Origin of the sequence: Psychrobacillus mangrovi, from assembly GCF_037104765.1 — a bacterium.
GTDB lineage: Bacteria > Bacillota > Bacilli > Bacillales_A > Planococcaceae > Psychrobacillus > Psychrobacillus mangrovi.
This window is the reverse complement of sequence record NZ_JBAWSY010000001.1, coordinates 115,343-346,028: the sequence shown is the minus strand read 5'-3', so window position 1 is coordinate 346,028 and position 230,686 is coordinate 115,343. Positions and strand designations below refer to the sequence as shown.

215 protein-coding genes, 1 other RNA gene, 6 pseudogenes, 2 riboswitches and 2 other annotated features (2 of these 226 cut by a window edge) are annotated in these 230,686 nt (G+C 34.4%); of the genes and pseudogenes, 160 read left to right on the top strand and 62 right to left on the bottom strand.

Annotation, left to right across the window (positions count from 1 at the left end; genetic code table 11):
• The 11 genes from WAX74_RS01715 to WAX74_RS01665 form a co-directional block, all read left to right on the top strand.
• Nucleotides 1–408, top strand: partial view of a biotin--[acetyl-CoA-carboxylase] ligase gene (locus WAX74_RS01715; RefSeq protein ID WP_336495934.1) — the final stretch only. 573 nt of this gene lie to the left of the window's left edge; the window shows 408 of its 981 coding nt (coding positions 574–981); its start codon lies off the left edge, out of view; it ends in the stop codon at nucleotides 406–408.
• A 224-nt stretch (nucleotides 409–632) separates the two neighbouring features.
• Nucleotides 633–1,490, top strand: a complete 858-nt coding sequence (panB, locus tag WAX74_RS01710; RefSeq protein WP_336495933.1) for a 3-methyl-2-oxobutanoate hydroxymethyltransferase — start codon at nucleotides 633–635, stop codon at nucleotides 1,488–1,490.
• Complete coding sequence (panC, locus tag WAX74_RS01705; RefSeq protein WP_336495932.1) at nucleotides 1,465–2,310, top strand: pantoate--beta-alanine ligase; 846 nt, start codon at nucleotides 1,465–1,467, stop codon at nucleotides 2,308–2,310. The genes panB and panC overlap by 26 nt, the downstream gene beginning before the upstream one ends.
• A gap of 4 nt (nucleotides 2,311–2,314) precedes the next feature.
• Complete coding sequence (gene panD / locus WAX74_RS01700) at nucleotides 2,315–2,698, top strand: aspartate 1-decarboxylase (RefSeq protein WP_336495931.1); 384 nt, start codon at nucleotides 2,315–2,317, stop codon at nucleotides 2,696–2,698.
• Nucleotides 2,699–4,019: 1,321 nt separating this feature from the next.
• Complete coding sequence (gene dinG, locus WAX74_RS01695) at nucleotides 4,020–6,779, top strand: ATP-dependent DNA helicase DinG (RefSeq protein WP_336495930.1); 2,760 nt, start codon at nucleotides 4,020–4,022, stop codon at nucleotides 6,777–6,779.
• A gap of 22 nt (nucleotides 6,780–6,801) precedes the next feature.
• The gene (locus WAX74_RS01690; protein WP_336495929.1) at nucleotides 6,802–6,972 is read left to right on the top strand and encodes a YpmA family protein; all 171 of its coding nucleotides are present in this window, start codon (nucleotides 6,802–6,804) and stop codon (nucleotides 6,970–6,972) included.
• 3 nt (nucleotides 6,973–6,975) lie between these two features.
• On the top strand, nucleotides 6,976–7,464 hold the full coding sequence (locus tag WAX74_RS01685) for a cell wall elongation regulator TseB-like domain-containing protein (RefSeq protein WP_336495928.1): 489 nt from the start codon (nucleotides 6,976–6,978) through the stop codon (nucleotides 7,462–7,464).
• A gap of 28 nt (nucleotides 7,465–7,492) precedes the next feature.
• Entirely contained in the window at nucleotides 7,493–8,788 is a 1,296-nt protein-coding gene (asnS, locus tag WAX74_RS01680; RefSeq protein WP_336495927.1) for an asparagine--tRNA ligase, read from the top strand.
• Between the two features lie 90 nt (nucleotides 8,789–8,878).
• Complete coding sequence (locus WAX74_RS01675) at nucleotides 8,879–9,589, top strand: DnaD domain-containing protein (protein ID WP_336495926.1); 711 nt, start codon at nucleotides 8,879–8,881, stop codon at nucleotides 9,587–9,589.
• Nucleotides 9,590–9,600: 11 nt separating this feature from the next.
• Nucleotides 9,601–10,251, top strand: coding sequence for an endonuclease III (nth, locus tag WAX74_RS01670; protein ID WP_336495925.1), 651 nt, complete (start codon nucleotides 9,601–9,603; stop codon nucleotides 10,249–10,251).
• Nucleotides 10,244–10,546, top strand: coding sequence for a YpoC family protein (locus WAX74_RS01665; protein ID WP_336495924.1), 303 nt, complete (start codon nucleotides 10,244–10,246; stop codon nucleotides 10,544–10,546). Before nth ends, WAX74_RS01665 begins: the two co-directional genes overlap by 8 nt.
• A gap of 515 nt (nucleotides 10,547–11,061) precedes the next feature.
• Here WAX74_RS01665 and WAX74_RS01660 read toward each other — a convergent pair.
• The gene (locus tag WAX74_RS01660) at nucleotides 11,062–13,722 is read right to left on the bottom strand and encodes a PBP1A family penicillin-binding protein (RefSeq protein ID WP_336495923.1); all 2,661 of its coding nucleotides are present in this window, start codon (nucleotides 13,720–13,722) and stop codon (nucleotides 11,062–11,064) included.
• A gap of 21 nt (nucleotides 13,723–13,743) precedes the next feature.
• On the bottom strand, nucleotides 13,744–14,343 hold the full coding sequence (gene recU, locus WAX74_RS01655; protein WP_336495922.1) for a Holliday junction resolvase RecU: 600 nt from the start codon (nucleotides 14,341–14,343) through the stop codon (nucleotides 13,744–13,746).
• 195 nt (nucleotides 14,344–14,538) lie between these two features.
• Here recU and WAX74_RS01650 point away from each other — a divergent pair, with 195 nt between their 5' ends.
• From WAX74_RS01650 to WAX74_RS01605, 10 genes are all read left to right on the top strand, one after another.
• Nucleotides 14,539–14,694 (top strand): hypothetical protein, encoded by a 156-nt coding sequence (locus tag WAX74_RS01650; protein ID WP_336495921.1) that lies wholly within the window; start codon nucleotides 14,539–14,541, stop codon nucleotides 14,692–14,694.
• Nucleotides 14,695–14,769: 75 nt separating this feature from the next.
• Complete coding sequence (locus tag WAX74_RS01645) at nucleotides 14,770–15,138, top strand: YppE family protein (protein WP_336495920.1); 369 nt, start codon at nucleotides 14,770–14,772, stop codon at nucleotides 15,136–15,138.
• Nucleotides 15,131–17,410 carry a DEAD/DEAH box helicase gene (locus WAX74_RS01640; RefSeq protein WP_336495919.1) on the top strand — a complete coding sequence of 760 codons (2,280 nt, stop codon included), beginning with the start codon at nucleotides 15,131–15,133 and terminating at the stop codon, nucleotides 17,408–17,410. The genes WAX74_RS01645 and WAX74_RS01640 overlap by 8 nt, the downstream gene beginning before the upstream one ends.
• Nucleotides 17,400–18,695 carry a ribonuclease H-like domain-containing protein gene (locus tag WAX74_RS01635; RefSeq protein WP_336495918.1) on the top strand — a complete coding sequence of 432 codons (1,296 nt, stop codon included), beginning with the start codon at nucleotides 17,400–17,402 and terminating at the stop codon, nucleotides 18,693–18,695. Before WAX74_RS01640 ends, WAX74_RS01635 begins: the two co-directional genes overlap by 11 nt.
• 70 nt (nucleotides 18,696–18,765) lie before the next feature.
• Nucleotides 18,766–19,065 (top strand): cell division regulator GpsB, encoded by a 300-nt coding sequence (gene gpsB / locus WAX74_RS01630; protein ID WP_053589759.1) that lies wholly within the window; start codon nucleotides 18,766–18,768, stop codon nucleotides 19,063–19,065.
• Between the two features lie 63 nt (nucleotides 19,066–19,128).
• Nucleotides 19,129–19,515: RNase P RNA component class B (gene rnpB, locus WAX74_RS01625), an RNA gene on the top strand.
• Nucleotides 19,516–19,627: 112 nt separating this feature from the next.
• Complete coding sequence (locus tag WAX74_RS01620; protein WP_413788897.1) at nucleotides 19,628–21,364, top strand: putative bifunctional diguanylate cyclase/phosphodiesterase; 1,737 nt, start codon at nucleotides 19,628–19,630, stop codon at nucleotides 21,362–21,364.
• Complete coding sequence (locus WAX74_RS01615) at nucleotides 21,361–22,488, top strand: THUMP domain-containing class I SAM-dependent RNA methyltransferase (protein WP_336495916.1); 1,128 nt, start codon at nucleotides 21,361–21,363, stop codon at nucleotides 22,486–22,488. Before WAX74_RS01620 ends, WAX74_RS01615 begins: the two co-directional genes overlap by 4 nt.
• An 89-nt stretch (nucleotides 22,489–22,577) precedes the next feature.
• Nucleotides 22,578–24,479, top strand: coding sequence for an ATP-dependent DNA helicase (locus WAX74_RS01610; protein ID WP_336495915.1), 1,902 nt, complete (start codon nucleotides 22,578–22,580; stop codon nucleotides 24,477–24,479).
• A 49-nt stretch (nucleotides 24,480–24,528) separates the two neighbouring features.
• Entirely contained in the window at nucleotides 24,529–26,028 is a 1,500-nt protein-coding gene (locus tag WAX74_RS01605; RefSeq protein WP_336495914.1) for a carboxypeptidase M32, read from the top strand.
• A gap of 346 nt (nucleotides 26,029–26,374) precedes the next feature.
• On the opposite strand, the gene WAX74_RS01600 is transcribed toward WAX74_RS01605, so the two are convergent.
• The 4 genes from WAX74_RS01600 to WAX74_RS01585 form a co-directional block, all read right to left on the bottom strand.
• Nucleotides 26,375–28,042: a b(o/a)3-type cytochrome-c oxidase subunit 1 gene (locus WAX74_RS01600; RefSeq protein ID WP_336495913.1), complete on the bottom strand. Its 1,668-nt coding sequence runs from the start codon at nucleotides 28,040–28,042 to the stop codon at nucleotides 26,375–26,377.
• 1 nt (nucleotide 28,043) lies between these two features.
• Nucleotides 28,044–28,520, bottom strand: a complete 477-nt coding sequence (locus WAX74_RS01595) for a cytochrome c oxidase subunit II (protein ID WP_336495912.1) — start codon at nucleotides 28,518–28,520, stop codon at nucleotides 28,044–28,046.
• 20 nt (nucleotides 28,521–28,540) lie between these two features.
• Nucleotides 28,541–28,663 (bottom strand): cytochrome c oxidase subunit 2A, encoded by a 123-nt coding sequence (locus WAX74_RS01590; protein WP_336495911.1) that lies wholly within the window; start codon nucleotides 28,661–28,663, stop codon nucleotides 28,541–28,543.
• Between the two features lie 183 nt (nucleotides 28,664–28,846).
• Nucleotides 28,847–29,299, bottom strand: coding sequence for a chemotaxis protein CheX (locus WAX74_RS01585; protein WP_336495910.1), 453 nt, complete (start codon nucleotides 29,297–29,299; stop codon nucleotides 28,847–28,849).
• A 467-nt stretch (nucleotides 29,300–29,766) separates the two neighbouring features.
• On the opposite strand from WAX74_RS01585, the gene WAX74_RS01580 reads away from it, so the two are divergent.
• The 3 genes from WAX74_RS01580 (at nucleotide 29,767) to rlmN (ending at nucleotide 35,483) form a co-directional block, all read left to right on the top strand.
• A complete protein-coding gene (locus tag WAX74_RS01580) occupies nucleotides 29,767–33,372 on the top strand; it encodes a dynamin family protein (RefSeq protein WP_336495909.1) in 3,606 nt (1,201 codons plus the stop codon).
• 1 nt (nucleotide 33,373) lies between these two features.
• Complete coding sequence (locus tag WAX74_RS01575) at nucleotides 33,374–34,189, top strand: sulfurtransferase (protein ID WP_336495908.1); 816 nt, start codon at nucleotides 33,374–33,376, stop codon at nucleotides 34,187–34,189.
• Nucleotides 34,190–34,415: 226 nt separating this feature from the next.
• Nucleotides 34,416–35,483 (top strand): dual-specificity RNA methyltransferase RlmN, encoded by a 1,068-nt coding sequence (rlmN, locus tag WAX74_RS01570; RefSeq protein ID WP_336495907.1) that lies wholly within the window; start codon nucleotides 34,416–34,418, stop codon nucleotides 35,481–35,483.
• Nucleotides 35,484–35,499: 16 nt separating this feature from the next.
• Here rlmN and ytzI read toward each other — a convergent pair whose 3' ends face one another.
• Both ytzI and WAX74_RS01560 read right to left on the bottom strand, forming a co-directional pair.
• Nucleotides 35,500–35,643, bottom strand: coding sequence for a YtzI protein (ytzI, locus tag WAX74_RS01565; protein WP_336495906.1), 144 nt, complete (start codon nucleotides 35,641–35,643; stop codon nucleotides 35,500–35,502).
• Nucleotides 35,644–35,712: 69 nt separating this feature from the next.
• Nucleotides 35,713–37,461, bottom strand: coding sequence for a GGDEF domain-containing protein (locus WAX74_RS01560; protein ID WP_336495905.1), 1,749 nt, complete (start codon nucleotides 37,459–37,461; stop codon nucleotides 35,713–35,715).
• Nucleotides 37,462–37,704: 243 nt separating this feature from the next.
• On the opposite strand from WAX74_RS01560, the gene WAX74_RS01555 reads away from it, so the two are divergent.
• From WAX74_RS01555 to WAX74_RS01545, 3 genes are read left to right on the top strand one after another with little or no spacing between them, the layout of a single operon-like run.
• Nucleotides 37,705–38,715 carry an ABC transporter substrate-binding protein gene (locus tag WAX74_RS01555; RefSeq protein WP_336495904.1) on the top strand — a complete coding sequence of 337 codons (1,011 nt, stop codon included), beginning with the start codon at nucleotides 37,705–37,707 and terminating at the stop codon, nucleotides 38,713–38,715.
• 18 nt (nucleotides 38,716–38,733) lie between these two features.
• Entirely contained in the window at nucleotides 38,734–39,768 is a 1,035-nt protein-coding gene (locus WAX74_RS01550) for an ABC transporter permease (protein ID WP_336495903.1), read from the top strand.
• Nucleotides 39,761–40,558, top strand: coding sequence for an ABC transporter ATP-binding protein (locus WAX74_RS01545; protein WP_336495902.1), 798 nt, complete (start codon nucleotides 39,761–39,763; stop codon nucleotides 40,556–40,558). Before WAX74_RS01550 ends, WAX74_RS01545 begins: the two co-directional genes overlap by 8 nt.
• Before the next feature lie 97 nt (nucleotides 40,559–40,655).
• On the opposite strand, the gene WAX74_RS01540 is transcribed toward WAX74_RS01545, so the two are convergent.
• Both WAX74_RS01540 and ilvA read right to left on the bottom strand, forming a co-directional pair.
• On the bottom strand, nucleotides 40,656–42,134 hold the full coding sequence (locus WAX74_RS01540; RefSeq protein ID WP_336495901.1) for a catalase: 1,479 nt from the start codon (nucleotides 42,132–42,134) through the stop codon (nucleotides 40,656–40,658).
• Nucleotides 42,135–42,306: 172 nt separating this feature from the next.
• Nucleotides 42,307–43,561 (bottom strand): annotated as a pseudogene (gene ilvA, locus WAX74_RS01535) (threonine ammonia-lyase IlvA).
• A gap of 305 nt (nucleotides 43,562–43,866) precedes the next feature.
• On the opposite strand from ilvA, the gene WAX74_RS01530 reads away from it, so the two are divergent.
• From WAX74_RS01530 to WAX74_RS01520, 3 genes are all read left to right on the top strand, one after another.
• Nucleotides 43,867–44,421, top strand: coding sequence for an NADPH-dependent FMN reductase (locus tag WAX74_RS01530; RefSeq protein ID WP_336495900.1), 555 nt, complete (start codon nucleotides 43,867–43,869; stop codon nucleotides 44,419–44,421).
• 171 nt (nucleotides 44,422–44,592) lie between these two features.
• Entirely contained in the window at nucleotides 44,593–45,489 is an 897-nt protein-coding gene (locus tag WAX74_RS01525; protein ID WP_336495898.1) for a DMT family transporter, read from the top strand.
• A gap of 24 nt (nucleotides 45,490–45,513) precedes the next feature.
• Nucleotides 45,514–46,260 (top strand): IclR family transcriptional regulator, encoded by a 747-nt coding sequence (locus WAX74_RS01520; protein WP_336495897.1) that lies wholly within the window; start codon nucleotides 45,514–45,516, stop codon nucleotides 46,258–46,260.
• Between the two features lie 37 nt (nucleotides 46,261–46,297).
• Here WAX74_RS01520 and WAX74_RS01515 read toward each other — a convergent pair whose 3' ends face one another.
• Both WAX74_RS01515 and pxpB read right to left on the bottom strand, forming a co-directional pair.
• Nucleotides 46,298–47,287: a 5-oxoprolinase subunit C family protein gene (locus WAX74_RS01515; protein WP_336495896.1), complete on the bottom strand. Its 990-nt coding sequence runs from the start codon at nucleotides 47,285–47,287 to the stop codon at nucleotides 46,298–46,300.
• Nucleotides 47,284–48,012 (bottom strand): 5-oxoprolinase subunit PxpB, encoded by a 729-nt coding sequence (pxpB, locus tag WAX74_RS01510; protein WP_336495895.1) that lies wholly within the window; start codon nucleotides 48,010–48,012, stop codon nucleotides 47,284–47,286. Before pxpB ends, WAX74_RS01515 begins: the two co-directional genes overlap by 4 nt.
• 250 nt (nucleotides 48,013–48,262) lie before the next feature.
• Between pxpB and WAX74_RS01505 the strand changes: the two genes are divergently transcribed.
• The 3 genes from WAX74_RS01505 to WAX74_RS01495 are packed head-to-tail and all read left to right on the top strand — an operon-like array spanning nucleotide 48,263 to nucleotide 51,065.
• Nucleotides 48,263–49,024, top strand: a complete 762-nt coding sequence (locus WAX74_RS01505) for a LamB/YcsF family protein (protein ID WP_336495894.1) — start codon at nucleotides 48,263–48,265, stop codon at nucleotides 49,022–49,024.
• Nucleotides 49,025–49,035: 11 nt separating this feature from the next.
• Entirely contained in the window at nucleotides 49,036–50,256 is a 1,221-nt protein-coding gene (locus WAX74_RS01500; RefSeq protein WP_336495893.1) for an NRAMP family divalent metal transporter, read from the top strand.
• Nucleotides 50,257–50,291: 35 nt separating this feature from the next.
• Nucleotides 50,292–51,065 (top strand): putative hydro-lyase, encoded by a 774-nt coding sequence (locus WAX74_RS01495; protein WP_413788911.1) that lies wholly within the window; start codon nucleotides 50,292–50,294, stop codon nucleotides 51,063–51,065.
• A gap of 127 nt (nucleotides 51,066–51,192) precedes the next feature.
• On the opposite strand, the gene WAX74_RS01490 is transcribed toward WAX74_RS01495, so the two are convergent.
• Nucleotides 51,193–52,095 carry a LysR family transcriptional regulator gene (locus WAX74_RS01490; protein ID WP_336495891.1) on the bottom strand — a complete coding sequence of 301 codons (903 nt, stop codon included), beginning with the start codon at nucleotides 52,093–52,095 and terminating at the stop codon, nucleotides 51,193–51,195.
• Nucleotides 52,096–52,219: 124 nt separating this feature from the next.
• Here WAX74_RS01490 and gltB point away from each other — a divergent pair, with 124 nt between their 5' ends.
• The 4 genes from gltB to hisF all read left to right on the top strand — a co-directional run bounded on the left by gltB (nucleotide 52,220) and on the right by hisF (nucleotide 59,735).
• Nucleotides 52,220–56,752, top strand: a complete 4,533-nt coding sequence (gene gltB / locus WAX74_RS01485; RefSeq protein ID WP_336495890.1) for a glutamate synthase large subunit — start codon at nucleotides 52,220–52,222, stop codon at nucleotides 56,750–56,752.
• Nucleotides 56,753–56,770: 18 nt separating this feature from the next.
• Nucleotides 56,771–58,252, top strand: coding sequence for a glutamate synthase small subunit (gene gltD, locus WAX74_RS01480; RefSeq protein ID WP_336495888.1), 1,482 nt, complete (start codon nucleotides 56,771–56,773; stop codon nucleotides 58,250–58,252).
• Between the two features lie 96 nt (nucleotides 58,253–58,348).
• Nucleotides 58,349–58,948, top strand: a complete 600-nt coding sequence (gene hisH / locus WAX74_RS01475; RefSeq protein WP_336495886.1) for an imidazole glycerol phosphate synthase subunit HisH — start codon at nucleotides 58,349–58,351, stop codon at nucleotides 58,946–58,948.
• A 13-nt stretch (nucleotides 58,949–58,961) separates the two neighbouring features.
• Nucleotides 58,962–59,735 carry an imidazole glycerol phosphate synthase subunit HisF gene (gene hisF / locus WAX74_RS01470; RefSeq protein ID WP_336495885.1) on the top strand — a complete coding sequence of 258 codons (774 nt, stop codon included), beginning with the start codon at nucleotides 58,962–58,964 and terminating at the stop codon, nucleotides 59,733–59,735.
• Nucleotides 59,736–59,789: 54 nt separating this feature from the next.
• Here hisF and cdaS read toward each other — a convergent pair whose 3' ends face one another.
• Nucleotides 59,790–60,419, bottom strand: a complete 630-nt coding sequence (cdaS, locus tag WAX74_RS01465) for a sporulation-specific diadenylate cyclase CdaS (RefSeq protein WP_336495884.1) — start codon at nucleotides 60,417–60,419, stop codon at nucleotides 59,790–59,792.
• A gap of 274 nt (nucleotides 60,420–60,693) precedes the next feature.
• On the opposite strand from cdaS, the gene WAX74_RS01460 reads away from it, so the two are divergent.
• The gene (locus WAX74_RS01460) at nucleotides 60,694–61,509 is read left to right on the top strand and encodes a hypothetical protein (protein ID WP_336495883.1); all 816 of its coding nucleotides are present in this window, start codon (nucleotides 60,694–60,696) and stop codon (nucleotides 61,507–61,509) included.
• A 186-nt stretch (nucleotides 61,510–61,695) separates the two neighbouring features.
• On the opposite strand, the gene WAX74_RS01455 is transcribed toward WAX74_RS01460, so the two are convergent.
• The 4 genes from WAX74_RS01455 to WAX74_RS01440 form a co-directional block, all read right to left on the bottom strand.
• A complete protein-coding gene (locus WAX74_RS01455) occupies nucleotides 61,696–62,355 on the bottom strand; it encodes an HAD family hydrolase (protein ID WP_336495882.1) in 660 nt (219 codons plus the stop codon).
• Nucleotides 62,356–62,468: 113 nt separating this feature from the next.
• The gene (locus WAX74_RS01450; protein WP_336495881.1) at nucleotides 62,469–63,113 is read right to left on the bottom strand and encodes a spore coat protein; all 645 of its coding nucleotides are present in this window, start codon (nucleotides 63,111–63,113) and stop codon (nucleotides 62,469–62,471) included.
• A 279-nt stretch (nucleotides 63,114–63,392) separates the two neighbouring features.
• Complete coding sequence (locus tag WAX74_RS01445; protein WP_336495880.1) at nucleotides 63,393–63,983, bottom strand: branched-chain amino acid aminotransferase; 591 nt, start codon at nucleotides 63,981–63,983, stop codon at nucleotides 63,393–63,395.
• Complete coding sequence (locus tag WAX74_RS01440) at nucleotides 63,980–64,546, bottom strand: SLOG family protein (protein ID WP_336495879.1); 567 nt, start codon at nucleotides 64,544–64,546, stop codon at nucleotides 63,980–63,982. Before WAX74_RS01440 ends, WAX74_RS01445 begins: the two co-directional genes overlap by 4 nt.
• Nucleotides 64,547–64,805: 259 nt before the next feature.
• Between WAX74_RS01440 and WAX74_RS01435 the strand changes: the two genes are divergently transcribed.
• The gene (locus WAX74_RS01435; RefSeq protein ID WP_336495878.1) at nucleotides 64,806–65,039 is read left to right on the top strand and encodes a hypothetical protein; all 234 of its coding nucleotides are present in this window, start codon (nucleotides 64,806–64,808) and stop codon (nucleotides 65,037–65,039) included.
• A 42-nt stretch (nucleotides 65,040–65,081) separates the two neighbouring features.
• Here WAX74_RS01435 and WAX74_RS01430 read toward each other — a convergent pair whose 3' ends face one another.
• Genes WAX74_RS01430 through WAX74_RS01405 form a run of 6 tightly spaced genes read right to left on the bottom strand, consistent with a single transcriptional unit; the run spans nucleotide 65,082 to nucleotide 70,825 of the window.
• Nucleotides 65,082–66,275: a CaiB/BaiF CoA transferase family protein gene (locus tag WAX74_RS01430; protein WP_336495877.1), complete on the bottom strand. Its 1,194-nt coding sequence runs from the start codon at nucleotides 66,273–66,275 to the stop codon at nucleotides 65,082–65,084.
• A 29-nt stretch (nucleotides 66,276–66,304) separates the two neighbouring features.
• Entirely contained in the window at nucleotides 66,305–67,447 is a 1,143-nt protein-coding gene (locus WAX74_RS01425) for an alpha-hydroxy-acid oxidizing protein (protein WP_336495876.1), read from the bottom strand.
• A gap of 12 nt (nucleotides 67,448–67,459) precedes the next feature.
• A complete protein-coding gene (locus WAX74_RS01420) occupies nucleotides 67,460–68,236 on the bottom strand; it encodes an enoyl-CoA hydratase/isomerase family protein (protein WP_336495875.1) in 777 nt (258 codons plus the stop codon).
• Between the two features lie 14 nt (nucleotides 68,237–68,250).
• Complete coding sequence (locus WAX74_RS01415; protein WP_336495874.1) at nucleotides 68,251–68,922, bottom strand: methionine ABC transporter permease; 672 nt, start codon at nucleotides 68,920–68,922, stop codon at nucleotides 68,251–68,253.
• Nucleotides 68,919–69,938, bottom strand: coding sequence for a methionine ABC transporter ATP-binding protein (locus WAX74_RS01410; RefSeq protein WP_336495873.1), 1,020 nt, complete (start codon nucleotides 69,936–69,938; stop codon nucleotides 68,919–68,921). The genes WAX74_RS01415 and WAX74_RS01410 overlap by 4 nt, the downstream gene beginning before the upstream one ends.
• Before the next feature lie 59 nt (nucleotides 69,939–69,997).
• Nucleotides 69,998–70,825, bottom strand: coding sequence for a MetQ/NlpA family ABC transporter substrate-binding protein (locus WAX74_RS01405; protein WP_336495872.1), 828 nt, complete (start codon nucleotides 70,823–70,825; stop codon nucleotides 69,998–70,000).
• Nucleotides 70,826–70,919: 94 nt separating this feature from the next.
• Nucleotides 70,920–71,031: riboswitch (SAM riboswitch) on the bottom strand.
• A gap of 150 nt (nucleotides 71,032–71,181) precedes the next feature.
• Here WAX74_RS01405 and WAX74_RS01400 point away from each other — a divergent pair.
• Nucleotides 71,182–71,682 (top strand): PPC domain-containing DNA-binding protein, encoded by a 501-nt coding sequence (locus WAX74_RS01400; RefSeq protein ID WP_336495871.1) that lies wholly within the window; start codon nucleotides 71,182–71,184, stop codon nucleotides 71,680–71,682.
• 40 nt (nucleotides 71,683–71,722) lie between these two features.
• Here WAX74_RS01400 and WAX74_RS01395 read toward each other — a convergent pair whose 3' ends face one another.
• Complete coding sequence (locus tag WAX74_RS01395; protein WP_336495870.1) at nucleotides 71,723–72,886, bottom strand: pyridoxal phosphate-dependent aminotransferase; 1,164 nt, start codon at nucleotides 72,884–72,886, stop codon at nucleotides 71,723–71,725.
• Between the two features lie 85 nt (nucleotides 72,887–72,971).
• On the opposite strand from WAX74_RS01395, the gene WAX74_RS01390 reads away from it, so the two are divergent.
• From WAX74_RS01390 to WAX74_RS01380, 3 genes are all read left to right on the top strand, one after another.
• Nucleotides 72,972–73,751: a carbon-nitrogen family hydrolase gene (locus WAX74_RS01390; RefSeq protein WP_336495868.1), complete on the top strand. Its 780-nt coding sequence runs from the start codon at nucleotides 72,972–72,974 to the stop codon at nucleotides 73,749–73,751.
• Between the two features lie 28 nt (nucleotides 73,752–73,779).
• Nucleotides 73,780–74,262, top strand: coding sequence for a PaaI family thioesterase (locus WAX74_RS01385; RefSeq protein WP_336495867.1), 483 nt, complete (start codon nucleotides 73,780–73,782; stop codon nucleotides 74,260–74,262).
• A 100-nt stretch (nucleotides 74,263–74,362) separates the two neighbouring features.
• Entirely contained in the window at nucleotides 74,363–74,938 is a 576-nt protein-coding gene (locus WAX74_RS01380) for a YitT family protein (RefSeq protein ID WP_336495866.1), read from the top strand.
• A 462-nt stretch (nucleotides 74,939–75,400) separates the two neighbouring features.
• Here the strand turns inward: WAX74_RS01380 and WAX74_RS01375 are convergent, their stop codons facing one another.
• A complete protein-coding gene (locus WAX74_RS01375; RefSeq protein WP_336495865.1) occupies nucleotides 75,401–76,678 on the bottom strand; it encodes an MFS transporter in 1,278 nt (425 codons plus the stop codon).
• Nucleotides 76,679–76,890: 212 nt separating this feature from the next.
• Here WAX74_RS01375 and WAX74_RS01370 point away from each other — a divergent pair, with 212 nt between their 5' ends.
• Nucleotides 76,891–78,441, top strand: coding sequence for a Ppx/GppA family phosphatase (locus WAX74_RS01370; RefSeq protein WP_336495864.1), 1,551 nt, complete (start codon nucleotides 76,891–76,893; stop codon nucleotides 78,439–78,441).
• Entirely contained in the window at nucleotides 78,438–80,546 is a 2,109-nt protein-coding gene (locus WAX74_RS01365; RefSeq protein ID WP_336495863.1) for an RNA degradosome polyphosphate kinase, read from the top strand. The genes WAX74_RS01370 and WAX74_RS01365 overlap by 4 nt, the downstream gene beginning before the upstream one ends.
• Nucleotides 80,547–80,560: 14 nt before the next feature.
• On the opposite strand, the gene WAX74_RS01360 is transcribed toward WAX74_RS01365, so the two are convergent.
• Together WAX74_RS01360 and WAX74_RS01355 are read right to left on the bottom strand one after the other, a co-directional pair.
• Nucleotides 80,561–80,836, bottom strand: coding sequence for a hypothetical protein (locus WAX74_RS01360; RefSeq protein ID WP_336495862.1), 276 nt, complete (start codon nucleotides 80,834–80,836; stop codon nucleotides 80,561–80,563).
• Complete coding sequence (locus WAX74_RS01355; protein WP_336495861.1) at nucleotides 80,833–81,717, bottom strand: TetR/AcrR family transcriptional regulator; 885 nt, start codon at nucleotides 81,715–81,717, stop codon at nucleotides 80,833–80,835. The genes WAX74_RS01360 and WAX74_RS01355 overlap by 4 nt, the downstream gene beginning before the upstream one ends.
• Nucleotides 81,718–81,889: 172 nt before the next feature.
• Between WAX74_RS01355 and WAX74_RS01350 the strand changes: the two genes are divergently transcribed.
• Nucleotides 81,890–83,365, top strand: coding sequence for a DHA2 family efflux MFS transporter permease subunit (locus WAX74_RS01350; protein WP_336495860.1), 1,476 nt, complete (start codon nucleotides 81,890–81,892; stop codon nucleotides 83,363–83,365).
• A gap of 357 nt (nucleotides 83,366–83,722) precedes the next feature.
• Here WAX74_RS01350 and WAX74_RS01345 read toward each other — a convergent pair whose 3' ends face one another.
• Nucleotides 83,723–84,955: an MFS transporter gene (locus WAX74_RS01345; protein WP_336495858.1), complete on the bottom strand. Its 1,233-nt coding sequence runs from the start codon at nucleotides 84,953–84,955 to the stop codon at nucleotides 83,723–83,725.
• A gap of 516 nt (nucleotides 84,956–85,471) precedes the next feature.
• Here WAX74_RS01345 and WAX74_RS01340 point away from each other — a divergent pair.
• Nucleotides 85,472–86,380, top strand: a complete 909-nt coding sequence (locus WAX74_RS01340) for a LysR family transcriptional regulator (protein ID WP_336495857.1) — start codon at nucleotides 85,472–85,474, stop codon at nucleotides 86,378–86,380.
• A gap of 113 nt (nucleotides 86,381–86,493) precedes the next feature.
• On the opposite strand, the pseudogene pepF reads toward WAX74_RS01340, so the two are convergent.
• Nucleotides 86,494–88,300 (bottom strand): annotated as a pseudogene (gene pepF, locus WAX74_RS01335) (oligoendopeptidase F).
• 428 nt (nucleotides 88,301–88,728) lie between these two features.
• Here pepF and WAX74_RS01330 point away from each other — a divergent pair.
• The 7 genes from WAX74_RS01330 (at nucleotide 88,729) to WAX74_RS01300 (ending at nucleotide 94,959) form a co-directional block, all read left to right on the top strand.
• The gene (locus WAX74_RS01330; protein ID WP_336495856.1) at nucleotides 88,729–89,907 is read left to right on the top strand and encodes an ABC transporter substrate-binding protein; all 1,179 of its coding nucleotides are present in this window, start codon (nucleotides 88,729–88,731) and stop codon (nucleotides 89,905–89,907) included.
• 81 nt (nucleotides 89,908–89,988) lie between these two features.
• The gene (locus tag WAX74_RS01325; protein ID WP_336495855.1) at nucleotides 89,989–90,864 is read left to right on the top strand and encodes a branched-chain amino acid ABC transporter permease; all 876 of its coding nucleotides are present in this window, start codon (nucleotides 89,989–89,991) and stop codon (nucleotides 90,862–90,864) included.
• A 10-nt stretch (nucleotides 90,865–90,874) separates the two neighbouring features.
• Entirely contained in the window at nucleotides 90,875–91,828 is a 954-nt protein-coding gene (locus WAX74_RS01320; protein ID WP_336495854.1) for a branched-chain amino acid ABC transporter permease, read from the top strand.
• The gene (locus tag WAX74_RS01315) at nucleotides 91,818–92,606 is read left to right on the top strand and encodes an ABC transporter ATP-binding protein (protein ID WP_336495853.1); all 789 of its coding nucleotides are present in this window, start codon (nucleotides 91,818–91,820) and stop codon (nucleotides 92,604–92,606) included. Before WAX74_RS01320 ends, WAX74_RS01315 begins: the two co-directional genes overlap by 11 nt.
• The gene (locus WAX74_RS01310; RefSeq protein WP_336496197.1) at nucleotides 92,599–93,306 is read left to right on the top strand and encodes an ABC transporter ATP-binding protein; all 708 of its coding nucleotides are present in this window, start codon (nucleotides 92,599–92,601) and stop codon (nucleotides 93,304–93,306) included. Before WAX74_RS01315 ends, WAX74_RS01310 begins: the two co-directional genes overlap by 8 nt.
• Nucleotides 93,307–93,392: 86 nt before the next feature.
• Nucleotides 93,393–94,412 (top strand): cache domain-containing protein, encoded by a 1,020-nt coding sequence (locus WAX74_RS01305; RefSeq protein WP_336495852.1) that lies wholly within the window; start codon nucleotides 93,393–93,395, stop codon nucleotides 94,410–94,412.
• A gap of 40 nt (nucleotides 94,413–94,452) precedes the next feature.
• A complete protein-coding gene (locus WAX74_RS01300) occupies nucleotides 94,453–94,959 on the top strand; it encodes a GGDEF domain-containing protein (protein ID WP_336495851.1) in 507 nt (168 codons plus the stop codon).
• A gap of 42 nt (nucleotides 94,960–95,001) precedes the next feature.
• Here the strand turns inward: WAX74_RS01300 and WAX74_RS01295 are convergent, their stop codons facing one another.
• Nucleotides 95,002–95,370 carry a hypothetical protein gene (locus WAX74_RS01295; RefSeq protein ID WP_336495850.1) on the bottom strand — a complete coding sequence of 123 codons (369 nt, stop codon included), beginning with the start codon at nucleotides 95,368–95,370 and terminating at the stop codon, nucleotides 95,002–95,004.
• Nucleotides 95,371–95,454: 84 nt separating this feature from the next.
• Here WAX74_RS01295 and WAX74_RS01290 point away from each other — a divergent pair, with 84 nt between their 5' ends.
• Nucleotides 95,455–95,895: an OsmC family protein gene (locus WAX74_RS01290; protein WP_336495849.1), complete on the top strand. Its 441-nt coding sequence runs from the start codon at nucleotides 95,455–95,457 to the stop codon at nucleotides 95,893–95,895.
• Between the two features lie 65 nt (nucleotides 95,896–95,960).
• Nucleotides 95,961–96,191 carry a hypothetical protein gene (locus WAX74_RS01285; RefSeq protein WP_336495848.1) on the top strand — a complete coding sequence of 77 codons (231 nt, stop codon included), beginning with the start codon at nucleotides 95,961–95,963 and terminating at the stop codon, nucleotides 96,189–96,191.
• 34 nt (nucleotides 96,192–96,225) lie between these two features.
• On the opposite strand, the gene trhA is transcribed toward WAX74_RS01285, so the two are convergent.
• Nucleotides 96,226–96,873, bottom strand: coding sequence for a PAQR family membrane homeostasis protein TrhA (trhA, locus tag WAX74_RS01280; protein ID WP_336495847.1), 648 nt, complete (start codon nucleotides 96,871–96,873; stop codon nucleotides 96,226–96,228).
• Between the two features lie 135 nt (nucleotides 96,874–97,008).
• Between trhA and WAX74_RS01275 the strand changes: the two genes are divergently transcribed.
• From WAX74_RS01275 to WAX74_RS01250, 6 genes are all read left to right on the top strand, one after another.
• Complete coding sequence (locus tag WAX74_RS01275; protein WP_336495846.1) at nucleotides 97,009–97,581, top strand: DUF1836 domain-containing protein; 573 nt, start codon at nucleotides 97,009–97,011, stop codon at nucleotides 97,579–97,581.
• Entirely contained in the window at nucleotides 97,581–99,110 is a 1,530-nt protein-coding gene (locus WAX74_RS01270) for an amidohydrolase (protein WP_336495845.1), read from the top strand. The genes WAX74_RS01275 and WAX74_RS01270 overlap by 1 nt, the downstream gene beginning before the upstream one ends.
• A gap of 60 nt (nucleotides 99,111–99,170) precedes the next feature.
• Nucleotides 99,171–99,479, top strand: coding sequence for a DUF4870 domain-containing protein (locus WAX74_RS01265; RefSeq protein ID WP_336495843.1), 309 nt, complete (start codon nucleotides 99,171–99,173; stop codon nucleotides 99,477–99,479).
• Nucleotides 99,480–99,494: 15 nt separating this feature from the next.
• Nucleotides 99,495–100,316, top strand: a complete 822-nt coding sequence (coaW, locus tag WAX74_RS01260) for a type II pantothenate kinase (RefSeq protein WP_336495842.1) — start codon at nucleotides 99,495–99,497, stop codon at nucleotides 100,314–100,316.
• 163 nt (nucleotides 100,317–100,479) lie between these two features.
• Nucleotides 100,480–100,680 (top strand): cold-shock protein, encoded by a 201-nt coding sequence (locus WAX74_RS01255; protein WP_053589685.1) that lies wholly within the window; start codon nucleotides 100,480–100,482, stop codon nucleotides 100,678–100,680.
• Nucleotides 100,681–100,792: 112 nt separating this feature from the next.
• On the top strand, nucleotides 100,793–101,257 hold the full coding sequence (locus WAX74_RS01250; protein WP_336495841.1) for a hypothetical protein: 465 nt from the start codon (nucleotides 100,793–100,795) through the stop codon (nucleotides 101,255–101,257).
• A 216-nt stretch (nucleotides 101,258–101,473) separates the two neighbouring features.
• Here the strand turns inward: WAX74_RS01250 and WAX74_RS01245 are convergent, their stop codons facing one another.
• Entirely contained in the window at nucleotides 101,474–101,866 is a 393-nt protein-coding gene (locus WAX74_RS01245) for a reverse transcriptase-like protein (protein ID WP_336496196.1), read from the bottom strand.
• 120 nt (nucleotides 101,867–101,986) lie between these two features.
• On the opposite strand from WAX74_RS01245, the gene WAX74_RS01240 reads away from it, so the two are divergent.
• On the top strand, nucleotides 101,987–102,169 hold the full coding sequence (locus tag WAX74_RS01240; protein ID WP_336495839.1) for a zinc-finger domain-containing protein: 183 nt from the start codon (nucleotides 101,987–101,989) through the stop codon (nucleotides 102,167–102,169).
• 37 nt (nucleotides 102,170–102,206) lie between these two features.
• Here the strand turns inward: WAX74_RS01240 and WAX74_RS01235 are convergent, their stop codons facing one another.
• On the bottom strand, nucleotides 102,207–102,410 hold the full coding sequence (locus WAX74_RS01235; RefSeq protein ID WP_336495838.1) for a cold-shock protein: 204 nt from the start codon (nucleotides 102,408–102,410) through the stop codon (nucleotides 102,207–102,209).
• 150 nt (nucleotides 102,411–102,560) lie between these two features.
• On the opposite strand from WAX74_RS01235, the pseudogene WAX74_RS01230 reads away from it, so the two are divergent.
• Together WAX74_RS01230 and WAX74_RS01225 are read left to right on the top strand one after the other, a co-directional pair.
• Nucleotides 102,561–104,238 (top strand): annotated as a pseudogene (locus WAX74_RS01230) (formate--tetrahydrofolate ligase).
• Between the two features lie 245 nt (nucleotides 104,239–104,483).
• On the top strand, nucleotides 104,484–104,603 hold the full coding sequence (locus WAX74_RS01225) for a YjcZ family sporulation protein (RefSeq protein ID WP_336495837.1): 120 nt from the start codon (nucleotides 104,484–104,486) through the stop codon (nucleotides 104,601–104,603).
• A gap of 474 nt (nucleotides 104,604–105,077) precedes the next feature.
• On the opposite strand, the gene WAX74_RS01220 is transcribed toward WAX74_RS01225, so the two are convergent.
• Nucleotides 105,078–105,944, bottom strand: coding sequence for an alpha/beta hydrolase (locus WAX74_RS01220; protein ID WP_336495836.1), 867 nt, complete (start codon nucleotides 105,942–105,944; stop codon nucleotides 105,078–105,080).
• 482 nt (nucleotides 105,945–106,426) lie between these two features.
• On the opposite strand from WAX74_RS01220, the gene WAX74_RS01215 reads away from it, so the two are divergent.
• From WAX74_RS01215 to WAX74_RS01185, 7 genes are all read left to right on the top strand, one after another.
• Complete coding sequence (locus WAX74_RS01215; RefSeq protein WP_336495835.1) at nucleotides 106,427–107,392, top strand: 2-hydroxyacid dehydrogenase family protein; 966 nt, start codon at nucleotides 106,427–106,429, stop codon at nucleotides 107,390–107,392.
• Nucleotides 107,393–108,178: 786 nt separating this feature from the next.
• On the top strand, nucleotides 108,179–109,624 hold the full coding sequence (gene allW / locus WAX74_RS01210; RefSeq protein ID WP_413788910.1) for an allantoin permease: 1,446 nt from the start codon (nucleotides 108,179–108,181) through the stop codon (nucleotides 109,622–109,624).
• 26 nt (nucleotides 109,625–109,650) lie between these two features.
• Entirely contained in the window at nucleotides 109,651–111,009 is a 1,359-nt protein-coding gene (allB, locus tag WAX74_RS01205; RefSeq protein ID WP_336495833.1) for an allantoinase AllB, read from the top strand.
• Nucleotides 111,010–111,047: 38 nt separating this feature from the next.
• A complete protein-coding gene (locus WAX74_RS01200; protein ID WP_336495832.1) occupies nucleotides 111,048–112,379 on the top strand; it encodes an allantoinase in 1,332 nt (443 codons plus the stop codon).
• Nucleotides 112,380–112,473: 94 nt separating this feature from the next.
• Nucleotides 112,474–114,138, top strand: coding sequence for a PucR family transcriptional regulator (locus WAX74_RS01195; protein ID WP_336495831.1), 1,665 nt, complete (start codon nucleotides 112,474–112,476; stop codon nucleotides 114,136–114,138).
• Nucleotides 114,139–114,468: 330 nt separating this feature from the next.
• Nucleotides 114,469–114,852 (top strand): RidA family protein, encoded by a 384-nt coding sequence (locus WAX74_RS01190; protein ID WP_336495830.1) that lies wholly within the window; start codon nucleotides 114,469–114,471, stop codon nucleotides 114,850–114,852.
• Between the two features lie 860 nt (nucleotides 114,853–115,712).
• Nucleotides 115,713–117,110, top strand: coding sequence for an NCS1 family transporter (locus WAX74_RS01185; protein WP_336495829.1), 1,398 nt, complete (start codon nucleotides 115,713–115,715; stop codon nucleotides 117,108–117,110).
• A 264-nt stretch (nucleotides 117,111–117,374) separates the two neighbouring features.
• Here WAX74_RS01185 and WAX74_RS01180 read toward each other — a convergent pair whose 3' ends face one another.
• Nucleotides 117,375–119,033, bottom strand: a complete 1,659-nt coding sequence (locus WAX74_RS01180) for a PucR family transcriptional regulator (protein WP_336495827.1) — start codon at nucleotides 119,031–119,033, stop codon at nucleotides 117,375–117,377.
• Between the two features lie 404 nt (nucleotides 119,034–119,437).
• On the opposite strand from WAX74_RS01180, the gene WAX74_RS01175 reads away from it, so the two are divergent.
• From WAX74_RS01175 to arcC, 9 genes are all read left to right on the top strand, one after another.
• Nucleotides 119,438–120,814, top strand: coding sequence for a uracil/xanthine transporter (locus WAX74_RS01175; protein WP_336495826.1), 1,377 nt, complete (start codon nucleotides 119,438–119,440; stop codon nucleotides 120,812–120,814).
• 396 nt (nucleotides 120,815–121,210) lie between these two features.
• The gene (gene allC / locus WAX74_RS01170) at nucleotides 121,211–122,461 is read left to right on the top strand and encodes an allantoate deiminase (protein WP_336496195.1); all 1,251 of its coding nucleotides are present in this window, start codon (nucleotides 121,211–121,213) and stop codon (nucleotides 122,459–122,461) included.
• Nucleotides 122,462–122,516: 55 nt separating this feature from the next.
• A complete protein-coding gene (gene allE / locus WAX74_RS01165) occupies nucleotides 122,517–123,281 on the top strand; it encodes a (S)-ureidoglycine aminohydrolase (protein WP_336495825.1) in 765 nt (254 codons plus the stop codon).
• Between the two features lie 23 nt (nucleotides 123,282–123,304).
• Complete coding sequence (gene allD, locus WAX74_RS01160) at nucleotides 123,305–124,357, top strand: ureidoglycolate dehydrogenase (protein WP_336495823.1); 1,053 nt, start codon at nucleotides 123,305–123,307, stop codon at nucleotides 124,355–124,357.
• Between the two features lie 48 nt (nucleotides 124,358–124,405).
• Complete coding sequence (gene allD, locus WAX74_RS01155) at nucleotides 124,406–125,455, top strand: ureidoglycolate dehydrogenase (protein ID WP_336495822.1); 1,050 nt, start codon at nucleotides 124,406–124,408, stop codon at nucleotides 125,453–125,455.
• A gap of 192 nt (nucleotides 125,456–125,647) precedes the next feature.
• Nucleotides 125,648–127,393, top strand: coding sequence for an acyl-CoA synthetase FdrA (gene fdrA / locus WAX74_RS01150; RefSeq protein ID WP_336495820.1), 1,746 nt, complete (start codon nucleotides 125,648–125,650; stop codon nucleotides 127,391–127,393).
• Nucleotides 127,394–127,461: 68 nt separating this feature from the next.
• On the top strand, nucleotides 127,462–128,736 hold the full coding sequence (locus WAX74_RS01145; protein WP_336495819.1) for a YlbE family protein: 1,275 nt from the start codon (nucleotides 127,462–127,464) through the stop codon (nucleotides 128,734–128,736).
• On the top strand, nucleotides 128,737–129,648 hold the full coding sequence (locus WAX74_RS01140) for an oxamate carbamoyltransferase subunit AllH family protein (RefSeq protein WP_336495818.1): 912 nt from the start codon (nucleotides 128,737–128,739) through the stop codon (nucleotides 129,646–129,648).
• Between the two features lie 19 nt (nucleotides 129,649–129,667).
• Nucleotides 129,668–130,603, top strand: coding sequence for a carbamate kinase (gene arcC, locus WAX74_RS01135; RefSeq protein ID WP_336495817.1), 936 nt, complete (start codon nucleotides 129,668–129,670; stop codon nucleotides 130,601–130,603).
• 507 nt (nucleotides 130,604–131,110) lie between these two features.
• Here arcC and WAX74_RS01130 read toward each other — a convergent pair.
• Complete coding sequence (locus WAX74_RS01130; protein ID WP_336495816.1) at nucleotides 131,111–131,482, bottom strand: VOC family protein; 372 nt, start codon at nucleotides 131,480–131,482, stop codon at nucleotides 131,111–131,113.
• A gap of 123 nt (nucleotides 131,483–131,605) precedes the next feature.
• A pseudogene (locus WAX74_RS01125) lies at nucleotides 131,606–131,842 on the bottom strand (IS1595 family transposase); the annotation flags it as partial.
• A 40-nt stretch (nucleotides 131,843–131,882) separates the two neighbouring features.
• On the opposite strand from WAX74_RS01125, the gene WAX74_RS01120 reads away from it, so the two are divergent.
• The 4 genes from WAX74_RS01120 (at nucleotide 131,883) to WAX74_RS01105 (ending at nucleotide 136,025) form a co-directional block, all read left to right on the top strand.
• On the top strand, nucleotides 131,883–132,038 hold the full coding sequence (locus WAX74_RS01120) for a hypothetical protein (protein ID WP_336495815.1): 156 nt from the start codon (nucleotides 131,883–131,885) through the stop codon (nucleotides 132,036–132,038).
• Nucleotides 132,039–132,377: 339 nt separating this feature from the next.
• Nucleotides 132,378–133,013 (top strand): HD domain-containing protein, encoded by a 636-nt coding sequence (locus WAX74_RS01115; protein ID WP_336495814.1) that lies wholly within the window; start codon nucleotides 132,378–132,380, stop codon nucleotides 133,011–133,013.
• Complete coding sequence (locus WAX74_RS01110) at nucleotides 133,010–134,890, top strand: ABC-F family ATP-binding cassette domain-containing protein (RefSeq protein ID WP_336495813.1); 1,881 nt, start codon at nucleotides 133,010–133,012, stop codon at nucleotides 134,888–134,890. Before WAX74_RS01115 ends, WAX74_RS01110 begins: the two co-directional genes overlap by 4 nt.
• Before the next feature lie 22 nt (nucleotides 134,891–134,912).
• On the top strand, nucleotides 134,913–136,025 hold the full coding sequence (locus tag WAX74_RS01105; protein ID WP_336495812.1) for a conserved virulence factor C family protein: 1,113 nt from the start codon (nucleotides 134,913–134,915) through the stop codon (nucleotides 136,023–136,025).
• A 59-nt stretch (nucleotides 136,026–136,084) separates the two neighbouring features.
• Here the strand turns inward: WAX74_RS01105 and WAX74_RS01100 are convergent, their stop codons facing one another.
• Nucleotides 136,085–136,966: a LysR family transcriptional regulator gene (locus WAX74_RS01100; protein WP_336495811.1), complete on the bottom strand. Its 882-nt coding sequence runs from the start codon at nucleotides 136,964–136,966 to the stop codon at nucleotides 136,085–136,087.
• 135 nt (nucleotides 136,967–137,101) lie between these two features.
• Between WAX74_RS01100 and WAX74_RS01095 the strand changes: the two genes are divergently transcribed.
• The 4 genes from WAX74_RS01095 (at nucleotide 137,102) to WAX74_RS01080 (ending at nucleotide 139,920) form a co-directional block, all read left to right on the top strand.
• Entirely contained in the window at nucleotides 137,102–137,869 is a 768-nt protein-coding gene (locus WAX74_RS01095) for an alpha/beta hydrolase (RefSeq protein WP_336495810.1), read from the top strand.
• Between the two features lie 592 nt (nucleotides 137,870–138,461).
• The gene (locus WAX74_RS01090) at nucleotides 138,462–138,713 is read left to right on the top strand and encodes a hypothetical protein (protein WP_336495809.1); all 252 of its coding nucleotides are present in this window, start codon (nucleotides 138,462–138,464) and stop codon (nucleotides 138,711–138,713) included.
• 35 nt (nucleotides 138,714–138,748) lie between these two features.
• Nucleotides 138,749–139,450: a DUF421 domain-containing protein gene (locus WAX74_RS01085; protein ID WP_336495808.1), complete on the top strand. Its 702-nt coding sequence runs from the start codon at nucleotides 138,749–138,751 to the stop codon at nucleotides 139,448–139,450.
• 41 nt (nucleotides 139,451–139,491) lie between these two features.
• Nucleotides 139,492–139,920 (top strand): hypothetical protein, encoded by a 429-nt coding sequence (locus WAX74_RS01080; RefSeq protein ID WP_336495806.1) that lies wholly within the window; start codon nucleotides 139,492–139,494, stop codon nucleotides 139,918–139,920.
• Nucleotides 139,921–139,994: 74 nt separating this feature from the next.
• Here the strand turns inward: WAX74_RS01080 and WAX74_RS01075 are convergent, their stop codons facing one another.
• Both WAX74_RS01075 and WAX74_RS01070 read right to left on the bottom strand, forming a co-directional pair.
• Entirely contained in the window at nucleotides 139,995–140,120 is a 126-nt protein-coding gene (locus tag WAX74_RS01075; protein ID WP_413788896.1) for a hypothetical protein, read from the bottom strand.
• Between the two features lie 99 nt (nucleotides 140,121–140,219).
• Complete coding sequence (locus WAX74_RS01070) at nucleotides 140,220–140,579, bottom strand: hypothetical protein (RefSeq protein WP_336495805.1); 360 nt, start codon at nucleotides 140,577–140,579, stop codon at nucleotides 140,220–140,222.
• 467 nt (nucleotides 140,580–141,046) lie between these two features.
• Between WAX74_RS01070 and WAX74_RS01065 the strand changes: the two genes are divergently transcribed.
• The 10 genes from WAX74_RS01065 to msrB all read left to right on the top strand — a co-directional run bounded on the left by WAX74_RS01065 (nucleotide 141,047) and on the right by msrB (nucleotide 148,432).
• Complete coding sequence (locus WAX74_RS01065) at nucleotides 141,047–141,484, top strand: BrxA/BrxB family bacilliredoxin (RefSeq protein WP_336495804.1); 438 nt, start codon at nucleotides 141,047–141,049, stop codon at nucleotides 141,482–141,484.
• A complete protein-coding gene (locus tag WAX74_RS01060; protein WP_336495803.1) occupies nucleotides 141,481–142,260 on the top strand; it encodes a class I SAM-dependent methyltransferase in 780 nt (259 codons plus the stop codon). The genes WAX74_RS01065 and WAX74_RS01060 overlap by 4 nt, the downstream gene beginning before the upstream one ends.
• A gap of 352 nt (nucleotides 142,261–142,612) precedes the next feature.
• Nucleotides 142,613–143,188: a YpjP family protein gene (locus tag WAX74_RS01055; RefSeq protein ID WP_336495802.1), complete on the top strand. Its 576-nt coding sequence runs from the start codon at nucleotides 142,613–142,615 to the stop codon at nucleotides 143,186–143,188.
• Between the two features lie 65 nt (nucleotides 143,189–143,253).
• Nucleotides 143,254–144,198, top strand: coding sequence for a thymidylate synthase (locus WAX74_RS01050; protein WP_336495801.1), 945 nt, complete (start codon nucleotides 143,254–143,256; stop codon nucleotides 144,196–144,198).
• Nucleotides 144,199–144,218: 20 nt separating this feature from the next.
• Entirely contained in the window at nucleotides 144,219–144,710 is a 492-nt protein-coding gene (locus tag WAX74_RS01045) for a dihydrofolate reductase (RefSeq protein ID WP_336495800.1), read from the top strand.
• A gap of 476 nt (nucleotides 144,711–145,186) precedes the next feature.
• Nucleotides 145,187–146,026, top strand: a complete 840-nt coding sequence (locus WAX74_RS01040; protein ID WP_336495799.1) for a DegV family protein — start codon at nucleotides 145,187–145,189, stop codon at nucleotides 146,024–146,026.
• Nucleotides 146,027–146,095: 69 nt separating this feature from the next.
• Nucleotides 146,096–146,902 carry a GDSL-type esterase/lipase family protein gene (locus WAX74_RS01035; protein WP_336495798.1) on the top strand — a complete coding sequence of 269 codons (807 nt, stop codon included), beginning with the start codon at nucleotides 146,096–146,098 and terminating at the stop codon, nucleotides 146,900–146,902.
• 12 nt (nucleotides 146,903–146,914) lie between these two features.
• Complete coding sequence (locus WAX74_RS01030; protein WP_336495797.1) at nucleotides 146,915–147,487, top strand: YpmS family protein; 573 nt, start codon at nucleotides 146,915–146,917, stop codon at nucleotides 147,485–147,487.
• 13 nt (nucleotides 147,488–147,500) lie between these two features.
• Nucleotides 147,501–148,025: a peptide-methionine (S)-S-oxide reductase MsrA gene (msrA, locus tag WAX74_RS01025; RefSeq protein ID WP_336495796.1), complete on the top strand. Its 525-nt coding sequence runs from the start codon at nucleotides 147,501–147,503 to the stop codon at nucleotides 148,023–148,025.
• On the top strand, nucleotides 148,022–148,432 hold the full coding sequence (gene msrB / locus WAX74_RS01020; RefSeq protein ID WP_336495795.1) for a peptide-methionine (R)-S-oxide reductase MsrB: 411 nt from the start codon (nucleotides 148,022–148,024) through the stop codon (nucleotides 148,430–148,432). Before msrA (WAX74_RS01025) ends, msrB begins: the two co-directional genes overlap by 4 nt.
• 67 nt (nucleotides 148,433–148,499) lie before the next feature.
• Here msrB and WAX74_RS01015 read toward each other — a convergent pair whose 3' ends face one another.
• The gene (locus WAX74_RS01015; protein ID WP_336495794.1) at nucleotides 148,500–148,943 is read right to left on the bottom strand and encodes a hypothetical protein; all 444 of its coding nucleotides are present in this window, start codon (nucleotides 148,941–148,943) and stop codon (nucleotides 148,500–148,502) included.
• A gap of 1,088 nt (nucleotides 148,944–150,031) precedes the next feature.
• The gene (locus tag WAX74_RS01005; protein WP_336495793.1) at nucleotides 150,032–151,858 is read right to left on the bottom strand and encodes a methyl-accepting chemotaxis protein; all 1,827 of its coding nucleotides are present in this window, start codon (nucleotides 151,856–151,858) and stop codon (nucleotides 150,032–150,034) included.
• 156 nt (nucleotides 151,859–152,014) lie between these two features.
• Between WAX74_RS01005 and WAX74_RS01000 the strand changes: the two genes are divergently transcribed.
• From WAX74_RS01000 to WAX74_RS00970, 7 genes are all read left to right on the top strand, one after another.
• Nucleotides 152,015–152,236 carry a YozE family protein gene (locus WAX74_RS01000; RefSeq protein ID WP_336495792.1) on the top strand — a complete coding sequence of 74 codons (222 nt, stop codon included), beginning with the start codon at nucleotides 152,015–152,017 and terminating at the stop codon, nucleotides 152,234–152,236.
• Between the two features lie 70 nt (nucleotides 152,237–152,306).
• The gene (gene deoD / locus WAX74_RS00995; RefSeq protein ID WP_336495791.1) at nucleotides 152,307–153,011 is read left to right on the top strand and encodes a purine-nucleoside phosphorylase; all 705 of its coding nucleotides are present in this window, start codon (nucleotides 152,307–152,309) and stop codon (nucleotides 153,009–153,011) included.
• A 112-nt stretch (nucleotides 153,012–153,123) separates the two neighbouring features.
• On the top strand, nucleotides 153,124–154,608 hold the full coding sequence (locus WAX74_RS00990; protein ID WP_336495790.1) for a lmo1851 family serine protease: 1,485 nt from the start codon (nucleotides 153,124–153,126) through the stop codon (nucleotides 154,606–154,608).
• A gap of 54 nt (nucleotides 154,609–154,662) precedes the next feature.
• Nucleotides 154,663–155,562, top strand: a complete 900-nt coding sequence (locus tag WAX74_RS00985; RefSeq protein ID WP_336495789.1) for a CobW family GTP-binding protein — start codon at nucleotides 154,663–154,665, stop codon at nucleotides 155,560–155,562.
• Nucleotides 155,562–155,822, top strand: coding sequence for a hypothetical protein (locus WAX74_RS00980; protein ID WP_336495788.1), 261 nt, complete (start codon nucleotides 155,562–155,564; stop codon nucleotides 155,820–155,822). Before WAX74_RS00985 ends, WAX74_RS00980 begins: the two co-directional genes overlap by 1 nt.
• Nucleotides 155,823–155,980: 158 nt before the next feature.
• Nucleotides 155,981–156,877 (top strand): CAP domain-containing protein, encoded by an 897-nt coding sequence (locus tag WAX74_RS00975; protein WP_336495787.1) that lies wholly within the window; start codon nucleotides 155,981–155,983, stop codon nucleotides 156,875–156,877.
• Between the two features lie 717 nt (nucleotides 156,878–157,594).
• Nucleotides 157,595–158,242, top strand: a complete 648-nt coding sequence (locus WAX74_RS00970; RefSeq protein ID WP_336495786.1) for a CAP domain-containing protein — start codon at nucleotides 157,595–157,597, stop codon at nucleotides 158,240–158,242.
• Nucleotides 158,243–158,463: 221 nt separating this feature from the next.
• Here WAX74_RS00970 and WAX74_RS00965 read toward each other — a convergent pair.
• Nucleotides 158,464–158,832 (bottom strand): annotated as a pseudogene (locus WAX74_RS00965) (zinc-binding dehydrogenase); the annotation flags it as partial.
• Between the two features lie 596 nt (nucleotides 158,833–159,428).
• Complete coding sequence (locus WAX74_RS00955) at nucleotides 159,429–160,784, bottom strand: MATE family efflux transporter (protein WP_336495785.1); 1,356 nt, start codon at nucleotides 160,782–160,784, stop codon at nucleotides 159,429–159,431.
• Nucleotides 160,785–160,829: 45 nt separating this feature from the next.
• Here WAX74_RS00955 and WAX74_RS00950 point away from each other — a divergent pair, with 45 nt between their 5' ends.
• Nucleotides 160,830–161,906, top strand: a complete 1,077-nt coding sequence (locus WAX74_RS00950) for an undecaprenyldiphospho-muramoylpentapeptide beta-N-acetylglucosaminyltransferase (RefSeq protein ID WP_336495784.1) — start codon at nucleotides 160,830–160,832, stop codon at nucleotides 161,904–161,906.
• Between the two features lie 182 nt (nucleotides 161,907–162,088).
• Here WAX74_RS00950 and WAX74_RS00945 read toward each other — a convergent pair whose 3' ends face one another.
• Nucleotides 162,089–162,634: a GNAT family N-acetyltransferase gene (locus WAX74_RS00945; protein WP_336495783.1), complete on the bottom strand. Its 546-nt coding sequence runs from the start codon at nucleotides 162,632–162,634 to the stop codon at nucleotides 162,089–162,091.
• Nucleotides 162,635–162,990: 356 nt separating this feature from the next.
• Here WAX74_RS00945 and WAX74_RS00940 point away from each other — a divergent pair, with 356 nt between their 5' ends.
• The 8 genes from WAX74_RS00940 to WAX74_RS00905 all read left to right on the top strand — a co-directional run bounded on the left by WAX74_RS00940 (nucleotide 162,991) and on the right by WAX74_RS00905 (nucleotide 175,294).
• Nucleotides 162,991–164,640: a diguanylate cyclase domain-containing protein gene (locus WAX74_RS00940; protein ID WP_336495782.1), complete on the top strand. Its 1,650-nt coding sequence runs from the start codon at nucleotides 162,991–162,993 to the stop codon at nucleotides 164,638–164,640.
• 32 nt (nucleotides 164,641–164,672) lie between these two features.
• Entirely contained in the window at nucleotides 164,673–165,344 is a 672-nt protein-coding gene (locus WAX74_RS00935; RefSeq protein ID WP_336495781.1) for a response regulator transcription factor, read from the top strand.
• Entirely contained in the window at nucleotides 165,341–166,711 is a 1,371-nt protein-coding gene (locus tag WAX74_RS00930; RefSeq protein ID WP_336495780.1) for a sensor histidine kinase, read from the top strand. Before WAX74_RS00935 ends, WAX74_RS00930 begins: the two co-directional genes overlap by 4 nt.
• 272 nt (nucleotides 166,712–166,983) lie before the next feature.
• A complete protein-coding gene (locus WAX74_RS00925) occupies nucleotides 166,984–169,788 on the top strand; it encodes a 2-oxoglutarate dehydrogenase E1 component (protein ID WP_336495779.1) in 2,805 nt (934 codons plus the stop codon).
• A 29-nt stretch (nucleotides 169,789–169,817) separates the two neighbouring features.
• On the top strand, nucleotides 169,818–171,071 hold the full coding sequence (odhB, locus tag WAX74_RS00920) for a 2-oxoglutarate dehydrogenase complex dihydrolipoyllysine-residue succinyltransferase (RefSeq protein ID WP_336495778.1): 1,254 nt from the start codon (nucleotides 169,818–169,820) through the stop codon (nucleotides 171,069–171,071).
• Nucleotides 171,072–172,245: 1,174 nt separating this feature from the next.
• Complete coding sequence (locus WAX74_RS00915) at nucleotides 172,246–172,443, top strand: DUF6501 family protein (protein ID WP_336495777.1); 198 nt, start codon at nucleotides 172,246–172,248, stop codon at nucleotides 172,441–172,443.
• Nucleotides 172,444–172,537: 94 nt separating this feature from the next.
• Complete coding sequence (locus WAX74_RS00910; RefSeq protein WP_336495776.1) at nucleotides 172,538–173,401, top strand: MoxR family ATPase; 864 nt, start codon at nucleotides 172,538–172,540, stop codon at nucleotides 173,399–173,401.
• Between the two features lie 9 nt (nucleotides 173,402–173,410).
• Nucleotides 173,411–175,294 (top strand): vWA domain-containing protein, encoded by a 1,884-nt coding sequence (locus WAX74_RS00905; RefSeq protein ID WP_336495775.1) that lies wholly within the window; start codon nucleotides 173,411–173,413, stop codon nucleotides 175,292–175,294.
• 305 nt (nucleotides 175,295–175,599) lie between these two features.
• Here the strand turns inward: WAX74_RS00905 and WAX74_RS00900 are convergent, their stop codons facing one another.
• The 3 genes from WAX74_RS00900 to WAX74_RS00890 all read right to left on the bottom strand — a co-directional run bounded on the left by WAX74_RS00900 (nucleotide 175,600) and on the right by WAX74_RS00890 (nucleotide 177,794).
• The gene (locus WAX74_RS00900; RefSeq protein ID WP_336495774.1) at nucleotides 175,600–176,784 is read right to left on the bottom strand and encodes a toxic anion resistance protein; all 1,185 of its coding nucleotides are present in this window, start codon (nucleotides 176,782–176,784) and stop codon (nucleotides 175,600–175,602) included.
• Nucleotides 176,756–177,433 carry a 5-bromo-4-chloroindolyl phosphate hydrolysis family protein gene (locus WAX74_RS00895; protein ID WP_336495773.1) on the bottom strand — a complete coding sequence of 226 codons (678 nt, stop codon included), beginning with the start codon at nucleotides 177,431–177,433 and terminating at the stop codon, nucleotides 176,756–176,758. Before WAX74_RS00895 ends, WAX74_RS00900 begins: the two co-directional genes overlap by 29 nt.
• 79 nt (nucleotides 177,434–177,512) lie before the next feature.
• Entirely contained in the window at nucleotides 177,513–177,794 is a 282-nt protein-coding gene (locus WAX74_RS00890) for an acylphosphatase (RefSeq protein ID WP_336495772.1), read from the bottom strand.
• Between the two features lie 161 nt (nucleotides 177,795–177,955).
• Here WAX74_RS00890 and WAX74_RS00885 point away from each other — a divergent pair, with 161 nt between their 5' ends.
• The 3 genes from WAX74_RS00885 (at nucleotide 177,956) to WAX74_RS00875 (ending at nucleotide 179,576) form a co-directional block, all read left to right on the top strand.
• The gene (locus WAX74_RS00885; RefSeq protein WP_336495771.1) at nucleotides 177,956–178,234 is read left to right on the top strand and encodes a DUF1033 family protein; all 279 of its coding nucleotides are present in this window, start codon (nucleotides 177,956–177,958) and stop codon (nucleotides 178,232–178,234) included.
• A 190-nt stretch (nucleotides 178,235–178,424) separates the two neighbouring features.
• Nucleotides 178,425–178,625: a cold-shock protein gene (locus tag WAX74_RS00880; RefSeq protein ID WP_053589611.1), complete on the top strand. Its 201-nt coding sequence runs from the start codon at nucleotides 178,425–178,427 to the stop codon at nucleotides 178,623–178,625.
• A 135-nt stretch (nucleotides 178,626–178,760) separates the two neighbouring features.
• A complete protein-coding gene (locus WAX74_RS00875) occupies nucleotides 178,761–179,576 on the top strand; it encodes an STAS domain-containing protein (RefSeq protein WP_413788909.1) in 816 nt (271 codons plus the stop codon).
• A gap of 52 nt (nucleotides 179,577–179,628) precedes the next feature.
• Here WAX74_RS00875 and WAX74_RS00870 read toward each other — a convergent pair whose 3' ends face one another.
• A complete protein-coding gene (locus tag WAX74_RS00870; protein ID WP_336495767.1) occupies nucleotides 179,629–180,267 on the bottom strand; it encodes a hypothetical protein in 639 nt (212 codons plus the stop codon).
• Between the two features lie 99 nt (nucleotides 180,268–180,366).
• Between WAX74_RS00870 and WAX74_RS00865 the strand changes: the two genes are divergently transcribed.
• Nucleotides 180,367–180,852: a YkvA family protein gene (locus tag WAX74_RS00865; RefSeq protein ID WP_336495766.1), complete on the top strand. Its 486-nt coding sequence runs from the start codon at nucleotides 180,367–180,369 to the stop codon at nucleotides 180,850–180,852.
• A 127-nt stretch (nucleotides 180,853–180,979) separates the two neighbouring features.
• Nucleotides 180,980–182,251: an S-adenosylmethionine decarboxylase related protein gene (locus tag WAX74_RS00860; protein WP_336495764.1), complete on the top strand. Its 1,272-nt coding sequence runs from the start codon at nucleotides 180,980–180,982 to the stop codon at nucleotides 182,249–182,251.
• Nucleotides 182,252–182,309: 58 nt separating this feature from the next.
• On the opposite strand, the gene WAX74_RS00855 is transcribed toward WAX74_RS00860, so the two are convergent.
• On the bottom strand, nucleotides 182,310–183,905 hold the full coding sequence (locus WAX74_RS00855; RefSeq protein ID WP_336495763.1) for an ABC-F family ATP-binding cassette domain-containing protein: 1,596 nt from the start codon (nucleotides 183,903–183,905) through the stop codon (nucleotides 182,310–182,312).
• A 204-nt stretch (nucleotides 183,906–184,109) separates the two neighbouring features.
• The gene (locus WAX74_RS00850) at nucleotides 184,110–185,537 is read right to left on the bottom strand and encodes a SulP family inorganic anion transporter (RefSeq protein ID WP_336495762.1); all 1,428 of its coding nucleotides are present in this window, start codon (nucleotides 185,535–185,537) and stop codon (nucleotides 184,110–184,112) included.
• Between the two features lie 92 nt (nucleotides 185,538–185,629).
• Here WAX74_RS00850 and WAX74_RS00845 point away from each other — a divergent pair, with 92 nt between their 5' ends.
• The gene (locus WAX74_RS00845) at nucleotides 185,630–186,181 is read left to right on the top strand and encodes a recombinase family protein (protein ID WP_336495761.1); all 552 of its coding nucleotides are present in this window, start codon (nucleotides 185,630–185,632) and stop codon (nucleotides 186,179–186,181) included.
• A 24-nt stretch (nucleotides 186,182–186,205) separates the two neighbouring features.
• On the opposite strand, the gene msrA (WAX74_RS00840) is transcribed toward WAX74_RS00845, so the two are convergent.
• On the bottom strand, nucleotides 186,206–186,721 hold the full coding sequence (gene msrA, locus WAX74_RS00840) for a peptide-methionine (S)-S-oxide reductase MsrA (protein WP_336496194.1): 516 nt from the start codon (nucleotides 186,719–186,721) through the stop codon (nucleotides 186,206–186,208).
• Nucleotides 186,722–186,842: 121 nt separating this feature from the next.
• Between msrA (WAX74_RS00840) and WAX74_RS00835 the strand changes: the two genes are divergently transcribed.
• The 7 genes from WAX74_RS00835 to metA all read left to right on the top strand — a co-directional run bounded on the left by WAX74_RS00835 (nucleotide 186,843) and on the right by metA (nucleotide 193,188).
• A complete protein-coding gene (locus WAX74_RS00835; protein WP_336495760.1) occupies nucleotides 186,843–187,784 on the top strand; it encodes an LCP family protein in 942 nt (313 codons plus the stop codon).
• Nucleotides 187,785–187,854: 70 nt separating this feature from the next.
• Nucleotides 187,855–189,048: an AI-2E family transporter gene (locus tag WAX74_RS00830; RefSeq protein ID WP_336495758.1), complete on the top strand. Its 1,194-nt coding sequence runs from the start codon at nucleotides 187,855–187,857 to the stop codon at nucleotides 189,046–189,048.
• Between the two features lie 5 nt (nucleotides 189,049–189,053).
• Nucleotides 189,054–189,449, top strand: a complete 396-nt coding sequence (locus WAX74_RS00825) for a sporulation protein (protein WP_336495757.1) — start codon at nucleotides 189,054–189,056, stop codon at nucleotides 189,447–189,449.
• 99 nt (nucleotides 189,450–189,548) lie between these two features.
• Complete coding sequence (locus WAX74_RS00820; protein ID WP_336495755.1) at nucleotides 189,549–189,764, top strand: hypothetical protein; 216 nt, start codon at nucleotides 189,549–189,551, stop codon at nucleotides 189,762–189,764.
• Between the two features lie 65 nt (nucleotides 189,765–189,829).
• Nucleotides 189,830–189,961, top strand: a complete 132-nt coding sequence (locus WAX74_RS20950; RefSeq protein WP_413788893.1) for an RAxF-45 family protein — start codon at nucleotides 189,830–189,832, stop codon at nucleotides 189,959–189,961.
• A 114-nt stretch (nucleotides 189,962–190,075) separates the two neighbouring features.
• On the top strand, nucleotides 190,076–191,950 hold the full coding sequence (gene abc-f / locus WAX74_RS00815; protein ID WP_336495754.1) for a ribosomal protection-like ABC-F family protein: 1,875 nt from the start codon (nucleotides 190,076–190,078) through the stop codon (nucleotides 191,948–191,950).
• Between the two features lie 141 nt (nucleotides 191,951–192,091).
• Nucleotides 192,092–192,201, top strand: a riboswitch (SAM riboswitch).
• 78 nt (nucleotides 192,202–192,279) lie between these two features.
• Complete coding sequence (metA, locus tag WAX74_RS00810; protein ID WP_336495753.1) at nucleotides 192,280–193,188, top strand: homoserine O-acetyltransferase MetA; 909 nt, start codon at nucleotides 192,280–192,282, stop codon at nucleotides 193,186–193,188.
• 55 nt (nucleotides 193,189–193,243) lie between these two features.
• Here metA and WAX74_RS00805 read toward each other — a convergent pair whose 3' ends face one another.
• Nucleotides 193,244–194,176 (bottom strand): aldo/keto reductase, encoded by a 933-nt coding sequence (locus tag WAX74_RS00805; protein ID WP_336495752.1) that lies wholly within the window; start codon nucleotides 194,174–194,176, stop codon nucleotides 193,244–193,246.
• Nucleotides 194,177–194,315: 139 nt separating this feature from the next.
• Between WAX74_RS00805 and WAX74_RS00800 the strand changes: the two genes are divergently transcribed.
• The 7 genes from WAX74_RS00800 to WAX74_RS00770 all read left to right on the top strand — a co-directional run bounded on the left by WAX74_RS00800 (nucleotide 194,316) and on the right by WAX74_RS00770 (nucleotide 198,470).
• Nucleotides 194,316–194,831 carry a DUF1572 family protein gene (locus tag WAX74_RS00800; RefSeq protein ID WP_413788892.1) on the top strand — a complete coding sequence of 172 codons (516 nt, stop codon included), beginning with the start codon at nucleotides 194,316–194,318 and terminating at the stop codon, nucleotides 194,829–194,831.
• 2 nt (nucleotides 194,832–194,833) lie between these two features.
• Nucleotides 194,834–195,475: an alpha/beta hydrolase gene (locus WAX74_RS00795; RefSeq protein ID WP_336495751.1), complete on the top strand. Its 642-nt coding sequence runs from the start codon at nucleotides 194,834–194,836 to the stop codon at nucleotides 195,473–195,475.
• Between the two features lie 71 nt (nucleotides 195,476–195,546).
• Nucleotides 195,547–196,083, top strand: coding sequence for a GrpB family protein (locus tag WAX74_RS00790; RefSeq protein WP_336495750.1), 537 nt, complete (start codon nucleotides 195,547–195,549; stop codon nucleotides 196,081–196,083).
• Between the two features lie 5 nt (nucleotides 196,084–196,088).
• A complete protein-coding gene (locus tag WAX74_RS00785) occupies nucleotides 196,089–196,715 on the top strand; it encodes a histidine phosphatase family protein (protein WP_336495749.1) in 627 nt (208 codons plus the stop codon).
• Nucleotides 196,712–197,134, top strand: coding sequence for a FosM family fosfomycin resistance protein (gene fosM, locus WAX74_RS00780; protein ID WP_336495748.1), 423 nt, complete (start codon nucleotides 196,712–196,714; stop codon nucleotides 197,132–197,134). The genes WAX74_RS00785 and fosM overlap by 4 nt, the downstream gene beginning before the upstream one ends.
• 29 nt (nucleotides 197,135–197,163) lie before the next feature.
• On the top strand, nucleotides 197,164–197,811 hold the full coding sequence (locus tag WAX74_RS00775; protein ID WP_336495747.1) for an HAD family hydrolase: 648 nt from the start codon (nucleotides 197,164–197,166) through the stop codon (nucleotides 197,809–197,811).
• Nucleotides 197,808–198,470, top strand: a complete 663-nt coding sequence (locus tag WAX74_RS00770; RefSeq protein WP_336495746.1) for a hypothetical protein — start codon at nucleotides 197,808–197,810, stop codon at nucleotides 198,468–198,470. The genes WAX74_RS00775 and WAX74_RS00770 overlap by 4 nt, the downstream gene beginning before the upstream one ends.
• 42 nt (nucleotides 198,471–198,512) lie before the next feature.
• Here the strand turns inward: WAX74_RS00770 and arsC are convergent, their stop codons facing one another.
• The 6 genes from arsC to WAX74_RS00740 form a co-directional block, all read right to left on the bottom strand.
• On the bottom strand, nucleotides 198,513–198,926 hold the full coding sequence (gene arsC / locus WAX74_RS00765) for an arsenate reductase (thioredoxin) (RefSeq protein WP_336495745.1): 414 nt from the start codon (nucleotides 198,924–198,926) through the stop codon (nucleotides 198,513–198,515).
• 100 nt (nucleotides 198,927–199,026) lie between these two features.
• Nucleotides 199,027–200,322: an arsenic transporter gene (locus WAX74_RS00760; RefSeq protein WP_336495744.1), complete on the bottom strand. Its 1,296-nt coding sequence runs from the start codon at nucleotides 200,320–200,322 to the stop codon at nucleotides 199,027–199,029.
• A 22-nt stretch (nucleotides 200,323–200,344) separates the two neighbouring features.
• Complete coding sequence (locus WAX74_RS00755; protein WP_336495743.1) at nucleotides 200,345–200,551, bottom strand: hypothetical protein; 207 nt, start codon at nucleotides 200,549–200,551, stop codon at nucleotides 200,345–200,347.
• A gap of 14 nt (nucleotides 200,552–200,565) precedes the next feature.
• Nucleotides 200,566–200,718 carry a hypothetical protein gene (locus WAX74_RS00750; protein WP_336495742.1) on the bottom strand — a complete coding sequence of 51 codons (153 nt, stop codon included), beginning with the start codon at nucleotides 200,716–200,718 and terminating at the stop codon, nucleotides 200,566–200,568.
• A 72-nt stretch (nucleotides 200,719–200,790) separates the two neighbouring features.
• The gene (locus WAX74_RS00745; RefSeq protein ID WP_336495741.1) at nucleotides 200,791–201,237 is read right to left on the bottom strand and encodes a MarR family winged helix-turn-helix transcriptional regulator; all 447 of its coding nucleotides are present in this window, start codon (nucleotides 201,235–201,237) and stop codon (nucleotides 200,791–200,793) included.
• Nucleotides 201,238–201,659: 422 nt separating this feature from the next.
• Nucleotides 201,660–201,824, bottom strand: coding sequence for a YvrJ family protein (locus WAX74_RS00740; protein WP_082355195.1), 165 nt, complete (start codon nucleotides 201,822–201,824; stop codon nucleotides 201,660–201,662).
• A gap of 445 nt (nucleotides 201,825–202,269) precedes the next feature.
• Between WAX74_RS00740 and WAX74_RS00735 the strand changes: the two genes are divergently transcribed.
• From WAX74_RS00735 to WAX74_RS00690, 10 genes are all read left to right on the top strand, one after another.
• Nucleotides 202,270–203,574 (top strand): helix-turn-helix transcriptional regulator, encoded by a 1,305-nt coding sequence (locus WAX74_RS00735; protein WP_336495740.1) that lies wholly within the window; start codon nucleotides 202,270–202,272, stop codon nucleotides 203,572–203,574.
• Between the two features lies 1 nt (nucleotide 203,575).
• Nucleotides 203,576–203,707, top strand: coding sequence for a hypothetical protein (locus tag WAX74_RS00730; protein ID WP_336495739.1), 132 nt, complete (start codon nucleotides 203,576–203,578; stop codon nucleotides 203,705–203,707).
• Nucleotides 203,708–203,901: 194 nt separating this feature from the next.
• Nucleotides 203,902–204,144 (top strand) — a binding site (T-box leader).
• A 53-nt stretch (nucleotides 204,145–204,197) separates the two neighbouring features.
• Nucleotides 204,198–207,287 (top strand): isoleucine--tRNA ligase, encoded by a 3,090-nt coding sequence (ileS, locus tag WAX74_RS00725; protein ID WP_336495738.1) that lies wholly within the window; start codon nucleotides 204,198–204,200, stop codon nucleotides 207,285–207,287.
• Between the two features lie 309 nt (nucleotides 207,288–207,596).
• Nucleotides 207,597–207,905 (top strand): hypothetical protein, encoded by a 309-nt coding sequence (locus WAX74_RS00720; protein ID WP_336495737.1) that lies wholly within the window; start codon nucleotides 207,597–207,599, stop codon nucleotides 207,903–207,905.
• Nucleotides 207,906–208,592: 687 nt separating this feature from the next.
• Nucleotides 208,593–208,810: a binding site (T-box leader), on the top strand.
• A 147-nt stretch (nucleotides 208,811–208,957) separates the two neighbouring features.
• The gene (gene trpD, locus WAX74_RS00715) at nucleotides 208,958–209,989 is read left to right on the top strand and encodes an anthranilate phosphoribosyltransferase (protein ID WP_336495736.1); all 1,032 of its coding nucleotides are present in this window, start codon (nucleotides 208,958–208,960) and stop codon (nucleotides 209,987–209,989) included.
• Nucleotides 209,986–210,777 carry an indole-3-glycerol phosphate synthase TrpC gene (gene trpC / locus WAX74_RS00710; RefSeq protein ID WP_336495735.1) on the top strand — a complete coding sequence of 264 codons (792 nt, stop codon included), beginning with the start codon at nucleotides 209,986–209,988 and terminating at the stop codon, nucleotides 210,775–210,777. The genes trpD and trpC overlap by 4 nt, the downstream gene beginning before the upstream one ends.
• Entirely contained in the window at nucleotides 210,774–211,373 is a 600-nt protein-coding gene (locus WAX74_RS00705) for a phosphoribosylanthranilate isomerase (RefSeq protein ID WP_336495733.1), read from the top strand. Before trpC ends, WAX74_RS00705 begins: the two co-directional genes overlap by 4 nt.
• Nucleotides 211,374–211,380: 7 nt before the next feature.
• Entirely contained in the window at nucleotides 211,381–212,586 is a 1,206-nt protein-coding gene (gene trpB / locus WAX74_RS00700; RefSeq protein WP_336495732.1) for a tryptophan synthase subunit beta, read from the top strand.
• Nucleotides 212,579–213,370, top strand: coding sequence for a tryptophan synthase subunit alpha (trpA, locus tag WAX74_RS00695; protein ID WP_336495731.1), 792 nt, complete (start codon nucleotides 212,579–212,581; stop codon nucleotides 213,368–213,370). Before trpB ends, trpA begins: the two co-directional genes overlap by 8 nt.
• 114 nt (nucleotides 213,371–213,484) lie before the next feature.
• The gene (locus tag WAX74_RS00690; RefSeq protein ID WP_413788908.1) at nucleotides 213,485–213,754 is read left to right on the top strand and encodes a YqhV family protein; all 270 of its coding nucleotides are present in this window, start codon (nucleotides 213,485–213,487) and stop codon (nucleotides 213,752–213,754) included.
• A gap of 45 nt (nucleotides 213,755–213,799) precedes the next feature.
• Here WAX74_RS00690 and WAX74_RS00685 read toward each other — a convergent pair whose 3' ends face one another.
• The gene (locus tag WAX74_RS00685; protein WP_336495730.1) at nucleotides 213,800–215,044 is read right to left on the bottom strand and encodes an MFS transporter; all 1,245 of its coding nucleotides are present in this window, start codon (nucleotides 215,042–215,044) and stop codon (nucleotides 213,800–213,802) included.
• 97 nt (nucleotides 215,045–215,141) lie between these two features.
• Complete coding sequence (locus WAX74_RS00680) at nucleotides 215,142–215,780, bottom strand: LysE family transporter (RefSeq protein WP_336495729.1); 639 nt, start codon at nucleotides 215,778–215,780, stop codon at nucleotides 215,142–215,144.
• A gap of 167 nt (nucleotides 215,781–215,947) precedes the next feature.
• Here WAX74_RS00680 and WAX74_RS00675 point away from each other — a divergent pair, with 167 nt between their 5' ends.
• The 15 genes and pseudogenes from WAX74_RS00675 to WAX74_RS00605 all read left to right on the top strand — a co-directional run.
• The gene (locus tag WAX74_RS00675; RefSeq protein ID WP_336495728.1) at nucleotides 215,948–216,865 is read left to right on the top strand and encodes a GNAT family N-acetyltransferase; all 918 of its coding nucleotides are present in this window, start codon (nucleotides 215,948–215,950) and stop codon (nucleotides 216,863–216,865) included.
• Nucleotides 216,858–217,343, top strand: a complete 486-nt coding sequence (locus tag WAX74_RS00670) for a tetratricopeptide repeat protein (RefSeq protein WP_336495727.1) — start codon at nucleotides 216,858–216,860, stop codon at nucleotides 217,341–217,343. Before WAX74_RS00675 ends, WAX74_RS00670 begins: the two co-directional genes overlap by 8 nt.
• 102 nt (nucleotides 217,344–217,445) lie before the next feature.
• Nucleotides 217,446–217,817 carry a cytochrome-c oxidase gene (locus WAX74_RS00665; RefSeq protein WP_336495726.1) on the top strand — a complete coding sequence of 124 codons (372 nt, stop codon included), beginning with the start codon at nucleotides 217,446–217,448 and terminating at the stop codon, nucleotides 217,815–217,817.
• A gap of 145 nt (nucleotides 217,818–217,962) precedes the next feature.
• On the top strand, nucleotides 217,963–218,865 hold the full coding sequence (locus WAX74_RS00660; protein WP_336495725.1) for an aminoglycoside phosphotransferase family protein: 903 nt from the start codon (nucleotides 217,963–217,965) through the stop codon (nucleotides 218,863–218,865).
• Nucleotides 218,866–218,937: 72 nt separating this feature from the next.
• Nucleotides 218,938–219,513 (top strand): lysophospholipid acyltransferase family protein, encoded by a 576-nt coding sequence (locus WAX74_RS00655; RefSeq protein WP_336495724.1) that lies wholly within the window; start codon nucleotides 218,938–218,940, stop codon nucleotides 219,511–219,513.
• A gap of 148 nt (nucleotides 219,514–219,661) precedes the next feature.
• Nucleotides 219,662–220,465, top strand: coding sequence for a DUF4097 family beta strand repeat-containing protein (locus WAX74_RS00650; RefSeq protein WP_336495723.1), 804 nt, complete (start codon nucleotides 219,662–219,664; stop codon nucleotides 220,463–220,465).
• 596 nt (nucleotides 220,466–221,061) lie between these two features.
• The gene (locus WAX74_RS00645; RefSeq protein ID WP_336495722.1) at nucleotides 221,062–221,868 is read left to right on the top strand and encodes a YitT family protein; all 807 of its coding nucleotides are present in this window, start codon (nucleotides 221,062–221,064) and stop codon (nucleotides 221,866–221,868) included.
• A 118-nt stretch (nucleotides 221,869–221,986) separates the two neighbouring features.
• Nucleotides 221,987–222,889: an aminoglycoside phosphotransferase family protein gene (locus WAX74_RS00640; protein ID WP_336495721.1), complete on the top strand. Its 903-nt coding sequence runs from the start codon at nucleotides 221,987–221,989 to the stop codon at nucleotides 222,887–222,889.
• A gap of 70 nt (nucleotides 222,890–222,959) precedes the next feature.
• A pseudogene (locus tag WAX74_RS00635) lies at nucleotides 222,960–223,337 on the top strand (amidohydrolase family protein); the annotation flags it as partial.
• Between the two features lie 162 nt (nucleotides 223,338–223,499).
• A complete protein-coding gene (locus tag WAX74_RS00630) occupies nucleotides 223,500–225,083 on the top strand; it encodes a spore germination protein (protein WP_336495720.1) in 1,584 nt (527 codons plus the stop codon).
• Nucleotides 225,084–226,274, top strand: a complete 1,191-nt coding sequence (locus WAX74_RS00625) for a Ger(x)C family spore germination protein (RefSeq protein WP_336495719.1) — start codon at nucleotides 225,084–225,086, stop codon at nucleotides 226,272–226,274.
• A gap of 5 nt (nucleotides 226,275–226,279) precedes the next feature.
• Nucleotides 226,280–226,507: a hypothetical protein gene (locus tag WAX74_RS00620; protein ID WP_336495718.1), complete on the top strand. Its 228-nt coding sequence runs from the start codon at nucleotides 226,280–226,282 to the stop codon at nucleotides 226,505–226,507.
• Between the two features lie 16 nt (nucleotides 226,508–226,523).
• The gene (locus tag WAX74_RS00615) at nucleotides 226,524–227,636 is read left to right on the top strand and encodes a GerAB/ArcD/ProY family transporter (RefSeq protein WP_336495717.1); all 1,113 of its coding nucleotides are present in this window, start codon (nucleotides 226,524–226,526) and stop codon (nucleotides 227,634–227,636) included.
• Between the two features lie 101 nt (nucleotides 227,637–227,737).
• On the top strand, nucleotides 227,738–228,694 hold the full coding sequence (locus WAX74_RS00610; RefSeq protein ID WP_336496191.1) for a tyrosine recombinase XerC: 957 nt from the start codon (nucleotides 227,738–227,740) through the stop codon (nucleotides 228,692–228,694).
• A 296-nt stretch (nucleotides 228,695–228,990) separates the two neighbouring features.
• A protein-coding gene (locus tag WAX74_RS00605; RefSeq protein WP_336495716.1) for a M3 family metallopeptidase crosses the window boundary here: on the top strand, nucleotides 228,991–230,686 show its 5' portion. The gene runs 53 nt beyond the window's last position; only the first 1,696 of its 1,749 coding nucleotides appear in the window; it begins with the start codon at nucleotides 228,991–228,993; its stop codon lies beyond the right edge, outside the window.

The window sequence follows — 230,686 nt, the reverse complement described above, 5'->3', positions numbered from 1 at the left end:
TTGACTGAGCTTCAAGCAGATATGGATCGTGTTCAGTCCATTATTATTGGAATTGGTGTAAACGTAAACCAAGATTCGAATTCTTTTAATGAATCAATTCAATCAATTGCTACTTCTTTAAAAATGGAAACAGGGATAGAGATAGACAGAGCTGCTTTGGTTGCTAAAATCTTATTCTATTTAGAAAAATATTCTAGAATGTATGTGGAAAACGGATTTGAACCTATAAAACTTCTATGGGAGAGTTATAGCTGTACTATTGGAAAAAGAATTAGAGCTAGCCTTTTAAGAGAAACACTAGAAGGGGTTGCGATTGGAATAACAGCTGATGGTGTATTAGAGCTTCGATTAGATACTGGTGAAATTAGAGGTATCTATTCAGCAGATATTAACTTGATTGACAAATAATAATTTGGACTAATTAGTAGTATTCTGTTATTCTGTATGCGAAGGGTAGTATCTTAATCGAACTGCACCTGCAATATCATTTATTTTAATTTAATAGTCTGCCTTGATCATGTAACGACAGGGACGGAGAAAACCTACATTTAACTTTTCTGCCCTTCTGCCCATTTCTGGGATTGAAGGGCTTTTTATCGGTTTTCTTCTCAATAAAAGAGGAGTGATACGCTTTGAAAACAACAAGTAGTTTTGTAGAAATGAAAAAAAACAACGAAAAAATTGCCATGATTACTGCATATGATTATCCCACCGCTAAATTTGCGGAAAATGCAGGAGTAGACATGATTCTAGTTGGAGACTCCTTAGGTATGGTTGTGCTCGGTTATGATTCAACTGTTCTTGTAACACTAGATGACATGATACATCATAGTAAAGCAGCTAGAAGAGGTGCTCCTAACACATTTTTAGTAGTTGATATGCCTTTTGCTACTTATCACGGTTCACTAGACCAAACACTGTCAAATGCGGTAAAAATTATGCAGCAAACCAGCGCACAAGCTTTAAAAGTAGAAGGTGCAGATGAAGTAATTCCTGTCATTCAAAGATTAACATCTGCTGGTATACCAGTAGTTGCCCATCTAGGTTTACTTCCACAATCTGCAGGAGTTCTTGGTGGCTATAAAGTTCAAGGTAAAACTGCAGCAGCTGCAGAAAAATTGATAGAAGATGCAAAAAAATGCGAGCAAGCTGGTGCTTGTGCAGTAGTATTGGAATGTATTCCTCATCAATTAACTGAAAAGATATCTGCTGCCTTAACTATTCCTACAATAGGTATAGGAGCTGGTGTTACTGCTGATGGTCAAGTGTTAGTTTTCCATGATATGGTCAAATATGGAACTCATCATATACCGAAATTTGTAAAGGAATTTGCAAATATTGGTGGTCCTATTGCAGATGGTATTACTCAATATGTGCAAGAGGTAAAACATGAATCGTTCCCGGCAGAGCAACACCAATTTACAATGAAAGAAGATCAACTTCAACAATTGTATGGAGGCAGTCATGAAAACAGTACAAACAATCAATGAGTTACAAGACTTTTTATATAGTAATAAAGGAAAAACAATTGGATTAGTTCCTACAATGGGATACTTACATGAAGGGCATCTCGCTTTATTAAATAAAGCGAGAGTGGAAAATGATATTGTCGTATCAAGTATTTTTGTCAATCCCGCTCAGTTTGGTCCCAACGAAGATTTAGATCGATACCCAAGAGATATCGAACATGATACCGAACTTGCAACAAAAGCAGGGGTAGATGTTCTTTTTGTACCATCAGTTTCAGAAATGTACCCATTTGAAAGCGGCATTTCTATTCACGCGGGGGAGCTTTCCACTAAACTTTGCGGAGAGAGCAGACCAGGACATTTTGACGGTGTATTAAAAGTGATAACTAAGTTATTTCATTTAGTGCAACCGACAAAAGCGTATTTTGGTCAAAAAGACGCACAACAACTTGCAATTATAGAGACATTCGTTCAGGGATATAATTTTCCTGTGCAAATTGTACGCGTGCCAACTGTTCGGGAAGCAGATGGACTTGCAAAAAGTTCACGTAATGTCTTTTTAAGCGAAAAAGAAAGAGTAGAAGCCATCCATTTATATAAAGCATTAACTATTGCAACCGAAACATGGATAGAAACAAAAAATATTCAAGATGCGCTAGCAAAAGGTAAGGCTCATATTGAACAAAATACCTCTGGTAGAATAGACTATATGCAAGCATTGTCCTATCCGAACTTACAAACAGACCTGAATAACGTGGAGCAAGTATTGTTTGCATCAGCAGTTTTTTTTGAAAATGCCCGATTGATAGATAATATAATAGTAGAAGTAAAGGATGTGTAACAGAATGTTACGTATGATGTTAAATAGTAAAATACACCGCGCAGTTGTGACTCAAGCAGATTTAAATTATGTAGGAAGTATTACAATCGATCAAGATCTATTGGATGCAGTAGGAATGCTACCTAACGAAAAAGTTCACATTGTAAATAATAACAATGGAGCACGTTTTGAAACCTATATTATCGCTGGAGAAAGAGGAAGCGGGGTTATTTGCGTAAATGGAGCAGCAGCTCGCCTTGTTCAACGAGGCGATATCGTAATAATTCTTTCTTATGCTTATGTGATGAATGATGAAGCAAAAACACATCAGCCAACAGTTGCTATTATGAATGAAAATAATACGATTAGAGAAATAATACATTATGAACCTGAAGCAACAGTGATGTAATCTAATAATGTTAATTTGATAAGTCCAATAGAGCTATTGGAAAAATATAAAAATTGTACATCTATATTATAAGTTAATCATTTTGGATTGATATGCAAGCAAACTTTACAAGATGCGAGGAGTGTGACATAGTCACGTCCCACGCATCTTTTTAATTATGTGGTAACCAATGTAACCAAAGCCTGTCCTTAGCACAACAAGCGCACATCCGTTTTTCTGAGATCAAAGAATAATTAATAATAAGCATAGATTTGAATAGATAGATCACCAATTATAGGCATTCGCGCTGGCCGCACGTCCGCATGAGCCGCTATATGCGCAAGCGCATTTCGCTGTCTCATACGGCACGTCATGCGGCTCGCAAGGTGCGAATGCCAGTACATCTTTTTGTAGAAATAATGTAGATTCTATTAATGTATTGTTAAATCAATAATCCCTATAACAGGGGGTAGGATTGCTTCTTTCGATAATTATTTCAGATTTATTGGGATGTTTACAGGATATGCGGCAAGCGTACATCCATTTTTACGATTTCTAAGTACCAATAATATATACAGAATTGAAAAGAGACATCACCGACTATAGGCATTCGCGCTGGCCGCACGTCCGTATGAGCCGCTGTATGCGCAAGCGCATTTCGCTGTCTCATACGGCACGTCATGCGGTTCGCAAGGCGCGAATGCCAGTGAATTCTCTTGATTATGATTAATGTAGACTCTATTAAATGTTGAACAATAAATAAATTCTGCTTTCACTCTTTTAATTAAAAGTTACTGTATCATTGGCTATTTTCAGGATGTGCGCCTTACACGCCGCAGGAGCGCGAAGAATGAGACCCCGTAAAGGATGTGGGAGCGACAAAGGAGCGACTCATCCTGCGGAGGCTCATGCGTAGCGTGCGGCAAGCGCACATCCGTGTTTTGCTTTATAAGTTGTTGTAGCAAATAATATATAAAAATGTTGTTGAGAACATACTCATATATAGGCATACGTTACCCCTTAGACTAAGATGACACTTTATGAAGTTGTGTCTTCAGGATGTGCGCCTTACACGCCACAGGAGCGCGAAGAATGAGACCCCATAAAGGATGTGGGAGTGACGAAGGAGCGACTCATCCTGCGGAGGCTCATGCGTAGCGTGCGGTAAGCGAACATCCGAGTTTAAAGTTTTATGTATTAAAAATGCAAGCATGTTTTAACCAGCATTTATTTTAAATGATTACATCAAATTTTTCGTTTCTTATTGGTGAATGTGTTACAATTTTTTAAGAGAGAGTCTTTGGTTCTTTTACTTTTAAAAATAAGAATTGTGAGTTGAGGAATGGTGGAAAATCATAAATATGCAGTTGTTGATATTGAAACAACAGGCCATTCATCTTCTAATGGTGACCGCATAATTCAGATAGCAATTGTGTTTATAAATGACTATAAAATCGCAAATACGTATACGTCTTTTATTAATCCGGAAAAGTCAATTCCTTTCTTTATTCAAGATTTAACAAAAATTAAAGATGAAGATGTAGTGGATGCTCCTCTTTTTGAAGAAGTTGGTTCTCACATTTTAGACATGCTTCAAGATCATATTTTTGTTGCGCATAATGTACATTTTGATCTTCCTTTTTTACAAAATGAACTTAAAAGAGTTGGACTTCCAAAATTAATTTGCAAGAAGATGGATACAGTTGAGTTTACAAAACTAATGTTCCCAAATCTGTATAGTTATAAGCTTCAAGATATTTCATCGGAGTTACATATTGAGTTGCAATCTGCGCATCGTGCAGACGACGACGCACTAGCTACTGCACATTTACTTTTAAAATGCATAGAGCAGCTTTCCCATTTACCACTAAGAACAATCGAATTACTACATAAAAGATCATTTCATTTAAAATCTAACTTATCTTTACTTTTCTTTGAGGTATTGTCTAATAAAAGAAAAGTGTACGAAACAAAGAATTATCCAACTTATCATTCCATTCCTTTAAAATATGTGCAGGAGGAGATTTATTCTCAACCAATCCAGTTAAGTTATCCCAAGAAGAAAACCTCTAAATTGAGCTTGTTCAATAAAAGTATGCCACGATTTGAAGAGCGTCTAGGACAATTTGAATTAATGGATACGATACACGATGCAATGATAGAAAAAAAGGAGATTGTTTGTGAGGCGGAAACTGGCATTGGCAAAACTTTAGGTTATTTACTACCTGCTACGATTTATGCTATGAAGCAACAGAAACCAGTCATTGTTAGTACGTATACAACCCATTTAATTGATCAACTAATCTTAGAAGAAATTCCTAAATTAAATAAACTGTTAGGCGTGCAAATCCGAGTTGGAAAATTGAAAGGGATGCATCATTATATAGATTTGTATCGATTTTGGCAGCACCTTCAATTAGATGACGAATCATATGATGAGACATTTACAATTATGCAAATATTAGTTTGGTTAACTCTAACAGAAGAAGGGGACTTGACCGAGTTAAATGTTTCAGGCGGTGGTCAACTTTTTATAGATAAAATTAGAAGAACTGATCGATTTAATATGGAAGAACTAGAAGTTGAAGACTTTTATCATAGAGCAATTCGTAAAAGTGAAAAATGCGATATTTTAGTTACCAATCATGCCATGATATTAGCTGATCAAGAAAGAGAAAATAGGTTATTGGCAAATGGATGCGCAACTATAATCGATGAGGCCCATCAATTTATTCATGCGAGTATGTCTAGAAAAGAACGTGTCTTTTCTTATACAAATTGGAAATATGTACTAGGACAATTTGGGACATTAGATACGGAACATTTACTTTATAAATTGTCAGTTTTGCATATCCCATTAGCTTTGCGATTACGCTTGGAAACGCAGTTTGTTGAAGTGGTAAATATTTTTGATGATACTATTTCCGTTATTATTCACTCTGCGAAGCAAACAAAAACGCGATATAAGAATACAAAAAAGTCCATTCTTCTAGGAGAATTAGATTTAGATGATTCCATTTTGCGAAGAGTCGCAAACACCATTCAAACTTTTATTTTATCTGCAAAATCCATTATTCATTCTTATTCGAATCATTTTAATGAGATTCATTCATCGATAATTTTGAACGAATGGGAATATTGGATTCAAGAGCTAGAAATAAAAGCTAGCGAATGGGATGAAATCTTTTTACAAGAAGAAACACTTGAAGCAAAGTGGTTGGAAATAGATACAAGAAGTATACCGGGAAGCTTAACTATTATTAAAAGACCTTTGAACTATCAACAAGATATTAAAAATGCCCTCAATCCCTTAAGAGAAGAAGGGGCGGTTATATGGACTTCGGGAACACTTTCTGTGCCAACAAATCGTCATTTCATCACATCTCAGTTAGGATTGGATAATAATGTAAGTATTAATACATTTAAAGCTTCTGCTGATTATTATAAAGGAGCAGAATTATTAATTGTTGACGATATGCCAGATATACAGAATGTATCTCAAAGTGACTATATTGAATCCATCGCAGAAGCAATTGTTCAAACAGTCCTTGTTACTGAAGGAAGATGTTTTGTTTTATTCACCTCACAAGATATGCTGCGAAAAACAGTAGACTTGATACAGGAAACTGAACTGTTAGATGATTATATGTTATTTGCACAGGGTATGTCATCAGGAAGTAGAATGCGCTTATTAAAATCATTTCAGCGTTTTTCTAAATCTGTATTATTTGGTACAAACAGCTTTTGGGAAGGAGTGGACGTCCCGGGAGATGCATTATCCGTTATTATTATGGTGAGACTTCCTTTTTCCTCACCTGAAGATCCTTTATTTAAAAAGAGAGCTGAATTATTAACGATTAATGGTCAAAACCCTTTTACTGCATATTCTTTACCAGAGGCTGTTCTACGCTTTAGACAAGGTTTTGGTCGCTTGATCCGATCCTCTTCAGATAAGGGAGTCTTTATCGTGCTGGATAGAAGAATTGAAACAAAGTCCTATGGAAATGATTTTATACAGGCAATTCCTAATATTCCAGTTAAGAAAGTCTCTCTAGAAAATATGGTCTTAGAGCTTGAAAATTGGTATACTAAGGGAGTATGAGTTTTAGAAAGCGGGTAGAAATATGGAAAACAAAATTGAAGTGCTATCAACCGTTACGATAAATTATCAAAGTGACTTATATAAAGTGGTTGATGCTTTAAATCGTACATTAAAAGAACAGGATTTAATGTTTGGATTGGCGCTTGATAAGCAAGATCAAGAAAAAGCAGTATTTACCATATATAGGACTTAAATAATGGCAGTAAAAAAATGGATCCTGTTTATTGTTATTTTTTTAATTAGTCTAACGGTTGTTCTTAGCTCACTTATTTACTTTCAAGCAAAAGCTCCTTTCAATGCTGCTAGCGAAGATGCTGAATCATATGTAATACAAAATGATTTGCTATCCGATATTAACGATTCTTATGTTTATAATAGTTCAGAGACATTCCATACAGTTATAGGTACAACTGATAAAGGAGAAGAAAAAGCATTCTTCATTCCAGAAAAAAAGACAGATGAAGCTATAATGGAAGTTAATTTAAAGGATGGAATAACAAAAGAACAAGCGATTGAACTAGCAATGAAAGAGGAAAAAAACAGCAAACTATTACATGCTAAACTTGGAGTAGAAGAAGTAGGCCCAGTTTGGGAAATCACGTTTGTTAACAAAGACAATAACCTTGGTTATGTGTATTTGTTATTTAATAACGGAGATTGGTGGAAGCGTATTTCAAACTTATAATTTAACTTTTGAATTTTTGGAGGGTAACATGAAAAAAATTATGATTAAAGATATGGGGAACCATGTCGGAGAAACAATTAAACTTGGTGCATGGCTAGCAAATAAACGTTCAAGTGGTAAAATTGCATTTTTACAACTACGTGACGGTTCTGGATTTGTACAAGGAGTTGTTGTAAAAGAGGAAGTTGGAGAAGAAATTTTTCAAGTTGCAAAGGGATTAACACAAGAAACTTCTATGTATGTAATAGGAGAAGTTATGAAAGACGATCGTTCTTCCTTTGGTTATGAGTTACAGGTAAAACAAATTGAAGTAATTCATGCTGCAGTAGACTTCCCAATCACACCTAAAGAACATGGTACGGAGTTTTTAATGGACAACCGTCATTTATGGTTACGTTCAAGAAAACAACATGCTATTATGAAAATTCGTAATGAGATTATTCGCGCTACATATGAGTTTTTTAATAATAATGGATTTGTAAAAATGGACCCACCTATCCTAACTGGATCGTCTCCAGAAGGTACTTCCGAATTGTTCCATACAAAATATTTTGATGAGGATGCTTATTTATCGCAATCAGGACAATTATACTTAGAAGCTTCTGCAATGGCCCTTGGTAAAGTATTTTCTTTTGGACCTACATTCCGTGCAGAAAAATCCAAAACTCGTCGTCATTTAATTGAATTTTGGATGATCGAGCCAGAAATGGCATTTGTAGAATTCGACGAAAACTTAGAAGTACAAGAGCAATATGTTGAATATATAGCACAAGCAGTTGTTAAAAATTGTACATTGGAATTAGAGCGTCTAGGCCGTGATATATCTAAACTAGAAAATATTAAAGCACCATTCCCACGTATCTCCTATGATGATGCTATTAAATTTTTACATGAAAAAGGATTTGATGATATTCAATGGGGTGATGATTTTGGTTCTCCTCACGAAACAGCCATTGCAGAAAGCTATGACAAACCTGTTTTCATTACGCATTATCCAGTAGGTATCAAACCTTTCTATATGCAACCTCATCCAGATAGAGATGACGTTGTATTATGTGCAGACTTAATTGCTCCAGAAGGTTATGGAGAAATTATTGGTGGATCCGAGCGTATTCACGACTATGATCTTTTAAAACAACGCATAGAAGAGCATGGTTTAGATGAAGCAGCATATGCATGGTATTTAGAGCTTCGTAAACAAGGTTCCGTGCCACATTCAGGTTTTGGACTTGGATTAGAAAGAACAGTTGCATGGTTAAGTGGTGCAGAACATGTACGTGAGTCTATTCCATTCCCACGTTTATTAAACAGATTATATCCATAAGGAATTGCTATCGTCTTGCCTCATTATGTTATTTTTCTTACATAAAGGGACAAGGCGTTATGGCTGGATTAAAAAGAGAGGGAGACGAGTATGCAAAAGCGAGATCGACTCCGTATTTGGACAGAGCAGGGAAATGTGACCATTTCCCAGCTTTTTTTTAACTACTATAAAATGATTGATGTTAAAGATGAGGAAGCCATAATACTTCTTCATCTGATTGCTTTTGGTGAGGCTGGAATTCACTTTCCAACTCCACAAAATCTAGTGGACAAGACGTATTTTGATGAAAATAAAGTAGTAGGTATTTTACAACGACTTTTACAAAAAGGTTTTATTCAAATTGAACAGCAAATTGATGAGCAAGGTGTTCGTTATGAATATTATGATTTTCAGAGTCTCTGGAACTTACTGTTGAATTACGCAGAGCTTGAAGAAAACAAAGAAGAAGATCAGCAGATGAAAGTAGAAGAAGGTAGTATATATAAGTTGTTTGAGCAAGAGTTTGGAAGACTGTTATCTCCGATGGAATACGAAACGATAGGAATGTGGTTTGACCAAGACCAGCATTCTCCTTCACTAATTCGGTTAGCGCTTAAAGAGGCGGTACTAGCCCAAAAGCTTAGTTTACGGTATATAGACCGAATTTTATTTGAATGGAAGAAGAAAAATATTAAAACTGTAGAAGCTGCTGAAAAAGAGTCTTCTAATTTCAGACAACAGATTCCTGTTCCCAAAAAAGTAGAACAAGTTTCCAGTTCTACAAAAGTGTCTTTTTATAATTGGTTAGAAGAGAGAGAGTAGGAGGGGGAAAATTGCTTACGAAAGCACAATGGCATTATTGCCTAGACGAAATGGAACGAATGTTCCCTGATGCTCATTGTGAGCTCGTTCATGAAAATCCATTTGAACTCCTTGTTGCGACACTATTATCTGCACAATGTACAGATGTATTAGTAAATAAAGTAACAAAAACTTTATTTCAAAAATATAAAAAACCTGAAGATTATTTAGCAGTTTCTATTGAGGAGTTGCAAACAGATATTCGATCAATTGGTCTATATCGTAATAAAGCAAAAAACATTCAAGCATTGAGTAAACAATTGATAGAATTATACGATGGAGAAGTACCAGCTAATAGGGACCTATTGACTACTTTTCCAGGGGTTGGCCGCAAAACCGCAAATGTTGTTGTGTCTGTCGCCTTTGACATCCCAGCGATTGCAGTGGATACACATGTTGAACGAGTAACAAAACGCTTAGGTTTGTGTAGATGGAAAGATTCTGTCTTGCAAGTAGAAGAGACATTGATGAAGAAAACTCCAATAGAATTGTGGTCAAAAGCACATCATCAACTAATTTTCTTTGGACGTTATCATTGTAAGGCTCAAAATCCAAATTGCCCAGAATGCCCATTATTGGCTGTTTGTCGTGAAGGGAAAAAAAGGATGAGTAAAATTGTCTAAACGGTATTGTTTCGATTATGGGAGGAAATTCGAAGAGTGGGAGCAGTTACAAGAAAAATTGGTCCAGCTTTTTAAAGAAAAAGATGATTCAAGAATAATCTTCATGGAACAAGGAATACAGATTCTGACAGAAATAATAAATGTTACAGAGGGAGTTCATTTAATTAATTTTTCCGAACGCTTTGAATTTATCCAAAAGAATAAATTAAATTATACTGCATTTCGTCAACTTGCTGAGCTGTTTAAAGAAGTGAAAAAGAAAATTGCTGCGAAAAGAATTATGGGAAATAAATAGTTAAAAGAATAAACAAGGCACTTTCTGTTGAAAATTGAACAGAAAGTGCCTTGCTTCTTTATCTATATCTAAATCGCCATGTATGACTTAAATTGAGGGTTCTTGAAAACCAACTGAATGAAAAAGAACGCTTAAATTGGCGAAAAACTTATTTAGTATAGTTATTTTACATTAAGTGGTATAAAGAGACGAATGTTGATGTAACCGAGACCAAATTACAATAGTTGATTGTAATGAAAGGCGGCGACTCCAGCCGGAAAGCGTCCGCCTGGAACGTAAATCAACGGCGCCAAGACAAAAAGCGAGTATGTGAACCAAATATCGTTTACATACTCGCTAAAAAATAATATGAAGAGTATTTTCAGTGCCCCTTAGGATATATAGCTAAGGAGCGGCTCGGCGCTCGCCAGCGTAAATCTTTGGAAGAACTAAGCTATTCTATACTAAAAATAAGTTTCGAGTTTGTCTACAGTCTAAAACGAGTTATCCATTTAGGATAACTCGTTTTTTGGTTATTATGGAGTTGTACTGGAATCTTCTCCAGAATCTGTAGTGCCGTCAGGGTTTGTTCCCTGCTGACCATCACCAGGTGTTGTTTCAGTTTGGTCCTCCTCGGAATTAGTTCCATCTTCCGAACCATCCGAGGTGCCATTACCGTTCCCTTTATTATCTTTGCCCTTATCTTTACCCTTATCTTTACCCTTATCTTTCTCGTTATTTTTGCCATTCTCGTTGCCGTTTCCATTCCAGTTACCGTTACCTTCATTCTCATCTATATTGTCTGAAGGATTTTCTTCTGGATTTTCTTCCTCCACAGCATCGAGTGTTAGTGAGATTGAAGCTGGTTCACTTCTAACATCTTCTGAAACTGCAGTAACAGAAAATACATACGTACTACCAGGTATCAAACTTTGAACGATTAATCCCTGTTGCTTGGTTGTTTGTAAAACTTCACTTGGTCCATTATCAATCGCAACTGAAACTTCAAATTGTACATCTGTTTCCATTTCTTCTGGTTTTTCAAAATCCCATGCTAATGTTGCAGTTGAAGTTATTTCATCATAATCTACGGATAAATTAGACGGAGCATTTAACTCAAGTTGCTTGTATTCTTCCGATACAGAAGTTGGTTCTGTACCTTTTACGAATAGTTCAGTTGATTTTAAATTGTCTGGTGTATAATCACTTGCTAATTGGAGAGGATCAGATCCAACTTCAATTGTTGCTTCTACTACAGAACTTGGTTTTTGAAAGCGTTCTGTATTTGTTCCGTTAGAGATATTAGCCATTACTTCTTTAAAAATATTTTGAGGTAAATAACGCTCCTCATTTGTAGTCATTGGCGTTTTTAAATCAGGATATCCAGACCAAACAGCTATCGAATAGTTTGTAGTATAACCAGCAAACCAAACGTCTGGGAATGCGCTATTCGGTAAATCCCATTCCTTCATTTGATTAGCGTCGTAGTTAGATGTTCCCGATTTTCCGGCGATATCTAATCCACTCACAGCTGCCCGTTTTCCAGTACCTTTCGTTAATACATCCCTAAGGACATCTGTCACAATAAAGGCAGTAGAATCTTTCATAACAGGTTTTGAATCAGGACGATAATTTTTTTCTGTTTTACCATCACGATAAACGATTTTATTAATTGCGTACGGTTTCGTATGCATTCCGTTATTACCAAATGCTGCATAAGCTCCAGCCATTTGAATAGGTGTCATTGCCTTAGATGTACCACCAAGCGCACTACTTTCCGTTACATCGCCGATATCGATTCCAAAACGATTAATAAATTCTTTGGCATTTTTTGTACCAACTTCTTTTAATGTTTTAACTGCAGGTACATTTCGAGAATTATAAAGCGCTTCGCGCATTGTCATATTGCCTTTATATTTCCCATCAAAGTTTCGAACTACTTGGTCAGTACCAGTGTATTTGATTTGTTCATCAATTATTGTCTGACCAGTGGACCAATTTAAAAACTCTACAGCAGCACCATACTCGAGCAATGGTTTGATTGTAGAACCAGGAGAGCGAACATTCATATCTTGCGCAAAGTTAAATCCACGTTCAGCACCATAGTTTCTACCACCACCAACTGCAGCAATGGCACCAGTCTTTGTATCAATGACTGCAACGGCAGACTGAATTTTTTCTGTAGGGAACCTATCAGAGTTAAGTGTTGCTTCTACTGTCTGCTGTGCTTCTGGTTGTAAAGTTGTATGAATCGTAATACCTTCAGAGATTGCATCTCCGTCACCATTCTTTTCTAACTCATCTAAAACAATATCAATAAAAGCATCATATTTAGAATCTTGATTTGCCACACGTTGGTCTTCAGGTAGTAAGCCTTCCTCAACTGGAGCTGCTTGTGCTGCTTTCATTTCTTCTTCTGTAATTTTGCCATGTAAATTCATTAAATGAAGTACAATGTTACGTCTTTTTTCAGCAAGTTCAGGATTTTTGAAAGGATTATAATTATTAGGACTCTGTGGCATTCCCGCAAGTACTGCGTATTGATCTAATGTTAAATCCTTTAATTCCTTACCATAGAAATACTGGGATGCTGTTCCGAAACCATATATTCTTCCAGACATTAATATTTTATTAAAGTACATTTCGAATATTTCTTCTTTTTCATACTTACGTTCTAATTGAATAGCAAGATATGCCTCTTGTGCCTTACGTTTTAATGTTTTTTCATTTGTTAAAAATGAGTTTTTAATAACTTGTTGTGTTAATGTACTTGCACCTTGAGAACCAAACCCGCTTGTGACGTTTGCTAATACTGCTTTTCCTAAACGTAAGAAATCGACTCCCATATGATCATAAAAGCGAACATCTTCTGTTGCTAAAATAGCGTCTTCCATCTGTTGCGGTATTTCATCATAGGGAACATATTCTCTACTTTCAGCACCTACCGTAGCAAATACTTCTCCATTCGCATCTAAAAGTTTAGGGCTAATAGGATCTTTCAAAGATGTTTCGTCTAATTCAGGAGCAGAACTTGCATAATAAGCGAAGAGGGATCCTCCCGCTAATAGTCCTACTATTCCTATAGCTAGTACCGCTATAAAAATACGTTTTATCCATAATTTTATAGGTTTCTTCGGTTGTTTTTTTTGTTGTAATTCTTTTCTTCGTTGTTCACGAGTTCTTTTTTGCTCACTCATAAACGTCTCCTCACTTTCAATTTATACGTTCAAGTTATCAACTATTTTTAAATAATCAATTCTTGGTGCATATTTTGGAGTAATCTCTATTGCATGCTCTTCAAATTCACTTAAAGCAATAGATTTTCTTCCACCTGTTAGCATTCTATCCCAAAAAAGTTCTAATTGTTCAAAAGGTAAATAAAAATAACGATCAAATGCCGAGAAACGAACGAGTAAAAAACAAACGCCATTTTGTTTAGTTACACTTCTCATATGTTTGACTTGATGTTCATGTACATTTTTTAAGGGAAACGCTGTTTTATTTTCCGTTTCTTTTGCTTCAAAGTCAATATATTTACCTTGATACACACCATTAAAATCTGTTGTAGAAGGAGTTCTATAATACGCTTCCTTAATCATAGCACTACTTCTACTGGGATATTCTACTCTAACGACTTGTATAGGGATTGGTTTTTTGTATATGACAGCTAAATCATTTAGAAGGTAGTATTCATTCGCATCATTTAACTCATCCTCTAACGTCTTACCCCTATTACTAAAAGAATAATCCTTTTTCTTAATTTTTAATGGTTCTTTTTTGGGAGTGTATACTTTACCGTTTGGATAATGAATAGCCAAGCAGATCACCTCTTTATGCTATTAGTTTATCACAAGTTACTTAGACGAATAACAGTCATATTTAGTTTCATTTCTGTTACAACCAAGTTACTTTGTCGATAGTACACTAGTTTTGTCTGTTGAAAAGAACGTTTGTCGAGAGGGAAGGTATTCTCGGAAAAACAATGAACATACTTTAAAAAGGGAGGAATTAAAATGAATAAAATTGAACGATTAATAGACCAACTTGAATTGCTCGAGTATTTACTGGAAAGTCGATTGCACGACGAGCAAGATAAATTTAAAGAAAATTTTAGTCAGTCCTCATTTCATTTGCTTGCAAAAATCGAAAAAATGGAAAATAAATTATAAAGAATATATGTTCGCTTAGAACTAGTAAAAAGTTAGGATATTTGATAAACTATTACTAGAATGCGAGGGATGACTTTGTCACTATTAAATCTTAGTAAACACCTATTAAAAGAATGTGATGATTGTATCATCCGTTTTGAAGCTTATCGAGAAGAAGATAAAGAACCTGACTTTTTTCAAGATGTAAAACCACATGCATATCAAATAGATGAACTTTTGCAAGAATGGGAACAACTAGTTCGAAAATGGATTCAAGAAAAACGACCTAAGTATGTCCATCCTAGTCAGATAGACTCTTTACTTGAATCCATGAAGCAATTTATTGTGCAATCTTACTATAAAGGCACAAGTAAAAAAAGATTTTTAAAGTCCATACACTCATCAAAGTATACTTTAGAAACAATTATTCAAGCAATTAAGGAAGTAGGAGATGAACATGCATAAACGAAAAAACATTCAACAATTATTAGATGAATGGAAGTTAGACGGAAATAGAAACTCACGTATAGTGCATGTTCATACTACGGCTGAGAAGCAAGCGAAATACGCTCCATTTCCAGATCAGATGCATCCTTCTTTACAAAAAGCATTAGTCAGTCGTGGAGTAGACCAATTATATATTCACCAAAGACAAGCTTTTGACGCTGCAACCTCTGGTAAGTCATATACGACCATAACTCCTACTGCTTCTGGAAAATCACTTTGCTATCACCTACCTGTTCTTCAGTCCATATTAGACGATCCAACCTCACGAGCCATTTACTTGTTTCCAACTAAAGCATTAGCACAAGATCAAAAAAGTGATTTAAATGCACTTATTCAAGCTAGTGAAGAGGAAATTTTAAGTTATACATATGACGGAGACACAGAACCTGGTATTAGACAGAAAATTAGAAAGTCAGGTCATATTGTATTAACAAATCCAGATATGCTCCATTCTGGAATTCTTCCACATCATACTAAATGGGTATCTCTATTTGAGAACTTAAAATATATAGTTATCGATGAAATTCATACATATAAAGGTGTTTTTGGTAGTCATGTTGCTCATGTTATTCGTAGGTTAAAAAGGATTTGTGAGTTTTACGGAAGTCAGCCACAGTTTATTTGTACGTCTGCTACGATTAAAAATCCAAAAGAGCTTGCCGAATCTTTAACAAATACTTCGCATACATTAATCGATGAAAATGGTGCTCCTGCAGGTAAGAAACATTTTGTGTTTTATAATCCACCAATTATTCATCCGGTCTTTAATGTGAGAAGAAGTGCAATATTAGAAGTAAGGGATTTAGCACAGGAATTATATGTGAATGGAATTCAAACAATTGTTTTTGCAAAAAGTAGAGTTCGAGTGGAAATGCTTGTTACTTATTTACAAGGCCTAGTTAGCAAAAAAATAAACGACCAATCTATTCGAGGATACAGAGGAGGTTATTTACCTTCTGAAAGAAGAACAATTGAAAAAGGCTTAAGAGACGGAATTATTCGTACAGTAGTAAGCACGAATGCTTTAGAGTTAGGGGTAGATATTGGCCAATTACAAGCGTGTATTATGACAGGATATCCTGGTAATATCGCAAGTGCATGGCAACAGGCAGGAAGAGCAGGAAGAAGGCAGGATGAGGCTCTTATTATTTATGTTGCTCAATCAACTGCACTCGACCAATACGTGGTAAATCATCCTTCTTACTTTCTAGGTCAATCTCCAGAAGAAGTACGAATTCATCCAGATAATATGATTATTTTAATGGATCATTTGAAGTGTGCAGCTTTTGAGTTGCCTTTTTCGTCAATGGATTTATATGGAGAATTTTCAATTCAAGAGTTACTGGAATTTTTGGAGGAAGAAGGCGTTTTATTAAAAACGGCTGAAAAATGGCATTGGATGTCTGAAAGTTTTCCGGCGAGCAATGTAAGTTTACGTTCTGCCTCTCAAGAAAACGTTATTATTATTGATCAGTCCATTCCGACAAAAACTAGAGTGATTGGTGAAATGGATCAATATAGTGCGATGACTCTACTCCACGAGGAAGCAATTTATTTACACCAAGGAACTCAATTTCAAGTTGAAAAACTAGACTGGGAAGAGAAAAAAGCATTCGTTAGAGAGGTAGACGTTGATTACTTCACAGACGCAAACATTGCGATAGAGTTAAAAGTATTGAGTGAGGATAAAGACAAGGAAGCGAATGTTGGAACACTGCAATTTGGAGACATCATTGTATTAGCGCAACCAACTATCTTTAAAAAAATTAAGTTTGATACTCATGACAATATTGGATCAGGCAAAATTCACTTGCCACCAATAGAATTGCATACTTCTTCTACTTGGTTTAGCTTTGAAAAACCAGATGATTGGACGGATGCGCTCCTTTCAGATGCAATGACAGGAGCAGCATATGCATTGCATGCTTTTATACCATTATTCATTCATTGTGATTCAAAGGATATTCATGTCGTTCCACAAGTGAAATCGACAAATATGGAAAAACCAACTTTTTATATTTATGATAGTTATCCTGGTGGAATTGGGTTATCGGAAAGAATGTTTGATTTGTGGAATGAATTAGTTCCAAAGGTAACGGAGCAAGTAGCAAATTGTTCTTGTAATAATGGATGTCCTGCCTGTATCGGAGCACAAGATGCAGAATTGAATTTGAAAAAAGAAGTATTAAAACTACTATACTTTTTGCAGGTAAAAGAAAATGTCCTATGAAAAAAAGTTGTTACAATTGAAAGGTCTAGTAAAAAAGAATTCGACCGAACAGATTAAAAAGGAAATACCTAGCTTTAAGCTACCTTTTTACACAGAGAAATGGATTCAGCATGGACTTAAACTAATTCAAAACGAACATGGTTTTTTATTCGTAAAAGAATCTTTTTACTCGAATGAGCATATACATGGAAACATTGTATTAAGTAAATTAACGGATTCAATCAAATTTATGCAGGATAACTATCCAGATCATCCGTTAACAGTTTCCTTAGATAATAAATATTCCTTTTATGATACGGAAACAACTGGTTTGAAAGGGACAGGTGTACTCATCTTTCTAAATGGTGTGCTAACGAAAACAAAAGATGGTTTTTTATTGAAACAATATGTTCTTGCTGATCCAAGTCAAGAAACAGCATTTTTATATTCACTAGATTTTTGGAGAGATACTCAAACAATTATTACTTATAACGGAAAAAGCTTTGATCTGCCTCAACTAATATCTAGATGGACAATGAATCGAAATTTGCTTCCAAAATTAAAACAGCATGATCATATTGACTTGATGCATACTTCCAAACGTATTTGGAAAGGTAATTTAGAAAGATTTAAATTAAAGCAAATCGAAGAACAAAAGTTAGGTTTTCAAAGAAATGGAGATATACCAGGTCATCTTGCTCCTATTATTTATTTTGACGCGGTTAAGACAGGGAATCCAGTCAATTTGATGAAAGTTTTAAAACATAATGAATGGGATATTTTATCTTTGGTAACGCTATATATAATTACAGTGGATTTATTGATTAAAAAAGAAGAAGTAGCTGAATCCTCCGTAACTTATACGAATATCGGAAAATGGTTTCAAGACTTGAAAACAACTGAAGTAAGTTTTGACTGGTTTAAATTCGTCGTGGATCATTTCCCAAAACAAGAAGCAAGTATTGCATATATGTACGTAGGATTACACTTGAAACGTAAAAAGTTATTTATGGAAAGTATTCAGGCTTTTGAGGAATCTTTAAAGGAAATAAGCGGGAAATATCGTTTAAAAGTTTATATAGAATTGGCAAAATTGTATGAGCATCAACAAAAAGATTATGAGTCAGCACTAGAAATGACCTCAAAAAGTGCTTTGTATATGGATTCTTTAAGCGATAGTATATCAACACAATCAAAGCTACGCTTAGAACAAGAACTTTATAAAAGGAGAGAAAGAATAATCCGGAAAATAAATATTTCCCGGGAAAGCGCACAACATAACAAAAAGCGCGTACAAATGCCTTAAAATACTGCATTATTCGACATCATTATGCTATAATACGTTTAGCGAAATGTAGATGGAAGGAAGATGTAACATGGAATTGAAATTTAAACCATCAGATATATTAGAAAAAGAATTTAAAACTGGCCTAAGAGGGTACAACCAAGAGGAAGTTGACATATTCTTAGATGATATTATTCAAGATTACGAGGCTTTTGAAAAGAAAATTTCCCAGCTTCAATTAGAAAATAAGCAATTAAGAGAAGAGTTGGCTGAGGCTCCGAAAAGAACTCAACAAGCACCACCACCACCTACTGGTGCAACGAATTTTGATATTTTGAAAAGACTTTCACATTTAGAGAAACATGTATTTGGGAGTAAATTGTACGAATAATTATATTAATTCCTAGAGGTTGAAAAGCCGACAAATTTCGTATATACTATGTATACCACTTATATATTCGGGCAATCGCTGCAATGCTTGACATTGTAGAGGAAAGTCCATGCTCACACAATTCTGAGATGAATGTAGTGTTCGTGCTTAGTGAAAAAATAAACTAAGGCAGCTAGTTTTAGCTGACGGCGGGATGAAGGCCTAAGTCCTTTTAGGATATGGTTGACAATCTCTGAAAGTGCCACAGTGACGTAGCTGTATAGGAAACTATACAGGTGGAACGAGGTAAACCCCATGAGTGAGAAACCCAAATTATGGTAGGGGCATCTTCTTGAAGGAAATGAACGGATAGAAGAACAGAAATAATTCTGTAGATAGATGATTGCCATCTACATCGTACGAGGTAAAGCACCGTTTGAGTACCGTAGAGACAAAACATGGCTTATTGAGTGTATGAGTGGATAAATAATAATATAAACAAGCTCTCCATTCGAGGAGAGCTTTTCTTATCTTACATAACTTTTTACTTTAGTTATTTTGTAGCATAAACAAAGGCAGGTATATGATTGTGAAAAAAAAGCAACAACCTGAACAATTTTATTTATATCCAAATAAACTAGTAGAGGAAGTATTTAATTCTACAACTGAAGGTATTATGATTACCGATGATCAAATGCACATCTCACTAGTAAATGCTGCTTTTGAAATGGTTACTGGGTATTCTTTAGATGACGTGCGTGGGAGAAATCCTCGTATATTACAATCTGGTAAGCAGGGTTCAGCTTTCTATGAAAAAATGTGGAAAGACATTCATACTAAAGGCGTTTGGCGTGGGGAGATTTGGAATAAAAGAAAAAATGGCGAAGTTTATCCAGAATTATTATCCATAGCAAGTATCGTAAATAGCGATGGGGAAGTTACTAACTATTTTGGCATTTTTTCAGATATATCTCGAAAAAAATTCATAGAACAAGAATTAGAAGAATTGACTCTAACTGATCAATTAACGAATTTAGCAAATCGCTCCACTTTTAAAGAATCACTTAACGAATTGATCAATTTATCTATTCCAAATAATTTTATACACGCTTTACTATTTATTGATTTAGATCGGTTTAAACATATCAATGAGACGGTAGGTAACGAGGTAGGAGATTTAATATTAACCGAAGTTGCCAATCGTATTAAATTAATTGTTAAAGAGAATGATATTTTTGCTCGATATGGGGGGGATGAGTTTTTACTAACTTTAAGTTATATTCACCACCAAAAAGAAGCAGCCAATCATGCAAAAGAAATTATAAAATCTTTAAACAAACCATTTTATATTGATGGAAACGAAATATATATTACATCAAGTATAGGAATTAGTATTTTTCCGCAAGATGGTATAGATGCTGAAAAACTTATTCATAAAGCGGATAAAGCGATGTATTTTGCAAAACAAAACGGACGAAATCAATACGCTTTCTATTTCGAAGATTTAAAGAAAGATTCTAAACGATTACTTCTATTAGAGGCAGAACTTAGAAAATCCATTCAAACAAAAGAATTCAATATTAATTACCAACCTAAAATATCAATTGTTAACCGAGAAATTATAGGTGTAGAAGCGCTTGTTAGATGGGAAAATAATAAATTAGGAAACGTTTCACCAAGTGAGTTTATTCCTTTTGCCGAAGATACTGGTTTAATCATACCTTTAAGTGAAGTGATACTGGAAAAAGTATGTCTTGATATAATGGAATGGAGAAGTAAAGGAATTCAACATTTATCTGTTTCAGTTAATATTGCATCATTACACTTTCAACAAGACGACTTTATAGAAAGAATAAATGCAATCCTTATGCAGTATAATTGTAGTCCAAGCCAATTCGAATTAGAGCTAACAGAACGGACGGTTATGAAAGACGCACAAGGAATAGTTAATAAGTTAATTAAATTAAAAAATATGGGCTTTAAAATTTCTATTGATGACTTTGGTACGGGATATTCTTCTTTAAGCTATATAAATCGCTTTCCACTGAATTACTTAAAGATAGACAGTAGTTTCGTGCAGCAAATTACCTCTTTAAAAGACAAACAAGCAATAGTAGATTCCATTATAATGATGGCTCACCGATTACATCTAAAAGTAGTAGCAGAAGGTGTAGAAACGAAAGATCAAGTAAAGCTTTTGAAGGAAATGGATTGTGATATTATTCAAGGATATTATTATAGTAGGCCAATTCCAAGTTCAGAGCTTTTGGATTTCATTGAATTATGGGAAATTCTCAAGCAAGAAAGGAATGTATTATGACAAAATTTAAATTAGTAGCAACTTCAGCAATGGGTTTAGAATCCATCGTTGCAGATGAAGTCAAAGCACTAGGGTATGAAACAACAACTGAAAATGGAAAAATTTATTTCGAAGGTGATGAAAGAGCAATTGCTAAAGCAAACATATGGCTACGTGTTGCTGACCGTGTAAAAATTGTAGTATCACAATTTCCAGCTAAAACGTTTGATGATCTTTTTGAAAGAACAAAAGCAATTGAGTGGGAAAAGTTTTTGCCAGTAGATGCTGCATTTCCTGTACAAGGAAAATCAGTTAAATCTACTCTCTTTAGCGTGCCGGATTGTCAGGCAATAGTAAAAAAAGCAATTGTAGAACGTCTTAAACTAGCGTATAAGCGCATAGGATTTCTTGATGAATCAGGTGCAACATATAAAATTGAAATCAGTATTTTAAAAGATATGGCTACAATTACTATTGATACAAGTGGTGTAGGTCTTCATAAAAGAGGATACCGTCAAGAACAAGGTGAAGCTCCTTTAAAAGAAACACTTGCGGCTGCCCTAGTGAAAATTTCTAAATGGAACCCAGAACGTCCATTTGTAGACCCATTTTGTGGATCCGGAACGATTCCGATAGAAGCCGCTATGATTGGACAAAATATAGCTCCGGGCTTTAATCGTGATTTTCATAGTGAATCATGGTCATGGATGCCAAAAACGGTTTGGGAGGATGTAAGAAATGAAGCGGAAGATCTTGCTAAATATGATCAAGAGCTTCAAATAATTGGTTCTGATATCGATCATAAAATGATTCAAGTAGCGGAACAAAATGCTTTTGAATCTGGTTTTGGAGACATAATAACATTCAAACAGATGCAGGCTAGCGATTTTTCTACTACATTGACAGACGGAGTTATGATTGGCAATCCTCCATACGGGGAGCGAATTGGGGAAGTTGAAGTAATTGAGAAAGCTATAAGTGATTTAGGATATTTAATGGAAAAATATCCATCGTGGTCAGTTTATATGCTTTCATCCATGGAAAACTTTGAACAATTGTATGGTAAACGAGCAACAAAAAAACGTAAACTATTTAACGGTTTTATTCGAACGGATTATTACCAATTTTGGGGTAAGCGTTCTTAAATAGAAAGTAAATTGTGTAGGTGGAAATTTTGTCTGACGGAAGGGAGGAACTCCTTTCCGTTCTTATTTTATTTTGGAGGAGTTAATATATGAAAAAAGCTTTACCATTTCAATTATCCAAGGACCGCTCTTTCTTCGAATCATTAGGTGATTGGATGGGAGATGTATTATACGATGAATTACCGGAAAAAGGTTTTGAATGCCGTGATGAACAAATATTTATGGCTTATCAAATAGAAAAAGCACTAAAAGAAAAAAATGTGTTATTCGCCGAGGCGGGTGTAGGTACAGGGAAAACTATTGCTTATTTGTTACCTGCTATATCCTATGCAAGATATACTGGGAAACCAGCTTTAATCGCATGCGCTGATGAAACATTAATTGAACAATTAGTTAAAGAAGCAGGCGATATTTTTAAACTGCAAAATTATTTAGATATTAAGATTGACGTTCGTTTAGCTAAATCAAGGAATCAATACTTATGCTTAAAACGTTTAGAAGATGCGCAAAAAGATTTAGATAATGATTATTTCATAGAGGAAATAGAAGATCTCATTCCGGATTTTGTTTATGGTCATTCATCTCTTCAGAAAATATTTCCCTATGGTGAACGAAGCCAATTTTCCGGTGTAAGTGATGAAGATTGGCAGAAAGTGAATTTTCATCCGACTCAGCAGTGTATGGTTTGTGATTTGCGCAATCGATGCGGCCAAACGATACATCGCCAAAATTATAGAGAATCAGCTGATTTACTCATTTGTTCTCATGAATTTTTAATGGAACATATTTGGACAAAAGAATCTAGAGTTCGAGAAGGTCAGCTTCCTTTATTACCAGAGGTATCGATGATTGTATTGGATGAAGGGCATCTATTAGAATTCGCTGCACAAAAAGCGCTTACTCATGAAATTCAGAGTGAGACACTAGTGCGTTTATTAGAAAGAGTCATGGTGGATGGAATAAGAGAAAAGACATTATATTTGATGGAGCAATTACAGGAAACACATGACGAGATATTTGGTTTAATTCGAAAAAATAGCATCGCAAGAGATACGGACCGAATGACAATCGAAAAATCAGACCTTCTTATACAAACTTGTAAGAAAGCAATTAGTTTAACGGATGATTTACTTGAAGAATTTGTCTTTGAGTCAGAATTATTTACAATTCCTGAGTATGAACTTCGAATGGTAGAAGAATTTTTAGAGCAATACGTCTATTCATTACGATTGTTCACGGAAAAAGGGGATGGGGTAGAGTGGCTTGAAATTATTGATGGTCATGAAACATTGATTATAATGCCACGTCTAGTAACAGACATTCTAAATGAAAAACTGTTTACTTCAAAAATGCCAATCGTTTTTTCTTCAGCCACACTATCTATTCAAAAAGACTTTACGTATATTGCAGATTCGCTTGGTGTTGAAAAATATCAATCTTTCTCGGTAGCTTCACCATTTGACTATGATGAAGTGATGAAAATCAATGTAAAAAAACTACAACAAGAAGATAAAGCGAATCATGTGGTCGAATTATTGGAAGATAAGCAACAAACTTTAATATTATTTAAATCAAAAGCAGCGATGGATCAATTTCGAAATTCTATTCCTTCCACTAAAGATATAGTTTTTGAAGGGGAGCGAGAACTCTCCACAATAGTGAAAGAGTTTCAAGATGGAAATTTCGCGACGCTTTGCTCCTATCACTTATGGGAAGGTCTCGATTTACCTGAAAAAGCTTTAACAAGAGTTATTATTGTTGATTTACCATTTCCTCCTGTAGATCCGTTATTTGATGCTAAGCGTAAATTCTCAAATGATCCTTTTGAAGAAGTGGATCTTCCGTTTATGCTTTTAAGATTACAACAAGGCATCGGAAGACTAATTAGAACATCTAAAGATTACGGAGAAATTCATATTCTACTTAACCCTGAAGAAGAAGTATTACAAAATCGATTTGTTAATATTTTGCCAACATCTATTATTCAATAATAGACATATGGTACGATAATGTGGAGTTGGAAAAAAGGGGGAATTAATTTTGACGGTAGAACAACAATTTTTAGACTATGTAAAAAAGATTGGTGCGTATAATGAAGCATTAGGGGTATTATATTGGGATATGCGCACAGGGGCGCCGAAAAAAGGGATAGATCAGCGTTCCGAAGTTGTAGGTGTACTAGCAACGGATGTGTTTAATCTGTCAACTTCCGATGAGTTAAAGAAATTATTAGATGAACTGGAACCTTCTATTCCTTCGGCAAATAATGTAACTAAACGTGTGTTTGAAGAAGTGAAAAAAGAATACGATCTGAGTAAAAAAATTCCTGCAGATGAATATAAAAAATTTGTCATTCTTCAATCTAAGTCTGAGTCTGTTTGGGAAGAAGCAAAGTCCAAAAACGATTGGGCTATGTTCAAGCCATATTTAAAAGAAATGGTTGACACTTTAAAGAGATTTGTAACCTATTGGGGAGTAAAGGATAATAACCCATACAATGTATTGTTGGATCAATACGAGCCTGGAATGACTACAGAAATACTTGATAAAGTATTTGGAGAGTTAAGAAATCGTATTGTACCTTTATTAAAGAAAATAGCAGAATCTCCAAACCAACCGAAAACAGATTTCCTCTTTAAGCATTTCGATAAAAAGCAGCAGGAGGCATTTAGTTTAGATGTCTTAAAACAACTGGGCTATGATTTTGAAGCGGGGAGACTAGATGAAACCGTTCACCCATTTGCAACTGGATTAAATCGTGGGGATGTGCGAATTACAACAAAATACGATGAATCTGATTTCCGTTCCGCTGTATTTGGGACAATCCATGAATGCGGACATGCGATCTATGAGCAAAACGTGGGAGAAGAATTAACAGGTACTCCTCTATCAGGTGGAGCGTCCATGGGAATTCATGAATCACAGTCTCTTTTTTATGAAAACTTTGTTGGTCGTAATCCAAAGTTTTGGGAACAAAACTATGAAAAGTTACAAAGCTATTCTCCAGAGCAATTCGGAGATGTACCTATGGAGGAGTTTTTACGTGCGATAAATGAAGTTAAGCCCTCACTGATTCGTATTGAAGCAGATGAATTAACGTATGCACTTCATATTATGATTCGTTACGAGATCGAGAAAGGTTTATTTAATGGGGATTTAATAGTAGAAGAACTACCTGAAATCTGGAATGCGAAATATGAGGAATACTTAGGAGTGCGACCGTCTACGAATGCAAAAGGGATTCTACAAGATGTTCATTGGGCGGGAGCAAGCTTCGGTTATTTCCCATCGTATGCTCTAGGGTATATGTACGCTTCACAGTTTAAGGCGGCTATGCTAAAAGATATTCCACATTTTGATGAACTAATTGAGAATGGTGATTTATCACCTATAAAAGAGTGGCTAACTCAAAATGTACACAAGCACGGGGCACTTAAAAAACCTTTAGAAATACTTAAAGATGCAACAGGCGAAGGGCTTAATGGTAACTACTTGGCGGATTATTTAGAAGAGAAATATACTAAAATTTATCAACTCTAAGGTTCCGAACTACCAGATTATTTATAATCAATGTATTATGAGTCGCTTTTCAATAAGGTAGCTCATCATAAGGAACACGGATGTGCGCTGCCGCACGCTACGCATGAGCCTCCGAAGGATGAGAGTCGCTCTCAAGATCCTTTACGGTGTAATTCTTCGCCCTCCTGTGGCGTGTAAGGCGTACATCCTGAAAACTCCCTTTTCCATTGCGACGAGCTTTGATTAGGAATAGACATGTGCTTAATGGATAGTTAATGTACCTTTTAATCTTTGAACATCACCAATTTAGGTGTATACAGCTCTAAATAAAAAAGAACGAAGCAACTATGCTTCGTTCTTTTTTATGTTACCAGAATTTATATCCTTTTGATCCAGGTGGTGCATTTTGAATCATATCGATGAGTGGAACTGTATAAGCAAATAAAATTAATGCAATACAAATGGTCAACCAGATTTTCCAATTCTCCAGTACCATAGGCGTTTTCTCAGCATGCTCAGAAACTTCACCGATAGGGAATTCTGTTTCTCCTTTTGGAGCAAACCATAATAAGTTTATAATAATATAAAGAACTAATATGATCCCTATGAATAAAATAGTACCACCAACTGCTTGTGCAATCTGGTAGGGAATCCATTCCGCTGCTTGTTCAGAACCTCCATAAGTAGAGAAGTCTGAACGACGAGGGGCTCCAAATAAACCAACAATATGCATAGCACCTGACATGATACTCATACCAAATGCCCAAACAATACCTTGAATAATAGCAAGTCTGTTCATTTGTTTTGTTAATACTCTACCAGTAAGATGTGGTATCAACCAGTAAGCTGCCCCAAAAAAAGTTAACACAACAGTAGTAGCAACTGTAAGATGGAAGTGGCCTGTTACCCAAATAGTATTATGAACTACTTGATTCATCTGGTTAGAGGCATTAATTATTCCACCAGCACCAGCAGGGACAAATGCAGCCATACCGATAAAAGGAACTAAGAAACGAGCATCTCCCCATGGTAATTTTTTTACCCATCCAAATATACCTTTTCCACCTAATGCTCGCCCACGTAACTCAAACGTAGCAAACATAGAGAATGCGGTTAATAGTGAAGGAATAACAACCATTAAAGTTAATACAACTTGCAAGAACTTCCAGAAAGAACTAATTCCAGGCTCAGTCAACTGATGGTGAAATCCTACTGGAATAGAGAAAAGTAAAAATAAAATAAATGATAATCTTGCTAAAGCATCAGAGAAAATTTTTCCTCCAATAATTTTTGGGATAATAACATACCAAACCATATATGCTGGCAATAACCAGAAATATACTAGTGGGTGACCGAAATACCAAAATAGTGTACGGGAAAGGAGTACATCAACCTTGTCTACCCATCCTAATGACCAAGGGATTAGTTGAAAAACAACTTCCACTGCAACTCCAAGCGAACAAATAATCCACATAGCAAGGTTTACAACAACCATAAAAGTTAATAATGGGCTAGGTTGACCAGGGTTAGCTTTTCTCCATTCAATGTATTTCATGATCTGGGCAGCTCCGCCGATCCAAGATCCCACTACTACTAAAGCCAATCCTACGTAGAAAATCCAGTGAGCTTGTAGTGGAGCATAGAAAGTATAAAGTACAGATGCTTTATTTAACAAAACCATAACTGAAGCAGCAGTTGTACCAATTGTCATTGTCCAGAAACCAATCCATCCAAACAATCTTTGTTTATTTGTTAATGTACCAGCAGTACGGCTAACCGCTGCAATTTGAAAACCAAAAATAAAATATGTTGTTAAAATTAGTCCTAGTAAAACGCCATGAACCGTTAAAACTTGATAATAGCCGATTCCCCAAGGGAGTGTAAATGTACCAGAGCGCACTAGTGTTTGTAAAAGACCACAAAGTCCACCAATGGCTAACGCGATAAAAGCAACATAAATATGGGCAAGTGCTAGTTTTCCGTCTTTTTTATCTACTGTTACTAAGTCTTTCACTTTTTCTGTAATAGTTGTCATATTACTCAACCACCTTTAACATGGATGTCATGGACGAATGTCCAACTCCACAATATTCATTACATAAGATTAAATACTCTCCAGCCTTATCAACGGTAGTCACATATTCAGAAACATAACCTGGCTCAAGCATCATATTTATGTTTGTTCCTGCTACCTGGAAACCATGAACTACATCTTTCGTTGTCGCTATAAATTTCACTTTTGATCCAATTGGAACTTCAATCTCAGGTGGATTGTAGAAGAATGCCGAAGCTACAAATACAACTTCATAGTCCCATTCTTTTCCCTCCACTTTGTGCACACCTGGGTTATTAAATGGAGCAATTTCATCCACACGTTCTGGATCAATATAAATTTTTGAGCTTGGTGGATGTGAACCAAAGTGGAATGCACTAATTCCAACAATTACTAAAAATAAGACCAATGAACTAACTCCGAATGTTATCCACCATTTTTCGTACTTATGAATATGCATCGCCTTAAACCTCCAAATTATTAAAATCTATCAATAAACAAGTAAAATGCCATAAACCATGTAATTAAAATGAATATCCCTACAAATCCAACCGAATACAAGGTTCCTTTTAAATCAGACTCTTTTTCACGCTTTTTTGACATTTGGTACACCTCCTACAAAAGAAGTTCTTGTATATTTTTAATAATAAATAGAATGAAAGAGCAATGATGTGATAAATGTCACACAAGATAGGGGTATATGTGAAATAAATGTGAAGAATATAAACGATGGCTAGAGAAATAAAAAAAGAACCTTCATTAGTAGAAGGTTCTTTTTGAGTATGACTATTCATCAATAGTGAGTATTATCGTTAAATCTCCAATACCATCGATCACGACAGGTAATTTAAAGGCATGCTGAAATCCAAATAATTTTGTTGTACCTACAATGACGGTAGGAGGTGTAATGTCTATTTCTAAGTTGTTTCCTGCAACAGTAGTACATAAATTCCCTGCTATCATATTTCCTAATTCTCCTGTAAAGGATTCAAGCATTTCACCTTCTAAAGTCATACCAAACATAGTTGCACCAATCGATGAAAAACAATCAGACGTGGAATCTATAATTATACGACCTTTTATATCACCTATAATTCCAATTAGTACACCCATCTCTTTTTGATCAAATGGCTGTACCATTAAAGAAGGGGATTTAATATCCATTGGAAGAGGGATCACGGATTTTAACGATTGAATCATACCATTTAATATAGTTTGTATGTGTTTAGACGCACTCATTTTGTCCCTCCGAATAGTAAAGATGGCTTAATTTTAGCATAAAAGTATCATAAAAAGAATACTATATGTAGAAAATGTCGAAACATTGTGCTATCATTAAATGAGAATGATTTTCAAATTCACTTGAGAGGACGATTTGTATGTTAGCTATATTAATTGGATCAACCATTTTACTTTATAGTGGGGTAACAGCTTATGTGTTACGTTCTACTTCTCCTCAAGTTAAATAATATAACTTCAAAGATGATTTGATTTGTTTCACTTGGAACGGAACAGATGAAGTCATCTTTTTTTATGCTCGTCGCAGAAATTCAAAAAGATTTGCCGCAAAGCTCGTCGCAGAAATTCAAGAGATTTTGCTCCTGCGCAAAGCTCGTCGTAGAAAAACAAAGGAACGCTTTTGCGTTCCTTTGTTTTTTGCTATGATATACATAATTGTCGAATTATAAAGGAGATTTTATTTTCAAATGGAGAATTTAGAAAATATACAACTATTAAAAGAGAAAAATGCTTTGCTAGCTACTCTTTTTCAACGAAATTTAGATGATGAACGTTTCGCTAAGGCAAAATTGTTTGCAGAAAAACTGGAGAAGGGTACATTTACTATTGCTTTTGCAGGACATTTTTCTGCTGGTAAATCTAGTATGATCAATGCACTTGTAGACGAGCAGTTACTTCCAACAAGTCCTATTCCGACATCGGCAAATATTGTTACTGTAAAAAAGACAAATGATAATTATGCCCTCGTTCATTTTGTTGATAGAGCACCTGTAAAATTCTCAGGTGAATATGATATTCAACTTGTTAAAAAATACTCAAAAGACGGGAGTAAAGTATCTCAAATTGAAATTGGCCATTCAACCTCCAACTTACCAGAAGGAATAACTGTTATGGATACTCCTGGAGTGGATTCAACGGATGATGCACATAGAATATCAACTGAGTCTGCTCTTCATCTGGCGGATATCGTCTTTTATGTAATGGATTATAACCATGTTCAATCTGAACTTAATTTTCAATTTACAAAGCAATTGCTTCACTATAACGAAAATGTTTATTTAATTGTTAACCAAGTGGATAAGCATCGAGAAGAAGAGCTTTCCTTTGATGCTTTTAAGCAATCTGTTGCAAATGCTTTTAAAGCATGGTCCGTTGAACCGAAGGATATATTTTTTACCTCATTAAAAGATAAACACTTTATACATAATGATTTCCAGAAGGTACAAGAAATTGTACTAAATTCGATTAATAATAAAGAACAGTATTTTATTACATCTGCAAACGCAACATTAGAAAAATTAGCGGATGAGCATAAGCAATATTTAGAAAATGAAAAAGCATCATGTCTAGAGACTTTTGAAGGACAACTAACAGAAGAAGAATGGAATAATAAAGAAGATATTAAAGAACAACTTGAAATAGCTCAAAAGCAATCAGCATTACAGGATATAAGTCTATGGAAAAAAACGTTTGAAGAGCAGCGAAAAGAAATTTTGGAAAATGCTGTTATTATGCCATACGAGATGAGAGACTCTCTAAAGTCATATGCTGAGAGCATGCAAGGCTCATTTAAAGTAGGTTTTTTAGGAAGCAAAAAGAAAACAGAAGAAGAGCGTTCTAAGCGTCTTGAAGATGCAAGAACTCTACTCGAGAGAGTTGTACAAACGAATATTATCGTTCATTTGAAACAACTTATGAAAAGTATGCTAAAAGATGTTTCCTTATTAACTAATGAAAGAGCAAATGAAATTGATGGATTTGCATTTGATATATCCACATCTCTTATTTCGGATTCCTTACAAAAAGGTGCAGGAGTAACAGGAGATTCTATTTTACATTATGCAAACAGAGTTCAAGAAGCAGTCAACCGATTTTTTGTACGTGAGACAGATATTTGGAAAGAAAAAATGATCTTTATGATGAATGATAATCCGGTGGAAGACACAGATAAAGTAGATCAAAAAACAGATGTTCTAAATGAAAAAATAATAGTTATTCAATCATTGGAAGAAATAGATGAAAGAATTCTTGATTTTGAACAGGAAACAAAGACTCCGGCTTTAGCGATAAGGAAACAACGGGATCAATTGATGGTAGCATGGGATGATGAACGAAATAGTTTTCAAAAATCGATTACCGAATATGATCCATCCTTGGAAGAACAGGAAGTGGAATCAGAAATAATAACGTCCATAGAACAAGTAGAAGAAACTAATAATCTTTCTCCGGAGTTAGTCTTAAAGCGGGCTAACAGAATTGGAGAAGTATTAAAAGAGTTACCAGCTTTTAAAGAAGAAGCAGAGATTATTAAAAGAAAAGCTAAGCGTGTTGAAAATCAACAATTTACAATTGCATTATTTGGCGCATTTAGTGCAGGGAAATCAAGCTTTTCTAATGCATTAATGGGTGCAAATGTTTTGCCGGTTTCACCAAATCCAACAACAGCTGCAATTAATAAAATACGACCAATATCAGAAAAGCATCCACATAATACAGCGGACGTTACATTTAAGACTAAAGATCAATTATTAGAAGATGTATCGTTTGCATATAGTCAATTAGGAATTACTATCTCGTCTTTAGAGGAAGCATTTGATCAAGCAAGTGAAGCAATAAATCAAACAGTCTCAGAAGAGGTCCATAAATCATTTATTGCCGCTTTTCAAATAGGATATCCGACATTTCAAGGTCAACTTGGAAAAGTATTACGGGTGAATGGTGAAGAATTTGAAAGTTATGTGGCGGAAGAAGCTAAAAGTTGTTTTGTAGATTTCATTGATTTTTATTTCGATTGTGAATTGACTAGATTAGGAGTTACATTAGTGGATACTCCAGGAGCCGATTCTATCAATGCAAGACATACAGGGGTTGCATTTGACTATATACGTAATGCGGATGCAGTATTGTTTGTGACTTATTTTAACCATGCATTTGCAAAAGCGGACAGAGAGTTCTTAATACAACTAGGTCGAGTAAAAGATGCTTTTGAATTGGATAAAATGTTCTTTATCGTTAATGCCATCGATCTTGCAGAAACAGAGGAAGAAGCAAACCTTGTGAAACAATATGTGCAAAATGAGCTTCAACGATTTGGTATTCGTTTCCCAAGAGTATATGGTATTTCAAGCTTACAAGCACTTAAAGAAAAAGTTGGACATTTACCGTTACATGAAGGAATGGTGCAATTTGAAGAAGCCTTCCATCATTTCTTGGAAAAAGATTTAAAGCAAATTGCAGTTTCGTCACTAGATGAAGAGGCATCTCGCCAACATAATAAATTATTAACATTAATAGAGCAAACAGAGAAGAACTTAGCTAGAAAAGATGAAAGGTTAAAAGAATTACGTGAGCAAGAACAAAAAATACGCAAACGTTATTCAAATTCCAACTCTTCTATAATTGCTAAGGAAGCTAAGCAAGAACTAGAAACTTTGTTGTACTATGTATTACAACGGGTATTTTATCGTTTCAATGAATTCTTTAAAGAGGCTTATAATCCTTCTTTATTTAGTAACCAATCGGCAAATACGGCGCTAGGAATTGCTTTAAAAGAACTGTTAAGTACGCTCCGTTTTGATATGGAGCAGGAACTGCGTGTAACAAACTTTCGATTACTGCAGTTTATCCAAAAACAAATTAAACAGTTAGAAAAAGAAGAAATACGTGTACTAAAAGAATGGAATGAAAGCTTTACTTTTACACCACATGAGAGTGAAGACCGTGATTTATTAGAATTTGTCGGTCCTTTTGAGGAAATTCGAAAATATGAAAACGTAAAATCTTATTTTAAAAACACGAAATCTTTTTTTGAGAAAAACGATAAAGAGAAGCTTCGTGATTCCTTATCTGAGCAAACGAAAATCGAGGCGGAAAGCTACTTAAAGCTGGAGTATGATCGACTTACGAAGTGGGCAGATCAATATGTGAATATAGAAACAGAGGCTGTCCGATTAAAGTGGTTAAACGAGTCAATTATTCAAATTGATGCCGAACGCAATCTTTTAGAGCAAGAAGAAACTCTTGCAAAATGGAAAGAGGTTTATGCAAAAATTTTAATGGAAGGGAGAGAATAACATGAGCAACATTTTTATTGATATTAATGAATTAATTGGAAACAATATTCGATTTATTGATACTCGTTTCGATTTAGGAAATGTAACTGCTGGAAGAGAAATGTTTGATAAAGAACATCTAGCAGGTGCAATCTATTGGGATTTAGAAAAGGATATGTCCGATATGAAAAGCAAAAATGGTCGTCATCCAATGATTTCTAAAGATAAAATGACGAAGTTAGTTCAACAGGCAGGACTGATGTTGGATGATAATATTGTTATTTATAATCAAGGAGGTTCTCCATTTGCATTAAGAGCATATTTTTTATTGGAATGGGCTGGTTTTAACCATATTCATGTACTTCGTGAAGGATATGAAGAGGCTAAAAAGAAATTACCTGTTTCCAATGAAGTAATTGAAATTAGTGCTTCGACTATTTCGCCAAGTTGGAAAGATGAAATTTATGTAGATGTAAATAAAGTTAAAAAGATTGTTAGTGGTGAAATGGATGCACAATTAATTGATGCACGATCTGCAAATCGATATCGTGGTGAAATGGAACCAATAGATTCTGTTGCAGGTCATATTCCGACTGCTCTAAATTTCGATTGGGAACAACTTAAAAGTGATGGTAAGTTTCTGCAACAAGAGGATTTACAAGAAAAGCTAACAGGATTGACCGATAAATCAAAGCCTGTAGTTGCTTATTGCGGTAGTGGGGTAACTGCTGCACCACTTTATGCAAGTTTGAAGGAAGCTGGTTATGAAAATGTGCAATTATATGTAGGCAGCTACAGTGATTGGATTAGAGAAAATGAAATAGAGACAAGTAATTAATAGTTTGAAAAAATTCAATAGAAGCGCTTGAATCCTTAATTGATATAGGTAATTCAGGTGCTTTTATCTTTCAACAAAGAAAAATGCCTTCAAAAATTAATTTTGTATTAACTTCCTAAAATCAAATTTATATCTTTTATTTATATTTTTTTGTATAATTAATTGTTGAATGTGAACATTTATAGTATAATGGGCAAATTGTATATGAATGAAATGAGGAATATTAATGCAGAAATCAATTTATGGTCTTACAAAAGATCAGTTAATAGAGTGGTTATTAGAACATGGGCAAAAGAAGTTTAGAGCAGAACAGGTATGGGATTGGTTATACATTAAAAGAGTCCAAAGCTTTGATGAGATGAACAATGTGAACAAGGAATGCCTTCAATTATTGAAAGACAACTTTGTCATTCAAACGTTGAAAGAATCTGTAAAGCAAGAATCTGCTGATGGAACAATTAAGTTTTTATTTCAAATGCAGGACGGTAATCTAATTGAAACAGTGTTAATGCGTTTTAAATACGGACTGTCTGTTTGTGTAACGACACAGGTTGGATGTAACATAGGATGTAGTTTCTGTGCTAGTGGATTACTTAAGAAAAATCGGGACTTGGATGCAGGCGAGATTGTCGGTCAAATTATGAAAGTGCAAGAACACTTAGATAATGTTGGTAAAAGTGAACGTGTGAGCCATATCGTTGTAATGGGTATTGGTGAACCATTTGATAATTACACGAATTTAATGAATTTCTTACGTGTAGTAAACGACCAAAAAGGACTTGCGATTGGTGCTAGACATATAACTGTTTCAACTAGCGGTCTTGCTAAGAAAATATATGACTATGCAGACGAAAACCTTCAAGTAAATCTTGCTGTTTCACTACATGCTCCAAATGATGAGCTTCGATCACGAATCATGGTTATTAACAAAGCATTCCCAATTGAAAAGTTAATGGCGGCTGTAGATTATTATTTAGAAAAAACAAATCGTCGGATTACGTTTGAATATATCCTACTTAAGGATGTAAATGATCATGTAGAAGAAGCAAAGCAATTAGCTAAGTTATTGGAAAATAAACGTCATTTGTCTTATGTGAATCTAATACCTTATAATCCAGTGGATGAACATGGTCAATACCAAAGAAGCACAGAAGAGTCTATTAGCGCGTTCTTCCAAACGCTAAAAAACAATGGTATTAACTGTGGTGTTCGTATGGAGCAAGGAACAGATATTGACGCAGCTTGTGGGCAACTACGAAGCAAACAGATTAAAAAAGAAAAAACTACTGTATAACACAAAACGCATCGCCTTATGGCAGATGCGTTTTTTCATCTTTCTCTTTTGGTATTTCATCAATTGAATGTTTGAATGCATAACCCTTATTAATTGTATAAAAGCATAAACACATAACAAGGATAAAAATAAATACTGTCAAAATTAATACCCAAAGCATTTCTTGCCCTCCTAAACGCATGTTCCTCAAATATCATAGCACATGAGTTTAAAGGCTTGTATAATATGTTCACTGATCGAGAAGCATGTTGCTTCCGCTAAGTTGTTTGCATTGTTTTTTTAAATAGCTAGCTTTTTCTGATAAATCATAGATAGATGAAACAGTTTTGTTCGTAACTCCTGCAATGGAAATCGTCAAAAGTGGAAAGTGTTCTTCAATTCCATGGCGATTTTTAGAAATTATACAACCTTTGAGAAGATCATGCGAATGATAAAAATGTTCAACAGAAGAATTGAATTCCCGAATAATTTTTTCACATAATTCATTGCTTTTGGATGTGTGTAAGATCATGATAAAATCGTCACCGCCAATATGACCCACAAAGCTATTCTCTAGTGCGTTTTTTTCTAATATTTCTGCTAACCTTATTATGACTTTATCTCCCTTTTCAAAGCCATATACATCGTTATAGGGTTTAAAATTATCAATATCAAAATAAAGAACTGTTAACTCTTCAGAGCTATCGATACATTTTTGTAATTCTTTCTCAATCATAATATTTCCAGGTAACTCTGAAAGCGGGTTTAAATGCTTAGCATAGTCAATTTCTAGCTGCATACTTTTTTCTAGTAAGTCTTTTACAGTTACAACCCCAAAGTATTCGTCGTCTTTTGTAATAGTAATAAAATCGTATAAATGAATAGGATCACGTTTCATTGCAATTTTAGCAACTACATCAATAGGTGTTGATGCATCCACTTTCATATAATTTCTACTCATAATTGCGGTCACTGGTTTGGTATTATATAGACTGTATCCGTAAGGACCACTAAATTTAAGATGTAACTTATTTCTTGTAATAACACCAATTAATTTATTTCCATCTTTTATACAAAAACCTGGCAATGCATCATTAGCATCCATTAATTTACTTACTTTAGATATTGGTGTATGGCTTGCAATAGTACGCAAAGGAGTAGCGATTTGTTCGATAGATGTATCGGTTAAACGGTTTGAGCTAATAATATTTTTTCGAACACTTTCTAATTCAATTATCTTTTTTATATCTTTTCGAACAGGAAAAAGCTGTTTATTTGGTTTTTGTATGTAATATCCCTGACCAAAATGTACTCCTATATCAATTAGAGTAAGCAATTCTTCTTTTGTTTCAATTCCCTCAGCAATAATATGTATTTGTGAATAATTTGCAAATTCACTTAAACTCTTAACAAGAAGTTGTTTGGTTCGATCTTTATCTATATCACGAATAAGCTTCATATCAAGCTTAATAAAGTGAGGTCGAACATCCGTAATGACATTTAATCCAGAGTAACCAGAGCCAACATCATCAATTGCAATTTGGTAAAACTGTTTTTTATAGTGTTCAACGGTAGTAATGAAATCTTTTAAATTATTTATTGCTTCTCTTTCCGTTATTTCAAAAACAATTGAATCTGAATCCATATTAAATCTACTTAAAAACTCTTTCGTAAAACCTTGTTTAAACTTGGGATCATTCATAATATTAGGATTTACATTTATAAATAATTTCCCTTCTGCTTTTAAATGATGTGCATACTTTAATGCGTTTCCTCGGCACAAATTTTCAAGCTCCCATAGTTTTCCGCTCTTCATTGCATAATCAAATAGCACTTCAGGATTTTGTAAAGCCGTATTTTCCGGACCTCGAGATAATGCCTCGTATCCATAAATATGGCCATTTTGAAGCGAGATAATTGGTTGGAATACAGTTTGAATTGCTTTTTCTTCAATTATATAAGAAAGTATATCTCCATAATCTATTTCCTCAATTGCCATTTAAATTATCCTCCTACAATGAGCAAATTCTCGTCAATTTATATTATAAAAAAGCAATGTCAAGGCAATGTAAAGAAAATGTTAAGAATTCGTTTGTTTAAAAATATTTTGATATATTTATCAAAATATTTTTAATGTTATTGACTATCAATCAATTGCAGTGTAACATATCTTTAAATTGACACTTTAACGAGTTGAATCGTTAGTGTGATTGGTTTGATTTTATTAGGGGGTTTTAGAAAGATGAGAAAAAGTATAAAGAGATTAGCATTCATTTTAATTGGAGCTGTGCTTCTTTTAGCTGCATGCGGAGGAAAAGATAATTCAAGTTCTACCGCTACTTCAAATGAAGGAACAAGCTCAAGTGGGGATGCAAAAAAAGTGAAAATTGGTGTTACCCAAATTGTAGAACATCCATCTCTAAATGCGGCTTTTGAAGGATTTCAAAAAGCATTGGAAGATGCCGGCATAGAAGCAGATTATCAAATCGAAAATGCTCAAAATGACAACAGTGCCAATACTACGATTGCAAACAACTTAGTAAGTTCTGGAGTTGATTTAATATTTGCTAACTCTACGCCAAGTGCTCAAGCAGTTGCAAGTTTAACAAAAGACATTCCAATCGTTTTTACATCTGTGACAGATGCAGTAAGCGCTGAACTTGTTCAATCGATGGAAAAACCAGGAGGAAATGTTACTGGTACGGTGGATACTCAACCAGAAGCAATTCCTAGTACAGTAAAATTTTTAAAAGAACAACTAGGATCTAAAAATGTAGGAATGGTGTTTAATTCAGGCGAACAAAATTCACGTGCACAAGTTGATGCGGTAAAAGAAGAAATGAGTAAGGTAGGATTGAATGTAGTGGAAGCATCTGTTTCAACATCAGCTGAGGTTAAACAAGCTACTGAATCCTTAATCGGTAAAGTAGATTCATTATATATTATTACGGATAATACTGTAGTATCCGCTCTTGAATCAGTTGTTTCAGTGGCGAATGATAATAAGTTACCTATGATGGTTGGTGAATTTGATTCGGTAAAACGTGGTGGATTGGGTGCTTTTGGATTCGAATATTTTGATATTGGATACGAAGCAGGTCAAATGGCAGTAAAAATCTTAAATGGTGAAAGTACACCTGCTGATTTACCGGTCCAATATCCTCAAAACTTAAGATTTGTAGTAAATAAAGAAACTGCTGATCTACTTGGCTTAGAAATTAAAGACGAGTGGAAAGCAGAACTTGCAGAATAGATAGGAGATTGATTCTTTATGTTTTCAGCTATTTTTGGATCTGTAGAGCAAGGAATCATCTATGCAATCATGGCACTCGGAGTGTATCTTACATTCCGAGTACTTGATTTTCCGGATTTAACGGTAGATGGAAGTTTTGTTACGGGAGCTGGAACAGCAGCTACGATGATTGTATTAGGATATCATCCAGCGCTCGCAACATTAGTAGCAATTCTAGCTGGTTTTCTAGCTGGATGTATAACAGGTTTATTACATACAAAAGGCAAAATTAATCCATTGCTTTCAGGTATTTTAATGATGATAGCTCTTTATTCAATTAATCTACGGATTATGGGCCTAACTGTTGATAATTCGATAGGAAGACCGAATATTCCACTTCTGAACTCTGAAACTCTGTTTAGTCAGTTTTATGGTTGGTGGGGAAGTTTAGGAATTGATGAAGCGATAAATAACTTTTTGAAAAGTATAGGGGTACAGTTTGTTCCAGCAACTTGGGGAACGATTGTTATCGTGTTTATTTTAGTTCTCATTATTAAACTAATAGTAGATTGGTTCCTGAAGACAGAGGTTGGCCTAGCTATCCGTGCAACAGGAGACAATAAAAAAATGATTAGAAGTTTTTCGGCTAATACCGATACGCTCGTTATAATTGGTCTGGGAATATCTAACGGTCTCGTAGCACTTTCTGGAGCCCTCATTGCACAGTACGCAAAATTTGCGGACATTGGAATGGGCATCGGAATGATTGTAATAGGATTAGCATCCGTTATTATTGGTGAAGCAATCTTTGGTACGAAAACGATTGTACGAACTACCTTAGCGGTAATTGCTGGAGCAATTATTTATCGTATAGTATTAGCTCTTGCTCTACGAGTAGAATTATTAGATACAGGTGATATGAAACTAATCACAGCAGTTATCGTTATTTGTGCGTTAATACTACCTCAATACTTTGATAAGCGGAGAGAGAAACGTAGAAAAGCTAAGCGTCATGCTGAGCGTTCCATTTCCAATGTAAATGTTATAAAGCGAGAGGGGAATGACCTTGCTTAAATTACAATCGATTAATAAAATCTTTAATGAAGCAACTGCAGATGAAAAGGTTGCACTCGATCAAATAAATTTAGAACTAAAAGAAGGGGATTTTGTCACAGTAATCGGAAGTAATGGGGCAGGTAAATCAACAATGATGAATATGATTTCTGGTGCACTTACACCAGATTTCGGCAACATTTTGATTGATGGAAAAGATGTATCTAAGCTGGCAGAATATAAACGTTCTCAGTTTATTGGCCGTGTTTTCCAAGACCCTATGGCTGGTACTGCACCTTCGATGACCATCGAAGAAAATCTTGCACTAGCATACTCGAGAAATAAAAAGCGTGGATTAAAAATTGGCGTAGATAAAAAAAGAAGAGAGTTTTTTGTGCAATCGCTAGAAATGTTACATTTAAACTTAGAAAATAGATTAAATGCAAAAGTTGGATTGCTATCAGGAGGGGAAAGACAAGCGCTATCTTTATTGATGGCTACTTTCACGAATCCTTCCATCTTACTATTAGATGAACATACTGCAGCACTTGACCCATCTAGAGCAGAGTTAATTACAAATTTAACAAAACGGCTCGTGGAGAAAGATAAACTCACAACTTTAATGGTCACACACAATATGCAACAAGCATTAGATTTAGGAAATCGTTTAATTATGATGGATAAAGGTCAAATTATTCTAGAAGTAAATGAAGATGAGAAGAAATCACTAACGATTGAAAAGCTTATGGACGAATTCCAAAGGATTCGTGGAGAAAAGTTAACAAGTGACCGTACACTTTTATCGGTATAAATAACAACTACTACCTAAGAACGTTTATTGACTTAGGTGGTAGCTTTTTTGAATATTAAAAGAGCTGTCTTTTTAAGACAGCTCTTTCTAATATATATTAAGCCATAGCAGCTTCGATGTTACCCCATGGGATTTCCATAGATTCCGCTAGGCCTTTTCCATATGCTGGATCTGCTTTGTAGCAGTGAATGATGTGACGAATTTTAATAAATTCTTCTACGCCATCCATGTTTCGTGCTGTGTTATCGAATAATACTTGTTGTTGTTCAGGTGTCATCAGATTGAATAGTTTACCAGGTTGCTCATAATAGTTATCATCATCTTCGCGGAAGTCCCATTGAGTTGCTCCTCCATTAATAGGAAGGACAGGCTCTTTGTATTGAGGTTGTTCTTTCCATTGTCCATAACTATTTGGCTCATAAGATAATGTGCTACCTAAGTTACCATCTACACGCATAGCACCATCTCTATGGAAAGAGTGTACCGGGCATTTTGGTGAGTTAACTGGAATTTGATGATGGTTTACTCCTAAACGGTAACGTGCTGCATCCGCATATGAGAATAAACGGCCTTGCAACATTTTATCTGGAGAGAAGCTAATTCCAGGTACAACATTAGATGGTGCAAAAGCAGCTTGCTCTACTTCGGCAAAATAGTTTTCTGGATTACGGTTAAGCTCCCATTCACCAACTTCGATAAGTGGGAAGTCTTTTTTATACCAAACTTTAGTTAAGTCGAATGGGTTGTAAGGCATATTGTTTGCTTGTTCTTCCGTCATTACTTGGATATACATTTTCCATTTAGGGAAATTGCCATTTTCGATATTATCGTATAGGTCACGCTGAGAACTCTCACGGTCAACACCAACTAATTCAACTGCTTCTTGATCAGTTAAGTTTTCGATACCTTGTTGTGAGCGCATATGGAATTTAACCCAAACACGTTCATTGTTAGCATTGATCATACTGAATGTGTGGCTACCAAATCCGTGCATAGTTCGATAAGATTTTGGAAGACCTCTGTCACTCATTACGATTGTAACTTGGTGAAGTGCTTCCGGTAATGATGTCCAGAAATCCCAGTTGTTATTAGCGCTACGCATACCAGTGCGTGGATCGCGTTTAATAGCATGATTTAAATCAGGGAATTGAAGTGGATCTCGGAAGAAGAATACCGGAGTGTTGTTACCAACTAAATCCCAGTTACCTTGTTCTGTATAAAAACGCATAGCAAATCCACGAATATCACGTTCTGCATCTGCAGCTCCACGTTCACCGGCTACAGTTGAGAAACGAACGAACATTTCTGTTTCTTTTCCGATTTCAGAGAAAAGAGCTGCTGAAGTATATTGAGTAATATCATGAGTAACAGTAAATTTACCATATGCACCAGAACCTTTTGCATGCATACGACGCTCTGGAATTACTTCTCTATTAAAGTTTGCTAATTTTTCTAATAACCACACATCTTGTAATAAAAGTGGTCCTCTTGGTCCAGCAGATTGCGAGTTTTGATTATCTACCACTGGCGCGCCCGCTGCAGTTGTCAATTTGTTATTGTTTTGATTTTCTGTCATTGACTATTTCCCCCTAGATTAGAATCTTTATAATACAAGAATTATTATATCAAAGGAATAAATATTTTGCTAGGAATCTACTATCAGAAATTTAAATTTTTATTTTTTATATTTTTGGAAACAGAAAAACACTTGTGAAACTTAGATATCACAAGTGTTTGAATAGGGATGATTAAATTAAAAGCTCAAAGAGAGTACTGTCTTTATTCACTTCTTTATAAGAAAAGCCATTCTCACTTAGACGAGAAATAAGACCATTGTAGTCTAAGCTGTTCTTCAATTCGATACCTACCAGGGCAGGTCCGCTTTCTTTATTATTCTTTTTTGTATATTCAAATGTTGTAATATCATCATCAGGTCCAAGTACTTTATCAAGAAACTGGCGTAATGCTCCAGCACGTTGAGGGAAGTTTACGATAAAGTAATAAAGTAGACCTTCATGCATTAATGACTTTTCTTTAATTTCTTGCATTCTACCAATATCATTATTCCCACCAGTAATAATGCAGACAACTGTTTTACCTTTTATTTGGTCTTTATATAAGTCAAGTGCGGACACAGGAAGTGCCCCAGCAGGTTCAGCAATGATCGCGTGTTTATTATACAAATCTAAAATGGTTGTACAAACCTTTCCTTCTGGGACGAGCACAATATCATCTACGTATTTTTGGCATACATCATAATTGAGATTCCCAACGCATTTAACTGCAGCGCCATCTACAAATTTATCGATAGTTTCTAAAGCTATTGGTCCATTGTTGGCTAAAGCGGCTTTCATGCTGCCAGCCCCAGCAGGTTCAACTATTAGTTTGAGGTGATAAGTTCTTTATATAAGTAGAAACTCCAGATATTAAACCGCCACCACCAATGCTTCCGAAAAGAAAATCAATTGGTTCCTCAATGTCATTCATTATTTCTACAGCAACAGTTCCTTGCCCAGCAATAATTTCTCGGTCATCAAAAGGATGTATGAAAATTCGATCCTCTGCTTGTGCATATGCAATAGCGCTATTAGCAGAATCGTCAAAAGTATCACCTGCAAGAATAATTTCTGCAAACTCACGGCCAAACATTCTCACTTGGTCGATTTTTTGTTTTGGAGTAGTGAGAGGCATGAAAATCTTTGCGGTAATTTGTAGTTGTGCGCATGCATAAGCAACTCCTTGTGCATGATTACCCGCGCTAGCACAAACGACACCTTTTTCCTTTGCATCACTCTCAATTGTTTTAATCTTATAGTAAGCTCCACGTAGTTTAAATGAACGAACATGTTGCAAGTCTTCTCTTTTAAAATAAACGGTACAATTATATTTTTCAGATAAATACTCGTTTTTTTGTAAAGGTGTATGAATTACTACATCTTTCAAAAATTGATGTGCAATTAGCACATTTTCTACTTGAATGGTTTTCGTGTCTGCTACTTGCATAATAATAGTGACTCCTCCAATTTAAATATTAATACATTTTAACACACCACAGTAGTAAATCGCTACCTTCTATCGGAGAATTCGAAATTATGTAACAACTATTATTACTGGTGCCTGGCACCAGTAATAATACTGTAACAATACGAAAAAAATTAATTATATTTTTCTCTTTATATTTGTAAATGAGGATACAGGCGTAGTCTATGCATTAATGGGAATCATAGTGATATACTAAAAAACGCGGTAACTTGTCGAATAAGGTAGTTCCGCAAACTAAACTTTGTTAAGAAAGAGGAGATTTACAAGTGGCAATTAAAGTAGCAGCAATTATTGGAAGCAACAGAAAAGAATCTTATAACTTAAAACTAATAGAATATATGAAAAAACGTTATACAGAACAATTAGATATTGAGGTAGTATCTATAAACGACGTAGAGATGTTTAGCGCAGATATTGAAGATAATCCTCCTAAAGGAGCTATGGATTTTAAAACGAAAGTTCGAAATGCGGAAGCAGTGTTATTTGCTGTACCAGAATATAACTTTTCGATTCCAGGAGTTTTGAAAAATGCAATTGATTGGATGTCACGAAGTGGGCATGATTTAAAAGATAAACCAACTTTTATTGTTGGTTCATCAATGGGAGTCCTTGGTAGTGTTCGTGCACAACTGCATTTAAGAGAAATTATTTCTAACCCAACATTACAACCAAAGCTACTACCAGGTAATGAAGTATATATTGGATCAATTCATACAAAAATGAATGAGCAAAATGAAATTACAGACCAAGGTACAAATGACTTCCTTGATTCAGTAGTAAATAACTTTGTTGAATTTTATAACAAAGTTAAATCATTATAATAATTACTAAAAAAAACATGAAAAACGTGAAATTCACGATTTTCATGTTTTTTTAATATTAATGGTGCCAGGCACCTGTAATTATTTTGTAATATTTTAATAGAAGGTTTTATTCTTTGGGTGTATAGTGGATTCATAGACTTGGTTTAGTTTTGAAGGGAAGTTATAATTTTGAGTAAGGTATTTTCAAAATCGATGTTGGCACTTTTGATGCTCATTCTAGTATGGGGTGCTAGCTGGCCAATATACAAAATGGCTTTGCCTTATACACCTCCCTTGTTATTTTCTGGAATGAGAGCAACGATTGGTGGAATTGTGTTAGGTGTCCTATTGTTGAAACGAATAAATAAAATCAAGTGGCGTGAAAATTGGAAGTTTTATTGTATTTCGGCAATATTTAATACAACCTTATTTTTTGGTATACAGACGGTAGGGTTGAATTATTTACCTGGAGGCCTATTTTCAATCCTTGTTTATTTTCAACCAGTTTTAATAGGTTTGTTTGCATGGATTTGGTTGGGTGAATTTATGACACCTGTTAAAATTATCGGTCTCTTGATAGGATTCTTTGGAATTTTAATTGTCAGTTTAGATGGGTTAACTTTACATGTTTCCGCTATTGGGGTTGTTCTTGGTCTAGTCACTGCGATATGTTGGGCTTTCGGTGTAATTTACGTTAAAAGTGTTAGTGATAAAGTAGATGCTTACTGGATGGTTTCCTTACAATGTATAATTGGAGGAGTAGTTCTTTTAGGTACAGGGACTTACTTTGAAAGTTGGTCTGATATTCATTGGAATAGTACATACATATTCGGTTTAAGCTACGGTGCGATTTTTGGTATTCCTTTAGCTTATATTATCTACTACAAGCTAATTAATGAAGGAGAAGCAAGCAAAGTAGGTTCTTATACTTTTCTAGTACCAATAATTGCAGTATTTATAGGTGCTGTTTTTCTAGATGAACCAATTACAAATTTGCTAATTATTGGGTTAATAATGGTTGGTGCTAGTATTTTTATCGTTAATTATAGAAGTAAAAAAAAGCTTATTAATTTTAGAGAAGTTTAAGAGTTAGATGTAGAAGGAGAGTTTATGAAAAATAAAACACTTGTTCGTTCGATGGATATTTTGAATTTATTCATGGATCATGCGGCTTTGACATTTCAAGAAATAATTGAACTATCGAAGATCCCAAAATCATCCGTTTATCGAATGTTAATGTCTTTAGAGGAGATGGGTTTTCTTGTAAAAGGGGACGATTCTAAATATCGTTTAGGACTCCTATTTCTCACTTATGGAAATCTTGTTTCATCTCGATTGGATATAAGACAAATTGCCTATCCGATTATGCAGGAATTACATAATGAATTAAAAGAAGCGATTAATTTAATTGTTCGGCAAGGTGATGAAGCAATTTATATTGAAAAAGTGGATCTGTACCAAAAAGTCCGTTTATACACTGCGATTGGAAGAAGAAGTCCCTTGTATGCAGGTGCTTGTTCGCGTGTCATTTTGTCTTTTTTACATGATGATGAAATTGATTCTTATTTAGAAAATGTTGAATTAAAGCCTTTTGCGATGGGTACAATTACTGACAAAAAAATTTTGTTCGAGAGTATTAAAAATGCAAGACTAAATGGCTATACGATTAGTCATTCAGAATTAGAAGACCATTCCTCCGCTATTGCTGCTCCAATTTTCAACCATAAAGGAGAAGTTATTGGGGGAATTAGTATTGCAGGAATTGATGCGAATTACCAGAATGAGCAAGTGGATATCTTTGCCGAAAAAGCGATAGATGCTGCTAATAAAATCTCTGAAAAACTAGGATATCAATAAGAAAGTCCTCTATTCCATTCATGAATAGAGGACTTTTTTAGTTACTGAAAATTTTATAATGAATCGCATTTTTAATATTTTTTATCGACTGCTCATTTGTATAAATCGCATTTTCTGCTTCAGCTAGTGTGACTTCCTTAAAACGAATCGTTGAGGTAGGTTGAAGCTGAGCGAGACTTGGTAAGTCGGCAGTTATTACTTGTGCAATTTTAGGATAGCCTCCAGTTGTTTGGCGATCTGCCATAAGGATTATAGGTTGTCCGCTTGAAGGTATCTGGACAGTTCCAAAGGTGACTCCTTCAGAAAGGAGGTCAAAATTTTCCGAGAGTGATAGGGGAGTACCATCTAATCGGTATCCCATTCGGTCTGATTGCACAGTTATAGTATATGGTTTTTCAAAAAAATTAATTTGGCTTTTACGATCAAAACGATTAAATTCAGTTCCTTTTAAAACTCGAATAAGCTGATTGTCGTCGAACGAAATCAAGTTATTAAAGTCTACAGACCAAGTTGCATCTTCCTTTTTTAATCGTTGAATAAGCTTGTTACCAATTTCACCAACATCCAAAGTGGATAAAATGTCTCCCTTTTTCAACGCCCTCCCTTTAAATCCTCCAATATTTGCGCGCATATATGTACTTTTGCTTCCCATAATTTCGGGAATATCAATTCCTCCAGCAAAAGCTACATACGCTCTACTTCCTTTAATTGCAGAATGGAATTTTAAGATAGAATTTTTCTTTATTAAGATTGGACGCCACAATTGTGCTTTCAATCCGTCTATCGTAGTTAGAAAATCCCCACCAGTTATAGCGAGAAGGGTATCTTCATCAAATTGAAGAGTCGTCCCAAATAGGGTTATTTCAAGAGCAGCTTCATTTTCTTGATTCCCAACTAAGAGATTTGCCAGTCTTAAAGAATAGCTATCCATCGCACCGCTAACGATTACACCATATTTTTGCGATCCATATCGACCGACATCTTGAATCGTAGTTAATAGCCCCGAATGCAATACGCGTATGCTCATTTCCTCAACTCCTTATAATTTAAATAGTCACTGGAAGGAATCGGGACAAAACGGATTATATCACCAGCCTGCAATAAAGTAGGTGGGGACATATGAGGTAGAAATAAATCTAATGGTGTTCGACCGATAATTTGCCATCCACCAGGAGTTTCTAGCGGATAAATACCGGTTTGTTTACCTGCAATTCCTACTGATCCAGGTTTTATTGATAATCTGGGTGTTTCTTTTCGAGGTGTAGATATTCGCTCATCCATTCCACCCATAAAGGGAAAACCGGGTGCAAAACCGAGCATGTAAACTAAACATTCACTCTCTGAATGAATTCGAATAACTTCCTCTGTAGACATGTTGTGATAATTGGCTACTTTTTCTAAATCAGGTCCAAATTCTCCTCCATAACAAACAGGAATGGATATGAGCCTAGGTGACTCATTATTATTTATCGTCATTTGTTTCACTAATTTTTTTATATGTTTGGAGACATATTCAAAGGAAGATAAGTTACCCTTTTGTGAATTATAAATAACGTATGGATTATAATACACCGTTATATTGTTATAAGCTGGAACAAACTCGATTAATCCTTCAAATGTATTTCTTGAAAGTATTTCGGATAGACTTTTAACCTTCTGATGAATTTTTGTATCTATACCTTCCCCGAGCTGTACGATTATTGCGGAATCTCCCAGTGGTTTTATCGTGCAATCAAAATAATGATTGGGCATACTAACAGCTCCTTAGTTTCGAAATTTGGTAATGAAGTTCTTAAAAATGAATTATAACAATAATTATAATTCTCCAATATTAAAATACAAGTTTTAGTTTTTAGTAATAATTTGATATTCCACCTAAAATAATATCTATTCAGAAAAATTTGATTGTGCTAAAATTGGTTTAAGTTTCAAAACTTTAGTTTCATTTTTCGGTACTCAAACATTTTGAAATTAATAAAAATTTATTTTTAGGAGGGTGTAAATGTTTCGAGTAGATATAAATTGTGACTTAGGGGAAAGTTTTGGTCGATACAAATTGGGGGAGCAGCAGGAAATATTAAAATATGTTACATCAGCTAATATTGCTTGTGGATTTCATGCTGGAGATCCTAGTGTAATGCGAGAAACTGTCAAGTTAGCGATAGAAAATGGCGTTAAAATTGGTGCACATCCTGGTTTACCTGACTTAAATGGTTTTGGTAGAAGAGAGATGAAAATATCTCCGCAAGAAGCATATGACATGGTAGTCTATCAAATTGGTGCCCTCAATGGATTTTTGGCTACTTTTGGTGAGCAGATGCAGCATGTAAAACCGCATGGTGCTTTATTTAATATGGCTGCTAAAGATTCTGAGCTGGCTCTAGCGGTAGCACAAGCTGTATATGATGTATCTCCTTCGCTCGTATTATTTGGACTAGCTAATAGTGAATTAACGGCGGCTGGGGAAAAGATAGGTTTACAAACAGCTCATGAAGTATTTGCGGATCGTACATATCAGTCAGATGGGTCGTTAACTTCTCGTCAGCAGTGTGACGCTCTTATTACAGATACCAAAAAGTCTATTGCCCAAGTTGTGAAAATGGTGACAGAAGGAATAGTAATTTCACAACAGAATACAGAAGTGTTAATAAAGGCAGATACAGTTTGTATTCATGGAGATGGGGAACATGCTGTTTCTTTTGCTCAAAATATTAAAGAAACGTTAAAGAGTAACGATGTAATCGTTTCAGCTTTCGTAGATTAAGGAGGAAAACAATGGGAGAACAATTAAAACAAAATGATAGTACTAAAAAGACAGTAGGAAAAAGTGTCTTACTAGGTGCAGCATTTTTGATGGCTACATCATCTATTGGTCCGGGATTTTTGACACAAACAACTGTATTTACAGAACAACTAGCTGCTAGTTTTGGTTTTGTCATTTTGATCTCACTTTTGCTAGATGTTTTTGTTCAAATGAATGTTTGGAGAATTATCGCTGTTTCCGGATTACGTGGTCAAGAAATTGCTAATAAAGTATTGCCGGGTCTAGGTGTGTTATTAGCAATACTCATTGTAATTGGTGGATTAGCATTTAATATAGGAAACGTTGCGGGAGCAGGCTTAGGATTAAATGCGATGCTCGGTTTGGATCCAATAACAGGTGCAATTATTAGTGCGGCATTTGCAATTTTTATCTTTGTTGTGAAAGAAGCAGGAAAAGCAATGGATAAAGTTGCTCAAGCTGCAGGGTTTGTAATGATTGCCTTAATGGTTTATGTTGCATTTTCAACTTCACCACCAGTTGGTGAAGCGATTGTAAATACGTTTGCTCCTTCGGAAATTAGTATATTTGCTATTGTGACACTAGTTGGTGGTACAGTTGGTGGGTATATCACTTTTGCAGGAGGTCACAGACTTTTAGATGCAGGCGTAAAAGGGGTGGAGTCATTACCTGATGTGACAAAAAGTTCTGTAACAGGTATTGTAGTAACGGGAATCATGCGTGTGGCATTATTCTTAGCTGTTCTTGGAGTTGTTTCACAAGGATTACAAATTGATCCGGCGAATCCACCAGCTTCTGTTTTTAGACTTGCTGCTGGCGAAATCGGTTATCGAATTTTTGGTGTAATTATGTGGGCAGCTGCAATTACATCTGTTGTTGGAGCAGCATATACATCCGTATCATTTATTCGTTCATTTCACCCAATGATTGAAAAATATCATAACTGGGTTATTATCGTTTTTATTCTAGTATCAACTCTAGTATTTGCTTTAGTAGGACGTCCTGTAAATATCCTTATTCTTGTTGGTGCTTTAAATGCGCTAATTTTGCCATTAGCACTTGGTACGCTCCTAATTGGTGCATACAAAAAAGAAATCGTTGGAGATTACAAGCATCCCACTTGGTTAACAATTGCTGGGGCAATCGTGACCGTTGTAATGGGTGTATTAGGAATCATGACACTTATAGAACAAATTCCTTTACTTTTTAAATAGGAGGGAGAACTTGACCGATGAATAGTTTTGAAACAATGGCTCCAACTGATATACGTAAACTCATAAGTTCCGGGCAAATTACAGGTCCAACAGCTGGTATGGCTAAAGGTTATACGCAGGCAAATTTAGCTATTCTAAAAAAAGAATATGCTTTTGACTTTTTATTATTTTGCCAAAGAAATCCAAAGGCTTGTCCTTTAGTAGATGTTACAGAGGTTGGTTCATATATTCCGAGCACCATTGCAAAAGATGCGGATATTCGAACAGATATACCGAAATATCGGATTTATAAAGATGGCGTATTCACAGAAGAAGTAACAGATATTAAGGATTACTGGGAAGACGATATGGTAGCTTTTCTAATAGGTTGTAGCTTCACTTTCGAAACACCTTTGCTTGAAGCTGGTATACCTATTAGACATATTGAGGAAAACTGCAATGTACCAATGTATAAAACGAATATCGATTGTGCAAAAGCAGGTGTATTTGAAGGACCTACTGTAGTTAGTATGCGGCCAATGTCTCAAGCAGATGCCATTCGAGCAATACAAATTACATCAAGATTCCCAGGAGTGCACGGTGCACCGATACATATTGGAGATCCGAGTCTAATTGGTATCAATGACATTCAACAGCCTGACTTTGGAGATGCAGTGACGATCAAAGAAGGAGAAATCCCTGTTTTTTGGGCCTGTGGTGTTACACCACAGGCTGTTGCGATGCAGAGTAAACCTTCTATTATGATTACGCATGCTCCTGGTTGCATGTTCATCAGTGATTTGAAAGACGAAAAACTAAGTGTATTATAAAAAAATTACTAATTGAATGAGTTGTAGAAACAAACATGAAAAACGTGAAATTCACGAATTTCATGTTTGTTTTTGTGCCAGGCACCTGTAATACTTCCAGGCACCTGTAATACTTTTGTAATAATAATTATTGGTATTGTCCTAGTAAAGAGAAGAAACGTATGACGAATTGGTGAAATACTTTTTCGGAAGGGGACAATTCACGTGATGTTGGGCTTAGAATGCCAACGGTTCTACGGATGGCAGGCGAGTCAATTGGGATTTTTACTGTAAATCTTGGAGTGGAATCATAAAACGTACTTTCGGGTAATAAACTCACTCCAATACCTGCCGCGACTAGACCTTTAATAGCATCCATGTCTTCGCCTTCGGACGTAACTTTAGGTGCGAATCCGACAGAATTACATGCTTCTACAACGATTTTGTTTAATACATACCCTTCTGGAAACAAAACAAAATTCTCGTTTCGCAAATCAATTAAAGGAATACTTTTTCTATTGGCAAAAGGATGATTGGAAGGTAAGAGCACTGAAAAATACTCCGTAAACAAAATGGTACCATTTATCAATTCATCCTTTGGTGGAAGCGGGCCTAAAAAGGCAAGGTTTAATTCTCTATTTTTCACTGCATCAATCAAATAGTTATATGATCCTTGTCGTAGATGGAAGGCTACATTTGGATGTTCTTTTTTAAAGGCAGAAATGACGGTTGGTAATAAGTGACCAGCTAAACTCGTTGGGAAGCCTATTTTAATTACCCCTTTTTCAGGATTTAAGTATTCATCAATTTGTTTTTTTGCATGGTCGATTGCTTGTAAAGCGGAAATACTGTGTTGCATAAATATTTTCCCGATCGGAGTTAACTTTACATTCCGTCCCACTCGTTCGAACAATTCTACTCCAAGCTCCACCTCCAAATTTGCAATTTGTCTGCTTACTGCTGATTGAGCAACATGCAAGTTAATAGCGGCTTCCGAAATGTGTTCGCGTTCTGCCACTTCTATAAAATACCTCAATTGACGTAGTTCCAAATTATCACTCCCTTAATCAATCTAAAAAGTAGATGATTTATATCCAAATTATATATTGTTTATATCATTTTGAAAACCTACAATATTAATAAGTAACTTTTTATGGAAATTGGAGGTATTTAAAATGACTTTTCATCAATTACCAAAAGCACAAGGGCTATATCAACCTGAATTTGAACACGACGCTTGTGGGATTGGTTTATATGCACATATAAAAGGTATCGCTACACATGACATAGTAAAAAAGGGATTGGAAATGTTATGTCGTCTCGATCATCGTGCTGGAAGAGGAAGCGATGGTCAAACGGGAGATGGCGCTGGCTTAATGGTTCAAATTCCAGACGTGTACTTTCGAGTAGTTTGTAATGAATGGGTTTTACCGACCAAGGGTAATTATGGAGTTGGAATGTTATTCTTTACAGAAGATGACAAAGAACGGGAAAAAATCGAAGAAAAAATAAACGAAACGATCCAATTAGAAGGTCAGCAACTAATTGGTTGGAGAACAGTTCCAACTAATGCAAGCGTGTTAAGTGATGCAGCTAAAAAAACAGTACCTGTAGTTCGTCAAGTGTTTATCAAATCAGTCAACCAAACTGATTCTCTTGCTTTTGAAAGAAAATTATTTGTGATTAGAAAACAAGTAGAGCATTGGGCTGAACAACAATCAAAGAAATTTTATTGTGCAAGCTTATCTAGCCAAACAATTGTATACAAAGGATTACTAACCCCTGAAGAAGTAGATATGTTCTATATAGATTTGCAAGATGAATTATTTACATCTGCTTTTTCGCTCGTACATTCACGTTACAGCACTAATACATTTCCGAGTTGGGAAAGAGCTCATCCAAATCGTTACATTGTCCATAACGGCGAAATAAATACTTTACGTGGGAACGTAAATTGGATGAAAGCAAGGGAGCAGCAATTTATTTCGGAAGCATTCGGAAAAGACTTAGATAAATTATTACCGATTATTGATTCAAATGGAAGTGATTCTTCCATGCTCGATAATGCATTTGAATTTTTCGTTTTAGCAGGAAGAACACCAGCGCATACCGCTATGATGCTTATTCCAGAGCCTTGGACAGAAAATCCCCACATTAGTGAAGAAAAAAAGGCATTCTATGCTTACCACAGTTCATTGATGGAGCCTTGGGATGGCCCAACTGCTATTTCATTTACAAACGGAAAGCAAATTGGCGCAATTTTAGATCGTAACGGCTTACGCCCAGCACGTTATTACGTAACAAAGGACGACTACATCATCTTCTCTTCAGAGGTTGGAGTTGTTGATGTGGAAGAGGAGAATATTCTATATAAAGAGCGATTGAGTCCTGGAAGAATGCTACTTATTGATTTAGAGCAAGGTCGCATTATATCTGATGAAGAACTCAAAACGGAAATGGCAAAAGCCCATCCCTATAAGCAGTGGTTAGAAGAAAATAAAATTACTCTAACATCCGATTATGAGAAGCCGGAGCAATTAAATAATCTACTATTTCAACAAAAAGCATTTGGCTATACATTTGAAGATATTCAAAAGTATATTGTTCCTATTTCATTAGATGGCAAGGATCCGATTGGTTCCATGGGGAATGATACACCACTTGCAGTGTTATCAGAACGTCCGCAATCATTGTTCAATTATTTTAAACAGCACTTTGCACAAGTTACGAATCCTCCTATTGATTCTATACGTGAGCATATCGTAACTTCCACCATGACATTGCTTGGTGCAGAAGGTGATTTGCTAAAACCAAGTGCTTTAAATGCTAAAAGGATATATCTAGATACTCCTGTATTAACTAACAATCAATTAAAACAATTACTTGAATTGAAAGATCCTACTTTCAATTATGGATTAATCGGCTTAGAAATGACGGAAGATTTAGAATATGACTTAGGGAATATATCAAAAATGGCGGATCGTTTCATTGAAGAAGGGAAATCCATTTTAGTTTTATCGGACCGAATGATAAATAAAGATCAAGTTACTATTCCTGTATTACTTGCTGCAAGTAGCCTTCATCAGCATTTAGTTCGTACAGGAAACAGAACGAAAGTGAGTATCATAGTTGAATCTGGGGAAGCTCGTGAAGTACATCACTTTGCAGCGCTTATCGGTTATGGTGTAGATGCCATTAATCCTTATCTAGTTTTTGCAACGATTAGTGAAGCGATTGAGAAAGGTCATATTGTTAGTAGTTATAAGGAAGCAATTTCTAAATATAGTAAAGGGATTGCAGAGGGTGTAGTAAAAGTAATGTCTAAAATGGGTATCTCTACAGTGCAAAGCTATCGTGGAGCACAAATTTTCGAAGCAGTTGGAATCAGCAAAGAGGTTATCGAACAACACTTTACTGGTACCGTTTCTCAATTGAGTGGAATTGATATGGGGACAATCGCAGAAGAGGCAAAAAGACGACATACACTAGCGATAGAATCCACTCAAGATTCACTTGAGTCCGGAAGCGACTTCCAGTGGAGAAGCACAGGAGAGCACCATGCTTTTAATCCTAAAACTATTCATACACTACAATGGGCTACACGTAAAGGAGACTACGGTTTATATAGACAATATGCAGAAATGGCAAATGAAGAACGGATAGGCTTTTTACGTAATTCCTTCACATTTAAACAAAATAACAAGCGAATTCCACTTAATGAAGTAGAATCCGTTGATTCCATCGTAAAACGATTTAAAACAGGTGCCATGTCCTTTGGTTCTTTAAGCCAAGAAGCACATGAAACTCTAGCGATAGCTATGAATCGACTCGGTGGTAAAAGCAATAGTGGTGAGGGTGGCGAACATCCAAGCCGTTATGAATTAGATGCAAATGGCGATAATCGAAGAAGTGCAGTAAAACAAATTGCATCAGGAAGATTTGGAGTGAAGAGCCATTATCTTGTGCAAGCAGACGAGCTACAAATAAAAATGGCACAAGGGGCAAAGCCAGGAGAAGGTGGACAATTACCAGGTAATAAAGTTTACCCTTGGGTAGCTGATGTTCGTGGATCTACTACCGGAGTGGGTTTAATATCTCCACCACCACACCATGATATTTATTCTATTGAGGATATGGCTCAATTAATACATGACTTGAAAAATGCTAATCGCTCGGCACGTATAAGCGTCAAACTAGTAGCAAAAGCTGGCGTCGGAACAATTGCAGCAGGCGTAGCAAAAGGTGCTGCCGATGTTATTGTCATCAGCGGTTACGATGGTGGTACAGGGGCATCACCTAAAACGAGTATCAAACATACAGGTCTCCCATGGGAATTAGGATTAGCGGAAGCACATCAGACATTAATGTTAAACGGTCTACGTGATCGCGTGAGATTAGAGACGGACGGTAAGCTAATGACAGGGAAAGACGTAGTGATGGCTGCTTTACTTGGTGCTGAAGAATTTGGTTTTGCGACAGCTCCTTTAATTGTTTTAGGTTGTATCATGATGCGTGCTTGTCATTTAGATACATGTCCTGTTGGTATTGCTACTCAAAATCCAGAGCTACGAGATAAATTTACAGGAAGTGCAGACTATGTAGTGAATTACATGCGTTTTGTTGCAGAAGAAATGCGCGAATACATGGCAAATCTAGGATTTAGAACAGTGGAAGAAATGGTTGGTCGCACAGATGTATTAGAAGTGAGTGCACGTGCAAAAGGACATTGGAAAGTAAAGCAGCTAGATTTTGCTAATTTGTTATTCCAAGTTCAAGGAAATAGAACATACTCAACTCCACAAAATCATAAGATTGACGCTTCGTTTGATATGCGTCAACTACTTCCTAAATTAGAGAAAGCAATTGCTAATCGAACGAAAGTCGATTTAATATATCCTATTTCGAATACGAATCGAGTAGTTGGAACAATTATTGGAAGTGAAATATCTAAGCAATACGGCGAAAGAGGTTTGTCAGACGATTCGATCATTTTACGTTTTCTTGGAGCAGCTGGGCAAAGCTTTGGTGCATTTGTTCCAAAAGGAATGTCCATGTATGTAACAGGTGATGTGAATGATTACTTTGGTAAGGGATTATCTGGAGGAAAATTAATTGTCACTGCACCATTAAAAGGAGCTGCAGAAGGTAATGTAATAGCTGGTAATGTAGCACTTTACGGTGCAACAAGTGGAACTGCATTTATTAATGGACGTGCTGGGGAGCGCTTTGCGGTTCGAAATAGTGGGGTAGATGTTGTAGTAGAAGGCATAGGGGATCACGGATGTGAGTATATGACGGGTGGTCGTGCCGTCATTCTAGGGGATGTAGGAAAGAACTTTGGGGCAGGAATGTCCGGTGGTATTGCATATGTACTTGTTGATGATGTGAGCGGATTGAAAGAAAAATGCAATATGGAAATGATTGAGTTTGAAAAGATAAATTCTGCAGATGAGCTGCATTCTTTACGCCAATTAATTATGGATCACTACTATTATACAAAGAGTACGAAAGCGATGAATATATTAGACCGATGGGAAGAGACGTCTAAAAAATTTGTTAAAGTAGTGCCAAATGATTACAAAATGATGCTAGAGAAAATTCAAGCATTTAAATTGGACGGATTAACGGATGAAGCAGCAGCTATGCAAGCATTTTTATCTACTTCAACTAAAAAAGAAAATACAGAATTAGAGCTACTGAAAAAGTAAAAGAGAGGGGAGTAACTTATGGGTAAACCTACAGGATTTATGGAGTTCGAACGAGAAAAAGGGAAAGAAGTAGCCCCTCTCAAAAGGGTAACTAATTGGAGTGAATACTCAACTAAATTATCAGATGAATCACTACAAAGACAAGGGGCAAGATGCATGGATTGCGGAACCCCTTTCTGTCACATGGGAATTGAAATAAGAGGAGCTACAGCAGGTTGTCCGATTAATAATTTAATTCCTGAGTGGAATGATTTAGTGTATAAGGGCAAATGGCAAGAGGCACTTGAGAGGCTTCAATTGACAAATAATTTTCCAGAATTCACTGGTCGAGTATGTCCAGCGCCTTGTGAGGGATCGTGTACACTTGCTATTTCAGACCCAGCAGTATCGATAAAAAGTATCGAGAGCACGATAATTGACAAAGCATTTGAAAATGGATGGATCACTCCAAGAATTCCATCTATACGTACAGGGAAAAAGATAGCAGTTATAGGTTCAGGTCCTGCTGGACTTACAAGTGCCGATGAGTTAAACCAAGCTGGCCATTCTGTTACTGTTTTTGAGAGATCAGACAGAGCAGGGGGATTATTAATGTATGGGATTCCAAATATGAAACTGGAAAAAGATGTTGTTCAACGCCGTATCCAACTGCTTCAGCAAGAAGGAATTGATTTTGTTTTAAATACGGAAGTTGGTAAGGATATCTCTACTGAACAATTAAAAGCAGACTTCGACGCAATTATTTTATGTATTGGAGCTCAAAAGCAAAGAGAACTTCATATGAAAGGTAGCACTTCCAAGGGTGTGTATTATGCAATGGATTATTTAAAGTCTACAACTAAAAGCTTACTAGATTCTAATTTTAAAGATGGTCAGTTTATCAATACAAAAGGCAAAGACGTTATAATTATTGGAGGTGGGGACACTGGTGCAGATTGTGTAGCTACTGCTATACGTCAAAAATGCCGAAGTATCGTTCAGTTTGGGAAGCATCCTCAGTTACCTGTTTCAAGAGCTGAAGATAATCAATGGCCAACTGATCCGAATATTTACAAACTAGAATATGCATATGAAGAAGCAAACGCAAAGTATGGGAATGATCCGCGTGAATATTTAATTCAAACGACCAAAATGGTAGCGGATCAAAATGGCAACGTAAAAGAACTTCACACAATTCAAATGGAAAAAGTTCTAGGAGAAGATGGATATTTCTATTTTAAAGAGCTTCCTGGTACAGAAAAAGTTTGGCCAGCACAGTTCGTATTTGTTGCAATTGGGTTTGAAGGGCCTGAAAATTCATTAGCGGAGCAATTTGGAGTAAATATCGTAAATAAAAAAATTGCTGCCTCTACGAAGGATTACTCCACTAATATTGAAGGAGTTTTCGCTGCAGGTGATGCTAGAAAAGGGCAAAGTTTAATCGTTTGGGCCATAAAAGAGGGGCAAGAAGTTGCGAAGAAAGTAAATGAATATGTAAGTAAAAAACCAGTCATTTTATAAATGACTGGTTTTAGTCTGCTAGTGTACTAAAGTTTTTGTTTTATTTTAAGTAAATAGATGGCATAATAATAACATACTAAAAGTGGAGGCAAGAAAATGATTGGTATTATAGATTACGGAGCTGGAAATTTACATAGTGTTTTGAAAGCAATTGCTCGTTTAGAATATAAAACAAAACTAATAACGAATCCAACCGATCATGATGACTCTATAACAAAGCTGATTTTACCTGGTGTTGGTAATGCAAAAGTTGCTATGGAAATATTAAATGAATCAGGTTTAAGCGATTATTTAAAGAGTGAGGTTGCAAAAGGAACCCCTCTGTTGGGTATATGTCTAGGTATGCAACTACTGCTTGAATCAAGCGAGGAAGGAAATGTTCCGTGTCTAGGACTCCTAAAAGGGACAGTACCGGTATTCAAAGAGGACGCCGAAAAGATTCCTCATATGGGCTGGAATCAAGTAAAAGATGTTCAGCAACATTTCTTATTTAATAACATACCAGATAATACTGATTTTTATTTTGTACATTCTTTCTTTGCAAATCCTTTAGAAGAAAAGGATGTATTAGGAACTACTAATTATGGGATAAATTTTGCAAGTGTAATAGGAAATGAACAAGTAATGGGTGTTCAGTTCCACCCTGAAAAAAGTGGGAAATGCGGTATCCAATTATTAGATAATTACTGTAAGTGAGGAGTGAATATATATGCTTAGAAAAAGAATAGTCCCTGCAATCGATGTGTTAAATGACAAAGCGGTTAAGTATGTCCAATTTAGAAATCCTACTATTATTGGGGATCCAGCAGAGCTTGGCAAAAAGTACACAGACGATGGTGCAGATGAGTTAATATATTTGGACACAACGGCTTCATTAAAAAACCAAGATTTAAAAATTGAATGGATTCGTAAAGTCGCAGAACAAGTTTACATTCCATTTTCAGTAATCGGTGGTGTTCGTACGGTTGATGACTTCAAGAATTTGCTCCGGGCTGGAGCAGATAAAGTAGGGGTGAACTCAGCAGCAGTACAACGACCTGAGCTTTTAAGAGAAGCAGCTGAAATATATGGAAAGCAATGTGTAGTATTAGGGTTAGATGCTATGCCCATATATAACGATGAAGAAGAAATAATTCGTTGGGAAGTTTATACACACTCAGGTCATGAAAAAACAGGGATGGATGTTGTCGAATGGGCGCAACAAGCGACCGAACTGGGAGCAGGAGAGATTATTTGTACAAGTATCCATAAAGACGGTATGAAAAATGGCTACGATGTCGAGCTAATTAAATTACTTTCAGAAAAAACAAATGTGCCAATAATTGCTTCTGGTGGTGCTGGTAAATTGGAACATATTGAAGAGGTATTTTCAGAAGGGCAAGCTGATGCTGCTCTTGTCGCTTCGATGATTCATTATGGCGATTATACAATTTCTGAAATAAAAGCCTATTTACAAAACCAAAAAATTAATGTTCGGATTTAAATACAAAAGGAATTGCTTAAGAAATTAGCGATTCCTTTTATTATATCCAATGCACTAATTAACTATTAACGAGCTTGTTGTGACGATCGGATGTAGCTCTCCGTCAATTGCAAAAGATACTCTTCCTGTCTCTTCTGAAACAACGATTATAAGTGCATCACTTTTTTCGGATAAACCTATTGCTGCACGATGACGTGTACCAAGTTTTTTGTCCCCTACAAATATACCCGATAATGGCAGTACATTAGCTGCAGAAAAGATTTGATTGCTTCTTACTAATACTGCTCCATCATGAAGTGGGTTACCTGGATAAAAAATGGATTCTAATAAGGAATGTGTTAGCTTTGCGCCAATTGGAGTACCTGGTCTTATCATTGAATCAAGTCTATTTTCACGCTCAATTACGATCAAAGCACCATGTCTTTGATTGGAAAGATGCTGTATAGCACTTGATATATCTAAATACATATCAGTGAATGGGGATAAATAACAGTTTAAATAAAATGAAGCTGCAACTGCTTCTGCCTTTTCAAATTGCTCTTTAATAGTAGCAAGCCCTCCTAAAAGACAAAAGTTATCATTATCTAATGTATTTAAACCTATTTTAATTTCTATTGAGATAGCTTCCAACTCTTTTTTTAATTGTTCTTTTAGAGGTGAAAAGTCACAATTGTATTGTTTCATTTACTAAACCTCATTTCAATAAATGATGATTGTTTTAATTTGATTGTATGGGAAATAGTTTACCCTAAAAGCAAAAGTTCATTCTTTGATATACCGGTTTACTATTTATCAATTTACTATTGAGGCAACAATGTCTTATAAATAATTAACAAATAAAGGGAACAGGTACTAAGTTTTGATAGATTGGGTAAACTCTAAGAATACAGTCGATTTGAATGTAGATAGTTTATAAAGAATTTTATTAAGCTAAGTCATTTCAGGGGGAGTATTATAAATGGAACAAGAAAAGGTACAGCTAAAAGATGATTTAATTTTAGTTCAATATTTTGTAGAATTGTTTGAAAAGGGAAATGGAGAGCTCCATGTAATACATGAAGCTATGTATAAGTTTATTGATATAAATGATAATGAAATTATTGATGACCATTTAAAAGCCATTAGACAAGAATTAGCTAAAATCTATATTTTAGTTGGAAGAATGCAAGTAGGTAAAGAGAATAATATAGATTTTAGATATACTTCATTAGACATTGAATTGTTTTTTGTTAAATATCGTACAGTAATTGACCACATTTTAGAAACAATTAAATTGTATTTCGAGATTCCACCAAAGCCAAAGAAAAATTTATGGGAGATATTCGAAATTCTCAATCAAAAAATAGAAGAGCACCAAATAGAAGATTATCCTTTGCTCAAAAGTAGTTTGTGGTTTAAAGATATTGCCGACTATAGAAATGGTATAGTCCACGGAGGAAGTAATTGCATGGTATTTAACCATGATACTGAGATTATCTTTCAAATTTTTGATTTAAATTTTGATAATATTATTAATGACCAGGACTATTTAAAATACGAAAAGAACGTTTACTACTTTAGATACTTCTTAGTAGTTTATATGGCATATTTACACTATTTTTTAGATGACATATTCAATCTAATGATTACACTGAGCGGTAGGAATATTAAATCTGAATACCAATTGTTAGAACATGAGATGACATTAGGAACTATTGATAATAGCGACATTATAAAGGCTTGGTGCAATGATTGTATTAATGCCATTAAGCAAGAATTAGCTAAATACAACTAATCTCCAAATTATTGTTACGAAATGAAGATAAGGCGACCTACTCTTTAATTAAGTTGGTCGCCTTATTATTTAGTTATCTAAGTCAATCGGAACTTGCCTATACTAGTCCGACCGCTAGCTCTCACTTTTCAATTTTAAGGTGGGGTTATCTTAAGTATTTAATTACTAATGTCTTAAGTGACCTTATTATATTATTTCCCAGCCTCGCTCTTTTGCTACATTCCTGAGCTTCTCTTCTGGTTTAACTGCAACTGGGTTTCCCACCAGCTCTAGTACCGGTAGGTCTGAGTAGCTGTCCCCGTAAGCGAAACTATTTTCCCAATCTATTTGTTGATCTTTTAAAATCTTCAAGATATTTTCTGTTTTGCGAGTTCCATTTACATGCGAAATGGGAGAATGAATGTCGATTTTGTCCTCTTTGTAAGGAATGTCTGTACCTATTATTTGGTTAAAGGTCAATCCAGCAGTAACACGTTGTAAAAACTGTGTATATGCTCCAGAGACAAGTAAAATATGTACATCATCGGATTGATGCTTTTCTAATCTTTCTATCACATCTTGATTGAAATCTTTTTGCATTTTATCTTTTAATTCTTCAAAATAAGCGTCCATTTCAGCAGTGGATATTCCGCTGAAAGCTTCTAAATACAATTGCATCGAACGTGCTTTCATTTTTGACGTAGGATAAAGCTTGAGCTTATTCGCAATATAAGGAGGAACGATTGATCTATAAAAGCGGCTATAGTTTGTTTTATAAATGGGATGTTCTTTTAAATGAGTCATTAATAGCTTGAATGTTTCTTCGGCATATAAAGTTCCGTCAAAGTCAAAAATTGCGACACGCATATAATTCACCCTTTTCCTTAGTAATAAAACGCTTTAGGTAAATTATACGGTATTTCAAAATAGAAACAATGTATTTAAAAACTCGTCCCCAAAATAGGGACGAGAAAGGGTATTTAACTCATCATCTTTCCTTGTACAGGAGCAAATGCGTTCAACATTGCTTGCATGCTTTGTTGATCAAGTTGTGGTACTTGGTAGTAGTGGTGCTTGTTTTGATAAATCGAAAGCTCATAAGCCATTTCAATGCAGTTTGGAATTGAGTCAGCAAGAACTCTACGTACTACAGGGTTTGTAGTTTCTAAAGCAGCCCCTGTTTTAATTGTTGCAGCCGCTTTTGCAGCTCCTAGTAAATAACCAGAAATCATTTCGTCATTAATTTCATTTGCATTTTGCATAGGCTTTTTCGGTTGAGAAGGCTTCGTTCCATACACAAAGTCATTGCCTTGTTGCATTTTATAGCTTGTTGTTGGATGTGAAGGGTCTTGTCCAGTTTTAAAAGCTTCAACGGTAATATTATATTCATCAAGAGCAAATGCATATTGACGATCCAAGATGTTTAACAATTCTTGGTCTTTTACATGCGGACGTAAAATTGTTTTCAAGTTTATACCAGAAACAACAGTTGATAAAACTTCATGTAAATCAAATACTTCATGACCGCCATGATTCATTTGTTGAGAGATATTTCCGTTTTGCATATTCTGATGAGTTTGACCTTGAGTCTGACCTTGTCCTTGACCAAATGGGTTCTGAGTCATTCAATAATTCCTCCTTGTAAAAAATGTGATGAAACATCTTCATTAGTTTGACCACATTATCCGTTCATATGCATAGAAAACATATGAGGAGAAATATAAAAAATAGAGAACCGTATATTACAAATTCATTACGAGTGCCAGGCACCAAAGCAAACGTGAAAAACATGAAAAACATGAAAAACATGAAAAACACAATAAACACAAAAATTGCAATAAACACAAAAATTGATACAAATTAAAAAAACAATCATGAATTTATGGATTCATGATTGTTATGTTTTATTTATTATTTTCTACCCATTCTACTAATGAGAAAATAAAGGAATATAAAAATTGATAAGTTTGTTCAATCGTAAAATCTTCTTTAAAACCGGCTATATAATTTAGTGGTAAGTTTACTTCCCATAAACCATCTTCACCCGAAAACATTAAGCTATAGTTCATCTTTTGGGAATCAAAATGTTGATCTAAGTAGTCCCGTATTGAAGCACCAAATTTCTTTTGTAATGCTAATCCAAACATTGCTGTGTATACTTCGAATACTTCGTCGAATTCTAATGCAATAGCATCTATATTAATAACATCAAAGCTTTCTGATTCTATATAAACATATTCGTTTTGCTTTTCTTTGAAATGAGATAGTGGAGCTCTTAAAAATTCTATAGTTCCTTTAGAAACGGATTCATCTGTTTCTTTATCCAATCGTTCAATTATTGCATTTGTATACTGTTCATTTTTTTCTGTTATTATTACTTTTTGGTCTGCAGAAATTAATTGCTTTCTTTCTGCAAACTCTTTTTCTTCCATCAATAAATTGATTACTTCACCATTTGCTTCTTTGATTTTTTTGTTTAATTTTTCGGATATCATAAATAATTATTCCTTTCTTCTTCTGCAATTTCTTCTGCAATCATTTGAAGGTCATATGCATCGACCATAAATAAAGAGTAGTCTTCTTTTTCAGCATATTGTTGTGCAAGTTTTTTAAAATATTTGGGTGAGCCTTCGTTTTCTTCGTCGTACACAATAAGAATTCCGTCCGAATTTCTAAGTAGGAATTTATTTTTTTCGATGAATTGCCAAGGAGCCTCGTAAGGTCTTTTAGTAATACTTGTATTATAATCCGCTTGAAAAAGCAAATTTCTATACTTTTCTTGTTTTTGCTCGTTCCAATTTTTTTCTTGTTCCAGAAAAGGGGTTATAATGGCTAATTTTAAATGTGGATATTCGACCTTCATCTCTAATATTAATTCGGCAGTCCAAGTTTCAACCCCTTGCTGACCGCTTAAAATTACCCATTCCAACCCTTCATCCATTCGTACAAGTAGTTGATTGTATATCGCTCTCTTTATAATAGGTATTCCTGGATGTGAGTCATTAAAAATACCTAATTCATGTGCTTTATAACCGGTTACTACTAAACGTTTTGTCATTCTTTTCGACCTACTTTGTTTTACATATACATTTTATCATACCACTTAATTGTCCCTATATAAATAATCAGCTCATACACTAATGTGATTGTATAGAAAGGATGGTTATAGTTAATCCAAATTCACAGCAGAATGTTGAGTTTGTCAGTAATGTTGAATCTTATCTTTACCAACAACTAATGAGATTGAAAGGGAATTAAATGGTTAATTACTTGTTCGTGGAGATACCCATATTCTTGCGTATGCAATAGCGATAGAAATGGCAACAGGTTCATATGTGACAACAATGCTTCCTATTCCAAGTTTAGATAATCGCGTTTTTGATCAAGCAAGAAAGTTTGAGGAACGTGGATACAGAAATGTATTATTCAAATTGAATAATGTAGGGGACTATAAAGATATAAAATATATTTGGAAAGGCACTAATCCAGCAAGCGGGATTCAGCTATTTGTAAAAGAAGGTAGTCCAAAGCAGCCATTGCTAAAAGATTAATGGCTAATATGTAAAAAGAAAGGGCCGAGTGTAAACTCGGTCCTATTTATTAATTACTTGTTTATTTAAAAGGTCACTAATTTCATCTGCTGAAAATCCTAGCTGATTCAACACTTCGCTATTATGCTGGCCCAATAGGGGAGCAGGGCTCTTGAATTGACCAGGTGTTTCTGAGAATTTTGCTGGGAATCCAAGAGTCTTCATAGCACCAGCAACTGGATGCTCATAGTCCAAAATCATGTCCCTTGAAAGAATATGCTCATCCGAAAGAGTTTGATCATATGAATAAATTGGTCCAGAAGGGATACCATGTACATCTAACAAATTCAACCAATAAGTTGAATCATTTTCTTTTAAAATATTTTCAATTTCAATTTCTAATTCATCGACATGAAGTGAACGAATACTATTCGTTAAGAATCGTTCATCCTTTATCCATTCTGGTTTATTTACTACATTTAAACAAAACTTTTCCCAAAGTTTTTGATTGGCTGCGCCAATTAATATAAATCCATCTTTCGTTTTGTACCCTTGGTAGGGTGCAGAAACCCGGTGTGCAGTACCATTTCTACTTGGAACTTCACCTTTTCCGAAGTATGCAGCAGCTTCCCAAACAGTCCAAGCAAGTCCAGAATCTACTAATGAAACGTCAATATACTGACCATTTCCTGACTTCAATCGATGAATATATGCAGCTAAAATAGACTGAATTGCTGTTTGAGCTGCAGCAATATCATGGATAGCAATTCCTACTTTAACAGGCTTTCCTGTACGTTCTCCTGTCATATCGATTAATCCAGAGAGACCTTGCGCCATGATATCAAAGCCACCCTTATTCTTGTAAGGTCCAGTTTGGCCATAACCTGATATAGAACAATAAATCATGCCTGGATTGATCGATTTTAAAGTATCATAATCAATTCCAAGCTTCTTCGTAACACCTGGTCGATAGTTCTCAATGAAGACATCTGCATCTTTTATTAGTTTATATAAAATCTGTAGACCTTCTTCTGTTTTTAAATTAAGACATATCCCACGTTTATTTCGATTGACCATCATATACATATAGCTTTCATCGTTAATATAGGGACCCATTGTTCGTGTATCATCCCCTTTAGGGAATTTTTCCACTTTTACAACATCAGCACCCATATCTCCTAGCACCATTGTACAATAGGGGCCAGCAAGAACTTGTGATAAATCAACCACTTTCATTCCTTTTAAAGATTGTTCCATTTGTAACTTACCACCTTTTAAAACTGCTATTAGCTTCGTACAATTTTTAACTTACGAAGCTCCTCTAAATTTCGTGCTCCACTCAATGAAATCGAAACATTTGTTTCTTGAAGAAAATTTTCAAGAACCCTTTCAACACCAGCTTGACCGCCACTAGCCAATCCCCATATAAAAGGTCGTCCAATGCATACTGCGGTTGCTCCAAGTGCTAGAGCCTTTACTGCATCTGAACCACGTCTTACACCACTGTCAAAAAGTACTGGAATTTTACCGTTTACAATCTCAACTATTTCAGGAAGGGCATCGATACTAGCAATTACACCATCTAACTGACGCCCACCATGGTTAGAAACGATAATGCCATCCAAACCTTTTTCAATTGCTAGCTTCGCATCTTCTGGATGAAGAATACCTTTCAGTAATATTGGCAATGAAGTATACTCTCTTAATTCCTCGATGTTGTTCCAATTTAATGTAGGATGATAGATGTTTTCTATCATACTATCTATAATGGCATCCTTCGACTGATCCGGTAGAGCAGCCATAAAAACAGGATCAGAGGCATAATTACCTTGACCAAAACCGCGTTTAAGAGGAGAAAACTGATTTCTTACATCTTCCTCACGCCAACCAAGCATAACTGTATCTACAGTTAAAACAATTGCTTCGTATCCTGCTGCTTCAGCTCTTTGAATCATACTAAAAGAAATTTCTTTGTTTTGTGACCAATACAATTGAAACCATTTCGAACTGCCTTCTGTCGCTTCTGCGATTTCTTCGATCGAATAACTTGACACGGTACTTTGAATGTAAGGATAATTAAATTTTGCCGCTGCTTTAGCTACAGCAATTTCCCCATCCTCATGTGCAATCTTATTTACACCTACAGGAGCTATAAAAAGGGGGTGAGGGTATGTACGACCAAGTATAGTAACTTCTGTATTTAATGCAGAAACATCTGTAAGAAATCTTGGTACAATCGAATATTTTTCAAATGAATTGCTATTTTTACGATAAGTTTCTTCACCACCTGCAGAGGAGCGGATATATCCAAAAGGACCTGCCTCTAGTTTTTCCTTTGCAGCTTGTTCTAATTCGCTAAAATTGATAGGATATTTTTCATTAGAACCGATATTATCTAATAACAAATCATTGTTTTTAATAGTTGACATATAGCTCACCTCTTAAGAAAAATTGGGTTTTCTTTTTTCTAAAAATGCTTGAATTCCTTCTTTATAATCTTCCGAACTGAATGAATCTAAAATTAGTTGTTCTATTTCTTTCGTTTCTTCATTCTCACCGTCTATAATCGATTGAATTACTTGCTTGATACCATTATTTGCTACAGAAGATTTACGGATAATTTGTTCGGCAAACTCATGACATTTCTCTTCAATCTCATCCATTGGATATACATAATCAATTAAACCTATTTCTCTTCCTTCTTCAGCAGAGATTAAATTAGCAGTATAAAGTAGTTCTTTTGCTTTTGATGGGCCAATTAGATTTACTAACCGCTTGGTGCTAGTTAAGTTGTATATAATACCGATGTTAGAAGCAGTGATTCCTAGCTTACTGCCAGAAGTAGCAAACCTAAAATCACAAGAATTAGCTAACTCTAATCCACCACCAATTGCCAATGTTTTAATAAGAGCAATTGTTGGTTTAGGAAAACGATATAGTTTTTCAATAGATTCCAAAGTAGCATCATTATAATCTTTAGCTTTTTGTGCAGAAAAACGATTTTCAAGGAACTCCGTAATATCTGCACCGGATGAAAATGCTCTTTCGTCCACACCTTTTAAAATTAATAATTTTATTTTAGAATCATCTTCGAGCTCATCTAAGATATTACCTAGCTCTTGAAACATAGCAAGAGAAAAAGAATTTTTCTTCTCTGCACGATTAAAAATGAGGGTAGCGATAGAACCGTTGCGCTCAACATACAAATAGTTAGTCATATGAAAACCTCCGATTAATCTTTCTTCAATCTAGCTGCTAATCTATTACCGATTGATTGGATACTTTGTACGAGGATAATTAAAATAAAGACAGTAGCGTACATGACATCAACTTCATAACGTAAATGTCCGAAACGGTAGGCTAAATCTCCAAGTCCTCCAGCTCCAACCATACCAGCCATGGCAGTTGCGCCTATTAAACTAACTGTTGATATAGTTAATCCTAAAATGATAGAAGGGCGGGCTTCTCTTAACAGTACATGCCAAATAATCGATCTTGTTTTAATTCCCATCGCTGTATAGGCCTCAATTACACCATTCTCTACTTCAAGTAAGGCAGATTCCATTAAGCGTGCAATATATGGAGCAGTATAGATAACTAATGGAACTATAACTCCTTTAACACCGATTGTAGTACCAACAATTATTTTCGTAAAAGGAAGTATGAAAAATAGTAAAATGATGAAAGGTACTGAACGTACTATGTTAATAATTAAATTACTAATTTGATATAAAATTTTATTTTGTAATGCCTGACCTGGTCTAGTTAATACGATTAAAATTCCTAAAGGAATTCCGATTAAAACAGAGAAAAACAATGAAATGCCAACCATTTGGAATGTTTCAATCACTGATTTTCCGATAATCGGTAACCATTGCTCTATAAACTGTTCGGATCTGCTCATGATTGTCCCTCCAAATCTTCAGTGCCAACGCCGTGATCTTCCAAAAATTTTATTGCTGCATTTACTTGATCTTGAACACCAATCAAATGAATGACAATGTTACCAACGATCCCATTTTTTAACTCAATAATATTAGCAGTTAAAATATTTGGCTGAACATTGAATTTTTGGCTAACTTCTGCGATTAGAGGCTTACCTGTACTTTCTCCAACAAATGTTAAACGTGTAACAGCTCCACTAACATTTAATTGTGAGATTAAAGTAGGAGGTAAATTTCGCTGACTAATTGTATTTAAAAACTTTTTAGTGGTTGTGTGACTTGGTTTAGTGAATAGATTAATAGCTGAATTCTGTTCAACTACTTCTCCATTTTCCATTACATATACATAATCGCAAATTTTTTGAATAACATTCATTTCATGCGTGATTAATAAAATTGTTATCCCTAATTCTCTATTAATTTTTAATAAGAGTTCCAAGATAGAATCAGTTGTTTCAGGATCAAGCGCACTTGTCGCTTCGTCACTTAATAACACTTCTGGTTCTTGTGCAAGAGCACGTGCTATAGCAACCCTTTGTTTTTGACCACCTGATAATTGATTTGGATAGTTATTATGTTTATCCGTCAGGCCTACAATTTCTAAGTATTTATTTACCCTTGTTTTTACTTCTGTTTGATCATACCCAAGAAGTTTCAGAGGGATAGCTATATTATCGTAAACTGTCGCTGTTTTTAACAAGTTGAAACCTTGGAAGATCATTCCTATTTTGTTCCGAACTTCTCTTAGTTTTGGAAGGGGGAGGGAGGTTGCTTCCTTTCCGTTTATAAAAACTTTACCTTCAGTAGGTTTTTCTAGAAGATTAACGCAACGAATGAGTGTACTCTTTCCAGCACCGCTATATCCAATTACTCCATGGATTTCGCCTTTTTTCACATGTATATTGACATTATTTACTGCTTTTACAATGCCATTCTTACTTTTAAATTCTTTTGATATATTTTCTAAAACAATCATTGTTTGCCTTCCTTTCTAAAGAAAACGTTACCGAGGTCGGTAACGTTTCCGAATATCATCTACTCTTCCCAGCTAGGTAATACAGAACCTTGAAATTCTTCTTCGATGAATTTTTTAACTTCTTCTGATTGATAAGCTTTAACAAACTTTTGAATCGTTGGGTCGTCTTTATTCTCAGCGCGTACAACAATGTAGTTTACATATGGTGAATTAGATGACTCTAGTAAAATAGAATCTTCTTTTGGATTAATACCAGCATCTAAAGCAAAGTTAGTGTTAATTGCTGCCGCATCAACTTCGCTTAACTGTTTAGGAATTTGTGCTGCTTCTAGCTCAATGAATTTTAAATTTTTTGGGTTTTCTTCTAGATCATAGATGGAAGCAGTTTCTCTTTTATCCTCTTTTATTTTGATTAGGCCGTGTTCTTCTAAAATGTATAGTGCGCGAGCGCCGTTAGTTGGATCGTTAGGTAACCCAAAAGTTGCTCCGTCTGGAAGATCATCTATTGAGTCAAATTTGTCTGAGTAAACTCCCATTGGATTTAGAATTGTTTTCCCAACAGGTACTAAATCTGTTCCATGGTCTTCGTTAAAAGTATTTAAGAAAGGCTCATGCTGATAACTATTAGCATCTAGGTCTTTTTCAGATAGTGCTGTGTTTGGAAGTATGTAATCAGAGAAAACTTTTAGTTCAATTTCTAGTCCGTCTTTTGCAGCTACTTCTTTTGCAACTTCAACGATTTGTTCATGTGGTCCTGCTGTAACCCCTACAACTAATTTTTTTTCATTTAATGCTTCTGTTTTATCTCCATCAGTTGAGCTATCCCCACATGCTGCTAGCGCTCCAGATAAAAGTACAGTTGATAAAAGTAAACCAAATTTTTTCATTTCATTTTCCTCCTATAATTTATAACTTTCGTTGAATAAATATAAAAAGCCTCTCTTTCACAGAAAGAGAGGCACACGAAAATACTATTGTCCTCTCTTATCTGCCAAAACAATTGTTTTGCAGGATTTAGCACCTTTCTACATAAAATAATGTAGATGGTTGCCGAGCTTCAACGGGCCAGTCCCTCAGCTACTCTTGATAAGAGATAAAAGCTATTTAATTTTTCAGCTATTCCATAAAAGTTAATTTACTACATCAACTTATTAAAGTCAACAAATTTTTTCTAGTTGAAATTTTCAGTCTGGTTAGTTTAAAGTTATTATCAATAAATAAATATGCAGGGATGATGAATTTTATGTCTTTAGTAAGTGCAAATTATGCTACCGGTCAGTTTGGAAAAATTGTTGGAGCAAGACTTGTTTATGGAACAGATTTACTTGAAGGAATAGAGGAATTATGCAAAGAAAATTGCATTGAATATGCAACTATCATTAGTTGTTTTGGAAGTTTTCAAAGAAGTGGTTTTGTCTATCTTGTTCCGAATGAAACTTCTAAAATTGGAGTTGGATATAATAACCTTATAGTAAACGAGGGACCAATAGAATTTTTACAGGGAACAGGTGTGGTGTGTAAAAGAGATGGGGACTACGAAACTCATTTTCACGGGTCTATGTGTGATCAACATGGCAACGTTTTTGGAGGTCATTTTATGAAAGGAGAAAACCCTGACATTACAGTAGATGTAGTTTTAGCTGAAGTTACTGGAATGGGGTTTCATCGTAAGTTTGATGAGGAAACAGGGACTAACCAGTTTTACCCAGTGGATTCCAATAAAACATCTCCAAATAGAATATAAAAAATAAAATCCGATTTACAAAAGTAAATCGGGTTTTATTTTAAAATAGATTGAGCTTTTCAATACGATTAATGGCTTCTACCAATCGAACTTCATCCACTAATAAGCCGACACGAACATAGCCTTCACCAAAGGATCCGAAACCATTCCCAGCAGCTACAGCGACATCTGCTTTTTCTAAAAGTAAGTCTGCAAATTCTTGACTTGTATAACCTATTGCAACTGGCAACCATGCAAAAAAGGAGCCTTCTGGTGCTTTGATATTCCATCCTATTCTTGAGCAAGCTTCTACTAATGCATTTCTTCTTCCTTCATACAAAGAAACAAGATCATCTACACATTCCTGGCTCTCGTTGAGTGCTGCAGCAGCAGCAGTTTGTATTGCAGGGAACAGGCTGACAAATAAATGGTCCTGAATAATATTGATTGCTTCAATCATTTTAGGATTCCCAACTGCGAAACCAACACGCCATCCGGCCATATTATAAGTTTTAGATAGAGTATACATTTCTATACCAACATCTTTTGCACCTTCTACTTCTAAAAAGCTAATTGGTTTTTTGCCGTCAAAGCCAATTCCTCCATAAGCAAAATCGTGCACTATTGCTATATCTGATTCTTTCGCAAGCTTAACAGTTTCTTCAAAAAATTCTTTCGTTGCAGTAGCTCCAGTAGGGTTGTTAGGATAATTCAAATACATTAACTTAGCGTCTTGTTTTTGATTTTCTGTTAATTTACTGTAATCAGGAAGAAAACTATTTTCTTCTAGCAGGGGCATTGTTTCAAAACGGACACTTGCTAATCCGACACCCGATAAATAATCTGGATAACCTGGATCTGGTAAGAGCAGAAGTTCATTTTCATTCATCATAGCTAATGGTAACTCAACTAGACCTATCTTTGTTCCAAACATAATAGCCACTTCGGTATTTGGATTTATTTCTACCTTGTATTCTCGTAAATAAAAATCTGCAGCAGCTTGCTTTAATTCATTTATTCCTCGAAAAGGAGAATATTTGTGTGCTATTGGATTTGTTGCAGCATCTTGTAGAGCTTTTACAATATGTTCAGGAGTAGGTTGATCTGGATTTCCTTGTCCTAAATTTATAACATCTCTTCCTTCTGACACCGCGAGTGCTACTTTTTGAACTAGTGTTGCAAAAAATTGAGTGGGTAAACTTTTTAATCGATTTGAAAATTCCATGTGCGATACCTCTTTTTCTAATTAGTTGCATAGATTAGACAAATCTTATAATCTTTTAAGTATTATGTCTATAGGTGGTGGCGAAATGAAAATTGCATGTGTTCAATTAGATATTGTGTTTGGTGCGCCAAAAGAAAATTTTCTGAAGGTAGAGGAAAAAGTGAGAGAAGCTGCATCCTTAGGGGCTAGGATTGTTGTGCTACCAGAGATGTGGAATACTGGTTACGATTTGACAAGACTAGAAGAAATTGCAGATTTAGAAGGAGAAAATACGAAAAAATTATTTTCTCGATTATCCAAAGAATTAAATATTCATATTGTTGGAGGGTCTGTTTCAACTAAAAAAGGAGATAAATTTTACAACACAATGTATGTTTCCAATTCTTCAGGAGAGATTATTTCCGAATATAACAAAGTACACTTAATCAAATTAATGGATGAACATCATTATTTTGAAGAAGGTAATGAAAAAAACTTATTTACATTAGATGGAATAGAAATGGGGGGAATTATTTGTTACGATTTACGGTTTCCCGAGTGGACGAGGGTTCATACCTTAAATGGTGCAAAGGTTATGTTTATTCCCGCAGAATGGCCGGATATCCGTATTGATCACTGGAAAATATTGTTGCAAGCAAGAGCAATTGAAAATCAAATTTTTATTATTGCTGTAAACTGTGTTGGAAGTAATCCGAACAATTCATTTAATGGTAATTCCATGGTAATTTCTCCATGGGGTGAAATTTTATGGGTAGGCGAGAATGAAGAGACGGTTCAATTAGTGGATATTGATATAGAACAGATAGAAGATGTTCGAAAAAGAATTCCTATATTTCAAGATAGAAGAGAAGTATTATATAAGTAATCTAAAATTACAAGGGGGAATAAGAGAGATGGAGGAAAACATTCGAGCTATACAGGATGATTATCCAGATGATTTTGCTTGGTGTTATGGATGTGGGAGATTAAATGAACATGGGTATCATTTACGGACGTACTGGAATGGGGACCAGACGGAAACAGTTTATGAACCAAAAGAAAAACATATTGCAATACCGGGATTTGTATACGGAGGCTTAATAGGAGCAATAGTAGATTGCCATGGGACAGGATCTGCATCTCTTGCTTTACATCGAAGAAATGGTCACGAGCCAGGAAGTGGCGAAGCTCCACCCCGTTTCGTAACAGGCTCTTTGCATGTCGATTTCTTAAAACCAACACCGCAAAAAGTATTACTAAAAGCAAAAGGTACAGTTGAAGAGATTCATCCTAAGAAATGGAAAGTGTCAACTGAAGTATATGCAGGTGACGTACTTTGTGCTAAAGGGGAAGTAATTGCTGTTGTTATGCCGACAACTTTTGCGCAATCAAAATAATATATTATCTAAAAAGAGATTAAAAAAACACAGGATTAGTTTTTCCTGTGTTTTTTTCATTTTATAAACATATATTTTTATATGCGGAAAGGTGATGATTATGTTTTTACAAAAATCTCTTATTATTTTTATTGGAAGTATTTTAATAGCAATTGGAATCAACTTTTTTATTGTTCCTTATCATCTATTAGACGGTGGAGCCATTGGAATAAGTTTAATCATTCATTATTTATTTAACGTAAAAGTTGGGATTGCTATTATTTGTGTTAGCTTGCCGATATTTTTAATCGCTTGGATGAACTATCGAACATTTTTTTATAATGGTATTCATGGATTGTTATTTTCTTCGGTGATTATTGATTTCTTATATCCTTTACATATTGCAGGGCAGAAATTAATTACGAATGAATTGGCAGGTGCAATAAGCGGTGGAATTTTTGTAGGTTTAGGAATTGGTTTAATGCTTCGATCTGACATAACGATTGGTGGTACAGATTTGCTTGCTCAGATGATCTCAAAAGTGTTACACATTAATCCCGGTTTAGGGATTCTATCAATTGATATTTTAGTCGTAGTCTTCGGGAGCCTTCTAGTGGATTCCGTATCATTATTGTATTCCTGCATTACTGTACTTTCTGTAGGTATTACTACAACTCTTTTAGCTAAAAAATATTAAGAAGAAAGAATAATTCGAGAAGTCATTGTTTAAGAAGGGAATAAAGAAGTCGAGGAGGTGAGAATCTTTTGCGTTTATTATTTTTCTTGAAGTTGAATTAAAAGGATATAAAAAGGCTATTCTTAAACAATTTGACAAGTGTTAAATTAATAGTGATCGCACTTATTTATGATAAGGATAGTATAGCATTTGGTAAATGTATTATTATTGAAAGGTGTCGTTCTTAGAGAGTCCAATTGACACGCTGCCTACTTGAGTCATCCACGTTCAAATCTTTGCCCATCTTCAATGTAGTTAACCGTTTATAAATAATCCGAGGTGGAGCAATATATCCTCTTCGAAGGTTCAGATACTCCGAGATTTTCTGAGATTCCCTTGAGATTTTCTCTGCGTAGCGTGAAGCTGTCGCACATCCCTTTCAAAGCCATAATAAAAGAGACACGCTAAGCATGTCTCTTGATATTAGGATGCAGGAACTTCATCAACTGGTACTACTTCATTTGGTTCTGGTACTCTCGATAATATGATAAGACCGATGATAAACAAGATAACTAAACTAAACACACCGTAGTTAGATTTTCCTGTAAATTGGGCAGTAAATGCTACTAACAAGGGACCCATGATAGAAGCAAACTTGCCAAAAATATTATAAAATCCAAAAAACTCATTAGAATTCTTTTTCGGTACTAGTTTTCCAAAGTATGATCTACTCAATGCCTGTATACCACCTTGGGAAGTTGCAACAAGCATAGCTAATATCCAAAAATCTACAATTGTTTCTAAGAAAACTGCATAAATACATACGATGATATAAATTATGATACCTACATAAAGCATTCTCTTTTCAGAAAATTTACCTGCGAGTTTACCGAACAATATAGCAAATGGAGCAGCTACTACCTGAGTAGCGAAAAGGACGAGTAGTAATCCTGTCGTGTCTAGTCCTAAATCTGTACCATAAGCAGTAGACATACTAATAATTGTACCGACACCATCAATATAGAAAAAGTATGCTAGTAAAAATAAGAACAATGCACGGTATTGTCGTATTTCTTTAAAAGTATTGCCTAATCGTTTAAAACTTTGAACAACTGGATTCCCATCCCGTTCAATAAAATGTATTTGATGAACATTTTTGAATAAAGGTATGGAAAACGCAATCCACCAAGTTGCTGTAATAAGAAATCCTATCCGACTAGCGTTAATGCTTGAAAGAGGAATTATTTCTTTTCCTGCTAACAATATAATAACAATACTGATCAAAAAGGGAATAGTGCTCCCAATATAACCTAAACTGTAGCCTCTCGCTGAAACTGTGTGCATCCGTTTATCCGTCGTTACGTCTACAATAAATCCATCATAAAAAACATTTGCCCCTGTAGCTCCAAGTGCTGCTAAAGTATAGCAAATTAATAATAGTAACCAATTATCATATGGAACGAAGGCAAGTAATGCAGTAAAGGCAACCCCCAGTGCAAAGAAAAAAGTAAAAAATTTCTTTTTCATACCCCGATAATCTGCGATGGAACCTAAAATTGGACCGAGCATAGCTAAAATAAATGTAAATATAGCAATTGTATAACCTAGATACGCAGTCGAATCAGCTCCATCAATACCCGCAGCAGTTGCAGAAGATTTATAAAATATTGGAAATACTGCAGTGGTAATTATGATTGAGTATGCTGAAGAACCCCAATCATAAAGGGCCCAACTATTCTCTTGTTTTGTAAACTTCCCCATCTCTTATTATTCCCCCTCTTATTACTAATATTGTACATGAATGAAAATCATTACGGTATAATACACGAAAAAATTACTTAATTTTTACAATAATATAGGTTGTTGTATAATAAATTAAATTCCGAATTTTCTTAATATATTTCTTTACAAAAACTTAACAATGAGTTACGTAAAATGCTATTAAAATAAGTAATAGAGCAGGGGGAAGCTATATGACAATAAAAACAGAAAGAAAAGCAATTATTGATATTGGCTCAAACACAATACGTCTTGTTGTGTATAGCTACAATTCCTCTCAAGGTCTTGTTGAACATCATAATTTTAAAACGGTAGCAAGATTAAGTATGTATATAATGAAAAATGGAAATTTAAGTGCGGATGGTATAAATGTTTTAATTGATACACTGACCAAATTTAAAGAAATATTATTAGATATACATGTTAAAGATGTCTTTGTTGCAGCTACTGCAGCAATTAGGCAAGCAAGAAACCAAACGGAAATACTAGAACTCGTGAAAAATGATGTAGGATTCAATCTACAAATTTTATCTGAAGAGCAAGAAGCATATTTCGGGTACTTTGCAGTAATCCATTCTACTAATATCTCCAATGCTGTGACAATAGATATGGGTGGTGGAAGTACTGAGGTAACGTATTTTAAAGATAAAAAAATTATTCATTTTCATAGCTTCTCTTTTGGGGCTGTTTCATTAAAAGGAAAGTTTATAAAAGGGACAACCATTACTCATGAAGAAAAGTTAGAACTAATAGAATATGTGAGCGAACAGTTCCATTCTTTAGGGTGGTTAAATCAGTTACATGTTCCCATTGTTACAATTGGAGGAAGTGCACGAAACTTAGCACTTGTTGATCAACAAAGGAAAAGTTTTCCTTTAAATGGAATACACCAATATGAATTGAAAAATGAAGATTTGCAAGAGATTAGTTTTATGTTTGCGCAATATTCTTTAGATGGATTGAAAAAAATAGACGGTTTATCAAGTGATCGTTCAGATATTATCGTTCCTGCGTTAGAAACTTTTCGTACATTTATGGAAGTAGTGGATGCTCCTTTAATGGTTTATAGTAAAAAAGGTTTGCGTGAAGGAATAATATTTTCTCAGTTGGCTGAAAGATTTCCGGAAGATTTTAATAAGAATGAAGTGACTAAGAAATCAATTCGTCATATATTAGGTAAATTTCATGTTAATGAAGAGGAAGTTTCACATTTATACGACATATTTCAAAAGATTTACTTGTCCTTTGTACATTGGAAATATATTGATCCAATTGAAAATGATGAATTTTTGTTTTATGCATATCAACTTTATCATATTGGAAAACATATAGATCAAGATGCAGTTAGTCAGCATACATTTTACTTAATAACGAATTTGTCCATTGACGGTATATCTAACGAAGAACGATTAAAATTTGCCTTACTTGCTTCTTATCAAAATAGAGATACTTTTAAACGTTACGTAAATTCCTTACCATCCTATTTGAATGAAAGAGAGTTTAAACAATTACGCGATATTGGAGCATTGTTTAAGTTTACAAAAGGGCTAGATATACTCAGTAGGTCTACGATTAATGATGTTTTACTAGAAAATTTAGCAAGTGAAATAACGATTACTTTTGTAGTTTCTAACAATTATATGCTAGAAAAATATCAAGCAGAAAAATTAAAAAAACACGTAGGAAAAATTTGTAGTAAAGATGTACTGGTAGAATTTAAGATTTCGGAGGAGAAAGCAACATGAGTTTGGAGAGTACAGAAGATCATCGATTTGATGACTATGCTTATTATAATAATCGAGAAATCAGCTGGCTTGCCTTTAATGAACGGGTTTTACAAGAAGCTGAGGATGAAACGAATCCTCTACTTGAAAGGTTAAAGTTCTTAGCGATATTCAGTTCAAATTTGGATGAATTTTTTATGGTAAGAGTAGCAGGATTACAGGATCAAGTAAGAGTTGGTTTTAACAAACCTGAAAATAAAGCTGGTTTAACTCCTAAACAACAACTTGAGGAAATTTCCAACATTTCAAGAAATCTTGTGGCTAGACAGATGAAGATATATAAAGATTTAATAGAGAAGAAGTTACCTAAAGAAGGAATATCCTTATTATCTTATGCTCAATTATCCCAAGAACAAATACAAGAATTACATACAATTTTCGAAGAAGAAATTTTTCCTGTGTTAACTCCGATAGCTGTTGATGCTTACCGACCTTTTCCGATTTTACTAAGTAAAACAATGAATATTTTAGTCATGATCGAAGACGATAAAAATGAAATGATAGAGCAATCCAAATTTGCTATTGTTCAAGTTCCTTCCGTCTTAAAAAGATTTATTGAGGTTTCTACGAAAGATGATTCTTTCGCGGCTGTATTATTAGAAGATGTCATTATCGAAAACATACATAAATTGTTTCATGGATACCATATTAAACATGCAAACCCCTTCCGTATTACTCGAAATGCGGACTTAACCATTCATGAGGAAGGTGCCCGTGATTTATTAATTGAGATTGAAAAAGAATTAAAGAAACGAAAATGGGGAGCTGTAAGTAGACTAGAGGTTAAATCATCTGAAATAAAGCAGAAAATTCTACACTATCTGTTAGATGAGTTAGAGATATCCTTGGAAGATGTCTATAAAATAGAAGGACCATTGGATGTTACATTTTTGTTTTCATTTATTAAGTGGTTTGAAGGGAAATATGACCATCTATTTTATGAGTCATTTATACCTCAACCTCCACAGGACATTGCTACGGACGAGGATATTTATATGAAAGCATTAAAACAAGATTTATTCTTTCATCATCCTTATGAATCGTTTCAACCAATTGTTGATTTTGTTGAAAAGGCAGCAGATGACCCAACTGTTTTAGCAATTAAGCAAACCTTGTACCGTGTCAGCGGAGATTCGCCAATTATTAAAGCTTTAAAAAGAGCTGCTGAGAATGGGAAACAAGTGACGGTTTTAGTTGAATTAAAAGCTCGTTTTGATGAAGAAAATAACGTACATTGGGCAAAAGAGTTGGAAAAAGCAGGATGTTTAGTGATATATGGTATGCATAATTTAAAAACCCACTCTAAAATAACGCTTGTGGTGCGTAGAAGAGATAAAAAGATTGAACAATTTGTACACTTAGGCACTGGAAATTATAATGATCAAACAGCCAATTCTTATACAGATATGGGTATAATTACGACAAACAAAAAATTAGGTCAAGATGCAACTCAATTCTTTAATTTCTTAAGTGGCTATACCGATAAGCCAGATTATAATAAATTAGTCGTTTCTCCATATGATATTCGAGATAAATTTCTATATTTAATTGATGAAGAAATGGAATATCATAAAGTTTTTCATAATGGACATATCATTCTTAAAATGAATTCCTTAACGGATAAGGATTTAATATTAAAGTTGTATGAAGCTTCTGAGGTTGGAGTAAAAATAGAGCTAATCGTTAGAGGGATTTGTTGTTTAAGACCTCAAATTCCTGGAGTCAGTGAAAATATAACGGTAATTAGTATAGTCGGAAGATTTTTGGAACACTCCCGCATTTACTGGTTCCACCGAAATGGAGCATCTAGGTTATACTTGTCTTCTGCAGATATGATGACGAGAAATATGGTAAAACGTGTGGAAATTTTATTCCCGATCCTGTCACCTAACATAAAAAGAAGGGTCATGGATATTCTAAACTTGGAACGGAATGATTCTGCAAAAGCAAGAATACAAGATTCTAATGGGGAATATCATTATAGAGAAGCAGTAGGCAAAAGAATTAACAGTCAACAGCAACTACTCGAAAACGCTACACAACTAAATGTACTCCAATTAAAATAACCACTGTAAAGTGGTTATTTTCGGTTCTCCGCTGCTTGGAATACTTCTATTGCTAAATCATCATTTCCAAATAACTGCAAAACTTGCATCAATGTTTCCGTATCTACATGAAGAGAATTTTTTTCAGTTATTTCTATTATGGAAAGTAGTAATTCATTATCTTGTTGAAGTGGGTAAGCTTTGTTGTATAGTTGCGCCGCATCTAAATTGTGGTTAACGCACCATTGTGCAAATAAGCTGATCATCACATTTTCTTCCTCTTTATATTGAGCAATTACATTTTCATTCACTTATAGTCAGCTCCCAACTTGTCTAATAGTTGCCATAAATCATAAACAAGGCTTATAGATTTTTGTTCCAAAGACGTGCCATTAAAAGCTTCAGTAATGGTTGGTACGATTTTTTCAATTAAAAAAAGACGCGGCTGTTCTCTAGATAGTTCTTCTGCTATATATTCAATTGCTTGCTTAACGTTTTGTTCCATCTTCTCTTTTTCTTCTAAATAAAAATTTTCTAATTGCTCAATTACTTGTTTTTTTGATTTGATTTCATCAACTTTATTAAGGTCAAAGAGCGACTTGTTTAAAAGACAATCGTTGGTTTCTGTCATGTCATAAATAATTGCTTCAATTCTTCTCATGACAAAACGAATTAATTGTTCAAAAGATATTTTTGCTCCTTGTTTGATCCAGGGGTGTTGCAAATGCTGGATCATTCCTAGTGCGAGCACTGCACAGTCAGTAGAGACATTTTTTGTTTGCTCCCCATATATGTCTACAATTCTTTTCGAAAGCCAACTGATTTCTTCAAAGTAATTCTTTTTTATTAAATCTCTCAACTCAATATCCTGTGAATGAATAATAGATGCAAAAAGATGTAATAGTTTCTGTTCTTGATAAATATTCATTCGTACTGATAATTGCTCGATCAAAACATTCACATCGGAGGCATTTTGAGGATTATCCAAAGCTCTTCTTTTAATCAAAGTTTCCTCTCTGGCGTTTTCAATTATGGCTACAATGCAGTCATTTTTAGAGGAAAAATAATTATAAAAGGTCCCCTTTGAAATTTTTGCTTCATCAATAATATCCCGAACTGAAGTAGATCTAAAACCCTTTTCAATAAATAGATGTTGAGCTGCTAGTAAGACATTTCTTTTTTTTGTATGCATGTTTTTTCACCTTTGGACTAATAGTATAATTCTCATTCTAACCGTTGAAACTGTGTTTATCAAACTATATTAATTGAATAAAAATATTTTAATTGATTTTTTTGGACGATGCGTATAAAATAGTCAAAGTGTTGTAATACAGAGAAGAAATAACTTAGGGGGAACATGATTAATGAACGACGAACAACAAAAACCACCATATGCTATGATTGCGATCCTATTTGTTGGAGCATTCATCGCTTTTTTGAATAATACACTACTTAATGTAGCTCTACCAACTATTATGACAGAATTTCAAGTAAAACCTTCAGTTGTACAATGGCTAACAACAGGTTATATGTTAGTGAACGGAATTTTAGTACCAGCTAGTGCATTTTTCGTTCAGAGGTTTTCTAATAGAAAGTTGTATATTACAGCTATGTTATTATTTACTGCAGGTACAGCACTTGCAGCTCTTGCACCAGAATTTTGGGTTTTAATTTCAGCACGTATGATTCAGGCAGCTGGATCAGCAATGATGATGCCTTTACTAATGAATGTTATGTTAACCGCATTTCCAATTGAACGCCGCGGATCTGCTATGGGTATGTTCGGTTTAGTTATGATATTAGCACCGGCTATTGGACCTACTTTATCAGGTTTCATCCTAGAGCATTATGAATGGCGTGTATTATTTGAAATAATTTTGCCGTTTGCAATAATTGTATTATTGTTTGCTATCTTTAAGTTACGTAATATTACTCCAAATAGTAAAGTCAATCTGGATGTATTTTCATTGATATTATCCAGTATCGGTTTTGGAGCGTTGCTATATGGTTTTAGTACTGCGGGAGATAAAGGGTGGGATGCCCCGATAGTATACGGAACAATTATTATCGGATTTATATCGTTGATTGTTTTCATATGGAGACAATTGAAATTAGATGAACCGATGTTGGATGTAAGAATATATAAATATCCAATGTTTGCTTTGTCCTCAATCATTTCGATTGTTGTCTCTGCAGCAATGTTTTCAGGGATGATTTTAACACCTCTTTACGTGCAAACGATTCGTGGTATTTCTCCCTTTCATTCTGGTTTACTAATGCTTCCTGGTGCTATTGCAATGGCAGTCATGTCTCCAGTAACTGGAAGACTATTTGATAAGTATGGCGCTAGAAGTTTAGCGATTATTGGGTTGATTATAACATCGGTAGCAACATATTTAATGAGTAACTTAGCGCGAGATTCTGATTATTATTATATTATGGCAGTTTATACTTTCCGCATGTTTGGTATGTCAATGATTATGATGCCAATTATGACAAATGGATTGAATCAGTTACCGATGAATAGTAATCCACATGGTACAGCTATGAACAATACGCTACAACAAGTTTCAGGTGCTATTGGTTCAGCAATATTCTTAACAATTATGAATGCCAAAATGGAGTCTTCAGCAATAGCACTAACATCTCAAGCGACAGCAGCTGGAAAAGTGCCTACGAGCACGGAAGGTTTAATGCAATTCCAAGTAGAATTGGGTAAAAATGCGATGCTGGAGGGGATTAACTTTACCTTCTTTATAGCAACTCTTGTGACAGTGGTTGCTTTAATATTGGCCTTCTTTGTAAAAAGAGTAGATGTACTTAAAAAAGCTAAACCATAATTGGTTTAGCTCAGACTATAGACAAACTCTAAGGATTGTGAGTTTTCTATAGTCTTTTTTCTTTTAAAATAAATAATAGGATAAATAGAGATGGTATTTACGATCATGGCGGACGTTTTCTTCGAGCGGGGCAGAGACGCTTCCTTTCCTCCTACGCAAGCTCGTCGCAAAAATTAATTTCGCAAAGCTCATTCCACGGTCTCGACTATCCCACTTTTCCCTCTGGAGTTGGTGAGTGTAGGATTAAGGAATCTACCGGATCAATATTCATTTGTGTAATACATCAGGTTATTTACCTAATTAAATATTAGTTTAGATTGAACCACATTTTTAGAAAAAAAGAACACTTGTCTTGATCTAATTGAAAAATGTATCTCGGAAGAGAATACTCTTTACAATGAAGATCACACTGATTTTTCTCTCATCTCGACAGTTTTTTTCGGAACTATACTTGTAGTTTCTTAGCAAAATAAACACCACACTCAATATTATGGATAATATTCCTGCTAGTACAACGTATTGTGTTCCCATTGCTGAGATGAATAAGCCTCCCACAGCTGAACCAATGGTCGTTCCTATATTTGCGGATGATAAAAACAAGCCGTTCGCAAAGTCAGGAGCTTCAGGTACTGAAGATGTAACCACATATTGATTAATGTTTGCTGCTATACCGGCTAGTATTCCCCAAATTAAAGTAATAATTGCCATCGGTAAGGTAAATTGTCCCGTGAAAAATAGTATGATATAAACAACTCCCAATAGAATAGGAAGAGATACTATTGTTTTTATGGGATTAAAGGTAAGTAGTCTTCCGGCCAAAATGTTACCGATAATATTGGCAGCACCAAAAATGAATAATATTAAAGTAGTTATATTTGCTGATGTATTCGTAATGGTTTGTAAATACACTGCAAGATAGCTATAAACCCCAAAAATAGCCGAGTTTAATAAAATGACAACTATAATAGACAACCATGTAATCGATTTTTTTAAGACATTTAATTGACTACCGTAGGAGATTTTTTCTTTAACAGGTATGGACGGAACAAATAATAATGTAGCAATAAGTACAATGATATTAACAATAGCAAAAAATGCCATCGCTATTTGCAAATTAGACACGCTAGCAATGAAACTCACGATTGGAACGCCGACTACCATCCCCGCAGACACACCTATAAAAATCTTTGATACTGGTCTTGGAGCTTCCTCTTTGCTAACCGAATCAGCAGCGACGGAAAACGCCAAAGAAACATAGACTGGATGAAAAAGGGCTGGAATTATTCGGGCAATTAACAAAACGATAAAATTAGATGTAAATATAGATATGATGTTCCCCAGAACAAACACACTTAATACAAGCACCATCACTTTCTTTCGATTGATCCCTGAAAATAATAACGGCATTGTTGGACCTGATATTGCAACACCTATTGCAAAAATGCTTACCAACCATCCCGCTGTTGAAACACTAACATTGAAGTGATCAGCAATTTCAGGTAATATCCCAATAAAACCCATTTCGGTATTTAAGATACCGAAAACCCCAACTGTTAAAATAAATATTAGTAAATTTTTTTGTTTTACCAAAAAAATAACACTCCTTTCTTAAAAAATGCCCCTCAATCAATAATAAGAGCAGTTACTTACAGTTTAAAAGCTTTCTACAATTTGTTTTGTTATAGGATTCTCTTGTATTTATGACATTTTTAAATCCTCAAAAGGGAACAGAGGACAAGTTATGATAAATATTCAATTAAGAAATATGCATAACCTGCATTACACAAGTCATACAGCAAATTGGTTGTTAGGATTGAATTTTAATTACGGTTAGAGTCTAGACTAGTTGTAATGATTTTCTATAAGCTTTATTTTTTGTGAATTTTGAGTTGTGTATGGCAATCAGCATAGCGCGTATAGAAAATTTCGATAGAAACTAAGTATTCCCAACATTTTCTTTTGCGATGTAATCCAAATTATTACCTCCTTCGTTATTAATTATATTTTCTCTTATCAATCATTACAAATACTTATATCTTATGAAGTGATATGCTTGTAAGGTATATAATAATGCGTATAATAAAATAGTATAAGGAGGACTGTATTATGGAGTTTAGAGTTTTGCGTTATTTTCTTACTATCGCAAGAGAAGGAAGTATTACTGGAGCAGCAAATGTCTTGCATGTTACACAACCAACTTTGTCGAGACAATTAAAAGAGTTAGAGGAAGAGTTGGGGAAAAAATTATTTATCCGAAAAAGTCACAATATTGTTCTTACAGACGAAGGAATGATTTTAAGAAAGAGAGCAGAAGAAATCATTGATATGGTCGCTAAGGTAGAAGAAGAGTTTAACTCTATGGAAGAAACAATAGGTGGGGATGTTTACATAGGTGGTGGGGAAACAGATGCAATGAAACTAATTGCACAGATAGTAAAAGGTTTACGGTTTAAATATCCTAATATCAGATTTCATCTTTACAGTGGAAACTCTGATGATGTGACGGAGCAACTTGATAAGGGATTACTTGATTTTGGAATTCTAATTCAACCAGCAGATTTGTCAAAATACAATTATATCAATATCCCAGCCAAAGATGTATGGGGAGTTATAATGAGAAAAGATAGTCCTCTAGCTGTCAAAAAAAGCATACAAAAGGCTGATTTATTAGATGTTCCGCTTCTCTTTTCAAGGCAGGCTATGAAACAGGGATTATCTAGAAATGAATTTTCTGAGTGGTTTGGTGAAGATTATGATAAATTAAATGTTGTAACTACATATAACCTCGCATTTAATGCTGCTTTAATGGTTGAAGAAGGTATCGGTTATGCAGTCACCATTGATAAAATAGTAAATACATCTAGTGATAGTAACCTTTGCTTTAGACCACTGGAGCCAAGACTTGAATCTGGCTTAAATATAGTTTGGAAGAAACATCAAGTTTTTTCTAATGCTGCTAATATATTTTTTGAAGAAATGCAGAATAAATTTTTAAATTATAAATCCGAAATATAAAAAAACAACAAGTTTATAAAAAAAGTTATGAATTATTTTAATTACGAAGCTAGAGTAAGTTAACAACGGGACCCAGACAAAAAGCTAAACCATAATTGGTTTAGCTTTCTTTTTTATTTATTGATTTCGTCTGTTAGAACAATTAATTCATCAATTAAGGATCCGATATAAGCAATTGTATCTCTTAAAGGTTGTTCCGTCGTAATATCTATTCCAGCCATATTTGCCAGTTCAATAGGAGACTTTGTACCACCGACTTTTAATACGTTGATCCAGTCATCTACAGCAGGTTGACCTTCATTTAAGATGCGTTTGGATACTTGAGGAGATAGTTAGACCTGCGCTATACGTATATGGGTATAGACCCATGTAATAGTGAGGTTGTCTCATCCATGTCAATTCAGCACCATCCGTTATTTCTACTGCATCGCCCCAGAATTCTTCTAATACACTTCTTTTATATTCATTTAATATTTGTGCATTAACTGGTAGTCCTTCATCAATTCTTTCATAAACCTTTCTTTGATAAGCAGCCTCTAATAAGTGTGTAACGAAATTATGATAGTATGTTCTAGCTACTATAGAAGAAATTACCCACCTTTTAAATTTTGGGTCCTCTGAGTTTTCTAATAAATGATTGGCCATGAGCATTTCATTCATTGTAGAAGGAGCCTCTATAAAATACAAAGAAGGGCGAGCATTAAATATATTTTGCTCTTTATTTGCATGGAAGAAATGACCTGCATGGCCTAATTCATGTGCCAGTACGAATACTTCGTTCATTCTGCTAGACCATGAAATAAGAATGTAAGGGTGGTTGCCGTAGGGACTTGAACAAAAGGCACCAGTTGATTTGCCAGTGTTTTGAGCAAAATCAATCCATCGCTCTTTATAGGAGCGTTCAACCATGTCTAGATATTCCTCACCCATTACCCCTAGTGCTTCAATAATATATTTTTTTGACTCCTCAATTGTGATTTTAGGCTCATAGGAAGGATCCAGCGAGATTTTTAAATCAGCAAAAGTCATTTTGTCTAATCCGTGTACTTGTTGCAGAAGCTTTGCATATTTTCGCATATGAGGTGCAAGTTCCTTCATAATTAAATCGATTTGACGATCATATAAACTGCGATCGACATCTTGGTTTAACAATAAGTAGTCAAATATAGAATTATATCCTCTTAAATCAGACGTTGTTTTTTCTATTTGTAAGTGCATATCATATGTTTTTGCTGTCGTATGTTGATAATCCTTTAACTTATTAGAAAAGGATTTGAAAGCTTCTCTTCTTATATTTGTGTCAGATTCTGCTTCCCAATCATTTTCAAACAGAACATAACTAAGGGGGTAGGAGGTACCATCCACTTCGAAATCATTAAAAGATATATCTAACATTTTAGTTGTATCATACAATTTGTAAGGTGCACTAAATGTAGAAGAAAATGCTGCTAGAGTCTTTTCAACTTTAGGGTGCAATTGATATTGTTTTTTTAATATAAGTTTTTGTATAAAATTTTGATATTCAGGCCCCTCTACTATAGCTTCTTGTAAAACTTCATCAGGCAATTCTACAAGTTCACTGGTTAAAAAAGAAACCTTACTACTAACTTTTGCTGCGAGTGAAGCGAATTTACTTCCACGCATTTGTGCGTCTGTATTTGCTTGGTCTGTACTTAAAGATAAACTAGCAAATGTTCCGGTAGGAGTTAGTTTTTCATACAAAGCTGAATAATCATTTAAAGCTTTTAAAATAATAGACGGCTGATTAATCTTTCCTTTATATTTTTCCTCGAAAATCACTGCCAATTTCTCAATTTCCATTAAAGAATTATTGAAATCTTCTTCCGTTTTAAACAAGTCTTTCAAATTCCAAGTTTCTTCTAATATTACATCTGATCTTTTCGGTAAGCTTTTAACCATTTTATCACTCCTAATTATTACGGATGTCGAACTAGTTAATAGTATAACGAACAGAAGATTAAAAGTAAAAACAATCATTATATTTAGAATTTTTTAAAATTAATTATTTTATTAGTGAGAATAATAGAGTTATTTAGATTCTCTCGATTAAAATAAAAAATGATTCGAAAGTACTATGTTTAGAGTGGTGAAATAATACAATCTCAGTATTATCAAGGTCTTTTGATGTAAGTCTAAATACTATATTAATGTAATGATAGAAATTTGAGAATTAATCGAAAAATTAGTATAGACTGATTTTGAAGTTTGTTTTACAATGAGATTGTTCAAAACAATATATTGATAGTCTGAGAAAATACTTATTATAAAAAGAAAAGTAGTATAGCTTATATTTTCAGAACTATCAAAAAACAGGGGGTAAAATATTTATGAAATTAAAAAAATTCGCTTCACTTTTCCTTGCAACGTCCCTTTTAACAGGCATACTTGCAGGATGTTCAGGTGGAGAAGAGGGTAGTAGCTCTGATGGGGGAGACACTATAAAAATCGGTGCCAATCTTGAACTTTCTGGAGCAGTTGCATCCTATGGTTCATCAGAGGCAGATGCAATAGAATTAGCTGTTGAAGAAATCAATGCTGATGGCGGTATAGATGGGAAACAAATTGAACTTATTAAAGTAGATAACAAATCTGATGCTGCAGAAGCAACAAGTGCAGCTATTAAATTAGTTAGTCAAGACAAAGTTACTGCTATTATCGGTGCTGCAACTAGCGGGAACTCAGTGGCGCAAGTACAAATTGCGACGGACAATAAAACTCCAATGATTTCTCCGTCTGGGACGAGTACTACAGTAACTGTTGCAGAAAATGGAAAAGTAAATCCATTCACATTCCGTACTGCATTTATAGATCCTTTTCAAGGAACAGTTGCTGCAAACTTTGCTGCTAATGAGTTAAAAGTTAAAAATGCTGCTGTGTTCGCTGATAATGCAAGTGATTATGCAAAAGGTTTAGCAGAATCTTTCATTAAAGACTTTGAAGCAGCTGGAGGAACGATTGTAGCAGAAGAATCTTATGTTGCGAAAGATACTGATTTCCGTTCAACTCTAACACGTATTAAAGCTTCAAATCCAGAATTCATCTTTATCCCAGGATATTACGAAGAAGTTGGGTTAATCGTAAAACAAGCTCGCGAATTGGGAATAACAGTTCCTTTAATGGGTGCTGATGGTTGGGATTCACCTACTATTGTGGACTTAGCTGGAGCAGATGCATTAAATAATACTTTCATTATTACTGCTTATTCTGCTGAAGATCCAGATGGTAAAGCAAAAGCTTTTGCTGATAAGTTTACTGAAAAGTATGGAGAAGCACCAAACTCATTCCACGCACTTGGATATGATACAGTTTATCTTTTAAAAGATGCGATTGAACGTGCTGGTTCATTGGATGGAACAAAAATTAAAGAAGCGATTGAAGCAACAGACAACTTAGAACTAGTTACAGGATTATACTCTGTAGATGAATTTCATCATCCTATAAAATCAGCAACTATCATCGAATTCGTAAATGGTGAGCAAGTGTTTAACACTAAAGTTAATCCTTAAGATTAACATGTTTTATATTGGGGGGGATTCTATCCCTCCTTTTCTATTTCTAGAAACTTTGAATTATAGGAGTGAAACTTTATGGAATGGTTACAACAATTGATTAACGGTATTTCACTCGGCAGTATATACGCATTAATCGCTCTTGGTTACACAATGGTTTATGGAATTATTAAATTGATTAACTTTGCCCATGGTGACGTGTTCATGGTAGGTTCTTTTATTGGGTTCTATTCGATTACCGTGTTTGGATTAGGATTCTTCCCAGCACTTATATTGTCAATGGCAGCTTGTGCACTCTTTGGTGTAATTATTGAACGAATTGCATATAAGCGTTTAAGAAATGCAACAAGAATTGCTGCTCTTATTACAGCTATTGGTGTATCTCTATTAATAGAATACGGAGTAATTTACATCAGAGGTGCTCAACCAGAAGCTTACCCGGATGTATTCTCCAATCGTTCTTTTGATATTTTTGGTGCTCAAATAAGCATTCAATCTATTTTAATATTGTCTGTTTCAGTCGTATTGATGATATTACTGCAATTTATTGTTCATAAAACGAAAACAGGTAAGGCAATGAGAGCCGTTTCGCATGATACAGAAGCAGCAAAGTTAATGGGCATTAATGTAGACAATACTATCTCTGCTACTTTTGCTATTGGTTCTGCATTAGCTGGAGCAGCAGGTGTAATATTTGGTGTGTATTATACAAAGATTGATCCGCTAATGGGTGTTATTCCTGGAGTTAAAGCATTTGTTGCAGCGGTTCTCGGGGGTATTGGAATTATACCTGGAGCTATGGTTGGTGGATTAGTATTAGGAGTAGTGGAAACGATTGTTAGTGCATTAGGGTTCTCGTTATGGAGAGATGCTGCAGCATTCATTATATTAATTCTAATACTAATTTTTAGACCAGCAGGCATCTTTGGAAAAAATACACGAGAGAAAGTGTAGGTGGTACATAATGAAGAAAAAGTCTAAACAATTTTGGCCTTTTGTTATAGCATCTGTATTAGTTTACGGTATCGTTCAACTGCTTATCTCGAATGGAATGCTGAATCAATTCTATTCTAATACACTCATCTATATTGCTATTAACATAATATTAGCGGTCAGCCTACATTTAGTAATCGGTATTACAGGGCAATTTTCGATAGGACATGCAGGATTTTTAGCTGTAGGTGCTTATATTTCAGCTATTGTAACAATGAAGTTAGGACTTCCTTTTATTCTGGCTATCATTGCAGGGGGCATAGTAGCTGCACTAGCAGGATTAATCGTTGGTATTCCAAGCTTACGTTTAAAAGGAGATTATTTAGCAATTGCAACACTTGGTTTTGCTGAAATAATTCGTATAGTTTTCTTGAATATTGATTATGTTGGTGGAGCAGCAGGAATGCAAGTTTCCCATTTGACAACTTGGACATATTCATTTTTTAGTTTGTTCATTACCATTTTAGTGATTGTTAACTTTACTAATTCAAGACATGGAATAGCTGCTATATCTGTTCGAGAAAATGAAATAGCAGCGGATGCTATGGGTATAAATACAACTTATTATAAAGTTGTGGCCTTTACTATTGGTTCGTTCTTTGCAGGAGTAGCAGGAGCGTTATATTCTCATAATTTTTACATTATACAACCTAGTCAATTCGGCTTTTTAAAGTCATTTGATATATTAATATTCGTTGTATTAGGAGGATTAGGTAGTCTTTCAGGAGCAGTGCTTTCAGCAATTTTGCTAACGGTTGTTTCTACTTATCTGCAAGGATATCCTGAGACTCGTATGATTATTTATAGTCTTGTTTTAATTTTGGTAATGTTATATCGACCAAAGGGATTGATGGGTACGATGGAAATTACAGATTATTTCAAGCTATGGAGAACGCCAAAAGGGGGCGGACAACATGGAAAGTAAGCCGATATTGGAGGTTAAAAATGCCGGTATTCAGTTCGGTGGTTTAAAAGCAGTTCAAAATTTAAACATGGTACTTAATCACGGAGAACTAGTCGGCCTAATTGGTCCAAATGGTGCTGGTAAAACTACTAGTTTCAATTTGTTAACTGGAGTATATGTACCAACAGAAGGCGATATATTATTTAATGGAGAAAGAATCAATGGGTTGCCTCCTTTTAAAGTAACTAGAAAAGGAATTAGCCGTACATTCCAAAATATTCGTCTTTTTAATGATTTATCTGTATTGGACAACGTTAAGGTTGCCTATCATTCACTTGCAAAGCATACGATGGTTAGTTCTATTCTTCGTTTACCGTCACATTTTAAAGGCGAGCAGGAAATGGAAGAAAAATCAATTGAATTTTTAAAAATATTTAGTTTAGATAAGTATAAAGATGAACTAGCAAAAAATTTACCTTATGGTCAACAACGCAGATTAGAAATTGCGCGTGCATTAGCAGCTGGTCCAAAACTTCTTTTGTTAGATGAACCTGCTGCGGGAATGAACCCACAAGAAACCAAAGATTTAATGGATTTGATCGGATTTATTCGCAATAAATTTGATTTGACTATATTACTTATAGAACATGATATGAATTTAGTTATGGGTGTTTGTGAAAGAATTTATGTACTAGATCATGGTCAACTTCTTGCGGAAGGATCACCAGAAGTGATTCGTAACCATCCTAAGGTTATTGAGGCGTATTTAGGGGAGGAAGTTCACAATGACAATGCTTAAAATTGAAAATATTGATGTTTTTTATGGTAACATCCAAGCACTTAGAGACGTCTCTATAGAAGTAAATGAAGGAGAAATAGTTACATTAATAGGTGCAAATGGTGCCGGTAAAAGCACACTATTGAAAACGATTTCAGGTCTACTAAAACCTAAAAAAGGAAAAATCAACTTTCTCGATAAATCGATTGCTGGAAAACAAGCACAAGCGATTGTGAAAGCAGGAATTTCTCATGTTCCAGAAGGAAGAAGAGTATTTGCTAACTTGACAGTAGAAGAAAACCTTGAGCTAGGTGCTTTTTTGAGAAAAGATAAAGCTGGTATTAATTCAGATCTACAGAAGGTTTATGAAATTTTTCCAAGACTACTCGAGCGAAAAAAACAGTTATCAGGAACTCTTTCAGGTGGGGAACAACAAATGTTGGCAATGGGCCGTGCAATTATGGCGAAACCCAAACTTGTGCTACTCGATGAACCATCAATGGGTCTAGCGCCATTAATGGTGAAAACAATTTTTCAAGTTATCGAAGATATTAATCGTGATGGCACTACTGTATTGTTAGTGGAACAAAATGCGAATATGGCACTATCCGTTGCAAGTAGAGGTTATGTAATTGAGACTGGAAGAGTTGTGTTATCTGGCTCTGCGCAAGAATTGCAGACAAGCGAAGAAGTGAGACAGGCATATTTAGGTGGTCATTAATATAGAAAAGCTTTCATTGGTTTGCTGCTAATGAAGGCTTTTTTTGTGTAGTTCAAATTACATATTTAATGTTATACTAGATTCATATGTTATTTTTTGGAGGAAATATGAAGAAAACCCTAAGATTTTGGATATTGACATTAATTACTTTTTCAATGGTTGCAATATTAAGCAGTTCTTTATTTTCAAGTTATATCGTTACTAAAAAAACGTTAATAGAAAATTCGTTAGAACAAAATGAAGTATATTCTTTAAAGCTTTCTCAAATGACAGAAGAAGTGTTTGAATCGATGCAAGCTAATTTGGAGTCAAGAAAACTTGATGTTATTCATAATATGAATGATCCAAGAGAGCTTACAGAGATCTTAGATCAACTACTTATTAGTGGGAAAAATTTTAACTCACTTTCTGTTATAGGGAGTGATGGTATTGCAATAGCAACTTCACCGAATGTAGGTATCGTAGGAAACAAAATTGAATCCCAAGGAGTAAAGGAAGCTCTAAATAAAAGGGAAAGCATTATTACTACACCGTACAAAGCGGTAACTGGGCGTCTGGTAGTTTTAGTTTCAACTCCTTTATTTGACAGTGCCAATAACTATTTAGGCATGTTAAACGGGTCAATTTATTTGCAAGAAGATAATTTTATTCAAAATATATTAGCTGAGCATTTTAATGAAGATGGTTCATATGTTTTTGTAGTAGATAAGGAAGGTACTTTAATTTATCATCCTGAAAAAGAGAGAATAGGTGAAAAGGTAAGTGAAAATAGGGTTGTTCAAAATTTGATGGAGAAGGAAAGTGGCTCACAAGAAATCTATAATACAAAAGGCGACCACGTTATAGCAGGATATACGTATATTGAGGGAAGTGAGTGGGGGGTTGTTTCGCAAACGCCGTTTGATAGCAGTTTCGAATCCTTTAAAGGGAATAATATTGAAAATGTTCTTTTATGCCTTGCCTTTCTTAATATTTTTCTTTATATTAGCGTTTTATATTTCAGAACGTTTAGCTTCACCATTAAAAAAATTAGCTTTATTTACATTAAATTCTCAAGAAGAAGATACAAGTATCGAAAAGCTAAAAATCTCTACATGGTATTTTGAGGCTAAACAATTAACAGATACGATTGATAACTATCATAAAATGCAAGAAGAAACATTTGCTGACTTTAAACATCAATCACTAACAGATTCGTTGACAGGCCTGAAAAATAGAAGGTATTCAGAACTTATTTTTATAGATCTGATCGAATCAAATCAATTATTTTCACTGATTATGATTGATATTGATCATTTTAAATTAGTAAATGATGAATTTGGTCACACTGCAGGAGATGAAGTATTAAAATTCTTAGCAAACAAAATGAAATCAATTACAAAAGATAATGATGTGTGTATTAGGCTAGGGGGAGAGGAATTTATCATTTTACTTCCAAATTGTATTCTTCCAGATGCATATAAAATAGCTGAAAAACTAAGGAAAGATATAGAAATAAGTATTCCACCTATAAATAAGAAAATAACTATTTCTTCGGGAGTAGCTGAGTATAGGGATGGTTCCGAAAGCATAAACGATTTAATGAATAGAGTTGATGAAGCATTATACATGGCAAAATCTGAAGGAAGAAACAAAACAGTAATTTTTTCATAAAAAAGAAGTTTTTCTGCATAAACCGCGGAAAAACTTCTTTTTTTACTTGTTTTTCTTTATTATAAATATAATAGCTTCTGTAATTAGTCCTACTACTAAGCCGAATGCTGTAAATATAAACAACGAAAGAATACCAACTAGGTCACCCCAGCCTTCCAAACCAGAAATGAAAGAACGAAATAGTTCAATGAAACCAATTAGTAGTCCAACCGTAAATAAATAATAAGCTATTTTCAATTTATAAAATAATAAGGCTCCTGAAATTGTACCGACTAAAACAGAGATAACAGTAAATGCAACAAAATTTCGAATTACTAAATCCTGCCCAAGTACATATTTAACTCCAAGTATTAGTAAGAAGAGTGAAAGGATAACAGTGATTCCAGCAATTTTCCCGTAATTCTTTAACAATATAACCGCCTACTTTCTTAAACTAATCATACTTGAAACAATATTATATTCCAACAACATAAAAATGAGTTAGGAGATAAAAAAATGACAGAGCATTTTTTTCATTTAAAAGCAAATTGGCCAGGTAATAGAAATGATGTAGGAGATATTCAAGCGGATAATCTACAAACCCAAATTTCCATTCCTAAAGAAATGGAGGGGCCTGGCATTGGCACTAATCCAGACGAAATGCTATTAGGAGCAGCTGCTACCTGCTATATTATAACGCTTGCTGCTATGATGGAAAGAAGTAAAATTTTAAAAGAGAAGTTGGATATGGATTCCACAGCAATTGTAGATGTAACAAATGGTATATTTACGTATAAAAAAATTATTCATCGGCCTACTATTGTACTAACAAATGCAAAAGACAAAGGAATGGCAGAAAAACTTGCAGTAAAAGCGGAGCAAACCTGTATGATCAGTAAAGCTTTAAGAGGTAATGTGGACATTGAACTAGAACCTACGATTTTAATAAAGGAATAGTATTTTAGAACAGATATTTAAGTTATAATTTAAATATTCAAATAATCGTAAAGTGAGGAGAGGCAATGACAGGTACAATTGCTGTTATTCTAATATTTTCTGTTCCAATTATTAAACTAATTACAACGCATTTTGAAAACAAAGAACAAATAAAAGGTGCTAGAGTAAAAGACGAGCTTGAATTAGAGAAGTTAAAATATGAAAATTTTGTTATCGAAACAGAAAAAATGAGGCTCCAATTAGAACAAATGCGTATAGAGTCACCTAATGATGAGTTTCAGCAATTATTAAAATAATGCAACCGCCCTTTTTATATAGGGCGGTTTTAAATTATATAACAAATAAGAAAACACAGATGAAGTGACAAAGCGTACCAAGTAAAATAAATATATGAAAAATCTCATGAAAACCAAGTTTACTAATAAAGGCAATCTTAGGTTTTAAACCATAAATTATTCCGCCGATTGTATATAAAACACCACCAAGAACTAAATAGAAGATTCCCTGGGTACCGATTTTTTCTGTAAGTGGTACTGCTAGAAACACAATAATCCATCCCATTCCAATATATAGAGCTGTTGATATCCATCTAGGGCATTTAAACCAAATCATTTTAAATAAGACACCGCAAATAGCAATAATCGAAATAACTGTAAAAAGTAAATAACCAATTGTACCTTTTAAAGTAATTAAACAAAAGGGGGCATAAGTTCCAGCAATTAATAAATAGATCATGGAATGATCTAAACGTCTTAAAAACTGTATGATACTATCCTTTGCTATTACCATATGATAGGTTGCCGAGGAAGAATAAAGTAAAATCATGCTGATTCCAAAGATAATTATCGCTGTAATAGATAAAGAGGAAGCATCCTTTATTGATACTTTAACAATCATTGCAGAAAGACCTAATAATGAAAGTAACGCTCCTAATAAATGTGATAATCCGTTAAATGGTTCTCTAATATATTGATTCATACTAATTCCTCCTACTTCATTATGTAGTTTCTATAACTACTTACTATAATATAACCAGAACGTTTGATAGTCAATGTTTACTGAATAGATATTTTACGATACGATAGATGAAATAACTTTATCGGAGGAACTTATGTGATTAATTCAGATGAAATACTAAAAAAACTTGCGATCGAATCAAATATACGGCAAGAGGAAATACCCGATATTGATTTGTATATGGATCAAGTCATACAGTTATTTGACTCTAAGTTTATGAAGTCTCTTAGAAATGAAGAAGAGAAAGTTTTAACAAAAACAATGATAAACAACTATGCAAAAGGTAAGCTATTTATTCCTATTAAAAATAAAAAGTATTCGAAAGAGCACATCATGTTAATAAGCATGATCTACCAACTTAAAGGAGCACTTTCAATTAATGATATTAAAGCTATACTAGCACCTGTGAATGAGAGAATAGAAAAAGAAAACTTTGATCTTGAAAGCTTCTATTCCACATTAATCGAATTGCAGCAAAAGAATATTAATAACATAACAGACCAAATCAAGATTCAAGAACATGAAATAGAAATGCTAGAGAATGATGACCAATTAAAGCAAATATTATTTATTTCAGCCTTATCTAATATGAGTAATGCATTTCGGAAAGCTGCTGAAATATTAGTAGATGACTTATTAGAAAATAACAAGAAAAAGGGTGATAAGTAATGAAAGTTTTATGGACTGATGGAGAAATTTACACAATGCATGCTGAAAACGAAAAAATAGAAGCTGTGTTAGTGGAAGATGGAAAAATAATTCAAACAGGCTCAAAAGAATCGTTGTTTCCACTTGCAAATAAGGTAAATTCTTTAAATGGAGCTACTATGTATCCAGGTTTTGTTGATAGCCATATACATTTAGTTATGCATGGTGAAAAATTAGCTTATCTCGACCTGTCAAATTTTACTTCTATTAATGAGATTGTAAAAGAGGTGACTCAACGTGTTAGTCAAAACGAATGGTACGTTGCCGAAGGATGGAATGATAATAGGTTAATAGAAGGAAGACCGATTAATTGTTCAGATTTGGATCATATTAAAGAAACACCAATTGTTTTAAAACGAGTATGCAGACATGTGCTAGTAGCGAATACGAAAGCATTGGAGCTAGCTGGTATAACGAAAGATACTGCAAATCCAACAGGCGGTATTATTGGAAAGGATTCCGATGGTAATTTAAATGGCTTATTTTTTGATGAAGCACAACAATTGATTACTTCCAAAATACCTCCAAAAACAACAGAGTATTTAGTAGATGTAATTAAAAACAGTGTCAGTGATTTACAAGCAAAGGGTTTAACGGGAGTACATACAGAGGAAATGGCTTATTATGGACCTTATACAGTTCCTTTACAAGCCTATCGAGAAGCGATTGATAAAAATTTTAGAGTACACCTATTAAGACATCACGATGCTTTTGAGAAAATGCAAGGGGAAGTACCTACAGGATTTATAGAATTTGGTGCTATGAAAATATTTGTTGATGGCTCATTAGGAGGGCATACTGCACTATTGTCAGAAGATTATTCCGATGAACCAGGAAATAGAGGAGTAGCCGTCCATGACCCGAATAAACTTGAACAATTGGTACAATTGGCTAGAAAATATAACGAAGCGATAGCTGTTCATGTTATAGGAGATATGGCAACAGAAATAATCGTCGGCTTAATAGAAAAATTTCCTGCTCCTGAAGGAAAGAAGGATAGACTGATTCACGTGAATGTTTTACGCAAAGACTTGGTCGAAAGAATGATTAAATTACCGCTAGTTCTTGATCTCCAACCAATTTTTGTACCATCCGATTTTCCGTGGGTTATCGATAGACTCGGAAATAATCGTTTAAAATGGGCGTATGCTTGGAAATCATTGATTGATCGAGGGTTTGAATGTTCCGGTGGATCAGATTCCCCTATAGAAGTGGCGGATCCTCTTTTAGGAATGGATGCTGCAGTGAATAATTCCTATCTGCCTGAGCAATCACTTTCTGCATATGAAGCTATTTCTTTATTTACAACCGGAAGTGCAAAAGCGATTGGCAAAGAAAACGAGCGTGGCAAAATATTACCTGGTTATGATGCAGACTTTACTATAGTAAATATGGAGCTAAATAACTCAACTTTTCTAAAAGCAGAAGTATTAGAAACGATCGTCGCAGGTAATACAGTCTATGAGAATAATATTGTAAGAGAAAAATGAAACGAATAATTATTTGCTACGTATATATACTATACACTCAACGAAAGGAGTATGATTCTTATGGAAAACACAGGTTTAAAAGTATTACTACATGCTAGTACTTGGTTTGCACCTTTTTTAGTACCATTTATATTATATTTAGTAATTGATGATGAAGAAATCAAAAAGTTATCTATTCAAGCTATATTATTTCAATTAGTAATCGGTGCTTTAATTTTTATTTCTGCTTTACTAATTATTTTTTTAATCGGTATACCAATGTTAATAATTTTTGGTATAATGGCATTTGTTGTACCAATTATCGGAATTGTAAAAGCAGTTAATGGAAGTACATTTAATTATCCTATAGTAGGATCTTGGATTAAATAAAAGGGGAATTATTTAATGGCTACAAAAATCGGTATTGATGCAGGTGGAACGTTAACGAAAATAGCTTATTTTGATGAAAATTTGGAATTGCAATTAATCAGCTTCCTATCATCAGATATGCAAGCAATAAAGTATTGGATTGAGACTAATCATTCGTTAGCTTCCATTTGTCTTACCGGTGGCCGTGCGGAACAATTAAAGAAATATCTACTTTCTCCAATGGATATACCTTATATAGTTGAGTTTGATGCTACAATGGCTGGAGTTATGTATCAATTAAAACAGGAAAATATTGAATGTGAGAAAGCTATAATAGCAAACATAGGAACTGGAACCTCTATACATATTATGAAAGAAAATTCACATAGCCGACTGGGTGGTACTGGAATAGGTGGAGGAACTTTAATAGGCTTGGGACAAGCTTTAACTGGGATTACTGATTACAAAGAGATGATAGCGCTATCTAAATTAGGAGATAGATCATCTATTGATATACTTGTAAGTGATATTTACGAAAACAATAAATTACCAATTAATGGAGCACTCACTGCCAGTAATTTTGGTGGTGTTGCACTTAAAAAGACCTTAAATAGAAGCTATGAAGATCACTTATCGGGAGTACAAGGGATGATTGGCGAAGTAGTAGCATCCTTATGTATCCAAGCAGCAGATGCTCATCATGTTGAAAACATTATTTATATTGGTTCAACATTAGAAAATAACGATTTGCTAAAGAATATTATGGAAAGCTATACTATATTAAAAGAGAAAAAGCCATTTTTCTTAGAAAAACATGGGTATAGTGGGGCAATTGGAGCTCTCCTGGAAAGTATTTAAAATATTTAAGTAAAAGTGTTGCAATAAATAATTATGCGTGTTATATTTAAAGAGGATTATTTTTGTTCGGTTAGTTAGTAGGTGGCAACACTTTTACTTAACAGTGTTGAGCAAGGATAGTAACACAATGTATGCAGCAACTGCATGCGAGGAGGAAATACACATGGAACAAGGTAAAGTAAAATGGTTTAACTCAGAAAAAGGATTCGGATTTATCGAACGCGAAGGCGGAGACGACGTATTCGTACATTTCTCAGCTATCCAAAGCGAAGGTTTCAAATCACTTGACGAAGGTCAAGAAGTAACTTTTGAAATCGAGCAAGGCCAACGTGGTCTTCAAGCTACTAACGTAGTTAAAGCTTAATTTTAAACCTAAAAACTTTAACAGACTCTCTTTTCGAGAGTCTGTTTTTTTCTGTTATGATATGTTATAACATTCAATAGTGTTGTTAGTTTGTAATTGGGAGTTGGCAAAATTGAAAAAGTGGAAAAAAGAAATTATTATCAATGCACCAATTGAATATGTTTGGCCATTTTTTTACGGTAACTTAGAAAAAAAGAAATTGATTTTCCCAAAAGTAATCGACGAACACTTTATCAAACAAACAGAACAAGTAGTGGGAACAGTCATTAAGCAAACCTACCAAAACGGTACTATAAATGAGCAATATGAAATAACGATAAAAAAATTTAGAAATGAACAACATTACAAATCCTATCAAGAGTCTTTTTTATTGAACGAACGCTTTCGAATGACAATTGAATATGAATTTGAAAGTCAGGATGTTTCAACAACTAAATTTATCTACACATCAATAAACAAACCAAAAAATATCTTATTAAGCGTATTTCAATTGTTTGGCAGTGACGATGTAGTGAGCAGATTTATGAATCGAACAAAAGAGACTATAGAAAATGCTTACAAAAACGAGGAAGAATAATTGAAGTATGCTTTAATAGGAGATGCCTTGGGATTTTCTTAGATACAGCGAGGTTTTCTGAGATACAGTGAGATTTTCTGAGAAACAGCGAGATTTTCTGAGAAACGCCCGGGATTTTCTGAGAAACCCACATAAATATTGTATATGTTATTGGCATAGAAAATGGGTACAATATGAGTCTTAAGAAAATAACAATTGAATTAAAAAAGCTGCCATTTAAGGCAGTTTTTTTAGTACAGCTTCTCTAGCTAATGCATGTGCTGCTTTATTTTGTTCATCTGGAATCCATTTTATAAAGAATAGATCAAACGTATCGCTAATTTTTAATATTTTTTCTAATATCGCTGCAAATTCAGCATTTTTAGCATATCGTTTTTCAACAGCTGTACAAACAGCTTGTGAATCTGTCCTCACAGAAATAATGGAGGAAGTAAGTTTTTGTACCTCCTCAAGTCCTCTCAACAATGCTAAAAATTCTGTCGTATGATTTGAATAAATGCCTATATATTCGCTTATCTTAATATGATGACCTTCCCCTTTAATAAAAACTCCGATACCACTTGGTCCTGGATTTCCCGTTGTGGAACCATCAATATACACTTCAAGCATCTGCATCACCTGTATTTTCATCATTTTATATTTGAATGACTTCAATTTGCTAGTTCCTCACTTGCAAAGAATAGCATCCAAATAGTACAATCAAATTTATTATAGCAAGGAGAATTTAATATGAAAAATAGTCAAATAATAAATGAAATAGATTTTTTGTTAAATACGTATTGCGATGGGTGTTTTGTAAAAACCGTATTACGAAAAGAAAAAGGAAAGACTGTTGCACATGATTTCTGTATTCATTCTTGCACAGTGGGTGAAGAGATAAGACAAATAGGGGATAAACTAAATTCTAAATAAAAAAGCCCCACGACTATTTGTCGCAGGAAGAACTGTACTAACTGTTTTTGATGACATTTGCAGCTTGAGGTCCGCGGTTTCCTTCTACTATATCGAAAGATACATCTTGTCCTTCTTCCAAAGCTCGAAATCCATCTCCCTGAATACCCGTAAAATGGACAAATACGTCTTCTCCATCGTTGTATTCGATAAATCCGTAGCCTTTTTCATTGTTGAACCATTTTACTTTCCCCTGTTGCATAATAGTTCCTCCCTCGATCCACTAAATATTCTGAGAATGGATATATTAACTATACCATTAAATGCCAGGAATCGTCAATAATATGTCGAATTTACCTTCACCTTATCCACTTTTAAATAGATATAATAAAAATAAAAAAGTAGGGATTATATGAATACTGAAGTAGAAACCCCATCTGATTTAATTATTGCCAAAAATGCAAAAATGAAACCCATTCAGCAAATTGGTGAAAAAATTGGAATTCCGAAAGAAGCCTTAGAACTATATGGAAATTATAAAGCAAAGATTGATCCTACTAAACTATCTAAAAAATCAACTCCTGGTAAAATTGTTTTAGTAACAGCGATTAGTCCAACCGCTGCAGGGGAAGGGAAATCAACCGTAACTGTGGGTCTCTCCGATGCAATACAACAGTTAGGACAGTCGGTAGCAGTAGCGCTTAGAGAACCTTCATTGGGTCCTGTTATGGGAATCAAAGGAGGGGCTACTGGTGGTGGGTATTCTCAAGTTCTCCCGATGGAAGAAATCAATTTACATTTTAATGGAGACCTTCATGCAATCACAACTGCTAATAATGCATTGGCAGCAATTATTGATAATCATATCTTTCAAGGCAATTCTTTAAATATCGATCCTAGAAGGATTACTTGGAAACGAGTAATGGATATGAATGATCGTGCTCTGCGTCAAATCACTATAGGTCTTGGTGGTCCTAAACAAGGAGTACCTCGTGAAGATGGCTTCGATATTACAGTAGCCTCTGAAATTATGGCCGTACTATGCCTTGCAAGGGATTTGGAGGATTTAAAAGAGAGACTCTCGCAAATAGTTATCGGATATACATATAATCAGGAACCTATAACAGTACGGTCATTAGGTGTAGAAGGTGCTCTCACTTTGTTGTTAAAGGAAGCTCTCAAACCGAATTTAGTTCAGACGATAGAAGGAACTCCAGCTATCATTCACGGAGGACCTTTTGCCAATATAGCACATGGGTGTAACTCCATAATTGCTACTAAAACAGCGGCAATTTAGCGGACATAGTTGTTACTGAAGCTGGTTTTGGAGCAGATTTGGGAGCAGAGAAGTTCATGCACATTAAATCCAGACAAGGGGTTTTGCACCAGATGCAGTAGTAATTGTCGCAACTATTCGTGCGCTTAAATTACAAGGCGGAAAGCAAAAGGATTCCTTGAAAGATGAAGATGTGAAAGCACTCTTATTTGGAATCAAAAACCTAGAGAAGCATATTGAAACGATAAAATCATTTGGAATCGAACCAATTGTGGCATTGAATAAATTTGTCACCGATACATCTGCAGAAATAGAAGCATTGCTTTCCTGGTGTAAAGAAAAAAATATTTCTATTGCGTTAACGGAAGTATGGGAAAAAGGTGGTGCAGGAGGAGTAGAGCTTGCAAAACTCGTCATAAAACAATTAGAAAAACCTAATAATTTTGCTCCTTTATACGAGGTAACGCAACCTATTAAGGAAAAGGTACTGACCATTGTAAGAAAAGTGTATGGTGGAAAAAATGTAGTGTTTACGGATGAAGCAATCAAACAAATCGAACAAATCAAATCGTTCGGATGGGATGCGTTACCAATTTGTATGGCAAAAACACAATATTCTTTATCTGACCAACCTAAACTTTTAGGAAGACCAACAGACTTTACGATTACGGTTCGCGAAGTAATACCTAAACTTGGTGCAGGGTTCCTTGTATGTTTAACTGGAGATATTATGACAATGCCTGGCTTACCTAAAAAACCAGCAGCTTTAAATATGGATATAGATGATAAAGGAGAAGCTATAGGATTATTTTGATATTCTTTTAAAGACTGCTCAATAGCAGTCTTTTTTAGTTATTGTAAATAATAAATCAATCCCACTAACAGGGTCAGTCCAGTCTCATTGGCGGATGTGAGGCTTTTTTATCTAAAAGAAACTTCGTTGACAGGTGCACCACAGAAAGATAAAAATTAAATTCTTAAATACGAGATAAATTACCTTAACCATTTCATAATCTTTTCATAATCTATAAATAATAATAGGAAAGGAGGGGATATAAGATGTCTGGATATGGTGGAGGCGATTATGGCGGATACGGTAATAACGGATCCAACTTCGTGTTGATTGTTGTGTTGTTTATTCTACTAATAATTGTGGGAGCATCTTTTATGAAGTACTAAACAACAAATGTTATGTAGATTATTTGAATTAATCGAGAGAGTTTCAGCTTTTACAAGCTCTATAGTCGTGGGGCATTTCATGATTTTTAGAGTGATGATTTATTAGTAAGTTAAAACAATAATACTATCCCATTTATTTATCTTCTCTTCTATAAAATCGACCTTCTCTTAAGTGAGTTGGTCGATTTTTTATTCTAAGAGTATATAGCCCTACTAACCCGTTGCATTCGGTCTACTAACAAATAACGGAAATGGAAGTATTCAATTTTGAAAGTGAAGTATATGGAAATGATTTGTAGATTTTGTGCCATATCTAGCATAGTTCGACGGTAGTATAAACTAATAAAATAGATGTTGGTGTGAAGCGGTTGCGTGGTTGGAGTTGAAGTAAAAAACACTTGGAAATCTTTAATGATTGAATAATTAAAAAGGGTGTTCCACTAAAAATAAGTAGACACCCTTTCTTGTTTTGGATCAATTGTCTTTTTGAAGATGCTTTCTTAGAAACTGAATAACATCATCAAATGCATTTTGCACAGTCACACTTTGCCAATCTTCATCAAAAACGTGTTTGCCGTTGGGAATAGTTATCAATTGGTTTTCTACACCGGCTTTCGTTAATGCTTCGGACATGAATACTGATTGTTCGTATGGGACATCTTCGTCTATTGTTCCGTGTAATAAAAGTGTTGGTGGATAATCCGCATTTACAGCATAAATTGGACATAACGACTGTAGCTCTTGTATGTCCATGTCGCTTATTTTATCAATCCAAACACCATTTTGTCTTGCGTACATATAAATGGCATAACGTTTTTGTATCGGTCCAACGGTAATGACTTCATTTGATACGAGCATATCGGCAAGTTCTTTTGGAACAGGTGTCATTTTTTTGTAGTGGGGGCTTGGTTTTATTGCCCACTCTCCAGTAATATCACCGTATCCGTAAAACGAGACAATGGCTTGCGGTTTTAAATCGAACGTTCCAGATAAAAGTGCAAGGTAGCTGCCTGCTGAGCCGCCAATCACTGCTATTTTTTCTGGATTATAATCAAACTGTTTTATACCCTCAAATTTTAGCCAGGAAAGTGCATCTGCAATATCGGTTTTTATATCAGGAATTTTTGTTTCAGGTGCAAGTCGATAGTCAATCGAAAATACATTAAATCCTGCCTGTATATATAATTCGACCTGTTCAGCTTTGATATCTTCCCTATATCCCCAAAATAGCCCCCCACCATGAATATAAACAATTACAGGAGCAAACTGTATAGAGGTTGGATAAAAATCTGCTTTTATTTCGAATTGTTCACCTTTTTTATAAACGACAGTTGTTTTCATCTTGTTGTCACACACCTTCTATAAAATAGTCAACGTTTTTTTTATAATAATTTAATAAAACTTTGAAATCATCCGATTTTATGATTCAGTATTAAATTATATCATAAAAGTAAATTACCCTTAATTAGCAGTAAATTAGGAGAATTACTTATAAACGTTGAAATCCGCACATATACAGCTCGAACCTACTAGTGCCGAAAGTAAATAAGAAAGAGAACTATAATTTTTATCCCTTTATACTAAAAATGCAAATTGATTTTATCTACATTATCAAATGAATCTTCGTTCCACTCTCTTTATAATTAACAGTTGTACATACATCTTATATAAATATAACAAGTGAAACACTAACCATAAGTATTTGTTGAAAGCGCTTGCTAGTTTTTGCGTTAGCTATCTATAATGAGAGTGCATTTAGGGAATGACTAATTGTTAGGAAATAATCCTCATATTACATAAATATTGAAGAGGTGTTTTTTAGAATGGCCAAAATTTTAGTTGCAGGAGAAATTCCGCAAATGGGATTAGACTTGTTAATAGAAAAGCATGAGGTAGAAGTATTCCCTGGTGAAGCATTAATTTCTAAAGAAGAATTAATAGAACGCATTCAAGATAAAGACGCCCTATTAAGTTTATTATCAACACCTGTTACAAAAGAAATTATTGATAAAGCACCGAATTTGAAAATTATTGCAAACTATGGAGCGGGCTTCAATAATGTAGATTTTGAATATGCAGCATCTAAAGGAATCCCCACTACCAATACACCTTTTGCCTCTACTGCAGCAACAGCAGATTTAACGATAGCTCTATTATTAGCGGTTGCAAGGAGGGTAGTAGAGGGTGATGAAGTATGCCGAACGGTTGGCTTTAACGGCTGGGCGCCACTTTATTTCCGAGGACGTGAAGTAACAGGAAAAACAATTGGGATTGTCGGATTTGGACAAATAGGACAAGCGGTTGCAAAAAGGGCTGCAGCGTTTGACATGAATGTTTTATACTATAGCCCACACCAAAAAAGCGAGGAAATAGAGAAATCATTAAATGCAACATATGTTTCGCTTGACGAATTATTAACTCAAGCTGATTTTATTACACTTAATTGTTCATATAACCCAAGCATGAAACACATGTTTAGTACAAAACAATTTAATATGATGAAAAGAACGGCCTATTTAATAAACTGTGCACGTGGTCCTATTGTAGAAGAAGCAGCTCTTATAGAGGCTTTAAATGATAAAGCAATTGAAGGTGCAGCATTAGATGTCTTTGAATTTGAACCCTCCATTGGAGAAGGCTTGAAAAAACTAAAAAATGTTGTTTTAACACCTCATATTGGCAACGCTACATTTGAAGCACGAAATGATATGGCGGTAATGGCTGCTGAAAATATTGTAAGAGTATTAAATAACGAGGATCCTCGTTATGTAGTGAACGGTGTAATTTAAAATAGACGGGCTGGATTCTTCATGTAATACTCTTTTCTTCCGTTTCAAGTGAAGCAGTTACATCAAGGAAAAATCTTTAACCTATTTCCTTGGGGAGAACCAAAGTTTAGTATAACCTAATTATTTTTGCTGTCTTAACAGGATTAGTTAATATAACAAATAATTACATCAAATAAAGGGCTTGAGCCAATGGTAAATAAGACAACATCTGTCGGTCATTACCGAAAATCATTTATGTTATCGGGAATGAACCCAGTTGTTTTCGGGAAATTTATGAAAGGTTCCTTTTGCACCATATCATTAGGATTTTTACAATCTATACGCAAATACCAAACAATTCCTATGATGATTGGTGCAGCAAGGGTTTATGATTTTAGGATTAGTTCCTGCACTTAGTCATTTTTTTCAACAATGCCTGTAAGTGTAGGTAATGCAGTTTTATTTGTTACCTATTAACAACTATTTAGTGGGGCTATATCTAATTTGAAAGGTGTTAATTTTACTTCTAATACAATTTATCGAATTGCGGATCCTGTTTTATTAGGGATTGCTATTATGAATATTCCAGTTCAGATGTTTGAGTAGATTCCAGTTTTAGTTAGACCTCTGTTAAGTAGAGGTTTATTAGTTGGGATTATATTAGCCATTGTTCTTGAGAATGAAATCAAATGGGAAAAATAGATAAGTGAGATATCGATAGAGACATCAGTACAGGGGGGAAGAATACCCCAGAAAAATAAGTTTACATGAGTTAACAGAAAAAAATCTCTTTAGGGGGCGAGTCCGATAGAAAAGATAAAGACTCCACCAGAACAAGAACGAACTATTAGTAAAGACTTAATGCCAATTAAGTTAGAGGACCGAAAGTGGGGTATGGGGAACTATTTTACCCTTTGGATGGGGTCTGTACATAACGTACCAGCCTATATAACAATCGGAGGTTTTTTCGCACTTGGGTTATCCGTCGGTCAAGTATTTTGGTCAATTATAATTGTAGCCATCATTTTAGGGGCAATTTTATCTATAAGCGGACATTCAGGAACAAAGTATGGTATTCCTTCTACTATGTTACTTAAAACATCATTTGGTACAAGAGGATCAATCGTCCCTGGTGTAATTAGAGGGGTCATTGCAGCAATTATGTGGTTTGGTTTTCAAACGTATGCAGGGAGTCTTGCTGTAACGATTTTAATTGGGAAACTGTGGCCAGAATATTTAAAGTTAGGTGGCGATTGGAATTTCTTTGGTTTAAGTTTACCGGGGTTAATTTCATTCCTATTATTTTGGGCGGTAAACGTTATGTTTGTATATGGTGGAATGAAAATTTTGGGGAAATTCACCAAAATACTTTCTCCAATTATTTATATCGTATTTGGAGGAATGGCCATTTGGGCTATTAATATAGCAGGAGGCATCACTCCAATATTACAATATGTACCTAAAGGAATTGTAGGAAATGAGCTACTCGTTTTCCTAGGATGTGTAAGCGCGCTCTTAGCAACATGGGCGGCACCTGCTGTTAGTATCTCGGATTTTACAAGGGAAGCAGTTTCCCAAAAAGTTCAAACAGTTGGACAAATTGCAGGAATTCTTATTTCATACTTATTATTTGCCTTTGCAAGTATTGCTGTAATCATCGGTTCAGAAATTGCATTTGGTACCCCTATTTGGAACGTACTTGATGTAGTAGAAAAATTTGATAGCAAATTTGCAATTGCTGTATCAGTATTAACAATTTGTTTAACAACTTTATCAGTAAATATTGCTGGGAATATCGTTCCAGCAGGTTATCAATTGGCATCGCTGTTCCCAAAAAAATTAACATTCAAAAAAGGTGCATTTATTGCAGCGGTTGTAGGAATAATAATAATGCCTTGGAAGCTCATGGAAGACTCAACAAGTATTTTCGTTTTCTTAGGAGTTATTGGGGGGTTATTAAGTCCGGTACTTGGTATTATGCTTTCTCACTATTTTTTTGTTGCAAAAAAGCATATTGATATGAATGGGTTGTATGGTTCAAGCAACACTTATCGTTATCAAAACGGGTTTAACATGCAAGCGATTATAACGCTTATCATTGCTGGGGTTATTAGTTTAATTGGTCAATTTGTTCCTGTATTTAAGCCACTTTATGATATGTCGTTCTTCACAGGGACAATTATAGCTTTCATTTTATATTCATTGATTGCTAAAAAACCGACATCTAATCCAGCAGAGGATGAAATATCCTAATATTATTAAGTCAGGGAGGAACTGTAATGACGTATGATTTGATTATTAAAAATGGAAATGTTGTATTTCGTGATGGTGTCCGTCAAGTGGATATCGGAGTGAAAAATGAAAAAATTTCTTGCATAGCTGAAGAAATAACAGATGAAGCAAAAGAAATTATTGATGCTAGTGGTCAATATGTGATGCCTGGAATGGTTGACACACACGTTCATATTAGTGAACCTGGTCGAACTGAGTGGGAAGGGTTTGAAACAGGATCAAAAGCAATGGCAGCTGGAGGTACTACAAGTTATGTTGAAATGCCACTGAATGCATTACCGGCAACGATAAATAAAGAAGCTCTTGATCTTAAACTTGATGCTGCGATTAATCAAAACTATGTTGACTATGGTTTCTATGGCGGGCTTGTTCCTGAAAATCTAGATAAACTAGAAGAATTGTCCGATGCAGGTGTTCTAGCGTTTAAATGTTTCCTTTCCGATATTACGAGTGATATTCCTGGAGATTTTACGAATGTCGATGATTATACGATGTATAAGGGAATGCAAAAAATAGCAGAATTGGGTGGGATTTTATGCATCCATGCTGAAAACCCATCAGTTACGTCTAAGCTTACTGAAGAAATGATTAGAGAAGGCCGTACATCTGCTGCTGAGTATGTTGATTCACGTCCAATTTTCACTGAAGTAGATGCTGTTCAACGTGCCATTCTGTTTGCAAAGGAAACAGGTTGTAAATTACATTTGGTACATATTAGTACGTCAGAAGCCGTTCAAGTAATTTTAAAAGCGCGTTCTGAAGGGCTAGATGTAACAGTTGAATCTTGTCCACACTATTTTGCAATGACTGCTGAGCAAGTAGCGGAAATTGGTCCAAAAGCAAAATGTCAGCCGCCAATTCGAAAAGCAAAAGACCAAGCGAAATTATGGGACGAGTTAATGAATGGAAATATTGACTGGTTAACTTCTGACCATTCACCATGTACTGAAGACTTGAAACAAGGAAATATATTTGAAGCATGGGGCGGAATTAGTGGGGTTCAAAATAACGTTGATTTAATGTTTGATTTAGCTGTAAAACAACGCGGTTTAGCAGTTGAAAAGTTTGTCGATTTGATCGCATTTAACCCTTCCAAACGTTTTAGTTTGCCTTATAAAGGGGAAATAGCTGTTTCTAAAGATGCAGACATAATTTTATTAGATCCAAATCAATCCTATGTTGTGAGAAGAGAAGATCTATATTACAAAAACAAACATAGTGCCTATGAGGGCAGAAAAATTGACTGTCGTGTAACGAAAACGATTGTTCGTGGAAATGTAGTTTTCGATTTACAAAAAGGAATCGTAGGGGAACCAATCGGAAAACTATTATCTGCTGTAAAATAAAAAGGATTTCGAACTTTTTTAAAGGGAGAGCGATTATCATGACAAATTATGATTTAATTATAAGAAATGGTCACATTGTAACTTCGGAGTCAGTTATCAAAGGAGATATTGCTATTAAGGATGGCAAGATTGCCGAAGTATCAGTTAATAACGAAATTAGTGCAAAAGGTGCTAACGAAATAAACGCAGAAGGTCTTCATATTTTCCCAGGTTTAATAGATTCTCATGTGCATTTTAATGAACCTGGCAGAACGGAATGGGAAGGCGCCGAAACAGGTAGCAAAAGTTTGGCTGCAGGCGGAGTAACAACTTATTTTGATATGCCTTTAAACAGTACACCTCCAACAATAAACAAAGAAAATTTAGATTTAAAAAGAAAACTTTCCGAAGAGAAATCTGTTGTAAATCCGAACTATTGGGGTGGGCTAGTACCGGAGAATATTGAAAATTTAAAGGAACTTCATGACAATGGTGTCATCGGCTTTAAAGCATTTATGTCACCAAGTGGTATAGAAGATTTCCATCATGCTGACGATACAACGCTTTATAAAGGAATGAAAGAAATCGCCTCTATTGGTTCACTACTTGCTGTTCATGCGGAAAGTACAGTAATTTGTGAACAGCTTGCAACGAAGAAGTTGCAAGAAGGGAAAACATCTGCACGTGATTTTGTTGAATCAAGACCGATTATTTCAGAGATAGAAGCTGTTCGAAGAATTATTTCTTATGCTGAAGCAACGGGATGTAAATTGCATATCGTTCATGCAAGCAGCAGAAAAGTCGTTGAAGAAGTGGAAGAAGCAAAACGCAGAGGCGTAGATGTGACAGTCGAAACATGCGGACATTATTTATCATTAACTGTAAAAGACTTAGAAGAAAAAGGTGGTTTGGCAAAATGCGCGCCTCCTTTACGAGATGAAGACGAGTTAGAAGATTTATGGGTGGCAGTTGCTAATGGTGAAATTGATGTGATTTCCTCTGACCATTCTCCAGCGCCGGCTTCAATGAAGACGATTACGGATAATTATTTCGAAGGTTGGGGTGGTATTTCTGGGGCGCAATCTACATTTAATGTTATGCTAACAGAAGGCTTTGCAAAACGTAATCTACCTTTGGAAAAGATTGTTGTTTTAATGGCAACAAATCCTGCAAAAATCTTTGGTTTGCCAAATAAAGGGGATATTGCTGTTGGTTATGACGCAGATTTCGCTATCGTTAATTTAAATGAAAGCTTTAAATTAGAAAAAGAAGATTTGTTCTATCGTCATCAACATTCACCATATGTAGGTATGACATTTAAAGGAAAAGTGAAGACAACCATTGTAAATGGTGAGGTTGTTTATGAAAACGGTACTTTTCCAAAACAATAAAAGAGTTTATATATTGTGAGTAATAGGTAATAAAGGACTACAAAGGGCTGAGGCATTTCTCTGCCCTTTTCTTAGTAGAGAGGAGGAGAGCTATTTGGAATTTCGCGTTGAAGATGTTTTGAAATTATCATCACTCAAAAATGCAGTTGTATTAAGCGGGAAACAATATTTGCATAAAGTTGTCAAAGGTTCAACCATTATGGAAGCTCCAGACATTACTGACTGGTTAATAGGTGGAGAACTAATTTTAACAAGTTTATACCCTATTCGTTTTTTTAACGAGATTGAGCAAAAGCAGTTTATTGCGAAGTTAGCCGAAAAAGAAGTTAGTGCATTAGTCATTAAAAATCATCGTTTTGTAAAAGAGATTCCCCAGTCCATCATCGATGAAGGGGAAAAGTGTAAGTTGCCGATTATTCAAATTCCTAAAGATGTCCCTTATGTTGATATTCTGTATCCTGTGATGGAAGAAATTTTGAATACTCAAGTTAAAAAACTTCAGTATTATAAAGAAATCCATGACCAGTTTACAGCGTTATCGTTGGCTGATGAAAGTTCAGAAAAAATTATTGAGATATTAGAAAAATTAATTGGAAATCCTGTCGCCTTATTTGACCGAAATTTCATTTGTTTAGCTTCTACACTCCCTTATCTAACTAATTTCGAAATAGTTGAAAAAAATTATCACATTGACAAAACAGAAGAGATGAAATTTCCGCATTACCGTCAAATCGTTAAGTACCTTGAGCAAAAAGAGAAAATTGGACACCAAATAGTCGTTCCAATTGAAACTATTAACCATATAAAAACTTACCTATTAATCGGTGAAATGAATAAACCTTTGGAAGAACTTGATTTTATTGCAGTTGAAAATGCTGCAACTTCGCTATCGCTTGAATTAGTCAAAAAATTTGCTGTGGCAGAAGTAGACAAACGATTTAAAAATGATTTACTGGAACAATTAATCGAGGGAAAAATACCTTCCAATATTCTTTACCAAGATGCTAATTTAATTGGTTGGGATATAGAAGGATCATTTGCAGTTGTTTTATTCAAAATAAGCAAAAATAATGAACTTATCTCTTCGAAACAAGTGAAACGAGGAATATCCAATGGTAATGAAGAGACATTGCTTCACGAAGCTATTTATCAGTATTTACCAAATGCGATTATTGGCAGTAAAAGTGGTTTAAAAGTAGTACTTTGGAAATCCAATATAGAAGATCGAGAATGGTTGATCAAAATTAAAGAAAGAGTATCGACTATCTTAGATTTGGTGAAAAAACAAGATAACGAAATAATTATTCAAGTCGGAATAGGGACGCTATCAGAACATATAAATAATATTTCCGAAAGTTATATGAAGGCTCAAGATGCGTTGGAATTTGGAGAGGTTTTAAATGGTAAAGAATCCATTACATCTTATTCTGAATTAGGGGTCTTTAGGATGCTCGGCCAATTCACTAATTCCGAAGAGTTAAAGACTTTCATTCCGCCATCTTTACAAACGCTGCTAAATTATCAACAAGCAAATAAAACAGATTTGTTAACCACATTAAAAGTTTTTTTACAGTGCAATCAAAATGCAACAAAAGCATCCCAACTTCTTTTTATTCATCATAAAACAGCTGTCTATCGTATTGAACGAATCAAAGAAATTACAGGGATGAATTTTGATGATGCTGAAGAAATGTTATTAGTTCAAATTGGATTAAAGATTACTGAACTACTTGAACGGGAAAAAATTCATAAGTATTAACTTCATTCAGCAAATGTTTTATTGTACAGAAAGCTTGCGACAGGTACAGAAGTATCACACATCTAGAAGTGACGAGATGAATGTTAACAGTTAATCCATTCAGTGGGGGTTCAACACCGACTGAATGATGTTAAAGCCTCGGGCGAATTCCACAGATTTTTAAAGGTAATTTATCGAGCAAGCTCGATAAAATCTTGGCGCACTGTTTTCTGCGACGAGCTTGCGCAGGAGCACTGTTTTTCTTGCGTAGCTGAGCAAAGTAAAGGGGAAACAAATACGCCAAGGCGAATTTGTTGTTTTATCATATGAAAAGATTAGGAGTGTAATCGGATGATTAGGAAGACGTATCGTGCAAAAAATGTAACAGCATCAGGACCATATTCACATGCAGTAGAAGCAGATGATTTTATTTTTTTATCTGGTCAGACAGCTATGAATGCGGATACAGTAGAAAATTTGCAAGGAAATATTGCAGAACAAACAAAACAATGCTTTACAAATTTATTAGAAGTATTAGAAGCAGCAAATCTAACACATGATGATGTTGTTAAAGTAAATGTATATCTAACGGATATGAATCATTTTTCTTCTATGAATGAAGTATATAAAACGTTCTTCAACGAGCCATACCCAGCTAGGACTTGTGTGGCAGTTTTAGCATTGCCGTTAGGCGCGGAAGTAGAGATTGAAATGATTGCTAAGAGAAAATCATAAGTAATTTATATACTAATTTCAATCGAAATGATGATTATCCACAAAAGATAAATTCCCCAAATACTTTATATTATAGTCATTATAATTCGTTTGGGGAAAATGTTTATATTAAGAGTGTATCATATAGGACAGACTAACTTAGTATTGAAATTACCATTTATTGGAATGGTGGAATAAAATGCAAATGCCCATTCTATATGATTGAATTGGGCATTTGCTTAATCGACGTTTCTGTCATGTTATGGGCTCAACTGCAAAATTAATTTGAGTGGGAGCAGCCTCACTCTATCCGCAAGGCACTGGTTAAAATACCGGTGCTTTTTCTTTAGAAGCTGATGTAAAAGATGAGTTTCAACTTCTATGGTATTTAGAATTATAAACTTTTCCCCAATATCAATTCGAATTCCCTCCTGTTTTATTTTGAATTATCCGATGGTTCTCACAATGGTTTTCACACAACTCTTTTATGTTCATTTCCCTGTTTTTGCATTGGAAAAGGTTGTTCAAAGTGCACAAATGATTGTTCAAAGAAGCTGTTATTGTAACAATTGTTATGCACAGTATATAGCGAGCGCTTGTTCATTTTGGTTAATAGACATAAAGACCATCTTTATAAAGCGATGTATAATAAGAATTGTTAATGAAAACGTTTTCGAGAGGATAATAAAGTTAATCTAATGTAACTCGAAATTATTTAACTAATTAAAGTGAAACTGCCTATTATGGGAAGAAAAATTATCATTCCAAATGCAAACACGATGTATAGTGAAATAATTATATAGTAACAGGTTATACTATTATTTATCGTCAAAGAAAAACGTAGCTTTAAATACATCTTACGATAAAAGGGAGTATGGCATATGTCTACAACAAATGAAAGTTACGATACAACAGAAACGCAGATTGAACATATCACGGGATTAGATGAATCACTACATCCGAAATCCAATCAGGAACGGACCGTTAAGCCAAAAGACTATGTGTTTATGTGGCTTGGTGATGGGGTTAACATAGGGAATATGACTTTAGGTGCCAGTGTAATTGTAGCGGGAATCGCAACGTTAAACATATTCCAGACAATGCTGGCGGCTCTAATCGCAATTGGGATCATTTCAACCATTTTCGCCTTAAATGATCGTCTAGGCTATAGAAAAGGTATACCATACGTTATACAGCTTAGAATGTCATTTGGTACAAAAGGAACAGTCATTTCGTCATTATTACGCGGTATACCTGCCATCGTCTGGTACGGTATTCAAAGCTGGATTGGCGGAACTGCCTTGAATGAAATAGCAAAGATCGTGACGAATGGATCGTTTGATAATATTTTTATCTGTTTCGTAGCTCTTCAACTATTCCAGATTGTTCTTTCGCAATTCGGCTTCCATGCAATTAAATGGGTAGAGACGGTTGCATCTATTGTTTTCATAATCGGACTGATTTATGTTTTCGGAATCCTTTTAACACAGTATAGCACTGAAATTACTCAAACTTGGGTACAAGCAGAAGGCTCATGGGGATTGCCGTTCTTTGGGCTCATTATGGTCTTTTTAGGGAATTATGCAGGGATCTTTGTTAGTGCTGCAGACTATTCCAGAGAATTGACAACTGGTCTGAGTGATAAAAAGCGCGGAGCATTATACTTCATCCCAATCACTGTTTCATATGGTTTTGTTATTGTCATTGGGGCAATGTTAGCTGCTGCAACGGGAGTAACAAATCCTGCAATGGCCCTCCCAATGATCATTGATAATCCTTATATTTCCGTAGGTGTATCAGCATTTATCGTCATTACAGTAATTGCAACAAACATGGTGGCAAACATCGTTCCACCAACGTATGTCATTACATTGTTGACAAAATTGAAATATAAGGCTTCTGCTGCTATAGCTGGATTGCTTGCGATCGGTGCATTCCCTTGGCTACTTATTAAGGAAGAGTCCGCTACAGGCCTAAATATGTTCGTTCTCATCTATTCAGCATTTTTAGGACCTGTTGTTGCAATACTCTTAGTTGAATATTATATTTTGAGAAAACAAAGAGTAAATACTACAGATTTATACGATGAAAAAGGACCTTATGCCGGATATAATCCTGCAGGTATGCTAGCAATGTTAATCGGGGCAGCCGCTGCGTTTATAAAGGTAGACCTAGCATGGATCATTGGTTTATTGGTAGCTGGATTAGCATACTACCTTCTATCGAAATATGCCTTTAAGGGTTCAAGTTTCAAAAAAGGAACGATTTTCGAGAAATAAATATTTTATCTAAAAATACCTCATGGAGAATACATCTCCACGAGGTATTTTTTGTTGTTCAATTTGCATAATCGTTTATCTAAAGTTCGTATAATTCTCTCCTTCCTTACTGATAATTGAATATCAACGATTGTCAATGGTGAAGTCGTATTTGAAAATGGATAAATCACTGCTCCACAAAAGTGAACGCATAAATAGTAAAATCCCAAACCACTACAGGTTTGGGATTTTTGTTCTCAAGCTCAGGCAATAGCCTTTCGCTTTTCAATGACTAAATGTTTCTTCCTCTTCTTTAAGAATAGAGCCGATGATGAGGGCTACGCGTATTCGCAAAGATTCAGCCGGATCGCGGAGGGAGCAGTTTAGCAGTTCCTCTGTTTTTTCTATTCGATATTTAACAGTATTTCGATGGACGTATAATTTTCTGGATGTTTCCGAAAACTCACATTGGGCATCTAAGTAAACTTGAATCGTTTTTACTAGTTCCTGCTCTTCCTTTGTTTTTGGATAGGCCAATGATTTTAATGTATTTTCATAAAGTGCTTTTAAGTCTTTACGAGGAAGGGATTTTAACAATTCCTCCAAATCCTTTGTTTTGTAATATTTAATAAATCCTTTTAAATTTTGTTCGTATCCTGTCAATATCGCTTCCACAGCTTCATAATAAACGGTCGGTACTTCTTTAAGGGATGGCACTGAGTGACTTACTCCAAAAGAAAGGGTTAAATCTCCATTAAAGTTTGCTTGGACATTTTCTATGAATTGTGTGATCATATTAATTTCTTCATCACTATATTTCGGAAATTGTAAAATCATGGCGAAGTACTTTCCTTTTGTGAATAAAGTAGCTTCTAACCTTTCCTGTATAATTGCATCTTCAAGCTGGTCGTAAACAGTATTATGCAACTCTCCGACTTTTTTTTCATAAAGCTGCAACGTTTCATATTTTTCCCCTTGGGCATCGATTGTACATACAACACAGACATTCTCCATGCCTTTTTGCAGCCCATAATAATTCGAGCGGCTAAATATTTCTTCATCGGATTGGATTTTCATTTCGATTAAATCAGCGAAGAAGTTATTTTTTAATAATCTAGAGTTTTCTTCGATTGCTTGCTCTTTTACGATTGTAAATGAAATGACATTGCCTGCCTGTTCGATTGCCATTTGTGAAGAAGGATAAGGTAAGGTGAGTGAATCGAAAATAACGAGCATACTTGGATATTGACGCTTCGTATGAACCGAAAAAGTCGTAACGCTTTGATATTCCCTTGACGGAATTGAAAATGTTGTCCCTTCTCTTGCAACAGGTAAGTCTTCTTTCACCTTCTGAAGGATCTCCTGTTTAATATCCTTCATTGATTCCTTCAAAAAATCATGACTTTGAGCAATCATTTCTCCCCTGTGATTCAATAAAAGAGCTGGACGTCCTAAAAGATGGCCTAATTGTTCCAATAGAGCACTTAAGCTGTATCCTTTAATGAGCATATTTGAAAACTCTTTTTGAACATGCAGTGCATAATATAGCTGCTCTGCCTCGTGATCATTCAAATAATTAAGGATATGGCGGGAAAGTTCACCTAATGTATGATTTGTTGGTAAATCAATAATTGGAAATGCAAGACGATCAGCCAGTAATTTTACTTCAGGTGGCAATTGATGAAAGAATCTGCTAATTTTGATGACAAGACCAGAACAATTTAATTCATGCATTTGTTTGATTAACTCGCAGAATTTCTCCGTATCATCCTTAAACGCATATCCGGTTGAAAGGAGAAGATGGTTTTCAGCCAAAAAATTAATCACGTCAGGCGTGTCAGATATATTTACAAATTGTACATTTCTTGTTAGACCGCGGTGGCCTGCAAGTACAATACCTTCTTTCATACCTTCCAATATAAATAAATCATTAATGGTTTTCATGGGAATACCCTCTCTATATAAAGACTGTCATAAGAAAAATTCATCTTCCTCTTATGCTGTTCATTTTATATTAATAGTAAACAAAAATCAAAGCATAAATTGGTCATAGTAAACAATGACATTTCTGATCGATAGCTGTAGACTAATATAGATAAAGACCAAAAATAAGGGAATACTATAGAGTGGTTCTAATTTAGATCCAGATAAAATCCTATTTGGTAGAACACGGCCGAAAACGGACGACCATCGCTCTGGAATATCTCCTATACGCGACGGAAAACAATTTTATTCACATCTTCTTCAATTTTCAAAAATAGAAGGAGGAAATTGGTCACTTCCGGTACAGATATCTTAGTAGGAATTCTAATGGGTATCTAGGCTGGTGTTTATTCATAAAAGAAAAGGTGATTGTTATTAACGAGTTATTAAAATCAAGTAACTGGATTTCGGGCTTACAGTGGCTCTTTTTTATTTTTACGAACATAGTTGTCATACCGATCACAGTCGGATCGGCATTTGAACTTTCGGCAGGCACAATTGTCAATATGCTTCAGCTTTCCTTTATCGTGACGGGATTGGCATGTATCGTTCAAGCGTTTTTGGGGCATAAACGAGCCATTATGGAGGGGCAATCCGGACTATGGTGGGGTATAATTTTAACGCTATGTACTACGGCTGTGGCACAAGGGATGCCTTTACCTATTTTAGGGGGCAGTTTAACGGTTGGAATTATTATTACCTCGATTTTGACCTTTTTGATTGGTGTAACAGGGCTGGGACCTCGTATAGCCAAGTTATTTAATCCTGCCGTAATGGGTGTATTTATGTTTTTGTTCGGATGTCAATTAATTGGAATCTTTTTAAAAGGGATGCTAGGTATTCCATTTGGCAACCAGGCAAAGGATGCACAAATCAATGTATCTATTTCTTTATTATCGATAGTTATAGCAATTATTGTGATCGTGATCAGTGTGAAGGCGCCTTCAAGTGTTCGACGCTATGGTTTACTCATCGGAATTATCGGTGGTTGGATTATTTATGCGCTTATTTTCAAGCCGGAAAATCCTGTCAGTGAAGCTACATCATTTGGCCTTGAGCTATTTCCTTTAGGGAAGCCTGCATGGGACATTGGAATTATCATTACGACTGTTATAGCAGGATTGTTAAACACTGCAAATACGTTTGGTGCACTAAAAGGAACGGAAAGTATGTATAAGGTGGAAACGACAAAATCCGAATATAGAGCTTCCTTTACGATTACAGGTATTTTCACACTTATAGCAGGATTTTTTGGACTTGTTCCAAATTCACCTTACGTATCTTCGATTGGTTTCTTAAGCCAAACAGGAATAATAAAAAGAATTCCTTTTGTTCTTGGTGGATTTATGTTTCTTGTAATGGGCCTCATTCCGCCCATTGGCCACTTTTTCTCACAGCTTCCATTAAGCATTGGTAGCGCAGCGTTATTTGTCTCTTATTTGCTTCTTTTAAATTCTTCCTTGAATTTCTTCAAGCAGGTTGAATTCAATACGGTCAATATTTATCGTTCGGCTGTTCCATTATTTGTAGGCGTTGTGATTATGACTCTTCCTGCTTCTTATTTCGTTACCGTTCCAAGTGTGATTCGTCCAGTTCTTAGCAGTGGATTATTAGTGGGGATCATTCTAGCTCTACTATTAGAGAACCTTTTCAAATGGGACAGTTATGGTAATGAAGAGAAAGGCAAGCAAAAGGATTTAGTGAGCAAGATTACCGATGAATCCGATTTACAAACAAAATGATTAATTCGGAACAAAAAAGGGCTGAGAGATTTTCTCAAGCCCTTTTGTCTTACTTCAAGTTACCGGTTAAAAAAGTAATAACTTCTTCGAAAGCATTTTCAACGACTGGGCTTTGCCGATTGCCTCATCGAATTGATGTTTGCATTCTGGGACGTAGTAAGTTCACCTTCGATTGTGATTATCCATATTGGTTAATTAAAATATAAATCTTCATCTATATGTGCCAAAGACTATTTTTGTACCAAAGTATAAAATGAGTAGTGGAGCTAAAGACCATACGTTAATAAAAGACAATTCAGTGCATACTATCCGCTTGTATTACAAACAATAAATAGCGTAACCAAAATAATTATATATTACATAGCGCGGAAAAGGGTGGTGAAATAGGTGAACGATATGAAAGACATTGTACAAAAGCTTGATCATCTAGCTGAAGAAACAGCTGGTAAGCTTGAATGGTTAGCCGAATTCGGAAAAGATCCTGAAGGCGGGGTTTCTCGTTTACTCTATACAAAAGAGTGGGTTGAAGGTCAACACGCATTAAAAGAATGGATGGAGAACGAAGGTCTGGAAGCTCGATTTGATGATATTGGGAATTTATTTGGGACATTAACAGGAAAAAACACAAACGAAACTGTTTTGACTGGCTCCCACGTGGATACTGTGAAGAATGGCGGCCGTCTTGACGGAGCATATGGAATTGTCGCCGGAATTCTTGCATTGAAATACTTGAAAAAACATTTCGGTCAACCAGTTAGAAACATCGAAGTCGTTTCGATGGCCGAAGAGGAAGGAAGCCGTTTTCCTTACTCGTTTTGGGGCTCCAAAAACATTGTCGGCTTAGCGAAACGCGAAGATGTTGAAACCATCAAAGACTTCGACGGTGTTCCATTTGTTGAAGCAATGAAAAATTCGGGCTTTGGCTTCAGAAATGAATCAAAGGGTACGCGTAAGGATTTAAAAGCTTTCGTAGAAGTTCATGTTGAACAAGGAAGCGTTTTGGAAACGGAAAAAACTGCAATTGGTGTAGTAAACAACATTGTCGGGCAAAGACGGTATACGGTAGAAATAACAGGTGAAGCTAATCATGCAGGTACAACGCCAATGGGTTATCGGAAAGATGCTGTTTTTGCGGCAAGCCAAATGATCCATGAGATTATATCGATGGCGAGAGAAACCGGTGATCCACTTGTGACGACGGTTGGAAAATTCGAAGCTTATCCTAACATCGTGAATGTAGTACCGGGAAAAGCTATTTTCACAATTGATGTTCGTCATACTGATAAAAAAGCCATTATTTCTTTTACAGAACAAATGACAGCAAGAATGCAGGACATCTCTAAAGAACATGAAGTTGAAATGAACATTGATCTGTGGATGGATGAAGATCCAGTTCCAATGGATCAAAAGGTCGTTGAACTTATCGAAAAGCAATGTAAAGAAAATGGTCTCAATTATAAGGTAATGCACAGTGGTGCGGGACATGATTCTCAAATCTTTGCTCCAGTTGTACCGACAGCTATGCTGTTTGTTCCAAGTCTTAAAGGGATCAGTCATAATCCGGCTGAATTTACAGAGCCTGCGGATTTGGCAGAAGGTGTGAAAGCACTGATTGGTGCGCTTTACGAATTGGGTTATAAAGAATAACACTGTGAATTCGATGTACAGATAAAAATACAGGCAAACAAAGGAGAATGTAACAATGGGTTATCCAAAAGATTTACTTTCAAGCAGATCAATTATTAAACCAGGTCAATATGCTCTTATCGCTCCAGAGGGGTTAGTAAATAATGTTATCCCTGGGTTTGAAAATTGTAGAATTTCCATCTTAGGTTCACCGAAACTTGGTGCTAGCTTTGTCGACTATGTAGTCACAATGCACGAAGGTGGAAAGAACAGCCAAGGTTACTGCGGTGAAGAAGATGTACAATGCTTTGTTTATGTTATTAGCGGAAAAGTGAAAGCAAAAGCGGATGACCAGGAGTTTATTCTGGAAGAAAGCGGCTATTTGTATTGCCCGCCAGGCGTAACAATGTATTTAGAAAATATGGGATCAGGTGATTCTCGCCTTTTCCTTTACAAACAAAAACACAACCCATTAAAAGGACAGAAGCCTTGGGTCGTTTCGGGTCATGCGAATGATATTGAGTATATGGATTATGATGATATGCACAACGTACATCTTAAAGATCTCTTACCATTAGATATTGCTTTTGATATGAACTTCCACATTCTTTCATTCGACCCAGCAGCTAGCCACCCATTTGTCGAGACACATTATCAAGGACATGGTGCATATCTGTTATCTGGTGAGGGAATGTATAACCTAGACAATGAATGGATTCCGGTTAAAAAAGATGATTATATTTTTATGGCGCCATATGTACATCAAGCAGCATATGCAGTTGGCAGAGAACCATTAACTTATGTTTACTCTAAAGACTGTAATCGAGACCCAGAACTATAAATTGGAATTTATGAGGTGTCAATATGAGAATTTCAAGAGAAGACTTAAAAAGTCTAATCAAAACTAAGCTGAATAAGGCTGGACTGAAAGAAGACCATGCAGAACAAGCAGCAGATGTTCTAGTATTCGCGGATGAAAGAGGGATTCATTCCCACGGTGCCATGCGTGTAGAATATTATGCTGAAAGAATTGCAAAAGGCGGGATTAATACAAACCCTGATTTTAGATTTGAGAAAACAGGTCCTGCCTCAGGCGTCTTCCATGCAGATGGCGGAAATGGCCATACAGCTGCCAAATTGGCAATGGATGAAGCCATTAAAATGGCAAAAGAAAATGGCATTGCTATTGTTGGAGTAAGAGATATGTCTCATAGTGGTGCAATTTCTTACTTTACTCATCAAGCGGCACAAGCAGATTTGATTGGGCTTACAGTTTGCCAATCCGATCCGATGGTTGTTCCGTTTGGAGGAGCAGAACCTTACTATGGTACAAATCCAATTGCTTTTGCAGCACCAAGTTCTGAAGATGGAAAATACATGACTTTAGATATGGCAACAACAGTTCAAGCATGGGGAAAAATTCTTCATGCAAGATCAAAGAACGAATCTATTCCTGATACATGGGCAGTAGATAAAAACGGTGAACCTACAACAGATCCTTTTAGTGTGAACGCATTATTGCCAATTTCAGGACCAAAAGGATATGGACTTATGATGATGGTTGACGTCTTATCTGGTATTTTACTTGGACTTCCATTCGGAAACAAAGTATCTTCCATGTACGAAGATTTAACTGAATACCGTAAATTAGGTCAACTTCATATCGTTATTAATCCGGAATTCTTCGGTGCCATTAACCAATTCAAGAAAGATATTTCGCAATCAATGGATGATTTAAACGAGATTAAACCTGCACCAGGATTTTCAAAAGTTTTATATCCTGGTCAAAATAATGACGTTGTAATTGAGGAATATAAAGAAAATGGCATTGAAATTGTAGAGGATATTTTAGAGTACTTACGTTCTGATGTGATCCATAACAATCAATATGATCATAAAGATCCGTTTGCTAAATAGTTTTCTGAAGTATAAATGGGTAAAGTCGAATTCAAAGGGTGATGAGGAATGAGATTATCAAAAGAGCAATTACATGAGTTAATTTCTAGAAAGCTTCATAAAGCAGGATTAACGGAAGATCATGCTTCTGGAGTTGCAGATGTACTTGTACATGCTGATGCAAGGGGTGTTCATTCCCACGGAGCAATGCGAGTTGAGTATTACGCTGAACGAATTGCTAAAGGCGGATTAAATAACCAACCTGAATTTAAATTTGAAAAAACAGGTCCTTGTTCAGCGATATTTGATGGTGACAATGGAGTTGGACACGTTGCGGCAAAATTAGCTATGGATGAGGCTATTAAAATAGCCAAGGAAAATGGAGTTGCTGTAGTCGGTGTAAGAAGAATTGGTCATAGCGGTTCGCTTTCTTATTTTGTTCAGCAAGCGGCTGATGCCGATTTAGTTGGTATTTCCGTATGTCAATCCGACCCAATGGTTGTTCCATTTGGTGGAGCAGAACCTTATTATGGAACGAACCCACTTGCGTTTGCTGCACCAGGAAAAGACGGTAAAGATATTACTTTTGATATGGCAACTACTGTACAGGCTTGGGGGAAAATCCTCCATGCAAGATCGAAGAACGAACCAATTCCTGATACGTGGGCTGTTGATAGCAACGGGGAATCAACGACAGATCCATTTAAAGTAAACGCATTGATGCCAATTGCTGGACCAAAGGGATATGGACTAATGATGATGGTTGACGTTCTTTCTGGCATTCTGTTAGGTCTGCCATTTGGAAACAAAGTATCCTCTATGTACCGTGATTTAACTGAAGGTCGAAATCTAGGTCAACTTCACATCGTTATAAATCCAGAATTTTTTACTGGACTTGGTTCTTTTAAAGAAGCTATATCTCAAACAATGCAAGATTTGAATGAAATTAAACCAGCTCCAGGATATGACCAGGTCTACTATCCAGGACAAAGAAGTGCTGAAAGAGAAGAAGCATATGAAAAAGACGGCATTGAAATTGTCGATCATATTTATGAGTATTTGGTTTCAGATGTTGTTCATAATAATGCCTATGATCATAAAAGTCCATTTGCAAAATAATATTAAAAAACGCTGTACTTAAGGGCGGCTTAAAAGAAAGTCGCCCTTCTTAATGGAATACAATAAATATGCCAATATAATTTTTGGAATTTTTATTTGTATACATTGCAATATTTCAATTATTTACGAATGTAGTAATTGTACGAGTCATTCTTAGGTAAGCACAAAAATGAAGAAGAGGTGCATTCAAACATGCTTTATACAATTGTTAAACAGAATTCCTATCAGGATTCAGTTAATTTAATGCTTCTTACAAATAAAATATCAACAATGGAAGGCATTATCAAAGTTCAAATTATGATGGGAACTCCGGCTAATAAAGATATTTTAAAGGCAGCTGGTCTATACACAGATGAACTTGAGGCTGCTGCGTCTAATGATATGTGTATAGTTGTTGATACTGAATCAGAAGAGAAGATCCAAGAGGTTCTTGATGAAGTAGACAACTATTTAAACAACCAAGCAATCTCTGCTGGAAAAGAAGCTTTTGAAACGGTTCGTTCTTGGGATAAAGCGACAAATGCATTACCGGGTGCGAATTTAGCAATTATCTCTACACCAGGTCAATATGCAGCTGAAGAAGCTGAAAAAGCACTTGATAGAGATATGCACGTTCTTATTTTCAGTGACAACGTAACGGTTGAAGATGAGCGTCGCATTAAAGAAAAAGCACATGAAAAAGGTCTTCTTGTAATGGGTCCTGACTGTGGTACAGCAGTAGTTTCTGGAGTACCTTTAGCATTCGCGAACGTTGTGAAAACTGGAAAAATCGGTGTTATCGGAGCTTCTGGCACAGGTATTCAAGAAGTTACAACAGAAATTGACCGCCTAGGCGCTGGGGTTAGCCATGCGATTGGTACTGGTGGCCGTGACCTTTCCGAAAAAATCGGTGCTGTTACAATGTTAGATGGAATTAAAGCATTAGCACAACATAGCCAAACAGAAGTAATCACATTAATCTCAAAACCACCTGCTAAAGAAGTTCGTGACGAAGTTGTTCAATTGCTTCAAAGCATTTCTAAACCAGTTGTTGCGATATTCCTTGGTGAAGAGCCACATAACCATGAAGGCAATGTGTATTATGCTAACACGCTTGAAGAAACAGCTGCGATTGCTGTTGACCTTATTAAAGGCAACCCAATTAAGCCAAATTACAACACATTACAAGGTGAAGTACCTGCCGTAGAGTTAAAGCCGGAGCAAAAAACAATTAAAGGTCTATACTCAGGCGGTACATTAGGTTACGAAGCAGCTACTTTAATTAGTAGAGGTCTTAACTATGATAATACTGGTCATCATGAGGAAGGTTACCTTCTAAATGCAAATGGATTTGAAGTGATCGACCTTGGTGATGATATATATACACAAGGTAAACCACACCCAATGATCGACCCAGATACAAGAATTCAATACTTCCAAAAAGCAGCACAGGATGAGTCAACTGCGATTATCCTATTTGATCTTGTTCTTGGATATGGTTCTCATGAAGATATGGCGGGCGCACTTATCCCTGGCATCGAAAAAATCCAAAAAGATGCACAAGCAAAAGGTAAAGAAATTTACTTCGTAGCATCTGTATGTGGTACTGACCAAGATCCACAAGACATTGATGAGCAAAAAACAAAATTAGCAGAAGCTGGAGTTATTTTACGTGATAGTAATAACCAAGCAATTCTTACTGCACTAGCTATGCTTGATATTCAAATCGAAGAAGTACAAAAAGAAGTAGTTCCTGCAAAGGAAACTGCAACAGTTGAAATTACTGTTTCAGAAGCTATCCAAAAATTATTAACTGAAAAACCAAATGTTGTTAACGTTGGATTAAAGAAATTCACAGAAGCAATTACTGCTAACGGCGGAAGAGTTGTTCAGTATGACTGGCGTCCAGTTGCTGGCGGCAACCCAAGATTGCGTCAAATTTTAAGTGTACTTCGTTAATCGAAGAATTTAATTTAAACTTCAGGTCAATGAATTACATGACCAATGAATTTTTAGGAGGAAGCATAATGTACGGACAATTTAAAACAATTGACGAAGCAAACCGAGCAGTTATCGATAAAGTAGTATCGAGTGCACCATTTCTAGTGGATGTTGTTCCAGCTAAATCTGTTATTAAAGAATTAAATGAAAAAGTATTACTTCATGCAGGACCACCTATGAAATGGGAAAACATGACAAGCCCGATGCAAGGATCCTGTGTAGGAGCTACATTATTTGAAGGATGGGCATCTAACGCTGATGAAGCATTTAAAATGCTTGAAAATGGAGAAATAGAATTCATTCCATGTCACCATGTGAACGCGGTTGGTCCAATGGGAGGGATTACATCTGGAAGTATGCCAGTTCTTGTTGTAGAAAATCGTGATGGTGGAAATCGCGCATATTGCACAATGAATGAAGGTATTGGTGCGGTTCTACGTTTTGGTGCGTATTCTGAAGATGTAATCAACCGCTTGGGATGGTTCAGAGATGTACTTGGTCCAACACTATCTAAAGCTCTAAAAGTTAAAGGTGACGGATTAAACGTTAACGTTATGATGGCGAAAGCAATTACAATGGGAGATGAGTTCCACCAACGTAATATTGCCGGTTCACTTATTTTCTTAAAAGATCTTGTGCCACATATTTTACAAACAGATGCTGATGATAAAGAGAAACAAGATGTTATTCAATTCTTGGCTGATACAGACCAATTCTTCTTGAATGTTGCGATGGCAACTACAAAAGCAGTAATGGATACAGCACGTAAAATCCAACATGGTACTGTTGTAACAGCAATGTGCCGTAACGGTCATGAATTTGGAATCCGTATTGCTGGTATGGGCGACCAATGGTTTACAGCACCAGTTAATACACCTCAAGGTTTATTCTTTACTGGCTATGATCAAGACATGGCTTGTCCTGACATGGGTGATAGTGCCATTACTGAAACATTCGGGGTAGGCGGCTTTGCAATGATTGCTGCTCCTGGTGTTACACGCTTCGTAGGTGCTGGTGGTATGGACGATGCAGTTAGTACAAGTAATGATATGATGGAAATTTGTATTGATCATAACCCTAACTTCTCTATTCCAACTTGGGACTTCAAAGGCTCCGCTCTAGGAATTGACGCAAGAAAAGTTGTTGAAACTGGAATCGAACCAGTAATCAACACTGGTATTGCACATAAAGAAGCAGGAGTCGGCCAAATCGGTGCAGGTACAGTTCGTGCTCCAATAGCTTGCTTTGAAAAAGCAATTGATGCATACGCTGTGAAACTTGGCCTAATTGATCCACAATAAATGAATAATTGCACTCTTTTTGGAGAGGATTATAGTTATCTAGTTCCTCTCCTTCTTTATAAAAATGAAAATGGACACGTTCATAGTCGTTTTTCTAATGGCTTTAATATTAAAATGGGCGATTCTCTAGTATTTATTGGGAATAATAAGAACGGTCTACTGCCATTTGGAATTCATCTCCGGAAAGAGGCTACTTTAAGTGCTGTTTCCTCTGTAAATAACGGAGATTCAGTTACTTGGAATAGAAGAACAAACTCCATTGAATTACCAGGTGTAACGATCAGTATCGAAAAAGGAAATAGTTTTAAAAATGAATTAACTACTTTAAAAAGCGCAACTATTTTTAAGGATAGTTTTGAACGATTTTGTTTACAGTTAAATGAAATAGAAGACCAAACTGGACTGGATGCTTCATTCAAAGAATTTTTAAATAAGTTTCATGCAGCTGGCGAACAAAAATGGCTTGGTACTGAACCATATTTGATTATGTTGATTGAAGCTGCTATGTCGAGTGATGAAGGTTTAATTGAGAAAGTTCTTAGATACTTTCTTGGAAGAGGACAAGGCTTGACTCCTTCAGGGGATGATATGATTGTCGGGCTGCTTGCCTTTGATGCCGTTTCTCATTTTCTTTCCACTGCCTTTTATGAAAAAGTTTCAGAACTAATTGAAGGCGAGTCGATTACAACCGATGTGGCAAGAGAATATTTAAGGTATGCACTTAAACAGGAATATAGCTCAAACGTTTCCGATATGGTCAATGCACTTGCTAGCGGTGATGCTTCTAATTTTGAGAAAATCTTAGATGATTTGCTTGGAGTTGGACACAGTTCAGGATTGGATACTGTATTAGGTATTCTAATTGGAATGCTGGTTTATAGGAACCTAAGAATAAGAACAGAAACAAATTAAAAAGTTGGAGAGTGTTTATATGAGTAAAGTCGTTCTAGCGATTGGCGGGAATGCAATTATTAAAGAAGGTCAAATCGGTACGATTGAAGAACAGCAACAAAATATCATGGAAAGTTCCGTGCCTGTTCTTGAATTAATGGAGCAAGGCCATACGGTTGTGATCACTCACGGAAATGGTCCGCAAGTTGGTAATACGTTAATTAGAGGAGAAATGGCTAAATCTGTTGTACCAGAATATCCTTTAGATGTGCTTGATGCGGAAACTCAAGGGAACTTGGGTTATTTAATCCAACAAGCTTTTAAAAATAAGATGGTTGAACGAAATATTGATAAAACAATTACTACTGTTGTGACACAATCAGTTGTTTCTAAAGATGACCCTGCATTTGAAAATCCTACAAAACCAATTGGACCATTTTATTCAAAAGAAGAAATGGAGAAAATTGTAGAAGAACGAAATCTTACGTTTGTTGAAGACAGCGGAAGAGGATATAGACGTGTTGTTGCTTCTCCAAAACCTGTAAAAATCGTAGAAAAAGAATCGATTGAAGCATTGCTTGAAAAGGATATTACCGTTATTACTGCTGGTGGAGGCGGAATTCCTGTAATCGAAAATAACGGAATATTAGAAGGCGTTGAAGCTGTCATTGATAAAGATTTCGCAAGTGCATTACTTGCAGCTGACATTAATGCGGATTATTTATTCATTTTGACAGGCGTGGAACAGGTTGCTATTAACTTTGGTACGCCAAACCAACAAAATCTATTTGAAGTGACGATTGAAGAGGCACTTCGTTATATGGAAGAAGGTCAATTTCCAAAAGGAAGCATGGGTCCAAAAATTGAGGCAGCTATTCTTTTCCTACAAAAAGGCGGAAAGAATGTCATCATTACTTCCATTGATAAGCTTCAAGATGCTCTTGCAGGAAAAACAGGTACACGTATTGTAATGTAAGGTTAATTGTAGACAAAATCCCTAAATTAAATGGGAGCCATTACTCGTTTTTCGTATGAAGCTTTAAAATAGTTTTAAATCAATATATAAATTGTGTACCACTACCTTCTTTAAGAATGTAGTGGTACACAATTTATTTTTTCTCTAATAGAATTACTTGAGCCTTTAACCAATTTCTTAATTTCTTTCTACATTGTCCTCTCATCTTTTCATTAACTACATAATTGTTGCAAGCAAAAACATGGCTATGCCCAATCTTTAAAAAATACTTCCATTATTAACGACTATAATATTCTGAATATTTATAATAAACAGAATCTATGATGGTTAGGCAGGAGATATCTATATGGATATTAAGCAAAGATATCAAATAATTTTTTTAATAGGCTTTGTTAAATAGAATTGTTGTTTCAGGCAAAAAATATGGGAACGTCTGATTTGGACGTTCCCGTTCTTATTCCGCTAAAGCACCCGTTAATGAAATAAGGTAATTTATTTATTATAATCTTACCAGTGTACTTGAAGTTTATTACCATTTGGGTCATAAAAGTGGAAAAAGGCATGACCATTATCTTCTTTTATATCCTCGACCTTAACTTGATTATCAATTAAGTGTTGATAAAATTTAGATAATTCTGGACTTGTAAAGCCTATGCTAAATTCTTGTTCATTATCAATTGTAAAATGTGCAAATGTTTCATCTTCGGTGGGAACTAAGATAAGTAAGAAAGGTCCTTCATTTACTTTTAAAATTGCAAGTTCCTCAGTATTGTTTAGTAACTGGAGCCCTAATACATCTCTATACCATTGTGCAGACAGTTCTAAATCTTTTACTGGAATTCTAATATAATGTACTTGTTCAATAAATGATTTACTCATAACCTTCTCTCCTTTATTTAATCTGGTATATCAAATAGTTCCCTTTCTATATACCTTTTTCCTTCCGATTATTGAATTAACCTGCCCTTTAACGGAACAATAAACTTCCTATTATTCGGAAAATTACGATAACATTAGTTTATCATAAGTTATGTTAACTGAGAAAGAACAACTGTCTAAAACCATTTTGGTTATCGTAAAGTTATCTTTTATATGTTTGATGGTGTCTAAGAATTGGAACCAGCTCAAATAATGGTCTAGATATTTAGTCGCTACACCATTAAAACGCTCCATCTAGCTCTTTAAACGGCTGTGATAACTATTTACATTCTGGATATGATAAATCCCTTTAACTCGCTCCCTACCATTTGCTTATTTAAAAGACCGTAATGGAGTTACATTGGAACAGGCGTTTTCTTTATGTGCACTTGAAATTGATAGTGTCCATTATGCGAATAGGAAAGATGAAAAAATAAAGGCTTTTTTTGAACTGCATGTAGAGCAAGGTCCAGTATTAGAGAACGAAACAAAAAGATTGGTATTGTTACCGAAATAGCAGCTCCGGTTAGATTTTCTATTAGAATAATAGAAACACCTTCACATTCTGGAACTACACCAATGAATATGCGAAATGATGCTCTTCTTGGTGCATCCGAAATAGCGTTGGAGCTTGAAAAAATAGCAATAAATGAACAAAATTATGGATCGGTTAGCCCCAATTTTATCACCAAGCCCCAATGACCTTCTTTTTATGCTTTATTTTGCATAGTTCTATTTGTGTTTCTCCGAAAACCTTGATATTACAAGGATTTAGCAATAATAATACATCTTAATACAAGTCAACTATGTTATTGTATATAATAAGAAGACGAGTTTCTCTAAGGAGTTAGATAGTATGAATACAATTGAAAAATGTGAACAATTAGTAAAAGAAGTGTACAAGCATTTTGATGCTAGTCACGACTTTCAACATATTGAAAGAGTTAGAAAGAATGCATTAGAAATATTAGAAACATATAAACATGCAGATAAGGATATTGTGGAGCTAGCAGTTCTATTACATGATGTCAGCGATCCTAAATATGCTAATGACATGGAGAAATCAGAAGAAACTCGTATTATTAGTTTACTTCATTTGCCAGACGAAAAAGTAAAACATATAAAAGCAGTAATTCGATCGATTTCATTCAATGGTGGAAATGAAGAAGAACCCAATACAATCGAAGCTAAAATTGTTCGAGATGCGGATCGGTTGGACGCAATAGGTGCTGTTGGAATAGCACGTACTTTTACATATGGCGGGGCAAAAGGTAGGAAGCTTTATGACTCTAGTGAAACGCCGCGTTCAAATATGTCTGTGGAAGAATATCGATTAAAAGAAACAGCTTCTGTTACTCACTTTTATGAAAAATTATTATTACTTGCTGATGGAATGCTAACGGAAAAAGGTAAAGAACTTGCGCAAGAAAGACATGCGTTTATGGAATCTTTTTTGCATAACTTAAGAAAAGAAACTGGGGAATTGATATGAGTCATTTAATTATTTCAAACTTAACGAAAACTGTTGGTGAAAAAACACTATTTGAAAATATATCATTTACGATTAATAATCAAAACCGTGCAGGATTGATTGGAATAAATGGTACGGGAAAATCAACATTTCTATCGATCATTGCTGGGCAGTTAGAAGCTGATTCAATTGAGCGTGATCATCCCAACAAATATAGAATTGCTTATTTAGATCAGCAACCTACTTTTGAAAAGGAAGAGACAGTGCTTCAAGCAGTATTTAGTGGGGATTCACCGATATTAAAAATAAACCGAGAATATGAAGAAGCATTAGTTGCTTTAATGGAAGACTCAAACTCTACTGCATTACAGGATAAATTGATGAATTTGCAATCACAAATGGATGACTTACAAGCATGGGATGTAAATGCTCTAGCAAAAACAGCTTTAACAAAATTAGGAATCACGCAATTTGAAGATTCTGTTTTACATTTATCTGGTGGTCAACAAAAAAGAGTTGCCCTTGCAAAAGTATTGATTGAGCCTGCTGACTTACTTCTATTAGATGAACCTACAAACCATTTGGACAAAGAGTCAACAGATTGGTTACAGGAAATGTTACAAAGAGTGGAAGGTGCCATCATATTTGTTACACATGATCGTTACTTCCTAGATGCTGTGGCTACACATATTTATGAATTAGCTGATAAAACGCTGTACACACATTCCGGTAACTATGCAGATTATTTAGAGTCAAAAGCAATTCGAGAAGAAATGAATGCTTCTTCTCAGCAAAAATTACAAAACTTGTACCGAAACGAATTGAAATGGATTCGAAGAGGGGCAAAAGCCAGATCGACGAAACAAAAAGCGCGAAAAGACCGCTTTGAGGAAATAGGATCAAAAATTGATCGTGATAATTCCAATCAGAATCTAGAAATGGAGTTAGCGACGACAAGATTAGGTAAGCAAGTGTTAGAAGGAAATTCTATTACAAAACAGTTTGGAACAAAAAAAATAGTAGATAATTTTAACTTTCTTTTACAAGCGGGAGATCGAATAGGAATTGTAGGTCCTAATGGAGTAGGAAAAAGTACCGTTCTTAAAATGCTTGCTGGTGAAATACAGATGGATTCAGGTGAAATTATTGTTGGTTCAACAGTGAAGTTAATGCACTTTACACAACAATTACCTGAAATGAATGAGCAGATGAGAATGATTGAGTATGTTCGCGAATCTTCTAACTTAATCGAAACAGGATCTGGAGAGAAATTTTCTGCTGCCCAGATGCTAGAAAGATTCTTATTCCCTTTAAATACACATGGTACGCAAATTGGAAAACTTTCAGGTGGGGAGAAAAAACGACTTGTTTTATTAAAAATGCTTATGGAACAACCTAATGTGTTATTACTAGATGAACCTACGAACGATTTAGATATTCAAACATTGTCTGTTTTAGAAGACTTTATGGAAACTTTCCCTGGTGTAATTATTACTATTTCCCATGATAGATTTTTCTTAGACCGTATTGCTAAAAAGTTATGGATTTTAAATGGTGATGGCAAAGTGAAGGAATGGCTTGGTATTTACTCTGATTATTTAGAAGAGCAAAAGATTACCCCTAAACAAGTTGATGAAGTTAAAATAGAAGAAGTAGAAGTCAAACAAATAAAAGAGAAGAAAAAACTCACCTATAAAGAACAGCGTGAATGGGAAACCATAGGTAATAATATTGAAAAGACAGAACAACTGATTGCTGAATTAGAAGACAAATTATCTAAGGCAGGTTCAGATTTTACTCTACTTCAAGAGTTAACTGCTCAATTAGATGAAGAAAACGAAAAATACGAGCAATTAATCGAACGTTGGTCTTATTTGGAAGAGATAGCTTCTTCTTGAAAGATATTTGGGAGGAAAACATATGAAAATTTTAACGATTGAGCCAACACCTAGTCCGAATACGATGAAAGTTATTGTAGATACAGAGCTTCCATTTGGGAAAAGTCATAATTATAAAAAAGATAATATAGAGGTTGCTCCGAAAGAGATCCAAGAAATTATGAATATTGAAGGAGTCAAGGGGATTTATCATGTCGCCGATTTCTTAGCAATTGAGAGAAATGCAAAATTTTCTTGGGAATCTATTTTAGCCTCTATAGAAAATGTTTTTGGTGCAGAAAATGAGGAGAGTACGGATGTAAAACCTATAGACCATTATGGTGAAGTATATGTACATATACAACAATATAAAGGAATCCCGCTTCAAGTAAAAGTTTTCGACAGCGAATCGGAATCTCGTTACGGTCTATCCGAACGATTTATAAAAGCATTGGATGAAGCAATGGAAGGGGATAAGGAAAACTATATTCTATTGCGTAAGTGGGTAGATTATGGTGTACGCTATGGAGACCAAAAAGAAATTGGTGAACAATTAGTAAAGGAACTAGAAGCAACGTTTCCGCAAAGTAAGTTAACACAACTTATTGAAGAGAAGGATGATTCTAAGGAAGAGAAATCTGCTGTTCGAGTCCCGTTTACTCTGGAACAATTTGAAGTAAGTGAGTGGGAAAGAAGATTTCAGTTGCTAAATAATTTAATTAATCCAGAAATGGAAGATTTGCCAATACTAGCAAAAGCTGTTCAAGACGAGCAAGTGTCCATTCGCCGCCTTGCTACAGTATATCTTGGATTAATAGAAGATGAGGCCGTGATTCCTTATTTGGAAATTGCATTAAAGGACAAAAGTGCAGCGGTTAGAAGAACTGCTGGGGATGCTATGAGTGATTTGGGATTTGAACAATTTGAAGATGCTATGAAGGTTGCCCTATTTGATAAAAATAAGCTTGTTCGATGGAGAGCAGCGATGTATTTCTATGAAGTGGGTACTAAGGACAGTCTTCCAGCACTTAAACAAGCTATGGACGATAAAGAGTATGAAGTTAAACTCCAAATTCGAATGGCTATAGCGCGTATTGAAGAGGGAGAAGAAGCAAAAGGTTCCGTTTGGAAGCAAATGAATGAGGCGCGAAAATAACAAAATGATTGAAATAAATAGAGTAGGTGCATGAAGTAATTTTCATGTGTCTACTCTATTTATTGTTTAATAAAATAATCCAGAACAAATTGCTGAAATTGTTTAGCAGCAGGTGATAAATAACGATTTTTTACTACTGCCATTCCAATAATTCTCTCGCAATCTCCATCTTCTATACGTAATTTAACAATTTTATTTGAATGTAGTTCTCCGCCATCGGGTAGTATGGAAAAACCAAGTCCTGCTGCTACAAAGCCAGCAACAGTAGCTACTTCATCTCCTTCAAATGAAATATTAGGAGTAAATCCTGCCTTTTTAAAGATTTCATCTGTTGTAATTCGAAGAGCATATCCTTTTTTCAAGGAGATGAATGTTTCATTTGCAATTTCTTTTATTAGTATACTTTTTCGGGTAGCGAGTGGATGGTTTGTTTGTACGATAATGTATAGTTCATCCCTCCACAACTCAGTCCATTCTATATGACTGTCATCGACCATTGAAGCTAGTAAACAAAGGTCTAATTCCCCTGATTTTAATTGTTTTAACTGTGTATGTGTATGATTCTGTTTTAATTGAAAAGAAATATGTGGATAATTTTTGTGAAATGCACGAATTATATTTGGTACAGAAGTAGTTCCGAGAGTGTGTAAAAATCCTAAAGATACTTCACCATATTCTGGATCTATCTGTTGCTTTATCTCTTCTAATCCATCGCTCATTTCCTTCATAATTCTCTCAACTCGAACGAGAAACATTTTCCCGTAATGATTTAACACTATAGATCGGCCTTTTCTATCAAATAGAGGAACACCAATTTCCTCTTCTAATCCAGCAATAGAACGACTTAATGCAGGTTGAGAAATGGATAAAATTTCGGCTGCTTGTGTCATATGTTGTACTTTTGCAAGTGTATTAAAATATTCTAATCGCTGCCATTCCATTTGATAACCCCTTTTCCTAGATTGATGCATTTAATGCATCGTTTTGATACAAATAATAAATTATACATTATGAGTTGTCAATGTTAGTATTATCTTAACAATCTAGCACTTTAACTTGACAAAGGGGATATTCAGATGAAAGTAGTTGCACCTAAATCTTTTACATTGGAAGGCGGGAAAAGAGCAGTATTATTGCTTCACGGATTTACCGGTAGCACCAAGGATGTAAAAAGACTAGGGGAATATTTGCAAAAGAGGGGCTACACTTGCCATGCTCCAATGTATAGCGGGCATGGGGTAGCACCTGAAGAACTATTACAGACTAGTCCGTCTGACTGGTGGAAAGATGCTGTAGATGGATACTTCCATTTAAAAAATATGGGATATGATGAAATTGCTGTTGCAGGTATTTCATTAGGTGGTGTATTTTCTTTAAAAGTAGCGGAAGAGTTTCCAGTAAAAGCTGTTGTTTCTATGTGTGCTCCAATAAAGAGAAACAGCACAAATGGTTTATTTGAGAGATTATTTAACTATGCTAAAATTTATAAATCTTTTGAGGGGAAATCAAAAGACATAATTATAGAAGAATTAGAAGAATTAAAAAATTTGCCAATTGATTCATTAAACGGCATTCAAGAGTTAACCGAAAATACAAGTGTACAATTAAACTCAATCACTTCACCTACACTTGTACTTCAAGGTGCATTAGATGATGCGATTTATCAAGAGAGTGCTACGTTTATTCATGATAGTGTGGAAGTTAACGATAAAGATATTATTTGGTATAAAGAATCCGGGCATATTATTACAGTAGGAAAAGAAAAAGATAAAGTATGTGAGGATGTATACGAATTCTTAAATCAATTAGATTGGTCGTCCGACTCTATTCTAAAATATGCGTAATAGCAAACCTCTTTGAAAAATCACTAAAAAACTCTCCAAGGTATCTCTTAGCGAGTATGAGAAAGATATTTCGTTCTCATACTCGCTTTTTGTTTGGGCCCGTTGATCTTCCCGTTCCAGGCGGACGCTTTTCGTCCCCTCGCTACGCTCAGTCCAGGGTCTTTTCGCTCATGCACCTGCCGCTTCGCTTTCGGTGCAGAAAACATTTGTTATTCCGGCTGGATTCGTCACCTGATATGTAAATCAACTAGTGTATGCTTATTATTAAACCTTTCTTCTATCTAAAAAAACATCATTTTCCTGCAAAATTTAAGTAAATGCAGGTAGGTAGTCCCCATGATTTCAACTCAGAAAGCATCAATTTAAGTCCTTACAAAGCGATTTACAAATAGAAAAAGAAATAAGGCATGTTCTGTTCAAGGTGAACAGAACATGCCTTATTTTTGTTCAAAAAAACAATTAAGTCATTTAAAACGTAGGGTTTCTGTGTCGTTAAAAAATCGAAGGTGTTTTTACAATTTAGGCAAAAAATGAGTAAATTACTGAAATTAAGCTAATAATAATAGGACTTGGATGGAGAAGAGGGAGTAATATGAAAGAACAATTTGAAAAAGATGAAATAATAGTTAAAGAAGAATTACATATAACTTATCACTTCTCCATATTGTTCACTATTTTAGGAAGTCTATCGATTTTCTTATTGTTAAGCAATAAAGTGGAGAGCTTAAATTTATTCATCATTCTCCTATCTATTACTGCTGGAGGACTACCTTTAGGTCTTAGCGGTGCATTTTTAGACTATAAATTTTCGGAAATAAGGGCTAAAAATAAAAAAGTTCTTTAGATATTATCATTTTGGAAATGAATTGGGGAGTTTAAATGGATTTTTTTTATGGACAAGAGTCTTTGACAATGATCCAATGGGTTTTGCGAGCAATTGTTTCATTCGGTTTCTTGTTGATAGCAACTAAAGTTATGGGGCGGAGATCTATTTCTCAATTAAGATTAATTGATTTTACTATAGCTTTAGTGCTTGGAAACATACTCGCACATCCACTTTCAGATGAAGGATTAGGACTAGGGGGATCCATTATTTCTACTACTGTTTTAACCATTTTATATTTGATTATTGTATTATTGAGTTTGAAATGGAAAGTCTTCAGAAGTTGGCTTGAGCCGAATCCTTTTCCTCTAATAAAAAATGGAGAAATCAAATATAAGGGTCTATCAAAAGCGCGAATAACATTGGACCACTTATTATCAGAGGCAAGAAAAGCAAGTATTGTAGAAATTGATCAAGTCTCTCTTGCAATGTGGGAGCCTGATGGAACTATATCGTTTTACTTATCACCTCAATTTCAAGCCTTAACTACATCTGATATGAAAATTGTTAAGAATGCTTTTTGCTTACCATTAACAGTCATAAAAAATGGTGAGATTGAGCATAAGATTTTAAATCAGGCTGGAAAGGATATAACATGGTTAGAGAATAAAGCAAAAATATTAAATGTAACTATACATGATATACTCTTAGCAACGATAGATGACAATGAAGTACTGAAAGTCTATTTGTATAAATAATTGTGTTAGAAAGATTAAATTCTTAATGGGTAAGGGGGATAATGGTGAAATTCATTAAAGTTCTTTTAAGTTTAATTGTTGTTATTGTAATTATTGGGTTTGGAATATACTATCTTGGTCCAAAACTAGTTGCCGATCAAGTAATGGATAAGGTAGCAGTAGAACTAGAAGATAGTGGCCAACTCGAGAATATTAAGAAAGAAATCAGTAGTGACCCTCAGTTAAAGGCATTTATTGAGGAAGGTAAATATGTTGATAGTAGCAAACTTCCCTTTCAAACAAAAGAAGAAGCAACTAGAGTATTAGCCAAAAAGTTTAGTATTAGTGATATACAAGATATCCAAGCAAAAGCACGGGATGGTATGACCGCAGAAGAAAAACAGGAAATATTTAATAAGCTTGAAAGTACTTTAACAGAGGAAGAAATGCTTGCATTAAAAGTATTAGCTTATAAGGAATTATCAAAGTAAATTGTGTACAACTGAAAAAATGTCAGCAAAATATTTATACTATTTTGCTGACATTTTCTGTATTTTGAATATTATTATACTTTATTAATAGTAAAAAATTTAGTTAAAAGACAAACACCTTGTGGAAATCCTATGCTTAATTGCAATGCACCAATACCTTTTATGCCATAGTCACGAACTAATATCATTTTTTCATTCACTCATACTACTAGAATCTTCAAACCATACCTCATGACCTTGCTCTTAAGACACATATTATTTAACAGATTTTTCGAGAAATAAAAAAAGCGTGAATATTATCACACTTTTTTCACTGATGTCTTTTTAACTGTAAATTTTCCCTTATTAAACAATACAACTGCATTGAAAGCTTCATATAAAGCATAGAGAGGGTAGCAGAAAGCTAAAAATACAATTACGGTAGGTACTTTTTCCACAATAGGAAAGTAACCAGTTAAGAAACCCTTTACGCTAATACCTAAATAAATTAATAAAGGTATTACTAAAACAGCTATTAAAAGTAGCAATGGAGTCATTTTAGTTTCTTTTAGTTTTACATGACAGTGTGGACACTTCATATTAAAAGGCGTTGAAAATTCTTCGATGTGTTCGATTTTAAGTGATTTTAGACAATTGGGGCAAGGTAGTGAAGTTCTCATGAGCTATTCTCCTTAAATAATAAATAAGCGTTAATTATAATCAATATTTGAGAGTTGTTCTACTAATTATTGAAAATTTCTATAAAAAAGTAAGATACGGCGACAAAACGTGCATTTAAGAATTTGTTTTGGATAAATATGATAGCAATGAAACACTTATAGTAAATCAACAATTCATTATTCCAGGAGATTCAGTAGCGTGACCAGTGTAGAAATACATCAAGAAACGATGCTATTTAGGGTTTATCCAACCAAGGTATTCTTCTCGTGTCTTTCCAATAAACTTAAATCGAAAAATACACGATTCATTTTATCAGCATCATTTTGGTCAATTATAACTTTAATCAAAATAAAAAATAGCATTTAAAGTTAAAAGAAGTGAAAAAATATAGAAAGAGAAGTAGAATAGAGAATACAAAACCCTTTAATTAAAGGGATTAAGAATATTAATGAAGGTAGGAGAAAACATGAACGCGTACGATGAATATATGAAACAAGTAGTAAAACCTATGAGAAGTGAGCTAACTGATGCTGGGTTTAAAGAATTAGTAACTCCTGAAGAAGTACAGAATTATATGGCTGATGCTGAAGGAGTTTCTTTAATAATGATCAACTCAGTTTGTGGATGTGCTGCAGGTTTAGCTAGACCGGCAGTAATTGCTGCTGTTAATGAGTTAGACAAAAAACCAAATAATCTAGTAACAGTGTTTGCGGGGCAAGATCAAGAGGCTACTGCGACTATGAGAGGTTATTTCGAAGAGATTCCTCCAAGCTCGCCTTCTATTGCAATTTGGAAAGATAATGAATTGGCTTATTTCATCCCACGCGAACAGATTGAAAGTAATTCAATGGAAACTATTAAAGATCATTTGTCTGGTGTGCTTTCACAAATTGTTTCTTCATGAAAACGATTGTAACAACAGCTGGAAGAACGAATGAATTATTTATTGAAAAAGCACAAGCAATTGCAGCGGAGCTTTCTTTACCCTATATTAACCGGCAAAAGAAATCTGTAAAAGCATTGCAAGAACGATATAACACTGATGTATTAGTAGTTAGTAAAGAAAGATTAGAGTTCTATGCAATTGGTACAAATGCTCCCTTTTTCTTTCATCCAAATTCCGCTGCATTTCGATTGAAAAGGCTTTTAAAAGGTGAACCTGATTTGTTTTTAGAAGCTACAAACCTAAAAAGAGGAAATAGCTTTTTCGATACCACAGCTGGACTATGCTCAGATAGCATTATTGCTGCATATGCGACTGGGGATTCGGGTACTATTTACGCCTGTGAAGTAAATCAAATTATTGCTTATATTGTATCGGCGGGTTTAAAGAGTTATGAGACTGATTTTGTAAAGCTAAAAACATGCATGCAAAATGTGAATTTAGTTCATATGAATGCTATGGAAGCTTTAAAAGCAGCAGAGAGCAACTCATATGATGTAGTATACATGGACCCAATGTTTGAAGAGTTAATTGAGGAGTCCTCAAACTTTGAAATACTCCGCTCCATTGGACATCATTATTCATTAACAATAGATTGGGTAGAAGAAGCCAAAAGAGTAGCGAAGCAAAGAGTAGTTGTAAAAGCTCATTTTCGTTCCGGTTTATTTGAGAATTTTGGATTTCATAGACTTATCAGACAGTCATCTAAATTTCATTATGGAATCATTGAAATATAAAAGAAACGCTTTGCCCAATTATTGGCAAAGCGTTTCTTTTGTTGGAGTGGTCTATAAAAAGAGGTGGGTCATGAGTAGTAACATGACTCGCCTCTTGTAAAAATTACCGCGGTTAGCGCTTTATTAGTCCGTAAAGTTTAGAGAAGTTAAATATCCTAATAAAAATAAAAATCCAATTCCAATTACTAAGCTTGTACTCATTATAAATTCTCCTCCTTATATTAAAAACGTACTGTATGTTTACAACATTTATTGTACAATGAAAGAGAGGATTTAGAAACCTTTTGTTCTCAAAAACGTTAATATTCAAAATGAGTCTTTATAAAATTCTCAAAATTGAAGGTGATATTTATTGAAACAATGGATTAAAAAAACAATTATTATTACAGTTGCATTATTAACATTTGGTCTAATCTCTCCTGATCATCTAATTTGGGAGCACTTATTAGACAACAAAAATCCAGAAAAGTCTCTTCATTCGAATGCAGAGAAAATCAGTTATAAACCAGTAGAAATAGATGAGAGTCTAGCTTTAACAGATTCCATTACAACTGCAGCAAGAGAACAATCATACATAAAATTTGGCGAACGTATAGGTCCTGTTATCCAAAATGAATTTGATGATGTCATTTTCCCGCGTATACAAGAAGTGATAGATACAACGGTTGCTAAAATGGAGCAAGATAAAGTCATCAACTTATCAATAACCGAGCAGCCGTCAGGAGAATATCACGAGAAAATATTTCATATTTATAATAATGAAACAAGAAGAGATTTGATCCGTTTTCATGTTAGAACGGATAAAAAACCACAAGATGGATATTATTTTAATTTCCATTATCATCTTGCGGAAGACAAATATTCTAAGCATTATGCATTGGGAGAAATTTATTGGTCTAAAAATACACCTCCTAAATGGCTCTCTTAAATGAGAGCCTTTTTGTTATAATAGGAAGCTAAGAATGAATAGAAAGTAAAAAAAGGGGAATTCCAATGGAACAGTACTTAAATTTATGCCGACATATTAAAGAAAATGGAGTCATTAAAGAAGATCGAACAGGTGTTGGAACGAAAAGTGTCTTTGGCTATCAGATGCGCTTTGATTTAGCGAAAGGTTTTCCACTTGTAACAACTAAAAAAACAGCATTTCGATTAGTAGTGAGCGAATTATTATGGTTCCTAAAAGGCGACACAAATGTTAAAACATTAATGAAGGAAAAAAACCATATTTGGGATGAATGGGCTTTTGAGAAATGGGTAAATAGTGAAAGCTACAAAGGGCCAGATATGACTAATTTTGGTGTTCGAGCAGCGAATGATCCAGCATTTAAGACTATTGTGGAAGAACAAATGGAGATTTTCTGTTCCAAAATACTTTCCGATGAACAATTTGCAAATGAATTTGGTGATTTAGGTCCTGTTTACGGAAAACAATGGAGATCTTGGCCGGGCAATGATGGACAAACAATTGATCAGGTTCAAAATCTTATTTATCAATTAAAAAACAATCCAGATTCTAGAAGACATATCATTACAGCGTGGAATCCTGCAGAGGTAGATGATATGGCACTACCACCATGTCATTCGTTCATGCAGTTCTATGTGGCGAATGGGAAACTTTCTTGTCAATTGTATCAACGGAGTGCAGATGTATTTCTTGGTGTTCCTTTTAATATAGCTTCGTACGCTTTATTAACACATTTAATAGCAAAAGAATGTCAATTGGAAGTTGGAGAATTCGTTCATACACTTGGTGATGCCCATTTATATTTAAATCATATGGAGCAAGTTGAAACGCAACTAGAACGTGAACCAAAACAGTTACCTACACTCATACTTTCTTCTGATAAAAATTCAATTTTTGACTATGAAGTAGAGGATATTTCTTTAGTTGGATATGATCCACATCCTCGTATTAAAGCACCAATTGCGGTGTAGTGATTAAAGGAGAGAATATAATGATTTCATTAATCGTAGCACATGATCCAAACAGAGTAATTGGCTTAAATAATGAGATGCCTTGGCATATTCCCGGGGATTTAGCTTATTTTAAAAATAAAACGATGGGCAAGGCAATGGTAATGGGAAGAAAAACTTTTGAAGCGATAGGAAGAATTCTACCTGGAAGAAAAAATATTATTATTACAAGAAATCCTTCCTATAAAGTAGAGGGTGCCGAGGTAGTGAGTACAATCGAAGACGCAATTAATCTTGCTAAGGAATTTCACGAGGAAGTCATGATAATCGGTGGAGAACAAATATTTAGAGCAGTTTTACCAAAAGCTGATCGACTTTATATAACATTTATACAAAATGTTTTTGATGGAGACACTTTTTTCCCGCCATACAATAATGAAGAATGGGCACTTGTTGAAACTTCAGAAGATTTGCATACACCTGATGGCATAACATTCTCCTATTTGGTTTACGATAGAAAGATTAATGACTAGTTGTTTACCTGTTAAGGATATTCGTCTTTATATTTTCTATTTACAATCAAGTTTGCTCATACTTCATTAGTAAAAGCAAAAAAGAATGAATTATCGAGTAAAGAGTATGATGAACTTGTTCAACCAAAACCAAAAAGTTGAGCTTCAGAAATATTAAATGAAACAAAAAGTACAATTGAAGTAACTGGCCTAAAAATATACTAGATGGGCCAGTACTTTTTATTAGCAATCATAAAGGAATTTTTGATATTCCAAGAAAGTATCTTTTGTATTATAAGGAATGGAGAAAATAACAACAAAATCGTCCATAAAAAGTTCAAATTTTTATTTAACCTTCATATAGTGTAGAAAGTATTCATTGAAGTCCCAAAAAATTATATTAAAAGAGGTTTCTGAAGTGATTTTAAAATAGCAATTAGTTTACATAACACTCCACTTCTTCTTATAATATGTATATAGAGGAAGGAAGGGATCATGTGTCTAAAATTCATATTGTAACGGATTCAACAGCTGATTTATCAAAAGATCTGATTGAAGCCTTCAATATTCATGTAGTACCACTAACGATACAAATTGATGGAAAATCATATACCGATGGTGTAGATATAAATCCAGAAGATTTTTTAGAAAAAATGGCCTCATCGAAGAATTTACCAAAGTCATCACAACCAGCGGTAGGCGTTTTTAAAGAGTTGTACGATAAGTTGGGTGAAAATGGTGATCAAATAATATCTATACATATGACTGGTGGCATGAGTGGAACAGTTAAATCAGCTCAAGCTGCTGCTGAAATGACTGAAACGGATGTAACAGTTTTTGATTCTAAATTTATTTCCTTTGCTTTATCTTTTCAAGTAGAAGAGGCTGCAAAAATGGCTAAAAGTGGTGAGACTTTAGAAGCGATATTAAAAAGAATTGAAACTATACGGTCAAACTCTAACTTATATGTAGTTGTTGATACACTAGATAACTTAGTAAAAGGCGGTCGCATTGGTAAGGGAACGGCAATATTAGGGTCACTACTTTCTATAAAACCAATAGCTAGTCTAACAGATGGTGTATATACTCCAATTACAAAAGTAAGAAGTCATAAGCAAGTAGTTAGTTATTTATTTAAACAATTTACAGAAGATACGAAAGGAAAAATAGTAAAAGCTGTTGGGATTTCGCATGCAAATGGATTTTCCATGGCGACACCGTTGATGAAACTTATAGAGGAAACAGGTTTTAAGAATATTCAAGTTTCATTTACTTCTCCTGTAATAAGTACACATACTGGTCCAGGTGCTATTGGTTTTATGTATATGACTGATTAATTACTTAGGTAAAGCAGGGATATGGATATGTCCCTGCTTTTGCTTTTATATTATTGAAAGGGGATAGGAATGAAGTACGTCCTATATTTATTTTGTATTATTATATTAACTGGTTGTACAAAACAGAAACCATTTTCTTTAGATTTTACAAAGAAGGAAGCAATTGCATTCGAAGAATATGTTATTCCCTATTCATTCTTTCCTAGAACAATACATTTAGTTGGAATAGGAGACTCCCTAACTAAAGGTGTTGGAGATGAATTAAAAAGAAGTGGATATATTGGAAGATTAAAGACAGAACTATTACAATATAAAGGAATAGAAGATGTAATTTTAACCAATACTGCATTAAGAGGTAGAAGAAGCGACCAATTACTAAAAATGATGAATAATGGTGACATTGATTATGCAATTAGAAATGCAGATTTTGTTACAATTACGATCGGTGGAAACGATTTGATGAAGATCGTTAAAAAAGAATTATTTAATTTAAAGGTGGAGCCATTCCAGAAAGGATTAGTTTCATATCAAAATAATTATGAAAAAATAATTAAGAAGATACGAGAGATTAATAGTAATGGTAAAATAGTTTTAATAGGAATATATAATCCGCTAACTGTTGTTTCAAATGAAGCGAATGAATTTGAAACAATAATTGAGGAATGGAATAATTCAATCGAGATGTTAGCAAACGAGGATAAAAATGCTTGTTATGTACCTATCGATAAGCATTTTGATACAAATGCCAATTTAGTGTATCATACAGATTTTTTTCATCCGAATAGTAAGGGATATCAATTAATGAAAGAATCTATCATAAGCTCCTTAAATAATTGTGGTTTTATTGATGAGCAAAATAGGGAATTGTTGTTTTAGGGAGTTGATGAGATGAACAAATGGAAGATTGCATTTTTTTTATTAATTATATTAATAGTAGGGTCTATAATCGGATTTTTTTATTGGATTTCTAGTCCATCTGATTCTTCAGATGTGCAAATAGAAACACCAAATGTTTCAGGAAATATCCTAACAGTTAACGCGACAAAAGAGGATTTTGAAGGGATAGCTAATACTTTTATGAAGAAAGCAATGGAGGGAAAACCTCTTCCAGTGAATTTAACTATAGAAGATCAAGTGATTCTTTCATCCGAGTTGACTATTTTCTCTACTGTTCTTCCCGTAAAATTGTATTTTGAACCTTTTGTCGAAGAAAACGGAAATATACGCTTGGAGCAGTCTTCTGTGGAAATAGGTCAATTACAGCTACCTCCAGAAACAGTACTAAAAGTATTGAATGATTCAATTCAATTACCAGAGTGGATGATTGTCAGACCTGAAGACGAGGAGGTTCTTATTCAATTAGCCAGCATACCAATGTCTTCAGGAGTCCGTGTTCGGGCAAAAGAGCTAAATCTGGAGGAAGATATCATCACGTTAGAAATAATTATCCCATCTGAGTAAGGAGGAGAAGGAAATGGAAAAAGCAACATTTGCAGGTGGCTGTTTTTGGTGTATGGTGAAGCCGTTTGATTCTTATGATGGAATTGAACAAGTAATCTCCGGCTATACAGGAGGGCATGTTGAAAATCCAACGTATGAACAAGTATGTTCCAATGAAACAGGTCATTATGAAGCAGTCCAAATTACATTTAATCCAGATATATTTCCATATGAAAAATTATTAGAAATATTTTGGATGAATATTGATCCAACAGATGATAATGGTCAATTTTTCGATAGAGGTACTTCCTATCAGACAGCTATTTTCTATCATTCTGATGAACAACGGGTTAAAGCAGAGAAATCAAAAGCGGATTTAGACGCATCTAAAAAGTTTCCAACAAAAGTGGCTACAAAAATAATCCCTGCAAGTGAGTTTTATCCAGCCGAAGCTTATCACCAAGATTATTATAAAAAAAATCCGACGCATTATAATCGTTATAATGTTGGATCTGGAAGAGCAGCTTTCATAGAAAAAAATTGGGGGGATTTAAAATGAAAGAAAAATTAACAGATATGCAGTATTTTGTAACGCAACAAAATGGTACGGAACCTCCTTTTCAAAATGAGTTTGATAAGCATTTTGTTGAAGGTATATATGTAGACGTTGTCTCTGGCAAACCATTATTTCATTCAAAAGACAAGTATGATGCAGGATGTGGTTGGCCAAGTTTTACTAGACCAATTGAGGACCAAGAGGTTTTAGAAAAATTTGATGATAGTCATGGCATGAGAAGAGTAGAAGTAAGAAGTAAAACTGCAGATTCTCATTTAGGACATGTCTTCCCGGATGGCCCTCAAGAAGAAACTGGTCTTCGTTATTGCATTAACTCTGCAGCGTTACGATTTATTCCAAAGGAAAAGCTTAAAGAAGAGGGTTATGAAGAATACCTTAAATTATTTTAATTAGGCTATGTTAAACATTATTGTTGATTTGAATAGGAAATTAAAAGAGCGTACTTTTTACGCTCTTTTAATTGTTCTTTAATAATATATCATTTAAGTTTTGTACGTTTTCTTTTTCTAATGTTCCATAGGCATTTTCATCTTTAGCAATAATAGTTGCCGTTTCATTACCCTGATTAAACCAAATGAGATATTCTACTAATTTCTCAGGCATATTTTTATCAAAGTTGAAAAATAAAGTTGCTCTTACATCTTCTTTTCTTGACATTTCAGCCTTTACATTTTGTTCCCATTTAATTTGTTCAAATATCTTGCTTAATAAATCCACTGTCTCTTTTTCCGTGATTATTATAGCTTCACTATAACTTTCATCTGAATTTACTTCTTTTATATCGACTCTGGATAGTTGTTCCAGATTGATTTCACTTGTTTTTTTCTCACTATTGCTACATCCTATCAAAAAAAAGATAGAAATTAAAAAGACTAAAAGGGATATATTCCATTTTTTCACATTAAAACACCTCCTATTTTTTAAAAATTTATTTATACTTAATATTATTAGTAATTCAACAAGTAAAAACAAAACCCTTTTATCGGTAATAAACAACTTTTTACAAGCATTTTGCTTAGAGATGCATTGTCACTTCGATTTTTTTACAATACCTAAAAATTGTAACCAACTCAAATAATGATCGTGGTATTTTGTTGTCACATTTGAATTAATCGAAGGTCACCGAATTGAGGGATGTGTGTCTTGGAAGTGGGAGCGACGAAGGAAGCGAATTATCAACATGCTGCAAGCGCACATTCTTTTTTCTATTTTCTATGGTGTGAAACACATTTAATTAGATATCAGCCCCAACATTTACATCTTTAATTGAATTTAGATTGAATAAAGTGGTGTTTCTAGGATGTGCGCCTTACACGCCGCAGGAGCGCGAAGAATGAGACCCCGTAAAGGATGTGGGAGCGACGAAGGAGCGACTCATCCTGCGGAGGCTCATGCGAAGCGTGCGGCAAGCGCACATCCGTGTTTCTATTTTCTATGGAGTGTAACACGTTTAATAAGAAATCAGACACCGCATTTACATCTTTAATTGAAATAGCCACTGCGGCGACTCCAGCCGGAATAGCATGAGCTGAAGACCCTGGACTGAGCGTAGCGAAAATAGTTTTTGCGACGAGCTTGCGCAGGAGCAAGGGAAGCGGCTGAAGCCATGCCGGCGGAAAGCGTCCGCCTGGAACGGAAATATGATTTCAAGCCATAAAACCCTCCATGTAAATCCATACATGTGGATTCACAAATTGACAAAGAATATTGGCACTTTCTGTTCAAAAAACAATTACGTTATTTAAAACGTAAGTTTTTCAGTCTTTTCGAAGCGCGAAGAATGGACCCCGTAAAGTAAGTGGGAGCGACGAAGGAGCGACCCATCCTGCGGAGGCTCATGTGAAGCGTGCAGCAAGCGCACATCTGTGTTTCTATTTTCTACGGAGTGTAACACGTTTAACATGCTGAAAAATGCTCTACCGAGCTAATCAAAAACTTATCCAAAATAAAAAGAAGCACAGAAGATGGATTATCTTCTGTGCTTTATATTATAGTTTAAATTCATTTACAACTTTTCTAAGCTCATCTGCTTGGTTTGATAACTCTACAGAAGAAGCATTAATTTCTTCCATTGCAGCTGAGCCTTCCTGCGCTGCTGCGGCGGATGTTTCTGTATTTGTGGCAGTATTTTCAGCGATCTGATTAACTTCAATGAAAGATGCCGCAACTTCTTGACTAAAGTTAAGAGTTTCCTCAATTTGATCTACCATTTTCTCGATAATTGTAATCGTTTCATTCGTTTGTTTCATGATTTGTTCTAATGAAGCATTTGTTTCATTTGCTACTTCTACTCCACGAATAACATTTTCAACGCCCTCATGGTTTTGTTTTACAATAGAAGCAACCTCTAACTGAATGGAGGTTACAATACCTGTTACTTCTTTCGCAGCATTTTGAGACTGTTCAGCAAGTTTTCGGACTTCATCAGCAACGACTGCAAAGCCACGTCCATGTTCTCCAGCTCTAGCAGCTTCAATAGCTGCATTTAAAGCAAGAAGGTTAGTTTGTTCAGCAATTGCAGTAATTGTTTTAATAATAGACGTGATCTCATAGGATTTTGTCCCGAGTGCTTGAACCGTTTGAGAAGTGTTAGCCATTGTTTCTTCAATGCTCATCATGACATTAGACGAGTGCTGTACAGATTCTCCACCTTTACGTGCTGCATTCATCATTTGATCTGTTGCTTCTTTTACAGCTTGTGCATCATTGTTCAAGTATCGTGTTGATTCTTCCAGTAAATTCATCTTTTGAATGGCAACATTCATACTACGTATAGTTTGTTCACTGCCCACAGCAATTTCATTCGTCGAATCAGCTATTGATTGAATTGTAATAGCTGTCTCATCAGACGAAGCCATTAGTTCTTGTCCGCTAGCAGAAACATTCTCGGTTAGTAAACTTACACGTTTAACTAAATTTGCGATAGACGCAATTAAAACGTTTGTGCTTTCTGCAATTTCTGCAAATTCATCTTTTGATTTTATTTTTACACGTCTTGTCAAATCTCCTCCAGCTTGTGCAATATCTAAAATTGATTTATTAATGGAACGTGTACTTCGTTTAATCGAATAAAATAAGTAAATGCCAAAAGATAGGGTTAATGCAACAGAGAATACTGTGAGAGCAATAAATAAAAACATCGCTGTATTATTTTCTTTCTTTAGTAATTCAATTTGTTCAGCAGTTTTTTCAGCTAAGAGCTCATTTATCGCTAATATATATACATCAATATAATTCATTATTGTTTTCCCGTTACCTGCATTTACTAGCTTTTGCGCAGTTTCAAATCCTTGATCATCTCGGGTACTAATTACCCGTTCAGAATATTGTAGGTAAGAAGTAAAAAATTGATCAATAAATTGAATTTTTTGTAATTCATCAGACCGATCCTTATATATTACCTTTAATTCTTTAATACGAGTTATAATTGCATCTTTATATTTCCTATGACTTGCCATATAATTTGACTTACCAGTAATAATGTAGCTTTGTTCAGCATTTGCAAGTTGAGAAATATCAGTTGCAATTTGATTTACCATCATTTGTTCTTTAATATCAACATTCGTAAACTTTTCAAGAGCCTTTTGAGATGAATACATTTTATTAGACGTCAATACTAGCATTGATATTAATATTACAATTAATATAGAAAAGATGATAATTACTCTACCTCTAATAGAATTGAAAACATTTTTTTTCGAAGAAACGGAAATGCTTTTTCCCGGTTTTTTATTTTTTTTGAATAAAGATAGTGAAGGCATCCTTTTCTCTTTTAATCTTTTCTTTTCTTTTTTATTTATTTTTGTTGAATTCACAGGTTTTCTTTTTTTATTGAACCCCTTTAACAATCACACCAACCCCTTCAATAAGTAATACTATTTAATTACTTTAAAGTTTACTTGTTTTAGATATAATTATCTACATATTTTTTAAAATAACTACTACTTCATGACTAAAGTTGGAGGTGTAATATGAACCAATCATTCTATTTATATGTTTTAAAATACCGCGGGGGAGAAAAGAAGGATAAAAAAAGTTTATTTGCAGAAATGATGTTTAATCAACATGATTTTCCAAAAGCAGAGACTTCATTTGATGCTCTTTCCAAGTATATTGAAGAACTAGCTCATCCTGATATGAGTGCAACAATTTTCGATGAGCTTTGGGAGCTATATTATGAAGCAAGACGCTAGCAATTTCGTTGCATTTAAACTAAAAAAACTGTATCATTAAGCCGTAACGTTATAGAAATGAGGTAATTAAATGAGTATACACATTGGTGCAAAAAAAGGTGAAATTGCAGATACAATTTTACTACCCGGAGATCCACTTCGTGCAAAATATATTGCTGAAACATTTTTAGAAGATGTAGTCCAATATAATGAGGTTCGTAACATGTTTGGATATACTGGTACATATAAAGGAAAAAGAATTTCAGTACAAGGTACTGGGATGGGCGTACCTTCTATTTCAATTTATGTACATGAATTAATGAATGATTATGATGTACAAAAATTGATTCGTGTAGGTACTTGTGGAGCGATTCAAAAAGACGTGAAGGTTCGTGACGTTATTCTTGCGCAAAGTGCTTCAACAGATTCTACACTAAATAAAGTGTTATTAGATGATGTGAGCTATGCCCCGACTGCAGATTTCGATTTATTATATAAAGCATATAATGCTGGAAAAGATGCAGGCTTAAATTTAAGAGTAGGTAATGTTTTTACAGCGGATTTATTCTATAACGAAAATGCGCAAAATGAAAAATGGGCAAGTTATGGTGTCTTAGCAGTTGAGATGGAGTCTGCTGCACTTTATACATTAGCTGCAAGATTTGGTCGTCAAGCTCTTTCAGTACTTACTGTAAGCGATCATATTATTACAGGTGAAGCAACGTCATCTGAAGAACGTCAAACTACGTTTAACGATATGATCGTTGTTGCGCTAGAAGCAGCTATTCAAGACTAATCTTACTTACACGAACAAATATACTTCTAAATTAGATTTGATCTTCATAAATAGACTGTCATGGAAATGACAGTCTATTTTATAAGATTTTGGATGAAAAGGGTGAAAAAATTTGGATGAACACAAACAACAATCAAATGAAGAAGTAGAATCTACTGAAGAGAAACCTGCATCACGATATATAAAGATGAAGCCATTTGGTTTTATTGTAATGGTTTTTGCCTTAATTATAGCTACTGCCGCAATAACTATGATTTCTTTAAATGTAGGGAAAGATAAGGTTGTTGGAGAAGGATTGCCCGAATCGGATAGACCTGAGTTCGCTAGGCTTTACATGGCATATGATAAATTAAAAGAAGAGTACTATAAAGATATTGATAAGGATTCAGTTGTTAACGGCGCCATCAATGGAATGATTGATGCATTAGAAGATCCATACTCAGATTATATGAATAAAGAAGAAGCCTCTCAGTTTAATGAGAGTATCTCTTCTAGCTTTCAAGGTATTGGTGCAGAGATTCAAGAAAGAGATGGTGTAATTACTGTTGTATCTCCGATTAAAAATTCTCCAGCAGAAAAAGCAGGTATATTGCCTAATGATAAAATTCTTGCTGTAGATGGAAAAGATATAAAAGGATATACAGCATCTGAAGCTGTGCTTTTAATTCGAGGAAACAAAGGCACCGAAGTTTCACTTTCTATCCAACGTGGTGAAGCTGAAACGATGGAAATTAAAATAGTTCGTGATGATATTCCAATTGAAACGGTTTATGCCGAAATGGTTGGAGATAATGTTGCACATATTATTATTTCCAGCTTCTCTAGAGACACATATGATGAACTTTTGACAGCTATTAGCGAGATGGAAAGTCAAGGAATGAAAGCATTGGTTATTGATGTACGTCAAAACCCTGGTGGACTTCTAGACAGTGCTATTGATATCTCCACACTATTCTTAGAAGAGGGCAAGTCAATCGTCCAAATTCAAGAAAAAGGAAACCCGGATGTTTTTGCATCTACTCCAGGTGAGAAAGTAACGGTACCAGTATCCTTGATTATTGACGAAGGTAGTGCATCAGCATCAGAAATTTTAGCTGGAGCATTAAGTGAATCTGCAGGTATCCCATTAGTAGGGTTAAATTCTTTTGGTAAAGGAACAGTTCAATCAGTTAACGAATTGCCAGATGGATCAAATATTAAAATTACGACTGCTAAATGGTTAACACCTGATGGTAACTGGATACACGAGAAAGGGATAGCACCTGATCATGTCGTGGAATATCCTTCGTATGCAATGCTTGCACCATTAGATCCTGCCGTAACATTAAAAGAAGGCCAATCTTCAGAAGGTATCCAAAATGCTAAAGAAATGTTAAAAGCTATAGGCTATGAAGTTGGTGAAATAAATGAAAACTTCGATAACCAAATGACAACAGCAGTGAAAAAATTCCAAGCTGAAAACAAGCTTGAATCAACTGGTGAACTATCAGGAGAAACTTCTTATATATTAATGGATAAACTTCGTGCAAAAATATTAGAAGATGATCCACAATTACAAAAAGCTAAAGAAGTTGTTTTGGAACTTCTGAATAAATAAAAGCAAAGCTGACCTTCATTGGTCAGCTTTTTAAATGAAAGGAGTAAATAATAAATGAAGGATGTTTATTTGTTAAGTGGTTTTTTAGGGAGTGGGAAGACTTCTTTATTATCGCATCTAATTGCGCAATTTAAAGGAGAGGGTATTAAACCCGCAGTCATTATGAACGAATTAGGAAAACTAAATTTCGATAGCCGAGCTGTAGATGATGATATACCCTTAAAAGAGATGTTAGAAGGATGTATTTGCTGTACAGGTTCTGAGAAGATGGAAGCTCAACTTCAAATGCTTTTGGAAGGGGAGGAATTTGATGTCTTAATAATTGAGAGTACAGGTGCTGCACATCCCGTAGAAGCTATGGATGCAGTATTTTCGCCTCTTTTTGCAAAACAGCTAAATATGAAAGGGATTATAACAGTAGCGGATTGTAAGAGATGGATAGATCGTGATCTTATGTCACCTCAAACTAGAATGTTGTTTTTAGAACAAATAAAACATGCACATTTAATCGTAGCAAACAAAATAGATTTATTGAGTGATTCTGAAGTTGCAACTGTCACTATGCAAATACAAGCACTAAATAGTTCTGCGCCTATTATACAAACATCCAACAGCAAACTTCCTTTAACCTTAATAAAAAAGTTAGAAGCTACTTACCATGAAAAAGAGATTAACGAAACAGCTCTCGGTAAACAACTATTTCTGTCTTCTCGTCTGTTTACTTTTCAGGAAGCGGTAGATCAAGAAGTGTTTGAAAATTGGGTTAGAAGCCTTCCTGATACAGTTTATCGGATGAAAGGATACGTACCATTAAAAGGGCATAAATATCCTTTTTTATTTCAATATGCTTATGGAATGGTTCAATGGTTACCAGAGTATTTAATGATGGAGCCCCAGATTGTAATTATCGGAGATCAAATTGATAAACTCGATATGATAGGAAGTGGTTCTTAATGATAATAGCTTTTCAACAATTATATAAAGGCAGAATTGCTTTAGATAAAATTCAAACAGATGATGAGATTCGACAAGTAATTAGTAGTGAGTTAAAAGATGAATTTACACATCCTAGAGCTAGGTTATCTGTGGTAAAAAAGTATCAGCTTGCTATCCAACGTATACAAGCTAGTAATCTTAATAATGAAGATAAAAAAGCTTTGTTATCTATTTATAAAGAAGAGTATTTAAAAGTGTCAACAGGAAATGACGTGTAAATTTTAATTTTGTTGGTCAATATATCCAAAATAATCAACTAGTATTCTATTTCTATCAATCTATTTTAGTTTAATGGTTTTATTGGTAAATGTTATGTGAAAATTTCCTCCTTTTTTATGTTTACAATAAGGGTGCACAAAAGAAGGAGGAAATGAAAATGAATAAAAAAAATTCAATCATAGTTGGATTACTTGCAGGAAGCTTATTTTTATCAACGAATACAGCTGAAGCATCAACAACAACTGGAGATTCAAACACCACTTCCGAGGCAAAAACAGTTGTAAATTATCAGGTGAAGTCTCCATACAATATAATCAATCAATATAATTGGAGAGCATACGATAACTTTAAATATGTAGCTAATGCTAAATCAGTTGCAAATGAAATTGTTGCTAAATATTTTGTCATAGATGGAAAAGAAGAAGTAGCTGAAAAGCCTGTTGTAACAGAAAAAGAACCGGTAGCAGAAAAACCGGTCGTAACAGAGAAGAAGCCAGTAGCAGAAAAACCGGCTGTAACAGAGAGGAAGCCAGTAGAAAAACCAGTTGAAACAGAGAAACAGCAAGTAGAAAAACAAGAAGCTCCAGTGAAAAAACCAGTTGCACAAACACCATCAAATACTGTAAAAGAACCAGTAGTTCAAAAGCCAGCTACTGAAAATAAAGAAGAAGTGAAAGTATCATCTGAAATACAGCAGGTTGTGGATTTAACTAACCAAGAACGTGCTAAACAAGGTTTAAAAGCTTTACAAATTGATACGAAGTTAACACAATCAGCTCAAGCAAAATCACAAGACATGAAGGACAAAAACTATTTTTCTCATACTAGTCCAACATACGGTTCACCATTTGATCAAATGAAATCATTTGGTGTAACATACAAAGCGGCTGGTGAAAATATTGCCATGGGTCAACGTAGTGCTAAAGAAGTAGTTGACGGATGGATGAACTCACAAGGCCACAGAGAAAATATTTTGAATCCTTCTTATACACATATTGGAGTTGGATTATCAGATAGTGGATTCTATTGGACTCAACAATTTATAGGTAAGTAATGAAGTGAAACCTATCATAATTAGGGATTAACTCCTAATAATGAGTTAAGGAACAAAAACACCTTTTTAAACAATCAGTTGACGGTATTATACCGGAGATTGGTTGTTTATTTTTTTTTTTTTTTTTTGAATGCGGATATTGTTAAAAATTTATATAATATAGTACGATCTACGACTACCTCGTAGTGTGTTCTATTCTTCAAGATAGAATGTTTCCGACCTTAGTGAGACGTGAAAAGATTTAATGGAGGCAGTATCTAGCTGGACTGACATCCAATTAAAGGACATGCTCATGATAATGCTTTTTTAACTTACGCATAAGTTAAGCGACTCTTTTATATCAAATCTTTAATTCTTTCATTAATTTATCACAGGCAATCTCCTCAATTGTAACCCTACATGCTGGATAACATATTGTATTGCCTATAGAAAAACACCTCTAACTTGGTTTTAGGTATGATATTTCCGTTCTTCAACTCAATGTTTTTATTTGTCTCAATCTATCAGGTCAGTCCCTTAATAGTTGTTTATATAAAACTGTCAACAGTGTTTGAGATGAAATATTTCTAAACTGTGGTTATAATATCCATTACTTTGAAGTGGGATGCTTGTTGCTATCTAGATATTTTTCTTAATGGTTTCAATGGAATATTTTATAAAAATTATTTGTTCTTTCATATGTTTATAATAGTGGAGCAAAAGAAGGGGGAAAAGAAAATGAATAAAAATTATTCGTTAATTGTTGGATTACTTGCAGGGAGTCTATTATTTACAACTCAATCTGTTGAAGCATCTATGTCCACGGGAAATTCATATTCAGAGACTACTTCAGAAGCTAATATTTCTTTAAAACAAAAAGGTAATGAACCTTTTTCATATATAAATAAAAATAACCAACCAATCGAAAGTACAAAACAAACTCCTGTAACAACAAATCAGGAAGCTAGTACTCAAAAGTCTGTACCAACTGCAAATGATACTGGAAAAGTATCTTCAACAGTTCAACAGGTTGTAGATTTAACTAACCAAGAACGTGCTAAACAAGGTTTAAAAGCTTTACAAATTGATACGAAGTTAACACAATCAGCTCAAGCAAAATCACAAGATATGAAAGACAAAAACTATTTTTCTCATACTAGTCCAACATACGGTTCGCCATTTGATCAAATGAAATCCTTTGGTGTAGCATACAAAGCGGCTGGAGAAAATATTGCCATGGGTCAACGTAGTGCTAAAGAAGTAGTTGACGGATGGATGAACTCACCAGGCCACAGAGAAAATATTATGAATCCTTCTTATACACATATTGGAGTAGGTTTATCAGATAGTGGATACTACTGGACTCAACAATTAATTGGAAAATAAATAATTAATACAAAACCTACCAGGATTAAAAAAACTGGTAGGTTTTTTTAATATAACGGTATCTGAGAAAATGATGCACTCGTATTCAGACTTGCCATTACTGAACTTTATAAACCAAATTGAGATTGTCATGAAATACACTTAAAGGTATCTCAAATTAAAGTGAAAACCAGGGTATTTACACTAAAGTAAATATTCAGGGTTTATTTTTATTATATCTATTATTTCTCACTACTAAGTTCTACTAGAATTTTAGCTTGTGTTTTATCATTTGTTAGAGCTTCAAAACCTTTTTCAACAATTTCATCAAGTTCAATTTGACTTGTTACAACTTGTTGAGGTTTTAATTGACCTGAATTCATTGCAGCGATTGTTTTTCTGAACGTTGATGGTGAATACACGATAGAAGCTCTCACGCTTACACCAGAATTTGTTAATTGACTTGGACTCCATTCAATTGGTCGAGCAAAGATGGAAACAACATTCATTACTCCTCCTGCTTTAGTTGCACCAATCGCTTGTTTGAAAGTTGGAGCTACCCCTGCAACTTCAAAAGCAATATCTACACCGTCTGCCTGAATGTATCGAATCCATGAATATTGAAATAAGATATCTTGAATATGAGATAATAATAATCCTTTTTTATCTTCTTGTCAACTAGAATGTTTATATCGACTTGTTAAGCTTCCTTTATACGTTAACCACGTTACCCACTAATGTTTCAATTATATGGGGTAATTTCTATAAGGAAGTTCGTTTTATACATACATTAAAATCTAAAGAACCTAGTGTAATTCCTAATTTGTTCTATAGGATGACCAAAGAAGAAAGAGATTCATATTCAAGAACTAAAGGAAATGATGGTAGCCATGAAGCGCTTTTCTGGTACAGTATCCATCATAAGTATGGGTGGAGATGTTACGTTAAATTTTATGAATGATTAGAAGGAAAAAAAGTTATGGGTACGGTTCAAAGAGATTCCGTTCCTCAATGAGTTTTTTTAAGAAATTTTTCGGATTAAACACTAGTAAAGAACAATTAGGAGGAAATGACATGTTTTTAAATCGGGATAGAAGTATACGTGAAGGATGCGTTAGTCCACAAGTCGGAGAATCGGTAAAAGAACTCGCAAACAAACGTGGAGTCGCTGAGTGTGGAATCATCGACATAGCAAAAAACGACGCAACTAAGCGTCGTTTTTTGTTAGCTTCTTTTGTAAATAAATCAGTCTTGAACAGAGTGTGATTGCACCTACGGATAAACCTACTATTAGACCAATCCAGTAACCAAAGCGTTCAAAGGAAGTATAGTTTGCAAGTATATAGCCTGTAGGCAATCCTATAATCCAATAAGATACAATTGCCATAATAAATGTAACTGTCACATCTTTATAGCCTCTTAGCGCTCCTTGGACAGGGGCTTGAATGGCATCTGATAATTGAAACAAAGCAGCAAAAATAAAAAATTGAATAGTTAATGTGATGACTGCTTGATCATTTGTATATATAGAAGCGATTTGTTCTCTAAATAAAAGAAGTATAGATACGGAAATGAAACTAAACAGGACGGCGGCGGCAACACTAAGCCAGCTGTAAGTCTTTGCATCTCTATATCGATTTGCACCTACCTCATGTCCGACAAGTATTGTAGCTCCCATCGCAATACTTAATGGAATCATATAAAGTAGAGAAGTAAAGTTCATAGCAATCTGATGAGCTGATATAACTTCTGTTGAATACGCACTCATCAATAAGGTGACCGCAGAAAATATTGTAGTTTCTGCAAAAATGGAAATACCTATTGGAAAACCAATCTTCGTTATGGACCCAATTTTGTTTATGGAAGGAATTTTCCATTCATTGAAAATCTTTAATTCAGCAAAAGGTTTATTACGGTAGACGATAATTATCGATATAACGAATATTAACCAATAGGTAAGTGCTGATGCTAGTCCAGCACCCGCCCCACCTAAAGCTGGCATGCCTAACTTGCCGTATATAAATACATAATTCAATGCAAAGTTAATAGGAGCTGACATGAGAGTAATAATCATGGAAACACGTGTTTTTCCTAATGCATCAATAAAAGAACGAATGACGCTATAAAGGAATAGAGGAATAAGACCAATACTCATCATATATAAATATTTCTTTGCTACTTCGCGTACACTATCCTCAAGGGATATACGCTGAAGGACAGGATCAATCAATAATAGGACACTAACAAAAATGATGATTGCTAACAAGGTTGCTACATAAAATCCTTGCTGTACAAAAGTACGGACTTCTTCCTTCTTTTTTGCTCCCATTAATTGTGCTACAATGGGCGTAATGCCTAATAATATTCCGGTAAGACCAGTATAAACAGGCACCCAAAGAGATGAACCTATCGAAACACCTGCTAAATGATCAATACTAAATTTTCCTGTCATCAATACATCAAAAAATGTCATTAAATATAGTGCTAATTGTGTAATTAATATAGGAATAACTATCTTAATCATTTGAATCATTTTATCAGATAATGTTTTCGTTTCTTGCATTTTGCATACATCCTTTAAAGTTATAAAATAGTTAGGAGATTATGAATGAATAATAACACAATTGTATTAACAGGTGGGGGTACTGCAGGGCATGTTTCATTAAATGAAGCAATTATTCCTGAATTAATAGAAAAGGGCTATAAACTACATTATATAGGTTCTTCAGATGGAATTGAGAAATCAATTATAACTAAAAGTTTTCCATCCGTACCATATCAAGCTATTTCAAATGGTAAACTTAGAAGATATTTTTCCATTAAAAATTTTTCCGATCCTTTCAAAGTCCTTTACGGGACAATTCAAGCGACAAGAATAATAAAAAAAGTTAAACCATCACTCGTTTTTTCTAAAGGTGGATTTGTCTCTGTTCCAGTCGTAATTGCTGCAAAATTTGCTAATATACCGGTAGTTATACATGAATCGGATATAACACCTGGACTTGCAAACAAAATTGCTAGTTCCTTCGCAAAACATATTTTTACTACTTTTGAAGAAACGTTAAAATACCTTCCGGCCGAGAAGGCATCGGCTATCGGGGCCATTATACGACCAGATCTGTTTAATGGAAACGAATTGATCGCAGAGCAGTTAACTGGTTTTAAGGCTAACAAAGAGACAATCATTATAATGGGTGGTAGCCAAGGAGCAGCTAAAATAAATGAAGCTATTTATGACAACTTAGATGAATTAACAAAAAAATATCAGATTATACATCTTTGTGGTAAAGGAAATTTAAATGCCTCACTTAAAGGGAAACCAAATTATATGGCGTTTGAATACGTTACAAATGAGCTACCTCATTTATTAAAAATATCTGATTATGTTATCACTAGAGCAGGTTCAAATTCTATATTTGAGTTTTTAGCATTAAAAAAACCTATGCTTTTAATTCCGTTATCGATTCAGGCGAGTAGGGGAGATCAGATACTTAATGCAAACTATTTTGAGAATCGTGGATTCGGACTCGTATTAGAAGAAGAAAACTTGACTCAACAAACTTTTTTAGAATCAATCACTAAGCTGATTAACAATAAGGAAACATTCATAGATAAACAAAAAGCTGCTAACCCTTCCAAAACCCCAGCTCAATTTGTTGAAATATTATTATCCCATAAAAAATAAGACTCTCTAAATTATTAAGGTTAATATTAAAATTATGCTTAAACTAATACACCTATAGATTAGTGGTCTATCCATTAAGATTTCATCAAGAATGTTTTGACAAAATCAAAAAGAAAGAACTCCCGCCAATGGCTATTTGGCGGGAGTTCTTTCTATGAAGTAACCGTCCGGACTTCCTTTTATTACATCGCTTGTTCTTCTTCTGTATTTTGTTGTAGCATTACCAAATGGAACAAATCCTTCGGAATATAGTAAAGATCATAAATGTCTGATTGTTTATTAATTGCCTCATAAATTTTGGAATGGGTTGTATTGGCCTTCAGAGCATATGGAAGTTTCTCAGTAGCTCGAATACTTTTTACATTGTTTTTTCGAATACGCAAATAGATGGTATGAATATCAGTTTCAAAAAACATTTCTTTTAAAAACTGTTCTTTCGCTTTTTTATTGTATCCCAATCCTTGAAATGGTTTCCCGATCCAGGTCCCAAGAAATCCAGCTCCATCTTCAATATCAAATAAGTTTATAGTTCCAATTGGTTGACCATAATCACTGAAAATTGTTCTAGAAATTGCTAGACCTTTATCTTCGTCTTCCATTATTTGTTTTGTCATGAACCAGTACTCATCTGCTGAACTTGCTTTTTGCCGCACATAAGCAAGCACGCTTGGGTCAGACATGAGTTCGTAAAGTGCTGTGCATTCATGTAAATCACGTTTTCTAATCAAAATAAGTGCCCCCTTAAAGAACCAAAATGAGCATAGTCATCCTAGGTCCCCTGAAATTTTTCATTTTAACTTGCATAAAAAATTTCGGGGTAGGAATCGAACCTACTAGGACCAGCTCAAAACTGGTGGCGCACCATTTGCCTTCCCTCGACAAAGCGAACTTTGTCTTATAAAATTATTTGCTTTTATAATATACTAATTTTTTATCGTTTTGCATAGAAAAATGTAACTAATAATTTGTTAATTTTTTGTGAAGAATGTTTCCGGAAAAATAGTCAAAATACTTGTAACTTTTACGCTAAATACATATGATTAAAAGATATGAGAAACATAGCTGATAGGAGATTTTTTTACGAATGGCCTTTATAACTTCAAACCAATTTAGACTACTATATGATTTGTCAGATGACTACGTCTTTCTTATGCGGAAATTAGACGATACCTTTATATATGAATGTATAAACAAAAAAGCAGAAGAAGTTTTTTCTACTAATCCTATTGGGAAGAAATTAGAAGATTGTCTAGATGAATATCACTATATGACTATAATCAACAATTATAAACGAGCTTTCATCGAAAAGAAGTCTATTTTTTATCAAGATCATTTTTCAATTTCCAATTTAACGCATGTTAATGAAACTACAGCTATACCTATTTTTGATGGAGAAGCTCAATATATTCTTGCTGTTACAAAAAAAGTAGCACGTTCTAAGGAAATGCGGGCTTCTACTTATATTTTGGAAAGCTATAAAAAAGGAATCAATGAAGCTGCCTTAGTAGCAATGACCAATCAAAATGGCATTATTGAAATGGTCAATCAAGTTTTTGAAGATACTTGTCAGTTTAAACAGGACGAGATTGTCGGTAAAACATTTCGAATGATAAACTCGAACTTTCATGATGAAAAATTTTTTAAACAAATGTGGGACACGGTTAGAGAAGGTAGTATATGGCGTGGAGAGATTCGCAATCGTACCAAGTCAGGATCTTTTTATTGGGTGGATGCAAATGTAATCCCTATTATGAATGAGCACGGTGAAATCGAAAAGTATTTAACAATCCAATTTAATATTACCGATAAGAAAAGAATCATTGATGAACTTCGAAATATTGAACGAACATTTACTCTAATAACAGAATATTCAAATGACCTTATAGCTATTACTGATGAAGAAGGATATTTACTTTATTCTTCTCCTAGTCATGAGACTATTCTTCAATATGATAAAGAGGAGCTACTAGGAACTTATTATCTTAGTTTAATATCAGAAGATAGAGTAGAAGGGATACGTCATTTACCATCTATTGACGAAAATAGTATTTATCGAACGGAACTATTAATGAAAAAGAAGAATGGAAATACAATCTGGGCGGACACTTCTATTACTGAGGTAAAAAGGAATAGGGATGAAGAGCAAGAGAAATGGTTTGTTGTAGTTTCAAGAGAAATTACAGAAAAGAGAGAATTAGAGGATAAGTTAAAGTTTATGGCCTATCATGATAGCTTAACTGGTCTCCCCAATCGTAGATCTTTTCACAATGATTTACCTATTGCATTAGAAACTGCTAGTGGCGAAAATAATATAGCTTTAATATATATTGATGGTGACGATTTTAAATCAGTAAATGATAAATTTGGTCATGATGTTGGGGATCAATTTCTAATTCGTTTCGCTGAAAAGCTTCAACAAAGTGTTAATTACCAGTTTACTTGTTATAGGCTTGGTGGAGATGAATTCGTTATAATAGTTGATGGTGTGGAAGATTATATAGACGGCGGCAGCGATAAAATTATGCAATTGATACACTCTATTCAAAATACATTGAAAATAGGATGGTCGATAGGAGAGCAACTTTTTACCCCTACATCATCCATTGGTATTTCTATTTATCCGCATGATGGGAAAAGTGTGGACGAATTATTAGATAAAGCAGATCAAGCATTATATGCTGCTAAAAAACTAGGTAAAAATAATTTTTTGTATACGAATGCCGTTCAATGTTAATTTGAGCGGCTATTTTTAAAGGTAGGGTAAAAATGGGATTTCATCTATTATTAATTGAAGACGAAGTAAATATAGCAAAATTTGTTGAATTGGAACTTAAGCATGAGGGATTTCAAGTGACCGTTTGTCATGATGGTAGGGAAGGGATGGAGCTTGCGATTTCAAACCAATATGATTTATTGTTGGTAGATTTAATGCTACCGAGTTTAAACGGACTTGAAATTTGCAGAAGGGTTAGAAAACAAAAAAATACACCAATAATTCTTATAACAGCACGTGATGCAATTATCGATCGTGTTTCTGGGTTGGAAGCTGGTGCTGACGACTATGTTGTTAAACCCTTTGCAATAGAAGAACTACTTGCAAGAATTCGAGCAGTGTTGAGAAGAATTGTTAGTTATATTGATAGTACCTCTAAGCTAGTAATGGATAAGTTGGTTGTTGATAAGAATGCACACCAGGTTTTCTATCAAGAAAAAGAGATTGAACTTACTAAAACCGAATATGATATGTTAGTTTATTTAATGGAGAATGAAAATAAGGTATTGACAAGAGATGCAATATTAGAAACTGTGTGGGGGTATGATACAGAGGTTGAAACGAACGTAGTTGATGTTTACATAAGGCATTTAAGAAAGAAACTACCTGAAGTTTCTCATATAATTGAAACAGTCAGAGGGGTAGGGTATGTGATGCGAAAATGAAAAATTGGACCCTTCAAAAAAAGTGGACTTTTAGTTCAGCTATTTCTATCTTCTTGAGTTTCCTTACGATGTGTGTCATTTTATATTTTTCACTTTATAATTGGTTGCTTATATCAGAAAAGAATATAGCACAAAATACATTAAATGAGGTTGTTCTATTTATTGAGTCAAAAGGTCCCTTTATTACTGTTCAGGACATTAGTAGAAATCGAACCTTGTTAAATCAAATTGTGAACCAAAAACAATCTATTCGTATTATGAACAAAGACGGTATAGAACTATTACGTATTAATGATGCGAGTGAATTCCCGGAATTCACAAACAATATTAATACTTTTCAGCGTGAAGTGATAAATGATCAAATTGTTTTTCATAAAATACAGGCATTAGACTTTGGAGCATTTTCAGGTTACGTAGAAATTTCTCATAACTTAGAGAATTTCTCTCAGTTAATGAACTATATATTAATCGCAATGCTGATTTTTGCTGTTATTTCGCTTCTTTTATCTGCGCTTATTGGTTATTCCTTATCTTCTATTTTATTAAAACCTATTAAGGAATTAAGAAATGAAATGAAGCGTGCGAAACAGCATAAATTTTTAAAAGAAGTAAGTTTTAATTATTCAACAAAGGATGAAATTGGTGAACTTTTATCTATCTACAAACAACTAATGAATGAAGTTTCTGAAACGATTAAACGACAAGATGAATTTATTTATAATGTGTCGCATGAACTTAGAACTCCGATACAAGTGCTGGAAGGTCATTTGTCACTTTTAAATCGTTGGGGAAAGGAAGAAGAAGAAGTATTAGAAGAATCCTTATCAATTTCTCTAATAGAAATTCAAAAAATGAAGAAGCTGATGGAAGAAATGCTGAAGCTTGCAAGAAGACAAAATGCAAAAGAAACATCTACCACAAATATATTGGAAGTTGTGTCCCATCTACAGAATGAATATAAACTTGTACATCCAGCTGCAACTCTACTAGTAGAAGTCGATTCGACTTTTATAGTTGCAATTGAACAAACTGCTTTACTACAAATATTGAGGAATTTAATAGACAATTCAATTAAGTACAATGAATATGATCCAAACATAATTATCAAGGGATCCAAAGATGATATATATGTAATTCTTACAGTTCAAGATAATGGAATAGGAATACCTGAACAACAAATATCTAAAATCTTTGACCGTTTTTACATTGTAGATGAAGCTAGGACAAAATCAAAGGGTGGTTCTGGGCTTGGCTTAAGTATTGTAAAAATGTTAATGCTTGAATATGGAGGGAAGATTGAAGTAGAAAGTACGACTGGAAAAGGAACAATTTTTCGTCTATTTTTCCCTAATATTTCAATAAAATAAGCGAAAATAAAATGAACGAAAAAAATTAATTTTAAATTCAAATTAATTTGTGAAAAAGGATTGTAATTTTTTCAGATAGTAGTAAGATGGTAATGGAAAAATCGTTCTTTCAAAAGGTTCTTTATGTCATTGCGAAAGAATGGTAAACTGTAAATGTGCACAAATTGTGTATGTATTTATAAGTTTATATTAATTTTTTATGTGTAATTATATATTTATAATGATTTTTATCATCAGCCATAATAGGCACAAAATGTTGGAGGTTTTTCTAAATGTCGAACAATCAATCACCTTGGTCAGCTTTTTCAGGTCCTAACCTTGGTTATGTAATGGAGCAGTACGATTTATATCTACAATCTCCAGAAGAAGTAGATAGTGAATTAGTGAATCTATTTAAACAATACGGAGCTCCTACTTTTGCTTCATCCTCAGAATCAAATGTTCAGGCTTCAAATCTTGCAGTTTCTCCGAATAATTTTGATAAAATTATTCGTGCTATTCAGCTTGCAGATGCAATTCGTTCACATGGACACTTAGCAGCTAATGTTTACCCACTAAATGATGGTCCTAAAAACGAATCCAAAATTGATATAAAAACGTACAACCTATCGGAACAAGATTTGATTGAAATACCAGTAGAATTACTTATTGCTAATCCACCAGAAAACGTTAAAAATGGTTTACAAGCTATTGAGCACTTAAAATCAGTATATACGAATAATATTGCGTTTGAATTTGCTCATATTGTTAATTCTGACGAACGTAAATGGTTACAAGATAGAATTGAAAAGGGTGCCATAAAAGGGAACCTATCAGCAGATGATAAAAAACAATTACTAAAACGTTTAACGCAAATTGAAGGTTTTGAAAAATTTATCCATCGTACTTTTGTTGGAGCAAAACGCTTCTCTATTGAAGGTCTAGATACATTAGTTGTTTTGATTGATGAATTAATACGCCAATCAGACATTACAAATACGAAACAAGTAAATATCGGAATGGCTCACCGTGGACGTTTAAATGTGTTAACCCACGTTTTAAACAAGCCTTATGAAATGATGTTCGCTGAATTTGCACATGTGCCAAGCGACTCATTCTTACCAAAGGATGGTTCATTAGAACTTTCTGAAGGATGGTATGGTGATGTTAAGTACCATAAAGGAGCTTCTTATCATTCAAAATCTGGACTAACTGTTAAGTTAGCTTATAATCCTTCCCATCTAGAAGTAGTAAGCCCAATTGTTACTGGACAGACTCGTGCTGCTCAAGAGACTACAAACTCTTCAGGACATCCAGTACAAGATAAAAATGCAGCATACGCTATCTTAATTCATGGGGATGCAGCTTTTCCTGGACAAGGTATTGTAACGGAAGTATTAAATTATAGTCGAGTACGTGGATTCCAAACGGGTGGATCTATTCATATTATTGCAAATAACATGATTGGATTTACAACGGAACAATATGATTCTCGTTCTACTAACTATTCTTCAGATCCAGCTAAAGGTTACGAAGTTCCAGTTATACACGTGAATGCCGATGATCCGGAAGCAGTTTTAGCTGTTGCTAAATTTGCTTATGATTACCGTAAACAATTTGGTAAAGATATCGTTATAGATTTGCTAGGATACCGCCGTTATGGCCACAACGAAATGGATGAACCATTAGTAACCAATCCAACTATGTATCATATCATTCACAAGCATCCAACAGTTCGTGAAATTTATGGTAAACAATTAGTAGATGAAAAATTAATACAAGATACTGATGTAAAATCATTAGACGAAGATGTTTTTGGTGGTATGCAAAATGCATATGACCGTGTCAAAGAACTTCCTCAATCAACAGCACATGAAATTGTTATACCGGAAGCTGTATTAAACGGCATGCCTGAACTGCAAACTGGCGTACCAGAAAGTCAATTGGCTAAAATTAATGAAGAGCTACTAACTTGGCCAAAAGAATTTACTGCATTTAAAAAATTAGAGAAAATATTAAAACGTCGTGAAGAACCATTTAAAGGAAAAGGTAAAGTAGACTGGGGACATGCAGAAACTTTAGCATTCGCTACTATTTTACAAGAAGGAAATTCTATTCGTTTAACTGGACAAGACGCACAACGTGGGACTTTCTCTCATAGACATTTAGTTCTTCATGATGAAAAAACAGGTGCTGAACTAACACCAATTCACAGTATTAGTGATTCAAAAGCATCTTTTGTTGTTCATAATAGTCCCTTAACGGAGGCTGCAATACTCGGTTATGAATTTGGATATAATCTTGAAGATAATAACTCGTTATCTATTTGGGAAGCGCAATACGGTGATTTTGCAAATATGGCGCAAGTTATGTTTGATAACTTCATTAGTTCAGCTCGCTCTAAATGGGGATTAAAATCAGGTTTAGTAATGTTACTACCTCATGGTTCTGAAGGTCAAGGTTCTGAACATTCTAGTGCTCGTCTAGAACGTTACTTGCAGCTTGCAGCAGAAAATAACTGGACAGTAGCCAATCTTTCAAGTGCGGCAAATTATTTCCATATTTTACGTAGACAAGCTAAAATGTTAAAAGAAGAAGCAATTCGTCCATTGATTATTGTTTCTCCGAAATCACTTTTACGTCATCCTTTAGTAGGTGCAGACGTAGCAGAGTTAACAACTGGTAAATTTGAAACAGTTATTGAACAACCTGGTCTTGGTAAAAATACGAAAAAAGTTGAGAAAATCGTATTCGCTAGTGGTAAATTGGCAATTGATTTAGCTGATAAAGTAAAAGATGGAAAAGGATATGATTATCTGCACATTGTTCGTATTGAACAAATTTATCCATTCCCAGCTGAAAAAATTCAAGCAATTATTGAACGTTATCCTAACGTTAAACAACTAGTATGGGCACAAGAAGAAACAGAAAATATGGGTTCATGGAATTTTGCACTGCCATATTTACTAGATCTAGCTAAAGGAAAAGATATTTCATATGTTGGGCGCGTTCATCGTTCAAGCCCAGCAGAAGGTGATATTGATACTTACAAAATAGAACAATCACGTATAATTGAAGAAGCTTTAAAAAGCAACTAAGCAGGGTAAGAAAAGAGGAGGAAATTCAAGTGGCAGAAATTATTGTTCCAGAATTAGCAGAATCAATTACAGAAGGTACGATTGCTCAGTGGTTAAAACAGCCTGGTGATACAATTGAAAAAGGTGAATTCATTGTAGAGCTTGAAACAGATAAAGTAAACGTAGAAGTTATTTCAGAAGAAGCTGGAGTTGTGAGTGAACTAAAGGCGGCAGAAGGTGATACAGTTCAAGTTGGGCAAGTAATTGCAATCGTAGGAGCTGGATCAGGTTCATCAGCTCAAGCTGCAGCAACACCAGCTAATGAAACACCAGCTACTGAAACAAAAGCACCAGAAGCTCCTGCTTCTAAACCAACAGAAGCACCTAAAGCACCTGTTCTTGAAAGTTCTAATGAACAAGACCGTACTATTGCTAGTCCAGCAGCTCGTAAACTAGCTCGTGAAAAAGGTATTAACTTAAGTGAAATATCTCCAGTTGATCCAATGGGGCGTGTACGTGTGCAAGATGTTTCTGCTCATGGCTCTGCACCTGCTAAACCTGCTGCAGCTCCAGCACCTGCAAAAGCAGCAACACAAGAAGATGATAGTCGTTTTACTCGCGAGAAAATGTCTCGTCGTCGCCAAACAATCGCTTCTCGTTTATTAGAAGTTAGACAAAGCACAGCTATGTTAACTACATTCAATGAAATAGATATGACTAACGTGATGGCTTTACGTTCTCGTAAAAAAGATAAATTCTTTGAGGAAAACGATGTTCGTCTTGGATTTATGTCATTCTTTACAAAAGCAGTAGTTGCAGCATTGAAAAAATATCCATATGTAAATTCTCAACTCGATGGTGACTATATTGTTAAAAACAACTTCTATGATATTGGTATTGCAGTATCTACTGAAGGTGGATTAGTAGTTCCAATCGTTCGTGATGCAGATCGTAAGAATTTTGCTGAGATTGAAGGAAATATCGGAGAACTTGCTAAAAAAGCACGTGATAACAAGTTAGCTCTTTCTGATATGGCTGGTGGATCATTTACAATCACAAATGGTGGAGTATTCGGTTCCTTACTATCAACGCCAATTCTTAATGGTACTCAAGTGGGTATCTTAGGAATGCATACAATTCAAAAACGCCCAATCGCTGTTGGCGATGAAATTCAAATTCGTCCAATGATGTATGTGGCATTGTCTTATGACCACCGCGTAATTGATGGAAAAGATTCAGTTGGATTCTTAAAAACTGTTAAAGAACTTCTAGAAAACCCAGAAGACTTGATGTTAAATTCTTAATTAGTAATAAAGTGCAGACACTCATTATTGAGTGTCTGCTTTTTTTTGTGCAAGTATTTCGGTTGTGTATGGAAGGGAAGAAATGTGTGTGCCATACACTCCGCAGGAACGTATAGAATGAGAACTCGTCTGTTATTCTACTTTTAAAGTACTTTTTATGTATAGACTGGAGCAGATAATCATCAACAAATGGCAAATGCGCTGGCGCATTCATGCTCCTGCCAAATGCCGTTGTATCCTATTCATGAATTTCGAGTAATGGTCTCTGTTACAGTGAATTGGTCTCGGTTATGCTGCGATTAGTCTCGGTTGTCATTGAATTGGTCTCGTTCCTACATTTAGTGACATTTTCAGAGAAATATTACCAATTAAAACTAGCTAATTCACATAGAGATAACTCTTCACTTATCATTAACAGGCTACTTCTGACAGTGTCTACGGTAATTTACATGATGTGCGCCTTACACGCCGCAGGAGAGCGAAGAATGAGACCCCGTTAAGGATGTGGGAGCGACGAAGGAGCGACTCATCCTGCGGTAGCTTAGGGCACTGAAAAACTTGCGTTTTAAAATGACATAGTTGTTTTTTGAACAAAAATAAGGTGTTTTCTGTAATTTTGAACAGTGAGTGCCTTTTTTCTTTATCTATTTTAAATAGCCATGTATGGACTTAAATGGATGATTTCTTATGTTGAAGTCATGAGGAACACTGACCTGTATTTACTTTAATTCAATATATAAAAGAAAACGATTTTTTTAAGTATTAGAAAGGCTTAATTTTTTAAACATACTACAGTTGATTGTAGTGGAAGGCGGCGACTCCGGCCGGAATAGCATGAGCTGAAGACCCTGGACTGAGCATAGCGAGGGAAGCGGCTGAAGCCATGCCGGCGGAAAGCGTCCGCCTGGAACGGAAATCAACGGGGACTAGACAAAAAGCGAGTATGTGAACGATATGTCATTCACATAATCGCTAGAGATACCATGAAGAGTTTTACAGTGCCTCAGAGTAGCTTCTGGCAATCGCACATATATGTTCTACACGCTAAGTAGAGTTGGCTATACTTAGAGAATTGATGTCGAACAACTTCAGACTAGGTAACTTGCGTATGTATTACTTTCGTTTGAAATCTTATGTGTACCATCGTATACTATAATATAAAGGAAGTGGTTAGATGATACATACCAATTGGGCGACTAAGCCAACACTTAAAACGGTAAAATGTGTTCATACAGATGCAAAAAAATTCTTAGTTAGTAACGTTCTCACAGTAGGGAACACGTATGAAGTAAAAAATGAAACGGAAGAATTTCTTTTTGTCATCGACAATACAGGTAAAATTGGCGGGTACTATAAGGAATATTTTCAATAAGAGAAGAACAAACGCCTATGTGCCTAAGCATTGGAGTTTGGACAATAAAAAGTCGATGAAAATCATCGGCTTTTTTCTATAAGGAGAGTTATTAATGATTGATGTCATAGTACAAGAAAAACAAAATAGATTGTCAAGAACTCACAGCGATGAAGACAAGCAATTAATTGGTGCTGGTGGTTATATGTCACCTAATGAACATTTGCTTGAAGATGTGTTACTTGCTGTGACCTTAAAAAAGCCGGTATTACTAAAAGGTCCTACAGGTGCTGGAAAGACCAAATTAGCTGAAACAATATCTGCATTTTTTCAACAGCCGGTGCAAAGCATTAACTGTTCAGTCGATTTAGATGCGGAAGCATTACTTGGATTTAAAACTATTGTTTTAAATGAAGGACTTAACTCGATTGAATTTGTGGAAGGGCCAGTTATTGAAGCAATGAAAAAAGGGCATATATTGTATATAGATGAGATAAACATGGCAAAATCCGAAACCTTACCTATTCTACATAGTGTGTTGGATTATAGAAGAATGTTAACCAATCCTTTTACTGGAGAAGTTATAAAAGCTCATCCTGATTTTTCTGTGATTGCTGCAATCAATGAAGGATATATAGGTACTACACCGATGAATGAGGCATTAAAGAATCGATTTGTATCATATTCTATACCCTATATCTCAGGAGAACTTCTTGAAAAACTATGGTTGAATCTTTTTCCAAGTTCACCTAAAGAATTACATACTTTAATGTTAAATTTAGCAGAAGATCTGATGAATCAAGTGAAACAAGGGTTATTATCTGAAGAGGCTGCTTCGATTAGAAGTATGCAATATGCTATGGAACTAGCTGAATATATTGATCCAATGAGGGCTATAACCTATGCAATTGCCGAAAAATTAGAGGACGATCAAGAGAAAAAACTTGTATTAGAATTAGCCTCTTCTTGGATTAAGTGAGGGATGGAGATGCCTTCTTTAGATCGATTTATACAATTTAACAATGAAACTATTGATGCAAGGCAGTTAATGCATTATGAAAATGTCGCTAAGTCTTTAACTTCAAATTCAATGTTAATGGTGAATGAACGTAAGTTAATGGAATTTCAACCAGAAGAGCAGTCTATGTCAATAAGTGTTTTTTGGAGACATCGTGAAGAAAATCTAATGAATGCTGGAAGGATTTCAGATATCTATATACTTGCAGAGGGATTCTGGAAAGATTTCAACCTCAATATATGGAGAGATTACAAAGAACATCAGCCAACAACATTTTCTAAATGGATGGATCAATTAGTTTTTTGTTTAGAGGAATTTCGCTTAATCGAAAAAATACAGAAAAAACGAGTTGGAACGATTAAAGTATTTGAGAAAAGAATTCAAATGTACTTGTCATTTCATAAACAACAATTAGTAGTAAATAGTCAAAAAGGCTTTTTAGCTGATGCATTTATTAGTTACTTATATGTTTGTCTTTATGAAGGTACTATGCATAAAACAGGACCTGAATTATTTCAAAAAGCAAATAGTATTATCCAGAAAGCTTATGATAATAGTCATACACAATCTTCCGTTAATATGGTGTATGAATTTTTTTATCTATTTATGGATGATTTAAAAGAAGATACAATTCATGAATATTATTCGATTATTTCAAGTTACAATTTACAAGAATCTGATTTTCATTACCATAAAGGTGTGAAGAATTCTGAAACAGGGGAAGAGGAAACGAAAGAAACAATTGAAGAGGTATTTAGAAGTTGGCACCGAGAAAATGAAGATGAAAAAGGACTTCATTTACAATTTGAATTGGAACATGGAAGAAGTGGGAAAGCTGATCAACAAATTGCCACAGAAGAGGGGCAAGAGGGACACGATATTACAGAAATAGGGAAGGGGCAATCTACTGGTAGCACAGCTGAGCTTAATAGTGACAATCTTTCTTTAAAAAATTCAGATTCACTAAAAAAAGCGGGGACTGCTTTTGGTAAAGAGAATGTTCATGTTGTATATGAAGAAAATCGAATAATTACAAATCCTAATATAGAAGATAAGAGATTATTGGTAAATTACCGAATAGAACAAGCACCTTATGTAAAAGCATTTGTTGATGAGATGAAAAAGCGGATGGAACAAAAACAAATAGCTAAGCGCGAGAATTTGTCAAAAGGTAGACTATCATCAAAACTGTCTGTTTTTTGGACAGAAGAACGTCCAAAACCATTTTATAAAAAAACTGCACCAAGCACACAATTAAATGCAGTATTCGGCTTGCTAGTTGATGGTTCCGCTTCTATGCAAGACAAGCTTGAAGATACGAAAAAGGCAGTTCTACTATTTCATGATGTATTAACGAAACTACAAATTGCACATGAAATTGTACTACATTATGAAGATGCGTATGAAGCGTCTGAGTCAAAACAGCCAAATGCATTCGAATGGATTCATAAATTGGAAGATGGACAACAAGATAGTGGATTAGATATTCTTTCTATGAACGCACATGAGGATAATCGTGATGGATTTGCTTTAAGGTGGATGGGTCAAAGACTAGAGCGTAGACCGGAGCATCATAAATTTATGCTTATGTTTTCAGATGGAGAACCATCCGCATTTGGATATGCACAAAATGGAATAATGGATACAGCCGAAGCAGTAGTAGAGCTTGAAAGAAAGAATATTACAGTATTACATCTGTTTTTAAACGATGCAGAAGCAACCGAAGAACAATTAGAGCTGTTTCGCTTAATCTTTGGTAAAAAAACTGCAACCGCTTCCTCATTAGAAAAATTCTCAGACGAAACTTTAAGGTTGCTAAAGAGAATACTGCACCATGTGGTAAAGAGTTCATGAAAAGAACGCTTTTTTAAAGAGGGAGCTGAAAAACTTATGTTTTAAATTATGTAATTGTTTTTTATACAAAAATAAGGCACATTCTGTTTTTGAACAGAAAGTGCCTTATTTCTTTGTCTATTTTTTACTTTTTTATGCATTTATTTTAATATAAAGGAAAACACGATGTTTTTTTAGATAGACAAAAAGCGAGTATGGGAACGACATTTCGTTCCCATACTCGCTAAGAGTTACCTTGAAGAATTTTTTAGTTCACTCTCTTAAAAGGAGTTATTTTACTTTGAATTGTTAAGCTAGTAGTAACGTTAATTCTTTTGAGATTGTTCTGCTATTAATAATAGACGTTGTTTTAATTCTTCTTCCATACGGCCAATTTCTATTTCTGCAGCTTTTCGTTTTACTCGACCGTCAGCTTGTATTCGAATTGTTTCTTCAATTGTTTGTAAAAGGTTTTCTTGTGTTTTCTTCAAGGTGTCAATTTCAACAATACCACGTTCATTTTCTTTTGCTGTTTCAATGCTATTGACCTTCAGCATCTCGGAATTCTTTAATAGTAGGTCATTTGTAGTTTTCGTCACTTGTTTTTGGGCTTCAACAGCTTTTTGTTGACGATTAAGTGTTAACGCAATTGCAATTTGGTTTTTCCATAGTGGAATAGACGTCATAATAGACGATTGAATTTTTTCTGCTAACGTTTGATTCGTTTGTTGAATCATACGAATCTGTGGAGCACTCTGAATGGTAATTTGTCTTGATAATTGTAAGTCATATACTCTTTTTTCTAATCGATCTAAAAACTGGGCCATATCGTTTACTTCTTGATAAGCCATTTGATCGTTGGAAGCCTCAGCTTTTCTACGAAGTTCCGGAATTGTTTGATTAATAATCTCTTCTTTTTTTAATTCCGCTGCAGCAATGTATACATTTAATGCTTGGAAGTAGGTTTTATTTTGCTCATAAAGTTTGTCCAGCATATGAACATCATCTACTAGCCCTCGTTTGGAATGTTCCAACTGGATTCCAATACGATCAATTTGTGTGCTTAACTTTTGATATTTTGTCATCATTTCCTGAACAGAGCGATTAACTCGATGAAAAAGTTTTTTTAGTCCTGATTTTTTTTGTGTAGTTAACTCTTCCGGATTTATTTCAGACAACTTATTCATTAGATCGCCTAAAATATCACCAACAGGTCCAATATCTTTCTTTTGAACATGATCAAGCATTTGATGTGAAAAACGTGAAAGTTCAGTTTGTGCATTAGCGCCATATGTTAATATTGCTTCATAATTTCCGGCAGGAATTTGATCTGCTAGTTGTTTGGCTTTTTGCTGCTCAACTTCCGATAAACGATCGATTAATTTTGTTGGAGCTTGTTCTCCTGCACTAGTTGATACTGACTGCTCTGAAGGTTTTGCCATTTCAAATGGACTATCTAGTAATTCATCCATTAAGAAATCATTATTTGTATTCGATAGTTTTTCGCTCATTTTCTGATTCTCCTTTTAAATATAAAGGTTGTTCTTTTTTGCCAACAGATAATTTAGCGAAATCTAATTCCATTTTAAGATGTTCAATATCAGTAGCGAGAACATCGTTTAAATCTTCCTCCATTTTGGAATTGATAGCTTGTAAAGTATCTCGTGTATCTTGTAAGGCGATTTTCATGTCATCGTTTTTGATAGGCTGGCTTACTAATAATGTATACTTGGTAGTAAGTTCTACCGCTGAGTCCAAATGTGCATAGAAAAAGTTTTCAGCATGATAAAATTTTCTTGGGTTTGTTTTAACCAATGAAATGATTCGTTTTGCTAGTCGGGTCATTTCAAATAACTGTTTAAATGAACTAATAGATCTAACCTTTAGGTAAAGACTATTTAGTTTACGGATCTTATCATTTGCTTCTTTTATCTGCTTTTGAATATGAAAATATTCTGAAACCGTCAACTGATATTTTTTCATAATTCTTCTTTGTTGTAATTTCTTTATAGTAAAATTTGAAATTAAATAAATTCCTACAGCAAGAGCTGAACTAATGAAAAATCCGGTATCAAATGCAAAAAAGAAAATGAACCAAGATGTGATCATTATAGGTATATTTAAAAAATGTCGAATGAAAGTTTGAGCAACTTCAGTCATAATTTGTTACCTCCTTATATATACAATACATTATACGAATGGGAGACAAGAAGGTTTCATTTCAAGGGTGAAAAGGAAATTATACAATGTCTGTTTCCATTGAAGTATAACCAATTAATTCATCAAAAAATTCAATTTCAAAAGAGTTGTTTTTCATAATAGGAGATACACCTTTTTGAATATATTGAATGAATTCTTCCATACTATTAGTATTCCCTTCAATGTCTATGATTATTTCTTTCTCGTTATTTTGTTTACACTGCCCTTTTAGGCCAAGAGATTGAGCTTTTTGTTTTACTAAAAAACGAAAGCCCACGCCATCTACATCACTGCGCATAATAAGATGTGCTCGTTTATTCAAAAAAATCTTCTCCTTTGAGATGAATAAATATCTTCTATCTTTAACTTAACTGATAACCATGGGATTTTCAATTTTAAATGTTCAGAATAAGTCATTTGAGTAGACTTTTTATCGGAGAGCAGTAAAATATGAAATAATAATATATGTTAGAAGGCGATTAGATGGTTGAAATTATATATATGAAAGCGGATTACGAACCTTGGTGGGAATTTGAAGGTTGGGAGGAGCATATACTAGAACGTATTTCATTTAATGAAGAAAATGAGGCACAGGAATATTTAAATAAGAAACTGGAGGAATTTAGAGGAAATTTTCCTTTTGAAAAAGCAAAAGGTGATAAATATTGGGCATTTTGGTCAGTAAAAGAACAATGTTTTTGTGATTCTTGTGATGAGGACCTCCAAATTTACCATGGTATCATTTGGAATAAGCTTCGATAAACGATTTTGAATTATATAATTATTTGTTGACTAAATTTATCCAACTGTTATAATTTAAATAACAATTCATAGTGAAAAGCCGGTTTTGTAATTCACATATCCTATGTAGTGATCGATGTGATGTCGGTACTTCATGGAATATGTGAATTTTTGTTTTTCACATATTGATTAATTTTCTGGAGGTAATAGAATGAAACAAGGTACTGTAAAATGGTTCAACGCTGAAAAAGGATTTGGATTTATCGAAGTAGAAGGCGAAAATGATGTATTCGTACACTTTTCTGCTATTCTTGGAGAGGGCTTCAAATCACTAGAAGAAGGACAAAAAGTAGAATTTGAAGTTGTAGAAGGTAACCGGGGACCTCAAGCTGCAAACGTAACAAAACTATAATAATAGAAAGGTAGCTCGTCTGTTAGATGGGCTTCTTTTTTTTCTTTTAAAATTTATGTTTAAAGAAGACATATAATGGGAATAGAGAATTCTTGAGGGTATTAATATTTCTAGGGGGAAAATAATTTGGAAAAGATGGTAATTGATGATGAAGTTAAAAAGTATTTTGATAGTCATAAACAAAATTTTGAAAACCAATTATTGAATCAAGCTGTAAATGTAAGAGATAAAATAGATGATATCCTAAGGGTTGGAGAAATTGACCTTATTAATAATGCACACAAACTTATTAATTTCATAATTGAGGGAGATAAACAGAAGGAACTTCTTTTATTTGCAAAGCAAGAAGGAATAGCTTGGGCAACACATTCTTTGACTTTATCCTTTAAACTGGAATGGGTACAAGCAATTCGCAGGACCCTTTGGAGCTTTTTGCAGGCATTTAACAACCAAACTCAAAAGTTTAATTTAGATTCGATATTCGTATTGGAAAAACAACTCAATAATCAAATTGATGACTTTTTAAATTCTTTCTTTATAAACTATTCTACATTTAAAGACTCGTTGATACTCGCTCAAAGAGAAGTTGTTGAAAACTTATCGGTTCCGATTATTCCTATAACTCCAGCTATATGTATACTGCCCTTAATTGGCACAATGGACTCATTTAGAACGACTGTTTTAGAGGAAAAGGTTTTGATAGAGATTAATAGACTTCATATTCAAACATTAATCATTGATTTATCGGGCATAGCCGAAATGGAAAACAAAGTAATTGAACACCTGATGAAAACTATTTACGGTACTTCTATGATGGGATGTCGCACAATTATTACTGGCTTGCGACCAGATGTTGTAAGACAAATGATAAATTTAGGTATTAGTTTTGATAAAGAAACAAAAACTTTTGGTACTTTACAACAAGCTTTAAAAGAATTCTTTATTAGCTAATATAATTAACCACTTTTAGAAGCTTATCTATTTAGGACAAGCTTCTTTTAATTTATAATAACTTTTGAAATGTAGATGTGACAGTTATATCTTCTTCGTCTTCGGAAACCATAATAAATTCTCTTTTAATTTCACCAAAGTCTTTTACAAAAAATTTTCGAGTAATATTTCCTTGTGCTTCCGTTTTTTCAACTACAATAACATTTTCGAAGGTTTGGGATTCTGTTTCTACTGTTTCAGATGTAGAAATAATCTCCCATTCATTAAAATGTGTGCCAACTTCAAGAGGAGCAGCTAAATATATATCAATTACTTGCATGGATTCCAATTCTTCTAAGGAAGGTTTAACTGTTTCATATGCTTCTGCAGTTTCAGCGAGGAGACCAATATTGTCTTCTGTTATTCTGTAAATTCTTTGAACAATGGTACCGCCATTGTCTTCATACGTTATTACATAGTTTTCGTAAGGATGTTGAGTTTTCAAAGTGTAAGATGCATATTCATTTCCTTCACCTTTAAATTGTGCAGTTGTTTGATCTGCTTGGAAAAAATGAGATAAGGTTTCATATTCTACTTTGGTTTCCTTATCTGTAGTTATTACCGTTTGGTTATTGGGTTCATTATTTTCCTCATTAGATTGGCAGGCAAAGAGAAAAAGAAATGGAATTAAAACAAATAATAAATTTTTCATTTTATCCTCCTAAATTATTTTAAAAAGTCGCTTACAGTAGCTGTAATGTTTCAAATTAAATATTTTTTGGTATAGTTAAATGAGAGAGGGGAGATCTTAATGAGCTTAGAACTAAAGAAAGATTTACCAGCATATGAGCAACAGAAAGATTTTTATGAAAAATTACGTCTGAAAATAACAAATTTCTTAGAAAGTAACACAGGAAAAGCAAATAAATTCGCTCCTTATCTATTATTTGCTCCTGATCTGTTTCATTTATTAGTTAAAGCAATGCTCGATAACCGTATTGACACAAAAAGCAAGACTTTGATTGGTAGTGGAATATTATATTTTATTACTCCAATCGATGTCTTACCAGAAGGTTTAGTTGGTCCTGGTGGATTTATCGATGATATTATTGTTGCCACATTTGTAATTAATATGTTATTAAATAGATTTTCTCCAGAAATTATTGAGGAGCATTGGGCAGGGGATGATAAACTGTTAAATGCTTTGAAGAAAATATCCGAGACTAGTAATACAATGCTCGGTAAGCTTCCTGCTAGATCGTTGCTAGGTAGATTTATAAAGACAAAAAAATCTTAAGAACAAATGACTTTAAATTCTCTCATGGGTTTAAAGTCATTTTTTTATATTTATTAATCTATAAGTCAACAGTCTAAACTCTAATCATTTTATCTCATATATTAAAAAAAACATATGAGGTGGTAGAGTGAGTTTTAATAATACGGTTATATCAATTCTAGGTAGTAGTGGAGGGGTTGCTAAATCAATACTCTCTATATTAAATAAGTCTGCAAATGATCCAGAGGATTCCATTTATAAATATATAAAGCTTAGTAAGATTCATTTGATTGATCATAAACAAAGAGAAGAGTCCTATTATAATAATTTATTTCCCAATTTAGAAAACCAATTTGTAATACACCAATTTGATTTAAGTGATACTAATAATTTTATAAATCATCTTAAACAATCGATGACATCTTTAGTTATAGATGTTTCTCGTGCAGATACAGTTAAAATGCTTGAAACTTGTGATAAATTAGGAATCAAATATGTAAACACAGCGGTAGAAAGTACAATAATTGATGGAAATGAAGAGCAAGATGAAAGATTTGGGTTAATTGAACGTTTCAAAATTCTAGAAAAGAAGAAAAACTTATTAAATAATTCCACTTCTATAATTGGGTCAGGCATGAATCCAGGTGTTGTGCAATGGATGGCAATTCAGTTAATAAATATGTATAAAGATGAAGGTAAACCTCTTGGTTGTTATATAGTAGAACATGATAATACATTTTACAAAAATAATAAAATCGCAAAAGAGAATGTCATTTATACTACTTGGTCTCCAGAAGGTTTTCTAGATGAAGCAATATTGAACTACCCAATGTTTATGAAGCAACACACCCCCCATTTTTTATATGATAGGGTTTATGATGTTGAATTTAAGGTGACGTTAGGTGACAAACAGTTTTACGGATGCTTAATGCCGCATGAGGAAGTACTCACTTTAGGTAAGCAATTTGATTTTGAGTGTGGCTTTTTATATAAAGTAAATGATCATACAACGGAGTTAATACGTTCAAATATAGATGAATTGGATAAGCTATGGAGTTTAGAAAAAAAAGTATTGGATCCTCTAGAATCTACTTTAATCGGAGAAGATTTAATCGGCGTGCTTCTTGTATATGAGGATAAGGAACGTTTTATATACAATATAGGTAATAATAATGCGATATTAAAAAAATATAAAACAAATGCAACCTATTTTCAAGTAGCTTGCGGAGTTTATGCATCATTAGCAGTTTTGCTTTTAGACCAAATTCCAAAAGGTGCGTATTACGTTGATGAGCTGTTATTGAAAACAAGTAATAATTATGGAAAATATCTATCTTATTATATGACTGATTTTGTAATAGGTGAAAATAATCGATCAGAAGGACTTTTACATCAAAGATTAAAAAGGCCATTAAAATAAATAAAGAAAACAGGGTGTTCTCTTCGATAAATATCGAAAAAGAATACCCTGTTCATTTTTATTGTTGTTCTTTCCATTCCAAAAATTCGTCGTAAGATAACTGTTTATCTAAGATTGAACCGTCCTCTTTAATTTCAATAACACGATTCGCGATCGTTTGAATGAATTGATGGTCATGAGAAGTAAAAATCATTGCGCCTTTAAATGCAATTAATCCATTATTTAATGCTTGAATGGATTCGAGATCCAAATGGTTTGTCGGCTCATCAAGGAGAAGTACGTTTGATTCGGATAGCATCATTTTAGATAGCATACAGCGAACTTTTTCTCCTCCGGATAGAACAGATGGTTTTTTCTTCACTTCTTCACCAGAGAATAACATACGCCCTAAAAATCCTCGGAGGAATGTTTCACTTTCGTCATCTGGAGAATATTGACGTAACCAGTCTACTAGTGAAGTCTCGCTTCCTTCAAAATACTTTGCATTGTCCAGAGGGAAGTATGCACGAGATGTTGTTACACCCCAACGAATAGAACCCTCTTGTGGTTCCTCTTCTTCTGCAAGAATGCGAAGTAGAGCTGATTTTGCAAGTTCATCACCTAAGAGAATAATTTTATCTTCTTTATTTAAAGTAAAATTCATTTTAGAGAAAAGTTTTTCTCCTTCAAATGTATAACCTAAATCTTGAACTTGTAAAACATCATTACCAATATCACGTTTCATGGAGAAATTCACATAAGGATATTTTCTTGAAGACGGTCTAATGTCATCTAATTCAATTTTGTCTAACATTTTCTTACGAGAAGTCGCTTGTTTTGATTTAGATGCATTTGCACTAAATCGAGCAATAAACGCTTGAAGTTCTTTAATTTTTTCTTCTTTTTTACTATTTTGATCAGAAGCCAATTTTAAAGCAAGTTGACTTGATTCATACCAAAAGTCATAGTTCCCAACATAAACTTGAATTTTGCTAAAGTCTAAGTCAGCGATATGAGTACATACTTTGTTTAAGAAATGACGGTCATGTGAAACAACAATAACAGTATTTTCAAAGTTAATTAGGAAATCTTCTAACCATTGAATAGCTTTAATATCAAGATGGTTGGTAGGTTCATCTAAAAGCAATACATCTGGTTTACCAAAAAGAGCTTGGGATAATAGCACTTTAACTTTCTCAGACCCCGTTAATTCAGACATCTTCTTTTGATGCATACTATCTGGAATTCCTAAACCTTGTAAAAGGATAGCTGCCTCAGATTCTGCTTCCCAACCATTCAAGTCGGCAAATTCACCTTCAAGTTCAGCTGCTCGCATTCCATCTTCATCTGAAAAGTCTTCTTTCATATAGATAGCATTTTTTTCATTCATTACTTCATATAAACGTTTGTGACCCATTATTACTGTTTCTAAAACAGTATATTCCTCGTACTCAAAGTGATTTTGTTTTAAAATCGCTAGACGTTCGTCAGGGTTCATAATTACATTTCCCTCTTGAGGCTCTATTTCGCCAGAGAGGATTTTAATAAATGTAGATTTTCCCGCTCCATTTGCACCAATTAATCCATAACAGTTACCTGGAGTGAATTTTATATTTACGTCTTCAAATAACTTACGGTCACCAAATCGAAGACTAACATTACTTACTGCAATCATACTCGTACCTCCTAAATTCACAATGCTCTTATTATAGCATGAAACTGGTTCTTCTAGGTATATAGAATACTTATTATTTATACTTAAAATCTGGATAATTCCATTTCAAGTTTTCTAAAGATTCTATTTTACTATAATCGCGGCGAAGCGAACACGTTTCATTACTTTATGACTTACATTTCCTAGTACATAATATTTCTCCCTTTAGTGGATCGGCGATAAGCCTAATAATATATTATATAGTTTTTGACTAGAAGCATTCAGACCTATTATTTCAACTGAAGAACCTTTTTCTTCAAGCTTTCTTACAACTTTTAACACACTAGCTACTGCAGATTCATCCCATAGATGGCTGTTTGTAAAGTCAATTTGAACTTGATTATTTTCAACCTTCTCAAAAGCTTTAATAAAACTTTCTGTTGAAGCAAAAAACAATTGACCTTCCACAATAAAACTTCCGTTATTTTCTATCACTTTTATTTTTGAGATTTTTGCAACAAAGAAAATTGCACTTAATAAAACACCAGCTATAACACCTTTGGAAAGGTCATGAGTTGCAACAACAATAATTACAGTTACAAGCATCACAGAAGCATCTGTTTTTGGTGCTTTGATAACATATTTAAAGGAGCCCCAATCAAAAGTACCGATGCACACCATAATCATAATACCTACAAGAACAGGCATTGGAATTTTTACGACCAGTTCTCCCAACACAATTATTAAAAATATTAAAAACAGTCCTGCAATGAGAGTAGAGAGACGTCCTCTACCGCCGGATTTGACATTAATGACAGATTGTCCAATCATTGCACAACCAGCCATACCACCGAAAAAGCCATTAATGAAGTTCGCGATTCCTTGTCCACGAGCCTCTTTATTTTTATCACTATCGGTTCCTGTCATATCATCCACAATAGATGCAGTTAATAATGATTCCAGTAAACCCACAATAGCAAGTGCAATGGAATAGGGAAAGATGATACCCAACGTATCAAGATTGAAAGGGACATTCGGTATTAAAAAGCTTGGTAAAGATTGTGTTAGATTTCCTAAGTCACCTATTGTCTTAAGTTCTGCTCCACTAGAAATTGCAACAATTGATAATAAAACAATCGCAATGAGGGGGGCGGGAATTGCTTTAAAAAAGCGAGGTACTACATAAACAATTACAAGTGTAATTACTACATAAATATATGTTAATGTATTTATACCAATAAAATGAGGAACTTGAGCCATAAATATTAAAATTGCAAGTGAGTTTACAAAACCGATCATTACGGCATTGGGAATAAACTTCATTAATTTTGCTATTTTAAAAACACCAAATAATATTTGAATAACTCCAGTTAAAATGGTGGCTGCAAGTAAATAGTCAAGACCGTATTCTTTAACTAGTGGCACCATTAGAAGAGCCATCGCTCCTGTTGCAGCTGAGATCATCCCAGGTCTCCCACCAACAAATGCTATAATGACTGCTATGCAAAAAGATGCATATAAACCTACCATTGGATTAACACCAGCGATAATTGAAAAAGCAATGGCTTCTGGAATTAACGCAAGAGCTACAACGATGCCCGAGAGTATATCACCACGAATATTTCCAAACCATTGTTCTTTGATAGTTTGCATGTTAAAACTCCTTCGATTAAAATTGACTAAAATATAATAGCATGCATTTTCCTAAAAAGGAACCTTTATGAGACTGATTTGAGGAGATAATTATGATTTATGGCTATAAAAGACCGTTGTATAACGATGAAAATTGTAAAGAACAAACCCGAAAATTATATGAATATCAAGTAAATTATACTTTAAGTGAAAGGCATGGCTCTCCAAAAAAAAGGGAAGTCCTAGAAGAATTGTTGATGACTATGCAAAAAGGGGACGTTATCTTAGTTGAAAAGTTTATCGTTCTTGCAGACACTTTACATCATTTAATGGATATTTTAAAAATAGTAAAAAAAGACGGAGTTTCTATTCGATTTATTGACGAGGGGTTATCGAGTGATCGAATTTTAGAGGAAGATTTATCTACTATTTTGTCACACTTTATACGCTTTCATTCGGATATTATAAAACAATCAACTAAGCTTGGATTAGAGACCGCAAAAAGTAAAGGGAAAAGTTTAGGACGTCCCAAGAAATCCGATGAAAATATTAAAAAAGCTATTGAAATGTACCACAGCGACCTTTATACATTGTTAGATATTAAAAATGAAACAGGTATTAGTAAATCAACATTGTATAGATATTTAGAAAATACGGAAGTATAAAAAAAGAGCTAGCATAGCTAACTCTTATTTCCAGTTTTTTTCTATAAATTCATCTCTGCCTGACTGGGCTCTGTCTTCTTTGTAATGGTCTGGACTTTTTTTATAAAAATCTTGGTGGTACTCTTCGGCTTCGTAAAAAGTCTTTGCATCACGTATAGTCGTTACGATTGGTTTAGAAAATTTACCGCTTGCTTCTAATGTTTCTTTTGATTTTACCGCTTTCTCTCTTTGCTCCTCTGTGTGTACGAAAACTGCTGTAGTGTAACTTTCTCCGCGATCTTGAAATTGACCTCCAGCATCCGTTGGGTCTATTTGTTGCCAATAAATTTCTAGTAATTGTTCATATGAGAAGACAGCAGGATCAAATTGAATTTCCACTACTTCTAAATGGCCCGAGTTACCTTTTTTAACATCTTCATATGTTGGATTTTCTAGAGTTCCTCCCATGTAACCAGATGTCACTTTATGTATACCATCCCATGAATCAAACGGTTTCACCATACACCAAAAACAGCCACCTGCAAAAGTTGCTTTCTCTATCAAATTTATCCCTCCTAATCTTGTAAAACTTATTCTATCATTTCAAGGAACGATGCACAAAAAACTGAAACTAAATGTCTCAAAATACGTTATTATTATAATATGAAGGAGAGATTTTAGGATGGATGAAAATCAAGAAAAACAAACAAGGCGAAAACGCAAAAGAAAACTTAGATTAGGTAGGGTGTTCTTTTCATTTTTAGTATTAGTCATATTAATTGGTGGAGTATATTCCTTCGTCCAATACAATATTGGTTATAATTTGAGTCAGAATGTAAAACAAGAGCCTTCAGTGTTTGAGGGGGATGTACTTGCTACTGGGGAAAGGGAAAATATTTTAGTTCTTGGTGTAGATTCTCGTGGACAAGATAAAGCACGTACAGATACTATGATGATTGTTTCCTGGGATAAAAAAGAAAACGATGTGAAAATTATTTCCTTCATGCGAGATATATATGCTGATATTCCAGGTTATCAGTCATATAAACTAAATACTGCCTATTATTTAGGAGAAGTTCAATTATTGACAGAAACACTCAAAGGAATGTTTGATTTACCAATTCACCATTATGCTCTTATTGATTTTAGCAGTTTTGAATCATTGGTAGATATTATTGCTCCTGATGGGGTGCCAATAAATGTAGAAAAAGATATGTCTGAGAAAATCGGGGTTTCTTTAACAAAAGGGCAACAAGACCTTAATGGTAAAGAATTGCTTGGTTATGCAAGATTTCGCTCTGATAAAGAAGGGGATTTTGGAAGGGTTTCTCGCCAACAAATAGTTATAGAAGCTTTAAAGGATGAAATACTTTCCGTTAAAAACTTACCGAAAGTGCCCAAATTTGTAGGTGCTATGGAGGGTTATATAGAAACAGACTATTCTAAAGCTGATAAGGCAAAACGAGTAATTGATGCTATTACTAGCGGAAAGGTAGAAATTGATAAATTAACGATTCCAGTAGAAGGCTCGTATTCCTTCAATAGCTATTCTCATGCTGGTTCGGTTATTGAGATTGATACTGAAGAAAATATAACAGCCATAACGAAATTTTTAGAAAAGTAAATCGTATACGTTGCTAAACTTTTTTTTCCTCCGTAAAATAAGAATATATAGAAAAGGGAGTTTGATAAAAGTGGAGCCTGAAAAACCTTCTTTTTTTTCTACGAGATACATAAAATTTCTAGGTGGACGTAATACTTTCTTTACACTAATTATGCTATTGTTAATCGGTCTTGTCATTATGATCTACGACAAAATTTCATTTATCTTTGTTCCGTTAACTGTATTTTTAGGAAACGTAATATTACCTATCATCTTAGCGGTCATTGTATATTATTTGTTAAGACCGATATTACGATTGCTTGAGCGTATTAAAATACCAAGAGTATGGGGCATCCTAATAATTTTCTTAGCATTAATTGGACTTGTAACTCTTCTTGTTTTTCTAGTCTTTCCTTTTTTAAAGGCACAGTCTACGAAATTGGTAGCAGAGTTTCCTGGTTACTTTATCCAATTAATTAACTCACTAGACACTTTTTTGCGTACTTCAATAGTTTCCGATTATTATTCGCAAATTGAAACCCAGGTAAATACGATTTTGAAAGATTTACCGACAGAAATTGGTGAATTTATTCAAAGTACAGTTACTGGAATTGCTACTGGTATATCTTCCATAGTTGGAGTGTTAACTAGTTTTATTTTAGCAATTGTAACAGTCCCGTTTATCGTTTTTTATTTATTAAAAGATGGAGAAAAACTTCCAAAGTTTGTGATGAAGCTTTTTCCACCCCGTATGCGAGATGATTTACAATCAGTTTTCCATGATATTGATAAACAAATCAGTTCTTATATTCAAGGACAGATTTTAGTGTCTATGTGCATAGGATTTATGATATTTATTGGATTCTCTATTATTGGGATGGATTATGCATTTTTACTTGGTGTCATTGCTTCTGTAACTAGTGTTGTTCCTTATTTAGGACCGGTAATCGCAATAACTCCAGCTGCTATAATTGCCCTTGTTACTTCTCCATTTATGTTAGTAAAACTTGCAGTAGTATGGACAATAGTTCAATTAGTAGAAGGGAAATTTATTTCTCCACAGATAATGGGTAAATCACTGCATGTACACCCTATAACTATAATATTTGTTTTAATTACTTCGGGATCTTTATTTGGTGTACCAGGTGTAATATTAGGGATTCCAGGGTATGCAATATTAAAAGTTATTATTTCACATTTTTATACTTTATTTAAAAGACGTTACAATAAATATGAACCAGTTATAGAAAATCATTATGAGTATACAAATAACAAGGTGGATTGAGAGTAATGGCCAGGAAATTTGAATCTTGCATTGAGGTACAATCAATAAAAATAGAAACAGTAGTTGATCACCCATATATAGAGCATGGTATCAACCTATCAGGGACAATATATATTAACGGAGTCCATGATGATGAATCAATTGAAAATATTAAACTAGAGGTTTTCAAATTAATTAATGGGGAAGTTTCAAAAGTTATTTCAAAGCATTCCATCGAATTAGTCGGAGCTGTTGCTTCTAAAGATGTTCAAATGATTCCCTTTGAAATTATGCCAGATGAAAGATGGCTTCCACATGGAGATGACGACGTAAGCAATCTTATATTAAGAACTACCGTTTTATTTGAAAATGGTTCTGAATATAATGACGAAGATGAAATTCACTTTGATATTGAAGAATAATTAAACGCCAACCAAACTCCAATACGTAAAGTATTGGAGTTTTTTTATGGATAAAACATTAGAATATGAGCAATCTAATGAAAAACGAGGAGACATTTTATGCGAAAAATTCTTAGCGTTTCTCTAGTTTTCCTATTGCTGAGCTTATCAGCGTGTGGATCAAATCGTGACACAAATGGACCACCCAAGACGGAAACACAGCTTGATAGTAAGACTGGTAATAGTCCTGTAACTGGTAATGAAGATGTAAATGTTGAAAATGAAGAGGGTATTATTGATAAAGACGATAACAATGATCATCTTATTGAAAAATGATTATTGTGAATAAAATAATTATATGTTAGAATATTTTTAACTAACTGAACGGAGGTGAAGAAAGTATGAAAAACGCTGTGAACGCATATGGATTTATATTGGTATTTTTATCCATTTTCTGTGCGATTACTCATGAAATTTCTAACAACGGGAGAAGTCTGCCCATTTTTAGTAAATTAAATGAATTTCACAGCTGATAAGTCATTCTTTCTGAACCATATTTTAATGGGAGAGGACTGCTTTTCAAGCAGTCTTTTTTTGTGCAGAAAAAGTGCTTCCAGCTATATTGAACTTGAAAGGAAGCGAAACATATGATTTGTACAATACAAGATGTAAGTAAAATGCTCGGAGGAAATACCATTTTTGAAAACTTATCTTTGTCGATTAAAACAAGAGACAAATTGGGAATTGTCGGAAGAAACGGATCAGGAAAAACGACACTATTTAAATTGATTACCGGCATGGAGTCACCAGATACTGGTATTATCAACTTTAAAAAAGGAACTAAAATTGGCCATTTAGCACAGATACCATCTTTTTCTGAAGAAGTAACAGGTATGGATGTTTTAAATAGTGCTTTCGAAAAGCTAAAAGCAATACAATCGAAAATGCAACAAATAGAAGAAAAATTATCCTATACGGATAATCAAACTGATATGGAAAAATTGCTTCAAGAATATGGAAATGTACAAGAGGATTTCACTAATCTTGGGGGATATTCTTTGGATTCAGAAATAGAAAGAGTTATCCAAGGTTTACAATTATCCTCGTTCGTTCACCAATCTTTTTCAAACTTAAGTGGTGGAGAGCAAACAAAAATAATGCTAGGTAAATTATTGTTAACACAACCAGATTTATTGTTATTAGATGAACCAACCAACCATTTAGACTTATTTGCTGTTGAATGGCTAGAACAATATTTAGTTAACTACACAGGAACCGTTGTTATTATTTCGCACGATAGATACTTTTTAGATCAAGTAATCACAAAAGTAGCTGATCTAGAGGACGGAGAATTAACTCTATACCATGGTAACTATTCCTCTTATATAGTTGACAAGGAAGATCGACTCATGAGGGAATTTCAGGAATATGAAGAACAACAAAAAAAGATAAAAAAAATGAGGGAAGCAATTAAGCGGTTGAGACAGTGGGCAAATGAAGCTGTTCCACCAAATCCTGGGCTTCATCGACAAGCTAGAAACATGGAACGTGCATTAGAAAGAATGGAGAAAGTGAGAAAACCAATTATAGACCCTAAGAAGATGAGTTTATCATTCGATGCTGCACCTAGAAGTGGTAAAGAAGTTGTCATTATGGAAGACGTTTCTAAGTCATTCGGAGAAAAAATACTACTTTTAAAAACGAATTTGAATGTTTATTGGAAAGATAGAGTTGCAATAGTTGGACGAAATGGAACAGGAAAATCAACAATTCTAAGGTTATTGCGAGGTGAAATTAATCCGGATGAAGGTACTGCTAGATTAGGTAGTAATGTACGGATTGGGTTTCTTTCTCAACACTTTGAGATATTGAATCCAAAAGAACGTTTAATAGATGTATTTAGAAGTGAAGTGAGCGTTGCGGAAGGGGAAGCACGGCACATTTTAGCACAGTTTATGTTCTATGGTCCAGATGTCTTTAAACGGGTGGGGGATTTAAGTGGTGGAGAGCGTATGCGACTTCGACTTGCCCAATTAATGCACCAAGATATCAACTTGTTAATATTAGATGAACCAACCAACCATTTAGACATAGAATCGAGAGAAGTATTAGAAGATGCACTAGAAGACTTTCAGGGTACAATTTTAACCGTTTCTCATGATCGTTACTTTTTAAATAAATTATTTCCTCGTACTGCATGGCTGGACTCTGGACGTTTGACTACTTTTGAAGGATCTTATGAATGGGCCCGAGGAAAGTGGAACGAGCTCCAAGTAATGCATGAGACAACAAAATCAATTGAAATTAAAGAAAAAGTAAAAACCCAAAAAAGTAAGGGAAAACTAGAAATATTATCAATAGAAGAACAAATTTTTGAAATGGAAAACGAAATAAGTAAACTAAGACAAGAGAAGGATGATCAAAATGACTGGAATGATTATGAAAAATTATTATTAGTAATTGACGAGAAGGAACTGAAACTAGAAAAATTAATGGAAATCTGGTTGGATAGACAAGAATAATAGATTTCATTATCTTATAAGTCCACTTTGTTTAAATAGAAAAGCAGAAGCAATCAATCGTGTTTAAATATAATAGGTCATTGCTTAAATGTTCAGAAAATGATAGTATGAAAATAATGTATTAGAATAAAAAATAATATACTCTTATCAAGAGAAGCTGAGGGAAATGGCCCTGTGAAGCTTCAGCAACCTCTAACATTTGTTAGAAAGGTGCTAACTCCTACAAGATTTTTAATCTTGAAAGATAAGAACTGAGAGCATTTGCTTACCCTCTTTTCTTATCTATTAGAAAAGAGGGTTTTTATTTTTACGGAAAAGAGGAGAAATGTATGCCAATTAAAATTCCCAAACAATTGCCTGCTGCAGAGTTACTGAAGAAAGAAAAAATATTTATTATGGACGAGGAGCGTGCAGTTGCTCAGGATATTCGTCCGCTCAACATTATTATATTAAATTTGATGCCAGAAAAAGAAAAAACAGAATTACAACTTCTTAGATTATTAGGTAATACACCCTTACAAGTGAATGTGACCTTCATGAATACTGCAACATATGAGTCCAAAAATGTTAGTAAAACACATCTAGACACTTTCTATACAACTTTTGAAGAGGTTAAACACCGGAAGTATGACGGAATGATCATTACTGGGGCACCAATTGAACATTTGAAATTTGAAGATGTAAATTATTGGAGCGAAATGACAGAAATAATGGATTGGTCGAAAACCAACGTTACTTCTGTCTTACATATATGTTGGGGTGCACAAGCTGCTCTTTATCATCATTATGGAATTGGTAAATTTGAATTGTCCAAGAAATGCTTTGGCGTTTTTTCTCACCGTTTATCAGATCCAACTGTTAATTTAGTGCGAGGATTTAATGATGAGTTTTATGCACCCGTTTCTCGTTACACTTCTGTCTCATATGATGAAATTATAAATGATACCAGACTTAATCTGCTATCTAATTCAAAAGAAGCCGGCGTTTTCCTTGTAATTTCAGAAGACGAAAAGCATATTATGATAACTGGGCATTTGGAATATGATGCAACGACTTTAGCGGAAGAATATGCTCGTGATGTGAACAAAGGAATTGAAATTGATGTTCCGGAAAATTACTTTCCAAATGATAATCCTTCTAGACAACCATTAAATTCTTGGCGATCTCATACCCATCTATTATTTTATAATTGGTTAAATTATTATGTTTATCAAGAAACACCTTACGAGTGGGAATAACGAAAAAGAGGCTGAACAAAAGTATTCTTTTGTTCAGCCTCCTATTTTATTTATATTATTGAAAAATCTGGTCGATTCTGTCTATTTCTTGTTTGGTTAGTTGAACATCTACAGTTTTCAAATTATCTAGAACTTGTCCAGGTTTTTTAGCACCTGGTATAATAGTGTCAATACTCTCTCTCGTTAAATACCATGCAAGCACAATGTTAGAAACGCCTACATTTTTATCGTTGGCAATATGTCGAAGCTGCTCCACCTTTTCCAAATTGTTAACATATGCTTCCCCTTGGAATAAAGGATTTTTTGAGAGACCTTCTCCAAAAGTACTGTTTTTATCATACTTACCTGTTAATAGACCCGAAGCAAGTGGGAAATAAGGAATAAAGGAGATATCATGTTCTTTTGTATAAGGTAGTAAATCCTTTTCTGCATCACGTTTTAATAAGTTATATCCAGATTGAAGTACTTCAATATAACCATCTTGGTTACCTTCTTTTAACTGATCTAAAGTAAAGTTAGATACTCCAATTGCGCGTATTTTTCCTTCTTCTTTTAAACGATGAAGTGTACCGACTGCTTCAGCTTTTGGTGTGTTATCATCGGGAAAATGGATGTAGAATAAATCAATATAGTCCGTCTGAAGTCGTTTTAAACTGTTTTCCACAGTTTCTCTTAAATAAGCAGGGGAGTTGTCAATGACTACTTTTTCATCCGTGATTTTATGAGCGCCTTTAGTAGCTAGAATTATTTCACTTCGTTTCTTTGTTTCTTTTAATACTTCGCCAATTAACTCTTCAGATCTACCAATGCCGTAAATATAAGCCGTATCTAAAAAATCAATTCCATTGTTAAGTGCTGTATGCACAATATCTTTTCCGGTTTCATCATTTAAATTAGGAAACAAATTATGGCCACCAACTGCATTTGTTCCTAGACCAACAGGATTCACAAATAGTGTGGTTTTGCCAATTTCTACTTTTGAAATCATATTAACATCTCCTTTTCTATATATTCTAGTATAATGTTACCAATAATATCGTTTCACTCAAAGGGATTTGATTTCTTTGGAAAGAAGGAAGGTAAAACATTATTGGTTATTGAAAATAGTATAAAAGGAGATGATGTTATTGTCAGATTCAACTATAATACATGCTGAATTTGTTCGGAATATACGGTTGAAATTTGTGGAGTTGAAAAGAGATACAGACAAAGCGATTATGCAAATGGACGAAAAAGCAATTTTTTGGTCGCCAAATGAACAATCAAATAGTGTAGATGTTCTAGTGAAGCATATGAGCGGAAACTTAATTTCTCGATGGACAGACTTTTTATCGACTGATGGAGAAAAGATCGACAGAGATAGGGACGGTGAATTCGAAAGTACAATAGAATCACGGGAAGAATTACTTAAAGTGTGGGAAATAGGTTGTGAAGTATTTTTGAAAGCAATTGATAGTATAGAAGAAAAACACTTACTTCAAACGATATATATTCGAAATAAATCACATACTGTCTTGGAAGCATTCATACGAAGTATTACACATATTTCTATTCACGTTGGACAGATAATTTATCTAGCCAAACAAGTTACACCAGAAGATAAGTGGACTACTTTGTCAATACCTAAAAAGAAAGGAAAATAATAATGAATTCAAATTTTACTTATATCCATAGTGCTCCACAAGATTTAGAAGACAATAAAAAATATCCAGCATTATTTTTAATGCATGGAATGGGGAGCAATGAAAACGATTTGGTTGGTCTTGTTTCTAGCTTCAATGAGAAATGCCATATTTTTAGTATTCGTGGACCGATTTCACAACCCCCTGGATATGCGTTTTTTACAATAGAGGGTCTAGGGAAACCTCATCGTGCTGTTTTTGATCAGGTAGTAGGGGATCTTCAGTCATTAATAGAAGAATTAAGTAATAATTATTCTATTGATACTAATCAGCTTTTCCTTCTCGGTTTTAGCCAAGGTGCTATATTGACTCAATCGTTAGCATTGGTTATGGGTGACAAAATAAAAGGAATTATTGCACTAAGCGGCTATATTCCAGCATTTGTAAAAGAAGAGTATGAGCATCAATCAGTGAATAATTTAAATGCATTTATATCACATGGTGAATTTGATAATATGCTGCCATATGAATGGGGAACAGCTAGTAGAGATTATTTCGTAGAAAAGGGAGCAAAGGTTACCTTTAAAAGCTATCCAGTTGCACATGGTGTTGCACCAGGAAATCAAAGAGATTTAGTTACTTTTTTAGACGAACAAATAAGTTAAATTAAAGGATTATACACCCCTCTTGCAGAATATAAGAAGAGGGGTATTTCTTTTGGAAAGGACAAATTTTCATGAGACTGGGTTTATCTAAAGATGAAGTAAAACTATGTAAATATACTAGTGAGTGGAATATAGAATTTAATAGAGTTAAACAGGAGATTGTGGCGGTTACAAAATTGCAAACAAAACAGATAGAACATATAGGGAGTACAGCAATTAAAGAGATGGATGCAAAGCCCATCATCGATATATTAATAGGTTTAAATGATATAAAGCATATAGATAACACCTTTATGAAAGCCTTACAGAGTATTGGTTTTAATCGATTGCGAGTGGAAAGGCCAGGAGAAATTGTGTTAGCTAAATTTACAGATAATACATACAAAGTAAAAACTCATTATATCCATTTAGTCGACTACGACAAGGAGATATGGAAAAACCTGATTTTTTTCAGAGATTATTTAAATACAAAAAAAGAGGTAAGAGAAGAATATAAAAAGTTGAAAATAGTTTTTGCCGAAAGTGAAAATATGAATATAACAACGTATACAGCTCTAAAAGAACCATTTGTAAAAGGCATTTTTGCTTTACGAACAAATTTGAGGTGAAAATAATGATAACCAATTTATATTTTGTTAGACATGCCCACTCTATATACACGCCAGATGAACTTGAAAGACCCCTATCAGATCGTGGGAAAGAAGACGCATTTTCAATAACTGAAAAATTGATGCAAGAAAATATTGATTATGTCATTTCTAGCCCATATAAAAGGGCGATTCAAACAGTTGATGGAATTGCCAGGTACATAGGTCTTAACATTGTAATTAATGAGGATTTTAAGGAACGAACTCTGTCTTTACTTCCAGTAGGAGATTTTAATAAAGCTATAACAAAAGTATGGTCAAACCCTGACTTCACTTTTGATGGAGGTGAGTCGAATAAAAAGGCTCAACAAAGAGGGGTTAAAGCAACCATGCAAGTTTTAGATGAATACAAAGGGAAAAATGTTGTTATTGGTACACATGGTAACCTCATGGTTTTGATCATGAACTACTTTGATAAGAAATATGACTTTCATTTCTGGGAGAAGCTAGCTATGCCAGACATATATAGGCTTTCTTTTTATGAGAACCAGTTAATTGAAGTTAGAAGAATAGATGAGAATAATACGAACTCGTTAAATACCGGATACACAATATATAGACCTATAGAAATTAATAACGAGGAGAAGAAATGAAGATTAAAGGCTTAAATCATTTTTTGTTTTCTGTATCCAATTTAGAACAATCACTCAAATTCTATCAAGATGTCTTTGATGCAAGGCTATTGGTAAAAGGAAAGAGTACCGCTTATTTTGATTTATGTGGAATGTGGCTTGCATTAAATGAAGAACAGAAAATACCTCGAAATGAAATTAATGAGTCCTATACTCATATTGCCTTTTCAATAGAGGAAGCGGACTATGAGAATACATACGTTAGATTAAAGGAGTTAGGTGTTAATATCCTTCCAGGACGTGAAAGAGATGCGAGAGACAAGAAGTCTATTTACTTTACTGATCCAGATGGACATAAATTCGAATTTCATACTGGTACATTACAAGACAGAATTGAGTACTATAGACTTGAAAAAAAGTATATGGAATTTAATGATTAGATAATATAAACCATACTGGGAGTGTTGAAATGAAAGCCATTATTTTTGATTTTGACGGAACGCTAGCGAATACATTGCCAATTTGTTACTACTCTTTTCAAAGTGTTTTTAAAGAGTTTGATAATAAAGAATTATCTTCAGAAGAAATTAAAGCAATGTTTGGTCCTTCTGAGACTGGAATTATTAAAGAAAACCTAATTAACCGTAACATAGAAAAGGCAATTGAGAAATTTTATGAAAGCTATTTAGAAAAACATAGTAATTTTGTGCAAAGTAATAGAGAAATAGACGATTTATTAATACATATAAAAGAATTGGGAATAAAGCTTGGTATAGTTACAGGTAAAGCAAAGAGAAGTTTGGATATTTCTTTAAAAGCACTTCAAATGGAGGAAATGTTTGATGTAATTATAACTGGAGATGATGTACAATTTCCGAAGCCTCATCCAGAGGGAGTCAATAAGGCATTAACTATTCTAAACGTACAAAAAGAGGAAGCTGCTTTTATTGGGGATAGCGAGGCAGATATTTTAGCTGGTCTTCAAGCTGGGATTTTTACGATTGGGGTGCAATGGTTAGAGAATTATCAGACAGATGATTTTATCACTAAGCCAGATCAGGTATTCACTAAAATTAACGATTTCAAACATTCTCTCAGTATGGTGGAGTTTAAATGAAATTAGCATGCTTGCACGCACATCATTCAAATATCGAATATATAGAAACTGCTCTCGCATCTTATGAAATAGAACTAATTCATTTTGTAGACCCTGGTCTCATGAATAGAGTTACTCATGATAATAGTTTCCAATATTCTGATGCTCAGCAAAAGGTTAAAGAGCAAGTAGAATGGATTGCCAAGATTAATGCAGATGCAATCCTTATAACTTGTACTAACTATATCGCCTTACTAAATGAGGATGACCTTTCTTTACCAATCCCAATTATCAAAATAGATGAACCTTTTTTTGAAGTAATTTGTTCAATTGATGAGCCACAAGTTATCCTATTTACAAATCCTGCAACAGTCAAAGGTACCTTGGATAGATTATATAATTATACAAATAAGCATCAAAAGAATTTAGTAATGGAAGTAATCGTTATAGAAAATTCATTTGAATTACTTATGCAAGGACAAAAAGAGAAATACAACGAAGCAATAAATACGTGTATCCATAAACTGATGAATGAAGGAAATAAAATTATTTCAGTTGCTCAATTATCTATGGTTAGTGCTTCAGTTAAAGTGGAGCGGGAGACCTCTATTACTGTTATTAATCCGCTTCATACCTTAATAGACTCATTGGAAGTTCAATTAAATCTTAAGCAAAAATAAGAATAGCAAAGATCAATATTAAAATTTGATCCTTGCTATTCTTTAATTTCTTGAGAATTGTTCTATTTTTTCTCCAATTTCGTCTCTTACCCGTTGAAAAAACGCCCACTTTTCTTCTTCTGTTCCAGTAGCCTTGGCAGGGTCATCAAAGCCCCAATGCTCTCTTTTTACTTGGGGTGGTGTTATTGGACATTTGTCTCTTGCATCGCCACATAAAGTAACTACTAAATCTGCATTTAGTAATAATTCTTGATCAATGACATCAGAAGTTTGACTGGAAATATCTATTCCAGCTTCAGTCATCACTTTTACTGCATTAGGGTTTAATCCATGTGCTTCAATACCTGCACTGTATACATTCCATTGATCACCTAAGTGCTTTTTTGCCCACCCTTCAGCCATTTGGCTTCTACAAGAATTACCTGTGCATAGAAAGTATATCGTTTTTTTAGACATAATTTCATTCTCCTTTATAATATTGATTTGTCATTTTTTACGGTTGTTTGTTATATAATTGGCTTTTGTTATTCGTTTCAGCAGCTATAATTTAACAGAGCTAAAATAATATCAAGTTGATATATAAACCGAACAATGTGATAAATAAGATTGGAATCGTTAATATAATCCCAGTTTTAAAATAAGTGCCCCATGAAATTTTAACTCCTTTTTGCGATAAAACATGGAGCCACACTAATGTTGCAAGAGATCCAATAGGTGTTATTTTAGGTCCTAAATCAGATCCTATTACATTTGCGTAAATAAGCGCTTCTCGGATGGTTCCATTAGTGTTCGTTTCAGCTATAGCTAAAGCATCAATCATCACTGTAGGCATATTGTTCATAATGGAGGACATGAACGCGGCAATAAAGCCCATTCCCATAGTAGCAACAAATAAACCTTGGTCTGCTACATATTGAATCACATAAGATAGTGAGTGTGTTAGCCAAGCATTTCCTAAACCATATACGATAACATACATTCCAATTGAGAAAAAAACAATACTCCAAGGTGCACCTTTAATTACAGCTCTTGTATTAACGGCTGTGCTTCTTCTTGCCATCAAAAGAAAGAAAATAGCTATAATTCCTGCAATAATTGAAACAGGAACTTCAATGAATTCACTTAAAAAGTAACCAATCAATAACAAACTTAATATATACCAAGAAAGATGAAACATCTTGAAATCACGAATAGCTTCCGATGGGACTCTTAGTTTAGACAAGTCATAAGTTCTCGGAATATTTTTTCTAAAGTAAATTAACAAAATGACAATAGTAGCTGTTAGTGAGAATAAGTTCGGTAAAATCATACGTAAAGCATATTCTACAAATCCTATTTGAAAGAAATCTGCGGACACGATATTCACTAGGTTACTTACGATAAAGGGAAGTGAAGTTGTATCGGCAATAAAACCACTAGCCATAATAAATGGAAAAATCATACTTTCTTTAAATTTTAAATTTCGTACCATTGCTAAAACAATTGGTGTCAATATTAATGCTGCTCCGTCGTTAGCAAAAAAAGCTGCGACAATTGCACCTAAAATACTTACATAAACAAACATTTTCAAGCCATTGCTTTTAGCTGCTTTCGCCATATGAAGGGCTGCCCATTCAAATAATCCAATCTCATCCAATATTAACGAGATGAGTATTATTGCAACAAATGATAAAGTTGCATTCCATGTGATTCCTATTACATCTAATACATCCTGTAATCCAACAACTCCAACTAATAATGCTAACAAAGCTCCACCACAGGCAGAAAATCCGATAGATAAGTTCTTAGGTTGCCAGATAACTAATACTAGTGTCAGTAGAAAGATCAATGATGCCAAAATTGCTTCAGACAATTTAATTCCTCCATTTACTTTTTCACCTTTGGAAACATGCAATTTCTTTGCAAGCTGAAAGAAAGTTGCCGTAGCTGTAATCTCCAAAAGTATGTTTATTTCCTTTAAAGAACTGCTCGAGTACAAATCTACAAGCTTCTTCTACTGAACAAGTTCGGGCATTCATTACAAGTTGTATATATGAAACAAAATATTCTTTAGATAACTTCCCGCCATTATTAACAGTCACTTATCATTCCTCCTTTAGTAGGTAGTACAACACGACCCTACCATGTCTGCTGCTAATCCAACAGGGCCAGCCCCAATTATCGCAATCGGTAAACTACCAAGCAAATTCGTTGGTTCTGCTTGTTCAGTTTGAGGTTTTGCACCGCAACAAGTTGAAATGTTTTTCAATGCAATGCTTTTAATAATAATAACCTCCTTAATATTTGTGTTTTACAAGTAATAGTAATTAACACCATATACCTAACACATAGTGGAGCAGCAAACATTAGATTTAGACATAGCCTTATTCAATAATTCTAAAGAGCGAATAACTGTTTCTCGTTCGAATTCATTCATATGAGAGAATACTTCATTCAAGTAATTGTTCATTGATTCGTCGATCGAGGTCGCAACGAATTTTCCTTGTACAGTTAAGCTTAAAATGTATACTCGTTTATCTTGAGTGGATGGTGTTTTTTTTACTAACTCCATCTTCGCAAGAGTTTGTATTTGCCTGCTGAAAGTAGTGATGTCCATAGCTAATGTATCTGCTATTTGTTGCATGGAAGGTTCATGTTGTTTGTCGATTTCATAAAGAATATGACTTTGAATGGTTGAAATTTCGACTGTACCAATTGAACAACAATTTTTGTTTAAGAGTCCAAACCGTCGGGTAAGAACTTGAAAGAGTTCTCGTTTATTTTCCATGTATTTCACCCCTTTATTCATTTATAAAACAATTACTTGCAAATTGCAACTATTAAAATAGGCTGTAATCTTCCCTAAAAATAAAGCAATCATTCACCTACATGAAAAAAATGAATTTTGAATTATTGGCTATCGTGAAGGGATTGGTAAAATGAAAGGAAAGTGGAGGGATAACTTTTTTTTAGAAAGAAGAAGTTTAATAGTCGGAGTAGACTAAAATCTATATCCATTTTTGACATGAAAAAAGTAATCCATGTTTGAGTTAGCACTCGTGATGGATTACTTTTCACCACTGTCGATCTTCATAATAGAGTATCGTTAGTTCAGAGTGAAAATAAGCTTAACTCGTATGAAAAATGTAGTGTGGACTTGAAACAATTTATATAATCAACAGGATATCAGTATTCGTCTAGGTTACACCATCACTTTCTTTTTTCAATACTATTGTTAACGACATTTGCTATATTGTGAATGGTATTTTCAAGAGACTCTATTTTATTTTCAAATCGGTGTAATAAATAAATAGTGACTACAATGGGAAATCCGAAGTTGCCAATTAATTGTACGATGTTTCCCTCCCCAATCATGAGTATCCCCCTTTCTCTTTTTTTCACCATTCTTTATATTTTGATATACCTGTTGAATAATCCAATCTAAATGCAATTAAATTAAAGTTACTTGTCCAAGAAATTAAAATTACTACTATCTTGTTTCTCTAGGTGATATATAAAATAATAGATGTTTATTAAATAATACTAAATATTTGGCATTTTTAGAATAGTTAAAAGTTGGGAAATATGATATGACTACTAATGATTATTTGGACAAAACTTCGGCAAGTTTCTTACTGGAATGAAATTTTACTATTTAATAATAAAAATCGGATATATTTTGTACTTATTTTTATCTTTTTTCGAATCTATTATTCCTTTTTCGACAGAAATGTAGTCGGATTAGGTCGAACGATTGAGAAAGGATATTTCGATTTTTTTATAGAATTAGTACATAACTAATTCATAAGGGGTGAAGAAAATGAGTAGTATAGGTCATATAATAAAATCAGAAAGATTAAACCAAAGTATGAAACAAAGCACATTGGCCAAGGGAATCTGCTCTACATCCTATTTAAGCAAAATAGAAAATAATGCAACAGTTCCAAGTGATGAAGTTATAAGGTTTTTACTAAAAAGACTAAAAATAGAGATAGATCAAGTATCAAGCGAAGTGGAAAATAAAAACATAGCATGGTTATATGAATTGTATAAAACCGGAATCTTAAGCAGGGACAAAGATTTAATAAGAACATCTTTGAAAGAGTTCGCGAAAAGAAAGCATTTCTTCTTACAACTAAATAATTTCTATAGCTACCATCTTTTTATGTTTCGTCTCCTGTTAATACTAAACGAAGAGGAAGAAAATCTTCAATACACTTATGATGTAATTGTGAAAATAAAAGATGATATAGACGATAAACAAAAGTTTGTTATTAATCTGAATCTAGGACTGTATTATTATTTGGATGGAAATTATCAAAAGACGTTAAATCAATTGGAGAAATCATTAAAATTCGTAAATAATGTATCAAATGAAGAATGGGAGATCGCAGATTTCTATAATGTACTAAGTCTAACGTATTTTAAATGCAATGAATTTTTTAATGCAATAAACTATGCTTCAAAATCCTTAGTTTATTATAAGGACAATCTCTTGTTCGAAAGAGCAATTGATAATTACATCGTTATAGGAATTGCACATAAAAGAATGAGGAAATATGAAGAAGCAGAAAAAAATTATAATTTTGCCAGAAAACTAGCAATAGATTATAAACTGATTCATTATGAGGGGGTGATTTATCAGAATCTAGGTTCATTATATGCAATCCAGGGGAGTCATGAAAAAGCAATTGAATACTATGAGCTTAGTTTGAGAACCAAGAAGAAGATTTGTAGTACAGAAAGGTACTTAATAACTATTCTTTCCATTGTAAAAGAGTATTCTAAGCAAGCAGATCATGTACAAGTTCTTAGATGGTGTAATAAAGGCTTAGAAGAGATAAAGGTAGGAAAAAATTATCGAAATGAAAATATTTCTTATTATTTTCATTTTGAAATCTATAGAACATTTCATAGTAAATCCGACGAACTTGATATGGTCTTAAAGGAATCTATCAATCATTTCGAAAATATTCAAGATGATAGGCATGTTCAAAAGTATTCTATCTTATTAGCAAATCACTATTTTAAACAAAATAAATTTAAAGCAGCAGGTTTATATTATCAAAAATCAAATCAGATTCTATTTAAAGAAAAATTTATTAATAAATGGGAGGATTTATAAGATGAAAAAGAAGATTGTATTTTTAACCCTTTCTAGTATAATTGTCTTGGCTTTGAGCTTTATAACTAATACAAAACAAATGACTGAAGAAGAGACTCCAAGACCAACATCTATAGAAAACTCTTATATTTGAGAGTATCAAAACTTTTAATTAGTAAGACATAAAAAAAGTAATCCATCTATGAGTTATCGCACAGATGGATTACTTTTACATATACTTGTGAGAAAGTGAATATGAAAATGATGTATGGATTTTTGATTTTTTTCAAAATATTAAAATTGACAGAACAATTCGGAGTATGTTAAATTTATCCATAATAAAACCATACAAATTCGTTGAAGAGAAAAAGTAGTTGTTGAAACTGTTCCAAAGAGAGCCGGCATACGCTGAAAGTCGGTGTTCAGTTCATATATGAAAATCCTCTCTGAGAAGTCGAGCTGAAATTTAGTAAGTGAGACCGGGTGTCTTCCGTTAAAAGGAACACGTATGATTGTACGTGGCTAAGTGCTATTGTGTAACGAAAGTTCCAATAGAATTAGGGTGGTATCACGGTTAAACCCGTCCCTTTATACAGGGACGGGTTTTTTGTATGTTTTATTAATAAAAATAGGAGTGATATCAAATGGTTAAATCGAACGAAAAAGAATCTGTACAACAAAGAGAAGAACGGATTCGAGCACAATGGTTGAATGGTGAAACCTTTAAAAAATCCATTGAGATAAGAGAAGATAGCCCATCTTTTGTCTTCTATGAAGGACCACCTACCGCAAATGGTTTGCCTCATGTAGGGCATGCATTAGGACGGACAATTAAAGATGTCGTTGCGAGGTATAAAACAATGACTGGACATCAAGTAATACGTAAGGCTGGTTGGGATACTCACGGTTTACCAGTTGAGCTAGGAGTTGAAAAGCAATTAGGCATTTCAGGGAAAAGCGAAATTGAAAATTATGGTGTGGAAGCTTTTATTGAAAAGTGTAAAGAAAGTGTCTTTATTTATGAAAAGCAATGGCGCGAGTTTACGGAACAGCTTGGTTATTGGGTGGATATGGATGACCCATATTTAACATTAAGTAACGCTTATATTGAAAGTGAATGGAATATACTTGGTACAATTCATGAAAAAGGATTACTACAGAAAGGTCATAGGGTTTCTCCCTATTGTCCAAGTTGTCAAACTTCTCTTAGCTCCCATGAGGTATCACAAGGTTATAAGACTGTGAAGGATTTATCTGCTACAGCAAAATTTAAAATTACGGACCGAGACAATGAATATTTTCTTGGATGGACAACAACTCCCTGGACATTACCAGCAAATGTTGCCTTGGCAGTTAACCCTTCGCTAACATATGTTCGGGCAAAACAAGGGCAAAACATTTTTATTGTTGCAGAAGCTTTAGCTAAAACTGTTTTAAAAAAAGATTATGAGATACTTTCTATCCATTTAGGGAAAGATTTAAAAGATATTTCCTATAAACCTCTATTTAATTTTGTTGATGTGGAAAAGGGACATAAAGTGGTGTTGGCTAATTATGTATCAGCAGAAAGTGGAACAGGCATTGTCCATATTGCACCAGCATATGGAGAAGAGGATTATAAGGTAGTAAAGGAAAATGAATTATCCTTCGTCAATGTTGTAGATGAAAAAGGAAGGTATACTTCAGATGTAAAGGGCTTTGAAGGACGATTTGTAAAAGATAGTGATGTGGATATTGTTCGTAATCTTGCGGAAAGAGAATTACTTTTCCATAAAGAAAAGTACGAACATAGTTATCCGCATTGCTGGCGCTGTGATTCACCTCTTTTGTATTATGCAAGTGAAAGCTGGTTTATCAAAACAACTGCTCTTAAAGATCAATTTATACGAAATAATGAAGGTGTCATTTGGCACCCAGAGCATATTAAACATGGACGGTTCGGAAATTTTTTAGAGCAGATGGTAGACTGGAACATCAGTCGGAAACGCTATTGGGGTTCGCCGCTCAATATTTGGGAATGCCAGGAATGTAAGTATGAATTTGCACCAAAAAGTATAGAAGATTTAAAACTTCACACAATTCAGCCTTTTAATGATATTGAATTGCATAAACCATATGTAGATAGCATTAAGTTGCATTGTGCTTGTTGTAACGGCACGATGATCAGAACACCTGAAGTGATTGATGTTTGGTTTGATAGTGGTTCAATGCCATATGCGCAATACCACCATCCCTTTGAAAATGAAAAGTTGTTTGAAAAACAATTTCCTGCGGATGTAGTCATTGAAGGAATCGATCAAACTCGTGGATGGTTTTACAGCTTACTAGCCGTGTCTACTTTATTTACGGGTAAAGCTCCTTATAAACGTGTAATTTCTACAGGTCATATCTTAGATGAAAATGGACAAAAAATGTCTAAAAGTAAAGGAAATGCGCTAGATCCAGTAGAGTTAATTCAAAAATACGGATCTGATGCATTAAGATGGGCACTATTAATTGATAGTGCACCATGGAATACTAAACGTTTTTCGGAACGTATCGTACAAGAGGCTAAATCGAAATTAGTCGATACACTCGACAACGTGCATAGTTTTTATAGTTTGTATTCTATATTGGATGAGTATAATCCAACAGATGTGTATGAAGTAAAGAAAAATAAACTGGATGATTGGATATTATCGCGTTTGAACAGCACTATTAAAACAGTTGGAATGAACTTTGAAGCTTATCATTTTACAAATGCAGCAAGAGAAATTGCAAAGTTATTAGAAGAACTAAGCAATTGGTATGTAAGAAGATCAAGAGAACGCTTTTGGTCAAAAGGCATGAATCCTGAAAAAGCTGCTGCATATCAAACGCTTTATGAAGTTTTAGTAAAAACTAGCCAATTACTAGCACCACTAACCCCTTTTATTGCAGAAGATGTATTTATGGACTTAACAAGTAAAAGTGTACATTTGTCGGATTTCCCTGAAGCAGAAGAACACTTAATCAATAAAAAGCTTGAAAATGAAATGGAAGCAGTTCTTCAAGTAGTAGAGTTAGGAAGAAGCATAAGGAATACAACTTCATTGAAAGTAAAACAACCATTATCTAGTCTATCAGTAATGAGTTCGTCTCAAGAAGTTAACTGGGCTCTATACGAAGATATCATTAAAGAAGAGTTAAATGTAAAACTATTCCGAGAGATAGAAAATGATGATCAGTTTTTGACTACTAAATTAAAGCTCGATTTCAAAAAATCTGGTGCAAAGTTTGGAAAGCAGTCGAATGCAATTAATACTTTTCTACAAAACTTAGACGAAGAACAAGTGAAAAAATTTATACAAATTGGTTATTTAAATATGAGAAACACTGAAGAATTACAAGTATTAGTAGAAGATGTGCAGATTGAAAAAGTAGCGAAGGAAGGCTATGCTTCTGCTTCCAATGGAGATTATACAGTTACTTTAGATCTTTTATTAACCGAAGAATTGATTCAAGAAGGAATAGCACGTGAATTAATCCGAGCAATACAATCATATAGAAAACAATTAAAACTACCAATCGATATGCGTGTAGATATAATTGTAAAAACAGATGAAGAATTACAAAAAGTTATTCAAAAATTTAAGAATATGTTGCATCAAAACTTGTTGATGAATAGTTTAACATTTACTGAAAACGAAATGGATGGTACAGAAATTATTTTAGGAAATCACAAAATATTAATACAACTAAAACCGACAAATTGAAACTAAGAAATCTGATACTAGGTTAACTACTAGTATCTGACTTTCTGACTGTGGACAAATTCGTATTTATTATTAAATATAAATCAGGTTTTCCTAAGCCTACCGCTCACTTTCTGCTGACTTGGCCGAGACGCTTGGACCTAAAGGATGTTGTTCATGGCGTCGAGGCATTGTGAGGCTGTTGTATGCTTGGAGTTAGCATAATGTTTTACGAACGGATTTCGAATAGAGGAATTCGTTCTTTTTTTATCGAATTTATTTAAAAGAACGAGAGTAGATTTTGCATTTTAAATTAAAGGAGGAGTACTAATGAATGCAGAAGAAGTTTGGATAAATCTAGTTACAGAAAGTGCGGAAAATCCAATAGAACTAAAAACTAAAAGAGGACTCAATTTCAAACTGGTCTCCAATGGAGAATTTCTGACTGTGTATAAATCAGAAGTGGAACCATCTAGTAAGTTAAAAAGCCCTCGCTCAATATACAAAGACAATTTTGAAAAAGTCTTTCCTTACTATGAAAGATGGACGATTGGTGAAAAAGGAATAAGCGAAGAAATTACTGCTATTACAGTTAACTCAGTTTATATTATGGCGGCAATTAAATCAGTTACTAGGTAGTAAATGAATAATATAAAAGAGTGCTCTTTATGTTCAGATTACGCCACTCTTGTTGAACCACTCAATGAAGGATCTTTATGCTTTTGTTGTACCCTATACAGGAAAGCGATGTTTTTTATATAGAAGAAAGGCTTAATTGTAAGCAGAAACTAGTTGATTTCCGTTTGAGGCGGCGACTCCAGCCGGAATAGCAAATGTTTTCTGCACCGAAAGCGAAGCGGCAGGTGCATGAGCTGAAGACCCTGGACTGAGCGTAGCGAGGGAAGCGGCTGAAGCCATGCCGGCGGAAAGCGTCCGCCACGAACGGAAATCAACGGGACCCATACTTGCTAAGGGATACCTTGATGTGTTTTTCAGTGGCCTGCATGTTCTCAGCTGTCTCGCTTTTCCCGTAGGGGTGAGCGGACGCCCCTCAAGCCAATAAAATGCTAAGTTATTATTTTTTATCCTAAAATCAGATATTGGGTCAACTACTAGTATCTGATTTTTAAAAAAAAATTATAGCGTTTATTCAAGGGGAATACTTGTATTCATGCAGATAATAATTTTTTTAACCAAAATATTATTTGACAATTGGAAGTATTCCTACTATCATAGTAGTAACTTTTATGTTCGGATACGGGTAGAAGGAGCCGGGAGCGGTTTCGCCCATTGAACAGACGAGTCGAGATTAGATGAGCATAGCTGAGAAATTGTTTGAATAAGAAGAGTAGCATTAGTTTGCAATGAAGAGAGTCAGTGGTTGGTGAGAACTGATTTGTAGCTAGTGTGAATGGACTTATGAGAGCTATCTTGAAAGCGAGTATTCGTTTTAGAGGTAGACGTATTTCCTACGTTACAGGATATGAAGTGGGAGTGGCGACACTCCAACAAGAGGTGGCAACGCGGTCAATACCGTCCTCTTCAAAGGGATTCTTTGAATTCCTTTGAAGAGGACTTTTTTTGATTTCTTTTAGAAATCAAAGCCTCCAGCGGATGTCAAAGTTTTCTATAGAGGAAGTTATCAAGCCCGATAATTGATATTAGTTGAGATGAGTAGAGGAGAGATTGAGATGAGAGATTTTATTGAAAAAGTAGAGAAGCGCGAGCATTTATTGTATGACGAAATGGTAGAGGCATCTCGTATGATGTTTCAAGAAGACACAGATTTGGAAGAAATCGTTAACTTTTTAATTGGTCTTTCGAAAAAAGGAGAAACTGCTATTGAAGTTGCTGCTCTAGCAACAGTGATGAAATCTTTTGCAATCAAACTCAATGAACCAGCAGGCGATTATATGGATAACTGTGGCACTGGAGGGGACGGATTAAATAGCTTTAATATTAGTACAACATCCGCATTTGTACTTGCAAGTGCCGGAGCTACTATTGCCAAACATGGGAATCGTAAAATTTCAAGCGCAGCAGGAAGCTCAGATGTATTGGAAGCATTAGGAATACAACCTTCCATTGGACCAGAAGCTTCTATCGAGTTGCTTAAACAAGAAGGACTTACTTTCTTATATGCACCAAATGTTCATCCAAAGTTAAAAAGAATTAGTGTGGCTCGCAAGCAGATAGGGAAACCTACTATATTCAATTTAGTTGGACCTTTAACTAATCCTGTAGCACTTAAAACACAATACACGGGAATAAATAGAGCAGATTTCACTATGGAATATGCGGAAGTATTACGAATTCTTGGAAGAGAAAGAGCTATTGTCGTATGTGGCGCAGGAGGAATGGATGAAGCATCTCTTGCGGGGAAAAACGAATTGGTTCTCCTTGATAAAGGGGATCTTATCCCTTTTACCATTACACCAGATGAAGTCGGATTATCTCCGGCCCCTGTTACAGCAATACGCGGAGGAGACGGAGTAGCAAATGCAAAAATTATGCGCCGAGTACTTCAAGGAGAAAGAAGTCCTTATTTTGATACAGTACTATTCAATAGTGGGATAGGTCTTTTTGCGAGCGGCATTGCAAGCTCAATCCAAGAAGGAGTTAAAATAGCAACTGATACCATTCTATCTGGAAAAGCATTAGAAAAACTAGAAGCTGTAATTGCTTTCAATGAAAAATCTATTATGCAGGAGGTTTTGTCATGACAACGATTTTAGATAAGATCCTTCAAAAGAAAATTACTCAAATTGAAGAAATGTTGAAATGCAATTTGCAAAACAAAAATATGCTTATCACAAGACCTTCTCTATTTGACTCCATGTATAAGAGTGACCATTTACAAGTTATTTCTGAAATAAAACGTGCATCTCCGTCAAAGGGATTGATTGCGGAAGGTGTAAATCCGACCGAACAAGCTGCAAATTATTATCAAGCCGGAGCTGCTTGTATATCAGTATTAACTGATACTCCCTTTTTCCAAGGAACTTTTGCTGATTTAGAGGAAGTAGCTCTTACTGTACCAATTCCAATATTGTGTAAAGATTTCGTTATTCATCCGATACAAATTGATTACGCTAAAAATGCCGGTGCATCTGTTGTTTTACTTATTGTTGCGGCGTTAAATCAAGAAGAGTTAACTAAACTTTATGAGTATGCTACAAATCAAGGGCTAGAAGTATTAGTCGAAGTACATGATGCAGAAGAATTAAAACGTGCCTTACAACTTGATGCTAAGCTAATCGGAGTAAATAACCGAGACTTGCGTACATTTGAAGTAGATTTAGCTCGTACAGAAGAAATTGCATCTATCTTCCCTTTCCATGAGGAAAGAGTTTTAATCAGTGAAAGTGGTATCTGGACTAGGGATGATGCTACTAAAGTTGCAGGATTCGGGGCAAGTGGTGTCCTTGTTGGTGAATCCCTTATGCGAAGTGGAGATATCGGCACTGCAATACTTTCTTTACAAGTGAAGCGAGGTGTAATTGCCAAATGACAAAAGTAAAGATTTGTGGATTGATGAAATCAGAGGATGTTAAAGCTGCAATTGAAGCAGGTGCTGACGCTGTTGGCTTTGTATTTGCACCAAGTAAGCGAGAAATTACGATTGAACTAGCAAAAGAACTAGCAAAAGAGGTTCCCGAGGGTGTTTTAAAAGTGGGAGTTTTTGTAAACCCAACTACGCAAGAATTAGAAAATGCAGTACGGGAAGTTCCATTAGATTATGTTCAGTATCATGGTATTGAAACGCCTGAATTCATCCAAGCACATAATTATCCCTCTATAAAAGCTTTATCTGTTCGTAAGGAGGAAGATGTTGAGCGCGCCAAACAGTATAACACGCAGTATTTCCTGTTTGATGCACCACGAGCTGGAAGTGGCATTACGTTTGATTGGCAATTAATGAAAGGGCATGATTTTGAGCAAGAGAAGGTAATTTTAGCTGGCGGGTTAAATCCAACAAATGTTAAGGAAGCAATAAATCGTGTCAAACCTTATATGGTGGATGTTTCGAGTGGGGTAGAAATTAATGGCAAAAAAGATAGTAAGTTGATTCGAGAATTTATTCGTGCAGTTAAAGATGAGGAGTGATGAGCAAATGGTAAAAGCGACAGAGGATGTTAAAGCAGGTAGATACGGTCGTTTTGGCGGACAGTACGTTCCAGAAACATTAATGACTGCATTGATTGAATTAGAACAAGCATATGAAGAGGCAATAATAGATCCGTCTTTTATGGAAGAAATGAATTATTATTTGAAGGAATATAGCGGACGTGAAACACCTCTTTATTTTGCAGAACGGCTTACACAAGAAATTGGTGGGGCGAAAATATACTTGAAACGAGAAGATTTAAATCATACGGGAGCTCATAAGATCAATAACACTATTGGTCAGGCTTTACTCGCAAAACGTATGGGGAAAAATAAAATCGTTGCGGAAACAGGGGCAGGTCAGCATGGTGTTGCAACTGCAACTGTTTGTGCATTATTCGACATGGAATGCGTTGTTTTTATGGGAAAAGAAGATGTTCGTAGACAAGAATTAAACGTATTTCGTATGGAGTTGCTCGGAGCGAAGGTTGTATCAGTTGAACAAGGTTCAGGAACTCTTAAAGATGCTGTCAATGAAGCCCTTCGGTACTGGGTGTCCAATGTAGAGGATACTCATTATATTTTAGGTTCTGCTTTAGGTCCACATCCATTTCCTAGAATTGTTCGAGATTTTCAACGTGTGATAGGTGTTGAAACACGAAAACAAATTCTCGAAAAGGAAGGAAGATTACCAGATGCTGTAGTAGCATGTGTAGGCGGAGGAAGTAATGCAATCGGTATGTTCCATCCTTTTGTTGAAGATGAAGCAGTATCCTTATATGGTATTGAGGCGGGAGGAAGTGGTATCGCAACAGGATTACACGCTTCCGCAACTGCTGAGGCAAAAGAAGGTGTATTACATGGAGCATACATGTATATTTTACAGGATGAAAATGGCTTTATCCAAGAAGCACATTCTATTTCAGCAGGTTTAGATTATCCAGCCGTTGGACCAGAACATAGCTATTTACATGATATAGGTCGTGTGAAATATACATCTGTAACAGATTCAGAGGCACTCGAAGGTCTACAATTACTTTCGAAAAAGGAAGGTATAATTCCTGCTTTAGAGAGTTCTCATGCTGTTCATTTTGCTGTTGGATTAGCGAAAGAAATGAAAACGGATCAAATTTTAGTTATATGTTTATCTGGACGTGGCGATAAAGATGTTCAAACAGTACGAGATGCGTTAGGGGGACAGAATCATGACTAAGTTAAAATTAACAGCTGCTATAGAGTCAGCGATTGAAAATGGAGAGAAAGCTTTTATTCCTTATATTATGGCTGGAGACGGAGGACTTGAATTGTTACAAGAGCAAATTCTATTTCTTCAAGAGGCAGGAGCAACGGCTATAGAAGTAGGAATTCCTTTTTCAGATCCTGTAGCAGATGGGCCTACTATCCAAAGAGCTGGTGAACGAGCACTTATGCATGGTACAAATTTGCGAGCAATTGTTAAAGAATTAGATTCCTTTCATGAAAAGGTTCAAATTCCTCTTATTTTAATGACTTATTTCAATCCTATTTTAAGTTATGGCTTAGAATCATTTTCGAATGACTGTCAACGAATTGGTATTGCTGGGTTGATTGTTCCGGATGTTCCTGTTGAGGAAAGTGAACAACTAAAAGTTGCTCTTCAAGATACGGATATTGCTCTAGTTCCCTTAGTTTCTTTGACAAGTCCACCTGAACGTATTGCAAAAATTACATCATTAGGCGAAGGATTTATTTATGCCGTTACCGTAAATGGTATTACTGGTGTTCGAAATGGTTTTGATGTACAGCTAGAGCAACACTTTAAAAGATTAAAAGAATTAAGCTCTATTCCAGTGCTAGCTGGGTTCGGTATTTCCACCCCGGATCAAGTAAAATCTATGGGCGCGATTACGGATGGGGTAATTGTAGGAAGTGCTATTGTAGAAGCGTTACACTTGAATAACAAGGAGAAAGTACTCGAACTAATACAGGCTTCCAAAAAACAAGTTTTTATCTCATAATCTATCAATTAAGACCTGATGTATTTTTGTCAGGTCTTTTTAATTTGCATATCCGCTTTGCTTAACACGTATTATATGGTAGTTAGTTATAAATAGTTTGGGGAGCGGGTATTCATTTTAATAGAAAAGGCACTATTTTTTATCATTTTACTAAGATTGATTTCAGGAAGTATAGAGGTAACTGCTGCTTTATTTATGTTAAAATTTAATGATTTAGAAAAAGCATTTTATATTAATACATTACTTGCTTTAGTTGGACCAACTGTTTTAATTGTTACAACAGCAATCGGTCTATCTGGATTAGCTGAAAAAATATCTCTTACACGAATTATTTGTCTCTTTGCAGGAATTTTCCTTATCATTTTTAGTTTAAAGTCCGAATAATATAAAAAGGATCGATTCAGCGTTATATGCTGTTCGATCCTTCTATTATTTTGACTCTGATTTGCTTTCAAACTCATCAACTTTAACGGATTTAAACACTAAAAATAAAAGAATAAGACCAATGATGCCTCCAATAATATAACTTATATTGAGGTAGTTTTTCATTACGAGTGACATGATTGGCGGACCAGCTGCTACTCCAATAAATCTAGCAGAGCTGTAAAAAGAAGAAATAGTACCACGTTCTTCCTTTTTAATATTCTCCGTAATTATTGCATCAAGTACAGGCAAGAGTGCACCGATTGCAATTCCTACTATGCTCGTCACAACTAGTAAAAGTATAAGTTTGTCTTTTGTAAATCCTACGAAAACGATACTTATCGAAGCTAAAATCAAACTAAGAACCATCATTCTTTTAATGGTCTTAATATTTCCTTTAATGTTTCTTCCAGTAATGTAAGAAGATATACAAAGTAACAACAACGGAATTGCTAAAACAAAGCCCTTCTTAATTCCTTTTATGTCATGTGTTATTTCAAGGTTCTCAGATAAAAAGAAAAGTACACTAAACAAAATAAGCATGGCGAAAACTCCGTTTAGAAAAACGGAAATTAACCACTTACCTTCTTTCTTAAATGTTTTCTTAATATTACTAATAAATATTTTAAATTTGATTGGTTCATCGTCATCATCTTTGGGAACTTTGACAAAGAAAAATATAAGAATGATGGAGATTAAACTGAAAATAGAGATAGAAAAGAACGGTAAAAACCAAAGAATTGCTGCAAAAACTGACCCTAATATAGGACTTAAAACTTTGCCGAAGGTGTTCGAAGTTTCTACAATACCTAAACAAGAGCTTGTTTTTTCATCATCATCTTTATATAAATCTCCGACTAGTGGTAACACGATTGGCATAGCCCCAGATGCGCCAATTCCTTGAAGTATTCTGCCTATAATAATCCATGTAAAAGGATTCTCCATTTTCCACGAGGCATATCCTGCAATCAAACCACCAATAAGTGCAAGAATCAGACTAGGTAAGATCACTTTTTTCCTACCCAATCGGTCTGATAAATAACCGGCTACAGGAATAAGTAATATAGCTGCAATTGAATAACTTGTTATGATCATGCTTGATTGAAAAGATGTAATTCCTACCTTTTTCTCTAAAATAGGCAATACGGGGATAAGCATGGAGTTACCCAATGTCATGACAAGTGGGATTGAAGCCAAGCTTACTATACACCATATACTAACCTGTTCATCCCCTTTGTTTACGTTATCCATTATCACACCTCAACTTCATATAGTTACAAGTATGATTCCCATGTATAAACGTATTATCCTTAACAATATATTTTAAAAACTCTGGAATAAGTTGTATTTATTTAATTAAATTTAAGAGGGAATGATAAGCTTGGATACCAAAATAAATTCCAAAACCGATCATTGATAATGAAGAAACTAGTGAAATCGTTTTTAATAATGGAGTTGATAAAATCTTTCGTGTGCTACTCGATAAGAAGGACATTATTATGTCTACTAAAGCAATTCCGATTAATATTGTTAAACTGTAGAGGATTACTTGATATCCACTTAAATTTCCATCTTGTCCAATAAGTATTGAACCATAAATGCCCAACCAAAAGAGGATAGTTAAAGGGTTCATTAAAGCCATCAAAAAGCCTGCTAAAATAGAGTGTCTTAATCGGACTACTTTACGAAATTTTGGATCCGTAGAAATAGTATGGAGTGTCATTATATTTTCAATACCAGTATATATTAAAACGAAAAAGCCGAAAGACCAAAGAAATGTCTTCAAATATGGAGAGTCAATAAATTGAGCTACTCCAAAATATACCATTAGCATATAAAGGATATCTGTTACTATTGCACCTAACCCAAAAAACCAAGCATGATAAAATCCATTTTTAATACCAGTATTTAATAATGTTGCCTTAACAGGGCCGATTGGTGCCGCTAAAGAAACACCTAATAGGAAATAGGTAATTAAAGAATTCATTAAATAGCCCTCCGTAATGTGATGTCTTAGAATCATATTCAGAGCGAACGAGCTATACGACTACTATATAGAAAATAAATACTGAAAATTTTTAGTCATTTCTGTTATTCTATAGTTAATAAAATAATTTCAGATAATTCAAATATATTTATAAAGAAGAGGATCTTATGTGGAATATATCTAAAACAAATCCAAAAGATATAAAAAAACTTGCACAATTGTTAGCGAATTTGAATAGTGATTCTAAGCATCACATTGGTTATTGCGGTGATGATGAAAATGAAATATATCACACACTTGTCCACGATTTCTCTGATTTTGATCTATCAAGCTCATTCCTAATTGCACATTTAGATAATGAAATAATAGGAGCATTAGGCTTTGATATAGATAAAGACAATAAATTTGCTGAAGTATGGGGCCCTTTTGTTAAATTTGAACAGATGTTCGAAACTATAGCTAATCAATTATGGAGTGCTCTTACTTTATTAAATCAAAAGAATGTACAAAATTATTCGTTTTTTATAAATAAGGAAAATACTTTAGCAAAACAATTCGTATTGGACATGAATGGCATAGAAAACGGAAAGTATCTTATATTAAATGCTAACGCGACTAACATAGCTCCTGCCGAATATCCAGAGATATTCTATTATGATTCATCCTATTATGATTCTTTTGTAAAACTTCATGAGCAATCTTTTCCCAGTACTTATTATAGTGCGGGAGAAGTTTTAAGTCGTATTAATGATTATAACTATTTATGGATTTGCAAGGATAATGATAAAGAGATAAAGGGATATGTCTATGTCGAAGCTGATCCTGAACATAGAGAAGGTACTATTGAATATATTTCGGTTAGTCCCGAATATCGTAAACAAGGTGTCGGTACAAAGCTAGTAAGTACTGCTTTATATCATCTATTCTTTAAAGACTTGATAAGGGATATAACCTTATGTGTTAGAGCAGAAAATGAAAAAGCAGTCCATTTATATAAAGCTTCGGGATTTCAAGTTAAGCACGAATTAACTTATTTTAAAAAAGAATCCCATCCATATCACGCAGGAGGAGTTAGTGGTGAATGAAGAATTGGAGCAAGCTCTAAAATTAAGAGAAGATGGAAAGAAAAAGGAATCAAATCAATTATTCATCAAGTTAGCAGAAGAATTTCCTACGGAAGCAATCCTCCAGTATCAATGTGCATGGAGCTTCGATGTGTTAGGAGAAGAAGCAAAAGCTGCACCATATTACGAGAGTGCGATTGAATTAGGAATTCCCACTAGAGAGTTGGAGGGAGCATTACTAGGATTGGGAAGTACGTATAGAACATTAGGAGAATACGAGAAATCAAAGAGGGTGTTTCTTAATGCTATTAAATTGTTCCCAAAAAATAAGGCAATTCAAGTATTTTACTCGATGACTCTATATAATCTACAGGAACATAGTGAAGCTATGGAGTTACTACTTACTAACTTGATTGATACTACGAGCGATGAAGAAATTTTATCTTACAAAAAAGCAATCCGTTTTTATTCAAATAAATTAGGTGATACTTGGAAATAGTACATAACATTATTTTTTTGATAAGAATACTCACTTTCTTCTATAAATAGAATATATAAGCACTTATTTTTTATTCTTTTACTATGGAAGGAGAACGAAAAAATGGGTATTACATTTCTTAAGATTTCTGTTGTCTATTTTGCTATTGGGGTGATTTTAGGTTTGTACATGTCTATGGCACATGATTATTCTTTAAAAGGTGTTCATGTGCACATTAATCTATTAGGATGGGCATCCTTTGCACTTGCAGGCTTCGTTTATCACTTATTTCCAACCACAAGCAACAATTTATATACGAAGCTACACTTTTGGAGTGGAAATATTGGACTTCCACTGATGATGATTGCACTAACAGTCCTTATATTAAATGGAGCAGAAATCGCTACTGTCTTTACAGCAATCGGTGGGGTTTTAGTAGTGTTCAGTGTTGTTATGTTTGCTATAAATGTGATATTGAATTTGAAAGCTGCATAAAAGTTAAGATGCTTACAGAAGCCAATTTGTTTTTCTTTTTTAAAGAAGAGCAGATTGGTTTTTTAGTGTTTAAATAGATGTATAAATTTAGTAGTATTAATTAGTGTTGGAAAATTAAGAAAATGGAATAAGGAGGAGGGTTATAATGTTTAAAAAAGATATTCCGTTACTAGAAAAGTGTACTTCTTTTAAAAAAATGGACGAGGGTTTTTCCGAAGACGAGAAATGGTGTGTAGATGAAATATATCTACTTCGTATTTCTCCAAATATAGATTTAAAAAAGTTAGAAATGCAAAAGGAATTAATAAATGCTGTTCATGTAATCGATTCACATATTCCATTTGTTCATGAAGTAGGAGTTTATAAAGATAAATCTTATATGATTTTGGACTATATTAATGGCGAAAATGGAGAAGTTGTCTTACCAAATAAAAGTGAGGTTACTCAGTATGAAATTGGTGTACAGGTCGGGGGAACACTTAAAAACATGCATAGTATCCCAGCCCCTTTAGATTATCCGAGTTGGGAAGAGACATGGAATACTAGGATAGAAAATCACGCTCAGCTCTTTGAAGATATTGTAAGGAGGAATCCATCTTATCAATGTATCTTGTCATTTATACTAGAAAATCTGCATTTATTAAGAAATCGTCCAAGTAATGTTCAGCATTATGACTTTCATCCTGGAAATATCTTAATCGATGAAGATCGATTTACAGGCTTAATTGATATGCAAAAAATACGTTATGCCGATCCTATTAATGAATTTTACAAGATGGAATATTTTAATGTTCAGTTAAGTAAACCTTATGCTTGTGGAGTGGTAGATGGGTATCATAATCAAGAGGAAATACCTTCCTCTTTTTGGGAATTACATAAGTTATATGCAGCCATGCATATTGTCTTTGCAGAAGTATGGGGTCATGAGGTTGCCATTAATCAGTTAGAGAAGTTTCAAGGGTATACCAGGTTCACACTAGAACAGTTTGACAATTTTAAGCTAGATGTTCCGAAGTGGTATACCAAACCAAGTTATATTTTACCTTAAGGTCTAGTTTATTTAAAAAATATCTTTATAATTAGTACTAGGTACTAAAACTAGATTGTAAGGGTGAGGATTATGTATATATTTACTTTGACAATTGCAAAGATGGTTGTACGTTTGTTTGGGAAAGTAGAGGTTCAAAACAAGCATCTGTTACCGAAAAATGAAGGCTATATCGTCACTTGCACGCATAGAGGATGGTTAGAAATAGTCATTCTGGGCATTAGTGTCCCAAGACCAATTCATTTTATGGCAAAGAAAGAGCTCTTTCAAAATAAAATACTTGGTTCATTCCTTCAAAAAATTAATGCATTTCCAGTGGACAGGGAAAACACTTCTCCAAGTAGTATAAAGAAGCCTGTAAAACTATTAAAAGCTGGAGAAGTAGTTGGTATATTTCCTAGTGGTACACGTACTGCTGAGGAGGTACCTTTAAAAAGAGGAGCTGTGACGATAAGCAGTTTAGCTAGGGCTCCGATAGTACCTGCATTATATGTGGGACCACGTACATTAAAAGAGTTAAGAAAAATGAAAAAGGCAACGATTATTTTTGGTGAACCAATTTATATTAAAACCAATAACAGAGATGAACTTACAACATACACAGAACTGTTAAATGAAAAAACGAAGGAATTAGAAAAACAATTTTAATCTTCAAACTAGCTTCCTCAAACTATGCATATCTTCCTAATACGTCTCAGGGCTGAGATCAATTCACTTCTTCAGACCATTGGAATGATTTCTGCTTACCATATAATAAGGTTATAACAAGTAACATATTAACTGGGGGATTGAGAAGATGGATCTTAAGAAAATTGCTATCATATCATTGTTTATTTTATTGGCGGGAGCAGCAATTAATATTGGGTTAAATATAAAAGATACTTTAGTGCATAAAACAGAGGAAATACTCGTGAACGATCATTCGTACAATAATATTGAAATTGTGTCCGATAATGCATCTGTTGAAATTTTACCGTCTAAAAACGAGGATACTAAAGTAGTGTTTTCAGGAAAGTCAAAGAAAAAAACGAAATACAATTTTTCTGCTGATGTAACAGGTGATACGTTGGAAATTGAATTAAAAGAGAAACGCTGGAATTTCATTCAATTTGGTTTATCTTCTATGAATATTAAGTTAACAGTATATGTATCAGAGAAAGAATACAATGAATTAAAAACTGAGTTGGATAATGGACGTATAATAGCGGAAAATACACATTTCAAGAATGCATATTTAACAACTGATAATGGTTCTATCCAATTAAAAAACATTCAAGCAGAGAACGTTAATGTTGAATCTGATAATGGACAAATAATAATGGAAGAAGTAGAAGGAAAGATTAATGCGGAAACAAACAATGGACGAATCATTTTTCTTTCAACTAATTTGGAAAGACCGATTCAGTTGGAATCAGATAATGGAGCTATTGAAATACAAACCAACAAAGAACCACAAAATGCCACGATCGATGTAAATGTAGATAATGGTAAGATTGATATCTTTGGTTCATCAAGTAAACAATCCGTATTTGGAAACGGTGATAATTTAATCAAGTTAGAAACTAATAACGGAAAAATCACGGTCAAAAATACAAAATAGCAAAAATGCCGATCGATTTAAAAATCGATTGTTCAGCTTGATGACAAAAGTATTTTTATAACGGTTATGAATAATAATAAATCTTTCTAAAGAGGTTGCTTTATCCATGTATAAGTAATGATAGTAGATATCTATAATGAATTGTTTATAAGGCAAGGACCACCACGAGGACTCCTGTGGGAACAGCTTGAGCAGAAGACCCCCGCAGTTGAGGGGAAGGCAATCTAAGTACGCCGCATCCTGCTCCTGCGCAAAGCTCGTCGCAAAAGAACTTTTGCGGCAACGATTGCATGACCAACATCCTGTTGGCCAAGGAGGCTGGAGCCAAGCCCACGGAAAGCGAAGTGGTGGTCCTTGCCGAATTTGATATATAATTCTTTGCACCCAAAATAGTTTGTTTACAGTCTGACCGATCGATACAAAAATCGATCGGTTTCTTCTTGTTGACTTGTATAATTATCTCTGATAAATTTATTTTTATCGTGATTTAAAGATGGACTATAAAAAAGATGAATAAATGTTGAAAAGAAGTGCAAACTCGTCCTTTAATGAGGGGCGAGTTTTTTTATGAAATAGTTAGAAGGAGTAATAATTTAATGAAAAACTTAATAATAATTGTCAGTTCAATCATTATAGCATTTGGTTTCAATTGCTTTTTAGTTCCACATAGCATTTTAAGTAGTGGAATAAGTGGAATCGCGATTTTGCTCGGAATTATTACACCATTTGATACTGGCATCTTAAACTTTGCCCTAAATTTGCCTATTGTAATTTTAGGTTATTTTAAACTCGGAAGAATGATAACCATTAATACTCTTATATGTGTTATTTCACTTTCTTTCTTCTTATACGTGATTCCTACAGATCCAATTACAGATAATATTTTGCTATCTTCTATTTTCGGTGGGATTATTGGCGGATTAGGAGTAGGAATTATCTTAAAATACTCTGGTACTTCAGGTGGTTTAGATATCATAGCCATTATTGTATCCAGAGCGAGCAATATAAGTGTAGGTATGCTGCTCACTGCAATGAATGGAGTTATTGTTTTAATATCAGGTGCCATTTTTAACTGGGAAATTGCCTTATACACACTTTTATCTATTTATTTTACTGGAAAAATGGTTGATACCATTTATACGAACCATGAAAAATTAACTATGCAAATTGTTACTACTCAAGGAGAACTGATTCGAAAAGCCCTATTAGATACGATTTATCGTGGAGTAACGATTACTGATGGCTACGGGGGCTATACTTTAGAACAAAAACAGATATTAATGATGGTCGTTACTCGTTATGAAACGATACAGATTAAACAAATAGTGCGTAAGCATGATAACAATGCGTTTATCAATATATTTGAAACAGTTGAGGTTGACGGAAAATTTGCAAGAAATTAAATGTTGAAGCTGATGCCACCCTAGGTATCAGCTTTTCTTATTATTTATTTTTACTTTGCTGTTTCACGGAATAAGGTTACACTTAAAAAATGAAAAAAGTAAGGGGGGTAATTATATTATGTACCCAGAAAAATTCGAAAGAAAAATAATTGGTGCTTTTGGTGAAGATGGAAAGGTATTCTTACATTCGTTAGAGACGACCATAAATGAATATTTACAAAAATGGAACCTCCATTCGGAGGGGCCAGTAGATAACTTATCCTATAATTATGTATTAAAAGTAATAGATCATGAGGGTAATTGTGCAATATTAAAGGTTGGTGTTCCAAATTACGATTTTAAAAATGAGTTTCAAACGCTCCAAGCATATAACGGTAAAGGGTGTGTAAAATTATTAAATGCTGATGCTGATAAAGGTGTCATACTTTTGGAACAATTGCTTCCTGGAACAATGCTTAACCTTGTGGAGGAGCGATATGCTGTTAAGTACTTTGCGAAAGTTTGGAAAGATATTCGTAGACCGGTTCAGGAAAATTCTAATCACCCCTTCATCAAAAATTGGCTGAGTGCATTTGATCGTTATCTAAATACTTATTCCACAGATGAGGGTCCAATACCGTATGATTATATCAATCTAGCAAAAACATATTATAGAGAAATATCAGATTCATCTAAAGGAAATGAACTCTTGCATGGTGATTTACATCATGAGAATATTTTATTTTCGGAAACATACGGTTGGATAGCAATTGATCCAAAAGGAGTTATTGGTGATTCTTATTTTGATTTAATCTCTTATCTCACTAATCAATTGTTTAATAAACCAAATCCTAAGCAAATATTTGAGAAAAGAGTGGTTGCACTTTGTAATGAGATGAATTTGGACAAAGAGCGGCTTTTGAAAGCAGGGCTTACGATGTCTACGTTATATGCATGTTGGGGCATAGAGGATAATGATCCAGAATGGGAACAAAATTTTACATGTGCGCAGTGGTTTAACGAGTTAATGGGTAAAAGATAAATTGATTACGTTATATTGAGTTAGACTATAATAACAGAAATTTTAGAATATCAGTTGATTAGGTACTGAACGAACAAAAACAACGTATCCCGTAAATACTATGTTAAAATTTGGGATTCAAGTGGCAATTTCGTCAGATGCTCCGGTAACTGCTTGGGCAGATCCTGTCGATCCTTTTGTTGGTATTAAATCTGCAGTTACTCGAGTTGCATATGAAGGAACAAATACAGGAGATTCTGAAAAAATCGATGTAGAAACCGCAATTGAACTTTATACTAGAGCTGCACAGCAAGTTACCCGAATTCCAAATGTTGGCCAATTAAAAGAGGGCTACCATGCAGACTTTATTATTCTTAATAAGGATATATTAGAAATTTTACCTGATGAAATTGACAAAAATATTGTTGAAGAAACTTATGTGAAAGGTAAAAAGGTTTATCAAAAATAATTTGTTTCGAATACAAAATAATTGATTTAAAAATACCAAGAGTACAAATGTGCTCTTGGTATTTTTTTGTATCCACTTTTAGATATAAAACGATTAAAAAACCCTTTCTTTGGTAAAGCTTTATGTTATAGAAGTAAAAATATGTTACTAATGAGGGAGATTATGGGCTTTTTTAAGAATAAAAATAAAATTATTATAAATTCCTCGACTTCTTCAACTGATCAAATTCAAGAGTCAAAGGATAAGAATGAGTTAGCTACAAACCTAAAAGAAAATCTAAAATATATAAAAGATACCCTTGGAGAAAGCACAGATATTATCTTTCGCGAGCTTAAATTCGGTCCGGGTGGTGCTATGAGTGCAGGAATTATATATACAGATGGATTAAGCGATACAAGTTCTTTACAAAATTTCATTATGGAAACTTTGATGCTGGATTTTAAAAATAATGAACTAGAGAATAATCCTAATCTAATGAACCACTTAAAGGACTTCGCAATGACCGTTGTTGAGATAAAAGATTTAACTAGTTATGATGATTTATTTACAGCTTTGTTGTCGGGGGATGTTATTTTTTTAGTCGACGGTTATACGACTGGGTTTATCATCGGTAATAGGCACTGGATAGAACGAGGGGTAACAGAACCAGTAGCTCAAAGCGTTGTTAGAGGGCCAAGAGAAGCGTTCGTTGAAAATTTACGAGTTAATACTGCATTGATCCGTCGAATTATAAAAGATCAGAATTTATGGATGGAATCGTCTGAAGTTGGTAGACGATCAAAAACAAGTATCGCAATTATGTATATTAAAGGTGTGGCAGAAGACAAGATATTAGATGAATTAAGATTAAGACTAAGCCGCATAGACATCGATGGAATATTAGAAAGTGCAAATATTGAGGAGTTTATACAAGACTCGCAATATTCCCCTTTTCCTACTGTATATAATACAGAACGTCCTGATATTGTATCAGCAGCATTATTAGAAGGGCGAATTGCAATTATTATTGATGGGACACCTTTTGTATTAATTATTCCAGCGGTATTTGTTCACTTCTTTCAAGCTGCTGAGGACTATTATCAGCGTGCTTTAATGGCTAGTTTTGTTCGGGTTCTTCGATTTGTAGCTTTTGCAATATCCATTCTTGCTCCATCTATGTATATTGCGGTAATTACATTTCATCATGAGATTATCCCACCGGACTTACTCATTAGCTTGGCAGCACAACGTGAAGGAGTTCCTTTTCCAGCTTTTGTAGAAGCAGTTATTATGGAACTGACTTTTGAAATATTACGCGAGGCAGGTCTTAGAATGCCTCGAGTTATTGGACCTGCTATGTCTATAGTAGGGGCATTTGTTATTGGAACTGCTGCAGTAGAGGCTGGTATTATTTCTGCGGCGATGGTTATCGTTGTATCGATTACTGCCATCTCAAGCTTTGTATCTGCATCTTATGATATTGCTATTTCTGGTAGAATTCTTCGTTTTCTGTTTATGTTATTGGCTGCAGTTTTTGGTTTATATGGTATCATCATAGCCTTAATTGCACTTACGTTGCATTTAACCAGTTTAAAATCTTTTGGGGTACCCTACATGACTCCTTTAGGTCCCTTTAGTGCTCCAGGACAGAAAGATACGTTTGTTCGCTTACCAATTTGGAAGTTGTTATTACGTCCAAGCTTAATATCAAAAAATAAAACAAGACAAAATTATACTAAACCAACTAGAGAGTCAAGGGGAAAGTAAATGTATAAATGCTTAGTAGTATTATTGTTACTTAGTCTCTCGTTAACTGGCTGTTGGGATAAACGAGAATTAAACGAGTTAGCTATATCAATGGCGCTTGGAATAGATAAGGTAGATGATGAATACTTGGCTTCTGTACAAGTTGTCTTACCTGGTGAAGTATCTCCAATAAAAGGGAGTACTGGTCGTTCTCCGGTAACTCTGTTTCAAGCGAAAGGTAAAACTATTAATGAAGCGATTCGCAATGTATCAAATATTTCACCCAGAAATTTATACTCTGGACATCTTCAAATGGTGATTATTGGAGAGGAGATGGCTAAAGATGGAATTAGTTCCCTATTGGATTATTTATCAAGATACTGGGAAGTTCGATATGATTTCTATTTAGCTATCGCAAAAGATAGCAAAGCCGAAAAAATCTTAAACATCCAAACTACTTTAGAGAATATACCTGCTATTAATATTTTTCACATGCTAAAAACATCTGCAAAAAATTTTGCCGATACATCTGCAATAAGTTTTGGAAGACTATTAACTGATTTAGAACGAGAAGGAATGGAAGGTGCATTGACAGGAATTAAAATAAAGGGTGATGAGAAGACTGGGTCCAGTAAACAGAATGTGGAATCAATACTACCTTCTGCTTTTTTAAAATTTGACGAGATAGCTGTATTTAAAGGTGACAAACTTGTAGGATGGTTGCCTTCTGAAGAAAGTAAAGGATATAACACTATAACGAATCATGTAAAAAATACGTTAGGAACGATATCTTGCCCAGGTGAGGGAAAATTGAGTATCCATGCAAAACATTTTAAGACAAAGTTAAAAAGTAAAATTATAAATGGAAAACCAGAAATAGATATTAATGTAAAAGTTGAAGGAAATATCTCAGATGTGGAGTGTCAAATTGATCTCAATAAAGAAGAAACGTTAAATAAGCTGAACAAGCTTTACGAAGAAGAAATAAAAAAGAATATAAATCAAACGGTTAAATTTGTACAAGAAGAATATGGTTCAGACATTTTTGGCTTTGGCGCGAAAATTTATCAAAAGCATCCAAAGGAATGGGAAAAATTAAAAAGTAACTGGGATGAAGAATTTAAAGACGTACAAGTTAATATAAATGTAAAGGTTGAAATAAGGCATACCGGTTCAATTATTAATCCGATTCAAAAAAATTTAAAGGATTGAAACTAGTGATAAGTAGCGTTGGTATTTTATTTTTAGCAATAGTAATTGTATTCCTGGAAGTTCCATCACTTTTACAAAAAAAGTTGAAAAAAGAATTTATAGTATTTTCAATTCTTCTAGTTATTGGAGTTGTATCAGGTATTCTTTTTTCGTTTGGTGTGAAAATTATGTCTCCAGTAGATTTACTATCTTATATTTTTCAACCAATTTACAATCTGATGGGTAAAAGTTAAGAAAGAGGGTGTAAGGATGCAAAATAATAAAATAAGCTCATTTCAATTTTTAGTTTTGGTTATTTTTTTTACGATTGGTTCGAGCATCCTTTATGTCCCATCTATTTTATCTATAAAAGTTCAGCAGGATGCTTGGATTGCAACTATTATAGCTACAATAGTTGGATTGCTCGTAATTTGGTTATATATAACTATATCTATGTGGTTTCCAAAGTTAACCTATATTCAAGTTAACGAAAAAATATTTGGAAAAGTATTAGGTAAAACTTTCTCAATTATGTTTGTACTCATGCTATTTCTATATTCATCATCTCTCATTGCCCACTCAGGCACCTTTTTAATTACGCAAATATTTCCTAAAACACCAGCGGCTCCATTAAATATTATGATGACAATTATTATTGTGATGGGGGTTCGTTTAGGCCTAGAAACAATCGCACGTTCAGCGGAAATATTAATATTTGTGTTTTTTATTCTTTTTCTTATTTTAAGTGTAGCTCTTATTCCGCAAGTTAATTATCTAAACCTCGAACCATTTTTACAATCAAAACCTACTTCTATTCTTGGCGCATCATTTGTATTAGTTATCGTATCAACAGTGAATTCAATTACCTTATTGGTTATTTTTCCTGCATTTTTGAAAGAGATTAAAAAAGCAAAGAAAAACTTTATTATTGGAAATATAATCGGAAGTATTATAATCATTATAATTACGACATTGTGTATTTTTGTATTAGGTTCTCCTACTACTTCAAGACAAGTTTATCCGAGCTATGCGTTAGCTAAAGTAATTAATGTAGGTGACTTTTTAACAAGGATAGAGTCTTTGATGGCTACCTTATGGATTTTATGTATATTTTTTAAATCAATACTTTATTTCTATGCTGCCACTTTTGGATTGTCACAAATATTAAATATAAAAGATTATCGCCCTTTAACCTATCCATTAGGAATAATTATGGTTGTATTATCTCTCTTATTTTATCCCGATATTTTGGATCAATATAAGTTTGATGCGAAAATAGCGGTTATTTTATCCACAATTATCGGTATTTTTATTCCTTTGTTGCTAGTGCTGATTTATATGATACGTAAGAAGAAACTGAAGAAAGACCCTCAACACTTATGAAAAATTTTTTCCTCATTATTTACATTTTTTAAATAAGGTTCCCAAATACATATTTGGGAACCTTATTATGTGATAAAATAGGAGATGTTGAGGTGATAGAGATGCAAAGTGAAATACCGAAAATTATGAAGGACTTTTTAGTATATTTAACAACTATTAAAGGAAAGTCTTTAAGGACTAGAAAAGAGTACGAATACGATCTTAAATTGTTTTTTCGTTTTTTAAAGGCATTAGAAGAAGACGTAGATCCATCTCAAATACATATGATCAACATTTCGGATATAAACATCGAATGGATGAAAGAAATTACTTTAGAGGACATTTACTTGTTTATGGAGTACTGTGAGATCCAGCGAAAAAATAGCACTGCTTCTAGAGCTAGAAAAGCGGCAACCATTAAATCTTTTTTCAAGTATCTAAAAGGAAAAAGAAGATTATTGGAGTATAATCCCGCAGACGAACTGGAATCCCCAAAGATAGGAAAGAAGAAACCAATCTATATGAATCAGCAGGAGGCAGAACAATTTATAGCAGCAATTAAAAGAAATAATCACTATTACCGTAATTTTAGTATGGTTATGTTCTTTTTAAACCTTGGGCTTCGGGTATCTGAGCTATGCAATTTAAGTGTACATTCAATAGAAGGCAATTTGCTAAGTGTAATAGGTAAAGGTGATAAAGAACGGACAGTATTTATGAATAATGCTTGCTTGCAATCTCTTGAAATCTATAAAGAGAAAGAGAGACAATACATAAATGGCGCAAATAATCATGATGCGCTCTTTTTGTCTCAAAAAGGAACGAGGCTTACTCGTCAAACAGTCGCAAAAATTATTAAACAAATTAATATTGACGCGGGTTTGCAAAAAGAAAATATAACACCACATAAGTTAAGACATACTTCCGCAACTATAATGTATAAGAATGGGGCAGACATTCGAAGTTTACAACATATTTTGGGTCACACTAGTGTTTCAACTACTCAAATTTATACCCATGTGGAGGATAAAGAAATTCAACAAGTAATTGAAAACAATCCATTTAATCATTTAGGTTAAAATAATTATATTATGTAAACTAAATTATAGTATGGAATATTTCTCAAAAATAAAATGTCCCTATTATTAAAATATTATGTAGGGACATTCCAGACTAGAAGAAAAAGTTATTTGGCGTCGTTTCATTCATTATTTTAATTTTTTATCATCATTATTGAATAATGTTGTAAAAAGTCACTAGAATTTAATCCATTACCACTCCAGAATGATTAGAGTAATTATATTTACTCTTCAAAGTAAAAAACATTGCTTTTTTAAGAGTTTACAGATATCTTAAAAGAAAAGGGGGTTAAGGAATGGAAAAGATTAATACAGTGGTGTGGAAATTGGATAATATTCAGAGTGGACTTGATTTAGAAAGATTCAAGGATAGGTTGAGGTTTATTAACGAGGAATTAACAAAATTTGAAACAATTATAATATCAAAAAAGGTATTCGAAAATGAACTAATAATTCTATCAAAGATGATAAAACAGATTGAATCAGCCGAATCACTTTACTACTGTCTAACTACTGAAGATGTAGATCAAAATCTCTTATCTATTTTAATTGAAGATATTTCGTCACTAAAATCTAAAGTTCGAGTGATTCTATCTATCTTACAAGTGAACTTATTTAACATGAGTGAAGAGCAATTTGATAACTGGTCTAATTGTATTAATCAAAAAACCTTTCTCTCCGAAATAGTAAAAGTCAGGGAAAGATTGAGCAAAGTAGACAAAACGATATCAAGTGAGTCTTTAAATTATTTAGCAGGTACTTATAGGCAAATTAAGATAGATTTAAAAGTAAGAGATATATACGGTAGGAGGGAAAAAGAAATTTCTTTTTCCAAAGCCAACTACTTAGCATTTAATCATCCAGATCCTACTAAAAGAATAAGTGTATTTGAAGAATTAAATCAAACATTAGAAACACGTGCTAATAGATTTGCCTCAATTTACAATCAAATGGTAAGTCTAAGGATAAAAGAGGTAGAAAAAAATGTAAGTATGCTTGATGAATCATTAAAATTAAATGGTATATCGAAACAAATACTAAATGCTATGTGGGAAGTATTGGATACTAATTTAACTGAATTTTCAAGTTATATAAGAGTTAAATCAGAAGAATTAGGGAAGGATAAACTTTCATGGTATCAATTAATGTCTTCTACTTATGAAGTATATCCTCCTATTAACTTCTCGGAAGCTATAAATGGTATCGCAAAATCTCTTGGAAACATAAACAGCAATATTTCCGATTTCGTAAATGACGCAATAAAAAATGGATGGGTAGATGCCGAACCACGTAATACAAAACAGCCTGGTGGATTTTGTGCTCCTTTTTTGGCTGAAGGTGAGTCGCGAATTTCTTTAAGTTATTTTGATACGATCGATAGTGCGAGAAGACTTGCCCACGAACTAGGTCATGCTTGGCATTACCAGCAAATGAAAGATGCTCCTTCTCTTTGTTTTACTGATGATTTCTTTGAAATGACAATGGCGGAAACAGCCTCGATATTCTTTGAAACTGTCTATATTGATTACGTAATTCAAAGTACAAACGTTTTATCAGTAAAAAAAACATATCTTAAATCAAATATTCAGCGTTGCTTAAATTACTTGATGAATATTAGAGGTGCTTTTCTATTTGAAGAAAAATTTTACGAACTTAGGAAGAATGGAGAATTAGATGCAGTCCAAATAGAACAACTATCCATAGAGTGCCAAGATCAGGCTTACGGGAATAGTTTGAGTGAATATGAACCTTTTGTATGGATTAAATACGAACATTTTTATCAAGCTGATACTCCCTTTTATAACTATCCTTATATTTTTGGATTCTTGTTTAGTATAGGTATCGTAGAAATTGCTAAAAGTGATGGGTTGTTTAATAAAAAATTTCAGGAGTTTTTAAGTGAAACTGGAGTAATGCCGCTAAATCAATTAGTAAAAAAACATTTTAATATAGACCTCTCAAAACCGGATTTTTGGCAAGGATCAATCAACA

Coding starts and splice junctions, on each gene's coding strand:
- panC (WP_336495932.1), top strand. CDS start 1,465: ATGAAAACAGTACAAACAATCAATGAGTTACAAGACTTTTTATATAGT.
- panD (WP_336495931.1), top strand. CDS start 2,315: ATGTTACGTATGATGTTAAATAGTAAAATACACCGCGCAGTTGTGACT.
- dinG (WP_336495930.1), top strand. CDS start 4,020: ATGGTGGAAAATCATAAATATGCAGTTGTTGATATTGAAACAACAGGC.
- WAX74_RS01690 (WP_336495929.1), top strand. CDS start 6,802: ATGGAAAACAAAATTGAAGTGCTATCAACCGTTACGATAAATTATCAA.
- WAX74_RS01685 (WP_336495928.1), top strand. CDS start 6,976: ATGGCAGTAAAAAAATGGATCCTGTTTATTGTTATTTTTTTAATTAGT.
- asnS (WP_336495927.1), top strand. CDS start 7,493: ATGAAAAAAATTATGATTAAAGATATGGGGAACCATGTCGGAGAAACA.
- WAX74_RS01675 (WP_336495926.1), top strand. CDS start 8,879: ATGCAAAAGCGAGATCGACTCCGTATTTGGACAGAGCAGGGAAATGTG.
- WAX74_RS01660 (WP_336495923.1), bottom strand. CDS start 13,722: ATGAGTGAGCAAAAAAGAACTCGTGAACAACGAAGAAAAGAATTACAA.
- WAX74_RS01650 (WP_336495921.1), top strand. CDS start 14,539: ATGAATAAAATTGAACGATTAATAGACCAACTTGAATTGCTCGAGTAT.
- WAX74_RS01640 (WP_336495919.1), top strand. CDS start 15,131: ATGCATAAACGAAAAAACATTCAACAATTATTAGATGAATGGAAGTTA.
- WAX74_RS01635 (WP_336495918.1), top strand. CDS start 17,400: ATGTCCTATGAAAAAAAGTTGTTACAATTGAAAGGTCTAGTAAAAAAG.
- gpsB (WP_053589759.1), top strand. CDS start 18,766: ATGGAATTGAAATTTAAACCATCAGATATATTAGAAAAAGAATTTAAA.
- WAX74_RS01620 (WP_413788897.1), top strand. CDS start 19,628: ATGATTGTGAAAAAAAAGCAACAACCTGAACAATTTTATTTATATCCA.
- WAX74_RS01615 (WP_336495916.1), top strand. CDS start 21,361: ATGACAAAATTTAAATTAGTAGCAACTTCAGCAATGGGTTTAGAATCC.
- WAX74_RS01610 (WP_336495915.1), top strand. CDS start 22,578: ATGAAAAAAGCTTTACCATTTCAATTATCCAAGGACCGCTCTTTCTTC.
- WAX74_RS01600 (WP_336495913.1), bottom strand. CDS start 28,042: ATGACAACTATTACAGAAAAAGTGAAAGACTTAGTAACAGTAGATAAA.
- WAX74_RS01595 (WP_336495912.1), bottom strand. CDS start 28,520: ATGCATATTCATAAGTACGAAAAATGGTGGATAACATTCGGAGTTAGT.
- WAX74_RS01590 (WP_336495911.1), bottom strand. CDS start 28,663: ATGTCAAAAAAGCGTGAAAAAGAGTCTGATTTAAAAGGAACCTTGTAT.
- WAX74_RS01585 (WP_336495910.1), bottom strand. CDS start 29,299: ATGAGTGCGTCTAAACACATACAAACTATATTAAATGGTATGATTCAA.
- WAX74_RS01580 (WP_336495909.1), top strand. CDS start 29,767: ATGGAGAATTTAGAAAATATACAACTATTAAAAGAGAAAAATGCTTTG.
- WAX74_RS01575 (WP_336495908.1), top strand. CDS start 33,374: ATGAGCAACATTTTTATTGATATTAATGAATTAATTGGAAACAATATT.
- rlmN (WP_336495907.1), top strand. CDS start 34,416: ATGCAGAAATCAATTTATGGTCTTACAAAAGATCAGTTAATAGAGTGG.
- ytzI (WP_336495906.1), bottom strand. CDS start 35,643: ATGCTTTGGGTATTAATTTTGACAGTATTTATTTTTATCCTTGTTATG.
- WAX74_RS01560 (WP_336495905.1), bottom strand. CDS start 37,461: ATGGCAATTGAGGAAATAGATTATGGAGATATACTTTCTTATATAATT.
- WAX74_RS01555 (WP_336495904.1), top strand. CDS start 37,705: ATGAGAAAAAGTATAAAGAGATTAGCATTCATTTTAATTGGAGCTGTG.
- WAX74_RS01550 (WP_336495903.1), top strand. CDS start 38,734: ATGTTTTCAGCTATTTTTGGATCTGTAGAGCAAGGAATCATCTATGCA.
- WAX74_RS01540 (WP_336495901.1), bottom strand. CDS start 42,134: ATGACAGAAAATCAAAACAATAACAAATTGACAACTGCAGCGGGCGCG.
- WAX74_RS01520 (WP_336495897.1), top strand. CDS start 45,514: ATGAAAAATAAAACACTTGTTCGTTCGATGGATATTTTGAATTTATTC.
- WAX74_RS01515 (WP_336495896.1), bottom strand. CDS start 47,287: ATGAGCATACGCGTATTGCATTCGGGGCTATTAACTACGATTCAAGAT.
- pxpB (WP_336495895.1), bottom strand. CDS start 48,012: ATGCCCAATCATTATTTTGATTGCACGATAAAACCACTGGGAGATTCC.
- WAX74_RS01505 (WP_336495894.1), top strand. CDS start 48,263: ATGTTTCGAGTAGATATAAATTGTGACTTAGGGGAAAGTTTTGGTCGA.
- WAX74_RS01500 (WP_336495893.1), top strand. CDS start 49,036: ATGGGAGAACAATTAAAACAAAATGATAGTACTAAAAAGACAGTAGGA.
- WAX74_RS01495 (WP_413788911.1), top strand. CDS start 50,292: ATGGCTCCAACTGATATACGTAAACTCATAAGTTCCGGGCAAATTACA.
- gltB (WP_336495890.1), top strand. CDS start 52,220: ATGACTTTTCATCAATTACCAAAAGCACAAGGGCTATATCAACCTGAA.
- gltD (WP_336495888.1), top strand. CDS start 56,771: ATGGGTAAACCTACAGGATTTATGGAGTTCGAACGAGAAAAAGGGAAA.
- hisH (WP_336495886.1), top strand. CDS start 58,349: ATGATTGGTATTATAGATTACGGAGCTGGAAATTTACATAGTGTTTTG.
- hisF (WP_336495885.1), top strand. CDS start 58,962: ATGCTTAGAAAAAGAATAGTCCCTGCAATCGATGTGTTAAATGACAAA.
- cdaS (WP_336495884.1), bottom strand. CDS start 60,419: ATGAAACAATACAATTGTGACTTTTCACCTCTAAAAGAACAATTAAAA.
- WAX74_RS01460 (WP_336495883.1), top strand. CDS start 60,694: ATGGAACAAGAAAAGGTACAGCTAAAAGATGATTTAATTTTAGTTCAA.
- WAX74_RS01455 (WP_336495882.1), bottom strand. CDS start 62,355: ATGCGTGTCGCAATTTTTGACTTTGACGGAACTTTATATGCCGAAGAA.
- WAX74_RS01450 (WP_336495881.1), bottom strand. CDS start 63,113: ATGACTCAGAACCCATTTGGTCAAGGACAAGGTCAGACTCAAGGTCAA.
- WAX74_RS01445 (WP_336495880.1), bottom strand. CDS start 63,983: ATGATATCCGAAAAATTAAACAAAAAAATCAAAGAAGCAAATGGTGAA.
- WAX74_RS01440 (WP_336495879.1), bottom strand. CDS start 64,546: ATGACAAAACGTTTAGTAGTAACCGGTTATAAAGCACATGAATTAGGT.
- WAX74_RS01435 (WP_336495878.1), top strand. CDS start 64,806: ATGGCAACAGGTTCATATGTGACAACAATGCTTCCTATTCCAAGTTTA.
- WAX74_RS01430 (WP_336495877.1), bottom strand. CDS start 66,275: ATGGAACAATCTTTAAAAGGAATGAAAGTGGTTGATTTATCACAAGTT.
- WAX74_RS01425 (WP_336495876.1), bottom strand. CDS start 67,447: ATGTCAACTATTAAAAACAATGATTTGTTATTAGATAATATCGGTTCT.
- WAX74_RS01420 (WP_336495875.1), bottom strand. CDS start 68,236: ATGACTAACTATTTGTATGTTGAGCGCAACGGTTCTATCGCTACCCTC.
- WAX74_RS01415 (WP_336495874.1), bottom strand. CDS start 68,922: ATGAGCAGATCCGAACAGTTTATAGAGCAATGGTTACCGATTATCGGA.
- WAX74_RS01410 (WP_336495873.1), bottom strand. CDS start 69,938: ATGATTGTTTTAGAAAATATATCAAAAGAATTTAAAAGTAAGAATGGC.
- WAX74_RS01405 (WP_336495872.1), bottom strand. CDS start 70,825: ATGAAAAAATTTGGTTTACTTTTATCAACTGTACTTTTATCTGGAGCG.
- WAX74_RS01400 (WP_336495871.1), top strand. CDS start 71,182: ATGTCTTTAGTAAGTGCAAATTATGCTACCGGTCAGTTTGGAAAAATT.
- WAX74_RS01395 (WP_336495870.1), bottom strand. CDS start 72,886: ATGGAATTTTCAAATCGATTAAAAAGTTTACCCACTCAATTTTTTGCA.
- WAX74_RS01390 (WP_336495868.1), top strand. CDS start 72,972: ATGAAAATTGCATGTGTTCAATTAGATATTGTGTTTGGTGCGCCAAAA.
- WAX74_RS01385 (WP_336495867.1), top strand. CDS start 73,780: ATGGAGGAAAACATTCGAGCTATACAGGATGATTATCCAGATGATTTT.
- WAX74_RS01380 (WP_336495866.1), top strand. CDS start 74,363: ATGTTTTTACAAAAATCTCTTATTATTTTTATTGGAAGTATTTTAATA.
- WAX74_RS01375 (WP_336495865.1), bottom strand. CDS start 76,678: ATGGGGAAGTTTACAAAACAAGAGAATAGTTGGGCCCTTTATGATTGG.
- WAX74_RS01370 (WP_336495864.1), top strand. CDS start 76,891: ATGACAATAAAAACAGAAAGAAAAGCAATTATTGATATTGGCTCAAAC.
- WAX74_RS01365 (WP_336495863.1), top strand. CDS start 78,438: ATGAGTTTGGAGAGTACAGAAGATCATCGATTTGATGACTATGCTTAT.
- WAX74_RS01355 (WP_336495861.1), bottom strand. CDS start 81,717: ATGCATACAAAAAAAAGAAATGTCTTACTAGCAGCTCAACATCTATTT.
- WAX74_RS01350 (WP_336495860.1), top strand. CDS start 81,890: ATGAACGACGAACAACAAAAACCACCATATGCTATGATTGCGATCCTA.
- WAX74_RS01340 (WP_336495857.1), top strand. CDS start 85,472: ATGGAGTTTAGAGTTTTGCGTTATTTTCTTACTATCGCAAGAGAAGGA.
- WAX74_RS01330 (WP_336495856.1), top strand. CDS start 88,729: ATGAAATTAAAAAAATTCGCTTCACTTTTCCTTGCAACGTCCCTTTTA.
- WAX74_RS01325 (WP_336495855.1), top strand. CDS start 89,989: ATGGAATGGTTACAACAATTGATTAACGGTATTTCACTCGGCAGTATA.
- WAX74_RS01320 (WP_336495854.1), top strand. CDS start 90,875: ATGAAGAAAAAGTCTAAACAATTTTGGCCTTTTGTTATAGCATCTGTA.
- WAX74_RS01315 (WP_336495853.1), top strand. CDS start 91,818: ATGGAAAGTAAGCCGATATTGGAGGTTAAAAATGCCGGTATTCAGTTC.
- WAX74_RS01310 (WP_336496197.1), top strand. CDS start 92,599: ATGCTTAAAATTGAAAATATTGATGTTTTTTATGGTAACATCCAAGCA.
- WAX74_RS01305 (WP_336495852.1), top strand. CDS start 93,393: ATGTTATTTTTTGGAGGAAATATGAAGAAAACCCTAAGATTTTGGATA.
- WAX74_RS01300 (WP_336495851.1), top strand. CDS start 94,453: ATGCAAGAAGAAACATTTGCTGACTTTAAACATCAATCACTAACAGAT.
- WAX74_RS01290 (WP_336495849.1), top strand. CDS start 95,455: ATGACAGAGCATTTTTTTCATTTAAAAGCAAATTGGCCAGGTAATAGA.
- WAX74_RS01285 (WP_336495848.1), top strand. CDS start 95,961: ATGACAGGTACAATTGCTGTTATTCTAATATTTTCTGTTCCAATTATT.
- trhA (WP_336495847.1), bottom strand. CDS start 96,873: ATGAATCAATATATTAGAGAACCATTTAACGGATTATCACATTTATTA.
- WAX74_RS01270 (WP_336495845.1), top strand. CDS start 97,581: ATGAAAGTTTTATGGACTGATGGAGAAATTTACACAATGCATGCTGAA.
- WAX74_RS01265 (WP_336495843.1), top strand. CDS start 99,171: ATGGAAAACACAGGTTTAAAAGTATTACTACATGCTAGTACTTGGTTT.
- coaW (WP_336495842.1), top strand. CDS start 99,495: ATGGCTACAAAAATCGGTATTGATGCAGGTGGAACGTTAACGAAAATA.
- WAX74_RS01255 (WP_053589685.1), top strand. CDS start 100,480: ATGGAACAAGGTAAAGTAAAATGGTTTAACTCAGAAAAAGGATTCGGA.
- WAX74_RS01245 (WP_336496196.1), bottom strand. CDS start 101,866: ATGCTTGAAGTGTATATTGATGGTTCCACAACGGGAAATCCAGGACCA.
- WAX74_RS01240 (WP_336495839.1), top strand. CDS start 101,987: ATGAAAAATAGTCAAATAATAAATGAAATAGATTTTTTGTTAAATACG.
- WAX74_RS01235 (WP_336495838.1), bottom strand. CDS start 102,410: ATGCAACAGGGGAAAGTAAAATGGTTCAACAATGAAAAAGGCTACGGA.
- WAX74_RS01225 (WP_336495837.1), top strand. CDS start 104,484: ATGTCTGGATATGGTGGAGGCGATTATGGCGGATACGGTAATAACGGA.
- WAX74_RS01220 (WP_336495836.1), bottom strand. CDS start 105,944: ATGAAAACAACTGTCGTTTATAAAAAAGGTGAACAATTCGAAATAAAA.
- WAX74_RS01215 (WP_336495835.1), top strand. CDS start 106,427: ATGGCCAAAATTTTAGTTGCAGGAGAAATTCCGCAAATGGGATTAGAC.
- allB (WP_336495833.1), top strand. CDS start 109,651: ATGACGTATGATTTGATTATTAAAAATGGAAATGTTGTATTTCGTGAT.
- WAX74_RS01200 (WP_336495832.1), top strand. CDS start 111,048: ATGACAAATTATGATTTAATTATAAGAAATGGTCACATTGTAACTTCG.
- WAX74_RS01190 (WP_336495830.1), top strand. CDS start 114,469: ATGATTAGGAAGACGTATCGTGCAAAAAATGTAACAGCATCAGGACCA.
- WAX74_RS01185 (WP_336495829.1), top strand. CDS start 115,713: ATGTCTACAACAAATGAAAGTTACGATACAACAGAAACGCAGATTGAA.
- WAX74_RS01180 (WP_336495827.1), bottom strand. CDS start 119,033: ATGAAAACCATTAATGATTTATTTATATTGGAAGGTATGAAAGAAGGT.
- allC (WP_336496195.1), top strand. CDS start 121,211: ATGAAAGACATTGTACAAAAGCTTGATCATCTAGCTGAAGAAACAGCT.
- allE (WP_336495825.1), top strand. CDS start 122,517: ATGGGTTATCCAAAAGATTTACTTTCAAGCAGATCAATTATTAAACCA.
- allD (WP_336495823.1), top strand. CDS start 123,305: ATGAGAATTTCAAGAGAAGACTTAAAAAGTCTAATCAAAACTAAGCTG.
- allD (WP_336495822.1), top strand. CDS start 124,406: ATGAGATTATCAAAAGAGCAATTACATGAGTTAATTTCTAGAAAGCTT.
- fdrA (WP_336495820.1), top strand. CDS start 125,648: ATGCTTTATACAATTGTTAAACAGAATTCCTATCAGGATTCAGTTAAT.
- WAX74_RS01145 (WP_336495819.1), top strand. CDS start 127,462: ATGTACGGACAATTTAAAACAATTGACGAAGCAAACCGAGCAGTTATC.
- WAX74_RS01140 (WP_336495818.1), top strand. CDS start 128,737: ATGAATAATTGCACTCTTTTTGGAGAGGATTATAGTTATCTAGTTCCT.
- arcC (WP_336495817.1), top strand. CDS start 129,668: ATGAGTAAAGTCGTTCTAGCGATTGGCGGGAATGCAATTATTAAAGAA.
- WAX74_RS01130 (WP_336495816.1), bottom strand. CDS start 131,482: ATGAGTAAATCATTTATTGAACAAGTACATTATATTAGAATTCCAGTA.
- WAX74_RS01115 (WP_336495814.1), top strand. CDS start 132,378: ATGAATACAATTGAAAAATGTGAACAATTAGTAAAAGAAGTGTACAAG.
- WAX74_RS01110 (WP_336495813.1), top strand. CDS start 133,010: ATGAGTCATTTAATTATTTCAAACTTAACGAAAACTGTTGGTGAAAAA.
- WAX74_RS01105 (WP_336495812.1), top strand. CDS start 134,913: ATGAAAATTTTAACGATTGAGCCAACACCTAGTCCGAATACGATGAAA.
- WAX74_RS01100 (WP_336495811.1), bottom strand. CDS start 136,966: ATGGAATGGCAGCGATTAGAATATTTTAATACACTTGCAAAAGTACAA.
- WAX74_RS01095 (WP_336495810.1), top strand. CDS start 137,102: ATGAAAGTAGTTGCACCTAAATCTTTTACATTGGAAGGCGGGAAAAGA.
- WAX74_RS01090 (WP_336495809.1), top strand. CDS start 138,462: ATGAAAGAACAATTTGAAAAAGATGAAATAATAGTTAAAGAAGAATTA.
- WAX74_RS01085 (WP_336495808.1), top strand. CDS start 138,749: ATGGATTTTTTTTATGGACAAGAGTCTTTGACAATGATCCAATGGGTT.
- WAX74_RS01080 (WP_336495806.1), top strand. CDS start 139,492: ATGGTGAAATTCATTAAAGTTCTTTTAAGTTTAATTGTTGTTATTGTA.
- WAX74_RS01070 (WP_336495805.1), bottom strand. CDS start 140,579: ATGAGAACTTCACTACCTTGCCCCAATTGTCTAAAATCACTTAAAATC.
- WAX74_RS01065 (WP_336495804.1), top strand. CDS start 141,047: ATGAACGCGTACGATGAATATATGAAACAAGTAGTAAAACCTATGAGA.
- WAX74_RS01060 (WP_336495803.1), top strand. CDS start 141,481: ATGAAAACGATTGTAACAACAGCTGGAAGAACGAATGAATTATTTATT.
- WAX74_RS01050 (WP_336495801.1), top strand. CDS start 143,254: ATGGAACAGTACTTAAATTTATGCCGACATATTAAAGAAAATGGAGTC.
- WAX74_RS01045 (WP_336495800.1), top strand. CDS start 144,219: ATGATTTCATTAATCGTAGCACATGATCCAAACAGAGTAATTGGCTTA.
- WAX74_RS01035 (WP_336495798.1), top strand. CDS start 146,096: ATGAAGTACGTCCTATATTTATTTTGTATTATTATATTAACTGGTTGT.
- WAX74_RS01030 (WP_336495797.1), top strand. CDS start 146,915: ATGAACAAATGGAAGATTGCATTTTTTTTATTAATTATATTAATAGTA.
- msrA (WP_336495796.1), top strand. CDS start 147,501: ATGGAAAAAGCAACATTTGCAGGTGGCTGTTTTTGGTGTATGGTGAAG.
- msrB (WP_336495795.1), top strand. CDS start 148,022: ATGAAAGAAAAATTAACAGATATGCAGTATTTTGTAACGCAACAAAAT.
- WAX74_RS01000 (WP_336495792.1), top strand. CDS start 152,015: ATGAACCAATCATTCTATTTATATGTTTTAAAATACCGCGGGGGAGAA.
- deoD (WP_336495791.1), top strand. CDS start 152,307: ATGAGTATACACATTGGTGCAAAAAAAGGTGAAATTGCAGATACAATT.
- WAX74_RS00985 (WP_336495789.1), top strand. CDS start 154,663: ATGAAGGATGTTTATTTGTTAAGTGGTTTTTTAGGGAGTGGGAAGACT.
- WAX74_RS00980 (WP_336495788.1), top strand. CDS start 155,562: ATGATAATAGCTTTTCAACAATTATATAAAGGCAGAATTGCTTTAGAT.
- WAX74_RS00975 (WP_336495787.1), top strand. CDS start 155,981: ATGAATAAAAAAAATTCAATCATAGTTGGATTACTTGCAGGAAGCTTA.
- WAX74_RS00970 (WP_336495786.1), top strand. CDS start 157,595: ATGAATAAAAATTATTCGTTAATTGTTGGATTACTTGCAGGGAGTCTA.
- WAX74_RS00955 (WP_336495785.1), bottom strand. CDS start 160,784: ATGCAAGAAACGAAAACATTATCTGATAAAATGATTCAAATGATTAAG.
- WAX74_RS00950 (WP_336495784.1), top strand. CDS start 160,830: ATGAATAATAACACAATTGTATTAACAGGTGGGGGTACTGCAGGGCAT.
- WAX74_RS00940 (WP_336495782.1), top strand. CDS start 162,991: ATGGCCTTTATAACTTCAAACCAATTTAGACTACTATATGATTTGTCA.
- WAX74_RS00935 (WP_336495781.1), top strand. CDS start 164,673: ATGGGATTTCATCTATTATTAATTGAAGACGAAGTAAATATAGCAAAA.
- WAX74_RS00930 (WP_336495780.1), top strand. CDS start 165,341: ATGAAAAATTGGACCCTTCAAAAAAAGTGGACTTTTAGTTCAGCTATT.
- WAX74_RS00925 (WP_336495779.1), top strand. CDS start 166,984: ATGTCGAACAATCAATCACCTTGGTCAGCTTTTTCAGGTCCTAACCTT.
- WAX74_RS00915 (WP_336495777.1), top strand. CDS start 172,246: ATGATACATACCAATTGGGCGACTAAGCCAACACTTAAAACGGTAAAA.
- WAX74_RS00910 (WP_336495776.1), top strand. CDS start 172,538: ATGATTGATGTCATAGTACAAGAAAAACAAAATAGATTGTCAAGAACT.
- WAX74_RS00905 (WP_336495775.1), top strand. CDS start 173,411: ATGCCTTCTTTAGATCGATTTATACAATTTAACAATGAAACTATTGAT.
- WAX74_RS00900 (WP_336495774.1), bottom strand. CDS start 176,784: ATGAGCGAAAAACTATCGAATACAAATAATGATTTCTTAATGGATGAA.
- WAX74_RS00895 (WP_336495773.1), bottom strand. CDS start 177,433: ATGACTGAAGTTGCTCAAACTTTCATTCGACATTTTTTAAATATACCT.
- WAX74_RS00885 (WP_336495771.1), top strand. CDS start 177,956: ATGGTTGAAATTATATATATGAAAGCGGATTACGAACCTTGGTGGGAA.
- WAX74_RS00880 (WP_053589611.1), top strand. CDS start 178,425: ATGAAACAAGGTACTGTAAAATGGTTCAACGCTGAAAAAGGATTTGGA.
- WAX74_RS00875 (WP_413788909.1), top strand. CDS start 178,761: ATGGTAATTGATGATGAAGTTAAAAAGTATTTTGATAGTCATAAACAA.
- WAX74_RS00870 (WP_336495767.1), bottom strand. CDS start 180,267: ATGAAAAATTTATTATTTGTTTTAATTCCATTTCTTTTTCTCTTTGCC.
- WAX74_RS00865 (WP_336495766.1), top strand. CDS start 180,367: ATGAGCTTAGAACTAAAGAAAGATTTACCAGCATATGAGCAACAGAAA.
- WAX74_RS00855 (WP_336495763.1), bottom strand. CDS start 183,905: ATGATTGCAGTAAGTAATGTTAGTCTTCGATTTGGTGACCGTAAGTTA.
- WAX74_RS00850 (WP_336495762.1), bottom strand. CDS start 185,537: ATGCAAACTATCAAAGAACAATGGTTTGGAAATATTCGTGGTGATATA.
- WAX74_RS00845 (WP_336495761.1), top strand. CDS start 185,630: ATGATTTATGGCTATAAAAGACCGTTGTATAACGATGAAAATTGTAAA.
- WAX74_RS00835 (WP_336495760.1), top strand. CDS start 186,843: ATGGATGAAAATCAAGAAAAACAAACAAGGCGAAAACGCAAAAGAAAA.
- WAX74_RS00825 (WP_336495757.1), top strand. CDS start 189,054: ATGGCCAGGAAATTTGAATCTTGCATTGAGGTACAATCAATAAAAATA.
- WAX74_RS00820 (WP_336495755.1), top strand. CDS start 189,549: ATGCGAAAAATTCTTAGCGTTTCTCTAGTTTTCCTATTGCTGAGCTTA.
- WAX74_RS20950 (WP_413788893.1), top strand. CDS start 189,830: ATGAAAAACGCTGTGAACGCATATGGATTTATATTGGTATTTTTATCC.
- abc-f (WP_336495754.1), top strand. CDS start 190,076: ATGATTTGTACAATACAAGATGTAAGTAAAATGCTCGGAGGAAATACC.
- metA (WP_336495753.1), top strand. CDS start 192,280: ATGCCAATTAAAATTCCCAAACAATTGCCTGCTGCAGAGTTACTGAAG.
- WAX74_RS00805 (WP_336495752.1), bottom strand. CDS start 194,176: ATGATTTCAAAAGTAGAAATTGGCAAAACCACACTATTTGTGAATCCT.
- WAX74_RS00795 (WP_336495751.1), top strand. CDS start 194,834: ATGAATTCAAATTTTACTTATATCCATAGTGCTCCACAAGATTTAGAA.
- WAX74_RS00790 (WP_336495750.1), top strand. CDS start 195,547: ATGAGACTGGGTTTATCTAAAGATGAAGTAAAACTATGTAAATATACT.
- WAX74_RS00785 (WP_336495749.1), top strand. CDS start 196,089: ATGATAACCAATTTATATTTTGTTAGACATGCCCACTCTATATACACG.
- fosM (WP_336495748.1), top strand. CDS start 196,712: ATGAAGATTAAAGGCTTAAATCATTTTTTGTTTTCTGTATCCAATTTA.
- WAX74_RS00775 (WP_336495747.1), top strand. CDS start 197,164: ATGAAAGCCATTATTTTTGATTTTGACGGAACGCTAGCGAATACATTG.
- WAX74_RS00770 (WP_336495746.1), top strand. CDS start 197,808: ATGAAATTAGCATGCTTGCACGCACATCATTCAAATATCGAATATATA.
- arsC (WP_336495745.1), bottom strand. CDS start 198,926: ATGTCTAAAAAAACGATATACTTTCTATGCACAGGTAATTCTTGTAGA.
- WAX74_RS00745 (WP_336495741.1), bottom strand. CDS start 201,237: ATGGAAAATAAACGAGAACTCTTTCAAGTTCTTACCCGACGGTTTGGA.
- WAX74_RS00740 (WP_082355195.1), bottom strand. CDS start 201,824: ATGATTGGGGAGGGAAACATCGTACAATTAATTGGCAACTTCGGATTT.
- WAX74_RS00735 (WP_336495740.1), top strand. CDS start 202,270: ATGAGTAGTATAGGTCATATAATAAAATCAGAAAGATTAAACCAAAGT.
- WAX74_RS00730 (WP_336495739.1), top strand. CDS start 203,576: ATGAAAAAGAAGATTGTATTTTTAACCCTTTCTAGTATAATTGTCTTG.
- ileS (WP_336495738.1), top strand. CDS start 204,198: ATGGTTAAATCGAACGAAAAAGAATCTGTACAACAAAGAGAAGAACGG.
- WAX74_RS00720 (WP_336495737.1), top strand. CDS start 207,597: ATGAATGCAGAAGAAGTTTGGATAAATCTAGTTACAGAAAGTGCGGAA.
- trpD (WP_336495736.1), top strand. CDS start 208,958: ATGAGAGATTTTATTGAAAAAGTAGAGAAGCGCGAGCATTTATTGTAT.
- trpC (WP_336495735.1), top strand. CDS start 209,986: ATGACAACGATTTTAGATAAGATCCTTCAAAAGAAAATTACTCAAATT.
- WAX74_RS00705 (WP_336495733.1), top strand. CDS start 210,774: ATGACAAAAGTAAAGATTTGTGGATTGATGAAATCAGAGGATGTTAAA.
- trpB (WP_336495732.1), top strand. CDS start 211,381: ATGGTAAAAGCGACAGAGGATGTTAAAGCAGGTAGATACGGTCGTTTT.
- trpA (WP_336495731.1), top strand. CDS start 212,579: ATGACTAAGTTAAAATTAACAGCTGCTATAGAGTCAGCGATTGAAAAT.
- WAX74_RS00685 (WP_336495730.1), bottom strand. CDS start 215,044: ATGGATAACGTAAACAAAGGGGATGAACAGGTTAGTATATGGTGTATA.
- WAX74_RS00680 (WP_336495729.1), bottom strand. CDS start 215,780: ATGAATTCTTTAATTACCTATTTCCTATTAGGTGTTTCTTTAGCGGCA.
- WAX74_RS00675 (WP_336495728.1), top strand. CDS start 215,948: ATGTGGAATATATCTAAAACAAATCCAAAAGATATAAAAAAACTTGCA.
- WAX74_RS00665 (WP_336495726.1), top strand. CDS start 217,446: ATGGGTATTACATTTCTTAAGATTTCTGTTGTCTATTTTGCTATTGGG.
- WAX74_RS00660 (WP_336495725.1), top strand. CDS start 217,963: ATGTTTAAAAAAGATATTCCGTTACTAGAAAAGTGTACTTCTTTTAAA.
- WAX74_RS00655 (WP_336495724.1), top strand. CDS start 218,938: ATGTATATATTTACTTTGACAATTGCAAAGATGGTTGTACGTTTGTTT.
- WAX74_RS00650 (WP_336495723.1), top strand. CDS start 219,662: ATGGATCTTAAGAAAATTGCTATCATATCATTGTTTATTTTATTGGCG.
- WAX74_RS00645 (WP_336495722.1), top strand. CDS start 221,062: ATGAAAAACTTAATAATAATTGTCAGTTCAATCATTATAGCATTTGGT.
- WAX74_RS00640 (WP_336495721.1), top strand. CDS start 221,987: ATGTACCCAGAAAAATTCGAAAGAAAAATAATTGGTGCTTTTGGTGAA.
- WAX74_RS00630 (WP_336495720.1), top strand. CDS start 223,500: ATGGGCTTTTTTAAGAATAAAAATAAAATTATTATAAATTCCTCGACT.
- WAX74_RS00625 (WP_336495719.1), top strand. CDS start 225,084: ATGTATAAATGCTTAGTAGTATTATTGTTACTTAGTCTCTCGTTAACT.
- WAX74_RS00615 (WP_336495717.1), top strand. CDS start 226,524: ATGCAAAATAATAAAATAAGCTCATTTCAATTTTTAGTTTTGGTTATT.
- WAX74_RS00610 (WP_336496191.1), top strand. CDS start 227,738: ATGCAAAGTGAAATACCGAAAATTATGAAGGACTTTTTAGTATATTTA.